249 protein-coding genes, 1 other RNA gene, 2 pseudogenes, 4 riboswitches and 2 other annotated features (2 of these 258 running past the window's edge) are annotated in these 230,686 nt (G+C 37.6%); of the genes and pseudogenes, 210 read left to right on the top strand and 42 right to left on the bottom strand.

Annotation, left to right across the window (positions count from 1 at the left end):
• Positions 1–312, top strand: partial view of a zinc metallopeptidase gene (locus RCJ93_RS05615; protein WP_084247006.1) — the 3' end only. The gene continues 372 nt to the left of window position 1, outside the view; 312 of the gene's 684 nt are visible here — the last part of the coding sequence; its start codon lies off the left edge, out of view; the stop codon is at positions 310–312.
• A 73-nt stretch (positions 313–385) separates the two neighbouring features.
• On the opposite strand, the gene RCJ93_RS05610 is transcribed toward RCJ93_RS05615, so the two are convergent.
• Positions 386–1,252, bottom strand: coding sequence for a YitT family protein (locus tag RCJ93_RS05610; protein ID WP_066786098.1), 867 nt, complete (start codon positions 1,250–1,252; stop codon positions 386–388).
• Between the two features lie 215 nt (positions 1,253–1,467).
• Here RCJ93_RS05610 and dapB point away from each other — a divergent pair, with 215 nt between their 5' ends.
• From dapB to panD, 8 genes are all read left to right on the top strand, one after another.
• A complete protein-coding gene (dapB, locus tag RCJ93_RS05605) occupies positions 1,468–2,265 on the top strand; it encodes a 4-hydroxy-tetrahydrodipicolinate reductase (RefSeq protein ID WP_249775980.1) in 798 nt (265 codons plus the stop codon).
• Positions 2,266–2,279: 14 nt separating this feature from the next.
• Positions 2,280–2,684 (top strand): methylglyoxal synthase, encoded by a 405-nt coding sequence (mgsA, locus tag RCJ93_RS05600; protein ID WP_147193936.1) that lies wholly within the window; start codon positions 2,280–2,282, stop codon positions 2,682–2,684.
• Between the two features lie 15 nt (positions 2,685–2,699).
• Positions 2,700–3,836 (top strand): N-acetyl-alpha-D-glucosaminyl L-malate synthase BshA, encoded by a 1,137-nt coding sequence (gene bshA, locus RCJ93_RS05595; protein ID WP_446738594.1) that lies wholly within the window; start codon positions 2,700–2,702, stop codon positions 3,834–3,836.
• Positions 3,829–5,016 carry a CCA tRNA nucleotidyltransferase gene (locus tag RCJ93_RS05590; protein ID WP_446738593.1) on the top strand — a complete coding sequence of 396 codons (1,188 nt, stop codon included), beginning with the start codon at positions 3,829–3,831 and terminating at the stop codon, positions 5,014–5,016. The genes bshA and RCJ93_RS05590 overlap by 8 nt, the downstream gene beginning before the upstream one ends.
• Entirely contained in the window at positions 5,000–5,983 is a 984-nt protein-coding gene (locus RCJ93_RS05585; protein WP_150283996.1) for a biotin--[acetyl-CoA-carboxylase] ligase, read from the top strand. The genes RCJ93_RS05590 and RCJ93_RS05585 overlap by 17 nt, the downstream gene beginning before the upstream one ends.
• Positions 5,984–6,196: 213 nt before the next feature.
• Complete coding sequence (gene panB / locus RCJ93_RS05580) at positions 6,197–7,036, top strand: 3-methyl-2-oxobutanoate hydroxymethyltransferase (RefSeq protein ID WP_150283997.1); 840 nt, start codon at positions 6,197–6,199, stop codon at positions 7,034–7,036.
• On the top strand, positions 7,033–7,884 hold the full coding sequence (panC, locus tag RCJ93_RS05575) for a pantoate--beta-alanine ligase (RefSeq protein WP_446738592.1): 852 nt from the start codon (positions 7,033–7,035) through the stop codon (positions 7,882–7,884). Before panB ends, panC begins: the two co-directional genes overlap by 4 nt.
• Positions 7,885–7,887: 3 nt before the next feature.
• Entirely contained in the window at positions 7,888–8,274 is a 387-nt protein-coding gene (gene panD, locus RCJ93_RS05570) for an aspartate 1-decarboxylase (RefSeq protein ID WP_066786117.1), read from the top strand.
• Positions 8,275–8,436: 162 nt separating this feature from the next.
• Here panD and RCJ93_RS05565 read toward each other — a convergent pair whose 3' ends face one another.
• The gene (locus RCJ93_RS05565; RefSeq protein ID WP_446738591.1) at positions 8,437–10,269 is read right to left on the bottom strand and encodes an SH3 domain-containing protein; all 1,833 of its coding nucleotides are present in this window, start codon (positions 10,267–10,269) and stop codon (positions 8,437–8,439) included.
• A 249-nt stretch (positions 10,270–10,518) separates the two neighbouring features.
• Positions 10,519–10,758, top strand: a binding site (T-box leader).
• A gap of 79 nt (positions 10,759–10,837) precedes the next feature.
• Here RCJ93_RS05565 and hisS point away from each other — a divergent pair.
• The 14 genes from hisS to RCJ93_RS05495 all read left to right on the top strand — a co-directional run bounded on the left by hisS (position 10,838) and on the right by RCJ93_RS05495 (position 26,406).
• Positions 10,838–12,127 (top strand): histidine--tRNA ligase, encoded by a 1,290-nt coding sequence (gene hisS, locus RCJ93_RS05560; protein WP_446738590.1) that lies wholly within the window; start codon positions 10,838–10,840, stop codon positions 12,125–12,127.
• A gap of 2 nt (positions 12,128–12,129) precedes the next feature.
• Positions 12,130–13,908, top strand: coding sequence for an aspartate--tRNA ligase (gene aspS / locus RCJ93_RS05555; protein ID WP_446738589.1), 1,779 nt, complete (start codon positions 12,130–12,132; stop codon positions 13,906–13,908).
• Between the two features lie 251 nt (positions 13,909–14,159).
• Positions 14,160–14,352, top strand: a non-coding RNA gene (ssrS, locus tag RCJ93_RS05550) — 6S RNA.
• Between the two features lie 230 nt (positions 14,353–14,582).
• Positions 14,583–15,119, top strand: coding sequence for a hypothetical protein (locus RCJ93_RS05545; RefSeq protein ID WP_446738588.1), 537 nt, complete (start codon positions 14,583–14,585; stop codon positions 15,117–15,119).
• 471 nt (positions 15,120–15,590) lie between these two features.
• The gene (gene nagE, locus RCJ93_RS05540) at positions 15,591–17,540 is read left to right on the top strand and encodes an N-acetylglucosamine-specific PTS transporter subunit IIBC (protein ID WP_446738587.1); all 1,950 of its coding nucleotides are present in this window, start codon (positions 15,591–15,593) and stop codon (positions 17,538–17,540) included.
• Positions 17,541–17,752: 212 nt separating this feature from the next.
• On the top strand, positions 17,753–18,904 hold the full coding sequence (nagA, locus tag RCJ93_RS05535) for an N-acetylglucosamine-6-phosphate deacetylase (protein ID WP_446738586.1): 1,152 nt from the start codon (positions 17,753–17,755) through the stop codon (positions 18,902–18,904).
• Positions 18,905–18,938: 34 nt separating this feature from the next.
• Entirely contained in the window at positions 18,939–19,661 is a 723-nt protein-coding gene (locus tag RCJ93_RS05530) for a GntR family transcriptional regulator (RefSeq protein WP_147193917.1), read from the top strand.
• Between the two features lie 3 nt (positions 19,662–19,664).
• Positions 19,665–20,384, top strand: coding sequence for a sugar isomerase domain-containing protein (locus RCJ93_RS05525; RefSeq protein ID WP_251645784.1), 720 nt, complete (start codon positions 19,665–19,667; stop codon positions 20,382–20,384).
• 18 nt (positions 20,385–20,402) lie between these two features.
• Entirely contained in the window at positions 20,403–20,672 is a 270-nt protein-coding gene (locus RCJ93_RS05520) for a phosphocarrier protein HPr (protein WP_066786144.1), read from the top strand.
• Positions 20,666–22,387: a phosphoenolpyruvate--protein phosphotransferase gene (gene ptsP, locus RCJ93_RS05515; RefSeq protein ID WP_251645787.1), complete on the top strand. Its 1,722-nt coding sequence runs from the start codon at positions 20,666–20,668 to the stop codon at positions 22,385–22,387. Before RCJ93_RS05520 ends, ptsP begins: the two co-directional genes overlap by 7 nt.
• Before the next feature lie 17 nt (positions 22,388–22,404).
• Positions 22,405–23,100, top strand: a complete 696-nt coding sequence (locus RCJ93_RS05510) for a glucosamine-6-phosphate deaminase (RefSeq protein ID WP_446738585.1) — start codon at positions 22,405–22,407, stop codon at positions 23,098–23,100.
• A 134-nt stretch (positions 23,101–23,234) separates the two neighbouring features.
• Positions 23,235–23,996, top strand: coding sequence for a tRNA threonylcarbamoyladenosine dehydratase (locus RCJ93_RS05505; protein ID WP_066786151.1), 762 nt, complete (start codon positions 23,235–23,237; stop codon positions 23,994–23,996).
• Between the two features lie 279 nt (positions 23,997–24,275).
• Complete coding sequence (locus RCJ93_RS05500) at positions 24,276–25,175, top strand: ABC transporter ATP-binding protein (protein WP_066786154.1); 900 nt, start codon at positions 24,276–24,278, stop codon at positions 25,173–25,175.
• A complete protein-coding gene (locus RCJ93_RS05495; RefSeq protein ID WP_066786157.1) occupies positions 25,168–26,406 on the top strand; it encodes an ABC transporter permease in 1,239 nt (412 codons plus the stop codon). Before RCJ93_RS05500 ends, RCJ93_RS05495 begins: the two co-directional genes overlap by 8 nt.
• Before the next feature lie 36 nt (positions 26,407–26,442).
• On the opposite strand, the gene RCJ93_RS05490 is transcribed toward RCJ93_RS05495, so the two are convergent.
• Positions 26,443–27,735, bottom strand: a complete 1,293-nt coding sequence (locus tag RCJ93_RS05490) for a replication-associated recombination protein A (RefSeq protein ID WP_446738584.1) — start codon at positions 27,733–27,735, stop codon at positions 26,443–26,445.
• A gap of 237 nt (positions 27,736–27,972) precedes the next feature.
• Between RCJ93_RS05490 and cymR the strand changes: the two genes are divergently transcribed.
• The 19 genes from cymR (at position 27,973) to mtnN (ending at position 46,085) form a co-directional block, all read left to right on the top strand.
• Complete coding sequence (gene cymR / locus RCJ93_RS05485) at positions 27,973–28,392, top strand: cysteine metabolism transcriptional regulator CymR (protein ID WP_066786159.1); 420 nt, start codon at positions 27,973–27,975, stop codon at positions 28,390–28,392.
• 150 nt (positions 28,393–28,542) lie between these two features.
• Positions 28,543–29,685 (top strand): cysteine desulfurase family protein, encoded by a 1,143-nt coding sequence (locus RCJ93_RS05480; RefSeq protein WP_446738583.1) that lies wholly within the window; start codon positions 28,543–28,545, stop codon positions 29,683–29,685.
• 19 nt (positions 29,686–29,704) lie between these two features.
• Positions 29,705–30,826: a tRNA 2-thiouridine(34) synthase MnmA gene (mnmA, locus tag RCJ93_RS05475; RefSeq protein WP_150284009.1), complete on the top strand. Its 1,122-nt coding sequence runs from the start codon at positions 29,705–29,707 to the stop codon at positions 30,824–30,826.
• A gap of 13 nt (positions 30,827–30,839) precedes the next feature.
• A complete protein-coding gene (locus RCJ93_RS05470) occupies positions 30,840–31,499 on the top strand; it encodes a tetratricopeptide repeat protein (protein ID WP_446738582.1) in 660 nt (219 codons plus the stop codon).
• Between the two features lie 20 nt (positions 31,500–31,519).
• Positions 31,520–33,976 carry an SF1B family DNA helicase RecD2 gene (gene recD2, locus RCJ93_RS05465; protein ID WP_446738581.1) on the top strand — a complete coding sequence of 819 codons (2,457 nt, stop codon included), beginning with the start codon at positions 31,520–31,522 and terminating at the stop codon, positions 33,974–33,976.
• Positions 33,977–34,043: 67 nt separating this feature from the next.
• Positions 34,044–34,249: a binding site (T-box leader), on the top strand.
• A 43-nt stretch (positions 34,250–34,292) separates the two neighbouring features.
• Positions 34,293–36,956, top strand: a complete 2,664-nt coding sequence (gene alaS, locus RCJ93_RS05460) for an alanine--tRNA ligase (RefSeq protein ID WP_446738580.1) — start codon at positions 34,293–34,295, stop codon at positions 36,954–36,956.
• Positions 36,957–37,029: 73 nt separating this feature from the next.
• Positions 37,030–37,296, top strand: a complete 267-nt coding sequence (locus RCJ93_RS05455) for an IreB family regulatory phosphoprotein (protein WP_147193895.1) — start codon at positions 37,030–37,032, stop codon at positions 37,294–37,296.
• A gap of 2 nt (positions 37,297–37,298) precedes the next feature.
• Complete coding sequence (ruvX, locus tag RCJ93_RS05450) at positions 37,299–37,718, top strand: Holliday junction resolvase RuvX (RefSeq protein ID WP_446738579.1); 420 nt, start codon at positions 37,299–37,301, stop codon at positions 37,716–37,718.
• Between the two features lie 9 nt (positions 37,719–37,727).
• A complete protein-coding gene (locus RCJ93_RS05445) occupies positions 37,728–38,015 on the top strand; it encodes a DUF1292 domain-containing protein (protein WP_066786183.1) in 288 nt (95 codons plus the stop codon).
• 124 nt (positions 38,016–38,139) lie between these two features.
• Positions 38,140–38,433: a DUF1292 domain-containing protein gene (locus RCJ93_RS05440; protein WP_066786187.1), complete on the top strand. Its 294-nt coding sequence runs from the start codon at positions 38,140–38,142 to the stop codon at positions 38,431–38,433.
• A 78-nt stretch (positions 38,434–38,511) separates the two neighbouring features.
• Positions 38,512–39,627: an endolytic transglycosylase MltG gene (gene mltG, locus RCJ93_RS05435; protein WP_066786192.1), complete on the top strand. Its 1,116-nt coding sequence runs from the start codon at positions 38,512–38,514 to the stop codon at positions 39,625–39,627.
• Between the two features lie 135 nt (positions 39,628–39,762).
• Positions 39,763–40,395, top strand: a complete 633-nt coding sequence (locus tag RCJ93_RS05430; protein ID WP_066786194.1) for an O-methyltransferase — start codon at positions 39,763–39,765, stop codon at positions 40,393–40,395.
• A gap of 5 nt (positions 40,396–40,400) precedes the next feature.
• Complete coding sequence (locus tag RCJ93_RS05425) at positions 40,401–41,330, top strand: peptidase U32 family protein (RefSeq protein ID WP_150284013.1); 930 nt, start codon at positions 40,401–40,403, stop codon at positions 41,328–41,330.
• 17 nt (positions 41,331–41,347) lie between these two features.
• The gene (locus RCJ93_RS05420) at positions 41,348–42,622 is read left to right on the top strand and encodes a peptidase U32 family protein (RefSeq protein ID WP_066786200.1); all 1,275 of its coding nucleotides are present in this window, start codon (positions 41,348–41,350) and stop codon (positions 42,620–42,622) included.
• Complete coding sequence (gene udk / locus RCJ93_RS05415) at positions 42,623–43,261, top strand: uridine kinase (protein WP_147193886.1); 639 nt, start codon at positions 42,623–42,625, stop codon at positions 43,259–43,261. It abuts the gene before it with no gap.
• Positions 43,262–43,376: 115 nt separating this feature from the next.
• Complete coding sequence (gene greA / locus RCJ93_RS05410; protein ID WP_066786206.1) at positions 43,377–43,853, top strand: transcription elongation factor GreA; 477 nt, start codon at positions 43,377–43,379, stop codon at positions 43,851–43,853.
• A gap of 206 nt (positions 43,854–44,059) precedes the next feature.
• Complete coding sequence (locus RCJ93_RS05405; protein ID WP_150284014.1) at positions 44,060–44,272, top strand: hypothetical protein; 213 nt, start codon at positions 44,060–44,062, stop codon at positions 44,270–44,272.
• A 164-nt stretch (positions 44,273–44,436) separates the two neighbouring features.
• Positions 44,437–45,243, top strand: a complete 807-nt coding sequence (locus RCJ93_RS05400) for a DUF1510 family protein (protein ID WP_446738578.1) — start codon at positions 44,437–44,439, stop codon at positions 45,241–45,243.
• A 146-nt stretch (positions 45,244–45,389) separates the two neighbouring features.
• Complete coding sequence (gene mtnN, locus RCJ93_RS05395) at positions 45,390–46,085, top strand: 5'-methylthioadenosine/S-adenosylhomocysteine nucleosidase (RefSeq protein ID WP_066786216.1); 696 nt, start codon at positions 45,390–45,392, stop codon at positions 46,083–46,085.
• 258 nt (positions 46,086–46,343) lie between these two features.
• Here mtnN and sigK read toward each other — a convergent pair whose 3' ends face one another.
• Both sigK and pssA read right to left on the bottom strand, forming a co-directional pair.
• Positions 46,344–47,057: an RNA polymerase sporulation sigma factor SigK gene (sigK, locus tag RCJ93_RS05390; protein ID WP_066791851.1), complete on the bottom strand. Its 714-nt coding sequence runs from the start codon at positions 47,055–47,057 to the stop codon at positions 46,344–46,346.
• Between the two features lie 104 nt (positions 47,058–47,161).
• Positions 47,162–47,701, bottom strand: a complete 540-nt coding sequence (gene pssA / locus RCJ93_RS05385; protein ID WP_066786218.1) for a CDP-diacylglycerol--serine O-phosphatidyltransferase — start codon at positions 47,699–47,701, stop codon at positions 47,162–47,164.
• 86 nt (positions 47,702–47,787) lie between these two features.
• On the opposite strand from pssA, the gene RCJ93_RS05380 reads away from it, so the two are divergent.
• The 12 genes from RCJ93_RS05380 (at position 47,788) to RCJ93_RS05325 (ending at position 57,562) form a co-directional block, all read left to right on the top strand.
• A complete protein-coding gene (locus RCJ93_RS05380) occupies positions 47,788–48,567 on the top strand; it encodes a phosphatidylserine decarboxylase (protein ID WP_446738577.1) in 780 nt (259 codons plus the stop codon).
• A gap of 125 nt (positions 48,568–48,692) precedes the next feature.
• Positions 48,693–49,214 (top strand): YqeG family HAD IIIA-type phosphatase, encoded by a 522-nt coding sequence (locus tag RCJ93_RS05375; protein WP_147193879.1) that lies wholly within the window; start codon positions 48,693–48,695, stop codon positions 49,212–49,214.
• On the top strand, positions 49,211–50,314 hold the full coding sequence (gene yqeH, locus RCJ93_RS05370) for a ribosome biogenesis GTPase YqeH (RefSeq protein WP_446738576.1): 1,104 nt from the start codon (positions 49,211–49,213) through the stop codon (positions 50,312–50,314). Before RCJ93_RS05375 ends, yqeH begins: the two co-directional genes overlap by 4 nt.
• A gap of 12 nt (positions 50,315–50,326) precedes the next feature.
• Complete coding sequence (aroE, locus tag RCJ93_RS05365) at positions 50,327–51,160, top strand: shikimate dehydrogenase (protein ID WP_446738575.1); 834 nt, start codon at positions 50,327–50,329, stop codon at positions 51,158–51,160.
• A 4-nt stretch (positions 51,161–51,164) separates the two neighbouring features.
• Positions 51,165–51,470, top strand: coding sequence for a ribosome assembly RNA-binding protein YhbY (yhbY, locus tag RCJ93_RS05360; protein ID WP_150284020.1), 306 nt, complete (start codon positions 51,165–51,167; stop codon positions 51,468–51,470).
• Positions 51,471–51,482: 12 nt separating this feature from the next.
• Positions 51,483–52,055: a nicotinate-nucleotide adenylyltransferase gene (locus RCJ93_RS05355; RefSeq protein ID WP_147193871.1), complete on the top strand. Its 573-nt coding sequence runs from the start codon at positions 51,483–51,485 to the stop codon at positions 52,053–52,055.
• Positions 52,042–52,617: a bis(5'-nucleosyl)-tetraphosphatase (symmetrical) YqeK gene (gene yqeK / locus RCJ93_RS05350; protein ID WP_066786235.1), complete on the top strand. Its 576-nt coding sequence runs from the start codon at positions 52,042–52,044 to the stop codon at positions 52,615–52,617. Before RCJ93_RS05355 ends, yqeK begins: the two co-directional genes overlap by 14 nt.
• 109 nt (positions 52,618–52,726) lie before the next feature.
• Positions 52,727–53,077 carry a ribosome silencing factor gene (rsfS, locus tag RCJ93_RS05345; RefSeq protein ID WP_066786237.1) on the top strand — a complete coding sequence of 117 codons (351 nt, stop codon included), beginning with the start codon at positions 52,727–52,729 and terminating at the stop codon, positions 53,075–53,077.
• On the top strand, positions 53,074–53,811 hold the full coding sequence (locus tag RCJ93_RS05340; protein WP_446738574.1) for a class I SAM-dependent DNA methyltransferase: 738 nt from the start codon (positions 53,074–53,076) through the stop codon (positions 53,809–53,811). Before rsfS ends, RCJ93_RS05340 begins: the two co-directional genes overlap by 4 nt.
• Positions 53,812–53,859: 48 nt before the next feature.
• Complete coding sequence (locus tag RCJ93_RS05335; RefSeq protein WP_446738573.1) at positions 53,860–54,603, top strand: helix-hairpin-helix domain-containing protein; 744 nt, start codon at positions 53,860–53,862, stop codon at positions 54,601–54,603.
• Positions 54,604–54,683: 80 nt separating this feature from the next.
• Positions 54,684–55,265, top strand: coding sequence for a ComE operon protein 2 (locus tag RCJ93_RS05330; protein ID WP_066786247.1), 582 nt, complete (start codon positions 54,684–54,686; stop codon positions 55,263–55,265).
• 20 nt (positions 55,266–55,285) lie between these two features.
• Positions 55,286–57,562, top strand: a complete 2,277-nt coding sequence (locus tag RCJ93_RS05325) for a DNA internalization-related competence protein ComEC/Rec2 (protein WP_446738572.1) — start codon at positions 55,286–55,288, stop codon at positions 57,560–57,562.
• Positions 57,563–57,586: 24 nt separating this feature from the next.
• On the opposite strand, the gene RCJ93_RS05320 is transcribed toward RCJ93_RS05325, so the two are convergent.
• Complete coding sequence (locus RCJ93_RS05320; RefSeq protein WP_084246865.1) at positions 57,587–57,721, bottom strand: YqzM family protein; 135 nt, start codon at positions 57,719–57,721, stop codon at positions 57,587–57,589.
• A 159-nt stretch (positions 57,722–57,880) separates the two neighbouring features.
• Between RCJ93_RS05320 and RCJ93_RS05315 the strand changes: the two genes are divergently transcribed.
• The 3 genes from RCJ93_RS05315 (at position 57,881) to RCJ93_RS05305 (ending at position 61,145) form a co-directional block, all read left to right on the top strand.
• Positions 57,881–58,420, top strand: coding sequence for a GrpB family protein (locus RCJ93_RS05315; protein WP_446738571.1), 540 nt, complete (start codon positions 57,881–57,883; stop codon positions 58,418–58,420).
• A gap of 92 nt (positions 58,421–58,512) precedes the next feature.
• The gene (holA, locus tag RCJ93_RS05310) at positions 58,513–59,523 is read left to right on the top strand and encodes a DNA polymerase III subunit delta (RefSeq protein WP_446738570.1); all 1,011 of its coding nucleotides are present in this window, start codon (positions 58,513–58,515) and stop codon (positions 59,521–59,523) included.
• Positions 59,524–59,636: 113 nt separating this feature from the next.
• Positions 59,637–61,145, top strand: coding sequence for an MDR family MFS transporter (locus tag RCJ93_RS05305; RefSeq protein ID WP_446738569.1), 1,509 nt, complete (start codon positions 59,637–59,639; stop codon positions 61,143–61,145).
• Between the two features lie 123 nt (positions 61,146–61,268).
• Here the strand turns inward: RCJ93_RS05305 and rpsT are convergent, their stop codons facing one another.
• Complete coding sequence (rpsT, locus tag RCJ93_RS05300; RefSeq protein WP_066786268.1) at positions 61,269–61,517, bottom strand: 30S ribosomal protein S20; 249 nt, start codon at positions 61,515–61,517, stop codon at positions 61,269–61,271.
• 161 nt (positions 61,518–61,678) lie between these two features.
• Here rpsT and gpr point away from each other — a divergent pair, with 161 nt between their 5' ends.
• From gpr to hpaB, 5 genes are all read left to right on the top strand, one after another.
• On the top strand, positions 61,679–62,686 hold the full coding sequence (gene gpr, locus RCJ93_RS05295) for a GPR endopeptidase (RefSeq protein ID WP_446738568.1): 1,008 nt from the start codon (positions 61,679–61,681) through the stop codon (positions 62,684–62,686).
• 52 nt (positions 62,687–62,738) lie between these two features.
• Positions 62,739–63,581: a stage II sporulation protein P gene (gene spoIIP / locus RCJ93_RS05290; RefSeq protein ID WP_446738567.1), complete on the top strand. Its 843-nt coding sequence runs from the start codon at positions 62,739–62,741 to the stop codon at positions 63,579–63,581.
• Positions 63,582–63,760: 179 nt separating this feature from the next.
• Complete coding sequence (gene lepA / locus RCJ93_RS05285; RefSeq protein WP_147193853.1) at positions 63,761–65,596, top strand: translation elongation factor 4; 1,836 nt, start codon at positions 63,761–63,763, stop codon at positions 65,594–65,596.
• 524 nt (positions 65,597–66,120) lie between these two features.
• Positions 66,121–66,666 carry a hypothetical protein gene (locus RCJ93_RS05280; RefSeq protein ID WP_446738566.1) on the top strand — a complete coding sequence of 182 codons (546 nt, stop codon included), beginning with the start codon at positions 66,121–66,123 and terminating at the stop codon, positions 66,664–66,666.
• Positions 66,667–67,027: 361 nt separating this feature from the next.
• Positions 67,028–68,461, top strand: coding sequence for a 4-hydroxyphenylacetate 3-monooxygenase, oxygenase component (gene hpaB, locus RCJ93_RS05275; protein WP_446738565.1), 1,434 nt, complete (start codon positions 67,028–67,030; stop codon positions 68,459–68,461).
• A gap of 307 nt (positions 68,462–68,768) precedes the next feature.
• Here the strand turns inward: hpaB and RCJ93_RS05270 are convergent, their stop codons facing one another.
• A complete protein-coding gene (locus RCJ93_RS05270) occupies positions 68,769–69,383 on the bottom strand; it encodes a phosphotransferase family protein (RefSeq protein ID WP_446738564.1) in 615 nt (204 codons plus the stop codon).
• 101 nt (positions 69,384–69,484) lie between these two features.
• Positions 69,485–69,883 (bottom strand): hypothetical protein, encoded by a 399-nt coding sequence (locus RCJ93_RS05265; RefSeq protein WP_150284031.1) that lies wholly within the window; start codon positions 69,881–69,883, stop codon positions 69,485–69,487.
• 199 nt (positions 69,884–70,082) lie between these two features.
• Here RCJ93_RS05265 and hemW point away from each other — a divergent pair, with 199 nt between their 5' ends.
• The 18 genes from hemW (at position 70,083) to RCJ93_RS05175 (ending at position 87,351) form a co-directional block, all read left to right on the top strand.
• Positions 70,083–71,216 carry a radical SAM family heme chaperone HemW gene (gene hemW / locus RCJ93_RS05260; RefSeq protein WP_446738563.1) on the top strand — a complete coding sequence of 378 codons (1,134 nt, stop codon included), beginning with the start codon at positions 70,083–70,085 and terminating at the stop codon, positions 71,214–71,216.
• 99 nt (positions 71,217–71,315) lie between these two features.
• On the top strand, positions 71,316–72,335 hold the full coding sequence (gene hrcA, locus RCJ93_RS05255; RefSeq protein ID WP_147193844.1) for a heat-inducible transcriptional repressor HrcA: 1,020 nt from the start codon (positions 71,316–71,318) through the stop codon (positions 72,333–72,335).
• Between the two features lie 28 nt (positions 72,336–72,363).
• The gene (gene grpE / locus RCJ93_RS05250; protein ID WP_446738562.1) at positions 72,364–72,972 is read left to right on the top strand and encodes a nucleotide exchange factor GrpE; all 609 of its coding nucleotides are present in this window, start codon (positions 72,364–72,366) and stop codon (positions 72,970–72,972) included.
• 36 nt (positions 72,973–73,008) lie between these two features.
• Positions 73,009–74,838 carry a molecular chaperone DnaK gene (gene dnaK / locus RCJ93_RS05245; protein WP_150284034.1) on the top strand — a complete coding sequence of 610 codons (1,830 nt, stop codon included), beginning with the start codon at positions 73,009–73,011 and terminating at the stop codon, positions 74,836–74,838.
• A 270-nt stretch (positions 74,839–75,108) separates the two neighbouring features.
• On the top strand, positions 75,109–76,242 hold the full coding sequence (dnaJ, locus tag RCJ93_RS05240) for a molecular chaperone DnaJ (RefSeq protein WP_066786293.1): 1,134 nt from the start codon (positions 75,109–75,111) through the stop codon (positions 76,240–76,242).
• 19 nt (positions 76,243–76,261) lie between these two features.
• Entirely contained in the window at positions 76,262–77,200 is a 939-nt protein-coding gene (gene prmA, locus RCJ93_RS05235; protein WP_147193838.1) for a 50S ribosomal protein L11 methyltransferase, read from the top strand.
• Positions 77,201–77,217: 17 nt separating this feature from the next.
• Positions 77,218–77,955: a 16S rRNA (uracil(1498)-N(3))-methyltransferase gene (locus tag RCJ93_RS05230; RefSeq protein ID WP_446738561.1), complete on the top strand. Its 738-nt coding sequence runs from the start codon at positions 77,218–77,220 to the stop codon at positions 77,953–77,955.
• Between the two features lie 15 nt (positions 77,956–77,970).
• The gene (gene mtaB / locus RCJ93_RS05225) at positions 77,971–79,305 is read left to right on the top strand and encodes a tRNA (N(6)-L-threonylcarbamoyladenosine(37)-C(2))-methylthiotransferase MtaB (protein ID WP_446738560.1); all 1,335 of its coding nucleotides are present in this window, start codon (positions 77,971–77,973) and stop codon (positions 79,303–79,305) included.
• 81 nt (positions 79,306–79,386) lie between these two features.
• A complete protein-coding gene (locus RCJ93_RS05220; protein WP_446738559.1) occupies positions 79,387–80,226 on the top strand; it encodes an N-acetylmuramoyl-L-alanine amidase family protein in 840 nt (279 codons plus the stop codon).
• A gap of 234 nt (positions 80,227–80,460) precedes the next feature.
• On the top strand, positions 80,461–81,264 hold the full coding sequence (locus tag RCJ93_RS05215) for an SDR family NAD(P)-dependent oxidoreductase (RefSeq protein ID WP_446738558.1): 804 nt from the start codon (positions 80,461–80,463) through the stop codon (positions 81,262–81,264).
• 148 nt (positions 81,265–81,412) lie between these two features.
• Positions 81,413–82,081, top strand: a complete 669-nt coding sequence (gene deoC / locus RCJ93_RS05210) for a deoxyribose-phosphate aldolase (RefSeq protein ID WP_147193830.1) — start codon at positions 81,413–81,415, stop codon at positions 82,079–82,081.
• Between the two features lie 118 nt (positions 82,082–82,199).
• Complete coding sequence (gene rpsU / locus RCJ93_RS05205; RefSeq protein WP_004227078.1) at positions 82,200–82,373, top strand: 30S ribosomal protein S21; 174 nt, start codon at positions 82,200–82,202, stop codon at positions 82,371–82,373.
• A 365-nt stretch (positions 82,374–82,738) separates the two neighbouring features.
• Positions 82,739–83,479 (top strand): NfeD family protein, encoded by a 741-nt coding sequence (locus RCJ93_RS05200; RefSeq protein ID WP_446738557.1) that lies wholly within the window; start codon positions 82,739–82,741, stop codon positions 83,477–83,479.
• Between the two features lie 10 nt (positions 83,480–83,489).
• Positions 83,490–84,494, top strand: coding sequence for a flotillin-like protein FloA (gene floA / locus RCJ93_RS05195; RefSeq protein ID WP_147193827.1), 1,005 nt, complete (start codon positions 83,490–83,492; stop codon positions 84,492–84,494).
• A gap of 23 nt (positions 84,495–84,517) precedes the next feature.
• Positions 84,518–84,979 carry a hypothetical protein gene (locus RCJ93_RS05190; RefSeq protein WP_446738556.1) on the top strand — a complete coding sequence of 154 codons (462 nt, stop codon included), beginning with the start codon at positions 84,518–84,520 and terminating at the stop codon, positions 84,977–84,979.
• 50 nt (positions 84,980–85,029) lie between these two features.
• Positions 85,030–85,269 (top strand): hypothetical protein, encoded by a 240-nt coding sequence (locus RCJ93_RS05185; RefSeq protein ID WP_066786320.1) that lies wholly within the window; start codon positions 85,030–85,032, stop codon positions 85,267–85,269.
• Between the two features lie 5 nt (positions 85,270–85,274).
• Positions 85,275–86,441 carry a sporulation protein YqfD gene (locus tag RCJ93_RS05180; protein WP_446738555.1) on the top strand — a complete coding sequence of 389 codons (1,167 nt, stop codon included), beginning with the start codon at positions 85,275–85,277 and terminating at the stop codon, positions 86,439–86,441.
• The gene (locus tag RCJ93_RS05175; RefSeq protein ID WP_066786326.1) at positions 86,395–87,351 is read left to right on the top strand and encodes a PhoH family protein; all 957 of its coding nucleotides are present in this window, start codon (positions 86,395–86,397) and stop codon (positions 87,349–87,351) included. The genes RCJ93_RS05180 and RCJ93_RS05175 overlap by 47 nt, the downstream gene beginning before the upstream one ends.
• A 41-nt stretch (positions 87,352–87,392) precedes the next feature.
• Here the strand turns inward: RCJ93_RS05175 and RCJ93_RS05170 are convergent, their stop codons facing one another.
• Positions 87,393–88,034, bottom strand: a complete 642-nt coding sequence (locus RCJ93_RS05170; protein WP_190323382.1) for a GDSL-type esterase/lipase family protein — start codon at positions 88,032–88,034, stop codon at positions 87,393–87,395.
• Positions 88,035–88,579: 545 nt separating this feature from the next.
• On the opposite strand from RCJ93_RS05170, the gene RCJ93_RS05165 reads away from it, so the two are divergent.
• Genes RCJ93_RS05165 through recO form a run of 6 tightly spaced genes read left to right on the top strand, consistent with a single transcriptional unit; the run spans position 88,580 to position 93,713 of the window.
• On the top strand, positions 88,580–90,694 hold the full coding sequence (locus RCJ93_RS05165; protein WP_446738554.1) for an HD family phosphohydrolase: 2,115 nt from the start codon (positions 88,580–88,582) through the stop codon (positions 90,692–90,694).
• A gap of 16 nt (positions 90,695–90,710) precedes the next feature.
• Positions 90,711–91,199, top strand: a complete 489-nt coding sequence (gene ybeY, locus RCJ93_RS05160) for an rRNA maturation RNase YbeY (RefSeq protein ID WP_446738553.1) — start codon at positions 90,711–90,713, stop codon at positions 91,197–91,199.
• The gene (locus RCJ93_RS05155) at positions 91,186–91,542 is read left to right on the top strand and encodes a diacylglycerol kinase family protein (RefSeq protein ID WP_150284046.1); all 357 of its coding nucleotides are present in this window, start codon (positions 91,186–91,188) and stop codon (positions 91,540–91,542) included. Before ybeY ends, RCJ93_RS05155 begins: the two co-directional genes overlap by 14 nt.
• Positions 91,543–91,558: 16 nt before the next feature.
• The gene (locus RCJ93_RS05150; RefSeq protein WP_150284047.1) at positions 91,559–91,966 is read left to right on the top strand and encodes a cytidine deaminase; all 408 of its coding nucleotides are present in this window, start codon (positions 91,559–91,561) and stop codon (positions 91,964–91,966) included.
• Positions 91,953–92,864, top strand: a complete 912-nt coding sequence (gene era / locus RCJ93_RS05145; RefSeq protein WP_066786343.1) for a GTPase Era — start codon at positions 91,953–91,955, stop codon at positions 92,862–92,864. The genes RCJ93_RS05150 and era overlap by 14 nt, the downstream gene beginning before the upstream one ends.
• Before the next feature lie 21 nt (positions 92,865–92,885).
• Positions 92,886–93,713: a DNA repair protein RecO gene (recO, locus tag RCJ93_RS05140; RefSeq protein WP_150284048.1), complete on the top strand. Its 828-nt coding sequence runs from the start codon at positions 92,886–92,888 to the stop codon at positions 93,711–93,713.
• Between the two features lie 81 nt (positions 93,714–93,794).
• Here the strand turns inward: recO and RCJ93_RS05135 are convergent, their stop codons facing one another.
• Positions 93,795–94,109 carry a hypothetical protein gene (locus RCJ93_RS05135; protein WP_150284049.1) on the bottom strand — a complete coding sequence of 105 codons (315 nt, stop codon included), beginning with the start codon at positions 94,107–94,109 and terminating at the stop codon, positions 93,795–93,797.
• Between the two features lie 286 nt (positions 94,110–94,395).
• On the opposite strand from RCJ93_RS05135, the gene RCJ93_RS05130 reads away from it, so the two are divergent.
• The 5 genes from RCJ93_RS05130 (at position 94,396) to RCJ93_RS05110 (ending at position 97,812) form a co-directional block, all read left to right on the top strand.
• Positions 94,396–94,851 carry a hypothetical protein gene (locus RCJ93_RS05130; protein ID WP_150284050.1) on the top strand — a complete coding sequence of 152 codons (456 nt, stop codon included), beginning with the start codon at positions 94,396–94,398 and terminating at the stop codon, positions 94,849–94,851.
• A gap of 30 nt (positions 94,852–94,881) precedes the next feature.
• Positions 94,882–95,490, top strand: a complete 609-nt coding sequence (locus RCJ93_RS05125; protein WP_150284051.1) for a hypothetical protein — start codon at positions 94,882–94,884, stop codon at positions 95,488–95,490.
• Positions 95,491–95,673: 183 nt separating this feature from the next.
• Positions 95,674–95,994: an ArsR/SmtB family transcription factor gene (locus RCJ93_RS05120; RefSeq protein ID WP_066786355.1), complete on the top strand. Its 321-nt coding sequence runs from the start codon at positions 95,674–95,676 to the stop codon at positions 95,992–95,994.
• A gap of 11 nt (positions 95,995–96,005) precedes the next feature.
• Positions 96,006–96,968 (top strand): cation diffusion facilitator family transporter, encoded by a 963-nt coding sequence (locus tag RCJ93_RS05115; RefSeq protein ID WP_446738552.1) that lies wholly within the window; start codon positions 96,006–96,008, stop codon positions 96,966–96,968.
• 142 nt (positions 96,969–97,110) lie between these two features.
• Complete coding sequence (locus tag RCJ93_RS05110; RefSeq protein WP_150284053.1) at positions 97,111–97,812, top strand: class I SAM-dependent methyltransferase; 702 nt, start codon at positions 97,111–97,113, stop codon at positions 97,810–97,812.
• A gap of 4 nt (positions 97,813–97,816) precedes the next feature.
• Here RCJ93_RS05110 and RCJ93_RS05105 read toward each other — a convergent pair whose 3' ends face one another.
• Positions 97,817–98,659, bottom strand: coding sequence for a DUF2268 domain-containing protein (locus tag RCJ93_RS05105; RefSeq protein WP_150284054.1), 843 nt, complete (start codon positions 98,657–98,659; stop codon positions 97,817–97,819).
• Positions 98,660–98,892: 233 nt separating this feature from the next.
• Between RCJ93_RS05105 and RCJ93_RS05100 the strand changes: the two genes are divergently transcribed.
• On the top strand, positions 98,893–99,144 hold the full coding sequence (locus RCJ93_RS05100; protein WP_066786367.1) for a hypothetical protein: 252 nt from the start codon (positions 98,893–98,895) through the stop codon (positions 99,142–99,144).
• Positions 99,145–99,326: 182 nt separating this feature from the next.
• On the top strand, positions 99,327–99,473 hold the full coding sequence (locus RCJ93_RS05095; RefSeq protein WP_147193796.1) for a lmo0937 family membrane protein: 147 nt from the start codon (positions 99,327–99,329) through the stop codon (positions 99,471–99,473).
• Between the two features lie 12 nt (positions 99,474–99,485).
• Here RCJ93_RS05095 and RCJ93_RS05090 read toward each other — a convergent pair whose 3' ends face one another.
• Positions 99,486–100,400 carry an NAD(P)/FAD-dependent oxidoreductase gene (locus tag RCJ93_RS05090; RefSeq protein WP_190323383.1) on the bottom strand — a complete coding sequence of 305 codons (915 nt, stop codon included), beginning with the start codon at positions 100,398–100,400 and terminating at the stop codon, positions 99,486–99,488.
• 208 nt (positions 100,401–100,608) lie between these two features.
• On the opposite strand from RCJ93_RS05090, the gene RCJ93_RS05085 reads away from it, so the two are divergent.
• A complete protein-coding gene (locus RCJ93_RS05085; protein WP_446738551.1) occupies positions 100,609–101,568 on the top strand; it encodes a D-2-hydroxyacid dehydrogenase family protein in 960 nt (319 codons plus the stop codon).
• Between the two features lie 236 nt (positions 101,569–101,804).
• On the opposite strand, the pseudogene RCJ93_RS05080 reads toward RCJ93_RS05085, so the two are convergent.
• A pseudogene (locus RCJ93_RS05080) lies at positions 101,805–102,263 on the bottom strand (GNAT family N-acetyltransferase).
• Positions 102,264–102,410: 147 nt separating this feature from the next.
• On the opposite strand from RCJ93_RS05080, the gene uvsE reads away from it, so the two are divergent.
• From uvsE to RCJ93_RS05050, 6 genes are all read left to right on the top strand, one after another.
• The gene (uvsE, locus tag RCJ93_RS05075; RefSeq protein WP_446738550.1) at positions 102,411–103,364 is read left to right on the top strand and encodes a UV DNA damage repair endonuclease UvsE; all 954 of its coding nucleotides are present in this window, start codon (positions 102,411–102,413) and stop codon (positions 103,362–103,364) included.
• 179 nt (positions 103,365–103,543) lie between these two features.
• Positions 103,544–103,807: a transcriptional regulator SplA domain-containing protein gene (locus RCJ93_RS05070; RefSeq protein ID WP_446738549.1), complete on the top strand. Its 264-nt coding sequence runs from the start codon at positions 103,544–103,546 to the stop codon at positions 103,805–103,807.
• Positions 103,804–104,832 carry a spore photoproduct lyase gene (gene splB / locus RCJ93_RS05065; protein ID WP_147193786.1) on the top strand — a complete coding sequence of 343 codons (1,029 nt, stop codon included), beginning with the start codon at positions 103,804–103,806 and terminating at the stop codon, positions 104,830–104,832. The genes RCJ93_RS05070 and splB overlap by 4 nt, the downstream gene beginning before the upstream one ends.
• A gap of 982 nt (positions 104,833–105,814) precedes the next feature.
• Complete coding sequence (locus tag RCJ93_RS05060) at positions 105,815–106,279, top strand: VOC family protein (protein ID WP_446738548.1); 465 nt, start codon at positions 105,815–105,817, stop codon at positions 106,277–106,279.
• Positions 106,280–106,336: 57 nt separating this feature from the next.
• The gene (locus RCJ93_RS05055; RefSeq protein ID WP_446738547.1) at positions 106,337–106,993 is read left to right on the top strand and encodes an HAD family hydrolase; all 657 of its coding nucleotides are present in this window, start codon (positions 106,337–106,339) and stop codon (positions 106,991–106,993) included.
• Positions 106,994–107,065: 72 nt separating this feature from the next.
• Positions 107,066–107,605: a helicase gene (locus tag RCJ93_RS05050; RefSeq protein WP_446738546.1), complete on the top strand. Its 540-nt coding sequence runs from the start codon at positions 107,066–107,068 to the stop codon at positions 107,603–107,605.
• Positions 107,606–107,695: 90 nt separating this feature from the next.
• Here the strand turns inward: RCJ93_RS05050 and RCJ93_RS05045 are convergent, their stop codons facing one another.
• Positions 107,696–108,250, bottom strand: a complete 555-nt coding sequence (locus tag RCJ93_RS05045; protein ID WP_446738545.1) for a histidine phosphatase family protein — start codon at positions 108,248–108,250, stop codon at positions 107,696–107,698.
• A gap of 14 nt (positions 108,251–108,264) precedes the next feature.
• Entirely contained in the window at positions 108,265–108,696 is a 432-nt protein-coding gene (locus tag RCJ93_RS05040; protein ID WP_251645871.1) for an NUDIX hydrolase, read from the bottom strand.
• Between the two features lie 169 nt (positions 108,697–108,865).
• On the opposite strand from RCJ93_RS05040, the gene RCJ93_RS05035 reads away from it, so the two are divergent.
• The 5 genes from RCJ93_RS05035 (at position 108,866) to RCJ93_RS05015 (ending at position 114,417) form a co-directional block, all read left to right on the top strand.
• The gene (locus RCJ93_RS05035; protein ID WP_446738544.1) at positions 108,866–109,285 is read left to right on the top strand and encodes a GNAT family N-acetyltransferase; all 420 of its coding nucleotides are present in this window, start codon (positions 108,866–108,868) and stop codon (positions 109,283–109,285) included.
• Between the two features lie 121 nt (positions 109,286–109,406).
• Positions 109,407–109,609: riboswitch (cobalamin riboswitch) on the top strand.
• Positions 109,610–109,838: 229 nt separating this feature from the next.
• Positions 109,839–110,013: riboswitch (cobalamin riboswitch) on the top strand.
• Between the two features lie 162 nt (positions 110,014–110,175).
• Positions 110,176–110,349, top strand: a complete 174-nt coding sequence (locus RCJ93_RS05030; RefSeq protein WP_184117502.1) for a hypothetical protein — start codon at positions 110,176–110,178, stop codon at positions 110,347–110,349.
• A 162-nt stretch (positions 110,350–110,511) separates the two neighbouring features.
• The gene (locus tag RCJ93_RS05025) at positions 110,512–111,258 is read left to right on the top strand and encodes an amidohydrolase family protein (protein ID WP_147193770.1); all 747 of its coding nucleotides are present in this window, start codon (positions 110,512–110,514) and stop codon (positions 111,256–111,258) included.
• A 343-nt stretch (positions 111,259–111,601) separates the two neighbouring features.
• Positions 111,602–112,621 (top strand): C45 family autoproteolytic acyltransferase/hydolase, encoded by a 1,020-nt coding sequence (locus tag RCJ93_RS05020; protein ID WP_446738543.1) that lies wholly within the window; start codon positions 111,602–111,604, stop codon positions 112,619–112,621.
• A gap of 179 nt (positions 112,622–112,800) precedes the next feature.
• Entirely contained in the window at positions 112,801–114,417 is a 1,617-nt protein-coding gene (locus RCJ93_RS05015) for a thiamine pyrophosphate-binding protein (protein WP_446738542.1), read from the top strand.
• A gap of 41 nt (positions 114,418–114,458) precedes the next feature.
• Here the strand turns inward: RCJ93_RS05015 and RCJ93_RS05010 are convergent, their stop codons facing one another.
• Positions 114,459–114,911 carry a hypothetical protein gene (locus RCJ93_RS05010; protein ID WP_446738541.1) on the bottom strand — a complete coding sequence of 151 codons (453 nt, stop codon included), beginning with the start codon at positions 114,909–114,911 and terminating at the stop codon, positions 114,459–114,461.
• Positions 114,912–114,944: 33 nt separating this feature from the next.
• Positions 114,945–115,484 (bottom strand): GNAT family N-acetyltransferase, encoded by a 540-nt coding sequence (locus RCJ93_RS05005; protein ID WP_446738540.1) that lies wholly within the window; start codon positions 115,482–115,484, stop codon positions 114,945–114,947.
• Positions 115,485–115,874: 390 nt separating this feature from the next.
• Here RCJ93_RS05005 and RCJ93_RS05000 point away from each other — a divergent pair, with 390 nt between their 5' ends.
• From RCJ93_RS05000 to RCJ93_RS04990, 3 genes are read left to right on the top strand one after another with little or no spacing between them, the layout of a single operon-like run.
• A complete protein-coding gene (locus tag RCJ93_RS05000; protein WP_446738539.1) occupies positions 115,875–117,020 on the top strand; it encodes an acyl-CoA dehydrogenase family protein in 1,146 nt (381 codons plus the stop codon).
• Positions 117,017–118,060 carry an acyl-CoA dehydrogenase gene (locus RCJ93_RS04995; protein ID WP_150284073.1) on the top strand — a complete coding sequence of 348 codons (1,044 nt, stop codon included), beginning with the start codon at positions 117,017–117,019 and terminating at the stop codon, positions 118,058–118,060. The genes RCJ93_RS05000 and RCJ93_RS04995 overlap by 4 nt, the downstream gene beginning before the upstream one ends.
• Positions 118,061–118,073: 13 nt before the next feature.
• On the top strand, positions 118,074–118,883 hold the full coding sequence (locus RCJ93_RS04990; RefSeq protein WP_446738538.1) for an enoyl-CoA hydratase/isomerase family protein: 810 nt from the start codon (positions 118,074–118,076) through the stop codon (positions 118,881–118,883).
• 35 nt (positions 118,884–118,918) lie between these two features.
• On the opposite strand, the gene RCJ93_RS04985 is transcribed toward RCJ93_RS04990, so the two are convergent.
• On the bottom strand, positions 118,919–120,301 hold the full coding sequence (locus RCJ93_RS04985) for a glycine--tRNA ligase (RefSeq protein ID WP_147193751.1): 1,383 nt from the start codon (positions 120,299–120,301) through the stop codon (positions 118,919–118,921).
• Between the two features lie 316 nt (positions 120,302–120,617).
• Between RCJ93_RS04985 and RCJ93_RS04980 the strand changes: the two genes are divergently transcribed.
• The 12 genes from RCJ93_RS04980 (at position 120,618) to RCJ93_RS04925 (ending at position 131,439) form a co-directional block, all read left to right on the top strand.
• On the top strand, positions 120,618–121,256 hold the full coding sequence (locus RCJ93_RS04980; RefSeq protein WP_446738537.1) for a helix-turn-helix transcriptional regulator: 639 nt from the start codon (positions 120,618–120,620) through the stop codon (positions 121,254–121,256).
• 11 nt (positions 121,257–121,267) lie between these two features.
• Positions 121,268–122,083, top strand: coding sequence for a pyruvate, water dikinase regulatory protein (locus RCJ93_RS04975; RefSeq protein ID WP_066786425.1), 816 nt, complete (start codon positions 121,268–121,270; stop codon positions 122,081–122,083).
• Between the two features lie 474 nt (positions 122,084–122,557).
• Entirely contained in the window at positions 122,558–124,378 is a 1,821-nt protein-coding gene (dnaG, locus tag RCJ93_RS04970; protein WP_446738536.1) for a DNA primase, read from the top strand.
• A 33-nt stretch (positions 124,379–124,411) separates the two neighbouring features.
• A complete protein-coding gene (gene rpoD / locus RCJ93_RS04965; protein WP_066786431.1) occupies positions 124,412–125,560 on the top strand; it encodes an RNA polymerase sigma factor RpoD in 1,149 nt (382 codons plus the stop codon).
• A gap of 258 nt (positions 125,561–125,818) precedes the next feature.
• Positions 125,819–126,382, top strand: coding sequence for a hypothetical protein (locus RCJ93_RS04960; RefSeq protein WP_251645885.1), 564 nt, complete (start codon positions 125,819–125,821; stop codon positions 126,380–126,382).
• Between the two features lie 324 nt (positions 126,383–126,706).
• On the top strand, positions 126,707–127,081 hold the full coding sequence (cccA, locus tag RCJ93_RS04955; RefSeq protein WP_066786436.1) for a cytochrome c550: 375 nt from the start codon (positions 126,707–126,709) through the stop codon (positions 127,079–127,081).
• A gap of 109 nt (positions 127,082–127,190) precedes the next feature.
• On the top strand, positions 127,191–127,889 hold the full coding sequence (locus tag RCJ93_RS04950; RefSeq protein WP_446738535.1) for a tRNA (adenine(22)-N(1))-methyltransferase: 699 nt from the start codon (positions 127,191–127,193) through the stop codon (positions 127,887–127,889).
• A complete protein-coding gene (locus RCJ93_RS04945; RefSeq protein ID WP_446738534.1) occupies positions 127,886–129,004 on the top strand; it encodes a Nif3-like dinuclear metal center hexameric protein in 1,119 nt (372 codons plus the stop codon). The genes RCJ93_RS04950 and RCJ93_RS04945 overlap by 4 nt, the downstream gene beginning before the upstream one ends.
• Before the next feature lie 101 nt (positions 129,005–129,105).
• On the top strand, positions 129,106–129,945 hold the full coding sequence (locus tag RCJ93_RS04940; protein WP_446738533.1) for a DUF2785 domain-containing protein: 840 nt from the start codon (positions 129,106–129,108) through the stop codon (positions 129,943–129,945).
• A 39-nt stretch (positions 129,946–129,984) separates the two neighbouring features.
• The gene (locus RCJ93_RS04935) at positions 129,985–130,401 is read left to right on the top strand and encodes a cytidine deaminase (RefSeq protein ID WP_446738532.1); all 417 of its coding nucleotides are present in this window, start codon (positions 129,985–129,987) and stop codon (positions 130,399–130,401) included.
• Between the two features lie 39 nt (positions 130,402–130,440).
• Positions 130,441–130,899 (top strand): N-acetyltransferase family protein, encoded by a 459-nt coding sequence (locus RCJ93_RS04930; RefSeq protein ID WP_446738531.1) that lies wholly within the window; start codon positions 130,441–130,443, stop codon positions 130,897–130,899.
• A gap of 12 nt (positions 130,900–130,911) precedes the next feature.
• Positions 130,912–131,439, top strand: coding sequence for a GNAT family N-acetyltransferase (locus tag RCJ93_RS04925; protein ID WP_446738530.1), 528 nt, complete (start codon positions 130,912–130,914; stop codon positions 131,437–131,439).
• A 149-nt stretch (positions 131,440–131,588) separates the two neighbouring features.
• On the opposite strand, the gene RCJ93_RS04920 is transcribed toward RCJ93_RS04925, so the two are convergent.
• Together RCJ93_RS04920 and vrrA are read right to left on the bottom strand one after the other, a co-directional pair.
• A complete protein-coding gene (locus RCJ93_RS04920) occupies positions 131,589–132,560 on the bottom strand; it encodes a 4-hydroxy-3-methylbut-2-enyl diphosphate reductase (protein WP_066786454.1) in 972 nt (323 codons plus the stop codon).
• Positions 132,561–132,629: 69 nt separating this feature from the next.
• Positions 132,630–133,457, bottom strand: a complete 828-nt coding sequence (gene vrrA / locus RCJ93_RS04915) for a VrrA/YqfQ family protein (RefSeq protein WP_446738529.1) — start codon at positions 133,455–133,457, stop codon at positions 132,630–132,632.
• Between the two features lie 207 nt (positions 133,458–133,664).
• Here vrrA and RCJ93_RS04910 point away from each other — a divergent pair, with 207 nt between their 5' ends.
• The 6 genes from RCJ93_RS04910 to RCJ93_RS04885 all read left to right on the top strand — a co-directional run bounded on the left by RCJ93_RS04910 (position 133,665) and on the right by RCJ93_RS04885 (position 138,126).
• On the top strand, positions 133,665–134,963 hold the full coding sequence (locus RCJ93_RS04910; protein ID WP_150284082.1) for a DEAD/DEAH box helicase: 1,299 nt from the start codon (positions 133,665–133,667) through the stop codon (positions 134,961–134,963).
• A gap of 17 nt (positions 134,964–134,980) precedes the next feature.
• Positions 134,981–135,877, top strand: a complete 897-nt coding sequence (locus tag RCJ93_RS04905) for a deoxyribonuclease IV (RefSeq protein WP_446738528.1) — start codon at positions 134,981–134,983, stop codon at positions 135,875–135,877.
• A gap of 80 nt (positions 135,878–135,957) precedes the next feature.
• Positions 135,958–136,512: a hypothetical protein gene (locus tag RCJ93_RS04900; protein ID WP_446738527.1), complete on the top strand. Its 555-nt coding sequence runs from the start codon at positions 135,958–135,960 to the stop codon at positions 136,510–136,512.
• A 232-nt stretch (positions 136,513–136,744) separates the two neighbouring features.
• Positions 136,745–137,221, top strand: a complete 477-nt coding sequence (locus RCJ93_RS04895; RefSeq protein WP_446738526.1) for a PaaI family thioesterase — start codon at positions 136,745–136,747, stop codon at positions 137,219–137,221.
• Positions 137,222–137,294: 73 nt separating this feature from the next.
• Positions 137,295–137,552, top strand: a complete 258-nt coding sequence (locus tag RCJ93_RS04890) for a hypothetical protein (protein ID WP_147193720.1) — start codon at positions 137,295–137,297, stop codon at positions 137,550–137,552.
• A gap of 70 nt (positions 137,553–137,622) precedes the next feature.
• Positions 137,623–138,126 (top strand): GNAT family N-acetyltransferase, encoded by a 504-nt coding sequence (locus tag RCJ93_RS04885; RefSeq protein ID WP_446738525.1) that lies wholly within the window; start codon positions 137,623–137,625, stop codon positions 138,124–138,126.
• A 43-nt stretch (positions 138,127–138,169) separates the two neighbouring features.
• Here RCJ93_RS04885 and RCJ93_RS04880 read toward each other — a convergent pair whose 3' ends face one another.
• The gene (locus RCJ93_RS04880) at positions 138,170–139,468 is read right to left on the bottom strand and encodes an MFS transporter (RefSeq protein ID WP_446738524.1); all 1,299 of its coding nucleotides are present in this window, start codon (positions 139,466–139,468) and stop codon (positions 138,170–138,172) included.
• A gap of 120 nt (positions 139,469–139,588) precedes the next feature.
• On the opposite strand from RCJ93_RS04880, the gene RCJ93_RS04875 reads away from it, so the two are divergent.
• From RCJ93_RS04875 to RCJ93_RS04835, 9 genes are all read left to right on the top strand, one after another.
• Positions 139,589–140,812, top strand: coding sequence for a helix-turn-helix domain-containing protein (locus RCJ93_RS04875; RefSeq protein ID WP_446738523.1), 1,224 nt, complete (start codon positions 139,589–139,591; stop codon positions 140,810–140,812).
• 256 nt (positions 140,813–141,068) lie between these two features.
• Entirely contained in the window at positions 141,069–141,692 is a 624-nt protein-coding gene (locus RCJ93_RS04870; protein ID WP_446738522.1) for a TetR/AcrR family transcriptional regulator, read from the top strand.
• Positions 141,693–141,755: 63 nt separating this feature from the next.
• A complete protein-coding gene (locus RCJ93_RS04865) occupies positions 141,756–142,898 on the top strand; it encodes an acyl-CoA dehydrogenase family protein (protein ID WP_446738521.1) in 1,143 nt (380 codons plus the stop codon).
• 32 nt (positions 142,899–142,930) lie between these two features.
• The gene (locus RCJ93_RS04860; protein ID WP_446738520.1) at positions 142,931–144,574 is read left to right on the top strand and encodes an AMP-binding protein; all 1,644 of its coding nucleotides are present in this window, start codon (positions 142,931–142,933) and stop codon (positions 144,572–144,574) included.
• An 11-nt stretch (positions 144,575–144,585) separates the two neighbouring features.
• Positions 144,586–145,947 carry an acetyl-CoA carboxylase biotin carboxylase subunit gene (locus RCJ93_RS04855; protein ID WP_446738519.1) on the top strand — a complete coding sequence of 454 codons (1,362 nt, stop codon included), beginning with the start codon at positions 144,586–144,588 and terminating at the stop codon, positions 145,945–145,947.
• 98 nt (positions 145,948–146,045) lie between these two features.
• Positions 146,046–146,264 (top strand): acetyl-CoA carboxylase biotin carboxyl carrier protein subunit, encoded by a 219-nt coding sequence (locus RCJ93_RS04850; RefSeq protein ID WP_446738518.1) that lies wholly within the window; start codon positions 146,046–146,048, stop codon positions 146,262–146,264.
• Positions 146,257–147,186, top strand: coding sequence for a hydroxymethylglutaryl-CoA lyase (locus RCJ93_RS04845; RefSeq protein ID WP_221297933.1), 930 nt, complete (start codon positions 146,257–146,259; stop codon positions 147,184–147,186). Before RCJ93_RS04850 ends, RCJ93_RS04845 begins: the two co-directional genes overlap by 8 nt.
• Complete coding sequence (locus RCJ93_RS04840) at positions 147,164–147,943, top strand: enoyl-CoA hydratase (protein WP_251645909.1); 780 nt, start codon at positions 147,164–147,166, stop codon at positions 147,941–147,943. Before RCJ93_RS04845 ends, RCJ93_RS04840 begins: the two co-directional genes overlap by 23 nt.
• Before the next feature lie 14 nt (positions 147,944–147,957).
• The gene (locus RCJ93_RS04835; protein ID WP_446738517.1) at positions 147,958–149,496 is read left to right on the top strand and encodes an acyl-CoA carboxylase subunit beta; all 1,539 of its coding nucleotides are present in this window, start codon (positions 147,958–147,960) and stop codon (positions 149,494–149,496) included.
• 84 nt (positions 149,497–149,580) lie between these two features.
• On the opposite strand, the gene RCJ93_RS04830 is transcribed toward RCJ93_RS04835, so the two are convergent.
• Positions 149,581–149,826 carry a DUF2624 family protein gene (locus tag RCJ93_RS04830; RefSeq protein WP_066786506.1) on the bottom strand — a complete coding sequence of 82 codons (246 nt, stop codon included), beginning with the start codon at positions 149,824–149,826 and terminating at the stop codon, positions 149,581–149,583.
• Between the two features lie 104 nt (positions 149,827–149,930).
• On the opposite strand from RCJ93_RS04830, the gene RCJ93_RS04825 reads away from it, so the two are divergent.
• The 3 genes from RCJ93_RS04825 to RCJ93_RS04815 are packed head-to-tail and all read left to right on the top strand — an operon-like array spanning position 149,931 to position 151,987.
• Positions 149,931–150,698, top strand: coding sequence for a metal ABC transporter ATP-binding protein (locus tag RCJ93_RS04825; protein WP_147193695.1), 768 nt, complete (start codon positions 149,931–149,933; stop codon positions 150,696–150,698).
• A complete protein-coding gene (locus RCJ93_RS04820; protein ID WP_150284095.1) occupies positions 150,698–151,549 on the top strand; it encodes a metal ABC transporter permease in 852 nt (283 codons plus the stop codon). The genes RCJ93_RS04825 and RCJ93_RS04820 overlap by 1 nt, the downstream gene beginning before the upstream one ends.
• 12 nt (positions 151,550–151,561) lie before the next feature.
• Complete coding sequence (locus RCJ93_RS04815) at positions 151,562–151,987, top strand: Fur family transcriptional regulator (protein ID WP_066786515.1); 426 nt, start codon at positions 151,562–151,564, stop codon at positions 151,985–151,987.
• Between the two features lie 79 nt (positions 151,988–152,066).
• On the opposite strand, the gene RCJ93_RS04810 is transcribed toward RCJ93_RS04815, so the two are convergent.
• From RCJ93_RS04810 to RCJ93_RS04790, 5 genes are all read right to left on the bottom strand, one after another.
• The gene (locus RCJ93_RS04810; protein ID WP_446738516.1) at positions 152,067–152,714 is read right to left on the bottom strand and encodes a DUF421 domain-containing protein; all 648 of its coding nucleotides are present in this window, start codon (positions 152,712–152,714) and stop codon (positions 152,067–152,069) included.
• A 111-nt stretch (positions 152,715–152,825) separates the two neighbouring features.
• On the bottom strand, positions 152,826–153,668 hold the full coding sequence (locus tag RCJ93_RS04805) for a zf-HC2 domain-containing protein (RefSeq protein WP_446738515.1): 843 nt from the start codon (positions 153,666–153,668) through the stop codon (positions 152,826–152,828).
• Positions 153,669–153,674: 6 nt separating this feature from the next.
• Complete coding sequence (locus RCJ93_RS04800; protein ID WP_150284098.1) at positions 153,675–154,142, bottom strand: RNA polymerase sigma factor; 468 nt, start codon at positions 154,140–154,142, stop codon at positions 153,675–153,677.
• A gap of 171 nt (positions 154,143–154,313) precedes the next feature.
• Positions 154,314–154,622, bottom strand: coding sequence for an excalibur calcium-binding domain-containing protein (locus RCJ93_RS04795; RefSeq protein WP_446738514.1), 309 nt, complete (start codon positions 154,620–154,622; stop codon positions 154,314–154,316).
• 241 nt (positions 154,623–154,863) lie between these two features.
• A complete protein-coding gene (locus tag RCJ93_RS04790; protein ID WP_066786525.1) occupies positions 154,864–155,592 on the bottom strand; it encodes a ZIP family metal transporter in 729 nt (242 codons plus the stop codon).
• A gap of 627 nt (positions 155,593–156,219) precedes the next feature.
• Between RCJ93_RS04790 and RCJ93_RS04785 the strand changes: the two genes are divergently transcribed.
• On the top strand, positions 156,220–156,702 hold the full coding sequence (locus RCJ93_RS04785) for a hypothetical protein (RefSeq protein WP_066786528.1): 483 nt from the start codon (positions 156,220–156,222) through the stop codon (positions 156,700–156,702).
• Positions 156,703–156,747: 45 nt separating this feature from the next.
• On the opposite strand, the gene RCJ93_RS04780 is transcribed toward RCJ93_RS04785, so the two are convergent.
• From RCJ93_RS04780 to RCJ93_RS04765, 4 genes are all read right to left on the bottom strand, one after another.
• Positions 156,748–157,320, bottom strand: coding sequence for a 5' nucleotidase, NT5C type (locus RCJ93_RS04780; protein ID WP_066786531.1), 573 nt, complete (start codon positions 157,318–157,320; stop codon positions 156,748–156,750).
• Between the two features lie 22 nt (positions 157,321–157,342).
• Complete coding sequence (gene ispG, locus RCJ93_RS04775) at positions 157,343–158,458, bottom strand: flavodoxin-dependent (E)-4-hydroxy-3-methylbut-2-enyl-diphosphate synthase (protein ID WP_147193676.1); 1,116 nt, start codon at positions 158,456–158,458, stop codon at positions 157,343–157,345.
• A 96-nt stretch (positions 158,459–158,554) separates the two neighbouring features.
• The gene (locus tag RCJ93_RS04770) at positions 158,555–158,893 is read right to left on the bottom strand and encodes a hypothetical protein (RefSeq protein WP_066786537.1); all 339 of its coding nucleotides are present in this window, start codon (positions 158,891–158,893) and stop codon (positions 158,555–158,557) included.
• Positions 158,894–158,944: 51 nt separating this feature from the next.
• Positions 158,945–159,457 (bottom strand): DUF1189 family protein, encoded by a 513-nt coding sequence (locus tag RCJ93_RS04765; RefSeq protein ID WP_221297932.1) that lies wholly within the window; start codon positions 159,455–159,457, stop codon positions 158,945–158,947.
• Positions 159,458–159,579: 122 nt separating this feature from the next.
• Between RCJ93_RS04765 and RCJ93_RS04760 the strand changes: the two genes are divergently transcribed.
• From RCJ93_RS04760 to pstB, 8 genes are all read left to right on the top strand, one after another.
• Complete coding sequence (locus RCJ93_RS04760; RefSeq protein ID WP_147193674.1) at positions 159,580–160,059, top strand: DUF456 domain-containing protein; 480 nt, start codon at positions 159,580–159,582, stop codon at positions 160,057–160,059.
• Between the two features lie 130 nt (positions 160,060–160,189).
• Positions 160,190–160,798 carry a superoxide dismutase gene (locus RCJ93_RS04755; RefSeq protein ID WP_446738513.1) on the top strand — a complete coding sequence of 203 codons (609 nt, stop codon included), beginning with the start codon at positions 160,190–160,192 and terminating at the stop codon, positions 160,796–160,798.
• Between the two features lie 186 nt (positions 160,799–160,984).
• Complete coding sequence (locus tag RCJ93_RS04750) at positions 160,985–163,162, top strand: peptidoglycan D,D-transpeptidase FtsI family protein (protein ID WP_446738512.1); 2,178 nt, start codon at positions 160,985–160,987, stop codon at positions 163,160–163,162.
• Between the two features lie 336 nt (positions 163,163–163,498).
• A complete protein-coding gene (locus RCJ93_RS04745) occupies positions 163,499–163,933 on the top strand; it encodes a hypothetical protein (RefSeq protein ID WP_446738511.1) in 435 nt (144 codons plus the stop codon).
• A gap of 246 nt (positions 163,934–164,179) precedes the next feature.
• Positions 164,180–165,136: a PstS family phosphate ABC transporter substrate-binding protein gene (locus RCJ93_RS04740; protein WP_446738510.1), complete on the top strand. Its 957-nt coding sequence runs from the start codon at positions 164,180–164,182 to the stop codon at positions 165,134–165,136.
• 23 nt (positions 165,137–165,159) lie between these two features.
• Positions 165,160–166,101 (top strand): phosphate ABC transporter permease subunit PstC, encoded by a 942-nt coding sequence (gene pstC, locus RCJ93_RS04735; protein ID WP_392994312.1) that lies wholly within the window; start codon positions 165,160–165,162, stop codon positions 166,099–166,101.
• Positions 166,101–166,979, top strand: a complete 879-nt coding sequence (pstA, locus tag RCJ93_RS04730) for a phosphate ABC transporter permease PstA (RefSeq protein ID WP_147193664.1) — start codon at positions 166,101–166,103, stop codon at positions 166,977–166,979. The genes pstC and pstA overlap by 1 nt, the downstream gene beginning before the upstream one ends.
• Positions 166,980–166,992: 13 nt before the next feature.
• Positions 166,993–167,820 (top strand): phosphate ABC transporter ATP-binding protein PstB, encoded by an 828-nt coding sequence (gene pstB / locus RCJ93_RS04725; protein ID WP_446738509.1) that lies wholly within the window; start codon positions 166,993–166,995, stop codon positions 167,818–167,820.
• 71 nt (positions 167,821–167,891) lie between these two features.
• Here pstB and RCJ93_RS04720 read toward each other — a convergent pair whose 3' ends face one another.
• Both RCJ93_RS04720 and RCJ93_RS04715 read right to left on the bottom strand, forming a co-directional pair.
• Positions 167,892–168,356 carry an endolytic transglycosylase MltG gene (locus RCJ93_RS04720; protein WP_446738508.1) on the bottom strand — a complete coding sequence of 155 codons (465 nt, stop codon included), beginning with the start codon at positions 168,354–168,356 and terminating at the stop codon, positions 167,892–167,894.
• Positions 168,353–168,739, bottom strand: a complete 387-nt coding sequence (locus tag RCJ93_RS04715) for a hypothetical protein (RefSeq protein ID WP_446738507.1) — start codon at positions 168,737–168,739, stop codon at positions 168,353–168,355. The genes RCJ93_RS04720 and RCJ93_RS04715 overlap by 4 nt, the downstream gene beginning before the upstream one ends.
• A 162-nt stretch (positions 168,740–168,901) precedes the next feature.
• Here RCJ93_RS04715 and rpmG point away from each other — a divergent pair, with 162 nt between their 5' ends.
• From rpmG to RCJ93_RS04695, 4 genes are all read left to right on the top strand, one after another.
• The gene (gene rpmG, locus RCJ93_RS04710; RefSeq protein WP_066786565.1) at positions 168,902–169,051 is read left to right on the top strand and encodes a 50S ribosomal protein L33; all 150 of its coding nucleotides are present in this window, start codon (positions 168,902–168,904) and stop codon (positions 169,049–169,051) included.
• 58 nt (positions 169,052–169,109) lie between these two features.
• The gene (locus RCJ93_RS04705; RefSeq protein ID WP_147193657.1) at positions 169,110–169,679 is read left to right on the top strand and encodes a 5-formyltetrahydrofolate cyclo-ligase; all 570 of its coding nucleotides are present in this window, start codon (positions 169,110–169,112) and stop codon (positions 169,677–169,679) included.
• 17 nt (positions 169,680–169,696) lie between these two features.
• Positions 169,697–169,903, top strand: a complete 207-nt coding sequence (locus RCJ93_RS04700) for a YqgQ family protein (protein ID WP_446738506.1) — start codon at positions 169,697–169,699, stop codon at positions 169,901–169,903.
• Between the two features lie 229 nt (positions 169,904–170,132).
• A complete protein-coding gene (locus RCJ93_RS04695) occupies positions 170,133–172,031 on the top strand; it encodes an LTA synthase family protein (protein WP_066786572.1) in 1,899 nt (632 codons plus the stop codon).
• A 110-nt stretch (positions 172,032–172,141) separates the two neighbouring features.
• Here RCJ93_RS04695 and RCJ93_RS04690 read toward each other — a convergent pair whose 3' ends face one another.
• Positions 172,142–172,321, bottom strand: coding sequence for a DUF2759 domain-containing protein (locus RCJ93_RS04690; protein WP_066786576.1), 180 nt, complete (start codon positions 172,319–172,321; stop codon positions 172,142–172,144).
• Positions 172,322–172,508: 187 nt separating this feature from the next.
• Between RCJ93_RS04690 and RCJ93_RS04685 the strand changes: the two genes are divergently transcribed.
• The 5 genes and pseudogenes from RCJ93_RS04685 (at position 172,509) to RCJ93_RS04665 (ending at position 175,237) form a co-directional block, all read left to right on the top strand.
• Positions 172,509–173,147 carry an MBL fold metallo-hydrolase gene (locus tag RCJ93_RS04685; protein ID WP_446738505.1) on the top strand — a complete coding sequence of 213 codons (639 nt, stop codon included), beginning with the start codon at positions 172,509–172,511 and terminating at the stop codon, positions 173,145–173,147.
• A gap of 376 nt (positions 173,148–173,523) precedes the next feature.
• Entirely contained in the window at positions 173,524–174,282 is a 759-nt protein-coding gene (locus RCJ93_RS04680) for a GNAT family N-acetyltransferase (protein ID WP_446738504.1), read from the top strand.
• A gap of 54 nt (positions 174,283–174,336) precedes the next feature.
• Complete coding sequence (locus RCJ93_RS04675) at positions 174,337–174,930, top strand: aminoglycoside phosphotransferase family protein (protein WP_446738503.1); 594 nt, start codon at positions 174,337–174,339, stop codon at positions 174,928–174,930.
• Positions 174,923–175,003, top strand: a pseudogene (locus RCJ93_RS04670) (hypothetical protein); the annotation flags it as partial. The gene RCJ93_RS04675 and the pseudogene RCJ93_RS04670, both read left to right, overlap by 8 nt.
• 90 nt (positions 175,004–175,093) lie before the next feature.
• Positions 175,094–175,237 carry a hypothetical protein gene (locus RCJ93_RS04665; protein WP_446738502.1) on the top strand — a complete coding sequence of 48 codons (144 nt, stop codon included), beginning with the start codon at positions 175,094–175,096 and terminating at the stop codon, positions 175,235–175,237.
• Between the two features lie 101 nt (positions 175,238–175,338).
• Here the strand turns inward: RCJ93_RS04665 and RCJ93_RS04660 are convergent, their stop codons facing one another.
• Complete coding sequence (locus RCJ93_RS04660) at positions 175,339–175,578, bottom strand: DUF2626 family protein (RefSeq protein WP_066786585.1); 240 nt, start codon at positions 175,576–175,578, stop codon at positions 175,339–175,341.
• A 130-nt stretch (positions 175,579–175,708) separates the two neighbouring features.
• Complete coding sequence (locus RCJ93_RS04655) at positions 175,709–176,410, bottom strand: helix-turn-helix transcriptional regulator (protein ID WP_446738501.1); 702 nt, start codon at positions 176,408–176,410, stop codon at positions 175,709–175,711.
• A gap of 254 nt (positions 176,411–176,664) precedes the next feature.
• On the opposite strand from RCJ93_RS04655, the gene comGA reads away from it, so the two are divergent.
• The 11 genes from comGA to gcvPB all read left to right on the top strand — a co-directional run bounded on the left by comGA (position 176,665) and on the right by gcvPB (position 185,471).
• Entirely contained in the window at positions 176,665–177,702 is a 1,038-nt protein-coding gene (gene comGA, locus RCJ93_RS04650) for a competence type IV pilus ATPase ComGA (protein ID WP_446738500.1), read from the top strand.
• Complete coding sequence (comGB, locus tag RCJ93_RS04645) at positions 177,662–178,738, top strand: competence type IV pilus assembly protein ComGB (RefSeq protein WP_446738957.1); 1,077 nt, start codon at positions 177,662–177,664, stop codon at positions 178,736–178,738. The genes comGA and comGB overlap by 41 nt, the downstream gene beginning before the upstream one ends.
• A 14-nt stretch (positions 178,739–178,752) precedes the next feature.
• The gene (comGC, locus tag RCJ93_RS04640) at positions 178,753–179,064 is read left to right on the top strand and encodes a competence type IV pilus major pilin ComGC (protein ID WP_066786595.1); all 312 of its coding nucleotides are present in this window, start codon (positions 178,753–178,755) and stop codon (positions 179,062–179,064) included.
• The gene (comGD, locus tag RCJ93_RS04635) at positions 179,048–179,506 is read left to right on the top strand and encodes a competence type IV pilus minor pilin ComGD (RefSeq protein WP_158512565.1); all 459 of its coding nucleotides are present in this window, start codon (positions 179,048–179,050) and stop codon (positions 179,504–179,506) included. The genes comGC and comGD overlap by 17 nt, the downstream gene beginning before the upstream one ends.
• Complete coding sequence (locus RCJ93_RS04630; protein ID WP_066786601.1) at positions 179,496–179,801, top strand: hypothetical protein; 306 nt, start codon at positions 179,496–179,498, stop codon at positions 179,799–179,801. Before comGD ends, RCJ93_RS04630 begins: the two co-directional genes overlap by 11 nt.
• 41 nt (positions 179,802–179,842) lie before the next feature.
• Complete coding sequence (locus RCJ93_RS04625) at positions 179,843–180,223, top strand: competence type IV pilus minor pilin ComGF (protein ID WP_446738956.1); 381 nt, start codon at positions 179,843–179,845, stop codon at positions 180,221–180,223.
• Positions 180,123–180,407, top strand: a complete 285-nt coding sequence (locus RCJ93_RS04620) for a hypothetical protein (RefSeq protein ID WP_446738977.1) — start codon at positions 180,123–180,125, stop codon at positions 180,405–180,407. The genes RCJ93_RS04625 and RCJ93_RS04620 overlap by 101 nt, the downstream gene beginning before the upstream one ends.
• 248 nt (positions 180,408–180,655) lie before the next feature.
• Positions 180,656–181,219: a shikimate kinase gene (locus tag RCJ93_RS04615; RefSeq protein WP_066786612.1), complete on the top strand. Its 564-nt coding sequence runs from the start codon at positions 180,656–180,658 to the stop codon at positions 181,217–181,219.
• An 84-nt stretch (positions 181,220–181,303) separates the two neighbouring features.
• A riboswitch (glycine riboswitch) is annotated at positions 181,304–181,396 on the top strand.
• A 3-nt stretch (positions 181,397–181,399) separates the two neighbouring features.
• Positions 181,400–181,473, top strand: a riboswitch (glycine riboswitch).
• 44 nt (positions 181,474–181,517) lie between these two features.
• Positions 181,518–182,630, top strand: a complete 1,113-nt coding sequence (gene gcvT, locus RCJ93_RS04610; RefSeq protein WP_446738499.1) for a glycine cleavage system aminomethyltransferase GcvT — start codon at positions 181,518–181,520, stop codon at positions 182,628–182,630.
• Between the two features lie 20 nt (positions 182,631–182,650).
• The gene (gene gcvPA / locus RCJ93_RS04605) at positions 182,651–184,000 is read left to right on the top strand and encodes an aminomethyl-transferring glycine dehydrogenase subunit GcvPA (RefSeq protein WP_066786615.1); all 1,350 of its coding nucleotides are present in this window, start codon (positions 182,651–182,653) and stop codon (positions 183,998–184,000) included.
• Positions 183,993–185,471 carry an aminomethyl-transferring glycine dehydrogenase subunit GcvPB gene (gene gcvPB, locus RCJ93_RS04600; protein WP_066786618.1) on the top strand — a complete coding sequence of 493 codons (1,479 nt, stop codon included), beginning with the start codon at positions 183,993–183,995 and terminating at the stop codon, positions 185,469–185,471. The genes gcvPA and gcvPB overlap by 8 nt, the downstream gene beginning before the upstream one ends.
• 372 nt (positions 185,472–185,843) lie before the next feature.
• Here the strand turns inward: gcvPB and RCJ93_RS04595 are convergent, their stop codons facing one another.
• A complete protein-coding gene (locus tag RCJ93_RS04595) occupies positions 185,844–186,224 on the bottom strand; it encodes a rhodanese-like domain-containing protein (RefSeq protein ID WP_066786621.1) in 381 nt (126 codons plus the stop codon).
• Between the two features lie 104 nt (positions 186,225–186,328).
• On the opposite strand from RCJ93_RS04595, the gene RCJ93_RS04590 reads away from it, so the two are divergent.
• Complete coding sequence (locus tag RCJ93_RS04590) at positions 186,329–187,162, top strand: lipoate--protein ligase family protein (protein ID WP_066786624.1); 834 nt, start codon at positions 186,329–186,331, stop codon at positions 187,160–187,162.
• 30 nt (positions 187,163–187,192) lie between these two features.
• A complete protein-coding gene (locus RCJ93_RS04585; protein WP_150284199.1) occupies positions 187,193–187,552 on the top strand; it encodes a hypothetical protein in 360 nt (119 codons plus the stop codon).
• A 19-nt stretch (positions 187,553–187,571) separates the two neighbouring features.
• Here the strand turns inward: RCJ93_RS04585 and RCJ93_RS04580 are convergent, their stop codons facing one another.
• Complete coding sequence (locus tag RCJ93_RS04580) at positions 187,572–188,462, bottom strand: DUF1385 domain-containing protein (RefSeq protein WP_446738955.1); 891 nt, start codon at positions 188,460–188,462, stop codon at positions 187,572–187,574.
• 183 nt (positions 188,463–188,645) lie between these two features.
• Here RCJ93_RS04580 and RCJ93_RS04575 point away from each other — a divergent pair, with 183 nt between their 5' ends.
• Genes RCJ93_RS04575 through efp form a run of 4 tightly spaced genes read left to right on the top strand, consistent with a single transcriptional unit; the run spans position 188,646 to position 191,214 of the window.
• The gene (locus RCJ93_RS04575) at positions 188,646–189,083 is read left to right on the top strand and encodes a hypothetical protein (protein WP_446738498.1); all 438 of its coding nucleotides are present in this window, start codon (positions 188,646–188,648) and stop codon (positions 189,081–189,083) included.
• A gap of 44 nt (positions 189,084–189,127) precedes the next feature.
• On the top strand, positions 189,128–189,556 hold the full coding sequence (gene aroQ, locus RCJ93_RS04570) for a type II 3-dehydroquinate dehydratase (RefSeq protein WP_066786631.1): 429 nt from the start codon (positions 189,128–189,130) through the stop codon (positions 189,554–189,556).
• Positions 189,557–189,570: 14 nt separating this feature from the next.
• Complete coding sequence (locus RCJ93_RS04565; protein ID WP_446738497.1) at positions 189,571–190,632, top strand: M24 family metallopeptidase; 1,062 nt, start codon at positions 189,571–189,573, stop codon at positions 190,630–190,632.
• 24 nt (positions 190,633–190,656) lie between these two features.
• Entirely contained in the window at positions 190,657–191,214 is a 558-nt protein-coding gene (efp, locus tag RCJ93_RS04560) for an elongation factor P (protein ID WP_066786635.1), read from the top strand.
• A gap of 369 nt (positions 191,215–191,583) precedes the next feature.
• Here efp and RCJ93_RS04555 read toward each other — a convergent pair whose 3' ends face one another.
• Entirely contained in the window at positions 191,584–191,793 is a 210-nt protein-coding gene (locus tag RCJ93_RS04555; protein WP_446738496.1) for a hypothetical protein, read from the bottom strand.
• Between the two features lie 533 nt (positions 191,794–192,326).
• On the opposite strand from RCJ93_RS04555, the gene RCJ93_RS04550 reads away from it, so the two are divergent.
• From RCJ93_RS04550 to RCJ93_RS04450, 21 genes are all read left to right on the top strand, one after another.
• Positions 192,327–192,557, top strand: coding sequence for a SpoIIIAC/SpoIIIAD family protein (locus RCJ93_RS04550; RefSeq protein ID WP_066786641.1), 231 nt, complete (start codon positions 192,327–192,329; stop codon positions 192,555–192,557).
• Positions 192,557–192,931 carry a hypothetical protein gene (locus RCJ93_RS04545; RefSeq protein WP_066786645.1) on the top strand — a complete coding sequence of 125 codons (375 nt, stop codon included), beginning with the start codon at positions 192,557–192,559 and terminating at the stop codon, positions 192,929–192,931. The genes RCJ93_RS04550 and RCJ93_RS04545 overlap by 1 nt, the downstream gene beginning before the upstream one ends.
• A 20-nt stretch (positions 192,932–192,951) precedes the next feature.
• Positions 192,952–193,857: a stage III sporulation protein AE gene (locus RCJ93_RS04540; protein ID WP_066786649.1), complete on the top strand. Its 906-nt coding sequence runs from the start codon at positions 192,952–192,954 to the stop codon at positions 193,855–193,857.
• Between the two features lie 400 nt (positions 193,858–194,257).
• Positions 194,258–194,512, top strand: coding sequence for a hypothetical protein (locus RCJ93_RS04535; RefSeq protein ID WP_147193618.1), 255 nt, complete (start codon positions 194,258–194,260; stop codon positions 194,510–194,512).
• Positions 194,509–195,054, top strand: coding sequence for a SpoIIIAH-like family protein (locus RCJ93_RS04530; RefSeq protein WP_066786653.1), 546 nt, complete (start codon positions 194,509–194,511; stop codon positions 195,052–195,054). The genes RCJ93_RS04535 and RCJ93_RS04530 overlap by 4 nt, the downstream gene beginning before the upstream one ends.
• Before the next feature lie 255 nt (positions 195,055–195,309).
• Positions 195,310–195,810, top strand: a complete 501-nt coding sequence (accB, locus tag RCJ93_RS04525; RefSeq protein ID WP_446738495.1) for an acetyl-CoA carboxylase biotin carboxyl carrier protein — start codon at positions 195,310–195,312, stop codon at positions 195,808–195,810.
• A gap of 15 nt (positions 195,811–195,825) precedes the next feature.
• On the top strand, positions 195,826–197,184 hold the full coding sequence (gene accC, locus RCJ93_RS04520) for an acetyl-CoA carboxylase biotin carboxylase subunit (protein WP_066786659.1): 1,359 nt from the start codon (positions 195,826–195,828) through the stop codon (positions 197,182–197,184).
• A 20-nt stretch (positions 197,185–197,204) separates the two neighbouring features.
• Positions 197,205–197,606, top strand: coding sequence for an Asp23/Gls24 family envelope stress response protein (locus RCJ93_RS04515; RefSeq protein WP_066786662.1), 402 nt, complete (start codon positions 197,205–197,207; stop codon positions 197,604–197,606).
• A gap of 260 nt (positions 197,607–197,866) precedes the next feature.
• On the top strand, positions 197,867–198,241 hold the full coding sequence (gene nusB / locus RCJ93_RS04510) for a transcription antitermination factor NusB (protein WP_150284202.1): 375 nt from the start codon (positions 197,867–197,869) through the stop codon (positions 198,239–198,241).
• A 24-nt stretch (positions 198,242–198,265) separates the two neighbouring features.
• Positions 198,266–199,135 carry a bifunctional methylenetetrahydrofolate dehydrogenase/methenyltetrahydrofolate cyclohydrolase FolD gene (gene folD / locus RCJ93_RS04505; protein ID WP_446738494.1) on the top strand — a complete coding sequence of 290 codons (870 nt, stop codon included), beginning with the start codon at positions 198,266–198,268 and terminating at the stop codon, positions 199,133–199,135.
• Positions 199,136–199,264: 129 nt separating this feature from the next.
• Complete coding sequence (gene xseA / locus RCJ93_RS04500) at positions 199,265–200,614, top strand: exodeoxyribonuclease VII large subunit (protein ID WP_446738954.1); 1,350 nt, start codon at positions 199,265–199,267, stop codon at positions 200,612–200,614.
• 2 nt (positions 200,615–200,616) lie between these two features.
• Positions 200,617–200,859 carry an exodeoxyribonuclease VII small subunit gene (locus RCJ93_RS04495; protein WP_066786674.1) on the top strand — a complete coding sequence of 81 codons (243 nt, stop codon included), beginning with the start codon at positions 200,617–200,619 and terminating at the stop codon, positions 200,857–200,859.
• Positions 200,856–201,740 carry a polyprenyl synthetase family protein gene (locus RCJ93_RS04490; RefSeq protein WP_147193611.1) on the top strand — a complete coding sequence of 295 codons (885 nt, stop codon included), beginning with the start codon at positions 200,856–200,858 and terminating at the stop codon, positions 201,738–201,740. Before RCJ93_RS04495 ends, RCJ93_RS04490 begins: the two co-directional genes overlap by 4 nt.
• Before the next feature lie 320 nt (positions 201,741–202,060).
• Entirely contained in the window at positions 202,061–203,971 is a 1,911-nt protein-coding gene (gene dxs / locus RCJ93_RS04485; RefSeq protein WP_446738493.1) for a 1-deoxy-D-xylulose-5-phosphate synthase, read from the top strand.
• Complete coding sequence (locus RCJ93_RS04480) at positions 203,968–204,789, top strand: TlyA family RNA methyltransferase (RefSeq protein WP_251646112.1); 822 nt, start codon at positions 203,968–203,970, stop codon at positions 204,787–204,789. The genes dxs and RCJ93_RS04480 overlap by 4 nt, the downstream gene beginning before the upstream one ends.
• Positions 204,790–204,886: 97 nt before the next feature.
• Positions 204,887–205,336, top strand: coding sequence for a transcriptional regulator AhrC/ArgR (gene ahrC / locus RCJ93_RS04475; RefSeq protein WP_066786684.1), 450 nt, complete (start codon positions 204,887–204,889; stop codon positions 205,334–205,336).
• Positions 205,337–205,356: 20 nt separating this feature from the next.
• Positions 205,357–207,057, top strand: a complete 1,701-nt coding sequence (recN, locus tag RCJ93_RS04470) for a DNA repair protein RecN (RefSeq protein ID WP_446738492.1) — start codon at positions 205,357–205,359, stop codon at positions 207,055–207,057.
• A gap of 120 nt (positions 207,058–207,177) precedes the next feature.
• A complete protein-coding gene (locus RCJ93_RS04465) occupies positions 207,178–208,137 on the top strand; it encodes a SpoIVB peptidase S55 domain-containing protein (RefSeq protein WP_150284208.1) in 960 nt (319 codons plus the stop codon).
• 288 nt (positions 208,138–208,425) lie between these two features.
• Complete coding sequence (gene spo0A, locus RCJ93_RS04460) at positions 208,426–209,217, top strand: sporulation transcription factor Spo0A (protein ID WP_446738491.1); 792 nt, start codon at positions 208,426–208,428, stop codon at positions 209,215–209,217.
• A gap of 219 nt (positions 209,218–209,436) precedes the next feature.
• A complete protein-coding gene (locus tag RCJ93_RS04455) occupies positions 209,437–211,008 on the top strand; it encodes a FapA family protein (protein WP_446738490.1) in 1,572 nt (523 codons plus the stop codon).
• Positions 211,001–211,732: a glycerophosphodiester phosphodiesterase gene (locus tag RCJ93_RS04450; protein ID WP_150284221.1), complete on the top strand. Its 732-nt coding sequence runs from the start codon at positions 211,001–211,003 to the stop codon at positions 211,730–211,732. Before RCJ93_RS04455 ends, RCJ93_RS04450 begins: the two co-directional genes overlap by 8 nt.
• 68 nt (positions 211,733–211,800) lie before the next feature.
• Here RCJ93_RS04450 and RCJ93_RS04445 read toward each other — a convergent pair whose 3' ends face one another.
• Positions 211,801–212,040: a DUF2627 domain-containing protein gene (locus RCJ93_RS04445; protein ID WP_066786703.1), complete on the bottom strand. Its 240-nt coding sequence runs from the start codon at positions 212,038–212,040 to the stop codon at positions 211,801–211,803.
• 133 nt (positions 212,041–212,173) lie between these two features.
• On the opposite strand from RCJ93_RS04445, the gene RCJ93_RS04440 reads away from it, so the two are divergent.
• The 14 genes from RCJ93_RS04440 (at position 212,174) to RCJ93_RS04375 (ending at position 229,509) form a co-directional block, all read left to right on the top strand.
• Positions 212,174–214,222: a sigma 54-interacting transcriptional regulator gene (locus RCJ93_RS04440; protein ID WP_446738489.1), complete on the top strand. Its 2,049-nt coding sequence runs from the start codon at positions 212,174–212,176 to the stop codon at positions 214,220–214,222.
• 171 nt (positions 214,223–214,393) lie between these two features.
• On the top strand, positions 214,394–215,491 hold the full coding sequence (locus RCJ93_RS04435; protein ID WP_147193602.1) for a Leu/Phe/Val dehydrogenase: 1,098 nt from the start codon (positions 214,394–214,396) through the stop codon (positions 215,489–215,491).
• A gap of 140 nt (positions 215,492–215,631) precedes the next feature.
• A complete protein-coding gene (gene lpdA / locus RCJ93_RS04430) occupies positions 215,632–217,059 on the top strand; it encodes a dihydrolipoyl dehydrogenase (protein WP_446738488.1) in 1,428 nt (475 codons plus the stop codon).
• Positions 217,060–217,071: 12 nt separating this feature from the next.
• A complete protein-coding gene (locus RCJ93_RS04425; RefSeq protein ID WP_150284225.1) occupies positions 217,072–218,076 on the top strand; it encodes a thiamine pyrophosphate-dependent dehydrogenase E1 component subunit alpha in 1,005 nt (334 codons plus the stop codon).
• 3 nt (positions 218,077–218,079) lie between these two features.
• Entirely contained in the window at positions 218,080–219,063 is a 984-nt protein-coding gene (locus RCJ93_RS04420) for an alpha-ketoacid dehydrogenase subunit beta (protein WP_446738487.1), read from the top strand.
• 17 nt (positions 219,064–219,080) lie between these two features.
• Entirely contained in the window at positions 219,081–220,358 is a 1,278-nt protein-coding gene (locus RCJ93_RS04415) for a dihydrolipoamide acetyltransferase family protein (protein WP_446738486.1), read from the top strand.
• 200 nt (positions 220,359–220,558) lie between these two features.
• Positions 220,559–222,223: a methylmalonyl-CoA mutase family protein gene (locus RCJ93_RS04410; protein ID WP_446738953.1), complete on the top strand. Its 1,665-nt coding sequence runs from the start codon at positions 220,559–220,561 to the stop codon at positions 222,221–222,223.
• Positions 222,220–224,370 (top strand): methylmalonyl-CoA mutase, encoded by a 2,151-nt coding sequence (gene scpA, locus RCJ93_RS04405; RefSeq protein WP_150284227.1) that lies wholly within the window; start codon positions 222,220–222,222, stop codon positions 224,368–224,370. Before RCJ93_RS04410 ends, scpA begins: the two co-directional genes overlap by 4 nt.
• Positions 224,363–225,445, top strand: coding sequence for a methylmalonyl Co-A mutase-associated GTPase MeaB (meaB, locus tag RCJ93_RS04400; protein WP_150284228.1), 1,083 nt, complete (start codon positions 224,363–224,365; stop codon positions 225,443–225,445). Before scpA ends, meaB begins: the two co-directional genes overlap by 8 nt.
• A gap of 189 nt (positions 225,446–225,634) precedes the next feature.
• Entirely contained in the window at positions 225,635–226,369 is a 735-nt protein-coding gene (locus tag RCJ93_RS04395; protein WP_150284229.1) for an SDR family NAD(P)-dependent oxidoreductase, read from the top strand.
• A 110-nt stretch (positions 226,370–226,479) separates the two neighbouring features.
• Positions 226,480–227,931 (top strand): D-alanyl-D-alanine carboxypeptidase/D-alanyl-D-alanine endopeptidase, encoded by a 1,452-nt coding sequence (gene dacB / locus RCJ93_RS04390; RefSeq protein WP_446738485.1) that lies wholly within the window; start codon positions 226,480–226,482, stop codon positions 227,929–227,931.
• A 76-nt stretch (positions 227,932–228,007) separates the two neighbouring features.
• Positions 228,008–228,448: a BrxA/BrxB family bacilliredoxin gene (locus RCJ93_RS04385; RefSeq protein WP_066786736.1), complete on the top strand. Its 441-nt coding sequence runs from the start codon at positions 228,008–228,010 to the stop codon at positions 228,446–228,448.
• 182 nt (positions 228,449–228,630) lie between these two features.
• On the top strand, positions 228,631–228,933 hold the full coding sequence (locus RCJ93_RS04380; protein ID WP_446738484.1) for a hypothetical protein: 303 nt from the start codon (positions 228,631–228,633) through the stop codon (positions 228,931–228,933).
• Positions 228,934–229,020: 87 nt separating this feature from the next.
• Complete coding sequence (locus RCJ93_RS04375; RefSeq protein ID WP_446738483.1) at positions 229,021–229,509, top strand: DinB family protein; 489 nt, start codon at positions 229,021–229,023, stop codon at positions 229,507–229,509.
• Between the two features lie 39 nt (positions 229,510–229,548).
• Here RCJ93_RS04375 and prli42 read toward each other — a convergent pair whose 3' ends face one another.
• On the bottom strand, positions 229,549–229,644 hold the full coding sequence (gene prli42 / locus RCJ93_RS04370) for a stressosome-associated protein Prli42 (RefSeq protein WP_150284233.1): 96 nt from the start codon (positions 229,642–229,644) through the stop codon (positions 229,549–229,551).
• A gap of 227 nt (positions 229,645–229,871) precedes the next feature.
• Between prli42 and mce the strand changes: the two genes are divergently transcribed.
• Complete coding sequence (gene mce / locus RCJ93_RS04365) at positions 229,872–230,285, top strand: methylmalonyl-CoA epimerase (protein WP_251646136.1); 414 nt, start codon at positions 229,872–229,874, stop codon at positions 230,283–230,285.
• Between the two features lie 3 nt (positions 230,286–230,288).
• A protein-coding gene (locus RCJ93_RS04360; protein WP_446738482.1) for an acyl-CoA carboxylase subunit beta crosses the window boundary here: on the top strand, positions 230,289–230,686 show its 5' portion. The gene runs 1,159 nt beyond the window's last position; only the first 398 of its 1,557 coding nucleotides appear in the window; it begins with the start codon at positions 230,289–230,291; its stop codon lies beyond the right edge, outside the window.

Genomic DNA, 230,686 nt, shown 5'->3' with positions numbered 1-230,686 from the left:
GTTTCATGGATTTTCATTATGATTGGTATGTTTAGTACCGCGATGCATCAATTAATGTTAGTTGGCATCGTATTATTAGCAGTTGGTGTGCTTTTCCAAATTGTAACGTTGCCAGTAGAATTTGATGCTTCAAGACGAGCAATGCATCAAGTAGTGGACTTAGGGATTATAAGAAATGAAGAAGAACCTCATGCGCGCAAGGTTTTAAGTGCTGCAGCATTGACATACGTAGCAGCAGCAGCTACAGCTGTTATGGAGTTATTACGTTTGTTGCTCATTTATACAGGCATGGGCAATAATAATGATGATTAATTCGAAGATCGAGTAAAAAGCGAAGGGCCATTTTAACGGCCCTTCGCTTTTATTAATATGCATGTAAGTTGTGTTATTCAAGCGGATTTTTTTGATTATCGAGCGTAAAACCTTCACCACTTACATCATGAACCTCAGAAACAGATACAAATGCATGCGGATCTACTGATAGCACAATACTTTTTAGCCTAAACATTTCATTTCTTGCCACTACACAATAGAGAACTTCTCGGTCTTCTTTTGTATAATAGCCATAACCTTTTAGGAAAGTAACACCACGATCCATTTGTTTAGTAATTTTTGCTGCAATTTCATCACTATTTTTAGAAATAATGAATGCACCTTTCGCAGCATATGCACCTTCTTGTACAAAATCGATTACTTGTGCGGTGATAAACACACAGACTAGCGTATACATAACGGACCGTGCATCCAGGTATGTTAACCAAGATAAAATAATGACGATAGCATCAAACATAAACATAGTTTTACCCATCGGCCATCCGAAAAACTTATTTGCAAGCCTTGCAATAATATCAACTCCACCAGTTGTACCCCCGACACGGAAAATGATGCCGAGACCAGCGCCTAGGAATACGCCAGCAAATAGCGCCACTAAAAACATATCATCGTGCAAGTCGATAGGGAATTGATAAATTTGGAAAACTTTTAAAAATACTGATACCGAAACAGTTCCGATAATTGTATAAACAAAAGTTTTTTTGCCTAGGATTCTCCATCCTATGACAAACATGGGGATATTTAAAACTAAATTGAGTATTGCTGGATCCCATCCTAATACATTATAAAGAATTAACGTTATACCATTAAAACCGCCCTCACCTAAATGGTTTTGTATATTAAAGTGGACAAAACCGAAACTGAATAATGCTGCGCCTAAAATAATAAATAATGTATTTTTAACTTTAATTTTTGGCATAAGCTTCACCTCATCTTTTTGTTATAGAATATAATAGCTTTAAATGTACAAAAATAATTGTCCTTTATCGTAATTAAGGCAAATAGATGTTACATTATTAGTAGAAATACCTAAAAATCAACACAAGAATATATTATCATGTATTTCCAAGGTTTTTTCAACTAGAAGCCTACAATAGATAAAATATATGGTAGAAATGAGAAAGGACGATGAAAATGGTAATCCGAGTTGCAATTGCAGGCCCCCGAGGCAAAATGGGTCAAAATGCAGTACATACTGTAATGAGAGATGATAAGATGGAATTAGTAGCTGTGTTTGATTATAAAAATATTGCTCCCAATTTAGCACAGTATCAGGAATTTGACGCCACTTATAGTGTTCCTGTCTTTTCATCAATACAAACATTATTTGAAACGGTACAAGCAGATGTTTTCGTTGATTTGACTGTACCAGAAGCAGGATTTATACATACCAAGGCAGCACTTTTTGCTGGTGTGCGGCCTGTTGTTGGCACAACTGGGTTTACGGAGAGCCAATTACAAGAATTAAGGTATTTATCAGAAAGTGCAGGCATTGGTTGCATTATTGCTCCAAACTTTTCTATTGGGGCAGTTTTAATGATGAAGTTTGCTCAGATGGCTGCGTCCTATTTTCCTGATACAGAAATTATTGAAATGCACCATGATGGTAAATTGGATGCGCCATCAGGGACAGCCCTAAAAACCGCGCAGATGATTAAAGAAAATCGTATGGCGCACCGTCAAGGAGCTGAGGCTGAGCGTGAAACATTAGAAGGAGCTCGCGGAGCCGATTTTGATGGCATGCGTATACATAGTGTGCGGCTGCCTGGATTAGTTGCCCATCAGCAAGTATTATTCGGTGGCACAGGGGAATTGTTAACCATAAGACATGATTCGTTTGACCGCAATTCCTTTATGACAGGCTTAACCTTATCAATTGAAAAAGTACTGGAATTGAACCAGTTTGTATATGGACTTGAAAATATTCTATAAAAGGGGTGTGGCAATTGAAAATAGCTTTAATTGCACATGATAAGAAAAAGGAAGATATCATACAATTTGCGACAGCTTATCGTCCTATATTGCAACAACATGAGTTGTTTGCAACAGGTACAACAGGTAAACGTATTATGGAAGCGACAGGGCTCAACATTACCCGATTTCGTTCAGGACCTTTAGGTGGAGATCAACAAATCGGAGCAATGGTCGCTAACAATGAAATGGATATGATAATATTCCTTCGCGATCCGCTAACTGCACAGCCGCATGAGCCTGATGTTTCTGCCTTAATGAGGTTAAGTGATGTGTATCAGGTCCCCTTAGCGACCAACATGGGGACAGCAGAAGTATTAATTAAAGGACTTCAAGAAGGATTTATGGATTGGCGTTTAATACAACATCAAGAAGATTAGAAAGGTTGTGGTCGGATGAAAAAATTAAAAATCGGAATCACATGTTATCCGACTGTTGGAGGTTCTGGTGTTATGGCAACAGAACTCGGAAAAATGCTAGCTGAAAGAGGCCATGAAATACATTTCATTACTTCAAGCATGCCATTTAGATTAAATAAAATGTATTCAAATATTTTTTACCATGAAGTACAAGTCAGCAATTATCCTGTATTTCAATATCCCCCATATGAAATTGCTTTAGCGAGCAAGATGGCAGATGTTATTCAAAGTGAGGGACTTGACTTGCTTCATGTTCACTATGCTATCCCACATGCAGTATGTGCGGCTTTAGCAAGGGATATGGCTGGAGAAAATGTAGGAATCGTCACAACTTTACATGGTACAGACGTTACCGTTTTGGGATATGACACAGCATTAACAAGTGCTATTAAATACGGCATAGAAAAATCGGATATTGTCACGGCTGTATCCAATTCTTTAAAGCAACAGACATATGAATTAATTGATACGACTAAACCGATTGAGACCATCTATAATTTTGTAGATGAACGAGAATATAAACCACAAGACTGCACTGTCCTCAAAAAAGAGTTTGGTATTCAGGAAGATGAGAAAGTGCTGATTCATGTTTCGAATTTCCGGAAAGTCAAACATGTGCCGGACGTTATTCAAACATTTTTAAAAGTAAGAGAAAAAATGCCCGCAAAATTGTTATTGGTAGGCGATGGACCAGAGAAGAGCAAGATTATGCATAATATCAAAAAAGGGCCATTTGCTGAAGATATCCTCTTTTTAGGAAAGCAAGAAAACCTATCAGAGCTTTATGCTATAAGTGATTTAAAATTACTTATGTCTGAGAAAGAAGCATTTGGGCTTGTTCTGTTGGAAGCGATGGCTTGTGGCGTGCCAGGCATAGGAACGAATATTGGTGGTATACCAGAAGTCATTTCACATGGCGAAAATGGATATATAGTTGATTTAGCAGATGTAGAAAAAGCTGCAGAATATGCAGTTCAATTGTTGCAAGATGAAGAAAAACACCGTCAATTCAAAGAAAACGCGATTGCAACGGCCCAGCAAAATTTCCATTCTACTCATATTGTGGAACAATATGAAGCGCTTTATGAAAAGGTGGCAAAGAAAAATGTATGAGCAGAAATCCTGGAAAGCAGCCTTTAATGTAATGGAAACATTAATTAACCATGGCTATGAAGCTGTCATTGTAGGTGGTGCTGTAAGGGATTTACTGCGAGGGCATTTGGTACATGATGTAGATGTTGCAACAAATGCACACCCTGAAGAAGTGAAGGCACTTTTTTCTAATACAGCAGATGTTGGGATTGCGCATGGTACCGTGCTGGTCATTCATAAGCTCAGCCCTATTGAAGTAACGACTTACCGTACTGAAGGGCAGTATCAGGATCACAGACGGCCAGATGAAGTGAAGTTTGTCTCATCCCTCTCTGAAGATTTGAAAAGACGCGATTTTACCATTAATGCGATGGCTTTAACCATCCATGAAGAAATCATTGATTTATATGGTGGGAAGGAAGATATGGAACGACATATCATCCGAGCAGTGGGCGAACCAACAAAGCGCTTTAAGGAAGATGCTTTAAGAATGCTCCGCGCCATAAGGTTTAGCGCACAATTAGGGTTCCAGATTGAAATCAATACGTTGGAGGCTATTAAAAAGCAGGCGGAAGACATCTGCTTTATTGCTAAGGAACGCATAAAACAAGAGTTCGATAAAATCTTTATAAGCCGCTATCCGAAAAATGCATTTCTTCATATTTCAAATAGCAGTCTGTCACAATTTCTGCCTGGGGATTATAGCCATTATGAGGCTTGGGAATGCTTTAAGCCTAACGGAAAATCTGTAAAAGGGTGGGCATTTTTAACTCTCTTACAACCTAATCACGATGCTTCAATATTGTCGCAATTAAAATGTTCGAATAGTGAAAAGAAATATGTTAAAGCAGTAGTTGAAGCATTTCAATTGCTAAATGATGGTGGATGGACTAAAAGGGATTACTTTGACTATGATGTAGATATTTTAGAAACGGCATATGAGTTTGCTTGCCAATTAAACAAGAATGTAAAGGCTCCTGCATCTCAGTATGACATAGTCCAGATCAAAAGTAGCTTAGCGATTCAGTCCCAACAAGAATTGGCAGTGAGTGGACAAGACCTAATAAAGTGGAGCGGTCAAAGAGGTGGGCCTTGGCTAAAAGAAATGCTGAATAGGATTTTAAATGAAATTCTTGAAAATCGGCTGTCTAACAGTACTGAACAGATAAAGGAATGGTTTTTGCGTGAACACACCCATTAAATATGAAATTGTAAAGCGTTTATTCGCTGCAAAAGATAAGCCCATTTCCGGCCAGCAATTGGCAGATGAGCTCCAAATTTCACGTACAGCGGTATGGAAGTATATGAAACAGTTAGAAGAAGAGGGCTATGAGTTTGAAGCAACACGTAAAAAAGGCTATCTATTGCAGAAAAGCCCGGATACCCTTGACCCATCAAAAATAAAAGCATTTTTGGAAACAGAGCGCTTTGGCAGAGAAATTATTTATGAAGAATCGCTAACATCTACGCAAACAATTGCTCATCAGTTAGCACAAGAGGGAGCCCTTGATGGGACATTAGTAATTTGTGAAGAACAGACTGAAGGTAGAGGCAGGCTCATGCGTGAGTGGAAGTCTCAAAAAGGGAAAGGAATCTGGATGAGCATTATTATGCGGCCAGATGTGGCACCTTATCAAGCACCACAATTTACATTGGTGGCTGCAGTCGCTCTTACATATGCTATTTTTGATGTAACAGGCGTTAGCCCTGCCATAAAATGGCCGAATGATTTGCTGATCAATGGCATGAAATGTACAGGGATATTGACTGAAATGCAAGCAGATCCCGATAGAGTTAATGCGATTATTATGGGAATCGGCATAAATGTTAATCACCAGCAAGAAGATTTTGGTGAAGAGATTGCGTCGATTGCTACGTCTTTACGTATATCACTTGGTAAAGAAATTGATCGGGCGGCGCTTGTAGCAAAAATTCTTTATTATATGGAAGCGTTCAGCAAGCAATATGTAGCTGAAGGTTTTGAGAAAATAAAAACATTGTGGGAAAAGAATTCTTGTACAATCGGCAACCGAATTAAAGCAACCACTCTCCGTGAAACATTTATAGGCAAGGCTGTCGGTATAACAAAAGATGGCGTCCTGCAATTGCTGTTAGATGATGGAACTATAAAAGAAATTATCTCAGCTGACATTGAATTAGAAAAATAAATATTGGCAATTGTTATAGAACTTGTTATAGTGAGTCTAGGACAGTATCCAACTCGGAACTGTACCTCCGAAACGACAGTATTACAATAATTGATCTGCCTTGATCGACTAGACAGGGACGGAAGAAAACGATTGCTTTACGAAAATTCTGCCCTTCTATCCTTTAAGATAGAAGGGTTTTGTTTTCTTCCTCTTCAAAAAGGAGGAAAAATAATGAAATCGACAACGGATTTTATCAAAATGAAAGAAATGAACGAGAAAATCACAATGATCACGGCCTATGATTATCCCTCAGCACAGCTTGTGGAAAGTAGCAGAGTCGATATGATTTTGGTTGGTGACTCGCTTGGGATGGTAGTCCTAGGCTACGATTCTACAGTCAATGTGACGATGGAAGATATGATCCATCATGGAAAAGCAACACGTAATGGAGCAAGAGATACATTTATCGTAGTTGATATGCCATTTGGCAGTTACCATGGCGATGAAACAGAAACCTTGAAAAATGCAGTACGCCTATTTCAGCAAACAGGTGCAAATGCCTTAAAGGTAGAAGGGGCAGGGATGTTACTCCCTTCTATAAAAAGAATGATTAATGCAGGTATACCAGTTGTGGGACACCTTGGATTGCAGCCGCAGTCTGCTGCTATTTTAGGTGGATTTAAAGTACAAGGAAAAAATGCTGAAGCAGCCAAAAAATTAATCCAAGATGCCAAAGCCTTAGAGGAGGCGGGAGCATTTGCTCTCGTTTTGGAATGTGTACCGCATCAATTAGCTGAAATTGTTACGCAAGAATTACGCATACCGACAATCGGAATTGGGGCTGGACGCGATGTCGATGGGCAAGTGCTTGTTTATCATGATGTATTAAGATATGGCAATCATCATTTGCCAAAGTTCGTAGAAACTTATGCAGATGTTGCTTTAGAAATAAGCAAGGGTATCACGTCATTTTGCAATGCTGTAAAAAACAATGAATTTCCGACTCCAAAACATCAATTTACTATGTCTGAAGAGACGATAGATGAATTGTATGGAGGCATAAAAAGATGAAAGTAATATCAACAGTTGCAGGATTGCAAGAAGAGCTAAAAGAGTTTCACTCTGCCCATAAAAGCGTCGCATTAGTTCCAACGATGGGGTATTTGCATGAGGGGCATATATCACTGATTGATGCAGCAAGAAGAGAGAATGAAATAGTGGTGTTGAGTGATTTTGTAAACCCTACTCAATTCGGTCCCAATGAAGATTACGAAAGCTATCCTAGGGATCTGGAAAGGGATCGAGAAATAGCAGAGAAGGCTGGAGTAGATTATTTATTTGCTCCTTCAGTGGAAGAGATGTATGGAACAGATGGCGGAATTCAATTTGCTGCAGGGCCTGCTACATCTATATTATGTGGAGCGAGCAGACCGGGCCATTTTAATGGAGTATTGCAAATTGTAACGAAGTTGTTCCATATTGTGCAACCAACAAATGCATATTTTGGTCAGAAGGATGCACAACAGTTAGCGCTGATTGAAATGCTGGCAAGGGATTACTTTTTCCCTGTTACAGTATGCAGTGTGCCGATTGTGCGAGAAGAAGACGGCCTAGCCAAAAGCTCTCGTAACGTTTTTTTAACAAGTGAGGAAAGAAAAGAAGCCCCTAACATTCAACAAGCGTTACTTTTGGCAAAGCAAGATTTCTTGCAACATCAAGATAAAAAACAAGCCATTGAAACAGCAAAAGAATACATCCATGCTAATACAAGCGGCCGGATTGATTATATAGAAGTCTGGAGCTATCCGGATTTGCAGGAAGTACAGGCGAATACGGAAAAATTAATCGTCGCTGCTGCTGTTTATTTTTCAGAAGTACGTTTAATTGATAATATTCTTTTTTCTACTGAGGAGATATAAAAAATGTTAAAAATGATGATGACATCTAAATTACACCGTGCAACAGTGACACAAGCTGATCTGAATTATGTCGGCAGCATCACAGTTGACGAAGATTTATTGGAAGCAGTCGGCATTTTGCCAAACGAAAAAGTACAAATTGTAAATAACAATAACGGGGCTCGTTTTGAAACGTATACTATTGCTGGAGAGCGTGGTTCAGGAGTTATATGCTTAAACGGTGCTGCTGCTAGGCTTGTGCAACCGGGAGATATAGTCATTATTATCGCTTATGGCTATATGACAGCAGAAGAAGCTTTGAATCATAAACCAGCAGTTGCCATTTTAAATGAGCACAATCAGATTAAACAAATGCTTCAGCATGAACCAGAAGCTACGGTTATCGTTTAATATATAAAGAGGATCGGATAAAACAAAATTCGTCCCTTTCAAAACAAAATAATCATAATTTATAGTATAAATTTGAATTCAAAGATAAATAAAAACCGAACAAGTGTGATAATAATCGCACTATAGTTCGGTTTTTTTATATGCTATTCCATTTTCGTTTTATCACTTGTTACGACCAAAGTAGATTAAAAGCCCATTTACAACACCTTCTGCAACGGTTTCACGGAAATCATCTGTGTTCACAAGCTTGACGTCATCCTTATTGGAAACAAAACCAAGCTCTAAGAGAATAGATACAACCGAGTTCACGCGTGTTACTTGAAGACTTTTATCTTTAAGCGCGCTATTGTTTGCTTTCCGAATATTATAATTCGGATATTCATCTTTTATGGCTTTCGTAATTTCATCGTTAATTATTTTTGCAAAGTTATAGCTAGAAACCTTAGCAGACGATGTATAGTAGCTTTCATAACCACTTGCTGCTGCAGGACCAGAATTATGATGAACACTGATAAAGGCATTGGCTCCAACCTTTGCAGCATAGAACGAACGTTGATCCAGTGTCAAAAATTCATTATCACTATTACGTGTCATAGAAACTGTACCACCGACTGATTGGATTGCGTCTCTGACAGCTTGTGCTGCATAAAGATTCAATGTTTTTTCATAGACTCCATTGCCGACAGCGCCGGAATCTTGTTTACCGTGGCCTGCATCTACTACAATTTTCAACCCTGTTAGCGAGCCTTTTAAAGGATTCGATACAGAAGTTGTTGGTTTTTTTGTTGTAATGGTACTAGAGCTAGTATTCGCTGAGATCCAGCCTTTTTGTTTTGAGTTATATTGAACCTGTACCCAATTGTTGCTTGAAATACGTAAGATTTTAAAGTAATTGCCTTTTGAAGCTTTTCCTAATGTAGGTGCTACTGTAGAAGGCAGTGAACGAATATTCAATGTATCAGCTTTCATTACGAAGTAAGAAGTCTTAGATGGTATGCTTGATGTATATGAAATATTTTCTATCGAAGCAAAGCCATAATATGTGCTCCCGTTAATCCATCCTTCTACATCGTTATATTTTACATAAATCCACCCGTTACTAGCTTGCTTTAAGATTTGTACCTTAGTTTCAAAGGGGATAGTTTGTCCAAGTGACTTTGCGTTCACACTATAACTGTTACGCATCGTGAGTCCTGTTGGCTCTGTAATATAGTAGTAGGTTGTTTGTTCAGGCACAACAATTGTAACAGAATTTGTAATTGGTTCTTTCTTTTGCTGTTTGCCGTATTTTGAAAGTACCCATCCTTTTTTTCCTGTTTTATAAGTAACCTCAATCCACCCATTGCTGGCAATTCGTGAAATTAAAAGAGATTCATTCTTTTTAACATATGTGAGCAGCTTGGAATCGGCATAAGGTTCAGCGCGTACAGATAAAGAATTTGCTGTCACCGCGAAATAATAATTGGCTGCAGCTGCTGTCATAGAAGGTTTAGTAGAAACAGTTACATAAGCAGCGTTTACCCACCCAGTAATAGATCCTTTACTAATTTGTACCCAATCGCCTTTTTTAGCCTTATAGGTTGCACTATCTCCCTTTTGCATTTTTCCAACTATTTTCGAAGAAGTAGTGTTACTCTTGCGAATGTTTAGGTCATTTGTTTTGGATAAAACTACTTTTGTTGTGTTGCTAAGAGGCTGTAGTTTCTGCTTGACCACTTTTAAATAAGTAGCTGAAGCCCAACCTGTTTGATTTTTGTACTTTACTTTATACCATGAACCCTTTTTTGCTAATTTGGTGACAACAGTATTTTTTTTGATGCTAAAAAGGACACGTGATTTAGACGTAGTTGGTGCATTTCGTACATTTAAAGCATTCGCTGTCACCTTCAATTTCACTGTAGCAGCTTCTGCTTTTGGTACGACTGCAAATAATGAAAACACTAGCAATAAGCAAAGTGTGACAATGGTCGCTTTCTTTCGATTATTAGTATCCATGTTTTTCCTCCTTTTCTACATTGTAAGATGAAAAGTCATAAAAAACTACAACTTTTTTGATAGTTTAATAAAAAATTTTTCCTTTATTCCACATCTTTCGGGAAAACTTCATAAATACTGCTTTTAAATTTTGTTAAAATTTTGATGATAAAAAAATATAAAATATACAAGAAAACCTAAATCAAACAAAGATAGAGCAATAGTTGACATATTCCTTAGAAATGATATTATAGGTATTATCTAAAAAATTGATCGCCAAAGACCAAGAAAGTAACAATCAGCAAGTACTTTTTAGAGAGGAAAAAGCCGTGGCTGCAAGCTTTTCCATTGTACTGATTTGTGAATAACACTTGAGAGGCTTTTCTTCGAACGGACATGGTTCTAGTAGGGGGAAACGGTATCGGCCGTTATCCGATTTGAGAGGATTTAGTCATTATACTAGATCAACTAGGGTGGAACCGCGGAAGCTATAGAGCTCTCGTCCCTTGCATTTATGCAGGGGGCGAGGGCCTTTTTTGTTAGGATTAAGCACTAGTTGATCTTTTTTAAAATAGAAAGGAGTTCTACTATGAATTTTAAAGTTCCTAGAGGTACGCAGGATTTATTGCCTGGTGTGACAGAAAAATGGCAAAAAGTTGAGGAGATTATCCGTGAGCTATGTCATCTTTACCGCTATCCAGAAATCCGCACACCAATTTTTGAAAGTACTGAATTGTATACGCGTAGCGTAGGTGACACCACCGATATCGTACAAAAGGAAATGTATACGTTTAAAGATAGAGGAGATCGTTCATTAACACTGCGCCCAGAAGGTACTGCAGGCGTTGTTAGATCATATGTAGAACATAAAATGTTTGGTCAGCCAGATCAGCCGATTAAGCTATCTTATTTAGGGCCAATGTTCCGTTATGAACGCCAACAAGCTGGCCGTTATCGTCAATTTGTTCAATTTGGTGTAGAAGCAATTGGAAGCAAAGACCCCGCTATTGATGCAGAAGTAATTTCCCTAGCTATGAATATTTATAGTGGTGTAGGCCTTCAAGATGTGAAGCTTGTCATCAATTCACTTGGGGATCAAGAGGTACGCGCAAATCACAGAGAAGCTTTAGTCAATCATTTTAAGCCACATATTGATGAATTCTGCCAAGATTGCCAATCGCGTTTAGAAAAAAATCCTCTACGCATTTTAGATTGTAAGGTGGATCACGGTCACCCATTAATGGCGACAGCTCCAGCATTGACAGATTATTTAAACGAAGAATCTGCGAATTACTTCAATAAAGTAAAACAGTATTTAGATGTCTTAGGCATCTCTTATGAAGTGGATCCTAACCTAGTACGTGGATTAGACTATTACAATCACACAGCATTTGAAATTATGAGTACGTCAAAAGGCTTTGGTTCCATCACAACATTATGCGGTGGCGGAAGATACAACGGTTTAGTAGAAGAAATTGGTGGACCTGAGTCACCAGGCATTGGTTTTGGTATGAGTATTGAACGCTTGCTACTAGCATTGGAAGCAGAAGGCAAAGAGCTGGATATTGAAGACCAGTTAGATATGTATATTGTTGCTATGGATGAAGATGCGAAGTTAAAAGCGGTTGAGCTAGCTAGCTCATTCCGAGCAAAAGGCATTTCAACAGAGCTTGATTACACGGACCGCAAAATGAAAGCCCAAATGAAGTCAGCCGACCGAAAACAGGCTACATGGGTTATCGTGCTAGGGGAAACAGAATTAGCAGAACAACAAGTGGCTGTAAAACATATGGCTACAGGCGATCAAGAGAAAGTGCCGTTCTTCGATTTAGTAGAATATTTAACAAAACAGAAGCAGAAGCAAATGGAGGAAAAGTAAAGATGGCTATAAGAACACATGAATGTGGTATTTTACGCGGCGAACATGCAGGTGAGCGCGTGGTTTTAAAAGGGTGGGTACAACGCCGAAGAGATTTTGGCGGTTTGATTTTTATTGACTTGCGCGACCGCTCAGGGATTGTACAAATCGTATTTACTCCAGAAAACTCACAAGAAGCGCTTGATTTAGCCGATAGCTTCCGTACAGAATATGTAATCGAAGTGGAAGGCGAGGTAAAACGCCGTGCAGATGATATGATTAATCCGAATATGGAAACAGGTATGGTTGAAGTTTATGTAGACAAAGTAGAATTAATTAATAAAGCCAAAACAACGCCATTCCAAATTGAGGACCGTATTGTAGTAAATGAGGATTTGCGTCTGAAATATCGTTATTTAGATTTGCGCCGTCCTGTAATGTATAACACATTTAAAATGCGTTCAGACGTAACAAAAGTCATCCGTAACTTCCTGCAAGATGAAGGTTTCTTAGAAGTGGAAACACCAATTCTGACAAAATCTACTCCAGAAGGCGCACGTGACTATCTTGTACCGTCTCGCGTTCATGAAGGTGAATTTTATGCATTGCCTCAATCACCTCAATTGTTCAAACAATTGTTGATGGTATCTGGCTTTGAAAAGTACTTCCAAATTGCTCGTTGCTTCCGTGATGAAGACTTGCGTGCTGACAGACAGCCTGAATTTACGCAAATAGACATGGAAATGAGTTTCATGACGCAAGAGGAAATTTTAGACTTAAATGAACGATTGATTCAAAAAGTAATGAAAGATATTAAGGATATTGAGATCCCACGTCCATTCCAACGTATGAAATATGACGAAGCAATGGCTCGCTATGGCTCTGATAAGCCGGATGTCCGTTTTGGTTTAGAGTTAATCCAACTTTCTGATGTGGTAGAAGGCTGTAACTTCAAAGTATTTGCTCAAACAGTTGAAGCCGGCAATGAAGTTAAAGGCTTGAACATTAAAGGTGCCAACGACAAATATTCTCGTAAAGACTTAGACGAATTGACAAAATACGTTGGCCGCTACGGAGCAAAAGGCTTAGCATGGATGAAAGTAACAGAAGAAGGGTTAACAGGCCCAATCGGCAAGTTCTTCCAAGATGAATTTGGCCAAAAACTAATGGAACGCATGGGTGCAGAGCCAGGTGATACGCTAGTATTTGTAGCAGATAAACGTTCAGTTGTTGCAGATTCACTTGGTGCACTTCGTAAGAAATTAGGAAAAGATTTAGGTCTAATTGATGAATCTCAATTTGCATTCCTTTGGATCACTGATTGGCCGCTGCTAGACTACTCAGAAGAAGAAGGACGCTATACAGCAGCACACCATCCATTCACACGCCCATTTGAAGAAGACCTTGAAAAAATGGAAACAGCTCCAGGTCAAGTACGTGCCCAAGCATATGATATCGTTCTTAATGGATACGAATTGGGTGGTGGTTCATTACGTATTTACGAAAAAGAATTACAAGAAAAAATGTTCGAAGTGCTTGGTTTTACAAAAGAACAAGCGAATGAACAGTTTGGTTTCCTAATGGATGCATTTGAATACGGCGTTCCTCCACATGGCGGGATTGCCTTCGGCTTAGACCGTTTGGTAATGTTGTTGGCTGGCCGCGATAATCTACGTGATACTATTGCGTTCCCTAAAACAGCATCTGCTAGCGATTTAATGACCGAAGCGCCAAGTGAAGTATCAGAGGCGCAACTGGATGAACTTCATATTAAAACAAAAACACTTGCTGACGAATTGTAATTAAAAGCTAATAGTGCTGAAAAAGAGATCGAGAAAAATTTCTCGATTCTCTTTTTTTTTATGTTTAACTCGTGTGTGACAGTGGTATATATTCTTATCTTACAAGATTTAATATTACTATCAGCCCGATTCAAGGCTGATGAGAATTAAGTCATAGAAATGTAAGAAGCACGAATGAAAGATTAATAATTAAAGAGTAAAAACTTTTATTTTGATTTTTCAAAACTTTCGTGTTAATATGTATTTAACAACAAATCCTGAGGTGTTCGTTGAAGCTCATATCGTCTTGACCGAACATATCGTCTTTGGGAGTTGCTCATTTTGGAATGGCAAACATGCCCTTTACTTTGTAGGGGGACTTTTAAAGTTTCGAATACGACACCCACCTGCTAGAGTGCGGGTTCAAGGCTATTTGCATTACTCGACGGCACAATCGGGATTTGTTCATATTGTAAGATTGGTAACCTGTGATTCTCTGAGAATCAGAGGATTTTTTTTTTTTTTTTTTTGGAGAAATGTCTAACAGATGTCGTTATCACGATTATATCTAATAATTTTCAACTTATTAAAAAGAGCTATTATAAAAGGTTTATATTTTAAAAAGCTGGGTAAATAAATTTTAATCCATATGTATTCATATGGAAATAATGTTAAATATCTTAGGGGGAAGAAATGTGGAAAAATTTAAGGGGTTTATTATTTTATTATTATCATTATCGTCATTCGCATTAGTGTACTCTACTTTAGAGAGTAAAAATCCTAGTGAAGCAAAGGCAACATGTTATCCAGCTAAGGATTGTAATGCGAAAAAGTATGAGTTAGGACATAAAGTCACTATTAAAAAAACTTATACGAAAAAAGAATTAAAAACCTATAAAGAATTTAATAAATTTTTAAAGGGGGTATCGAATGTGGCTTTAGGACCAGCCATATCGGGTGCTGCAGGTTTCGGTGCTTCAAGTAAAGTAAAAGCGGGTGCCCGAGCTGGTGGAGTTAGCGTATTTATATGGGGGATAGGAAAAATTTCATCATTACAGGAAAAAAAGTTTGGGAGTTATTTAAAAAAAATAAAGAATAAAAAACATAATAAATTAATAATTTCTAAGACTTATCAAATGCAAGAAGTTAAAACAGCCAGTTCTTATGGGAATTATGTAACGACTGAAAAGCGGCTTGTATTAATAAAAACAACCTATTCGACTAAAAAGTAATTTATATTCTTTTTTCTAAAAATTATGAAGAGAGGAATAAAAATTATGAATAGTAACCAAATAATTGGCGTTATTATAGGTTTAATAATTTTTAATGGTTTAAGTATACTATCAAAAATGTTTACATGGGAATCAATTGTACTACAAATAATCGGTATATTTGTAACATATATAATAATTACTTTAAAATATAATAAGAGGAAAAATATTTGTTGATTTTATTTTCCATATACCGCATTTGTATTAAAGAACTATATATTAACTTAATGTATCAGTTTTCTGTAAGATTTTTAAAACTAGTTACTTTGAATAGGTTGAATACTTTTTGGTTCAACCTATTTTTTATTTTAAGTTAATGAATAGTTTCATATTTATATTACATATAATGAATGGTACTTTTTTTTTCTGTGAAAACGCTTTATACTAATTGGTATAGACAACTATACCAAAAAACAAAGGAGTGTGATTGAAATGTTAGGTTTCTTGCAAAAGATTGGTAAATCGCTAATGTTCCCGATTGCAACCATGCCTGCAGCTGCATTGCTCGTCCGGCTTGGTTCACCTGATATGATTGGGAGGAGTCAAGTAGAGTTTATTCAAATTGTTGCAAAAATAATGGTAGCTTCAGGTGAGGCAATTTTAGATTCGGATAATTTAGCTTTAATTTTTGCAATTGGTATCGCAATGGGATTTGCTTTTGACAACAATGGGGGAGCCGCATTATCTGGTGCGATAGCCTATTTAGTTTTAACAGGGGTATTAGAAAAAATTAATGAACATTTGAATATGGGCGTATTCGGTGGGATAATTTCGGGTATTGTTGCAGGTCTTTTATATAATAAATTTTATAATGTAAAGTTCCCTGAATGGCTTTCTTTCTTTGGGGGGAAACGATTTGTCCCCATTATAACCTCTGTAACCATGGCAGTACTTGCGGGTTTGCTTGCTTATGTTTGGGGGCCAATCCAAAATGGTATTGATTCTACAGGTAACTGGATTATCGGAGCAGGCGCAATTGGATACGGGGTTTACGGTTTCTTAAACCGTTTGTTACTTCCGATTGGTTTGCATCATGTAATCAATACAATAGTATGGTTTGACTTTGGTAAATTTACGGATGCTGCGGGTAAAGTAGTAAAAGGAGATATTCCTCGTTTCTTAGCAGGAGATCCAGCAGCAGGACTCTTCCAAGCTGGTTTCTTCCCGATTATGATGTTTGGTTTGCCAGCAGCTTGTTTGGCTATGTACTTTGCAGCTAAAAAAGAGAAACGCGCTATTGTGGGCGGCATGTTCCTGTCAATCGCCTTAACAGCTTTTGTTACAGGGGTGACAGAACCAATCGAATTTACATTTATGTTCTTATCTCCAGTTTTATATGCAGTGCACGCTGTATTAACGGGTATCTCTTTAATGATAGCGGCTGCATTAAACATTCATGATGGTTTTGGTTTCTCAGCCGGTCTAATAGATTATTTATTGAATCTCGGTATTGCACAAAAACCTTTCTTGCTTATACCTCTTGGTTTAGCATTTGGCGCTATCTATTTTGTAATTTTCTATTTCTTAATAACAAAATTCAATTTAAAAACGCCAGGCCGTGAAGATGACGAGGATGAGGAAACAGAAACAATGCAAGGAACAGAAGATGAAGTACTTGACGCAAAAGCTTATCATACAATTGAAGCGCTAGGTGGCAAGGAAAACATCGTGCAAGTCGATCACTGTACGACACGCCTTCGTTTAACTGTAAAAGATGCGGGTTTGGCGAACGAAAAAGAATTGAAAAAATATGGTGCACGTGGTGTTATGCGCATCAGTAAAACAAACTTGCAAGTCATCATTGGTACGTCTGTAGAATTTTTGGCAGACGCAATGAAAAAACGCATCGCCAAAGGAAATCCAGCTCCCAAAAATGTAATAAGTGAAGCAGCATTGGAAGAGACAGATGTTAGTCATACGAACTTATTGCCGGAAGACTTTGTTATGCCGATAACAGGTGATGTAATTCCACTTTCAGAAGTACCTGACCAAGCATTTGCATCTGGCATGATGGGACCTGGTTTCGGTATTTTGCCAAAAGATGGTGTTATACAATCACCTGTTGACGGGAAAGTTATGATGATCTTCCCGACAAAACATGCAATCGGCCTTGTAACGGATACAGGAATTGAAATTTTAATCCATATCGGCCTTGATACGGTAAAATTAAATGGTAAAGGCTTTGAGGTGCTAGTAAAACAAGATCAGCTTATTCAACGCGGGGATGATTTAATCAAAGTTGACTGGGCATATGTTAAAGAAAATGCTCCATCCATTGCGACACCTATAATATTTACAAACTCACAAAATAAAAACGTGAAGCTTGAAAAAACAGGCTACCAACGTAGTGGAACATCAAATATCATCAGAATAGAAGAATAAAATTTAAGTCAGGTATAACAACAGATCAATAAATATTGCAGCTTTAATAAAAGTGAAATCAGCTAAAACTCTACAGTCCAGAAAGCTTGGGTCTAAATGTGGAATAGAAGCTGATTTCACTTCATTCCAATCAAAAAGTGTTTTAAAGCTATGTAACATTATATTTAAAGTTTTCTGTTAGACACCTGGATTTTCTTTAGGAGATGTTAAATTTGAAGCAAACATGCCTGATAAAAAATGTAACCATTGTAAATGCCGATGATCGTATGGACAATTATGACGTCTATATAAAAGATGGGGTTATTCAACACATCGGTCGTTTAATAGAGATAGAAGCAGATGAAGTGATAGATGGCGTTAACCAATATCTTCTTCCTGGATTTATAGATATGCATATACATGGATCAGCTGGTAGTGATGCAATGGATGCTACGCCAGAATCGCTTCATATAATGGCGAAATCCCTGCTGAAAGAGGGGACAACCAGTTTTCTTGCAACTACCATGACTCAATCGATTGACAAGATAGAAGAAGCACTAAAAAATTTAGCTGTTTTTCAAAGTGGGAAAGATGAAGCCGAAATGGTCGGCGTTCACCTGGAAGGTCCGTTTGTTTCGAAAAAACGCGCGGGTGCACAGCCGCTCGAGCATATTATTCCACCCCAATTATCATTATTCCAACGGTTTCAAGAACTTAGCGGATACCGGATTAAAGAAGTAACTGTAGCACCAGAAACAGATGGAGGATTTGAATTTGTAGAAAATGTCGCAAAGACAGGCGTTGTAGTTTCTATCGGTCATTCAGATGCAACATTTGAAGAAGTGCAAAAAGCAGTAGTTCTTGGCGTGAAACAAGGAACGCATCTTTATAATCAAATGCGGCCCTTCCATCATAGGGATCCAGGCGTGGTAGGAGGTACATTGCTTGTGCCTGAAATTCAAGCAGAGATCATTGTCGATTTCATTCACTCACATCAGGAATCAGTTAAGCTTGCTTATCAAATGAAAGGCGCAGATCATATTATTTTAATTACCGACGCAATGAGGGCGAAAGGCTTACCCTATGGTGACTACGATTTAGGTGGGCAGCTTGTTCATGTCACAGAGAGTGGCGCTCATTTAGAGAATGGCGCATTGGCTGGCAGCGTATTAAAAATGGATCAAGCTCTTCGAAATATGAAAGAAGCAACCAACTGTACACTTCAGGAACTTGTCGCTATGACTTCCTTCAATGCGGCAAAGCAATTAAATTTGACTAGCAAAGGAAAAATCAAAGAACATTATGACGCCGATCTCGTTTTATTGGATAAAGACTTAAAGATTCAAAAGACGATTAAAAAAGGCAACGTCATTGAAAATCTGTAGTGTAAGTTCATTAATTTAAAGGTGTTGAATAGATTTGGTTGATCGGAATTCGCATGTGCCTATATATATACAGATTGAAGATATCATCAAAGAAAAGATAGCGGTTGGCGAGTACATTAAAGGATCTTCTATACCTTCCGAAAGGGAGCTGTCTGAGACATACAACGTCAGCAGGATGACAGTGAGGCAAGCGATTACAGGATTAGTTAATAGTGGTTTGCTATATAGGGAAAAAGGGAGAGGCACTTTTGTGGCTGATCCTAAATTTGAACAGCCGCTCAATGGCTTGACCGGTTTTACGGAGGATATGATCGCAAGAGGTATGGAGCCGAGCAGTGATATTGTACTGTTTGAGAAACAATTACCTTCTTTTGAAATAAAGCAAGATTTAGGTTTAAACGATGAAGATGAGGTATACTTTATAGTGCGTATTCGAAATGCGGACCATCTTCCCATGGCTATTGAAAGGACGTATATACCTGTTAAACTTGTCCCAAACTTAAGCAAAGATCAGCTAAGTGGATCTCTCTATCAATTGATTGAGCAGGAATATGGACTAGACATTCACAATGCCACACAGCAGATGGAAGCCGCTATTGTTTCAAAAGAGGATGCAAAATATCTAAACGTTGGGCAAAAAGCAGTTGTCTTGATTATCAAAAGAACAAGTTATTTATCGAACGGAAGGCCGTTTGAACTTGTGCGCAGCGTGTATCGCGCAGACCGTTATAAGTTTATAAGCGAGATTACGAGGTGACACATGAACAATTATTTTGCTGAAGTCACGCATCTTTTAAAAGATGTATATGAAAAGGAAATGCCTGCCATAAAACAAGCAGCGATGCTAATTGCAGAGAGCGTGAACAAAGGGGGCATTTTACAGTTATTTGGCTGTGGACATTCTCACCTTCTGGCTCAAGAAGCATTTTATAGGGCAGGCGGATTGGTTCCTGCCAAACCAATTAGTATAGAACCCCTTATGCTTCACAGTGGTGCGCTCACTTCTTCTAAAAATGAAAAAGATCCAAATTTTGTTGAAAAGCATATAGAAAGTTTTGATTTTCACGATGGAGATGTCCTTCTTATTATTTCTACATCTGGGCGAAATGCTGTTCCAATTGACGTTGCACTTTTAGCAAAAAAGTTAAAAATCACCACCATTTCGCTTCAGTCTCTTAACTATTCAAGGGAATCTTCAAGGCACCTTTCACACAAGCGGCTTGAGGATGTAGTAGATGTGATAATAGATACACATGTGCCTGTTGGCGATGGCGTCCTTTATAGAGGCGATCTGCAATATGGTCCTGTCTCTACAACCATCGGTTCTTGCATGTTGAATGCTTTGATAAGTGAAGTGGTGGAGATTATTATGGAAAAGGAGGAGCGCGCTCCAGTATTTTCTAGTGCAAATGTAGATAAAGCAGGAAAGAATAATGAAGCTTTGATAGAACAATATCAAAAGCGGGTCAATTTTAATTAACTCTTGGAGGTATTTACAATGGAAAAGAAATTTAACATTACTGCATCAGAAGGTTTACATGCAAGACCATGTACAGTTTTAGTACAAGCTGTAACACCATTCTCATCAGAGGTTCAACTTACGTATAATGACAGAACGGTAAACCTTAAATCAATTATGGGTGTGATGTCACTGGGCATTCCTTCAGGAGCAGAGATTTTAGTATCTGCGGAAGGAAGCGATGCAGAAGAAGCTTTAAACAAAGTCAAAAATGTTCTTTCTACAGAAGGAATTGGTGAAGAATGCTAGAAATGAAGGGGATTGCCGTATCAAACGGTATTGCCATTGCTAAAGCGTATTGTTTAGTAGAACCAGACTTGTCATTTGAAAAAGTCACCGTCAGCGATTCAGAAGCAGAAAAAAAGCGTCTAAAAAATGCTGTAGCCGAAGCTAAAAAGGATTTAGAAGGAATCAAAGCAGAAGCTGAAAGGAAATTTGGACCTGATAAAGCAGCCATTTTCCAAGCACATTTGCTAGTATTAGAGGATCCTGAAATGCTCGGTATGATTGATGGGAAGATCGATGAAGGTACGAATGCCGAAGCTGCTCTCCATGAGGTATCAACTACATTTATCGAGATGTTTGAGGTAATGGAGAATGCTTACATGAAAGAAAGAGCGGCAGATATACGAGATGTGTCAAAGCGTTTATTGTCAAAATTATTGAATGTAGAGATACCAGATTACAGCCATTTAAATGAAGATGTAATCATAATTGCAAATGACCTTACACCATCTATGACGGCTCAACTCGATAAAACACATGTTAAAGGATTTGTGACAGATATTGGTGGTAGAACCTCCCATTCAGCAATTCTTGCTAGAACAATGGAAATCCCAGCGGTTGTTGGCGCCAAAACAGCGACAAAAGATATCCAACAAGGAGCATTAGTCATTGTAGATGGTTCAAAAGGCGATGTTATAGTAGATGCAGAGCCGGAGATAGTTGGTACATACCAAACGGCTCAAAAAGCTTATCTTGAAGAACGTGCATACTTTGAGCAGTTTAAGGGCGAGCCAAGCATAAGTAGAGACGGACACCATGTTGAAATCGCTGGGAATATCGGTAAGCCTGAAGATGCAGATATTGTGTTAGAAAATGGCGGAGACGGCGTAGGTTTATTCCGAACAGAATTTTTATATATGGACCGCACCGATTTGCCATCTGAAGAAGAACAATTTGTTTCTTATAAATCTGTTCTTGAAAAGATGAAAGGAAAGCCAACAGTAGTTCGGACATTAGATATTGGTGGCGACAAGAAGCTTCCATATTTGAAAATGGAAGAGGAAATGAATCCTTTCTTAGGCCACCGTGCCATTCGCCTTTGTTTAGATGATACAGCATTGTTCAGAACGCAGCTCCGTGCATTGCTTCGTGCAAGCATTTATGGCAATTTAAAAATCATGTTTCCTATGATCGCAACACTTGATGAATTTAGAGAAGCGAAAGCCATTCTAGAGGATGTGAAAAAGGAGCTTGTAACCGAAGGCAAAGAAGTAAGCGATACCATTGAAGTCGGTATGATGGTTGAAATACCTTCTACTGCTGTTATGGCCGATTTATTCGCAAAGGAAGCAGACTTTCTTTCTATCGGCACAAATGATTTAATTCAATACACACTTGCAGCAGATCGGATGAATGAAAAAGTTTCTTATTTGTATCAACCATATAATCCTGCTATTTTGCGTCTTGTGAAAAGTGTCATTGACGGCGCTCATAAAGAAGGCAAATGGGTAGGTATGTGTGGCGAAATGGCAGGCGATGAGATAGCAATTCCTATTTTGCTTGCAATGGGGCTAGATGAATTCTCGATGAGTGCATCTTCAATACTTAGGGCACGTGCACAAATCGCCAAATCTTCAAAAGAAGATTTAGAAAAGCATATAGAAAAAATTCTGCAACTTTCCTCCAATAAAGAAGTTTCAGGCTATGTAAAACAATATTTAATGAAGGAACCTAAATAGAAAAGGGAAGTGACCAGTTGGCTATTCAATTAGAAACCGTGAAGGACCTAGATCAATTATATACTCGAGCTTTTCAATTAATTGAGGAGCAGAAAGACAACGGAGCTAAAATTTTCGGACTTGCAACTGGAGGAACAATGCTTCCTTTATACGAACGTATCCGAAATAGCTCAATTGACTTCTCTAACTGTGAGAGTGTAAATTTGGATGAATACGTTGGATTACCAAAAGAACATCCTGAAAGCTACCTTTCTTTTATGACGCAACAATTGTTTAAAGAGAAGCCTTTCAAAAATTCACATTTACCGAATGGAGAAGCTACAAATCCAGAAAAAGAAGCTAAGCGATATGAGGAACTTTTACAAAACCTAACTCTTGATTTTCAATTATTAGGCGTAGGTGAAAATGGACATATCGGTTTCAATGAACCGGGTACTTCTTTTGATAGTGAAACCCATGTCGTAGATTTGACACCTTCTACAAGAACAGCTAATGCACGATTTTTTGAATCAATTGATGAAGTACCTGAAAAAGCGATTACAATGGGTATAAAATCCATTATGAGGGCGAAATACATCCTTTTAATCGCAGTGGGAGAGAAAAAAAGAGATGCGATCAAATCTTTAATCGATGGTAATGTGACTGAAGAGGTGCCAGTAACCGTCTTAAACAATCATTCAAACGTGATTGTTTTGACAGATTTGGATTTTTAGATAAAGAGAAGGCCTAGATTCTAAGGCCTTCTTTTTTATCAAGAGTCTATTTTCAATTACATTTTCATGCTATAATTTGTTTTGTTTATCTTAGTAAGTTACTTGGTTTACTTAAGTAGAAGGAGTGCGATATCATGTTGCATCAATTTTCAAGAAATGAATTAGCTATTGGCCAAGAAGGTTTGGACAAGCTTAAAAATACGACAGTTGCCATCTTAGGAGTCGGCGGTGTGGGATCTTTTGCTGCTGAAGCATGTGCAAGAAGCGGAGTAGGTCGTATTATTTTAGTGGACAAAGATGATGTAGATATTACCAATATTAATCGCCAATTAGTCGCATATCTATCGACAATCGGCAAATCCAAATCAGCAGTTATGAAAGAAAGAATAGCCGACATCAACCCTGAGTGTGAAGTAATTGACCTTCATATGTTTTATACTGAAGAAACATACGAAGAATTCTTTAGCTATCAGCCAGACTATGTCATAGATGCTTCAGATACGGTCAAATACAAAATCCATATGATTAAAGAATGTCTAAAACGCAAAATCAAAATCATTTCAAGTATGGGAGCAGCTAACAAAACTGATCCGACACGTTTCAAAATTGCAGATATTTCTAAGACGCATACTGATCCACTTGCAAAAGTGATTCGCTTAAAATTGCGAAAAGAAGGTATTAAAAAAGGCGTTCCGGTTATTTTCTCTGATGAGAGCCCAATTGTAATACGACAAGATGTAGCTCAAACAGTTGGTAATCCAGACGCAGAGATTCGGAAAGCTAAAATGCCGCCTTCATCCAATGCGTTTGCCCCATCTACAGCAGGACTCTTTGCAGCTAGCTGGGTCATTAATGATATTCTAAAAGATATTAAAATACAACGTGTTCGTGACTAATTGTAGCCGTATTCGCATGTACTGTGCGAATGCGGTTTTTTTAATATTTTAGGACGTAAGTTTTCTAAAAAAAGAAATATAAGGATGTTATAGGAAATTATATGATAGAATAGATGTGTATAGTGCTAGGAGCTAAAAAATCTCAATATTAATGAAGATAATTAGTTTTCAAAAATTTTTCAGTGGTACTGCACTTAAATAGTTAAATAAATGAATACTTTATGCTGTACTAAACGTATATGTAATATGTTCGGAAAATTTTTATAAAAGGAGACAGCTATGGCTTTAAAAATTGATCATGTCACGAAGAAGTATCAAAATTTCACTGCGGTTAACCAGCTTTCATTTACGATTGAAAAAGGAGAGATATTCGGTTTGATCGGGCAAAATGGAGCGGGTAAGACAACTACTTTTCGTATGATTCTTGATTTACAGGAAACGACGGAAGGGAACATCTCCTGGAATGATATACCTATCAATAAAGTAAACAGAGATGTCCTGGGCTATTTACCGGAAGAGCGAGGAATATTTCCATCAATGACCGTTGAAGACCAGCTTTATTTCTTTGGTGTTTTGCGTGGTAGGGGCAAAAAAGATTTAAAACAGGATGTAGATTATTGGATTGAACGTTTTGAACTAGTCGACAAAAGAAAGGCGAAAGCTGAGACCTTGTCAAAAGGGAATCAACAAAAAGTGCAGTTGATTGCAAGCTTTATCCACCAGCCTGAATTTTTAATCCTTGATGAACCTTTTAGTGGTCTGGATCCTGTAAACCGTGAGCTTTTGATGGATGCCATTCTCTATTTAAAAGAAAAAGGAACCACAATTTTATTTTCTAGCCACCAAATGGCTAATGTTGAAGAGCTCTGTGACCATTTGTGTATATTAAAAAGAGGCGTTTCGCTTTTCACTGGTAGTTTAAAAGACTTAAAAGAACAATATGGTAAAAAGAAATTAAGCATTCGAACAGATTTAACAGAAAAAGAGTTACATACATTAGAAGGCGTAACAAACGTTAAAAAAACAAGAGATGGATATACACTTACACTGGAAGACGAAACGTACGGGAAACAGCTATTTGAACAAATTAGTAGAGGACAATATATGGATAAATTTAGCATGGATTATTTAACTCTTGATGAAATTTTCAAAGATTTGGTAGGTGGTATAGTTGTCTAAGTTTTGGATTCTAGTTACACAGCTTTATAAACAAAAAATTAAAACGAAATCATTTATTCTATCTATTCTTTTGTATGTTGCCGTTATTAGTTGTGTAATGTTCTGGTCTGATATTAAGGCTGCATTATTTTCTGAAGAGCCTGTAAAAATTGCGATGGTCAATGAGACAGAACAGGATTTCAAGCCATTGTTTAAATCGGATAAAGACATGAAATTTAATTTTACAGATCAATCAAGGGCTGAGGTCGAAAAGAAAGTAAAGAATGGAAAGTACGACGCAGCTGTTTTTCTTACAAGCAAGAATAAACAAATGGAAGCAGAAATAGCGACATTCGAACCGCTTGAATATAACGATCAAACCGCTTTGTCAGGGATGATTCAATATGCTGGCAGAATTTATGCTGTACAACAGTTGAATCTGACAAGCGATCAGGCTGCACATATTCTTGATGCCAATACAACGATTGTCTCTAAAAACTTAGATAAACAAAAAGGCACAGGTAAAAGTGAAGATGAAAAATCTGCCGGTATCGGTGTTTCTATTTTAATCGGTTCCATTGTCTATTCTTTTGTTATTTCATTCTTATCGATGATAACCACCGATGTTGCATCTGAAAAAGGATCGCGTGTGCTTGAAGTAATGCTTGCAAGTATAAAGCCTTCCACGCACTTCTTAGCGAAAATTACCGGAACATATTTGCTGGCGCTAACTCAGCTCATTGTGTTAATCGTTGTTCAAGTAGCGCTGTTTTTAGTTGTGGATGGGGGTTCTAAATGGGATAAAGTAACGAATACGATTGACCATCTATCTTCAACCTATATTTTATACACTATTGCATACTTATTGTTGTCCATTTTCTTATTCTTAATTATGGGGGCTCTCTTTGGTTCGCTTGTATCAAAGGTAGAGGAAGCTAGCCAAGCCATGATGCCTGCAATGTTAATGGGTATGGCGGGTTTTTATATCTTGATGTCCGGCTTGTTTAGCCCAGATACGATGCTAGTAAAAGTGTCATCCTATATCCCGTTTATGACCGTAATGGTTATGCCGCTGCGCATAAGTGCGACAGATCTTTCACCAATGGAGCCGCTGATTGCGCTTATTATCCTGATCGTCACTGTTATCGTATTGTTCTACATCAGTTTTTCATTCTATAAACGAAGTGTATTGACTTACAGCTCAGGCGGCATGATGCAAAAAATCAAAACGGTTTTAAAAGTAACAACATAATGAAAAAAATGATTGAAGAGGCAATAGCCTTTTCAATCATTTTTTATTTTTCTTTTTTAATTGGTTTAAATGATCATAAATGCCTGCCATTCGCTTTTCTTGTCCGGCAATTACAGGTTTATAGAATTCTGAGCCGACTAGCTTGTCTGGCAAATATTCTTGGTCTACCCAACCGCCAAATGTGCCGACAGGTGTATTATGTGGATATTGATAACCTTCTACGCCAAGTGTTTTGGCTCCGCTATAATGAGCGTCTCGCAAATGGAGCGGGATGTCACCAGTTTTTCCTTGATGGATAGAAGAAATTGCTGCATCAATCGCTGTGATGGCAGAATTAGATTTCTCAGCCAAACACATCTCGATTACAGCAGATGCAAGCGGTATGCGAGCTTCCGGCATACCGAGTCGTTCGGCGGATTGGATAGCTGCAAGTACATGCGCGCCTACTTCAGGAGCGGCTAGACCGATGTCTTCGTAGCTCATGACAAGAAGCCGTCTTGAGACAGCAACTAAATCGCCATTTTCTAAGAGATTAGCTAGATAATATATGGCGGCATTAGGATCACTTCCGCGAACTGATTTTTGTAACGCAGATAATAAGTTATAAAAATGGCTACCCTTTTGGTCTCCGTAAACACCGATGCGCTCTGCTAAGCTTTGGATAGTCGTATCGTCTACAATTGTCTCGTCATTTTCTTCATCAGAGGCGTAATAAACAGATTCTAGCAGAGTAAGAGCTTTTCTTGCATCCCCGTTTGCTGCAAGAGCAATTTCCTGAATTTGCTTTTCAGTTATGCGGATTGAATATTGGCCAAGGCCACGCTCTTTATCTTCTAGAGCCCGTTGAATTAATGAAACTATATCACTTTCTTCGAGCTTTTTTAGCTGCTTAATCTCACCGCAGCGTGAACGAATGGCTGGATTCACATCATGAAATGGATTTTCTGTTGTGGCTCCGATGAGTACAATAGCACCATTTTCAACGTGCGGAAGTAATGTATCCTGTTGCAATTTATTGAAGCGGTGTATTTCATCAAGGAATAATATGACTTGTCCTACAATCTTCGCTTCATTTACTACATCCTCTACATCTTTTTTTCCAGCCCTTGTCGCATTCAATGCAAAGAACGGCAAGTTAGAAGAACCAGCAATAGCAAATGCAATGGATGTTTTACCTATACCAGGTTCTCCATATAGCAACATGGAGGGAACATGACCTTTTTGAATCATTTTATATAAATTAGTCTTTGGTCCAATGATGTCTTGATGACCGACAACTTCATCCAGATTGCGCGGACGCATGCGAAATGCAAGTGGTTGTTGCGGCAACGTGGTCACCTCTTTTCTAATATCTAAAACCTACTTTGTTATTTTCTCAAATATTCACTAGCTTTGCATTAAAATAGATTAGGCATTTTAAATCTTGTTGTCACTACTGATTAATTCCTCTTCAGTATTAACATATAAAAGCAAAATGTGCATGTTCATAAATCATACCCGAGTAGAATGAAGGGAAATATGCTATACTTGTGCATAGACAAATTCGCTAAATATAGAGGTGTATAAATGAAAATATCAACAAAAGGGCGATATGGGCTAACCATTATGATCGAACTTGCCAAACAATATGGACAAGGGCCCATTCCTCTTAGGCAAATCGCATCCCAGAATAATTTATCGGAAGCATACTTAGAACAACTAGTTTCACCACTAAGAAATTCGGGTCTCGTTAAGAGTGTTCGAGGTGCATATGGAGGATATATGCTTTCCAAGCCTCCTCATTTGATTTCTTCGGCAGATGTAATTAAAGTGTTAGAAGGCCCAATTCAACCTGTTGAAGGAATTGAGGAAGAAGCTCCCGCTCAAAGACAGTTATGGCTTCGTGTACGTGACGCTGTCAAAGAGGTTTTAGAGAAAACGAGCCTAGAAGATTTAGCTTCTTATACAGAAGAGCCAGATGATAAAGGATATATGTTTTATATATAAGCAGCATCTATTCAGGGAGTACCAATGGAATTAGGTTCTGCGATGGTATTGACGGCAGTTACCCCCTCTAACTGTTTGTTTTTTAGCTCAATTTTGTACGGGGAAATCTATCTTACTGCCCGTTAATCCGGTTTAGAAGGAGTTTTAAAGATGAAAGAAATTTACCTTGACCATGCGGCTACAACACCCATGCATCCACAAGTGATTTCCAAAATGGTAGAAAGTATGGAATCAGTTTACGGCAATCCATCTAGCATTCATAGAATTGGCCGCTTTGCTAGAAAGCACTTGGATGACGCTCGACATACTTTAGCTAAAAGCATTGGGGCGAAAGACCAGGAGGTTATAGTGACAGGCGGCGGCAGTGAAGCAGACAATTTGGCTATTACAGGAACAGCTTATGCGAAACAGAATAAAGGCCGCCATATTATCACAACTGTAGTAGAACATCATGCAGTTCTTCATACATGTCAACAACTGGAGAAAGAAGGATATGAGGTAACTTATTTGCCAGTTGATGAAACGGGTCGTGTTTCTCTTGAAGACGTCAAAAAGGCCTTACGCGATGATACTATCTTAGTAACGATTATGTTTGGGAATAATGAAGTCGGTACTATACAGCCTATTAAAGAAATCGGCGAGTTGTTGAAAGAGCATAGTGCAACATTCCATACTGATGCGGTACAGGCGTTTGGCATTCTACCGATTGATGTCAATGATTTGCACGTTGATTTGCTCTCAGTATCTTCCCACAAATTGAACGGTCCAAAAGGCATTGGATTCTTATATCAACGCGATCAAACAAAGCTAAAGCCACTAATCTATGGTGGAGAACAAGAGCGTAAGCGCAGAGCAGGAACGGAAAATGTTCCAGCGGTTGTTGGGTTTGCTGAAGCTGTAGCCATTGCGCAAAGCAATTTTGAAGAGAAACAACAAGCATACAAAGAATTCCACCAACACTTCTTAAAGAAATTAGATCAGGCGGAAATCGATTATCATATAAACGGAAATGAGCAATACTGCTTGCCACATGTTATGAATATTAGCTTTAAAAATATGGATGTCGAATCATTCTTAGTCAATTTGGATATGGCAGGTATTGCAGCATCTAGTGGCTCTGCTTGCACGGCCGGTTCCATAGATCCATCGCATGTACTTGTTGCAATGTATGGAAGCGAAGCAGATGAGCTTAGGAATTCGATTCGTTATAGCTTCGGCTATGGATTAGAGCTAGAAGATATTGACATAGCGGCAGAACGGACCATTGAGATCGTAAAACGATTAGCGAAATAATAGAAAAAAGGTGAACAATATGAATACAACGAAAGACCCCTCACAAACCCGAGTTGTGGTTGGTATGTCTGGAGGAGTCGATTCTTCCGTAGCAGCTTATCTACTGAAAAAACAAGGGTATGATGTTATCGGTATTTTCATGAAAAACTGGGATGATACCGATGATTCAGGCGTATGTACTGCGACTGAAGACTATGAAGATGTTATTAAAGTATGTAATCAAATCGGTATCCCATATTATGCAGTCAATTTTGAACAACAATATTGGGACAAAGTATTTACGTACTTTTTAGAAGAATACAAAGCAGGACGTACACCGAATCCTGATGTGATGTGCAATAAAGAAATTAAATTTAAAGCATTCTTAGAACACGCATTAAAGCTAGGTGCGGATTATTTAGCAACAGGCCATTATGCACGCGTTGAAGTACGCGATGACGAAACAAGAATGCTTCGTGGCATTGATCAAAATAAAGATCAAACTTACTTCTTAAACCAGCTTTCACAAGAACAACTTTCAAGAGTTATGTTCCCGATTGGTGAACTTGAAAAACCACGCGTTAGAGAAATCGCTGAAGAAGCAGGCCTTGCAACGGCTAAGAAAAAAGATTCAACTGGTATTTGCTTTATTGGAGAACGAAACTTTAAAGAATTCCTAGGTCAATATTTACCTGCACAACCTGGTAATATGGAAACATTCGATGGCACTGTAATAGGCAAGCATGACGGCCTTATGTATTATACAATCGGCCAACGTCACGGCCTTGGGATTGGTGGAGACGGCGATCCTTGGTTTGTTCTGGGGAAAGATTTAAAACGCAACGTATTATTAGTGGGACAAGGCTTCCACAATGATAAGCTTTATTCCACAAGCTTAAAAGCTGTAAAAACAGGCTTCACGACGCATCGTGATATGCCGAAAACATTCCAAGCGACCGCTAAATTCCGCTATCGCCAACAAGATGTGCCGGTGACAGTTGAAATCACTGGTGATGATGAATGGTACGTAACATTCAACGAACCAACACGTGCTATCACTCCTGGCCAATCTGTTGTACTTTATGATGGTGATGAATGTTTAGGTGGCGCTACAATAGACGAAGTATTTAAAGACAGTAAAAAACTAACGTATGTAGGGTAATAGAGGTGAAAAAATGGATTTAAATGAGATAGGTATTAAAGCCATCCAAGAAAAACGGTATGAAGATGCCGCAAAAGCCTTTACAGAAGCTATAGAAGAGAATCCAAATGAAACAATTGGCTATATTAACTTTGGGAATTTGCTCGCATCGCTTGATGATATCGAGCGAGCAGAGCGATTTTTCCAAAAAGCTATTTCATTGGATGAATCTGCGGCAACTGCTTATTATGGCCTTGCAAACCTTTACTATAATTCAGAACGTTATACAGAAGCAGCAAAACTTTATGAACGTTCTATCCGCCATGGTATTAAAGGAGCAGACGCTTATTTTATGCTTGGCAAAAGCTTTGAACATATCGACGAGCCGAAACTCGGATTGCCTTATATGCAAAGAGCTGCAGAACTAGCACCGGAAGATTTACAGATCAGGCTTTCTTATGGCATTATGTTAGCTACTTTGGAGCTTTTTAATGAGGCAGAAAAAGAACTGAAGTATGTAATCGATACAGATTGGAACAATGCCGATGCCCATTATAATCTGGGTGTCCTGTATGCTGTTTCTACCGATAAAATAGAAGATGCACAGTATCATTTAAAGCAAGCTTTTACTTTGCAGCCAGAGTTTGATCAAGCACGTTACATTCATGACATGCTTGCGATGAAAAAAGATTAAAAAGAAAGGTGGTGGCAGCGTTGGCTGAAAATCTATCTTTATTTTCCGATGAACCACTTTTTATTGTCGGCCGGCCTGTCGTCACAATATTTCATAATGCACAAAACTTATTCTCAATTATTAAATTGAAAATCCAAGAAACAAATACGGATTATAAAGAAAAAGAGATTATTGTCGCAGGCTATTTTCCTGCTGTCTCAGAAGAAGCGTTATACCGTTATACAGGGCAGCTGAAACAGCATCCTAAATATGGGCTGCAGTTTCAAGCTGCCACTTTTGAAAAAGAGATTCCAGCAACTGAAACAGGTGTCGTGCAATATTTATCTAGCGATTTATTTCCGGGGATAGGCCACCGTACAGCTGAAACGATTGTTCAACAGCTAGGTGCAGATGCTATTAAAACCATCATTGAAAATCCTGATGTGTTGGATGACGTTCCACGCTTAACAGAAGATAAAAAACAAACACTGCGCTCTGTACTTGAGCAAAATTTAGGGCTTGACCGCATTATGATTCAATTGAACGAATGGGGATTTGGTGCTCAAATTGCTGTGAAGATTTATCAAATGTATGAAGGTGAGACACTACAAGTACTACAAAAAAATCCGTACCGCCTCATTGAAGATATTGAGGGGATCGGTTTTCAGCGAGCGGATGAACTGGGCGCTAGGCTACAAATCACCGGCAACCATCCCGACCGCATCAAGGCCTCTATACTTCACTTGTTAAACACTGCCTCGTTATCAGAAGGGCATGTTTTTTTAGATGCAAGAGAAATTTTGCCTGCTTCCAAGGCGATGCTTGAATCGAGTCAGTCATGCACGATTGAATACGATGATATTTCCCAAGCAATAATTGAACTAGGCGAGAATGGTAAAGTATGCGGTGAAGAAACAAGAGTTTATTTGCCGTCTCTTTATTATTCTGAAATAGGAATTGCTTCGAAGATTACAGAGCTAGCTCAAAAAAATGAAGAGCAATCATCTTTTCCTTCTTCTGAGATAAGAAAAGTAATCGGTGAAGCAGAAGAGCGCTTTGGTGTTACATATGCTGATACACAAGTAAAGGCAATTGAAACGGCTATTAATTCAGCTGTAATGATTTTAACGGGGGGCCCCGGAACGGGGAAAACAACAGTTGTCAGGGGAATAGTGGATGTCTATGCAGAACTTCATGGGCTCTCGCTAAACCCTAAAGATTATGCAGAGAAAGAAGAGGCCTTTCCAATCGTTCTAGCGGCTCCTACAGGTAGAGCTGCCAAGCGCTTAAGCGAATCAACGGAACTGCCTGCAATGACTATTCATCGCTTGTTAGGTTTCACGGGTCAAGAAAAGGAAGAAGATGTGGAGCGAGAAGTAATGGGGCGGCTTATTATAGTCGATGAAATGTCAATGGTTGATACATGGCTCGCACATCAACTTTTGAGGGCATTGAATGATGACTGCCAAGTAATATTTGTAGGCGACCAAGACCAACTTCCGCCGGTAGGTCCAGGACAGGTTTTAAAGGATCTGCTTGCCTCAAAAGCCATTCCAACAGTGGAGTTAACAGATGTTTATAGGCAATCAGAAGGGTCATCAATAATTCAGTTGGCACATGAAATGAAACGTGGTACTGTCCCTCAAGACTTGATGGTGAAAACAAGTGACCGTTCATTTATACGTGCAACCCAAGATCAAATTGCAGACGTTGTAGGGCAAGTGGTCAAGAGTGCTATTAATAAAGGTTTTTCTATTCATGACGTCCAAGTGCTCGCACCAATGTATCGTGGCAATGCGGGCATTGATGCAATGAACAAAATGCTACAAGAATTACTAAACCCTAAAAAATCCCAAAAGACAAAAGAGATTGCTTTTGGTGATACGATTTACCGGATTGGCGATAAAGTGCTACAACTTGTTAATCAGCCAAATAACAATGTGTTTAATGGCGATATGGGTGAAGTCATTTCAATTGTGAAGGCAAAAGAAACGATTGAAAAAACGGATTTAATGGTTGTATCGTTTGATGGCATTGAAGTAACGTATCAAAAAAGTGATCTAAATCAGGTAACGCTTGCGTATTGCTGCTCCATTCACAAATCCCAAGGAAGCGAGTTTCCGATGGTTATAATGCCAATAGTCCGAGGTTATTCCAAAATGCTTCGGAAAAATTTGCTATATACAGGTATTACAAGGGCTAAAAATTTTCTTATTCTATGTGGCGAGCCAGACACATTTGTGTATGGTTTTCAAAAAACAGATGATATGAAACGCCATACCTCACTTGTAGAGCGTTTATCATTGGATGAGACAACTGAAATCAAATCGCTAGAAGAAAAGAATGATACCAAAACGGAATCAACTGAGAAAGAAGCAATACAATCAGTAGAGGACAAGATACCTGTTGCTTTAACGCTAGATAATTATTCAGGCATTCATCCAATGATTGGAATGGCGGGCATTAGCCCTTATGATTTTATGAATAATGAGAATTGACAGAAGTAAAAGCATTTCTTAAAATAAGTAAGAGTTATCCTATTTAAACAAGATTGATCTCTAATACTGCAATACGTTGAAGGAAAAAAGTACTTGTTGGTCCGTGTACAGAAAGAGGTTCCTAGGCTGTGAGAACCTTCACTACCCAATTTGGAAAAGCTATTCCTGAGTGTAGCCAAAAACTACCGTGTGCCGCGTTAAGGTAATTAAGTGATAATAGCAAAAGCTATTATAATTAGGGTGGTACCGCGAATAGAAACCTTCGTCCCTGTTACAGTGGATGGGGGTTTTTTTATATATAAAAGGAGGAAAATTAATGAAAACATCAGCAGAAATTCGTCGCAAGTTTATCGAATTCTTCGAAGAGAAAAAACACAAACAAGAACCTAGTATGCCGCTTGTGCCAATCAATGACGCGTCATTACTATGGATCAATTCCGGAGTAGCAACGTTGAAAAAATATTTTGATGGCTCAGTGATCCCCGAAAATCCATGTATTACAAATGCACAAAAAGCAATACGTACGAATGATATTGAGAATGTCGGCAAAACAGCTCGCCACCATACATTCTTTGAAATGCTTGGGAACTTCTCTATTGGTGATTACTTTAAAAAAGAAGCTATCCACTATGCGTGGGAGTTCTTAACAGATCCAAAATGGATGGGCTTTGAAGGTGAAAAATTGTCCATTACCATACATCCGGAAGATAATGAGGCCTATACGATTTGGAAAGACGAAGTTGGTATTCCAGAAGAACGCCTAATTCGTTTGGAAGGGAACTTCTGGGATATTGGAGAAGGTCCTAGTGGCCCTAACTCAGAAATTTTCTACGATCGCGGAGAGAAATACGGCAACGACCTAAAAGATCCAGAATTATATCCGGGCGGTGAAAATGAGCGCTATCTAGAAATATGGAATCTTGTTTTTTCTCAATTTAATCATAATCCAGATGGCACATATACACCTCTGCCAAAACAAAACATTGATACAGGTATGGGCCTAGAACGTATGGCTTCAGTTGTTCAAGATGTGCCAACTAACTTTGATACAGATTTGTTTATGCCAATTATCGAGAAAATTGAAGAATTTGCAAATCGTAAATACAAACGCCCAAATGAAATCGATTTAAATGAAATCTTTGGCAGCGAGGAAGATATAAACACGCCATTCAAGGTCATTGCAGACCACATCCGGACAGTGGCATTTGCAATTGGTGATGGAGCATTACCTTCAAATGAAGGTCGTGGTTATGTGCTTCGCCGTTTACTTCGCCGTGCCGTACGATATGCAAAACAAATAGGTATCGAAAAACCATTCATGTACCAACTTGTACCAACAGTTGGTGAGATCATGGCTGACTTCTATCCAGAAGTGAAAGAAAAAGCGGAATTTATCGCTCGCGTTATTAAGAACGAAGAAGAAAGATTCCATGAGACATTACATGACGGCCTTTCTATCTTCAATGAAGTGGTAGAAGCCCAAAAAGCGAACGGACAAACAAGCATTCCTGGAGTAGATGCATTCCGTTTATATGATACCTACGGCTTCCCAGTCGAATTGACAGAGGAATATGCAGAAGAAGTAGGCATGACAGTGGATGTTGAAGGTTTCGAAGCGGAAATGGAAGTTCAACGTGAACGTGCTCGTAATGCGCGTCAAGATGTCGATTCTATGCATGTTCAATCAGAAGTACTTGCAAACCTAACAGAGGCAAGCACATTTGTGGGTTATGAAACTCTTGAGACAAACACAACAATTGCGGCAATGGTAGTAAATGGACAAATCGAAAAAACAGCTTCAGAGGGTGATGAAGCACTAATTATTCTTGCTGAAACACCTTTCTATGCTGAAATGGGTGGGCAAATCGCTGACCATGGTTCAATTAGCAACGATTCATTCAAAGCATTTGTAAAAGATGTACAAAAAGCGCCAAATGGCCAAGCATTGCACACAGTTATTGTTGAATCTGGCGAAATGCATGTAGGTGAAGATGTATTTGCACAAGTTGATCGCACAGAACGTAACTTGACTGTGAAGAACCATACAGCAACACATCTATTGCAACGCGCACTAAAAGATGTGTTAGGCGATCATGTAAGCCAAGCTGGTTCATATGTAGGACCAGACCGCCTTCGTTTTGACTTCTCACACTTTGGTGCTGTTACTAAAGAAGAGTTAGAAAAAATAGAGCAGATCGTTAACGAAAAAATCTGGGATGACATCGCAGTAGTAATTGAGGAGATGCCAATTGCGGATGCAAAAGAAATTGGTGCAATGGCTTTATTTGGTGAAAAATACGGTGATGTGGTGCGTGTAGTACAAGTGTCCGATTATTCTATTGAACTATGCGGTGGTATCCATGTTAAACGTTCTTCAGAAATTGGATTCTTTAAAATCATGTCAGAAGGCGGTATTGGTGCAGGCACACGACGTATTGAAGCTGTAACAGGCAAAGCTGCGTATCAAGCAACGAAAGAAGAACAGCATGTTTTAGAACAAGCAGCTAGTTTGCTGAAAGCAAATCCGAAAGACTTAGTCGCACGTGTAGAAAGCCTTCAACAAGAGTTGAAAGAGCAACAACGCGAGAATGCATCATTATCTGCCAAAATAGCAGGTGCACAAGCTTCAACTATCTTATCATCAGCACAGAAAATCGGCGATGTAACGGTGCTGGCAACAAAAGTTGAAGCAAAAGACAACAATCAATTACGCCAACTAATGGATGATTTGAAAGCTAAAATGGACCAAAGTGTCATTGTTTTAGGCGCAGCATCTGAAGGCAAAGTTATGCTGATTGCCGGGGTAACAAAAGATCTAGCAAACGGAAACTATCACGCAGGCAAGATTGTGAAAGAAGTTGCAGAGATTTGCGGAGGCAAAGGCGGAGGCCGTCCTGATATGGCTATGGCGGGTGCAAAAGATGCTTCTAAATTGGAAGAAGCGTTGGATTCCGTGTATAATTATGTAAAATCTATTTAAAAGGTTTGTTGAATAGGGTATACTAACATAGATACAAGACGTTATTCTACTATTTTAAAGTGAGGTGCCCTGCATGAGTAAGTTTGATCAGACGATGAAATTTAATTTCCCTGAAGAATCGATGGAACAAGAAGTTAGAGAAACCATGCAACGAGTACATGCAGCACTAGAAGAAAAAGGATACAATCCTATCAATCAAATCGTTGGTTATCTATTATCAGGAGATCCTGCTTATATCCCTCGCCATCAGGATGCACGGAACAAAATTCGTAAACTTGAACGTGACGAAATTTTAGAAGAGTTGGTTAAGTTCTATATTAAAAAGAATAACGAGGCATAATGATGAGAATAATGGGTTTAGATGTTGGCTCCAAAACGATTGGCGTAGCAATTAGCGATGCGCTAGGTTGGACAGCCCAAGGTATCGAAACGGTAAGAATCGATGAGGAAAATAATGAATTCGGCATTGAAAGAATCCAAGAACTGGTGAATGAGTATGGCATTGCTGAATTCGTTGTAGGTTTCCCCAAAAATATGAACAATACCGTTGGACCAAGGGGCGAGGCATCACAGGCCTATGCAAAGCTTTTAGAAGATACATTTTCTAAGCCAGTAACGCTTTGGGACGAGAGATTGACAACAATGGCTGCGGAACGTTTGCTAATCGAAGCGGATGTACGTCGCAAAAATCGAAAAAAAGTCATTGATAAAATGGCGGCGGTTATGATTCTTCAAGGATACTTAGATCGAAAACAGTTATGAGGTGGAATTATGGAAGAATTTGAAGAAAGACATATTACAGTTGTAGATGATGAAGGCAATGAGCAACTTTGCGAAGTGCTTCATACATTTGATTCCGAACAATTCGGCAAATCATATGTACTTTACTCTATTATGGGTTCAGAAGACGAAGATGGCACAGTTGAGATCTTCGCTTCCTCTTATGAACCATCTGATAATGGAACAGATGGTGAACTTACTCCAATCGAAACAGATGAAGAGTGGGATTATATCGAATCTGTTATTGAAGAGTTGGATGAGGATATTGAACAAGGATAATTGCAGAGAGTTGGCAGTTTAGTTTAAAATAAATGTTCAGCAATATGTATTTATCCATTATAAAAGCAATACTTAAGATGCTGCTGTAGTAGACAGCACAAAATATATAGAAGAGGTGACCTAAATGGCACATGAACACGAACATGATCACGAGCACATCGTGGCAGTAGATGAATTCGGTAACGAACAAGTATACGCGGTACTTTATACATTCGACTCTGAGGATTTCGACCGCTCCTATGTACTTTATTATAAAGAAGGCGCTGCAGAAGGCGAAGAAGTTGAAATCTTTGCATCTGCTGTTGTCCCAGCTGAAGATGGTGAAGGCGGAGAACTTGTTCCTATTGAAACTGATGAAGAATGGGACATGGTGGAAGAAGTTTTAAACACTCTTGACGCTGAATTTGGCGAAGAGTAATTGTTTGCCTAAGCGGAATGAGCAACTAGCATTCCGCTTTTTTGTGCAGCAAACATCCGTTAAGGAGGAATTGCCTACGTGGAAAAGAAGAAAAACCAAGATCAGATCAATAAAATAAAAGAGCGTCAGTCTGAAAAAAGGGTTGTACGTAAAATTGTATTAGCTGCATCCGGAGTATTTATTGCACTTGCACTGGTTCTTGGGATAAGTATGTATTTTTATGTAAATAATGCGTTAAAGCCAGTAGATGAAAATGCAACTAAAACAGTCAAAGTTAATCTCCCGATCGGTTCATCGATTGATACTATTTCCGAAACCTTGGAGAATAAAAATATTATTAAAAATGCTAAAGTCTTCAAGTATTATACAAAGGTAAAAAATGAATCAGAATTTCAAGCAGGTACCTATAATCTGACGTCTTCTATGACGATCGATGAAATTATCAAAAGTCTGAAAACAGGGAAAGTGTACCGTACGCCAATCTTTACGATTACAATCCCAGAAGGATTAACTCTTGACCAAATTGCAGAAAAAGTTGAAAAAAGTACAAACTACTCGAAAAAAGAGTTTATGGATCTCGTGAATAGCAAGAAATTCATTAAACAAATGAAAAAAGCGTATCCACGCACCGTTACAAAAGCAATTGACCAAAAAGATATACGCTATCCGCTTGAAGGCTACCTTTACCCTTCGACATACCCGTATTTCGAAGAGAAGCCGACATTACAGGAAATCATAGAGCCAATGATTGCACAGACCAATGAGGTTATCACTAATTACTCTGGCCAATTGAAGCAAAAACATTTATCTGTTCATAAATTTTTGACATTTGCTTCCCTTTTGGAGAAAGAAGCAACAGCCAAAACAGACCGTGAAACGATTGCTAGTGTCTTTTATAATCGTTTAGAAAGCAAAATGCCACTTCAAACCGACCCTACTGTTCTTTATGCATTAGGAGAGCACAAATCCCGGGTCCTTTATAAAGATTTAGAAGTGAAAAATCCATACAATACGTATAAGATTAAGGGATTGCCACCAGGCCCTATTTCAAACGCAGGTAAGGAATCACTTGAAGCTGCAATAAATCCAGCAACGACAGAATACCTATACTTTGTGTCAGACAAAAACGGCAACAATCACTTCTCTAAAACGTATGATGAACATTTAGGTAAAGTTGAGAAATATATAAAGTAAACTAGGAAAAAGATGCTGAACCGATTTATTGAAATTAGGTTTGAATAACTAAGATAGGAGAAGAGCGGCTCTCGCTTTTCTTCTATTTTTGTGATAAGATAAAGTGTATTTTTGAAAAAATAAGGAGGGAATTGTATGGCTATTTCGGATGCATATACAATGTCCTTTATAAAACCACGAAATCCATTGCTTACTGAGATGGAACAATTCGCAAAAGAAAACTTTGTGCCTATTATGCAACTGCCAGCAATTGAACTATTGCTGCAAATGCTCCGAATCCAACAACCTAAAAGTATATTAGAAATTGGCACTGCAATTGGCTACTCTGCCATTCGTATGGCTGAGGCATTGCCCGAAACAAAAATAGTGTCAATTGAACGAGATGAAAATCGTGTACAGCAAGCTAAACATTTTCTTTCGAAATCTTCTGTTGCTGAGCAAGTGGAAATCATCACAGGCGATGCATTAGAAGTAGATATAGAAAATCATCACTCAGCATTTGATGCTATTTTTATCGATGCTGCAAAAGGACAATATCAAAAGTTCTTTGAAAAGTATAGTCCGCTTATAAAACAAGGCGGTATTATATATATCGATAATATGTATATGCACGGCCTTTCCGATCTAGAGCTTTCAGAGGTACCTAGGCGGAAAAGAACGATGATTCGTAATTTGCATCAATTTGCGGATTGGATGATAGAAAATGAAGATTACCAATCCACATTCTTCCCAGTTGGTGATGGATTATTGATTTGTATAAAGAGGTGACCATAATGACAAAACCTGAATTACTTGTAACTCCACAATCGCTTTCACATATTAAAGCGCTTATTGAAGCAGGTGCAGATGCCTTTTTAATAGGTGAACAGCAATTTGGTTTACGATTAGCAGGAGAATTTACTATTGAAGAAGTACGTGAAGCTACTGCAATCATTCACGATGCTGGAAAAAAAGTATACGTTGCGATGAATGCCATCTTCCATAATGATCGGGTGGATGCATTAGCACCTTATATGAAAGCATTAGCAGAAATAGGAGTGGATGGCATCGTCTTTGGCGATCCATCAGTTATCATTGCTAGACGCGAAGCAGACGTTAACATTCCATTACATTGGAACCCAGAAACAATTGCAACAAACTGGTTCCAAGCTAATTATTGGGGCAAACGCGGTGCAACAAGAGCTGTCCTTGCTCGTGAATTGAGCATGGATGAAATTGTTGAAATTAAAGAAAATGCCGAAATCGAAATCGAAGTCCAAGTGCACGGAATGACATGTATGTTCCAGTCGAAACGCCCACTGCTCGGCCATTACTTCATGTATGAAGGCAAAGCAATGGAAGTTGAAAAACGGAAAAACAATCGCAATATGTTCTTGCATGATCCAGAACGAAACAGCAAATATCCAATATACGAGGATTTAAACGGTACGCATATTTTCAGTCCGAATGATATGTGTATTATTGATGAATTAGACGAATTATTTGAAGCTGAAATCGACGTTTTCAAAATTGAGGGTGTTTTGCATACAGAAGAATATGTAGTCGCAGTAACAGAGTGTTACCGCAAAGCAATCGATGCATACACGGAATCTCCTGATGCATACTTCGATATAAAAGAAGAACTACTCGCAAAAATTGAAGAAATTCAACCAGAGTTGCGTCCATTGGATACAGGCTTCTTCTTCAAGGAAACTGTATACTAGGAAAGGAGATAAAGACCGTGACATTATTAAAAGACGATGCGATAAGCGAAATTCGTGATGGCAAAAGAGTCATCGTTAAAAAACCCGAATTGCTAGCACCTGCAGGCAACTTGGAAAAATTAAAAATTGCAGTCCACTATGGTGCAGACGCTGTATTTATCGGCGGCCAAGAATTTGGTCTTCGCTCAAACGCAGGAAATTTCTCAATTGATGAAATGCGCGAAGGCGTAGAGTTTGCTAATAAATATGGTGCCAGAATCTATGTGACAACGAATATTTTTGCTCACAATGATAATATGGATGGGCTTGATGAATATCTAAAAGCACTGGAAGGCGCAGGAGTAGCAGGTATTATTGTAGCGGATCCATTAATTATTGAAACATGTAAAATTGTTGCACCAAAATTAGAAATCCATTTAAGTACACAACAATCCCTTTCCAACTGGAAAGCTGTTCAGTATTGGAAAGAAGAAGGATTAGAGCGTGTCGTGTTAGCACGTGAAACAAGTGCGGAAGAGATCAAACTAATGAAAGAAAAAGTGGATATTGAAATTGAGTCATTTGTTCATGGCGCAATGTGTATTGCTTATTCTGGTCGTTGTGTTTTATCTAACCATATGACTGCGCGTGATTCTAATCGCGGGGGTTGTTGCCAATCATGTCGATGGGATTATGATTTATATGCAGTAGAAGATGGTGAAGAAAAGCCTTTATTTGAAGAAGGCAACGAAGCCTTTGCAATGAGCCCGAAAGATTTGAAGCTTATCGAATCTATTCCAAAGATTATTGACTTAGGCATCGATTCTTTAAAAGTGGAAGGCCGTATGAAATCAATTCACTATATAGCTACTGTAGTCAGTGTCTACCGTAAAGTAATCGACGCATATTGTGCAGATCCTGATAATTTCAAAATTAAACGTGAATGGCTTGAAGAGCTAGATAAATGTGCAAACCGTGAAACAGCTTCTTCTTTCTTTGAAGGACAACCTGGATATGAACAACAAATGTTCGGTGAACATGGCAAGCAAACGAAATTTGATTTTGTTGGCATGGTCTTAGATTACAATGAAGAAACACAAATGGTTACATTACAGCAACGCAATTACTTTAAACCTGGCGACGAAGTAGAGTTTTTCGGACCTGAAATTGAAAACTTTAAAGTTGTCATTGACGAAGTATGGGATGAAGATGGACAAGCACTTGATGCTGCTAGACATCCATTGCAAATCGTTCGTTTCAAATGTGCTGAGAAGCTGTATCCAATGAATATGATGCGCAAGGAGATGCGATAGATGGAAAAACAACGTCCAGTTGTGATTGGCATCGCTGGAGGTTCTGGGTCTGGCAAAACAAGTGTGACACATGCCATCCATGATGTATTTAAAGAACATTCAGTAGTAGTGATTGAGCAAGACTTTTATTATAAAGATCAAAGCCATTTGGAATTTGATCAACGACTAGAAACGAATTATGATCATCCGGATGCTTTTGATACGGATTTATTAATTAGTGATGTAAAGCGTTTATTAGAAAGAAAGTCCATTGAAAAACCAGTGTATGATTATGCACTACATACACGTTCAAAAGAAACCATTCATATTGATCCGCAAGATGTTATCATTCTTGAAGGAATTTTGGTACTTTTTGATCCGCGCTTGCGTGAATTGATGGACATTAAATTATTTGTGGATACGGATGCAGACTTGCGGATTATTCGCCGTATTTTACGCGATATCAATGAGCGTGGTCGTTCAATGGATTCTGTCATTGAGCAATATCTTTCTGTTGTTCGTCCGATGCATAATCAATTTATTGAGCCAACTAAGCGTTATGCAGATATTATTATTCCAGAAGGCGGCCAAAATGAAGTTGCAATTGATTTAATGGTTACAAAAATAAAAACAATTCTTGAAACAAATAGTATTGTGTAATATCATTGTAAATGATTAGTAAATATTCTTGTTAGAAACTATGTCGCATGCTTTAACGAGTAGCGACATAGTATTTTTATTAAGATGATGAAGAAGCAACCGAGGAGTGAATAAAATGGCAGCAGAAAAACAATACCCAATGACTGCAGCGGGTAAGCAAAAACTAGAAGAAGAATTAGAATTCTTAATTTCAACTAAACGTAAAGAAGTTGTTGAACGCATCAAAACAGCTCGTGGTTTTGGTGACTTATCGGAGAACTCCGAGTATGATGCTGCGAAGGACGAACAAGGCTTTGTAGAAGGCCGTATTTCGCTTTTGCAAACAATGATTCGTAATGCCATGATTATAGAAGAAGGCGCAAGTACATCTGATATCGTAACAATTGGCCGTACAGTAACATTCAAGGACCTAGAGGAAGACGACGAAGAAACTTACACAATCGTAGGTTCAGCAGAAGCAGATCCTTTCGAGGGTCGCATTTCAAATGATTCGCCAATCGCTAAAGCCCTACTTGGCAATAAAGTAGGAGACCGCGTAAAAGTCAATACACCTGGTGGAGACATGGATGTCGAGATTATTTCTATTAAATAAAAAGTAAATCCTTTTAAAGAAGACAATCGTTTGTATTGTCTTCTTTTTTTATTAAACGCAATTAAACGGAAATTATTGTATTCAACAAGTGAGGTTTTTGTTATAAATAGATTAAGTAAACGTATCGGTCATTATTAAATGGTTGAATGAGGAAAGAGTAAATAAATTATATTCTGAATTATTAAACGAAAGAAAGGGAGATTTAATTGAAAACATCTAAAAAGAAAAAGTTAATCGCGATTTTCGGTAGCGTTGGCATTTTAACTTTGGGTATATCACTCATGATCATCATTAAATATCAGTACCATACGAATCAATTAATTATAGCTGATTGTTTTGAAAACTACGGAAATGAAACGACAGTAACAATTAAAAAGCATGTTATTGGGTCTGCGGTTACTTGTAAAAGAAATGAATAAGACTTTAATCCTTATTTTATACGCTATAGGGCTACCTGGAATGCTTTTCATGTATACTCGCAAAGCTAGAAGCGTATTCTGTTTTTATGCTATGATAGACAAGAGTATTAAGAAACCAAACCAGATGATGCGCGTCATCATGTAAAGAAGTAAGGGGGAGACTTATGGCTGAAATTGGACGCCGATATAATCCGAATGGCAAAAAACCAAAAAACACAGATAAAAAGAAAATGGATAAAATATTGAATGTGTTAATTGGTGTTGTAGCTGCACTTATACTCGTTGTAGCTGGCTTCATTGTCATTGGCGGCTCGCATAACAAAGACACTAAAAGTGATAAAGTTGCCCAACAAACACCGCAAGAAAATGAATCCGAAAAAGATAATATAGTAGAAAAAGATTCAAAAGAGCTAGAAAAAGAGAAAGCAAAACAAGCGGAAGAGGCCAAGAAAGAAAAAGCAGACGCAGCTGAAGAAGAAAGTGATGCACAAGCGGAAGACGATAATTCGTCTAGTGAACAAGAAGAGACGGCTAGTGATGAAGATAATAATTCAGCATCAGATGAAACACAAGATAATGAAGAAAGTAAGAAAGACAGTGACCAATACAGTCATACGGCTAAAGTCGAAGAATCTAACGATCCAAACGTGAAAAAAGTTGTTACCGATTCAAAATGGAAGCCAACTAAAACAAAACAAAAAGAATCCAGCGATGTCCATAATTCAAGCTATACAAAAGGTTCACTTGATTGGAACGAAAAAATAAAAACGATTGCTCATACGACAGGCTTAGATGAAAATGATATGATTATATGGTATGTTAAGAACGGTGGTAGCCCGAATACGTCAATCGGGATTGTTTCTTCAAAAGACAAGACCAAGAACTATCGTGTTTCAATGGAGTGGATTTCTAATAAAGGTTGGAAACCAACTAAATTGGAAGTCTTAAAAACACATCAAGGCGCTTATTAAAATATGTGCGATGCCCCCAATAAGTGAGGCATCGCCATTCTTTATGTTGTAATATAATAAGCGTTATGTAGTATAAGTGACTATCTCCTAAGGGAAGATTACGGCCCAGTACGGAGTAGATTTATCTTAAGGAAGGAAGTATAAAAATGAGAATTGCTGTCATTGGCGCAATGGAAGAAGAAGTAGAATATTTAAGAAACACACTAGAAAATACGGAGAGCCGAACCATGGCGCATAGTGAATTTACGACAGGTACATACGCAGGCCATGATGTCATCCTTCTGAAGAGCGGGATTGGCAAGGTCAATGCAGCCATGACAACTACATTGCTACTGCATGAATACAAACCGGATATTGTCATTAATACAGGATCTGCAGGCGGCTATGATGAAAATCTTGATATCGGTGCAATAGTTATTTCAGACGAAGTAAGGCATCATGATGTGGATGCTACTATTTTCGGCTATGAAATCGGACAAGTTCCACAAATGCCAGCTATGTTCCAATCAGATCAAAAACTAATCGAAATCGCGAAAGAAGCTGTAACAGAAATAGGCGAGCACCAATTTGCAGTTGGTCTGATCACAACGGGCGACTCGTTTATGAACGATCCTGTTCGTGTGGAAAAAGTACGTGGGGATTTTAAATCAATGAAAGCTGTTGAGATGGAAGCAGCTGCTGTAGCGCAAGTTTGCTATCAATTTGATACTCCTTTTGTGGTCATTCGTGCTCTTTCTGATATTGCTGGCAAAGAATCTGCAATCAGCTTTGATGAATTTTTACAAGTAGCAGCAAAACATTCAACAGAGATTGTTTTGAAGGTTATTTCAAAGTTAGCGTAAGGCAGTGGCCTGACACAATTTATCCAAAATTTAGACAGCAGTTGTTCATAATGTTCCATTCAAAGCCTTCTTTTAAGTGGTAAGATAAAAGCAACAGATACTTACATACTTAGGATGCGGGAGGGATTCTCATGACTTTTATTATGGCGGCGGCTATGGCAATTACAGCAGTATTAAGCCTTATAATGGTATCAGAAGTTTCCGAATGAATGAATTTTAAAGATAGAAAAGAACTGCCATATATATGGCAGTTCTTTTTTATTGCTCGAAATTTCGATGATTTTTCTTTTTTAAATGCTGGTACAGTTTGACTAGTGCACGTTTTTCAATGCGGCTAACATAGCTTCTGGATATATTCATGTCTTTTGCAATTTCCTTCTGGGTTTTGGGTTCTTGCTGGCCGAGTCCATAGCGCTGTTGAATAATGCTTAATTCACGGTCATCTAATAAATCTAGATGCTCATATAAAAGCTGCTCTTCTTCACACCTTTCAATCTGTTGTTCGGTGGAAGGTTCATCGCTTTGCAAAAAATCTGCAATTTCTAGCGGGTTACCATCTTTGTCAGAGCCGATGGTTTCGTGTAAAGACACGTCTTTTTGAACTTTTTTCTGGCTTCTTAAATGCATTAGTATTTCATTTTCTATACAACGAGCTGCATATGTAGCAAGCCTCGTCTTTTTCTGCGGCGTAAAGCTTGCTACCGCTTTCATTAACCCAATCGTCCCAATGGAAATATAGTCATCAAGCTGTTCGTGTTTCGGATGGAATTTTTTGACGACATGCGCAACAAGCCTCATATTTCTTTCAATGAGTTCAAGTTTTGCAGATTCATCGCCATTCATATACCGTTCGAGACACTCGGCTTCTTCCTCTTTTGAAAAGGGTTGCGGAAACGATTGGCCTTTTAAATAGCCAAGTAAGACGGGGAGATCGACCCACAGTTGCATGATGGCTGTTAAAAGGGAGCTAATTGTCGTCATCCTTCCTTACATGTGAGTAACACATCATATGACAAGAGAAGTCATTTTACAACAAAAAAATGACCTGCAAATGCAGGTCATACTTATTCGCCAAATTAAACCTTCTTTAATGTAAACGTGCTAATCATAAGAACTGATAGAAGTGGGAATAAAAACATATAAAAAACTGGGGATAATACCGGTATGAAGAAAAATGTTAACGTTAAGATAGCACCAGATGCGGTAATTGGCAGACCGCTGAAATAGCCATTGGATTCTGTAATATTGAAACGAGCCAGCCTAAATGCACCGCATGCAATATATAATACAGCGACAATCATACCGATCGTGCCAAAATGGACAAGTGTCATTTCATACATTAATATCGCTGGAGCCACACCAAATGATATAATATCACTCATGGAGTCCAATTGTTTTCCTAGCTCTGATTCTTGATTGAATTTCCGTGCCACTTTGCCATCGTAACGATCCAAAAAGGCAGCTATGAAAATAAACAATACAGCATAATTAAAGGACTCATGGATGGTTGCCATAATAGAGGCGCCGCCGAATGAGATATTCCCTAGTGTGATAGTATTAGCTAAGTGTGCTTTCATTTTTTTAATTGTGGTATCCACTACTTCAATTAAAAACAATGGACATCATTCCTTTATGTTCAGTATTACAATATTATACTTCTTTTAATTGGGAGTGTAAAACTTTTTTAAAATGAGGGTTGTCAATGTTACGTGAAAAATATTACCGGTCACTTGTAGAATTAACAAACGGCAGGTGGTCGTCTACGATACTGCGAGGAGTAGCTGGTTCTCGCTTTAGCAAAAGAATAATTTCTTCCTATATACGATTATATGGAATTGATACGCAAGAAACAGAAAATAACACATACCACAATCTACATGACTTTTTCACTCGGAAATTAAAACAGGGTGCTCGGCCGATTGCAGAAGGAGCTGAATTGTATACAAGCCCAGTTGATGGAAAAATTGAATCCTGCGGCGATATTGTAGAAAACAGTATATTTTTGGTGAAGGAAAAAAAGTACAACCTTGTTGATCTACTAGGCAAAGAAGAAAATATTGTAAAGTATATCAATGGAAAATACATTGTGTTTTACCTTAGTCCGGCGGATTATCATAGGCTTCATAGTCCGATTGATGGTGAAGTGATAAAACAATTTACACTTGGAAGAAAATCTTATCCCGTTAATTCTTTAGGATTGACTTATGGGGATCAGCCGATTTCAAAAAACTACCGACAAATCACAGAGCTACAAACAGCAAACGGTGCCACTTGCGCGTTCATTAAAGTTGGTGCCATGTTCGTGAATTCCATTCATTTGACGAATACAACAACAGAGTGGAAAAAAGGAGAAGAAGTAGGATTCTTCAGTTTTGGGTCAACCGTTGTGATGCTTTTTGAACCCAATAGCGCAGAATTTTTAGAACAAACTGTTCCCGGACAAAAGATCCAAGTGGGTCAAGCATTTGCACATATGCTATAATTTGTAGAGCGTAGATAAACCATTGGGCTTTTACAGGAGTTCACCCCTTCTTAGCTTCTTGAGCATATATATTTGTTAGGGGAACAGCCTGTAAATGCAGGAGAATAGATTTATTGGAGGAAAAAATGTACAAATTGATTATGCCACACGAATTTGCACTTTCGGTGTTTGATATTACGCCGGAAAAGCTGAAAGAAAAAGGCATTCGAGGGATTATTACAGATCTAGACAACACATTAATCGAATGGGATCGTGCAGATGCTACAGAGGACTTAATTGCCTGGTTTCAGCAGATGAAGGATGCTGGAATACAGGTTGTCATTCTGTCGAATAATAAAGAGGCACGCGTCAAAAAATTTGCAGATCCGGTCGGGATTCCATATATTTTCCAAGCGCAAAAACCGCTTGGCAAGGGTTTTAAACGTGCTCTTGCATTACTTGATATGAGACCTGAAGAAGTGCTGATGCTGGGAGACCAAATGCTCACAGATATGATGGGAGCAAACCGTAGTAGGTTATATACGATTTTAGTAAAGCCTGTCGCACAATCGGACGGTTTTGTTACACGATTCAATCGTTTCATCGAACGCCGTGTTTTTAAATATTTAAGCAAAAAAGGAATTAAAACGTGGGAGGAAAAAGAATGAAAGACATGCCACAATGTATTGGCTGTGGTACTACCATCCAAACTGAAGATAAAAATGCACCAGGATATGCTCCTGCAGCAACGTTAGAGAAAGAAGAAATCATATGCCAGCGCTGTTTCCGTCTCAAGAATTACAATGAGCTTCAGCCTGTTTCTTTGACAGATGACGACTTTTTGCGCATCTTAAACGGCCTTGGTACTCAAAAAGGCTTAATCGTAAAAATTGTAGATATATTTGATTTTAATGGGAGCTGGTTACCTGGATTACATCGTTTTGTCGGCAATAATCCGGTACTCCTCATCGCAAATAAAGCGGACTTGTTACCAAAATCAGTGAAAAAACAAAAAGTGATTAATTGGCTGAAAAGAGAAGCAAAAGCGCTTGGGCTAAAACCAATCGATGTCTTGCTTGTCAGTGCGCACAAAGGCAGCGGTATGGATGAAGCGATAGAAGCAATAGAGAATTATCGTAATGGACAAGATGTTTTCGTTGTTGGGTGTACAAATGTAGGGAAATCTACATTCATTAACCGCATTATTAAAAGAGCAACAGGAGCAGGGGATATCATCACTACTTCTTATTTCCCTGGCACTACGCTAGACATGATTGAAATCCCATTAGAAGATGGACAAGCTATTTATGACACGCCGGGTATAATCAATCATCATCAAATGGCGCATTACTTAGATCCATCAGAGCTTAAATATATTATGCCCAAAAAAGAAATTAAACCAAAGGTATTTCAATTAAATCCGGCGCAAACTCTATTTATCGGCGCGCTTGCGCGATTTGATTTTATTAAAGGCGAGAGAGCAGCCTTTACAGTGCATATTGCTAATGAACTGATGATTCATCGTACTAAGCTCGAAAATGCAGATGAACTTTACGAAAACCATAAAGGCGAGCTGCTATCACCGCCTACAAAACAACATATGGATGCACTTCCGAAATTGGTACGCCATGAATTTTCAATTAAAGAAGCGAAAACTGATATTGTTTTTTCTGGGCTTGGCTGGATTACAATACAAGATCCAAATGTCGTAATTGCGGCATATGCACCAGAAGGAGTCGAAGTGCAAGTTCGCCCGTCATTGATATAGGGAGGAACTAAGATGAAGAAATGGTATGCCGTTATAGGAAATCCCATTGAGCATTCTATGTCACCTTTAATGCATAGTACGTGGATTGAAAAAGAGGGCAAAAATGCAAGCTATATCCCGGTTCATGTATTGCCAGAAAATTTAGAAGCAGCCGTGACTTCATTAAAACTACTTGGCTGCAGCGGCTGGAATGTGACCATACCATATAAAGAATCCATTCTTCCATTCCTTGATGAGATTGATGACACAGCTGCACAGATGGGTGCGGTTAATACAGTCGTAAGGATGCAGGATGGTCGGTATAAAGGTTATAATACGGACGGGCTTGGCTTTGTACGTTCTTTAGAAGAAGCAGTTGGCATAGACCATCGCCATAAGTCTGTCTTGCTAATTGGAGCGGGCGGGGCCGCTCGGGGCATTGCGTTTGCTTTAAAGCAAACTGGATATAGGCAAATTAATATTGCCAATCGTACAATCAGCAAGGCACAGGCTATTTGTGATGATTTGGATATAGAGGCTAAGGCGCTTACCTTAGAGAGAGCATCAGAGGATTTGGATCGATATGATATTATTATCCAAACGACGGCTGCAGGTTTAAATAAAAGTGAATTTTCAATGCCCATTGGGCTCAAACGCCTGTCTAAGACTGCAATTGTAGCAGATATTGTGTATAATCCAATGATGACGCCATTTTTAAAAGAAGCAAAGCGATCAGGAGCCACCATTGTGACAGGGCTAGGTATGTTTATCCATCAGGGTGCACTTAGTTACAGTTACTGGATGGGCTCGTACCCGAATGCGAAAGATGTAGAAGAACTTTTGCTTCGGCAAATAGGAGGAAATTGATTTTATGTTAACAGGTAAACAAAAAAGATTTTTACGTGCAGAAGCACATTCATTACAGCCGATTTTTCAAGTGGGCAAAGGCGGTGTTAATGAAGCAATGCTTGTACAAATTAAGCAAGCATTAGAAGTGCGTGAATTATTAAAAGTACGTATTTTAGACAACTGTGAAGAAGATAAGCATGATGTGGCAAAACAATTAGCTTCAGGCACAAATGCAGAACTTGTTCAATTGATTGGTCTTACAGTTGTTTTATATAAACAAGCATCAAAACGTGAACATCGCAAAATCGAATTGCCAAAAGCAAAATAAGGATTTGATTCCATGAAAAAAGTAGGGCTTCTCGGCGGCACTTTTAATCCGCCGCATATTGCGCATTTAATCATGGCTAATGAAGCGTATTATGCGCTTAATTTAGATGAAGTGCGCCTCATGCCAAATGCAATACCACCGCATAAAGTTAAACCAGAAGATGCAACAGCAGAACAGCGATTTCATATGACAGAACTCGCTGCAGAGATGGTTCCACATTTTACGGTAGAACCGTATGAAATCAAGCATGGCGGCGTATCTTACTCTTATGATACGTTAAGAGCCTTAACAGCATTAGAGCCAGAAGTAGAGTTTTATTTTATCATTGGCGGAGATATGATAGATATGTTGGATGAATGGTATCATATTGAGGAATTGACAAAGCTAGTCCATTTTGTTGGTGTACACCGCCCTGGTTCAGTTGGTAGCACGTCGTTGCCTGTGCAAAAGATTGAGGCGCCGATGGTCGATTTATCTTCAACAATGATTCGCGAGCGATTACATGCAGGGAAACCAGTTACATTTATAGTGCCGCCTGCGGTGGAGGAGTATATACGAAAGGAAGGTTTATATGGGACGAAATGAATTATTAGCTGCAATGAAAGACCGTATGCCTGAGCGTCGTTATATCCACACCATTGGCGTTGCAGACACAGCAATCGAATTAGCAACGCGCTTCAATTTAGATACAAAAAAAGCGGAAACAGCGGGAATTCTGCACGACTCATGCAAATATGCGGACCGTGTTTGGATGAAGGAAGTTATTAAAGGCGAGAACATGAATCCATTACTCCTTGAATACCACCATGAATTATGGCATGGTCCTGTAGGTGCTTATGTTGCACAAAGAGAATTCCATGTAGAAGATGAAGATTTGCTCAATGCGATTCGCTACCACACAACAGGGCGCGCTAACATGAGTGATTTAGAAAAAATCATTTATATCGCTGATATGATTGAACCGAACCGTCAATTTTCAGGGGTTGAAGAGTTGAGGAAAGCTGCACAAGAGCTACCTTTAGATGAACTAATGAGTAAATGTATTACGCACTCAATTGGGTTTCTTATCAGCAAGGGTCAACCTGTGTTCCCAGATTCTTTCCAGTGCTACAATGATATATTGCAAAAAAGAAGAAGTAATATATAAGAACTTTTCAGCAACCTCTTACTTAAATCAACGGTTAATATAGACTAAACTTGCGTAACATAAGTATATGTTTTGGCGTAAAGTCAAAGGAAAGAAGGAAAACAAATATATGGCAAATAATTTATTAGAAATTGCTTTTAAAGCTTGTGATGACAAAAGAGCAGAAGATATAGTTGCGTTAAATATGGAGGGGATTTCACTTTTGGCGGATTACTTCTTAATTTGCCATGGTAACTCCGATCGCCAAACTCAAGCAATTGCTCGTGAAATCGCAGATGTTGCTCATAAAGCAGGCTATGAAGTAAAAAGGCTTGAAGGTTTTGATTCGGCTCGATGGATTTTAGTAGATCTAGGTGAAGTAGTATGTCATGTTTTCCACAAGGACGAACGCGCTTACTATAACTTAGAACGTCTATGGGGAGACGCGCCTGAAAAATTTGTAGCAGTGGATCCAGAATGAGTAGCTACTCACGATTCGCACAAATATATGATGGCTTAATGACAGACGTTCCATATGATGAATATGTCAATTGGGTCACTTCACATGCATCGCCTGCCTCTTATCCCAATCTCTTGGATATTGGCTGCGGTACAGGGACAATGGCCGCAAAATTTGCGGCTCTTGGCTATAAAGTTAGCGGCATCGATCTTTCTGAAGATATGCTAATGGTAGCTTCTCAAAACTTTGCAGAAGCAGGCCTTGATATTCCTCTCTATTGCATGTCCATGGATGAGCTTGAGGGTTTCAATCATCTCGATGTCATTACGATTCCGATAGATTCTATCAACTATGTTCTAGAAGAAGATGCGGTAAGAGAAACACTTAAGCGTATATATGAATCATTGAAAAGCGGCGGACAGCTGTTTTTTGATGTGCATTCAATTTACAAAATGGATGAACTTTTTATGGACTCTCCTTTCACTTATGATGACGGAGAAGTCAGCTATTTGTGGATGACTGAAAAAGGTGAAGAAACTCATTCTGTCCATCATGATATTGTTTTCTATTCCCAACTAGAAAATGGGTATTATGAAAGATTTGAAGAATTTCATACACAGCGTACATTTGATGTTGAAATGTATAAAAATATGCTCAAAGAAGCCGGCTTTCAGGATATCTTTATCACAGCTGATTTTGCTGAAAAAGAGCCTGTAGAATTTTCTGAAAGAATTTTCTTCCGGGCTGTAAAATAGTCTTTTCAAAAAAATGAATATCCTATATACTGGAATTAGCTTCGTATATTGCCTTCTGAAAAAGAAAGGATGTGCGGACTAATTCCTTCTTTTTTGAAGAAAAATGGCAAAAAATTTGGCATCCCCATAGCCATCGTTATTTTTTTCTTTACTTTTATATACTTTTCCAAACAATCGTCCACACCCCCACAGGACGACTTATTTTCCCGTGCTGAAAAAACAAACGAATTAAACGAACCAAATACTGCTGATCATGCAAATGGCAAATCAAATAGCACATCGATTGAAAAACCTGAAATCGTAGCATCTACATCCATAATGGTAGATGTCAAAGGAGCGGTCAAAAATCCAGGGGTCTACAAGCTGGATGGTGATAGTCGCGTTATAGATGCTATTCAGCTGGCTGGAGGATATGCTAAGAATGCACAATCTAAGCAAATCAATCATGCACAAAAGTTGCAGGATGAGATGGTTATTTACGTGCCCCAAACAGGCGAAGAGGTAGAAGAAGTGCTGGCCATTGCATCAAACGACAAAACCGCAGTCCAGCCGTCTATCAATACTAGCAGTCCAAGCGGTGGTAGCCAAAGTACTTCAAATTTAGTAAATCTCAATACTGCAGATGAATCAGTTTTGCAAACCTTAAATGGTATTGGTCCTGCAAAAGCCCAAGCTATCCTTGCCTATCGGACAGAAAATGGATCTTTTCAAACAATTGAAGATTTAAAAAATGTAACGGGAATTGGTGACAAAACATTTGAATCGCTACAAGATCAAATAACAGTCAATTAAATAGCCCGTTTGCCTGTTGAAAAAGATGTCTCTTAAAATTACACTGAATATAATAAGTAATAATTACAGGAGGCAATAATATGGAGCGAATCACGTGGAACCAATTTTTCATGGCGCAAAGCCATTTGCTTGCACTTAGAAGTACATGCACAAGATTATCAGTAGGGGCTACAATAGTCCGTGAGAAACGAATTATTGCTGGAGGTTATAATGGTTCGATTTCCGGAGATGACCATTGCATCGATAATGGGTGCTATGTAGTGGACAATCATTGCGTTAGAACAGTGCATGCTGAGGTTAATGCTTTGTTGCAATGTGCGAAATATGGAACGCCGACAAAAGGAGCAGATCTCTATGTGACGCATTTTCCTTGTTTGCCATGTACCAAATCTATCATACAAGCAGGCATCCAAAACTTATACTATGCAACAGACTACAAGAATAACCCGTACGCCATCGAATTGTTGGCGCAAGCGAAAGTGAATGTCGTACATGTACCTTTTGATGAGAGAAAAATAGACTTTTTAAGTGATGAAAAAATGATGCTCTATATGGACATGCTTACTAAATTGCGTGAACATGGTGCAACGCCTGAAGAATTGGCCCCTTATGAACAGAAGGTGGAAGAATTATTTGGCCATTCTCTTTTAGACATAAATTAATATATATAGCTCTAGCTATTATGCTTGCTGTTCTCGCAGCATTTAAAGATAGCTTTCTTCTTTGGCTATTCGTTCCGTATAGCTGTTTTCTATGGTGGAAAAAAGAAAAAACATGGCTTCTTGCCATTATCGCCGTTTTTTCTTTTTCTGCCTTTTTTTATACAAAGAATCGAAATGAAGATTTAAAAGAACATATTCCAGAGCATGCGGTGATTACATGGACTGGTTCCTATACAATCAGTGGCGCTAAATTGCGTGGTTTTTCTATAACGGACAGTGGTGCCAAAATTTATACGGTCATGACGTTTTCAAACAAAGAAGAGAAAGAAGAATACGAAAATATTTCTTTAAGTGGTGCTATGTTCCGTGTTAAAGGAAAACTTACGCCAGCTAATATGCCTGCGCATCAATATGCTTTTTCAATGGATGAGTACCTGAAGAGTCAAGGTGCTATAGGCATTTATGAAATTGAACAAGCTGAATATATCGGAAAAAAGAAAAGTATTTCTTCCGTTTTGGCACAGCAACGATTAAAAGTTAAAAAGCATATAGAAAGGACATTCCCTAAACGTTTAGCAGCTGAAGCAGAGGCACTCATTATTGGTGACCAAGGGAATGTGGATGAAGATCTCAGTCGTGCTTATCAAAAACTGGGCATCACACACTTATTCGCTATTTCTGGGTTGCATGTTGCCCTTATCACGCTATTGCTTTTTGAGATAATGCTGAGGTGCCATGTCCGCAAAGAACATGCAACACTGGCTATCATGATTGTTCTTCCGATGTATGCTTGTCTAGCTGGTGGGGCCCCTTCGGTATGGCGATCTGTGACTGTGGTAGAAATAATGATGATTAGTCGAGCAAGCAAATCATTATTAACGGTAGATGATGCACTTTCTATAAGTTTCATTTTGCTTCTTACCTATCAGCCAGCTATGATATTTCAAGTGGGGTTTCAATTGTCATATTTGGCGACAGCTGCGCTAATTTATTCAAGTAGGATTTTACAATCTTCAAATCATGTATTGCTCCAATCATTTTATATGACATTTGTCTGTCAGCTATTAGTCTACCCTTTATTGATTTACCACTTTTTCGAGCTGAGCCTTTCTTCATTCGTGGCTAATCTTGTGTTCGTGCCCCTATTTTCGTTTGTGATTTTGCCAATTAATCTCATTATGCTTGTATTAACAGGTATATCTTTACCGCTTTCTAATCTAATTTTTGCAGTATATGAACCACTGAGAACATGGTTAACCTCAGGGATTTTGTTTTGCAAGGAAATACCCTATCAAATGTGGGTGTCGGGCAGGCCGGACATTCTTCTTTGTGCCTTAGCAATGATAGGTGTATTAACTGCATTTGTTTATATAGAGAAAAAATATTTTGTCCGAGCAGTTGCATGTATTTTATTCCCGATTTTGGTCATTCATTTTGCATCAAGCTTGCACCGAGATTTACGCATTACTTATCTAAACGTTGGCCAAGGGGATAGCGCAGTGATTGAACTACCATATCGCAAAAAAGTATATGTAATTGATACAGGCGGTTTACTTCGTTTTGGCCAGGAAAAATGGAAGGAACCTAAGAATAAGTATGAAGTAGGTAGGAGGGTGGTGGTCCCATATTTAAAAGGTCGAGGGATACGCTCAGTGGATGCAATGATTTTAACGCACGCAGATGCAGACCATGTTGAAAGTGCGGAAGAAGTAATTGAGGAATTGCGTGTGAAAGAAATACACATAAGTCCAAACTCTTGGGAGAAGGCAGTGATGGGAGAGGTACTTAAGCTCGTCAAGGAAAAAAGAATTCCTCTAAAAGAAAGAATGGCAGGTTATAGCTGGGCAGAACACCGTACTGAATTCAAATATATTTCACCTACGGATACTAATTATGAGGGTAATAATGATTCTCTTGTCCTGCTGCTAAAGTTTGGCAAATTTAAAAGCGTTTTTACCGGTGATTTAGAAGAGTTGGGGGAGAGGCAGCTCATCGGAAATAGCGTAGCGGATATAGCGGGACTAACGATATTAAAAGCTGGCCATCATGGAAGTAAAACGTCAAGCTCGGAGCCTTTTTTGAATATAACAAAGCCTTTGCTTACCATATTCTCTACAGGCTTAAATAATCGGTATCGTCATCCGAGCCAGGAAGTGGTCGATCGTTATCAAAGATTAGGTTATACTACTTTAAACACAGCGGAATCAGGATCAATCGAGTTGTCAGTGAAAGAAGACTCATGGCAAATCCATACAACGGCAGAGTTTCTTGAAAAGAAAAAAGCTTTGTCCAAATGACAAAGCTTTTTTCGGAATAAAGACTTATAAATTCACATACTCAATAACTGTTGCGATGATGAACATGATTGCGAAGAATGCGAATGATACGCCGAATCCAACGCCTGAATCGATCGCGTCATTTCTTTTGCTTTGTACCTCTTGTTCAAATGGATTCATTACTATCCCTCCTAGTTCGATTTAATTATACGGTAACGGCTGTGAAAAATCTAGATTGAATGCGGAAAATGGCATTCTCTGCAATAGATTTAAAATAGGGCTTAAATTAGTAATATATCAACTAAATTTAAACTTAAACAAATTATTAGGAGGCATTTCATGAAGTTAGGATTGAAGCGGGATGAAGTAAAGTTGGTAGATTATTCGCTTGAATGGAATGAAGAGTTCCAGCAAACACGGAAAGCTATAGAAGAACATACAGGTCTAGCTGCAGAGCGTATCGAGCATATCGGCAGTACTGCAATTAAAGATATGCCTGCCAAGCCGATCATTGATATTTTAGTAGGAGTAGACAATCTAAAAAAAGTAGATGAATCATTGCTGAGAGACTTTTTAAAAGTTGGTTTTTTAAGGTTGAAAGTAGAACGGCCTGAAGAAAAGGTGTTGGCTAAGTTTACGGATGATACTTATCAAGAAAAAACCCACTTTGTACATTTGGTTGATTATCAAAAAGATCTTTGGCATAATCTCCTTTTCTTTAGGGATTATTTAAATGCGAATGAAGCAGTTAAACATCGCTATATGAAGCTGAAACAAGAATATATTAATAATACAGCTACAGGGTTAAATATCAATGATTATACTAAGTATAAAGAAGACTTTGTAAAGAATATTTTTAGTATAAGAAATAACAATTAGCGAAATCCACTATCCATATCCTTAGCGAAGACAGTGCATATCCACCAAAACCCATGTATACTTAAAGGAGCAGTAGTAGGGGGAGTATCATTATGTTTTCAAAATTATGGGCTGATATTCAAAAAGGTAAATTGGCGTCTGTTTATCTTTTAGCGGGCCTCGAATCTTATTATATAGACGAAACGATACGCAGAATCAAAGATAAGTTAGAAGAAGAAGGAGAGGTTGAATCAGTTACAATAGATTTGGATGAGAAGCCAGTAGATCTAGTAATTGATGAATCAGATACGATTCCTTTTTTCTCTAGCAAGAAGTTGATTATTGCAAAGAATGCTTCGTTTTTAAAGACAACGGATAAAACAAAAGAAAAAATCCAACATGATTTGACACGGCTTGCTAGGTGGTTAGAATTTCCATCGGACACATCTGTGACAATTTTTATTGCACCGTATGAAAAGTTAGATGAACGAAAAAAGGTAACAAAGCAAATGAAAGAGCATGCGGTATATTTGTTAGCTGAAACCCCGAAAGAGCAAGATTTGGCTGTTTGGGTGCAACATGAGGTAGCCGGGTTTGGCAAGTTAATTGAAGATGAAGCAACAGCTAAACTAATTGAACTCGTTGGCTTGGATATGCTTCATCTGAAATCAGAAGTTGATAAAATTTGCTTATATCTTGGTGAAGAAACAACTATCACAGCTTCTTTAGTGGAGGAACTCGTTTCAAAGACATTGGAACAGGATGCATTTAAAATGTTGAATGCTTATATCCGCCATGATGTTTCTGAAGCGCTCTCTATTTATCACGATTTAATACGGCAAAAGCAAGAACCCATTATGCTTGTCGCGCTTTTAGCTTCACAAATTAGGTTGATGTCTAATGTCTATTATTTATTGAAGAAAGGTTATCATTCAGGACAAATCGCCAAGCAGTTAAAGGTCAATCCTTATCGGATCAAACGTATAGTAGAAGACAGACGCAATATATCGGAAGAAGCTTTATTGAAAGCATTGTATGGACTGAGTGAAGTCGACCTCAAGTTAAAGTCGGTCAGCGGTAGACGAGAGAGATTCCTAGAACTCTTTTTAATGAAACCATTATAGAAGGAAAGCTAGCTTACTTGAGCTAGCTTTTTTCTATTATAAAAACGAATATTATAGCGATACCACAATCCTTTTTACTATATACTGTGAATTAGAGAAGGGGGAGTGAATACATGATTACAAAAGAGAGTAATATCCGGTTTGTTGTTGCGGGATTGTTGCTAGGGATTTTGATGTCCGCCATGGACAATACTATCGTGGCAACTGCAATGGGAACGATTGTGTCTGATTTAGGGGACTTTGACATGTTTATCTGGGTAACATCCGCTTATATGGTGGCTGTTATGGCCGGGATGCCGATTTTCGGAAAATTATCGGATATGTTTGGACGTAAGCGATTTTTTATATTTGGATTAGTCGTTTTTTTAATTGGGTCAGCACTCTGTGGAATTGCACAGTCAATGACACAACTAAGCATTTACCGCGCGATCCAAGGTATAGGCGGTGGCGCTTTAATGCCAATTGCCTTTACGATCGTGTTTGATATATATCCACCTGAGAAGCGAGGGAAAATAACAGGATTGTTGGGTGCAGTATTTGGTGCATCTAGTGTGCTCGGTCCGTTATTAGGCGCATACATCACAGAGTATATCAGCTGGCATTGGGTGTTTTATGTGAATGTGCCCATCGGCATTATTTCATTATTTATCATCCTTCGCTACTATAAAGAATCCTCAGCACTCGAAAATCAAAAAATTGATTGGGGTGGGGCAATTACTCTCGTAGCAGCAATCATCTGTTTAATGTTTGGATTAGAGCTAGGCGGCAAGAAGTTTGATTGGTTATCCATTGAAATTGTCAGTTTGTTTAGTGGATTTATAATTTTTTTTATAGCATTTATTATATTCGAGATAAAAGCAAAAGAGCCAATATTACCATTTTGGCTTTTCCGAAGACGTCTATTTGCTGCTTCACAAATATTAGCTTTTTTTTATGGCGGTACGTTTATTATTTTGACGATTTTTATTCCGATTTTTGTTCAAGCTGTTTATGGCGGGTCGGCAACAAATGCAGGGTTAATATTAATGCCCATGATGCTTGGGTCAGTATTAGGCAGTGCGATGGGTGGTATTTTCCTTACTAAAACAAGCTTCCAAAGATTAATGATAATTTCTGTTATATCCTATTTTGCAGGTATGTATCTTCTTAGTACATTGACGCCTGATACAGCAAGGCTACTTTTGACCGTTTATATGATTTTAGTGGGATTTGGCGTTGGCTTTTCGTTCTCTCTTCTGCCGACAGCTTCTATCCATAACCTTGAACCGAATTTTAGAGGGACAGCTAACTCAACTAACTCTTTCTTGCGTTCGTTTGGCATGACACTTGGTATTACCATTTTTGGTGCTATACAAAGTAGTGGGTTTTCACAAAAATTGACTGATGCCTTTAAGGGAATGGGGAATGGCAACTATATACCGGATACAGATAATTCGAGGCAACTTTTTGAAGCCAGTGAACGCGCAAAGATTCCTAGTTTTATACTTGATAAAATAGTCCATGCTTTGTCGGACTCTGTTACTTTCACATTTTCTATGGCTTTAATTCCTATTGCCATTTCTGTCATTGTTGTACTATTGATGGGGAAAGATAGAGTTGAAGTTGTAAAAAAGGAAAGTTAAGTTAATTCTAGCATTAAATAAAGGAACCGTTCGTAGTCGAACGGTTCTTTTTACATGTTCAAAAGTTATGCAATAAAAAAAGGCTAGAGATTTCTCTCTAGCCTTTTTGAATCCCATCAAGGATTAAGCTTTTTTCATTAAACGAGCTTTTTGACGAGAAGCTGCATTTTTGTGGATCAAGCCTTTTGAAGCTGCTTTGTCTAAAGATTTAACAGCAAGAGTTAATAGTTCGTTTGCGTTTTCTTCTTTAGCAGTTAGTGCAGCGTCAGCTTTTTTCACAGCAGTACGCATTGCTGATTTAGCTTGTGCGTTTTGTGCGTTAGCTTTAGTGTTAACTTTTACGCGTTTGATTGCAGATTTAATATTTGGCATTTCAAATTCACCTCCTAAAAAGGATCGAGATGAGTAAATTCTCAACTGTATGTGTCTATACAACAAGCATCATTATAGCAAATGCCTACTATAAAAATCAAGAGACAATCGCAAAGAATATTTACTTGACACAATGGTCAAACTAACGAAGAGGTGATAGAATGGAAAATTTTAAATGGTCAACTGTTGATTTAGTCGATGAAACAACAGCCTTTATCAATCATAAGACAGAGGAAGAGCGAGAGACACTAAGGGAATCTAATGGAATTGATATAAAAGAAACTTGGGAAAATATTGTAAAGGTCACAGAAGTTATTGTGTCCCAAAAAGGAGAAGAACATATCGGTAAAAAAGAGGGCACGTATGTTACTTTATCTGTACCTACGCTAGACCCTTATGACCAAGAAGGTCTTGAGATGTTCGAAGAGTCAATCATTAGAACACTGCAAAAACTTCATAAAAAAGAGTCGCTTGAAAAAGTATTGATAATAGGGTTAGGCAATCGCACGATTACACCAGATGCCGTGGGTCCAATGACGATTGAACAGCTCCAAAACCAGGATGAACTAATTCAAGATAGATGTATGATTTATGCGCCAGGCGTAACAGCGCAAACAGGATATGAAACGAGTGAGTTTGTCAAAGCGTTGGCGGATCGAATTAAGCCATCCTTAATCATTGCAATTGATGCTCTCGCGACTAATTCGAGCGAACGACTCTGTAAAACAGTTCAAATTACAAACACAGGCATTCAGCCTGGGGCGGGAGTAGGGAATGCCCGTAAAGAGATTTCGCTCGAAACAATGGGATGTCCTGTCACAGCAATTGGATTACCAACGGTGGTGGATGGTCCTGTATTGATAACAGATGCAATTGAAACCATGTTCAAATATATCTCCGCACAGATATCAGAAGGGAAGTCGCCGTCCAAAGCTTTATCTGTTTCTGCCTATACGCCAAACGAAGATACGAAGATACAAACAGAGGCACTGATGCCTATCTTTGGTGATTGGGTGAAGTGGGACAAAGAAGAGCGACTTCAGCTATTCCAAGAGGTTCTAACAGGCCAGCAACGGCTTTTTGTGACGCCAAAAAATATTGATGATTGGCTCTCTGCTTATATCAACATGCTATCGAGTGTTTGTACGCGATGGATTAGTAATGCATAACGGTTCTATCTCTCTCTCCTCCTTCATAAGCTGACAGGAGGAGGGATATAGAATGCGAAGACGCAAACAACGATGGAAATTTAGTTTATTATTCTTAGCAATCTTCTTTTCACTACCTATTATTGCAGCTAAGATCCCGGTGTTGGCTGAACAAAAGCCAAATGGAAAGCCAGTCATTGAGTCCCCTGTACAAGAAACAAAAGTTGCTTATGCTGCTAAAAAGGGGTTAGCTACAAAAGTATCGGACAAAAAATCAAAAGCTTCTTTTGATGCATTGGTATATTTTACACATTCCCATGAAGCTTATGCGCCTATACTTCGAAAACATCAACAGGCAGTAACTGCGTATCATAATACCGAGAATATCCAATCCCTAGGAAAATTGTTCACCAATCATTTTAAACAAAATAATATTCAATTGGACCTTTTGGATGTTGATACTCAGAAAGTGATGAGTCAAAAACAAATGAAATTTTACCAGGCGTATGATGCAGTACGTCCGTATGTTAAAAAGCAAATTGAAAAAAAAGATTATGATTTAATCTTGGATATTCATAGAGATTCTGCAAAAAGAAATTTATCGACTATCACATATAATGGCACTTCTTATGCACGCATGGCCATTGTCATTGGAACAAAAAATCCAAGTTACCAGGCAAATGAAGCGTACGCTGAGAAGTTGTCTAAAAAAATGGCAGACCTTGTACCTGGTATCTCGCGTGGTGTCATTGCTAAAAAGGGTGCAGGTGTAAATGGAATTTATAATCAAGATTTGTCGAAGCAATCCATCTTAGTTGAAATAGGTGGTGTGGATAATACAGAAGAAGAGTTAAATCGATCAGTCGCGATTTTGGCACGTGCAATCGAAGAAGCGTTTGCTAATACTAATTCCTAACATTGCAATATATGGCGTTTCACTGCTATAATTCTTAATAACAACATTTCAGTAGATCACCGCTTCTATAGTGGTGTGATAGAAAGAGAAATGAAGCTGAAAAAAATGAATTAGTCTAAGGCAACGCATGCAAATAGACGATTCAAAAATGAGGCGCATAGATTATAGGAGCGGAACGAATGAATCGAGAAGAATTAATTAACAGACAAGAACATATACGAAATTTCTCTATTATCGCACATATTGATCACGGCAAATCAACATTAGCAGACCGGATACTAGAGAAAACCCAAGCGCTAACAGCAAGGGAAATGAAAGAACAGCTGCTAGATTCCATGGATTTGGAAAGAGAACGAGGCATTACAATTAAACTAAATGCCGTACAGTTGAACTACACAGCGAAAGATGGAGAAACATATATTTTACATTTAATCGATACACCGGGGCATGTCGATTTTACTTATGAAGTTTCACGAAGCTTGGCTGCATGTGAAGGTGCGATTTTAGTTGTCGATGCAGCACAAGGTATTGAAGCCCAAACGCTTGCAAATGTATATCTTGCGCTAGACAATGACTTGGAAATCTTACCAGTCATTAACAAAATCGACCTTCCATCAGCTGATCCAGAGCGTGTACGAGGAGAAATAGAGGATGTCATTGGCCTCGATGCATCTGAAGCTGTGCTTGCATCAGCCAAAGCGGGCATTGGAATAGAAGATATTCTGGAGCAAATTGTTGAAAAAGTGCCGGCACCAATAGGGGATCCGGAAGGGCCATTACAAGCACTGATATTTGACTCTGTATATGATGCATATCGTGGCGTAATTACCTCTATTCGGGTTGTTGAAGGCACTGTGAAACCAGGAGATAAAATTCGCATGATGGCAACAGGTGCAGAATTTGAAGTCATCGAAGTAGGCGTGCATACTCCAAAAATGACGCCAGCGAAGTTTTTAACTGTTGGGGATGTTGGCTATCTCACAGCTTCTATTAAGAATGTAGGAGATACGCGTGTAGGGGATACGATTACTTTTGCAAATCGTCCAGCCACAGAAGCATTACCTGGCTATCGTAAGTTGAACCCAATGGTGTATTGCGGTCTTTATCCAATTGATACATCAAAATACAATGATTTACGGGAAGCATTAGAAAAATTAGAGTTGAATGACTCTGCTCTCCAATATGAGCCTGAAACATCACAAGCTCTAGGATTTGGTTTCCGTTGCGGATTTTTAGGTCTCTTGCATATGGAGATCATTCAAGAACGTATTGAGCGTGAATTTAATATTGATCTAATCACAACAGCACCATCAGTTATTTACCATGTGCATATGACCGATGGTGAGGAAGTTAAAGTGGACAATCCTTCAATGATGCCGGATCCACAAAAGATTGATCGTATTGAAGAACCTTATGTTAAAGCAAGTATAATGGTGCCAAATGATTATGTGGGTGCTGTAATGGAGATCTGCCAACGAAAACGCGGGAATTTCCTGACGATGGATTATATGGATTCTATACGCGTAAATATCCTGTATGAAATTCCTTTATCCGAAATTGTTTATGATTTCTTTGATCAATTAAAATCCAGCACAAAAGGATATGCATCTTTTGACTACGAATTGATTGGCTATAAACCATCAAAACTAGTGAAGATGGACATTCTCTTGAATGCAGAACAGGTCGATGCTTTAAGTTTCATCGTTCACAAGGATTTTGCTTATGAACGAGGCAAGGTTATTGTTGAAAAATTAAAAGAGTTAATTCCACGTCAACAATTTGAAGTACCAGTGCAAGCTGCAATTGGTCAAAAAGTTGTTGCACGCTCAACTATTAAAGCGATGCGTAAAAACGTTTTGGCTAAATGTTATGGCGGCGATATCTCGCGTAAACGTAAACTTCTTGAGAAACAAAAAGAAGGTAAAAAACGTATGAAGCAAGTCGGCTCCGTTGAAGTCCCGCAAGAAGCGTTTATGGCTGTACTTAAAATGGATGATGATCAACCGAAAAAGTAACGTTGATACAATAAAGCTTTTGAGAAATTTAATAAAGCGGTTAGGTGATACTTGGTGGATTTTGACACCGTATTCCCACCGCTTTTTTATATGCCAGCAAATTTTAATTCATTTGCAAATGAGTCAAAAATGTCGTCTGTAGCATATCATGCAATCTTTTTAGTTAGATGAATGTTTCTGTCTTTAGTAATAGAAGAACGGAATTGCGGATTTAAAGAATGTAGCAGTAATAAATTTATATCTCTGACGAAAAAAAGAATAATATGCTTCATGATTCTTCCTTTGGGTATGGGCCACTCGAAAAGAGTGGTCTTTTATTATAAATATTAAATATGGATATGTAATATACTTCCTTCTATGTCTCGACTGAAAGTATTACGTAAACAAAATATGCTGCTGGATAAGATAACTAAGGCTATTGGAAGGGTTTAGTATTCATCCGAAAAGATGTTCTTTTTAGTACAAACATTTAAATTTTTCAAGCATAAAATAATCTAATCGAAACAATAGAAGGGAGGATGCATTTGTCTAACAATAATGAATTTAATAAGATTTGCAATGATTGCGAGAGGTTTGAAGAATGTAAAAGTTTATCCAAATTTAAGGTTTCTAGTTGTCCCAATGTACCAACTCAAGAAGAGCCAGTACTATTTACCCCAGCTTTTGGTTCAATATATAACGTAGCTGGAGGAAATCCTACAACTAATCCAAATGTTGATTTCGACACTGTCGGACCTTCCAGTGGAACAACACCAAGTACAGTTGATGATTCTATTACTGTTAATAGTCAAGGGGTATATACTGTTACGTTCACAATTCAATTAAGAGCAAGCTCAGCAGGAACATCTAGCAATATTATTTTTCAGCTCACTATAAATGGAACTCCTCTTCCAACAAAACAGATTGAATTTCAAACCTTTGTAGCTGGTGCTAGCAATGAAGTAGATGTAATATCAAGAACAGACCAAATCGCCTTAAACCAAGGTGATGTTATACGAGTTGCCATAGTAAGTTCAACTGGAGCCATAACTTATGATAATGCTGAATTGGTAGTAACAAAAGTTGCATAGGGCGTAATTGTGCCATATAGCAAAATTACGTCAAAATCTTAGTAAAGTGATAGCATAAAGTTTTTGGTAAGATGCTTCATGATTCTTCCTTTGAATATGGGCCACTCGAATTAAGATTGATCTTTTTAAAATAATAATTGTGCAACCGTTTTTCTATGATAGTAAACTTTAATTCTTTCCCTCACCCTTACCCTCACCATTAGGTGGAGGGTTTTATCTTCCGCAGTTAGAGAAATAGTAGAAGCTTCCCCTTTACTTTTTACTCCATCAAATTACAATGTCACCGCCTGTAAAGAATTGTCATATGATACTTTTAGACGAATAACTAAAAGTTGATGATTAAATAGGTAGGAGGAGAGTTATGCCCGTAAGAACTGGATCCCAATATATTGAACAGATTGATCAATTGAAGGCTAATATTTGGGTTGATGGAGAACAGGTGACAGGCAATATTTCTGAACATCCTGCATTTAAAGGTGTAATGAAGAGTCAGGCTAGGTTATATGATTTACAACAGGATGAGAAACTAAAAGATAAATTAACCTATCCTTCTGAGGAAACGGGTAATCCTATAGGACTTTCCTTTCTCATGCCAAGGTCTAAAGAAGATTTAGCCAAGAGAAGAGAGGCTATCCAGCTCTTAGCAAGAGAAAGCAATGGCATGATGGGAAGAAGTCCAGACTATATGAATACAGCTCTCATGGCCTTGGCTTCTTCGGTCCATTTATTGGAGGGTGAGGAAAATTGTTTTCCTGAAAATATTAAAAACTTTTATGAATACGTACGTGAAAATGATTTATCGATGACACATACGTTTATTGAACCTCAAGTCGATCGTGGTAGCGTTTTAGATAAACCGACGAGTGAACCAATTTCTGCTGAGGTTGTAGAAAGAACGAGTGAGGGTCTTATTGTCAAAGGCGCGCGATTACTCGCAACACAGGGTGGCATCACCGATGAAATGTTATTCATTAAAGCGGGGAAGCCATTTGATGAAGAGAGTGGGTTTGCCTTTTCCATTCCAAGTAACACAAAGGGACTCAAATTTATTTGTAGAGAATCATTTATAGAAGGGGAGTCTGTCTTTAATTATCCTTTAAGTTCTCGCTATGAAGAAATGGATTCAATCGTAGTCTTTGATAATGTTTTAGTACCGTGGGATCGTGTATTTTATTATGATAATATTGATGTCGCACAGTCCTATTTAGGTAGGAGTTCTTTTCAACCTTTTGGACTACATCAGGTTTTATCCAGACAAATTGTGAAAACAGAATTTATGCTGGGAATCGTTCAATCAATTATAGAATCTATCAATATTTCAGGCTTTCAACACGTACAAGAAAAGGCTACCGAAATTATTGTGGCACTTGAAACTTTAAAAGCCTTGTTGATCAAATCCGAAGTTGAAGCAAAGATGAACGAAGCAGGTTTGATGCAGCCAGATTATACGACTCTTAGAGTTGCCATCAGTATTTTTCCTAAGGTATATCCACGTTTTACTGAGATAGTTCAATTGTTAGGTGCGAGCGGCTTAATGTCTATTCCAACCGAAAAAGCATTTCACTCATCAATTCGAAAAGACATAGACCTATATCTACAATCTGCTACAAATAATGCAGAAGACCGTGTAAAACTTTTCCGGCTCGCTTGGGATGCGACAATGAGCTCATTTGGTACCCGTCAGACCTTATATGAACGGTTCTTCTTTGGAGATCCAGTGAGATTGTCAATGAGCCTCTATCAAGAATATGACAAGAAACCTTATGTAGAATTGGTGAAAAAGAAACTTAAATAGAATCTTAGCTTTATTTCTAATCAACTTGAGAGAAAGTACTTAGAAACGAGAAATCGGATAGCCATGGGCTATCCGATTTTAATGATTGATAGGTTACCTAATGTGTTGGAGATGCCTTGTCTTGGACAGGATATGATTAAAAGAATTCATATAATCCGTCCGCAAAGTATTTATATTCCTCTTGATTTATAATTCTTTTGCCGTATCCTTCAAAGAAAATCTCTCTATCGCTATTTTCAAAAACATTGGGTTTAGGACGAATGGCAAGAGCTACATCATATCTTGGATCACCCTAAGCGCCTCCGGATCAATCAATCACCCCAGACAATGTACCGTTATGGACCAATACATTATCTATTGTAAAATCACCATGTATTAATGTTTGTTTAATACCCTTAGGCTTTTGTGATTGGATTTTTTTTAATATTGCTTCTGATCCATCTACTTCATAGTGTGTGAAGTTATATGCGGCTTTTAGTAGCATTTCATCAATCCAAGGCGTTTTATATTTCAATTCAGCGGGACATGAAGTTGAATGTATACGTGATAATGTCTTGCCGAAGACAAATATTATTTCCTCTCTAGTTTCCTTATTCTTCTCTTTAGATAGAGCTTCTCTAACAGTTAGTCCTTCAAGATATTCAATTAGAGCCCAAGATTGATCTTTGTCACATTTAAATGCTTTTATTTGTGGAATCGGTAAATCTGTTTTACCAGATAAACAATGTAATACAGAAATTTCTTTGTTCAACCAAGTATTATATAAAGGATCTTTTGTTCTTTTAAGCGCGAAAATAGACTTTTCACCCTTAATAATGGCAACATCTGATGTACAACCCTGCTTTGGGAAACGAATTGAATGGATGGTACCCATGTACTTTTTTATCTCATTAGGAATTTCACTTATATCAATTGGCTGCAAAACAATACACCTTCTTTACAAAGTATTCTAGTTTTCTATTAAATTATAGTATTACTGTGTACTAAAAAGAACGGACAGCTAGATTCCATCCGCCTTTTATATTAATCTAAATCACGTTCTGTCGAATACTCGTTGCCATCCAAATCACTAATGACACGTTTGCCGACTTTCTTTAATTTTAATTCTAATCCATTAGATCCGGTAATCGTATACGTGTTGCCAGCTGTTTTAATTTTTATATTGTTGTAATGATTTTCGCTACTTTTTTCATTAGTATTTTTTTGAGGATTAGTAGAGGGTTTAATATTGTTCAAAGTGGGATTTGTAATAATCGTTAAGTTATCCTTATTAAAAATAAGTTGGTTGGCTTCTTCGGTTTGTCCACTAAATACGGTGTTTTCCAAATCACTTTTCTTTGCAATATATTCTCCCGTATCTGTGTTGCTTGCACAACCAGCTAAAACGGAAATTGACAATAAAGCAATCAAAAATCTTTTCATTATACACTCATCCCCTTTATTGTTTATACAAATTATAGGAAAATTAAAATAATTTTACAAGTTATAATCTAAATAAAACTTTTTATATCAACGCGTCTGATTTTCATTAACAGTAAAAATAAACTAAACTATATGACAGGATTAAAAGATGTTAGTTAAGAAGCAGTTTAGAATTTTCAAAAGGAAGAAGGTTTTCAGATTGGCTAGAGGTATTTATATTCATATTCCGTTTTGCCATCAGATCTGCAACTATTGTGATTTCAACAAGGTATTTTTTAAAAACCAGCCAGTCGATGAATATATAGAAGCATTGGGTGAAGAAATGCGCATGTGGGCAAGCGACTATAAGGATCACAAAATTGAAACAGTTTTCTTAGGGGGAGGCACACCAACCGCACTTTCATCTGAGCAACTTCAACGTTTATTGTCATTAATTCGCATGTATATACCAATGGAACATGTCACAGAATTTACTTCAGAGGCTAACCCGGATGAATTGACGGAAGAAAAACTGCGTGTTTTATACAATGGGGGCGTTAATCGGCTTAGCATGGGTGTTCAAGCATTCCAAGAGGAGCTTTTGAGAAACTTAGGGCGTACTCATTCCAATGAACATGTATTTGAAACGATCAAGAATGCCAGAAAGATTGGTTTTGAAAATATCAGCATTGATTTAATGTATGGTTTGCCTGGACAAACGATGGAACAATGGAAAGAAACATTAGCATATGCTTTCTCTTTAAACCTCACTCATTTTTCAGCATATTCATTAATCGTAGAACCAAAAACAATATTTTATAATTTGATGGTCAAAAGAAAGCTTAGTCTTCCAGGTGAAGATTTAGAAGCAGAAATGTATGATGTGTTGATGGAGGAGATGAAAAAACACGGATACCATCAATATGAAATTAGTAATTTTAGCAAACCTGGCTACCCTTCTATCCATAATCAAATATACTGGGACAACGATGAGTATGCTGGATTTGGGGCAGGAGCTCATGGGTATATGAATGGTGTACGTTATTCTAATATTGGTCCGTTAAAGAAATATATGGAAGCTATTTCTCGAGGCGAAAAGCCTATTCAACAGACACATGTTGAAACAAAGCAAGAGAAAATAGAAGAAGAACTCTTTCTTGGTCTTCGCAAAACAGCCGGTGTCAGCAAAAAGCATTTCTACGAAAAATATCAATGTACTATTGAAAATGTTTATGAAGAACAACTGAAAGATTTGCTTGAAAAAGGGCTTATTGAAGATGATGGCGACTTTGTCAAACTCACTCGAAAAGGGCGTTTTGTAGGTAATGAAGTATTTCAGCAATTTTTATTGTAGGGTTAGGCATTTCCGTTGACATCATTCTTGAGAGGTGTTAAATTAATAATTGTATTAGCACTCCTCCTTATTGAGTGCTAACAATGTGAGGTGATGATCATGCTAACGAATCGACAGCTGCAAATTCTGCAAGTAATCATAGATGATTTCATTGCGACCGCACAGCCTGTAGGATCTCGCCAAATTGCGAAAAAAGAAGGTATAGGTTTTAGCGCCGCTACCATACGGAATGAAATGGCTGATTTAGAAGAGCTTGGTTACTTAGAGAAAACCCATACTTCTTCTGGTCGGGTTCCTTCCGAAAAGGGTTACAGGTTTTATGTGGATCATATGTTAAAACCTCAAATTATTACAAATCAAGATATCATAACTATTCAATCCTTATTTCAAGATCGGATGATGGAAACCGAGCAAGTAATTCGCAAATCCGCTGATATTTTATCAGAATTGACCACCTACACGTCGATTATTTTGGGACCGGATGTTCAGCTTCATAAAGTAAGGCGATTTTCAATCGTACCGATTTCAGTGGGATCTGCCGTAGCCATTATCGTAACAGATCATGGTCATGTAGAAAATCGATTAATATCCATACCGGAAAACTATTCGCTATCGGATATTGAAAAAGTCGTTAATATATTAAATGAACGGCTTGTTGGAGTTCCACTGGAGCAGATTCACAAAAAGCTGGAAGAAGAGGCAACGGCTGTTATTGCGCAGCATATTGGCTCATATGATGGATTGCTTACGTCAATTTTCGACCTCAATAAGTACCACGGTGAAGGTAAAATATACTACGGTGGCAAAACGAATATGCTGAAGCAACCTGAATTCCATGACTTAAATAAAGTTCGAATGCTGATGGAGCTAATGGAAAAAACAAGTCAAATACAGACTATTTTCCCTCATCATCAATCAGGCATTCAAATCCGAATAGGCTCTGAAAACCATCATATAGCAATGGAGGATTGCAGCGTCATCACAGCAACCTACACTATAGGTGAAGAGCAAAAAGGATCAATCGCGATCATCGGTCCTACTCGCATGGATTATAGGCGAGTAGTTTCTATATTAGATTTAATGAGCAGTGGTCTTAGTCGATTTATCGAACGCCACTAGCATGGCCGGTAGAAGAGGAGGATATTAATTGTCTAAATCAGAAGAAGAAAAAGAACAGTTCGCTGCAAATGAAGAGACAGCTAAAGAAAATGCAGCACCAAAAACTGATGAAAACGTAGAAGCTGTACCGGAAGAAAAAACGGAAGCAGCTAGAAACGATGAAACTGATGAAAAGGTAGAAGAACAAGTAGACGAGCTAGCGCTACTAGAAGAAAAGCTGGCTAAAGAAGAAGAGCGTTACCTTCGTTTGCGTGCAGACTTTGATAACCTAAAACGCCGCACGCAACTTGAACGCGTGGCACAAGAGAAGTATCGTGCTCAAAGTCTGCTGACAGACTTATTGCCAGCACTAGATAACTTCGAGCGCGCTATGCAAGCTGAAGCGACAACGGAAGAGGCAGTATCGATGAAACAAGGAATTGAAATGATTTATCGTTCTCTTGTTGAAGCGACTAAGAAAGAAGGTCTTGAGCCGATTGAATCGCTTGGCGCTGAATTTGATCCCAACATACACCATGCAGTGATGCAAGAACATGACGAGTCAAAAGACCCGGGTATTGTTTTGCAAGAGCTGCAAAAAGGGTATATGCTGAAAGACAGAGTGCTTCGACCAGCAATGGTAAAAGTAAACGAGTAGTCGGATTAAGTAATGAATCACTAGGAGGAATTTTTAATGAGCAAAATTATCGGTATTGACTTAGGAACAACAAACTCATGCGTCGCTGTACTTGAAGGCGGCGAACCAGTTGTAATCGCTAATAAAGAAGGAGCGCGCACAACTCCATCTGTTGTGGCATTCAAAAACGGTGAACGCCAAGTAGGTGAAGTAGCAAAACGCCAATCTATTACTAACCCAAACACAATTAGTTCAATTAAACGCCATATGGGTACAGACTACAAAGTAACAATTGAAGATAAACAATATACACCGCAAGAAGTATCTGCCATGATTCTTACACACTTAAAAGAGTATGCAGAAGACTATCTAGGTGAAAAAGTATCAAAAGCGGTAATTACAGTACCTGCTTACTTCAACGATGCAGAACGCCAAGCTACTAAAGATGCTGGTAAGATTGCTGGTTTAGAAGTAGAACGTATTATCAATGAACCTACAGCAGCTGCACTTGCATATGGTTTAGAAAAAATGGACCAAGACCAAAAAGTTTTAGTATTTGACCTTGGTGGCGGTACGTTTGATGTTTCTATTCTTGAATTAGGCGATGGTGTTTTTGAAGTACTAGCAACAGCTGGGGACAACCGTCTTGGTGGCGATGATTTTGACCAAAAAATTATTGATTATTTAGTAGCGGAATTCAAAAAAGAAAACGGCGTAGATCTATCTCAAGATAAAATGGCTATGCAACGCTTAAAAGATGCTGCAGAAAAAGCGAAAAAAGAACTTTCTGGTGTGACTTCAGCACAAATTTCATTACCTTTCATCACTGCAGGCGAAGCTGGCCCATTACACTTAGAAGTAACTCTTTCTCGTGCTAAATTCAATGAATTAACAGCTGATTTAGTTGAACGTACAATGGTACCAACACGCCAAGCATTGAAAGATGCTGGATTATCTGCTTCAGAAATCGATCAAGTAATTCTTGTGGGTGGTTCTACTCGTATTCCTGCTGTACAAGAAGCAGTAAAAAATGCAACAGGTAAAGAACCTCATAAAGGCGTTAACCCTGATGAAGTTGTAGCTATGGGTGCAGCTGTACAAGGCGGCGTATTAACTGGTGATGTGAAAGATGTTGTTCTTCTTGATGTTACTCCTTTATCACTAGGTATTGAAACAATGGGTGGCGTATTCACTAAATTAATCGACCGTAATACAACAATTCCAACATCTAAATCTCAAGTTTTCTCAACAGCTGCAGACAATCAACCAGCTGTAGATATTCATGTGCTTCAAGGTGAACGCTCAATGGCAGCAGACAACAAAACACTTGGCCGCTTCCAATTGACTGATATTCCGCCAGCACCACGTGGTATCCCTCAAATCGAAGTAACTTTCGATATTGATAAAAACGGTATCGTGAATGTTAAAGCGAAAGATCTAGGCACACAAAAAGAACAAAAAATCACAATTCAATCAGATTCTGGTCTATCAGAAGAAGATATCGAGCGCATGGTTAAAGAAGCTGAAGCAAATTCAGAAGCTGACAAAAAGCGCAAAGAAGAAGCAGATCTTAAAAATGAAGCAGATCAACTAGTATTCCAAGTTGATAAAACAATTACTGACTTAGGCGATCAAATTACAGATGAAGAAAAAACTTCTGTAACAGAAGCAAAACAAGAATTGCAAAATGCGCTTGAAGCTGGTGAAACAGAAAACATCAAAAAAGCGAAAGAAAAACTTGAAGGCGTTCTACAACCTCTTGTAATGAAAGTTTATCAACAAGCAGCTGAAGCGCAACAAGCACAAGCTGGCGCTGAAGGAGAAGGCAAAAAAGACGATGGTGTCGTTGATGCTGACTTCACTGAAGTAGAAGACGATAAAAAATAATTGTGCAAAATCTATATAAAATCAGAACTTACGCAATGTACCTTTTATCAGAGTATTAAAAAGGAAGACAATGCTCTTGGTTGTAATCCGGTACTATAGTAATAGTTCGTTTATGTAGAATAAAAAGATAATCAAAAGCCAAAGACCGCTCTCGGGCTTTGGCTTTTTTAAATGAGAGCTGAAATACACCTTTTCAATAAAAGTGTGTTTTTGCCATTTTATAAATACATGATACAATAATATTTATGTTAAAAGAGCGGAGTGTGAAAGATGGAAAAACGCGATTATTATGACGTCTTAGGAATTAGCAAAACGGCTTCTCAAGACGAAATAAAAAAAGCATACCGTAAGTTATCAAAACAATATCATCCTGACATCAACAAAGAGGAAGGCGCAGATGAAAAGTTCAAAGAAATCGCTGAAGCATATGAAGTATTAAGCGATGAACAAAAAAGAGCGCGTTATGACCAATTTGGCCATCAAGATCCTAACCAAGGCTTTGGCGGATTTGGCGGCGGATTTTCAGGTGCTGAAGGTTTCGGTGGCTTTGAAGATATTTTCAGTACCTTCTTTGGTGGTGGCGGCCGTAGCAGAAGAGATCCGAATGCACCGCAAAAAGGCGATGATTTGCAATATCGCATGACTATTAGCTTTGAGGAAGCAGTATTCGGGAAAGAAAAAGAAATTGAAATTCCTCGTGAGGAAACATGTGAAACATGCCATGGTAACGGTGCAAAACCGGGCACATCCAAAGAAACATGCTCACACTGTAATGGTTCTGGGCAAATTTCAGAAACAGTCAATACACCGTTCGGTCAAATGACAAATCGCCGTACCTGTGGCTATTGCGAAGGAACTGGCCAAATCATTAAAGAAAAATGTCCAACATGCCATGGTGCAGGAACAGTTAAAAAACGTAGAAAAATCAAAGTCAATATACCAGCAGGTGTAGACGATGGTCAACAATTACGCATAAGCGGCCAAGGAGAGGCTGGAAAAAATGGTGGCCCTTCAGGTGACTTATATATTGTTTTCCATGTACGTGCACACGAAAAATTTGAGCGTGATGGCGACGATATTTATTTGAAATTGCCAATCACCTTCCCTCAAGCAGCACTTGGCGACGAAATTGAAGTGCCAACAATCAATGGCAAAGTAAAAATGAAAATCCCTGCAGGCACTCAATCAGGCGACCACTTCCGCTTAAAAGGAAAAGGTGTTAAAAACGTGCATGGCTATGGCAATGGTGATCAACACGTCATCGTTCAAATCAAAACACCAAGTAAACTAACTGAGAAGCAAAAGGAACTACTTCGAGAGTTCGCAAATATTTCTGGAGATATCCCAGAAGAACAAAGCAGTTCATTAATTGATAAATTGAAGAAAAAATTTAAAGGCGAATAATTAGAGGAGTGATTTGCAAGTGAAATGGTCGGAAATTTCGATTCATACTGCCAATGAAGCAGTAGAACCTATTTCAAATATATTATATGAAGCTGGGGCAAGCGGTATAGTTATTGAAGATTCTCAAGAGCTAGCAAAAACAAGAGAAAATGTATACGGAGAAATTTACGATTTAGACCCGTCAGACTTTCCGGTAGATGGAGTTGTCGTGAAAGCATATTTGCCTGTTACCAGTTTTTTAGCAGAAACAGTAGAAGAGATCAAGCTTGCAATCACAAATCTCCATCAATTTGATATAAATATTGGAGCTAATGAAGTTACCACGAGTGAAGTACAAGAAGAAGATTGGGCAACTGCATGGAAGCAATACTATCATCCTGTTAAAATATCAAATCGCTTCACCATCGTTCCATCATGGGAAGAATATAAGCCAGTTGAGAGTGATGAATTAATCATCGAGTTAGACCCTGGCATGGCATTTGGTACAGGAACACATCCGACAACCGTTCTTAGTTTGCAGGCGTTAGAAAAGTATATTAAGCCAAGTTCTACAGTCATTGATGTCGGCACAGGCTCAGGCGTCTTGGCAATTGGCGCGGCGCTATTAGGAGTGAAAAGCGTTCATGCCTTAGACTTGGATGAAGTAGCAGTTCGCTCTGCGAAAGAAAATGTTGTTTTGAACAAAGTTGAAAATAGTATTAATGTGGTACAAGGAAATCTTCTAGACACAGTAAAAGAACCAGCAGACTTAGTTGTTGCAAATATTTTGGCAGAAATCATCATGACATTTACGAATGACGCTTATTCTATTGTGAAACCAGGTGGATACTTTATCACTTCTGGGATCATTGAAGGGAAAAAAGAAGACGTAAAAAAATCACTGCTTGATGCTGGCTTTGACATCGAAGAAGTGATGATGATGGAAGACTGGGTTACAATTATTTGTCGTAAATCCTAATAGGTTGGAGTGGTATAATGCAAAGGTATTTTATAGAGCAACCCTTTAATGATGAAATAGCCACGATTCGAGAGGACGATGCGCATCACATTATCAATGTGATGCGCATGCGTGTTGCTGATGAGCTAATCGCTGTACATAATGGAGAAGCATTCGTCTGCAAGATAACAAAGATAGATAATGGTTCGGTCGAAGTGCAAAAAACAGGCGAAGTGCGTCCGAACACAGAGTTACCAATCCATGTAACGATTGCATGTGGATTGCCTAAGGGAGATAAGCTTGAACTTATCGTACAAAAATCAACAGAACTTGGTATGTACGATTTTATCCCATTTGAAGCAGAACGTTCCATTGTAAAATGGGATGCGAAAAAAGGGAAAAAGAAACAAGAACGACTTCAAAAAATCGCAAAAGAAGCAGCAGAGCAATCACATCGAACGCATATTCCAACAATTCATGAACAGTATAGCTTTAAACAGCTATTGCAAGTTGTAGGAGATTATGATGTTGTATTTCTTGCAGATGAAGAAGATGCTAAAGAAACTTCGCGAACGCGATTTGCCGAAAGATTAAAAAAGGTGTATGATTATGAATCAATGCTTGTGATTTTCGGTCCTGAAGGTGGGATTGATAGATCTGAAGCCCAAGCACTACAACAATTAGGATGTCAGAGTATCTCGCTCGGACCTAGAATATTAAGAGCAGAGACAGCGCCACTATACGTTTTATCTGCTATATCATATGAATTTGAATGAAAGAGGTGAGCAGCCTTGTCATCAGTGGCTTTTCACACACTTGGTTGTAAAGTGAATCACTATGAAACAGAAGCTATTTGGCAACTGTTTAAAGATGAAGGCTATGAACGAAAAGATTTTGATCATCAATCGGACGTATATGTAATCAATACATGTACTGTAACGAATACAGGCGATAAAAAAAGTCGCCAAGTGATTCGCCGGGCGATTCGTCAAAACCCAGACGCAGTCATCTGTGTAACTGGTTGTTATGCTCAAACATCTCCTGCTGAAATTATGGCTATTCCAGGAGTAGATATTGTCGTAGGTACACAGGATCGTATGAATTTGCTTGCTTATATCGAACAATACAAAAAAGAGCGTCAACCTATCAATGCTGTAAAAAACATTATGAAAAACCGTGTTTATGAAGAGTTGGACGTGCCTTACTTTACAGATCGTACGCGAGCATCTTTAAAAATTCAAGAAGGATGTAACAACTTCTGTACATTTTGTATTATACCTTGGGCACGTGGGCTGATGCGTTCTCGTGATCCGCAAGAAGTTGTTCGTCAAGCGCAACAATTAGTGGATGCAGGCTATTTAGAAATTGTCTTAACAGGAATTCATACAGGCGGTTATGGTCAGGACCTTAAAGATTACAATTTAGCGCAGTTGCTTCGTGATCTTGAAGCAAATGTGAAAGGGTTAAAACGTTTGCGAATTAGCTCAATTGAAGCTAGCCAGTTGACTGACGAAGTAATCGAAGTGTTAAGAGATTCTAAAATTGTCGTCAACCATCTTCACATCCCAATCCAATCAGGATCAGATACTGTATTAAAACGCATGCGCCGCAAATATACAATGGAATTCTTCGGTGAGCGCCTTGATCGCTTGCGTGAAGTTTTACCTGACTTAGCTATTACATCAGATGTTATTGTTGGATTCCCAGGCGAGACAGAAGAGGAATTTATGGAAACATACAATTTCATTGCTAAACATAAATTTGCAGAATTGCATATCTTCCCTTACTCAAAACGGACAGGAACACCTGCTGCACGTATGGAAGATCAGATTGATGAAGAAATCAAAAATGAACGTGTTCACCGCTTACTGACATTAAATGATCAGTTGGCAAAAGAATACGCCTCTAGATTTGAAGACCAAGTCCTTGAAGTCATCCCGGAAGAAGTGGTTCAAGAAGGCGAAGATACTGGGCTTCTTACGGGCTATACAGCAAACTACATGAAAGTAGTTTTCGAAGGTAGTGAGGACATGATTGGTAAGTTAGTGAAAGTTAAAATTGAAAAAGCCTACTACCCGCATTCTTATGCACAATTTGTGCGTGTAATGGATACGGTAGAAGTATAAAGAAAATAACAGAAAGCCTAGCGAGACGAATGCTAGGCTTTTTGTTATAGTTAGGAGTAACACAAGAATTGAGGCGATTGAATGAAAAAATTAGCACTATCCTTAATCATCTTGGCATTTATTATTTCTGGCATTACATTACTTGTAAATTATAAAACCAACGAAGGTTTAGTAAACACCCAACAAACTCACCAAAAAAACCAAAAAAATGTGGCTGAAGAAAACCCCCAAAATCACATGAAATCACAGGAAAAGAAAAAGACAAAAGCTCCACACAAGAGAAAGAAAAAACAATTGGTCATTACGATTGACCCCGGACATCAATTGAAAGCGAATGTTGGACAAGAGCCAGATGCTCCACATTCTTTACAAACCAAATATAAAGCAACAGTAGGATCTATTGGTATTACAACAAAAAGACCAGAGTATGCTGTTACATTAGAGGCTGCAAAAAAACTATCTGTACAACTAAAGAAAAAGGGATTTAAAACGATTTTGACAAGGCATACGAATGATGTGGATTTATCCAATGTAGAACGAACCAAACAAGCGAACAAGAATAAATCATTTTTGTATATTAGAATTCATGCTGATGGAGCTGAAAATCCAAATGCTTCTGGCTTTTCTGTGATTGCGCCGGCAAAGAATGAACATACAGCTTCTTTCTATAAAGATAGCAAGAGGGCAGCAGAGGATATTTTAAAACAAGTCTCTCACAGGACGGATATTTACCAAAATGGCATAAGCTACCGTGGTGATCAAGCCGGTTTTAATTGGTCAAAAGTACCAGTGGTGTTAGTTGAATTAGGTTTTTTAACTAACCCTAATGACGAAAAAAGACTGTTAGACAGCGATAAACTTGATAAGTTAACAGTCGATATTGCTAAAGGTGTTGAAGTTTACTCAAAACGAAAAAAATAATTATCTATTACCGAACAAATTAATTTGAAATCTAATATTTAAGTGTTAAAATATATTAGTAGAAATAATTAAGTCTATATCACATTACCAACCCTATAATGGCACACACTACCTTTCATAAAGAGTAGTTAACTATGGATTATTAGCTTTGGAATGTCGATTGAAACTACTGATCAGCGAGGATAAAGGTCCCACTGATGAATAGGTTTCATTTTAATTTGGGAGGTTTTTTAAATGGGACGTGTAGAAGGTAAAGTAGCATTAGTGACAGGCGGTGCATCAGGTATTGGTTTATCATCAGCTCAATTGCTTGCAAAAGAAGGAGCAAAAGTAGTTATTGGTGATTTTAATATAGAAGGTGCCAAAAAAGAAGCTGAAGCATTGCAACAACAAGGTTTTGAAGCAACAGCAATCTTTTTAGATGCTGGAAACGCAGATTCTATTAAAGAAGCAGTAGAATTCACAGTCAACACTTATGGTACCATCAATACTTTATTTAACAACGTAGGCCTAACTAATCTACGTAAAGATTTAGATGTTGTGAATATGGATTTAGATGAATGGGATCGTTTGATGAACGTTAACTTAAAATCTGTATTGCTTGGTTCTCGATTTGCTATTCCGTATATGCAAAAAGCGGGCGGCGGTTCAATTATCAATACAACATCTATGGCTGCCTTTGCATCTGATGCGGTACGTTCAGCATATGGTGCATCAAAAGCAGCTGTAGCTCAATTAACAAAATATATTGCTACTCAATACGGCAAAGATAAAATCCGTTGTAATGCAGTGGCACCGGGATTAATTTTAACTCCTGCTGCTAAGAACAATATGCCACAAGGTATGTTAGATATTTTCTCTAAATATAATGCTTTACCTTATCATGGTGAACCAAATGATATTGGCTATACTGTCGTATTCCTTGCATCAGATGAGTCAAAATTCATGACAGGACAAGTATTGCAAGTTGAAGGCGGTCACTATATCGCAAACCCATCTATTGCAGATGTTCAAGCTTGGACAGAACAACAAAAATAAGAATAAAAAAATCCATATGCCGAGCATATGGATTTTTTTATTCTACTTTGGGTAAGTGGTTTTAGTTCTTCTTTTTTATGGATAAACTATATTAAGTCATGGTAGACTTTAGAGGTACGTACAACTTTATTTAAAGGAGAATTTCCAAATGGCTAAAAATTATGCATCATATATCGACCACACATTATTAAAACCCGAAGCAACAGAGGAACAAATCAAAAAGATCTGTGCAGAAGCAAGAGAATATAACTTTGCATCTGTTTGCATCAATCCTTCTTGGGTTAGTCTAGCAGCCGAAGAATTAAAGGGTGCTGACTCTAAGGTGTGTACAGTAATTGGATTTCCTCTAGGGGCTTCAACATCAGCAACGAAAGCATTTGAAACAAAAGATGCCATCGCTAATGGTGCTGACGAAATTGATATGGTCATTAATATAGGTGCTTTAAAGAGCGAACAATATGATGTAGTAGAAAAAGATATAAAAGCTGTTGTTGATGCAGCAGACGGTGTGTTAGTGAAAGTTATTATTGAAACTTGCCTACTATCTACAGAAGAAAAAATCAAAGCATGTGAACTTTCAATCGCAGCTGGTGCTGACTTCGTAAAAACTTCTACTGGTTTTTCAACAGGAGGTGCGACGGTTGAGGATGTTGCATTAATGCGTAAAACAGTTGGAGAACATACAGGTGTAAAAGCATCTGGCGGCGTGCGAAGCCTAGAAGATTTAGAAGCAATGATAGAAGCAGGAGCTACAAGAATCGGTGCAAGCTCTGGCGTCCAAATCATGAAGGGCAACCGTGCAAAAACTGACTATTAATTGAAGCAATAGTATTGACCAAAACCTATTAATAAGTTATACTTTTTTAGTACACAATGATATGACGTATGATTTTATTATTGTGTTTTGACGTGTGTTCGGAGGGAGGGAAAGAGAGATGTCAAAAACTGTCGTTAGAAAAAACGAATCGCTTGAAGATGCTCTTCGCCGCTTCAAACGTACTGTTTCTAAAAGTGGTACAATTCAAGAGGTAAGAAAACGCGAATTCTATGAAAAACCTAGCGTAAAACGCAAAAAGAAATCAGAAGCTGCACGTAAACGTAAGTGGTAATTTAAATTCCTAGACAATCCCTACGTTCTAAACACGCACTATCATGATTTATAAACTCGCAAATGAACTAAGCTGAGAAGTCTTACTAGATTTCTCAGCTTATTTTTTTGAAAGGAAGCAATAAAATTACTCAAAGGAACTAGATATTACTTTGGCCAGATGTGAGATTTTCAGTTTTTAATCTACAAACTCTTAAAATATTAGACAAATAAGACATGTTTAATAACTGCGTAATATAATACACAAGCTTAAATTATGCTACATATCGACCAATTTTAAATGAAAATAAAATGAAACTTCTAGCACTTTCAAACGTAAGTTAGAGTATAAGCTTGTGCGAATAGGAGGGATCACATACATAACTAATGAAAAAGATCATCATTATATTTATTTGTACGCTATCTGCCGCATTTATTGCGGAAACTAGCTTTGCAGCCCAAGTCTCTGCTGCTTCTTTACCAGGCTGGCAACTTTTTATGACCCATCCCATAACGGTAACAGTATTGCTGTCGCTCGCCAGTTTCGGCCTTGTATTGCAGCTGTTTTCACCGCATTTTGGTTTTGGAGGAATACTCAGCATCCTTGCATTGTTGATATTCTATGTCGTTCATTTTATTGCAGGCTTTGCATCTTGGCTTGGTATTATAATGCTTCTAATTGGTGTTGGGCTTGTTTTATTGGAATTTTTACTGCCAGGCGGCATAGTCGGCATTATTGGTTTTGCGGCAATCATTGTCAGCTTGATAAGTTCAGGCGCAAATACAACGCATATGGCTTATGCAGTCTTGATTGCTCTTATTATAGCAGTCGTAGGAATGGTGATTATGATGAAATTTTTCGGCAAAAAACTAAATTTGTTGAACAAAATGGTGTTAAAAGATTCAACTGATACAGAACATGGTTATGTATCTAATCTGAATCGCACTGATTTACTTGGAAAAGTGGCCGTTACCGCTACGCCACTCCGTCCCTCTGGCACTGCCATGTTGGGGGATGAAAGAATCGACGTGGTAACGGAAGGCGGCTACATTGAAGCGCATAGAAATGTAATCATTATTAAAGTAGAAGGCGTCCGTATTGTTGTACGGGAGTCTGAAAACGTATAGGAGGATTAGAATGGCCATTACAGGTAGTTTTATCTTTACAATTATCGGCATTGTTGTTGTCTTTTTGGCTTTAATTATTTTATTTACTTTTGTACCAGTGGCTCTATGGATTTCAGCCCTTGCAGCTGGTGTTAAGGTAAGCATTTTCACATTAATTGGTATGAGGCTACGCCGGGTTATTCCTTCTCGTATTGTCAACCCGCTCATTAAAGCCCACAAAGCAGGACTTCCTGTTACCATCAATCAATTGGAAAGCCACTATTTAGCAGGTGGTAATGTAGATCGTGTTGTAAATGCATTAATCGCAGCGCATCGAGCGAATATCTCACTTACCTTTGAGCGTTGTGCAGCTATTGATCTAGCGGGCCGTGATGTTTTAGAAGCTGTTCAAATGTCTGTAAATCCAAAAGTTATTGAAACGCCATTTATTGCAGGGGTTGCAATGAATGGGATTGAAGTAAAGGCAAAAGCTCGTATTACAGTACGAGCAAATATTGAACGTCTAGTCGGTGGTGCGGGTGAAGAAACAATTGTAGCTCGTGTTGGCGAAGGGATTGTTAGTACTATCGGTAGTTCAACAAGTCATACAGAAGTTTTAGAAAACCCTGACTCCATTTCTCAAACGGTATTATCAAAAGGCTTAGATTCAGGTACTGCGTTTGAAATCTTATCTATTGATATCGCGGATGTAGATGTAGGCAAAAATATTGGGGCAGAACTTCAAATCGAGCAAGCCCAAGCGGATAAGAATATTGCACAAGCGAAAGCGGAAGAACGTCGTGCTATGGCTGTTGCATCCGAACAAGAAATGATTGCGAAAGTACAAGAAATGAAAGCAAAAGTAGTAGAAGCAGAAGCGGAAGTGCCGATGGCAATGGCAGAGGCGCTTAGAACTGGTAACATCGGTATTATGGATTACATGAATTATAAAAACATCCAAGCTGATACAGGGATGCGTGATTCAATTGGCAAAATGAATCAACAACATGACGGTGGTTCATCTACTGAAAGCTAAGCCTTTGAAAGGAAGCGTTTTGAATGGAAGCACTAATATTCTTGATTATTACATCACTGGTGGGTTACCTTTTCAAAAATAAAGATGATGAAGCTTCAAAAACAACGCCTCCAATCAATCGAAAAATAAAGCGTGTTGATCAGTCTACACCGAATCGGACGCTTCAAAAAGCAGAAGAATATACACGTAGAGCGATTGGCGAGCTTGAAGGCAAGATGCCTAGGACTATGCAAAAGCGTGGGGCAGAGACGGTTGAAAAGGCATTGCCAAAAGCTCAGGAATGGATTGAAAGGCAATCGGTAGGAAGAACGCAAAATCCTATTTTTGAAAAGTACAAACAAACCTCAACTGTACCTGTTGAAATGAAGAAAACAGTGGACAAGAAAAGCGAATCAACTGGTTTTAAATTTCCTCAAAGTACAAATGAAATGGCAAATGCCATCATCATGGCTGAAATTTTAGGCCCACCAAAATCTAAAAGATAACACATGACCTCCTCTCTTCTAGCATATGCTAAAAAGAGAGGAGGTTTTTTATGTCGAAAAGGCTATTGCAAATAGTGCCGCTGATCGAAATCGAAAACTTCCAGGGAATTCGAATCAGAGGGGATATATTGCTAGAAGCTATTCATGATCATCAAATGGTATTCATTCATGAAAATTTTAAGATAAAGATAGAAGCTGATTCATTTCATGTCAATCTTCTCCGAGATGAATTATTGGCGCTTGATATGAGCAATGTAAAAAAAATTGAGCTTACCAGAATTGAGGATTAGGGATAATGAAAAAAAGCAGAGATTATCGTATGATAGAAATTTGCATAAAACGCACAAAGAAAGTAGAAGCTTTCTTAAATGCTCTAACTAAAAATAATATTATACTTAGAAATTTACGTCTTTCTGAAGAAGAAGTCCGATTTGAAACCATTCGGAAGCATCTAAAAACGATTCGAAGATTGCGTTACCAATACGGTGTTACTTTTCACATTGAGTCTTTAGATGATAATCAAATTTTAAGGAAAGAATGGACTGTATTTGCAGGCATTTTGATTTTGCTCTTCATACCATTTTTCTTTTCACAATGGATTTGGCAGGTGTCCATCGACAATGCGACACCTGAGCAAGAAGATGAGTTAACTGAAACATTGCATGATTTAAACTTAGACGGCCCCATTATGAAAAAAGACAAACCAGACGATTCAGTGATTCGGCAATATATTCTATCAAAACATCGCGACCTTTCATGGGTTCATATCCATCGGAAAGGCAGCAAAATGAGTTTTGAGCCATTAAATGCTCCAGCTGTAGATCAAGAAGAAGAAAAGAATTCAATGAAAGGTGAATTATATGCTAATAAAAGTGGCGTAATTACACACTTTAATCTACAAAGGGGAGAGCGTGTAGTCGATGAAAATGATGCAGTAAAAAAAGGAGACCTTTTAGTAACTGGTATTTTAAAACAAGGTGAAAAAGCAATTTATTATGGTGCAGATGGAGAAGTGTATGCGGATTATTGGATTGAGTCAACATTTACTATGCCCAAGAAAATCACATATGGAACAATGGGTGAAAAAACGTATCATTTTAGATGGGCAAATGAAAAGAAGAGCCCAAATGAATGGAAGGTCGTAAAATTACCAAAATGGCTATCTTCAATAGGTGAAGTGTCTATTGAGCAAGAACAGATTGACAAAAAAGTAACACTTGATAAGAATGCGGTAGAAGATATGATTGTTCCCTTGCTACATCAAAAATATCTACGGGACTTGCCGCCGAAAACAGTCATCAAAAAAGAAAAACTTTTGAATGTTACCATTGATAATGATACAGTAAAAGGGAAAGTTTTATTTTTAATAAATGAGAATATTGCGGTAAAAAGTGCGATAACCAAGGAGATTGAGAATGACAGAACAACAACCGATCCAACTCAAAATGCAAGATCCGAATGAGGCAGTCATGCTACTTGGCATATCGGATGCCAATTTGAAATTAATCGAAGAAGCTTTCCAAATCCAAATGATCACCCGTGGTGACAGTATTGTCATTGTCGGTGATGAAGAAAATAAACAACAAGCAAGCGAGTTAGTTGAACAATTGCTGAAAGTGATCCGTAAAGGTATAAATATCAATCAACGTGATGTAGTCTCAGCTCTTGAAATGTCCAAAAGTGGTACAATGGAGTACTTTTCTGAGCTATATGATGAGGCGATTGGCCGCAATACAAAAGGAAAGATTATCCGTGCTAAAACCATCGGCCAGCGAGAATATATCCAAGCGATTCGCCATAAGGATTTAGTTTTTTGTATAGGGCCTGCTGGTACAGGTAAAACATATTTAGCTGTCGTTATGGCAACACAAGCTTTAAAAAATGGGCATGTAAAACGTATTATCCTAACAAGACCAGCAGTTGAGGCCGGTGAAAGTTTAGGCTTCTTGCCAGGTGATTTGAAAGAAAAAGTAGATCCTTATTTAAGACCGCTCTATGATGCATTGCATGATGTTCTAGGAGCTGAGCAAACTGCTCGTATGATTGAACGTGGCACAATTGAAATTGCTCCACTTGCCTATATGCGAGGAAGAACGCTGGATGATGCGTTTGTTATCTTAGACGAAGCACAAAATACAACAGAAGCACAGATGAAGATGTTTCTTACCCGTCTGGGTTTTGGTTCCAAAATGGTTATTACAGGAGACGAGACACAAATTGATTTACCTAAAGGGGCAAAATCCGGTCTCATCAGCGCTGAAAAAACATTGCGCTATGTAAAAGATCTTGAAATTAAGTTTCTAGAGCAAGCTGATGTAGTGAGACATCCACTCGTTGCAAAGATTATCCAAGCATATGAACAACAAAAATAAGAAAGAGTAGCGAATCTCTCGCTACTCTTTTTTTCTGGAATTCAATACTCTAAAGGTGCATAGCCAAGCTTAGAAAAAGTTAAAGCCATTTGATGATAGCCCTCTTGGTTAGGATGAACTCCATCTTTTGATAAGAGCGCCTTTTCCTTACCGCTAAAGACATGATAGACATCTGCGACTTTGATATTCTTTTGTTTTGCGAATCTTGAAATGGCGATGTTAAATGTTTTAATTGCTTCATCCGCCACTGGTATATGAGGAAACGGGTTATATAAGTTCATTAATCTCAGGATAGATGGATTTTCTTTATCTATTATCTGAATCTTTTTAATGATTTTAGAGTAGTTCTCTTGAGATTGTTGCATCGCATGAATCACACTTTTTTTGTCATTATGCCGTAGAAGATTTTTAGCTGCATTAATTAAATCATTTCCACCTGCTGTGATCGTGATTATGTTAGCGCACTTAATAGCTCTTCTAACAGTTGGGGAATCCAGCATATTTAATATATCTCCTGTTGTTGCGCCAGACTTTCCGAATTTGTGAAGATAAATACGCTTTTCCAATGTATGCTCACTCAGTTTTCTATAAAACTCTGGGAATCCTGAATTGAGGAAAGGGATGCCGATTCCAGCAGTAAGGGAATCACCTATTGCAATATATTGTAAAGAGTTGTAACTCATCATACACCTCGATGCTTTTCTTATTTTTATATCTTATGACTTTTTTGACACAAATGTGCCTAAAGGGTAATTAGTCAATTTAAAGAGCGCTGAAATTCTATCTGAAGGCAAATAGGAGAGTGTTTATATGTAATTATCATTGTCATGTATTTCAATTGATATAAAAAAGCAAGAATCATAAAAATGTCCACCAGGAAAAGATAATGTGATTAAAAATTAAAAATAGGGATTTTTGAATTTCAGTAACTGGTTTAGCATAATGTAAGCACTAATGTTAGTGATATGAAAACGGGAATTGAAAGAGCATAAAACAAGAAATATCAAGAATGGTGAATCCATCATTCTTTTTTATTTTATAATGAATATTGGAGTGATTATAAAAAGCAACGCACAACCAATAAGAGAGCTCATTAAGATGGAAGAAACTCTATTTAATTTAAATGGAAATTTATTTAATTTTTTTAATATATTATCCTTTATCTCCAAAATAAAGCTGGAAAATATTTGCCTAATTGGTATAGTAATATTAGATGGGAGGCGCTTTAATGAGTAATTTTATTCGGACATTAAACAGATATATACGTTTTCCTATACTTTTAGCGATTCTGTTAATAGTAGCTGGCATTCTTCAATTTGCTTTGACAGTTAATGATATAAAGGGAGAGCATTATGATCTAAAGTTATTTCAGCTATCACCTGAAACAATACGATCTGCCAAAACGGTAGAGGATACCGAAAAGACAGAAGCAGATCGAGAAAGAATTGCAGCTGAAGTAAACCCTGTCTATACCTTTTCAACAGAAATAGGGAAGAATCAAGTAACACTGTTGAAAACTACCTTTGATTACATAATAGAAGCAAAGCAAAAGGTTGAAAAAGTAACAAAAAAATCTAAAAAAGAGGATCAAATTAATAAATTAAGAGCAAAACTAGATAAAATTGATCAAAGTGGGCCAAGTGTAAGGTTGACTGAACAAGAAATTGTCACATTGCTTGCACAGGATGAAGATGGTTTAAAGAATACGCAAGATGCCTTAGTTTCAATTGTTAGCAAGCAAATGGCAGAACCGATTAGGGAAGAACAACTGACTGATGCGAAGGCAAGTGTGGAGCGATCTGTTAGAGGAAGCTTTTCAATACCTGATGCTGTTCGTACGATCGCCATTACACTCGCAAGGTCGTCGATAGTTGCGAATGATAAAAGAGATGGAAGGTTGACCAAAGAACGTATTGAGCAAGCGAAGGCAAATGTAGATCCAACGCGCATACTACAAGGGCAGATTATTGTACAGGAAGGCCAATTAATTGACCGTGAAGTCTATCATCAATTAGAAATTACAGGCATGCTGATTAATCAAAAATCTCCAAAACCAATTCTAGGATTAGCATTATTCGTTCTATTGCAAATGGCTTTCTTTTATATTGCTTTATATCATGAGAGAGATGATAAGGAAACTAAAACGCGCCATGCTATGATTACAATGATTATTTATTTGGCGTCTATCATCGTAATGAAACTGTTAAACCTAATTTCTAGCGAGTTTGATGTAATCGTAGGCTTTTTATTCCCGGCTACTATTTTGCCTATGATGTTCCGTATCCTAATTAATGAGCGTATTGCTATATTAGCAACAATTATGTCGGCAGCTGTGGCAGGAATTATATTTCAAAAAGGCTATTCTTCTGTACTGCAAATGGAAGTTTCGCTTTACATTATTTTTAGCGGTTTGGCGAGTATTTACTTTATGCGTAATGTAAGAAAAAGGTCAAGCGTAATGACAACAAGCTTGGGAGTCGCATGTGTGAATATTGCATTTATCGCATTTTATCTGCTTTTATCGCAGTCGAATTATGGACCGAAAGAACTGTTGTTTTATCTAAGTGCCGCCATTGTTTCAGCAATCGTATCTGGCGCTTTAATGCTTGGTTTATTGCCATTCGTCGAATCAGCTTTTGGTATGCTGTCAACTTATAGGCTAGTGGAGCTTTCCAATCCAAACCATCCATTGCTCAAGAAAATTTTAGTAGAAACACCAGGCACATATCATCACAGTGTAATGGTTGCAAATTTAGCTGATGCTGCCTGTGAAGAAGTGGGGGCGAATGGCCTTTTAGCACGTGTCGGATGCTATTATCATGACATTGGTAAAACAAGAAGGCCAGGCTTTTTTGTTGAAAACCAGATGGGCAGTAATCCGCATGATAACTTGCCTGCAGTAACAAGTAAAGATATTATTATCGCCCATGTAGAAGATGGTGTTAAAATATTAGAAAAGCATAAAATGCCAAAAGAAATTGTCGACATTGCAAGACAACATCATGGGACAAGCTTAGTGAAGTTCTTCTATTATAAGGAGAAGAAAGAAAACCCTGATGTGAATGAAGCGGACTATCGTTATGCAGGACCGAAGCCACAAACGAAAGAAATTGCTATAATAAGCGTAGCAGATAGTGTAGAGGCAGCAGTACGTTCGATGAAAAATCCAACTGCTGATGCTATTCAACAGCTGATCCACAGCATTATCCAAGACAAATTACAAGACGGCCAGTTTGATGAATGTGATATTTCCCTTCGTGAGTTGCAACGAATTGAACATGTATTTTGTGAAACATTAAAGGGGATCTTCCACTCGAGAATTGAATACCCGAAGCCAGAATAAGATGAGGAGATAACATATGAGCTTGAACATCGACTTTTTAGATGAAACAGAAAACGTGAAAGAAAAAGATATTGAATTGGTTGAAAAACTATTGCAGCACGCTGCAAAGATTTTAAAGATTGAGGATGAGGCTGAATTATCAGTAACATTTGTTACTAATGAAGCGATCCATGAAATTAATCGCACCTATCGTCAAAAGGATGCACCGACAGATGTTATTTCATTTGCATTAGAAGAAATAGGCGAGGGCGAAACACCAATTATTGCGGAAGGCATGCCTCGCGTGTTAGGAGATATCATTATTTCAACCGACCGGACAATTGAACAAGCAGAGGAGTATGGACATTCTTTTGAACGTGAACTAGGCTTCCTTGCTGTTCATGGTTTCTTGCACTTGCTTGGTTATGATCATATGGATCCTGAAGATGAGCGCGTAATGTTCGGTAAACAAGATGAGATTTTAAATTCATTCGGTTTGACTCGCGACGAGAATGGACATTCGTAAATTTTTCCGTTCGTTTACATTTGCAGCAGCGGGGGTTAAGCAAGCATGGCGCGAACAGAATTTTCGTTTTGATATATTTGCAGCATTGCTTGCCATTTTTTTAAGTATTGTTACTGGCTTATCTCAGATGGAATGGATTGTCGTTATCCTGTTGATTGCCTTGATGCTTAGCTTAGAAATGATTAATACGGCGATTGAGAATATAGTAGATCTTGCTTCGCCTGATATTCACCCGCTAGCTCGCGCTGCAAAAGATATTGCGGCGGGTGCTGTATTTGTTTTTGCCTGTGCGAGTGTTATAATCGGAATACTCATCTTTTTGCCAAAGTGGATGAATCTATGAATTTGAGGTGTATAAAATGGAGAAACAACAATTAATGGACCTTGCGAAAGAAGGAAGAGAAAAGGCTTACGTTCCCTATTCAAAATTTAAAGTGGGAGCAGCCCTATTAACAGAAGATGGCAAAGTCTATCAAGGCTGTAATATTGAAAATTCTGGGTACTCTATGGCGAATTGTGCTGAACGTACTGCTATTTTCAAAGCAGTTTCAGAGGGAGAAAGAAACTTCAAGGCAATTGCAGTGGTTGCAGATACAGAAGGACCTTGTGCACCATGCGGAGCATGCAGACAAGTAATGTCTGAATTCTTTCCAAAAGATATGCCAGTATACTTAACTAATATGAAAGGCGATGTACTAGAAACAACTGTTGCTGAGTTGTTACCAGGCGCCTTTTCACCGGAGGATTTAGTGAATGCAGGAAAATAAAGAATTTAAATCAGGGTTTGTTACTATAGTAGGGAGACCCAATGTAGGGAAATCAACATTTTTGAATCGAGTTATCGGGCAAAAGATTGCAATCATGAGCGATAAGCCTCAAACAACACGTAATAAAGTGCAAGGTGTCTATACAACTGAAGATACCCAAATGATTTTCATCGATACACCTGGAATCCATAAGCCAAAGCATAAGCTAGGCGAATTTATGTTAAAGGTTTCAAAAAACGCATTACGTGAAGTAGAGGCCATTATGTTTATGGTCAATGCAACACAAAAGATGGGTGCGGGTGACCGTTTTGTCATGGAAATGTTAAAAGGGACAAAAACACCTGTTTTTTTAATCGTTAATAAAATTGATGCCGTACATCCTGATGAATTGTTATCAATAATTGACGCATACAAAGCTGAGTTTGATTTTGCTGAAATTATACCTATTTCTGCACTGCAAGGCAATAATGTGGATAAATTATTAGAAACATTGAAGAAATACTTGCCTGCTGGGCCGCAATATTATCCAGCAGATCAAGTGACTGATCACCCTGAACGTTTTATCATTGCTGAGTTAATTCGAGAAAAAGTATTACATCTTACTCGTGATGAAATACCGCACTCAGTGGCTGTTGAAATCGAAAAGATTGCAAAAGATGAAAATAAAGACCTAGTGCGTATTAACGCATCTATCATTATTGAACGCGATTCGCAAAAGGGAATTATCATTGGTAAGCGCGGAGCTCTATTAAAAGAAATCGGTACACGTGCAAGGCATGATATCGAAACATTGCTTGGCAGTAAAGTATATTTAGAACTATGGGTCAAAGTTCAAAAAGATTGGCGAGATCGTGCATCGCAATTGCGAGATTATGGTTATCGCGATGATGAATACTAAACGACTAGGAAGTGAGGACAATTGCTGAACAAATGGGAAGGGATTGTCTTAAAAACCAAAGCATACGGAGAAACAAATAAAGTAGTAACTATTATGACAAGGGAAGTTGGCAAAACAGCAGCTATGGCAAGGGGAGCAAAAAAGCCGCAAAGCCGTTTAGCTGCCATTAGCCAACCATTTGTTCATGGTATTTTCATGATTCAACAAGGTCGGGGTATGGGGACTTTGCAGCAAGGAGAACCCCTTGAGAGCATGCGTCATATACAAGAAGATATCACGGCTACAGCTTATGCAAGCTATGTAGTTGAAATCATCGACCGATTGATTGAATCAGACCGTCCAGAGCCTTATGCATTCGATATAATGGTGCAAGCTCTCCATGCGATTGAGGAAGGTTACGATCCTGAATCGATTGCCATGTTTGTGGAGTGGAAAATGCTTCCCTATACAGGCGTACAGCCAGTATTACATGCTTGTGCTAGCTGTGGAGCAGTGGAAGGGGAATTTGCTTTTTCCTTTTCTCAAGGTGGATTTCTATGCCATCGCTGTTTTCATCTAGATCCGTATCTCATTCGACTAACGCCAACACAGGTTAAACTCATACGCATGTTCTATACAGTACCGATCGACCAAATTGGTAAACTGACATTAAAAAAAGAGACAAAGCAATTTATCCGTAAAATTGTGACGACCATTTATGAAGAACAAACAGGTATGCGTTTTAAGAGCCGCTCTTTTATTGAACAATTAGAACGAACGCCATTGTTATTTAATAAGCATATGGACAGTGAAAAACCGGATGAGGGCCAGCCTGATACAGCATTACAAACTGATGAGGATAATGAATAAATGCTTAGAGATTATTGAGTTTATAGATTAAATAAAAAATAAGAGTCACTCTTTGTAAGAGTGACTCTTATTTTTCCATAATCACCTTTTGCCTGTATTTATATTCTTTAAAATAAATAACGATACAGCATGAACAACAAACGTGCCAGTTACCAATAACCATATAGCTGTTTTATAGCTTTCTAAAGAAAAAGGTAAAACATAGCTATCGATTAAATCTATAACAAACCAGCCCAATAAAACTAATGGAAATGCAATTCTGTAAGATATGTTCAATATTTTTTCGCCTTGCTCGTTATGATTTTCTCGACTGAATTGGAATTTTAGACTGTAAATTACACTTATAAAAAACAATAGTATATATCCGAAAATTGCTATCTTTATCATACTCCCCATTATGTTCTCTCCTTTAATCCCTCACCATATACTTTATATTTAAAAGATTAAAATAAACCATGCCTACATTAATTGCTTCATTTAGTCTAACAAGTCTTAAAGTATTTATATACTATAATTTGGAATTTATAAAATTATATATAGATATAGGAGTAATTTATTGTATTATTAAGGGAGAGCTAAATAGTTATAAATAGGTGATTTTTCAATAGCAAAAACGAGGAATATACATTTAAAAATGGATGGCAAAAGTTTCATATACCTAATAAGAAAAAGGAGCAATGGATTGAAAAAGAAAATAATTTATCGCATTGTTGCTTTTTTTTTAGTGATAGGCGGATGTATCTATTTTTATAATGAATACAAAACAAAAAATCTACTGCAAGATCTATTACATATTGAACAGTATAAAAATAAAGATCGAATAACGATAATGGATGATACAAAATATGAAAAGATAAAAACTGAAGATCTTATAGTGAGTATTGATGAAAACAACACAAATTTCAAAAGCCTCTTAAATGTATTAGAAGGTTTGAATATTAAAAGAAATGTTAAAGCTGAACCCTCAGGTACGGAATACATGTTTATCATCCGCCATAATCATCTACCGAATTACGTCTCTATTTATGAGAATGGTGTATTACTATATGAAGACAAAGTTTATAGAATACAAGGCCAGGATTCATTGGAAAGATTGCTGAAGATCATAAAAGAGTGCTTTACCGATGTAGACAATTAAAAGACGAAAATAACTCCGAGGAGAGAAAATATGAAGAAATGGTTTTTCTTATTCATTTGTTGTTTCTTATTATTAATCGGATGTTCAAATGAAAAAAAAGTAAGCACGAATGGACATACAAAAATCTCAATAGAGCCCTACTCATTAAGTGATAAAGAAGAATCACTAATGATGTATGCTGGAGTAAGCCAAATAGAATTCTTTCAGTTTGATGGTGAATTGGGGCAGAAGGATGATTTAGAATTCAAAATTGAGCATTATAAAAAAGGGAAATTTAAAGGGGAATTAACTTCCCTGTCAAACATGGTAGAAAGTAAATACAAAAATACTCTTTTCTCCTTTGCCATTGATAATAATATAGATTATAAAAGAACATCTTTAAAGTTGATTATGGGTACGCCATCTGGAGTTGCCACTACGAATTTCTCTAATAATATGAAAGGGTATTCTTTTGAATCACTAGTAAACGAGCGTATTACGTTAAAGAAGAACAAACCCATTTATTTAGCTGCTTGGTACGGGACTTCTGAAAATCATTTAAGTTCGCCCAGCAGTAAAAATGGGGAGCTGCCACAAGGTATTCAGGATGTAGAAGAAACTATTTTATACAGTGTTGTTTGGAAGGCGAAAGATAAATAAAGAATGAAAGAGAGCTTTTGTTAAAGGTTCTCTTTTGTTATAGTTATTCTGAACTACTATTCGGAAAAGAAAATTTTGTTGATTTTCCGTACATATCTTTGACTTGCATGTTTAACAACAATATAATATGTGTATATATGAGTATATGCACATATTATATATAACAAGAGGGGGGCTTTTCCATTGAAAGAGGAACCGCTATCAAAAGAACCAGAAGATTTGGATGAAGAAAGTCTATTCCTTGTAGCGCAAACTTTTAAAGCTATAAGTGATCCAACAAGGATACGAATCTTAAATTTACTTTGCCAAAAAGAATTCTCGGTCAATGAATTGAGCGAAAAGCTGCACCTAAAACAATCTACTGTATCCCATCAGTTACGTTTTTTAAAAAATCTACGTTTAGTGAAATTTCGCCGTGAAGGGACGACCATCATTTATTCACAGGATGATGATCATGTGATGCAGATACTGCAGCAGACGATTGACCATGCGACGCACAATTAGGAGGGAGTATTATGGCTCATTCACATGATGGACATCAGCATAACCATACCCATGGTGCGAATAAGAAAACTTTACTGATAGCCTTTTTCATTATTACAGTTTATATGATTGTAGAAGTTATTGGCGGTTATTTGACCAATAGTTTGGCTTTACTTTCTGATGCCGGCCATATGCTAAGTGATGCAATATCGCTCGGAGTTGGCGTAGTTGCCTTTAGCTTTAGTGAAAGAGTAGCCAATTATCGTAATACATTTGGATACAAACGCTTTGAAATCTTGGCAGCTGTATTTAATGGTGTAGCATTAATTGTTATATCCATCTTTATCTGTATAGAAGCAGTCAAACGTTTCGCCTATCCACCGGAAGTTGCTTCAAATGGCATGCTACTGATAGCTATTATTGGTCTGCTTGTCAATATTCTTGTGGCTTGGATCCTAATGCGTGGCGGTGATACGCACGGTAACCTTAATATGCGAGCTGCCTTCTTGCATGTTATTGGTGATATGCTTGGTTCAGTCGGCGCAGTGTTGGCAGCAATTCTTATCATGCTATTTGGCTGGGATTGGGCAGATCCATTAGCAAGTATTATTGTAGCAATATTGATTTTAGTCAGTGGTTGGCGTGTAACTAAAGATTCTATTCATGTCTTGATGGAAGGAACGCCAAGCAATGTGGAAATTGAAAAGATTATTCAAGTTATAGAAGGAACCGATGGGATTCTAGCCATTCATGATTTGCATATATGGAGCATCACGAGTGGTGAAAATGCGCTTTCATGCCATGCAGTTGTGAATGGTTCACTAACAGTGCAAGAAAGCCAAGGAATCCTACAACACTTAGAGCACGAATTGCTACATATGGGCATTGGCCATATGACAATTCAACTTGAAAATGATGGACATCAACACGGTGACGACATCCTGTGTAACTTAAATGTGAATCCAGAAAAACCACATGACCATAAATTAAGTTAACTCAACGCTAAAAAGCTCTTCCCTACATATATGAGGGAAGAGCTTTTTAAATACGGGTACTTATTCTAGGTTAATGTATGGCTTCTACCTCTTCATTCCTGCATACGATAATTTATATGACTAAAATGGGGGAGAACTAACTATGAATGAGTATATTGATTTGCTTGCATACTTTGGTATCGGGAGTGCACATCCTGGAGGGGCGAGTTTGACGAGGTCTATTTTTGAAAAGGTATCAATTAATCAGGACGACCTGATTTTAGATATTGGTTGTGGTACTGGCCAAACAGCTCAATATTTAGCCAAACAATTTAAATGTAGTGTAACAGCTATTGACCATCACCCTCTCATGGTAGAAAAAGCGAAAAGAAGATTTGCTAAAGAAGATCTACCTGTTCAAGTGATTATTGGTAACGCAGAAAAGTTAGATATCGAAAGCCAAACGTTTAACTTTATTCTTTCAGAGTCTGTTATTAGCTTTACTCATGCAAAAGAGACGATAAAGGAGCTCGCACGCGTGCTCAAAGAAAAGGGTCAATTGCTTTTAATTGAAATGGCGGCAGAAGCTTCTATTCCTAAATCAATGAAAGAAGAAGTTCAAAGGCTCTATGGAATTCATGATATTTATACAGGAGAAGAATGGCGTTCCATTCTAGAAGAAGCGGGATTTGCTACTATTGAGGAAATCCAAACACATTCCTCTCTTATTTCAAGTGAACTTAATGAAATGGATCTATCTGAATCTATTCCAATGTCGCTCTATGATGTATGGGATGAACATAATGAAATGACAGAAAAAGTGCATGGGCATATAGGGTATATAGTTTATCTTGCTTCTAAATAATAGGCTACTCCAATATAAAAGCAGAACCTTTGATAAGCGTATCCGCTGATTTTTGATAGAGTTCATTAGAAGTAAAAGGGCCATTTTTTTCAACATAAGAATGAACAATATGATAACCGATTGCATAACCGATCCATTTAGTGAATGGGCTTCTTTTTTGACCATATAAGAATTTTTGATGGGCATCAATACCTGTCAGATTAAGAGAATTGATGAAATGCTCCTTCCATATTTTTTGCAAAGAATCTAGCGAATACAGATTAACCCAGGGGGCAAGCCACTTCTCGCCATATAACTCATTCACCGCATATTCACCAAGCCCTTCCACGACAAGCGATTCTTTTAATGGTGTTATTTTAGGTGGAATATCTATTAGATTAATTCTACACACATGGTTGTATTCATGGGCAAGCATTGCTTTTAATTCTTCTTTATGCAATTCTGTCGATACAAATAAAAACAATGCATTTTTATAAGCCACTCCGTTTTTTCGAAATTGTTCTTTTTCTGAACGCCGCTTTCCTTTTTTAATAGGAAAAATATATATAGGTATATCGGGGCCTTTCCATCTTTTTTTCAATTTCAAAAATTCGTGTTCAATCCTTTTCCATACTTTTTGTTTTTCTAATTCTTCCATCACATATTCTATTCTGTACCAATCTTTCGGGTCAAATAACCCATACTGAAGCAGTTCATACTGAATCGCTTGAGGGGGCAATTTTTCAAATACATTCTCCAATGGTTTGCAAAGTAAATCAATATGGTTATTATTTATTTCTTTTATAGAGGTTTCCTTACATCTTTCATTAAAAGTATGAAGCCATTTTTGTGTTTCGATTACTGCCAATCAAATCATTCCTTTACATGTTTTCTATCATCCTAGCCAAAATCATAAAATCTAAAGGAATTAACCAAATGCCATTCCTTTAGATGGCGTTACGCTTTATAACTATCATATGTTGACTCCTAAGGTATGCTGAATATTTTTTGAAATTAGACCTTTGTCCAAAGGGAGAAAAGGGCGAGACATATAATATGGAGGCATACACGTATGTAGAAATGAATGGGAGGAGGCATAGGATGAACGCATCAGAAGCTTATAATATGTGTCGTCGTTACCATGGAAGACATGTGCGGATTACAGATCGTGATGGCAGAGTGCATGAAGGTCATATTACTCGAGTAGACCGCAATATGGTATGGATTCGCCCTCAGGGCGGCGGTGGTTATGGACTTGGTTGGGGCTGGGGCTGGGGCGGAGGCGGCTTTGGCTATGGCATTGCATTAGGTGCTATTACAGGGATCGCTCTTTCAGCTGCATTTTTCTGGTAAAATAATAACTCAAACAAACGTGGAAGAAAATTTCACGTTTGTTTTTTGTTCTTTTATTAATACATAAGATCAGGGCATAAGAATTCATTCATTTTCTTGGTTTACGTGCCAAAACACAACCGTATTCAATTTTATTTAATGGGTATATTAGTAAATAAGTATGTAGGAAGGAGGGAATGAAGTTGCTTTGGACCATTATAGGAATACTGATTGTACTTTGGGTGCTAGGTCTTATATTTAAAATTGGCGCAGGCTTGATTCATATTCTTTTAATTATTGCAGTCATCTTGATTATAGTAAAGTTGATTAAAGGCATGGCAAATCGATAAAAGGGGAGCCGTTTAGGCTTCCCTTTTTTGTTTCAATAATCGTTTGTGAATCCAAATAGCGGCTTGGGAACCATCTCCCATAGAAATAGTGACTTGTTCAGAATGGGCGGTAAGATCTCCTCCTGCCCAAATGCCATCAACCGAGGTTTCTTTTGTTCGAGGATTGACTATTATATGGCTGCTGTCATTAAGATTTACACCCACTTGTTCAGCCAACTCTGCATTTATTTTATTGCCGCTAAAACCTGTAAAGCCTTTCTCGCCAGAAATAGTTTTACCATTCTCAAGCTCTACACCAGCAAAATTGCCTTTATCATCTAAAAGAATGCGCGTTAATGTTTCATTGATTATTTCGATATTTAAACTTTCTAGCTCTTTGACTTTTTCTGAGTCAGGTTGCTCTTTGGTATGATTAATAAATGTTACATCATTAGTCCAATAAGTGAGGGTTGCGGCCATAGAAGCGCCTGTATTCCCGCTGCCTAAAACGATCGTTTTTTTGTCAGATACTTCATAGCCATCACAGTCAGGACATACATAAATAGACTTTCCTAGGCAAGGAAGCAAGTTTTCAAGCTTAGGAAGATGATCAACTAATCCTGTTGCAAGAAAAACGGTGCGCGCTTGAAAAGTTTGATTTGACGATGTTTGTATAAGAAAGTGGTCCTTTTCTTTTCGAAGAGATATTACAACACCATTCAAGAATTCGACACCATACTTCTCTGCATGGATTTTACCTAGCTTACGCAATTCCTCTCCGCTAACACCATCCGGCCAACCCAAAATATTTTGATAGCCTTTACATATAGTGGACCGTCCTTGATTAGAGTCAATGACCATAATTGAGTGTTTATATCTTCCCAATTGGATGGCAGCTTGCAAGCCTGCAATCCCTCCGCCAATAATAATACAATCCATTGTCTTCATTTATCTAACCGCCTGTTCTTTAAAGATATTTTAGTATTAGAGGTTCATTTGAAAAATATACCACTGACTTGTTAGTTTTAAACTAGTGAGCGCTTTCTAAGACTTAAAATATGAAAATCAAATTAATTGCCTTTTATACACCAAATTGGTGTTCAATATCTTATAATATGAGTAATAAAGGAAATAGTTCAAACTACTGGAGGTACATATGAAATTAAAATGCGCTATCCTTGATGATTATCAAAAAACGGCACTTGATTTTGCAAATTGGAGTTCCATAGAGGATCAGGTTGAAGTAACTGCATTTCACCAACATTTTCATACTGAGAATCAAATTGTTGATAAAATTAAAGACTTTGATATTGTCATTATTATGCGGGAGAGAACGCCATTTAATGCAGCCATGTTCGGAAGACTGCCAAAGCTAAAATTGTTAGTAACGACAGGTATGCGGAATGCATCTATCGATCTAACAGCAGCTAAGAAATGCGGAGTAACAGTGTGCGGCACATCAAGCGGATCAGAACCGCCGACTGAACTTGCTTGGGGGCTCATACTGAACTTAGCACGCCACATAACAGAAGAACATAATAACTTTAGACAGAAAGGATCTTGGCAATTGTCGGTTGGAGAAGATCTTTATGGTAAGTGCTTTGGGATAATTGGACTTGGAAAAATCGGTACAAAGATGGCAACGATAGCCCAAGCCTTTGGAATGGATGTAGTCGCATGGAGTGAAAACTTAACAAAGGAAAAGACAGATTCGCTGGGAGTAAGAAAAGCGGCTTCATTGGCGGAACTTTTGCGGCAAAGCGACTATGTATCGATTCATCTGGTTTTAAGTGACCGGACAAGAAACTTAATCACCTCAAATGAATTGAAGGAAATGAAACCCTCAGCCTTTCTAATCAATACATCAAGAGCACCCATTATAAATCAACGTGATTTAATAGAAGCGCTTGAAAACGAAGTGTTAGCTGGAGCGGGATTAGACGTCTATGAAGAAGAACCGTTAAGTGAAAATCATCCTTTTAGAACTTTACCCAATGTACTTGCTACACCGCATCTTGGATATGTGACACGATCAAACTATGAAAAATATTATGGAGAAGCTTTGGAGGATATCCGGGCATATTTGTTAGGTTCACCGATTAGAACTTTAATTTAATGATTTTAGAAGTATTCTCAGAAACAAAATTTGTAGCAAAGTTCATAAATACGAAAGTGAAAGGGAGATTTTTTGAAAAAGGATCTAATTAAAGTCATATCTGTGACGACTTTGGGTGCAATTGCTGTATTAATGATTCCTTTCTTGTTTTAAATATAATTGAATATGTATTAGGGAATTAAGGTGTGAGAAATGTTCACACCTTTTTTTAACCCTTGAATAGTACCTCAAGCTTCTTAAAAACTATTATTTTGAATCCATTTATATTGAATGTCAGGCAAATTTTCCTCATTTTCGTGGCCTCTTGCTACTATTTTAAATCCATTCTTGTCATAAAACCGTTATGCGTTTTTATTAATATCAAAGGTAAATAAAGTTAAACTACCGCTTGATTGTTCTTTAGCCCTATCAAGTAACGTTCTGCCTATCCCTAACCCTTGATAATCGTTATGAATATAAAGCTGGCTTACCTCCTTGTCATTATAGGCAATCATTCCGACTACTTTGTCATCAATTAAAGCTAATTCTATTTGGTGCTGTTCAGGTAAAATATGATTTAAAAAGTAAATGTGATTTTCAAAGCTATGAATTTCTTTTTGACCTATAGCTCGTTCCTTGCTATTTCGCCACATGTCAACAGTCTGTTCAGCATACTCAGGTTTATACTGAGTGATCACGAGTTGATGTTGGTTCAACTTAATCTCTCCTTAAAAACTATTTTCTGAATTATAACAATGTTTAAGCGAAAACAAAAGAAGTCAAAAATGTTAAAGAGGTAGGTAAAAGATAGGGGAATTAGGGAATTACTCATTATGTAGTGACATGTAATGGAGGATAACGACATGAAAATTAATTTTGGGTTTGTAGCAAATGCATTAGGTTTATGGGATGCGAGTCCTTCAAAGACAATGACCTTTGCTCGCTATTCAGCTCTTTCAGAGTATGAGCGAATGGACAAATTAAGAGCTATAACTGCTTTAAACTTACACCACACTAAAAGAATTCTTCACTATAATATTGCAAACGAAATTGGTTTATATCGTCTTTCAAGCTCACTTGTTCCTTTGGCTACACATCCAGAAGTGATGTGGGATTATGTAACACCCTTCAAAGATGAATGGCAAGAGCTGGGGGAACTCATCAGGCAATACAACATGCGGCCAAGCTTTCATCCGAACCAATTCACCCTTTTTACAAGTCCACGTGAAGAAGTAACGCAAAATGCTGTAAAGGACATGGAATTCCATTTCAACATGCTTGAAGCGATGGATGTATTGGAAAAAGGGTTGATCAACATTCATATCGGTGGAGCATATGGGGATAAGACTGCTACGTTAAAACGTTTCCATGAAAATTTAAAAATGTTGCCGAGTAAGGTTAAAAAACATATGACGCTTGAGAATGATGATAAAACCTATAATGTTGAAGAAACACTGATAGCCTGTGAAAAAGAAAACGTTCCAATGATCCTTGATTATCATCATTATATGGCGAATCAAGGGGATATCGAACTCGAGGCATATTTACCGCGCATTTTTGATACATGGAATCACACAAACGTAGTGCCGAAAGTTCATTTATCATCTCCCAAATCAGAAGGTGCTTTTCGTTCACATGCAGACTTTGTCTCGTTGGATTTTGTGTTGCCCTTTTTAAAAATGGCAAAAGAGCTTAACCGTGACTTTGATGTAATGATTGAAGCCAAGCAAAAGAATCTCGCTATGCTGCAATTGGTTGAAAATATTTCAAACATTCGAGGTGTCAAACGTGTTGCAGGAGGAAAGGTTGAATGGTAATAATACTGGAATAGACGGCAGCTAGCATCTTTTAGCGCCGTTTTTTTGTATATATAATTATTTATTCGCATCTTGAACAAACTTTTGCTATTTCATCTAAATAAGTAACATAATTTTTATTATGTAAAGCAAAATAGGAATAGGATCACTAAGTAATAGTAAAAAGGAGACGTACGAAAATGAACGAGATGAATAGCAGTGAGTCTTATAATCCAGGTGATATCGTCTATGTATTTTATAGAAATCCTCACACGCAAGATGTTGCCAATTTACAAAGTGCAGCAGTTGTAAACCATCCTGAAAATCCAAATGAGCTCGCACTCTTTTTATATGAAAATTATTATCCACTATCAAATGAAATGGCAGTCTATACAACAGAAGAAGAAGCAAAGAGGGCTTTTAATTATTATTATGGAACATCTTCAGAAGGACCATTACAATGAATAAACCATTCTCACCAAGGCTAGTCTATTTTGAACCAAAAGCCCTTGACTATCCGCTCGGCCAACAGTTGCTGAAGAAATTCGAAAACAGTGGTGTGGAAATTCGATACACCACATCTCATAACCAAATTAGGAATCTTCCAGGTGAAAATGATTTCCAAAAGTATCGGGTTGCAAAATCTACGCTTGTCGTAGGTATTAGAAAAACGCTAAAATTTGATACATCTAAACCCTCAGCTGAATATGCGATCCCTTTCGCGACAGGCTGTATGGGTCATTGCCACTATTGTTATTTGCAGACGACAATGGGAAGCAAGCCGTACATTCGAACGTATGTCAATGTAGAAGAAATTTTAGAAGCAGCAGATCAATATATGGCAGAGCGGGCACCTGAAATCACGCGTTTTGAAGCTTCGTGTACATCAGATATTGTTGGGATTGACCATCTGACGCATACCTTAAAACATGCAATTGAACATTTTGGAGAATCTGAATATGGTAAATTGCGCTTTGTGACAAAGTTCCATCATGTCGATCATTTGCTAGATGCCAAACATAACGGAAAAACAAGATTCCGGTTTAGCGTTAATGCTGATTATGTAATAAAGAACTTTGAGCCTGGCACCTCACCCTTAGCCAAAAGAATTGAAGCGGCGGGCAAAGTCGCAAGAGCAGGATATCCACTTGGATTTATTGTGGCTCCTATTTATCTACATGAAGGATGGGAAGAAGGTTATTACCATATGTTCGAACGCCTAGATGCAGAGCTTCCTGATGAAGCGAAGAAAGATTTAACCTTTGAATTCATCCAGCATCGTTTTACGAAACCAGCCAAACGGGTTATTGAAAAAAATTATCCTATGACAAAGCTGGAGTTAGATGAAGAAAGACGAAGATATAAGTGGGGAAAATATGGTATAGGGAAATATATTTATCAAAAAGACGAAGAGGAAGATATAAAAAACCACCTCTATAGTTATATGGAAAAATTCTTTCCCCACGCTAAGTTGGAGTATTTTACGTAATTAAAAAAGAATAAAAGCTTCTACTAGTTGGATCGACAATTTATCTTAAGTTTTTTACTGATTATTTCCCAAACAAATCTAAGTAAATCGCCTTTTAATCATTAAGTCTTTGATCTCTTTTGAGATGAAGGGCTTTTTTATTGAAAGTTAACGATAGATGAAAAATAGCGAAAAATAGGGGAAATAGAGAGTTTATTTATGTTAATTCTTATATTTCGTCATTTCCCGCTAAATTTTGCTTAGCTGTATTAAAGGGGGAAGTGGCATTTTTTTCTTCTTTCTATAAAAAGAAAGTGATTTTAAGAGATTGAAATGAATGTATAATTATACTTCTTTTATGCAAGCGCCAGAATATGAAGTAGAGCGAAGTAGTTATTGATGAGAGAATTCAGAAATAAACTAAGGCTTGTTTTAAGAAAGAAGAGCACTGATTATAAGATATAAACCATTGAAACGAAAATAAAAAAGCCCCTGCCATAAGCGAGGGCACATAAAATATTAAGGTTCATTGAATCCATAAATTCCCAATATATAAATACTAGTAAATACAATTAGAATAAATAGATGTAAGACAACGACCACCATTCGAATTTCACCTTTACTCCCGAATAAAGCACTTATTAGGCCTATTAAGACTAATGATAATGGTATAATAAAATGGAAAAGTAAAATAAATTCTGGGGCAAATACGAAAAGAAGAATAGTTAAAAATAAAATAAGTAAGGAAAAATATGTGTAATAGATTTTTTTCATAACACTTCATCCTTTTATATGTTTTATTTTAATTTCTTTATGATGAAGACGTGTATACAATTTATATTTTTAATAACCAATAAATTATTTGAATAGACTACTAGTATAACATGAAAAATTTTACCAGTCAGAGGGCTTTTATTTACATTAAGAGAATTTCTAAAATTTTGATTATTAGTTTCTATGCGATGCTATAATGAATGTATTATTTTGTAAGAAGGAGATCGAAATGATAAAAGGATTATATGAAGCACATTTACCAGTTAGCGATCTAAAACAATCTGTACTTTTTTACAAAGAGCTCGGTTTAGAACTAGATCATATTGTTGACGATAAAATTGCTTTTTTGTGGATAGAAAAAGATAAAAGTTGGTTAGGTTTATGGGAAACTGACAATGTAAAACTGGAATACCATCCTTCCATCAGGCATGTGGCTTTTCAAGTAACTCTAGATGATTTGAAGAATTCAGTGGCTTGGCTTAGTGATAGAGGTGTTAAACCAAGAGAAGCATTTGGTTTTGAACCGATTGAACCTTTTGTGATGCCCCACCAACAATATGCTCATGCTAAAATCCATTTTAATGATCCGGATGGTAATAGTTTAGAGTTTATTTGCAAACTTAAGAATCCTAAAGAAATTGCTACACGTATGTATTTAAGTGAATGGGAACAAATAAATAAAGATGATTTTTAAAAGGAATAAAGTAGAAGTTAATAAACCCTAGAAATTTGATAGAAAAGGAGAAAGGTAATGTTGCGCTCAATCATTTTTGATATGGATGGTACTCTTTTTCAAACAGACACAATATTAGAGCTAGCGCTTGATGAAACTTTTGAACATCTTTGTTCAATGAATAAATGGGAGGGAGCAACACCTATCGATAAATATCGTGAAATAATGGGGGTTCCTTTGCCTAAGGTATGGGAAACGCTATTGCCCAATCATTCTAGCGAAGAAAGAAGATACACAGATCAATATTTCTTGAAGGTATTAATAAACAATATAGAACGAGGAAATGGTTCTTTATATCCCAAGGTAAAGGAAGTCTTCGATTTTTTAAAGGAGCAAGGACTTTCAATCTACATAGCTAGTAATGGATTGCAGGAGTATTTAAACGCCATCATCCGTTATTATGATTTAGATAAATGGGTAACCGAAACGTTCAGTATTCAACAAATCGATTCACTGAACAAATCAGACTTAGTGAAATGTATTGTAGAGAAATACAATATTAAAGATGCAGCAGTAGTAGGTGATCGCTTATCTGATATCAATGCCGCAAAAGATAATGATCTGCATTCTATTGGATGTAATTTTGATTTTGCTAATGAAAATGAACTTTCCCATGCCGATTTTGTTATAAATGATTTAATTGAACTAAAGACATTAATTTCAAGGTTAAACTAGTCATACTCTCTTCGTGGTTAGTAACCAAACTTTTATTTACTATTATTTTCATTAAGTATGGAGTGATATCAAATGGAAATAGAAATAGATAAAATATATCCTGAGTGCCCAACTATTAGTAGGATGATCAAAATTGGCGGCTTTACGAAAACGCAGCTACTTCAGAAGTTACAACAACATTCTATTTTGCTGAATAAATATGGAGAAAAACTTTTTGATAATGATAAATTTACTGTTTCAGAGAAGGCATACAAGGTGAAAACAGTTGAGCTCAAAGTACGCAATCTTGGCTTCCCTGAAGGAGCAACAATACCTCAGCTTTTTAATAAAGCAAAAAAAGTTGGTTTAGACTTATGTCCTGTAGAGCTTGGACCATATTTAAGGTTGGCATATCTTGATCAGCCTGAAGGGAATTTGGGGAAGTCTTCTTTGCAACATCAGGCACCATATGGCTCCGTTACAATAGCATCAGAGATATTATCTGAAGACATAAATTTTCCGAAGGGGTTTTATCTGAGAAGAATTGATGGGGAACTGTGGTTACGAGGGTACATCGCTGACTACCTGCACGTATTGGATCCCGATGATCACTTTGTTTTTTGTCAAAATTAAGCATTGTCGATTCATTAAACGGCATGAAAATAATAAAATGCTGGCCTTTCTGGGGCAAGATACACTGAAAAGCCAGCAAGCGTTACATCTCTATAAGCAAGAAGGCTCTCTCCATAGCCGTTCAAAAGTTACTTTATTATCCCTGTTTTCTAAAAGGTACACATCAGGGTTACTGAGACTTCTCCATTCTTTAAAACCAAAGCTTTTATTAAAATGTCTAAGCAGCAGGGACATTAAATTACCATGTGTAACAATTACAGTATTTTGATGATTGCTGTTAAAAATCCCTTCGACAACAGTGATTATACGATTTCCAGCTTCAGCGCTCGATTCGCCACCTTCAAATTTTAATTCATGATTGTTGAATGTTGCTTCAAGTTTTTCTAGCCAATCATTAAAATTGTCTGAACTCAATACACGTTCCTTTAAATTGTTATCAGTAACTATCTGTAAATACAAATGATTTGCTAGTGGTTGAACGGATTCAATTGCACGGACGAACGGACTGGTAATAATATGATCTATTTCAATATCACAAAAAAACTCGCATAAATCTGTGGCTTGTTTATAACCTTTATCTGTAAGAGTTGCATCTGCCGACTGACCCTTAGCCTCACAGTGCCTTACAATATAAATTTTTTTCAATCAAATCACTCCTTTCAATAACCGTTAGGAATTACTTTCTCAGCAAGATTAATACTTTCCTTTAAATAAATAGGTGCCATTGGATGGTTTAAAATCTCCGCAGTAGTCAACCAAAAAACTTCTTCTACTTCGTCTTGACTAAGAGGTGAGGCACTACCAGAATCATACTCGCATAGAAATACGATATTTAATACGCTATCACCTACATCAGAAACAAATATACTGCTATGTACATAATGAAGCCTATCCTTTATTTTTACACCGATTTCCTCAAGGATTTCTCGTTTTATAGTTCTTTCTAATATATCTGCTGACTGACCATCAGATTCTACCTTGCCGCCTACAAGGGATAGCAATCCAGCAGCATGCTCTTCTTTTTTACTTCTCTCTATGATTAGCCATTTATTTTCCTTTCTTATAGCACCCTCGACATTTACGATAAACATGATTATACCTCCACTCAATTGTTTACTTATTCTATAGAGGTACCTCGTTTTCCTTCTTGTAAAGTGATGTAATAAAGGTGAACATTAGATAAAATATAGGTAAAAATAAATAATAAAAGGCGGCGATAATTAAAGCAATTTCTAGAAAACAAGGAGAGGAGTATATTAATTGAATATATTGATTTGTAATGATTTCACCCATGCAAATCTTGACGAGATGAGAGAAGTTTATGCCTCTGTTGGATGGAAAAAGCATAACCCTGAAGTCATTCAACAAGTCTTCGGAGCAAGTAACGTAATTGCTTTAGTGTATGTGAATGGTCGAATTATCGGATTTGGCAGAGCGATGTCAGATGGCATTTTTAATGCTGCAATTTATGATATTGTTGTTCACAAAGATTATCAAGGACATGGCATAGCGAAAAAGGTCATGGAGTATATATTAAATCAACTGAGAGATGTATCATGTGTGCACTTAATCTCTACGACGGGGAATGAAGAGTTTTATGATAAATCTGGTTTTAAAAGGTTAAAAACAGGTATGGCTAGGTATTTGAATTCTGACCTTAGGGATGAATATTTAGAGTAGCTAATAATTAATAAAATAAAAATTAGTTAAAATAATATAGTTGAGTAAAAGACAATAAATTTTAAAATATACTTATTTATTGTAAAATAAAAAGTAGTTTGATAATGTTAAGTATGAAAATTGAATAGCAAACATTTATTGGTACGATGAAGACGAGTTATATTTTCATTGTTTAAAAGGGAAGCCTGTGTAATTCAGGCGCTGTCCCGCAACTGTATTTGGGAGTTTATAAGCGGTACCACTGTTTTCATAAATTAGAAAATGGGAAGGGGCTTATAAATGAAGATCATAAGTCAGGAGACCTGCCATAGATGAGCATCAATTTACCTACGAGGATAGGGAGGTGTTAGTGAGAGGCAGTATACATACCTCTGCAGTATGTTTATTTGTTTTGTCTATTATTAACAACTTCACCATAAATTGGATGAGAGTTGTTTTTTTTGTTTTTAAATATTGTGTAATCAAGTAATGTGATAGCATAGTAGTTACCTTATAAATAAGAGTGTTGAACCCTTATTAAAAGGAAATCTACCAGCTTAATCTTGACAATAACATACGTGTCATGAACTGGTGCATACGAAGGTATACTTAAAAGGGAAGCTGGTGAGAACCCGGCACTGTCCCGCAACTGTAATTTGGAGCCTATATTTAAAGCCACTGTGAACAACGGGAAGGCATAGAGGGCGTTGAAGATAAGTCAGGAGACCTGCCAAGATTCAAGTACACACCAAATACCTACGTGGAGATAGGTGGTGTTTTTGTGCGACTAGAAGCGAAAAAAGAGTTCTTTTTACGCTTATTTAAACTTGCAAAAATGTCCACGCTATTTCTGAAAAGGAATAGCGTTTTTTATTTGGAGTATGTTACTTCTATTTCAAGGAGGAACAATAATGGAGAAAGATATGTTTATTGAAGAATTTCGGTCATTAGTAATGAATAATCAAATCGTACATCAGTATGAGAACTTGTATGATATGAAAAAGGAATTAAATCGTAAGTTTCCAAATCAGCATCAGCAAATTTCTCAAGCTTTTGAAATTGTTCGTAAAGAATTGCTTGGATAGTTGACTTAATATTAAATAAAGTTTTTAGCGTCTTAATTTCAGTAACCTTTATAATGTGAAGTATTTCATATACGTATTTGTTTGAATATGCTTCCCTTATTATTATTTATATAGCATTAAAAGATTTTTTCTTTCTAAATTCTTTTAAAAAGGAGAGTTTAAATGAAACTATTCGACGCGCATTTTCATATAATTGATTACGAGTTTCCGGTTTTTGAAAATCAGGGATATCTTCCGCCTTCTTACAATGTAGTAGATTATCAAAGAGATACCGCCTCTTTTGAGATAGCAGGGGGTGCAATTGTATCTGGTTCATTTCAAGGATTTGACCAAGACTATTTAGTCAAATCTTTAAAATTATTAGGGCCAACCTTTTGTGGTGTGACCCAATTGCCTTTTACGGTGTCGGATGAGGAAATAGAAAAATTACATATGGATGGTGTTAGAGCATTGCGCTTTAATGTGAAGCGCGGTGGTTCAGAAGATCTTTCAAAGCTCGATTATCTAGCTAGAAGGGTATATGATTTGGCAGGCTGGCACAGTGAGCTTTATATAGATGCCAAAGAATTGCCAAGCATTGCATCTACGATAGAAACCTTGCCGGCTATTTCTATTGACCATTTGGGTTTATCTGCGGAAGGATTGCCACATTTATTAAGACTTGTGGATCGAGGAGTACGTGTTAAAGCCACGGGATTTGGTCGCGTCGAATTAAATGTAGAAAAAGCATTAAAAGAGATTTACCAGGCTAACCCCGAAGCCTTAATGTTTGGTACAGATTTACCCTCAACGAGAGCAACAAGACCGTTTGAAACAGCAGACATTGAATTAATTCAAGGGCTATTTAATGAAAAAGAAGCGGAGGAAATTCTATATAAGAATGCTTATAATTGGTATTTTATGAGATGAGGTTCAGCTCTTTCAAAGTATGGATGCAACACCAACTGTACCATTCGTTAAAGTCTTGAAAGTTTGTTAGAAATGTACAACCTGTGCTCGCCTTTGGAAACTTGGAAAAAGAAAAAATGAGTAGATAATGCCCCAGTCTTTTATAAGGCTGGGTTTTTTGTGAGGTAAATTATTTTAATTGATCTTTATTTACAATAGATACAAATAAAAAATGTCTAATAAAAGCAACTAATGGCAGGATTTATGGATATGGAAATAGTATCTTTCAATTAAGGAGTTGCACTCTAAGAGAGGATTAATTCTTTAATTATGCTCATAAAAAAATAATAGAGGTGTATAAGTAATGACAAATTTTGCTTTAGATATTCTTCAAGCAAGAGATAATTCGTTTAATATAGGAATTCAATTGGCGGATTTCTTTAAAAATAAGCCATCGATATTGAAGACCTTTGAAGTTATAACAAAGCCAGAGATTGATATTCCCAATATGAAATCGATCTATACCACTTTTGCGCCGCAGCTGCTTGAAGAATTAGAAGGGATGGCTCAAGGTTTGAATCTCTCCTTCCCAAAAGCAGCATCCTTATTTTCAGGTTATGATGTACCTAAAACAGAAGCAATGGGGTGTTCTGCCATCATAACAAAAGATTATTATGTTAGAAATTATGATTTTACGCCTGATTTATATGATGGCATTTTTAGTTTGGTTCAACCTGAAGGAACCTTTGCTTCTGCAGGATACAACCTTCAGGGACTGGGAAGACATGATGGTGTAAATCAGAAAGGGCTAGTTATAGGATTACATTTTGTGAGTAATAATGATTATACGGTAGGCATATCTCCATGGATTTCAATTCGAATGGTTTTGGATAGCTGTTCTACTACTGAAGAGGCAATTGAAATGCTAAAAGAGATACCACACTCAGCATGCTACAACTTTTCAATAGGAGATAAGAATGGAAGCTTAGCAGTAGTCGAAGCGAGTCCTTTGAATGTAAATATAAGACGAGAAGAATCTTTAATGTCATGTGAAAATCACTTTCGAACAATTGAAATGAAAAACCAAAACAGAGTTTCAATAGATGGTTCAATGAAACGGGAACAATACCTGAAGGGCTTTAAAGAAAAAGCTATTACACATGAAGAAATGTTTGAACAGTTTAAAGAAACTACATCACCATTGTTTTTCAGTGACTATGACAACTTATTTGGCACCCTTCATACTTTTTCGTATTCTTATGCCAATGCAAGGATCTTAACAACCATTGCCCAAAGCTCAGAGGTGTTGGATATTGACTTAAATGAATGGGTGAATGGAAAGAATATAGATCAGCATTTTCTAAAAGGAATAATCAAAGGATGATATACATCTGTATTACTAAAATGGTGTTTATCCTAAGCAAAGATTATCCGTTTAACAGCAACATCCTCAAATAGATAAATGAGGGTTAACCAACGCTTTTTAGGGGAAGAAATAATATGAACAATAAGGGATAGCTACTTCAAGGCAAGTTAAAAAGATTTATCAAGGAGGTTCATGTTATGGGAGAAACTAAGCGTACAGTTGCTGAATTAATGCTTGATCAACTGTCTTTATTTGGCGTGAAACGAATTTATGGAGTTGTTGGAGATGCTAGTTTTGGTCTCATCGATGCACTGGCTAAGCAAGATAAAATAAAATTCATCGCGGTCAAACATGAGTCGACTGCTGCATTTATGGCTTCAGCCGAGGCGAAACTAACAGGGAAGCTTGGAGTTTGTACGGCAACAATGGGGCCAGGAGCTACTAATCTGATGAATGGGCTAGGTGATGCTCATGCAGACAAAGCGTCTGTCCTGGCTATTACAGGTCAAGCACCTAGTAATAAAATAGGTACTGAGTTTCCACAATATATAGATCAGCAGGAGTTAATGAAGCCTTTCGCTTCTTATTCTGCTAATCTAACGAGTCCAGATGCCACGATAGAACTTCTACACAAAGCAGTACAAACATCACTCGGACAGCGGGTTGTAACCCATTTGTCTATACCGAAAGACATTTTCATGATGGCGGCCAAAGGTAAACCGCGTTCGTTGCCAAACGTTATAGAGGGCTCAGCCCACTTTACGGAAGAAAGCTTAGAACAGGCAACGACCATCATGAAAACAGCTAAGCGTCCCATGATACTTGCAGGTGCTGGAGCTGCAAGTGCTTCAGAGGAGTTGGAGAAACTAGCAGATTTATGGGGAGCAGGTATCTTAGCAAGCCTAGGTGGTAAAGGAGTTTTTGATGAATCTTCCCCGCATGTATTGCAAGGGATTGGTGAAGGCGGAAACCCTTATGCCTCTGATTTGTTTAAACAGGCAGACGTTGTGCTTTTAGCTGGAACGACGTGGTGGCCGGAAGGATATGTGCCAACTGATGCACGGATAATTCATATTGATTGCCAATTCGATAAGTTTGTAAAAAGCATTCCTGTAGAGCTTGGTATAATTGGTAAAACGGAAGAAGTTATTCCTCTTCTAACAGATAGCCTTCAAGGATTTTCCCGTTCTGAAGACTGGATAGCAAGCTGTCAGGAGATTAAAGAAAAATGGGCACAGCAAAATGAGCAGGAAGGCAACACTGAGGGGTACCCCTACCATCCATCTCGCATTATCCGTGCTCTTGACCGAACAGTAGCTGCGGATGCTGTCCTTGCACTTGATACGGGAGACAATACAGTATGGACTAACCGTAATTTTAAACAGAAGAATCAAACTGTTTTAGTTTCAGGTTACTGGCGCACGATGGGCTTTGGTCTTCCCGCAGCGATGGCCGCTAAGCTTATTAATCCAGAAAAACAAGTAGTAGCGATAGTAGGGGACGGCGGACTCCAAATGGTTCTAGCAGATTTACTAACAGTTACCCGCTACAACTTAAATATTACAGTCGTTGTCTTAAATAACGAGGCTCTGCAAATGGAGAGAGACAAACTTAAAGTTGCTGATAAGAAGGAAGTAGGGGTAGATTTAACAAATCCGGATTTTGTGAAAGTAGCTGAAGCGTGCGGTTGGAAGGGACTTCGTGCTGAATCAGAAACCGAATTAGAAGCGCTGTTGGAAGAAGCGCTGAATACTAATGCTCCGACACTCGTAGATATCAAAACAGCCCAAGTCTTCTTCCCAGAAACAAATTAAAATAGATGTGGTGATTGTATAGGCAGTCACCACATCTTTTATTATTTTGTAATCATAAGATTTCCAACGTACTGAGCCATTCCTTTAGATGTATCAAGTTCAACTACTATCATATATTCGCCCTCTACTTTGGGTAAATAGAAGGTTTTATCTTCTTCAATTCCTAAAATAGTTTCTTGTTGGCCTTTCCAGATGGAAACTTCTATATTTTCAAGATCATCATACCCATTCTCTATATTAAGTTCAAGTTGACTTCCTTTTTTTACTAATATGGGCTCTTGCTTTCTTGCTAAAGCGAAAAGATTGTCTATTTTTTTGTTAAAAACATTGTCTTGGTACCATTTAATATTCGCCTCTGCTAATTTTTCTTTTGAAATAATAGCATTAGATGTTGAAAGTGAGACAGTGGGTGGAGAAAAGTCATAGCTTTCACCAAAACAACCTGTTAATAGAAAAATAGATAGCATCCCTATCATTATTTTGACCAAACGCATGCCTTATTTTCACTCCAATATTATGTTGGCTCACTATTTCCAGTCTGATTTAAGCAGACCGAAAACATAAAAATCCACAAAACCGCTTTTTAAAAATTCTGCTTCCCTAATACATCCTTCCTTTGTAAAATCGAGTCGTTCGGGAATGGCAATACTCTTGTGATTTCCAGTGGCAGCCCGTATTTCAATTCGATGTAAACCGTACTCTTCGAAACAGTATTGAATGACCGCCTGACATGCCTTGGTCATTAATCCCTTACCTTCAAAATTGTTTCCAAGCCAATAACCAATTGATGTAGATTTATTCGTCCAGTTGATTCCATGTAGACCAATTACGCCAGCAAGCTCATCTTTATACCAAATGCCTACCTGAAATCCATTGTTTTCGCTAAATTGTTTTAGTGTACCCTCAATAAAGTTTTTTGAGTCTTGTACTGTACGCGTAAACGCTACCCACGGTAACCACTTCTCTAAGCTTTCTCTTGATTGATCAGTAAGAGCAAAAAGTTCTTCTGCATGTCGAACCTCAAGTAAGCCTAATCTAATATCATTATTAACTATATATGTAAACATAGTATTCCTCCATTCATTAATTTTCTTATGATTTTAACAGAAGTGTTCCTATTTTATCCATACTTTTCAATAAGAAGAACATTTATAAAAAATAATTATCATAGAAAGAATTAATCTATAATGAGAGATTCTATTTTAAGGGTTAATCGATTCCTTAAGTTCTAAATTAGAAGAAGATCATATTACAACGATTTAAAATAATGATTTAATACATTTTATCAACATCATCATTCCTGAATAAACATAAGATGAATAGTTAGAAACTATCTTTAGACCTACCGTTTAGACAAAATATTCAGAAAAAACTTCTTGTGTTAATAGGTGTTCCATTGTTACGATACGCATATAGATGTAAGGTGGCGTGAAAATCGGCAAAGGAGCATGATCAAGATGAAATTACCATCTTCACAATTTACGAAGGATCAAGAGAAGTTCCGATTAGAAGTGCGTTCATTTTTACAAAAGGAATTGGCGAATAGAACATTCGAGACCGCGTGTGATTCGTGGCTAAGCGGCTGTAATCCACAATTCTCTAAAAAAATTGCTGAACAGGGATGGATCGGGCTGACCTGGCCACAAAAATACGGTGGGCAAGAAAGAAGTGCAATTGACCGCTATATTTTAACGGAAGAGTTTTTAGCGATTGGCGCTCCAGTTGCAGCTCATTGGATTGCGGATCGGCAAACAGGTCCTCTTTTATTGCGATATGGAACAGAGGAGCAGCGAAGCTATTTCTTGCCTAGAATAACAAAAGCAGAATGTTTTTTTGCGATAGGTTTAAGTGAGCCGAACAGTGGCTCTGATCTAGCATCTGTTAGCACAAATGCAAAAAGAGTTGAAGGCGGATGGCTGGTGAACGGCGCTAAGACATGGACGAGCAACGCGCATGACGCTCATTTTATGATTACTTTAGTGAGAACCGCCCCTTACGACAAGGATTCTAAACATAGTGGACTCAGCCAAATGATTATAGATTTACATGATAAAGGTGTTAGCGTCAAACCTATTAAATTCTTGACAGGGGAACGTCACTTCAATGAAGTTTTTTTTGAGGACGTATTTGTCCCAGATAACCGTATAGTCGGGACAATCGGAGAAGGGTGGAAACAAGGACTTGCTGAACTAGCCTTTGAAAGAAGTGGGCCTGAGCGTATTCTCAGCACATTCCCACTCCTTGAAGAAATATATTCGATTCTTAAGCAACAGCAAAATAAAGAAGCAATGAACAAGCTAACTGAGCTTGTCGCGAAGCTTTGGAGTCTACGAAATTTATCCCTCGGTGTTGCGAAAATGTTGGAACAAGGCGGTGAGGTGGCTGTACCTGCGGCTTTGGTGAAAGCAATGGGTACACAATTCGAGCAAAGCATTCCTGAAATGGTACGTCTTTTAACAGAGACATATCCAACAATGGATGCTCAAAAAATGTTAGATCGGTATATGGCTCAGTCTATTCTACATTCGCCAGGCTTCACTATTCGGGGAGGGACGACAGAAATACTATACGGCATCATTGCAAAGGATGTGATTAATGGATGAGCGAGATTAAAGAGCTGTTAGTAAATACGATGGAAAAAATATTTAAAAAGCATATTACAAAAGAAACCGTAGATTTGGTTGATGAAGGCCAATGGGCAGATGATGTGTGGAGAATATTGAAAGAGAATGGATTACTAGCTGCATGTATTTCTGAAAAAGCAGGCGGTGCAGGTGGTGATTTAGAGGATTTATTTTCACTTCTTAAGATGGGTGGCAAATATGCTGTGCCCATTCCCCTGATGGAGTATATTTTTTCGAATTATATACTGGAAAAGTTCCATCTTGCGCCAACCGATGAAATGATTACTTATAATTTATCCGATAAGCCAGATTGTACCTTATCCGAAAATGGGGAAGTTAGTGGGGCGTTTCCTCGTGTAGCATGGGGCAGGTATGCTAGTAACCTTGTTACTATCGCTAAGGGGAGTGGAGGAAATTACCTAGTAAAATTACCGTTAAAGGATGCTCTAGTTAAAGAGGGCGCCAATTTAGCTGGGGAGCCGCGCGACTATATTAAGTTAACGGCTATCCCTGTCCTGGAAAAAAGCAGAATAATAGATAATGAACAGTTAGAAGAAATGATTTTACTAGAAACAGCAGCAAAATGTGCTGTCATTGCAGGTACACTAGAAAAAATCTACGAATCAACCATTGAATATACAAAACAGCGGCAGCAATTTGGACGTTACATCCACCGCTTTCAACTTATCCAGCGTCATATAGCTCAGTTAGCCGGAGAAACAGTTATAGTTGATTCAGCTGTAGATAATATGATGGAGGCTTTAGTGGAAAAACGACATCGCCATGAAATTCCTCTTACAAGAATACGTATAGAAGAAGCTATTCGGACAGTATCCGCATCCGCTCATCAAGTGCACGGGGCAATCGGCGTCACGTATGAACACCACCTGCATCATTATACCCGCCGACTATGGTCTTACCGTGATGAAGGAAGAGGGCATCTTAAATGGAGCCAAAAACTATCAAGAGATTTATTACAATCAAATAATTCAATGTGGGAATTCTTAACGACATATTAGGGAGAGGTGTGGGATGGCAGATTTATTGTTTGAACAAAACGGCAACATTGCAACAATTACCTTAAATAGACCTGAAAGTATGAATGCATTTAGTGAAGAAATGATTCTGAAATGGATTGAAGCTCTTGAAATAGTGAGAGATTCTGAGGATATTCATGTGCTAGTAGTTAAAGGCAATGGGCGGTGTTTTTGTGCAGGGGGTGATATTCAAGCGATGAAGGCGGGAGAAGGCTTCTTTGAGAGCAAGGAGGATATTACCTCTACGGCACTAGCACGGAAAAATTCACTTTGGAAAAAAATCCAACGCATACCTCTTTTGTTGGAAGAGATTGATAAACCAGTGATAGCGCAAATACATGGCTTTGCAATGGGCGCAGGGCTTGATATGGCATTAATGTGTGATATTCGTATTGTAGCAGAATCCACTAAGCTTTCAGAAAGCTATATCAACGTTGGTATAGTACCAGGAGATGGAGGAGCTTACTATTTACCTAGAATCGTTGGGGTTGATCAAGCGTTGGATTTATTATGGACGGGTCGCATACTTTCAGCACAAGATGCAAAGGAAAAAGGGCTTGTCACATATGTTGTAAAGGATAATGACTTAGAAGAATTTACGAACGACTATGCAATGAAATTGGCAGGTAAATCTAAGGTAGTCGTTCAAATGATCAAAAGAGCTGTCTATCAAAGTCAAACAATGAGTTTGCGCTCTTCACTAGACTATATATCATCGCAAATGGGTATTGTAACTGAACTTCCAGATTTTAAAGAAGGTGTAAGGGCAGTTGCGGAAAAAAGAAATCCACAATTTAATAAATAAAAAAAGAGATGTGCGATAAGCACATCTCTTTTTTATTAGAATACAAGGTGTTTTTCGATATAAGCTTGAACATCGGCGATTGGCATACGAACTTGTTCCATTGAATCACGATGGCGGACTGTAACTTGACCATCTTCCACTGAATCAAAGTCATACGTGATACAGAATGGAGTACCGATTTCATCTTGACGACGGTATCGTTTACCAATTGATTGAGATTCATCATAATCAACAGGGAATGCCTTGCGTAATTCTGCCCATACATCTGAAGCTTTGTCACCCAATTTTTTAGAAAGCGGCAATACGGCTGCTTTAAAAGGTGCTAGAGCAGGGTGGAAGCGAAGAACAGTACGTGAATCGCCACCTTCTAACTCTTCTTCCTCGTAAGCGTCACATAAAAATGCAAGTGTCACACGGTCAGCACCTAGTGATGGCTCGATGCAATAAGGTACAAAGCGTTCATTTGTAGCAGGATCTATATAAGTGAAATCTTCACTTGAATGTTCTGCATGGCGTTTTAAGTCGAAGTCAGTACGAGATGCTACACCCCATAGTTCGCCCCAGCCAAATGGGAATTTAAACTCAATATCAGTTGTTGCATTAGAGTAGTGTGAAAGTTCTTCTTCATCGTGGTCACGAAGACGCATAGATTCTTCATGCATAGCCAAATTTAATAGGAAGTTTTTGCAGAACTCTTTCCAATAAGCATGCCACTCTAACTCTGTGCCAGGCTTACAGAAAAACTCAAGTTCCATTTGTTCAAACTCGCGTGTTCTGAATGTAAAGTTACCTGGTGTAATTTCATTACGGAATGATTTACCGACTTGCGCAATACCGAATGGTACACGTTTTCTCATAGAACGTTGAACGTTTTTAAAGTTAACGAAAATACCTTGCGCAGTTTCTGGACGAAGGAAGATTTCATTAGTAGAGTCCTCAGTTACACCTTGGAATGTTTTAAACATAAGGTTAAATTGGCGAATCTCAGTGAAATCTTGTGCGCCGCAATCTGGACAATGCACATCATATTTTTTCATGACTTCCGCCATTTTGTCGAACGGCATACCATCTACAACAATTTCTTCACCTTGTGCTAATGCTGCATCTTCAATCAATTTATCTGCGCGGTGGCGAGATTTACACTTTTTGCAATCGACCATTGGATCGTTGAAGTTGCCGACATGGCCTGAAGCAACCCAAGTTTTTGGATTCATTAAGATTGCTGCGTCTAATCCTACGTTATACTCAGATTCTTGTACAAATTTTAGCCACCAAGCTTTTTTTACGTTGTTTTTTAGCTCAACGCCTAGTGGACCGTAATCCCATGTGTTCGCTAAACCACCGTAAATTTCTGATCCTGGGAAGACAAAGCCGCGATGTTTCGCTAAAGATACGATACTTTCCATTGTTTTTGCCATTCTAAACCCTCCAATAAAATAATAAAAAGCACCCGTCTCCGGGCACATATTTGTACCCGGGGACGAGTGCTATACCCGCGGTTCCACCCCGATTGATTACCTGAGTAATCCACTTTAAAAAGTTAGCTCCCGGCTGCCTTTTTCTGATTTCGTGTAGACTTTCACCATCTCTACTCGCTTGTCAAGATGAAATCATACTTATTGACCGTTCATCGCTTTATTATGAAGACAATTGTACCACGTGATTCTTTTCTTAGCAATAAGAATGAAAGTAGTATATAATTATTAGGTATTGAGTATAACACTTTTTGAGGCGGTGAGTCCAATAGAGCTCAACAAACGTCAGGAAGAAATCTTAGAAATTGTCAAAGAAAATGGCCCGATTACAGGGGAGCATATCGCTGAGCGTCTATCATTGACACGCGCTACTTTAAGGCCTGATTTAGCGATTTTGACAATGGCTGGTTTCTTAGATGCAAGACCCCGAGTAGGGTATTTTTATTCTGGCAAAAAATCCAATCAAGCTGTAGTTGACAGTATGACTAATATGAAGGTGAAAGATTTCCAGTCTATACCGGTAGTGATTTCAGAAAATGTTTCTGTTTATGATGCTATTTGTCAGATGTTTTTAGAAGATGTGGGCACTTTATTTGTCGTGGATCCAAATTCTTATTTGACAGGTGTACTTTCTAGAAAAGATTTGCTTCGTACAAGTATAGGCAGCCAAGATTTAAACCATATTCCAGTACATATTATTATGACAAGGATGCCGAATATAGCCTATTGTTTTAAATCAGATAGTTTAATACAGGCGGCCCACAAGCTAATTGAAAGACAAATAGACGCATTACCCGTTGTGGTGCAACACCCAGATGGCCTGGAAGTTGTTGGTCGTTTAACAAAAACAAATATAACGCGTGCATTTTTATCGCTCGCAGAAAATCATGATTTGTGAGGTGATAAACCATGAATAATATATCTGTTTTTATTATATCGGATTCTATAGGAGAGACGGGCGATTTAGTTACGAAAGCGGCTATCAGCCAATTTAGACCAGGCATGCAAGATACTAAAATCCAACGCTTTCCACACGTAGAGAGTATTGAACAGTTAAAGGAAATTGTGCTTCTGGCAGATCAACAGGGAGCTATGATAGTTTATACATTGGTGAAAGAAGTAATGCGCGATTATTTGCATAAGAGCTGCAGTGCAAATGGGATTCCTGCGGTAGACTTAATGGGTCCCATGATGGAAATGCTTCAAAATACGTTGCAAATTGAACCAATTGAAGAACCGGGTTTAGTTCGAAAACTGGATGACGATTACTTTAAAAAAATTGAAGCGATTGAATTTGCTGTTAAGTATGATGATGGTCGAGATCCTAGAGGTTTACTAAAGGCTGATATTGTTTTAGTCGGCGTCTCGCGCACGTCTAAGACACCACTTTCGCAATTTTTGGCACATAAGCGTTTTAAAGTGGCAAATGTCCCGCTTGTTCCGGAAGTAGAACCACCAGAAGAACTCTTTTCGGTCGATCCAAAAAAATGTTTTGGACTCGTTATCTCTCCGGATAAGTTAAATAATATTCGAAAAGAACGTTTAATTGCTTTAGGGCTAAATGATGATGCCAATTATGCTCGTCTCGAACGTATTAATGAAGAAATTGTCCATTTCAAAAAAGTAGTTGGCAGAATTGGTTGCCAAGTAATAGATGTAACCAATAAAGCTGTCGAAGAAACAGCAAATGATATATTGCACCGTATCCAAATCTCTAATCAATAATGATTGGAGATTCTTCATTCTACTCAAAAGGTAAATGAAAAGGATAAAAGCAATAGGCTAAGTTGTCTTGCTTTAAAATCCACAAACATACTCAATCTCCATATTTGAGGTATAAAGCCTTCATATTCCAGAAGGTTTTTTTGTTTGCTTAATAAAAATATCAAAATTGTGGTAGAATTTCCGAAACAAATGTTTTATAATAAAAAATTGTGGTAAAAATAATTAATGAGATTTTGTCAATACTAAAGTAAATAAAATAATACCTCAATCGGTGGGTAGAAATTATCTGCTGCTTGTTGAATGAACAATTTAACTTTTACGAGCACTTATTCCACACCTAAATTCCTAATCTTTTCCTTTTAAAGACTATTACCTTGAATAAAGGTTAAAAATTTTATTTTTTTGTCGAAAAATGAAGGAATTTATAATGATAATCTCGAATTGGTTATTTGAACAAAAAAAGATGGTGATGGAATGGCACAAAAAATACCAGAAGAGATTATTGAAGAGATCCGTACAAAGGTAGATATCGTCGATGTTGTATCAGACTATGTCCAGTTGACCAAACGGGGACGAAACTATTTTGGTTTATGTCCGTTCCATGGAGAACAGACACCTTCTTTTTCCGTATCAACAGATAAGCAAATATTCCATTGCTTCGGCTGTGGAGCTGGCGGCAGTGCCATAACATTTTTAATGGATATTGAAAATCTTACCTTTCAAGAAGCTACAGCTAAGCTTGGTGAGCAAGTAGGTATCCATGTTGATGTATCTTCCTCACATGATCATCATCACGTTTCTTCTGCAACACCGGAAGAGGAAAGAATGAAAGAGGCTCATGCCTTTGCAGCAGAATATTATCAACATTTGCTTATTCATACAGAAGAAGGTGAAGAAGGGCTTTCCTATTTACAGCAACGAGGATTTTCAAAAGAGGAGATAGAATCTAATGGCATTGGTTTCTCTTTGCCACATTGGGATTCATTGACTCAACTTTTAGCGAGAAAAGGCTTTAGCTTAGATGAAATGGAACAAAGCGGATTAATTATCAAACGTGAGGACGGATCAGGTTACTTTGACCGTTTCAGAGGCCGTGTGATGTTCCCAATTCGTGATGAGCAAGGAAAAATTATCGCATTCTCTGGCCGAATTTTAGATAGCGGTGGTGAGGATGCAAAGTACTTAAATAGCCCTGAATCGCCTATTTTTCATAAAGGACAAGTGCTCTATAACTTAGATCAGGCTAGACCTATTATAAGGAAAGAACGCAAAGTTGTCCTGTTTGAAGGTTTTATGGACGTACTATCAGCCAAAAGAGCGGAAGTGTTTAATGGAGTGGCCTCTATGGGTACAGCTCTAACAACGCAACATTTGGCAAAGATTAAACGTCTAACTGATCACATAATTGTTTGCTATGACGGTGATAAAGCCGGCTGGGAAGCGGCGAAGAAAGCAGCGGAAATGCTCCATGCTGAAAAACTCAATGTTGAAGTCGCCCTTTTGCCTACAGGTTTAGATCCGGATGAATATATACAGCAATTTGGTCCAGAAGCTTTTAAGGAAAAGGTAATAAGCGAGCCGCAAAGCTATGTTGCCTTCATGTTAATGCATGCAAGACGCAATAAGAATTTTCAATACCAAAACGACATATTGCAATATGTCGATGAGGCACTGAACTTTTTAATAGAAGGAATATCGCCCATTGAAAAAGAATTATATATTAAACAGATTTCGATGGATACGAATATATCCTCTGAGACTTTAGAAATGCAATTGCGGCAAAAAGAAGCTCAGGTAGTTAAAAGTTCACAGCATCAAAAGCAAAAAATACAGCCTTTAATGCAGCCAACTCTTCAAAAACCCATTACAGCAACAGATAGAGCAGAGCGTTTATTGCTTTCGCATATGCTCCATAACATTGATATAGTGGATCGAATTCGCCAAGAGGAGGATGAGAATCCTTTTGTACGGGAAGATTATATGGCGATATATATACACTTAATAGGGTTTTATGAAGAATATGAACAAGCGGATTATAAGCGTTTCGCTGAAGTTATCAGTGACAGAGAGCTTAGAAAGATTATAATGGAAGCTGCTCTTGTCGAGCGTGATCCGAATCATGCGGATGAAGAAATTGCAGATTGCCGGGCGCATTTAAAGAAATTTAGAATTAAACAACAAATTCATGATAAAACTTCGGCAATTAAAGAAGCTGAAAAAATGCACGATATCAAAGGTGCTATGGAGCTTTCAAAAGAAGTTTTTGATTTAATGAAATCACTTTCTCGTATGTAAGTTGATTGTGATTGGCAGAAGGAGGAAACACCTATGGCGGACAAGTCTAAACGTTCAAATGACGAAAAAGAAGTAAAAGAATTGGATTTAGAACATACATTAGAAGAAACCAAAAAAATCTTGCTTGAAACAGGTAAAAAAAATGGTGAATTAACTTATGCAGAAATTGCTGATAAGCTGCAAACATATGAAATGGAAGCAGACCAGGTAGAAGAATTCATCGACAAGCTCGAATCGAATGGCATCGAACTAGGCGGAAAAGACGGAGACGAAGAGAATCTTGATCGCTTGCTAAAAGGAAATGCCGAAGAAGAAACGTTTGACTTGAATGATTTAAGTGTTCCTCCAGGCGTAAAAATAAATGACCCTGTTCGAATGTATTTAAAAGAAATTGGACGAGTTGACTTATTAAGCGCGAAAGAGGAAATTGCTTTAGCTGAACGTATTGAACAAGGCGATGATGAAGCGCGCAAACGGTTGGCAGAAGCTAACTTAAGGTTAGTAGTAAGTATTGCCAAAAGATATGTTGGTCGTGGAATGCTTTTCTTGGATCTAATCCAAGAAGGAAATATGGGCTTAATCAAAGCAGTAGAAAAATTCGACTACCGTAAAGGATTCAAATTCTCTACGTACGCTACATGGTGGATTCGCCAAGCGATTACACGTGCGATAGCCGACCAAGCTCGTACTATTCGTATTCCAGTACACATGGTAGAGACTATCAATAAATTGATTCGTGTGCAACGCCAGCTACTTCAAGATTTAGGGCGCGAACCAACTCCTGAAGAAATTGGTGAAGAGATGGATTTAACACCAGAAAAAGTGCGTGAAATCTTGAAAATCGCCCAAGAGCCTGTTTCACTTGAAACACCAATCGGCGAAGAAGATGATTCCCATTTAGGCGATTTCATCGAAGACTCAGAAGCACAATCGCCATCTGATCATGCGGCATATGAGCTTTTAAAAGAACAATTAGAAGATGTATTAGACACATTGACAGACCGAGAAGAGAATGTCCTTCGCCTTCGATTCGGTTTAGATGACGGCCGTACTCGTACACTAGAAGAAGTAGGTAAAGTCTTCGGTGTAACAAGAGAACGTATCAGACAAATTGAAGCGAAAGCGCTAAGAAAATTGCGTCATCCTTCTCGCAGTAAGCGATTAAAAGATTTCTTAGAATAACAGTGGGCACCTGATTGTTGATCAATCAGACGTTTACAGGAGAAATTCTCTAAATCATCTTTCTTATACAGTGATTTAAATCATATCATAAAATTAGACCCTGATTATCAAAGCTATACAGGCAGCTTTGCTCAACTATTTCTTCAAGGGAGAGCATGAGAAGTTGCCCGTGAGTGCAATAATTAAAAGGCACCTATTTAATTAGGTGCCTTTTTTAAAGGTGAAAATCAAAGAGCTTAACAAGTTCGAGGTGAATGGATGAATAGTCAAAAAAAAGAAGTCATATTGAGCGAAATTGCGTTTTGGAAAGAAAATAAGCTGTTGCCGGAGCAATACTGTGATTTTCTCACAACTCTCTACACAGCTGGAGAAGATAGCAAGGATACCTCTATGGATGAAGTAAGCGCATCCACGTCCATATTAGCCAAAGGCTCAGGAAAAACGATTTGGAAAAAAAGCCTAACAATTGCAGGTACTCTTTTGTTATTGATTGCACTTTTTTATTTACAAGCGCCTCTCGTTTTTATTCCGCTTGCCATTAGTATTGCAGCTATCATTGGGATCATTATATTGATTTTTCGGTTGTCTCCTAATAGAGCTATTAGTACAACATTTGCATACGCAACAATCGCTCTTCTGCTTTTTGGGATATCGATAAAAGGAGCAAATATTTTCTTTGAAGGCCAATCAATGGTGTTATATGGTGTTTTGATAGGGAATTGTGTTCTATGGATTATCTCCGGTATATGGTTACGCTTAGTTTATTTCCTTATTTCAGGTGGGTTAGGCTTTCTAGTTTTAATTATTTATTATTTCATATAGTAATAGAAACTAGAAAATTTATATCCGACTTTAAAATTGGATTAGGAAGCATAACGATGAATAAAGTGTAGAAAATAAGGATGTAGGAGTATGACCATTGAAATGGCTTTCCTACAAAATAGGACAGGGAAATGGATGAAGGTGATACTAATAAGAGAAAATGCAAGAAAAATTTATTTTTTTTGTGTCAAATATGGCAATTTTGTCACAAACGATTGAAAACTTCTTCAGAAGGTCTTTCCGTTTCTTGCGGAATGAAGTACAATATTAAGTGTTGACTGATTCTATTTATAGAAATAGATTGAACTTATGAGGGAGGGTAAATTGATGAAAAATCCTATTATTCCGTATATCTTAATCATGGCTTTTGGCTTAGGTTTAATCTTCTTCATGTCTATTGACGGAGCAGATAAAAAAGCTGAAATCGCTAAAGGCGGAGACAAAGAAAAAACTGAACAAACAGAAGGCAAATCAGCTTCAGGCGAAGCTGATCCTGAAGCAATTGCTCAACAAAAATGTATCTCTTGCCACGGGGACAACCTTAAAGGTAATGTAGGTCCTAACTTACATGGCACAGGTTTATCTGAAGCAGAAGTTAAAGACATCTTAACTAAAGGTAAAGGCGGCGGCATGCCAGCTGGTTTAGTTCAAGGCGCTGAACTTGATGCAATGGCAAAATATATCTCTGGATTAAAATAATTAATTCTCGACTATTTTGCAAACCCTTATCCAACGTGGATAAGGGTTTTTTGCATACAAATACTATCTATTATCAGTTACAATATAAGATGAAAGGACGGGACTTTATATGAATGCTCAAAAATTATCCAAACGGCTTCAAACAGTAGCCTCTTTTGTACCAGAGAAAGCCGTTGTGGCTGATATAGGCAGTGACCATGCTTATTTGCCGTGTTACTTAGTGTTGCAGGGGGTTATACATAGAGCCATTGCTGGTGAAGTGGTGAAAGGCCCTTATGAATCCGCATGCAACGAAGTAAGAAAAGAACAATTGCAAGGAAGTATTGCTGTTCGATTTGCTGATGGCCTACAAGCTATAGAAAAAGAGGATGGCGTCACAGCTATTACAATTGCAGGTATGGGAGGTCCGCTAATTGCTTCCATATTAGAAAAAGACGCTGAACGTTTGCAGGGAGTAGAGCGCCTGATCCTCCAGCCGAATATTCATGCGATAGCTATTCGTGAATGGGCAATGGCAAATGGCTGGAAGATTATAAATGAGGAAATACTGAAGGAAGACGAAAAAATCTATGAAGTGCTTGTTCTAGAACGAGGAGAAGAATCGTTAAACACAGTACAATTACTATTAGGCCCCGTACTCTATAAAGAGAAAAATGCTGTCTTTAAAGAGAAGTGGCAACATGAAATAAATCAATGGCTATTAGTACTAGAAGCATTAAAACAAGCAGAACCAACTACAGCTATTGCAGAGAAAGAAAGAGAGCTTCAACAAAAAATAGAACTGGTCAAGGAGGTTTTGAAAGATTGAAAGTAGCGAATGGGCAACAAATCATTGGTATTTTTGAAACATGGTCTCCTAAAAAGTTAGCGGCAATGGAAGGTGATCCCATCGGCTTAGCTATTGGCACCTTAAATAAGCCAATAAAAAGAGTATTGGTCACTTTGGATGTGAATACACAAGTGGTTGATGAGGCAATTGAAAATCAATGTGAATTAATTATTGCACACCATCCGCCTATCTTCCGAAAATTAGCGAATATGCGCACTGATTCCCCACAAGGCCAACTGATAGAAAAATGCATCAAGCATGATATTGCAGTCTATGCAGCGCATACGAATCTTGATGTAGCAGAAGGCGGAGTAAACGATTTATTAGCAGAAGCCTTACAATTAGAAAACTGTGAAACCCTTGTACCAACATTTACGGAAAGATTGTATAAGCTAGCAGTCTATATACCAACTGATTATGCTGAAGCATTAAGACAAGCGCTAGCAGGAGCTGGGGCTGGTCAAATTGGCGACTATGACTCCTGTAGTTATACCCTTGAAGGTGAAGGCAGATATAGAGCACAAGAAGGTGCTAATCCATTTGCAGGAAAAGTCGGTATGCTTCATACAGAGGAAGAAGTGAAGATTGAAGTTGTGGTCCCAGAAGGTAAGAAAAATAAAGTCCTACGTGCGATGCTGAATGCTCATCCATATGAAGAGCCAGCGTATGATTTGTTTGTTCTTGATACACCTGCTAAAGAAATGGGGCTTGGTCGGATTGGTACGATTCATCCAATGACCTTGAAAGACTTTGCAGAACATGTAAAAGCAAAACTGAATGTAAAAGCTGTACGTGTAGTGGGTGATTTATCTTCAAATATTTCAAAAGTAGCAGTGCTGGGTGGCGATGGCAACAAATATATTTATGATGCGAAACGAGCAGGAGCGGATGTCTTTGTAACAGGTGACTTGTATTTCCATGTTGCACAAGATGCAGAAAACTTAGGCCTCCACGTGGTTGACCCTGGGCATCATGTAGAATCAATCATGAAAATAGGCGTTTCAAAAAAGATGGACGAATTATGCAAAGAGCAAAAAATTGATTGCACATTTATCCCTTCAAAACTATCTACTGAGCCATTTCAATTTATTTAAACCAGTTAAGACTCAAATGAACATGGAAATACATCAGCCATGTTTATTTGAGTTATATAATGGAGTCTTTTAAAAAAATGGTGACTCGAAAGGTATCTAACATGAATTTAAAATTACAACTTAATCAATTAAAGAGTCGGAATATTGGAACTTTGGTTGGAGCAGACTTAAAATATTTAATTCAAAATATGTTGGATAATATAGGATCAGTTGACCCGGTACTAAGAGATAATCTAATATATCCTACATTTATAAGAATATTTAATGAAAATTTATTAACCTTTGAGCAATATTGGTCTATTTTGGAAATCTGTTTAGATGAGAACCATCTGTTCTATAAGATTGGCGAATTAAATACAGATTCAGTTTTCACTCGCTCATTTTCTTCTTTAGTCATTACCGGGATATTAATAAAAGATAGTGAATTGAACTTTTTAACGCTGCAAAATTTAGAATGTGTAATGAACAGAGCCATTATTTATATGAATGTCGAGTTGGATACAAGAGGATATGTAGAAAAAAAAGGTTGGGCTCACAGTATTGCACATGGAGCGGACTTATTAGCATCTCTTGCAAGTCATCCTAAGATAAAAGAGGGACTACAATTTTCAAAAATCCTTCATACAGTCCAACAGTGTTTGTTTAAAGATGCAACCTATACTGACGATGAAGATGAGCGGTTAATCTTTGTGATAGAAGCATTATTGGAAAAAGGACAAAGCGAAAAGGAATTAGAACAATGGGTGTTGCAAATTTTTAATAGCTTAGATTTGATATTTGAGAAAGAAGGATTCTCAAATAAATTTTTCCAGACCAAGTTCAATGTCGCAAACTTCATTAAAACCTTCTATTTTAGGATTGGATTTAAATATGGAGATTGTCGCATAAGAGAATTGATGGCAGAGAAATTAAAGGACCTACATCATAGGGTGTATGCTTAGTCATCGAAGATTCGTAGATTGTTAATAGGAGAGGTAATGATGGAGTTAAAAGAAAAATTATATCTTTTTGCAGAGCAATTAATCAAGGATAGATACCCAACAGGTTGGGGGGGTGCCGCAGCGATGGCATTAGACGATGGTACAATCTTGACGAGTATAGCGCCTGAAGTGATTAACGCATCTACTGAACTTTGTATAGAAACAGGTGCAATACTAGAAGCTCATAAGCTGAACAAAAGGGTAACACATTCCATCTGTTTAGTTCGAGATGATACAGCTGCAGACATCAAAGTCTTATCACCTTGTGGAGTGTGCCAAGAAAGACTATTCTACTGGGGGCCGTCTGTTATGGTTGCAGTTAGTGTGGCAGGGAAAGATATTGTCTATAAACCGTTATCAGAAATGCAACCCTATCACTGGACTGCCGCGTATCCAGAGGAAGAGTTTTTCAACTAAATGGTGTGAGATTTGTTCGTGAAGGAGAATGTTAAATTAATGGAAATCAGAAGACCAAATGATTCAGAATACCAAAAGATTTTATTATTAACACCACAAGCTATACACGATGGTACTATGGGTGGGAGCGTACCGACAGATGTAAAAGTCAAACAACTTGTTGAGCCTTTATTGGAAAAGGGAAGTTACTATTTAATAGCAACGGAAGACGGTACCTTAATGGGTTGGATTCTTATAGGTAGTAGTAAAGATCAATTTACTGAAAAAGCATATGGATTTATTTATGAATTGTTTGTAATGGAAGAATTTAGAGGTAAAGGAATATCAAAAAAATTGATGGCAACTGCGACCGAAGATTTTGAAAGAGACGGATATTTAGAAGCACGTTTAAGCGTATACGCAGGAAATCAAGCTATTAAACTGTATGAAAAAATGGGATATAAAAATAGAACTATTACAATGAGTATGCCAATTAAGTCAAAATCAAAACTAAAATAAAGGAGAGAATAAATGTTTCCTATATTAGAGACAGATAGATTAACTCTGCGAGAATTAACGGATACAGATGTATATGATATTTTTGCTTGCCTTTCCAATAAAGAAGTCACATGTTTTTATGGGTCAGAACCATTAAATAGCATAAAAGAAGCAGAAGAATTAGTAGAGTTTTTTAAGAAAAATTATAATGAAGAAAGAGGCATAAGGTGGGGGATTGAGCGAAAAGGAACAAAAGGTATAATTGGTACAATTGGATATCACGCTTGGTCTCAAAAACATAAAAGAGCTGAAATTGGATATGAGATTCATCCGGAGTACTGGAGGAAAGGTTACACTTCAGAGGCAATATCAAAAGTAATTTCATTTGGTTTTGATACGATGGGCTTAACACGTATAGGAGCAATTGTTTTCCTAGAAAATGAAGCATCTAATAAATTATTAGAAAAAGTCGGTTTTCAAAAAGAGGGAATTTTAAGAGGCTATATATATCAACAAGGAAAAGCATACGATACGAATGTTTATTCTCTTCTTAAGAGATAATTGATTCCTCTGTAGAGTACAGTTATGGTAGATAGCTTACCTCGCTAGCTGTATAAGCTGTGCCTCACGTATCTAACCAAAAAAGCCTTCTGTTAGAAAAACAGAAGGCTTATTTATGGATCACTCATGAAATCTGAGATTGCCCGTAATTATCCTTTTGGTAAGATCTTTGTCACAGGTGAAGGTTGTTTGATTTTCGGTAGAATTTTGTCTAGTGTGACAGAACGGCTTAAGTCATGTGTAGCAGGATTCTCAGGATCGTATTGGTCTAAGAATTTAATAACCTCTTTAACTATTGGCGTTGGCGTAGAAGCGCCTGCTGTCACGCCGACTTTTTCAACTCCATCCAACCATTCTAGTTTTAATTCTGAAAGATCGGCGATACGGTAAGATTTCGTTTGGGCTATTTCTTCAGAAACCTGTGTCAGGCGGTTAGAGTTATTACTTTTCGGGTCTCCGACTACGATGAGCAAATCTGCTTCACCAGCTTGTGTTGCCACAGCTTCTTGGCGGACTTGTGTCGCTAAGCAAATTTCCTTATGAACTTCTATGTTAGGATATTTTTCCTTTAAACGTTCCATTAAATGTGATACATCCCATTGACTCATCGTCGTTTGGTTTGTAACCAGTATTTTATCGTTCGTTAGTTGGAGCGCCTCGATATCCTCAATGTTTTGTACAAGATGGACATGATCAGGAGCTACCCCAATTGCACCTTCAGGCTCAGGATGACCTTTCTTCCCAATATAGATAATATCATAGCCTTCAGCTGACTTTTCTTTGATTAAATCGTGCGTTACAGTTACGTCGGGACAAGTTGCATCAATAGCAATTAGCCCTTTTTCGGAGGCTAATTTTCGCACTTCTGGCGATACACCGTGTGCAGTAAAAATAACTGTGCCTCCATCGACTTTTTCCAAAATTTCCAAACGATCTTTTCCATCTAATGTAATGATCCCGTCATTCTCAAATGCATCAGTTACATGCTTGTTATGAACGATCATTCCAAGTATATATATAGGCCTTGGCAATGTTTTATCCATTGCAGCATTGCGAGCGATAACCATCGCATCTACAACACCGTAACAATAGCCTCTAGGTGTAATTTTAATGACTTGCATAATTGGACCCCTTTCAATGCTCAGTACTACCATTATAACGGAGTCCTTAATCTAATACAAAATTATCGACTAGAAAGGAGGCTGAAAGATGCGTGGTCTTGAAGCTCTTGGCGTTTGGATAAAATTCTGGCCACCTGTTGAGGAGGCACTCGTATTACCTGTATTCAAGTTAGATGCGCCACCTGAAGTACCTCCACTTGCTGCCCTGGCTGTTGCTCCACCTCCAGGGTTAGCGTCGGGCATTGATTGGAATCCTTTATAAAGCTTATACATAGCCGGTATATTTTGGAACATAGGCGAGATTTGTTTTACCATTGGTGAATATTTTTGATAGGTATTATAAAGCTGATCGGCTGTATTCATATATTGTTCAAGTTTCGCAAAACCTCCGCCAAACAATCCAGCTGCACCTGTTGCTGCTGCTGCCTCAGTTGCTGCGACACCAGCTACTTCAGGTCCAGCGCCTATACCATCTCCAGCTTCTACACCACCCAAGTTTTCAGCAACTACTGATTCTTCTGCTACGTTCACCGGTCCCCGTGATGCAGTAGCTACTCTTGGGCCACGAGGTACAGGAGCCATCCGTTGAGGACCTCCAGCCATCATTCCAGGTCCACGCATACCATAAGGTGGCATACCTGGCGCAGGGTAGTAAGTTTCATTATTATTTTGTTTGTTACCTCCTGTTAATGTGTTTTTTAAATTTTGTAAAAGGCCCCCGCCTTTCTTTCTAGGTTTTTGTCCTGGTGCTTGCGGAAATCCTGTATTTGCAATCGGGTATGGCCTATACATATTCGGTTGGTAAGGTGAAGGCGGTCTCAACGTCTGATTGGTTGTATACATCGGATAACTACGTTGAGCTGGATTGCCGTATGGAAAAAAGGATGGGTGAACCATATGATTACTCCTTTCATATTCTTAAATAAAGTAAACCTTTAATCGAACGAAAATTTACTCCTCCTTTAAGCGGGGTAAACAAAAAACCATAGGAAAAATCGCCAACAGAATTGACGAAAGTGCTATTAATAGATATCATATGCAAATGGCTACTTTAATGTACGAATCATGTTACAATGAGTGAAGGAAGTTAGGAGGGACAAATGAATGTCCAAGTATAGTGATTACAATTTTCAACCATTTTTGCGAGAGGCTATCAAAGAACTCGGTTTTACTGAGCCAACGCCAATCCAAAAAGAAATGATTCCGCTGATTTTAAAAGGAAAAAGCGCAATCGGACAAGCTCACACAGGAACTGGCAAAACGCATAGTTTTTTAATTCCTATTGTAGAGCGTATTAAGCAAGACGAGCAAAAGGTACAAGCAGTTATTACTGCACCAACTAGAGAGCTTGCTACTCAAATACATGCAGAGTTAATGAAGATAATCGAAAAAACTGATATCCACGCTAAATTATTTATAGGTGGTACGGATAAACAGCGTTCAATCGATAAATTAAAATCTCAGCCTCAAATTGTAGTAGGGACACCTGGGCGTATACGCGACCTCGTGAAAGAACAAGCGTTGCTTGTGCATACTGCATCTATTTTAGTTGTAGATGAAGCAGACCTAGCATTTGATATGGGCTTTATTGAGGATATTGACCAGTTTGCGACCCAAATGCCTGAAAACCTTGAAATGTATGTTTTCTCCGCAACAGTGCCAGAGAGCTTACAGCCTTTCTTAAGAAAATATATGGAAGCACCTGTTCATATTCACATGAACGACAAAAAACCAGTAGCAGAAAATATTGATTTTTACTTAATTCCAACAAGAAGCAAATCACGCAATACAAAACTCTTAGAGGTTATGGATGCTATTAATCCGTATTTAGCGATTATTTTTACCAATACTCGTAAACAAGCTGAAGCAGTAGCGAATTTCCTTTCGAGCAATGGGAAACGTGTTGGACGGATTCACGGTGATTTGACGCCGCGCGATCGTAAAAAAATGATGAAGCAAATTCGGGATTTAGAATTCCAATATATCGTTGCTACTGACTTAGCTGCTCGTGGTATTGATATCCCAGGTGTTAGCCATGTAATAAACTACGAATTACCGCAGGATTTAGAATTCTTTATACACCGTGTTGGCCGTACTGCACGTGCAGGCAACAAAGGACTTGCCATTACATTATTTGAGCCATCAGATGAAGATGCGATTGTACGAGTAGAAAAAATGGGGATTCCTTTTGTACCTAAAGATATTAAAAATGGCGAAATTATTGAAATGAAAGAGCGTCATGCGCGTCAAAATCGTGAAAAGAAAGTGGATGAGATCGACCAAATTGCAAAATCTCGTGTCCGCAAGCCTAAAAAGGTCAAACCAGGATATAAACGTAATATGCGTTGGGAAATGGATAAAATCAAGAAAAAAGAACGACGTAAACGTAACCGCAATCGTTAGAAAGGGGACTTTTCATTATGTTAATTGGTTCTCACGTCTCCATGAGCGGCAAAAAAATGTTGCTGGGATCAAGTGAAGAGGCGGCTTCATACGGGGCTACTACTTTTATGATTTATACAGGTGCCCCCCAAAATACGCGCAGAAAAGCAATTGAAGATTTAAATATTGAAGCAGGCCTTGCGCATATGAAAGAAAATGGTTTATCTAATATTGTAGTGCATGCACCGTATATAATTAATATAGCGAATACGACCAAGCCTGAAGTTTTTGCGCTAGGTGTCGATTTTCTACAAAAAGAAATCGAGCGGACCGCAGCTATTGGTGCGAATCAAATTGTATTGCATCCTGGAGCCCATGTTGGAGCAGGGGCAGATGTCGGCATTGCTAAGATTATTGAAGGCCTGAATGAAGTCTTATCACAAGACTATCCGGTACAAATTGCATTAGAAACTATGGCTGGCAAAGGTTCTGAATGTGGTCGCACTTTTGAAGAGCTAGCTAAAATTATTGATGGCGTTACAAATAATGAACGACTATCTATATGTTATGACACATGCCATACACATGATGCGGGTTATGATATTATTAATGACTTTGATGGTGTATTAACGAATTTTGACAAGGTTATAGGTCTTGATCGTATTAAAGTGTTGCATGTTAATGATAGCAAAAATGTTAGTGGTGCTGCAAAAGACCGCCATGAAAATATAGGCTTTGGTCATATTGGGTTTGATGCTTTAAGCCGTATTGTTCATCATGAAGCATTCGAGCAAATTCCTAAAATCCTAGAAACACCATGGGTAGGGAAAGATGCTAAAACCAAAAAAGCGCCATATGCATACGAAATTGAAATGCTGCGTACAGGGCAGTTTATGCCAGAAAAAATCGATGCATTACGTGGTGAGCAAGATTAGTTACTAGAAAAATAAAGCCTTTACCTTTAGTTTAGGGTAAGGGCTTTTTTTATCCTAATAATGAGGAGGAGCCATGATTAATGCGAAACATTCTAAACAAAGCTTTTCCAATTTCTTTAAAGCAAGAAGTAAAATACATACAAAAAAAATTACCTTTAAAGCTATTTAATCATAATTTTTCACATCCATTTCAGATATTTGTAGATCAGGAAAATTTATTTATTCCGGAACGTATTTATTTTAATGAGATCTCTAAAGATGTATATGAAAGCTTAAGCATTACCCAAAAAACAATAGTCGACTGTATATATACTAGACATTGTGATGGATTTGTACGAGAAAAATATCTTACTAACCTTTTGGAGAGGGGGCACTACGACTACTGGGTGACACCTTTCATTATAAAACTAACAGGAGAGTATGTAATAGAGATTTTAAGCAGAATTCAAAAACAGGTAGACCAATTAAACGATGCTTTTATAAAGGATTTTTTGCTGGAAAACCCACCATTTCATTATCTTATTACACAAAGAATCATAAGCTACTGGAATTATTATTACCGATGGGACTATTCGAAAGAAATATATGTTGGGTTTGGTTTAATTAAGTATTACACAGATTGTATAGAATCATAGAGAGGCCAAAGTAACTGGATTATTAGATTTCTGTAAAGAAATGGCTAATCCAAATTCACTGCTTTTTTAAAAAATGAATATAATGTATTAATGTATTGCGAAGAAGATAACTAGGTTACTCTTACATTAATGAAATGCATCACTTGCTAAAACTCAATGATTTTTTGTAAAGTAGTTCCAAAACAGGTAGCTAGATGACTGTTCTAATAGTAAAAGGGGTTGGGTTAAAACTATGAACAATTCAAGTAATCAATTGATTGATAATGCGGAAGTAAAAGGTAGGAACGCAACTGGGGGAAAGTATAGTATTGAAAATTTTAAAGATGTAGTTTTGAAAAAAATTCCCTCACCTAACTGTGACCAAACTCTTCAAATCGAGCCTGTACTGTCAGAAGATGGATGGGCGAAAGCAATATGGACAATAGATGAAAAATTCGTCAATGGTATTGGTGTCACAATGGGTGGATTTGTTGCTGCAGCTACAGATACAATGATGGCTTATGCAATAGCAACTGAACTAAAGCCAGGCCAATCGTTTACTACAATCGATTTACATACCACATTTTTCCGACCAGTAGTTCCTGGTATAGCTGAGGTTGTCGCTAAAATAGAAAGAAAAGGAAATAGAACAGCATATCTTACAGCAGAGGTAGTCCAAAATGATAAAAAATGTTGTAACAGTACCTCTTCTATAATGATTTTAGATTAAAAAAGAGTAAAAGAGGAAATTAATATAGTAATCACCGTACTTAAAAAAGACTTTTAAAAGGGGGAGTGCTATCTTGTACAAGAAAGCTATTTTAGGAGTTTTATCAATATTAACGGTTATATTAAATATTATTTTTTTCTTTAGTATAAGAGGTCCAAATGCAAATCTAACTTTAGGTGTCTGCGTGTTTACTGTACTATCAGTGCTTGGGATAATTTTTGCTATAGCATCAAAAAAACTTTGGTTCATAGTATCAGGAGTGTTATTAAATAGCGCTGTTTTGGTTTTGTCATATTTCCTTTTAATCGCGATAGGCATTAGTGAATCATAAATTATGAAAAAAATGTTTATAATGTTACGGTTAAATATATCTGAATAAATAAAATTATCAGGAGACTTTTATGAGGCTATTAGCATTATGTGATATATCGGAAGAAAAAGTTAAAGATTTTTTAAAGAAACAGTGGGGCAGCACAGAAATGGTTATTTCTTCTGGCGTTTTTGATTGTAGTAAGCTTGATGGTTTTGCTGTTTTAAATGATAACGCTCAAATCACTGGTTTGATTACCTATTATATGACTGAGAAAGAATGCGAAATAATTTCATTAAATAGTTTGGAAGAAAAGAAGGGGATAGGCACTTTATTGGTGGCTAGAGTGGAAGAAGAAGCTTTAGAAAATAAATGTACCCACGTAAAACTCATAACTACAAATGATAATTTATTAGCCATGAAATTTTATCAAAAAAGAGGATACTATCTAGCTGAATTATTAAAGAATGCTGTCGAAACTGCGAGAAAGATTAAACCTCAGATTCCTTTTACAGGATACGATGATATACCAATCAGAGATGAAATCGTTTTAGAAAAGTTATTAAATAATGTGAGGCACAATTCAACTATATGAATTGTGCCATATTTTTTGTTAAGTAAAAAGAGTGAAAAATTATTCAGCTTATTGCCCTGTTTGTTTGCTCGTTCACGGGCTTCCGATCAAAGGTTGTAGCATTTCGAATGACAGAAGGTCTCATAAGAATAGAAACAGTTAGTATAAGTAGAAAGCTTGATCCAAATAAGATCCAAGGAGCAGGGAGAACATCATAAAGAAATCCAAATAGAATCATGGCGGCTGGCATTAATGCCATAGCCATTGTTTCTAAAATAGAAAACACACGCCCTTTATAATCATCATCGATTAGCTTCATCATAAGAACTTGCAGCGGCGTATTTATTAATGGTAATAAAGCACCGTTTAGTAAAGATAGGGATGCATAAAACGCAAACATTCCGCGATAGGGGAGAGGAACAAGCAATGGTAGGGTTACCAATGACATTAAAATGCCTAATCCAGCAATGCCCCTTTTTGAAATGATAAGCGGTGATTGAAATTCCTTCCTTGTAGCTAAATATCCAGAGATGAAAAGCATCCCGGCTGCCATAGCACCTTCAATGAAACCAAAGTGAGAAGAAATGATTTTTAATTTCTCTATAAGTAAGAATGAATAACCTACTTGAAGCGATCCCATGAAAAAGTTTATAAGAAGAGCAGTCCATATGATGGCCATTAAAATAGGCTGAAGCCGTATATAAGAAATTCCATCTTTAATGCTGGCAAACATGGATTCTTTAGCAACTGTAGATTTTTCTACATTTCGATTTGCGAAAAGTGAAAAATTCATCGTTGATTCAATGATCGCGCCAAGTAATGAAGAAACCCCATAGATTGCAAGAAAAAAAGGTATAGAAACAGCTCCGTATAATACTCCACCAATCGCAGGACTCGCAACAGCGGCCATAGAAGAAGCCATTTGGTTTAAAGACATCGCCTTTTGAATTCGCTTTTCATCGACCAACCCAGTAATTGATGAAGTAAAACCAACGCTGGAAAAAGTAGATGCAAGGGAGAGAATAACAGTCGTAATATAAATTGCCGGTAAAGATAAAGTATAAAAAAGGCTATAGAGCAGCAATCCAAAAATAGCTACTGTGGAAACAAGCTGGGCTGCTATAACAATTACTTTGCGAGAATAGGTGTCTGCAATATAACCTGCAAAAGGTCCGATTAATGTTCGCGGTAGGATATTACAAATTAGATTAGTCGCAAAACTGGAAGCAGAGCCTGTCATTTTCAAAATATAAAAACTGATTGCAAATGCGTAGACTTGAGCTCCAAAAGTGCTGATCATCTTGCTCGCAGTAAATGTCCACAAATGGTAGGTAGCTTTTTTTAATTTCAAACCATCGTTCAAATTATTCATTCCTTTCTGAAAGTTTAATTTAATTAAACAAAGGATATCACAAATGACCTTTCATTTAAAGTAAAAGTTTAATATAATTAAACTAGTTAAATATAATAGGAGCTGAATTGCATGAATACTCTTGGCGAACGTATCCGCAATCTTCGTAAAAAACATCGATTAACATTAGAAGCATGTGCTGGAGACCAAATGACTAAGGGAATGCTTAGCTTAATCGAAAATAATAAGGCAAATCCATCTATCGAAAACTTACAATATCTAGCGCGACGATTGGAAGTTGAAATATCGGAATTATGGGGAGAAATAAGCATTCAGGAATTTCAGGAGTTATTGCATGAAGGAGAGCAACTCTTAAAAGAACAAGTTGATCCAGATTATAATGCTTGGATTGAGAAGATCAAGCCATTCTTACCAAAGCTTACACAAGGGTATGAGGCAGCAAGGCTGCTTGAGATTTACAGTCGAATCCTTCATTATCTGCAATTAGAGGGATGGCAGGATACAGCAGATCGAGCATCAGCTATTTATGATGATCTAAATATTACTGCTAGACAAGCAGGCATGGTGTTGTTTCGTGTGAATGTATTGTTTGCCCAACATCAGTATCAGGAAGCATTACAAAAACTATTGAATGAGCGCATGTTGATAGAGCGGCAAGGTGATTATATCGATGCACTTACAAAACTGGATTTAGATTATTATGAAGCTATTATGAGATTTGCAGTTGGGGATTCAAAAGAAGCTATCCGTGTCATGAACAAAGCAATTCATTATTCAAAAAAAGAGCGTATTTTTTATCGAATTGACCATTTATACAGATTAGCTGCATTTCAGGCAATGAATGATAAAGATCAAGAGGATTTTTATTATTATGAGAAGAAGCTACAGCAATACAGCGATTTTGCGGAAGATAACATTACGAAGTGGATTTTATGTTTTATTCAGATTCATTATGTAATAGACAATGATAAGGATTATACAAAAGCGTTAGAACTTATTAACAATGCGCTAGTTGAGCATGTTATGGATGAAGTATCGTTAGACTTCTTACGTATTGAAAAAGGAAAAGCATTATATGGTTTAAAGCGCTATGAAGAAGCAATTGAAGTATTTAAAGGAGTTTGCATTCATCATTCCATTCACCATCCGTTTGATCTCTCAATACTGTATGTTAAAGATGCCTATAGGGCCTTATGTGAGCAGGTAATTGGAAACGAAAAAATAGCAAAGCAACTGGTAAAAATAGCGAAACAAAATATGCAACTAATGCCTGGTTCACCATATAAAGAATTTGTTGAAACCGTTTATTATCAAATCAATAAAGAGAATATATAAGAACAGAGAAGTGCACACTCTAACTATTTTCACAAGAATGGTTAGGGTGTGCTTTTTAAATGGAAGTGGGGCAAAGTAAAATACGATAAATAGTCTTTTACTTTAAGATTATCAACTAAACGAGAGAATTTACGAATAAGGTAGAAATTACTAACTGTTTACTAGACTTGAATTATCTGTTATGTTATATTGAAAATACAGTAAATAGTAAATTTTCTGAATTAAATTTAGTTAGCTAGTTGTAGGTGAAGGTTAAATGACAAAGCAATCGGTGAAAGAAAGAATTCTTGAAACAGCGTTAGATTTGTTTCATGAGAAAGGTTACCACGGCGTCACAATTGACGAAATAGTCGAAGCAGCACAGACATCAAAAGGCGGCTTTTATCATAATTATAAATCGAAAGACGCTCTTCTCTACGAGATACACGATGTTTTTATTTCCGTTGTCTTAAAAAAAACAAAGGAAGCTTATGATACGCATGAAACGCCGATTGAAAAAGTGGTAGCAATGTTGTATGCGTTTACATATGTTTTTGATTACTATCAACGGCATATTACTGTCTTCTATAACGAAGGAACGTATTTGCCAGATGAATACAAGGAGGTTATCAACGAAAAACGAGCTGAATATCAGAAGCTAATTGAGCAAGTCATTAGTGATGGGGTGAAATTTGGTTCATTTCGAAAAGAAATTTCAACAAGTATGACCACAATGGCAATCATCGGTCTCGTCAACTGGACATATAAATGGTACAGGCAGAACGGACCAATGACAATGCAGCAAATCACGTCTTATTTTAACGATATAATACTACGGGGAATTGTAACAAAGGAAGGCTACGAGGAAGCATTAAAACAACAACTTTTGATTATTGAATAAGGGGATTTTCATTTTCTGTTTTACAAACCGACTAGTCGGTCTATACACAAGGGGGAAATAAAGATGAACTTTGAATTAACAAAAGAACAACGTATGATCCGTGATATGGTACGCGATTTCGCAAAGGCTGAAATTGAGCCATATGCTCGTGAACTAGATGAATCACATTCATTTAGAAAAGAGAGCTTTGACAAAATGGGCGAATTAGGATTGCTCGGTATTCCATTCCCAGAAGAATATGGTGGGGCAGGCGGAGATATTGTTTCATATGCATTAGCGGTTGAAGAAATCGGACGTGCTTGCGGCGGTACTGGTTTAAGCTATGCAGCTGCTGTTAGCCTTGGCGCTACACCTTTTTATAATTTTGGAACAGAAGAACAAAAACAAGAATTTTTAGTTCCGATGGCACAAGGTAAAACGCTGGGTGCATTTGGATTAACGGAGCCGAATGCTGGATCAGATGCTGGGGGAACACGTACACGTGCCTATATAGATGGGGAAGAATGGGTAATCAACGGTGAGAAATGCTGGATTACTAATGCGGAGTATTCCCGACAAGTAGTTGTTACAGCTGTTACAGGCCAAAATGAGAAAGGCAGAAATATTATTACTGCTATCATTGTGCCAACAAACACACCGGGTGTTACGATTCGTTCTAACTATCAAAAGATGGGTGTACGTGCATCTAATACATGCGAAATTATTTTAGAAAATGTGCGTGTACCAAGAGAGAACGTTTTAGGCGATGAGAAAAAAGGATTTGGCCAATTTTTAAATACATTAGACGGCGGCCGCATTTCTATTGCTGCATTATCAGTCGGCATTGCGCAGGCTGCATTTGAAAAAGCGCTAGCTTATTCTAAAGAACGTACACAATTCGGTCAATCCATTTCCAAATTCCAAGGCATCAGCTTCAAATTGTCTGATATGGCTATGGAAATAGAACTTGCACGGAACATGGTTCTAAAAGCTGCTTGGTTAAAAGACAATGGTAAACCATTTAAAAAAGAGGCGGCATTTGCAAAACTCTTTGCTTCAGAGATGGGCTTTAGGACGTGTAACAAAGCCATCCAAATTCACGGCGGTTATGGTTACATGGCAGAATATGATGTTGAAAGACATCTGCGTGATATTAAGCTGATGGAGATTGGGGAAGGTACTTCTGAAATCCAACGAGTAGTCATATCTCGCTTGTTAGGCTGCTAAATTATCATAAAAGAGAATAAAGGGGGATTATGATGGCAGAACTTGTTTACCAAACGATAGGCGAATTATTGGATGAAAAAACTGCACTACTTCCACAAAATGAAGCGCTCGTATATGCCGATAGAGATATCCGCATGACTTACGCTGAATTTAATGACCATGCGAATGGCGTCGCAAAAGCATTAATGGCGATTGGGTTAGAAAAGGGAGATCATTTTGCCGTCTGGACAACAAATGTGCCAGAGTGGCCAGGTTTGCAGTTTGGCTCTGGAAAGATGGGTGCACCACTTGTAACTGTGAACACAAATTACCGTTCACAGGAGCTTGAGTACCTTCTGAAACAGTCTGATTCACGCGCGATTATTTTAATTGATCAGTATCGCGACTATTCCTTTATTGAAACTATTTATGATATTTGCCCAGAACTCAAAACAAGTGAACCTGGAAAACTCCAAAGTGAAAGTTTGCCGTATTTAAAAACTGTTGTTGTCATTAGTGATCAAAGCTATCCTGGCACATATTCATATGATGAATTTTTGGCCAAAGGCAATGAAATAACAGATGAACAACTGTTAGAGCGAAAGAATTCTCTCTCTTATGAAGATGTCATTAATATTCAATATACATCTGGCACAACTGGTTTTCCAAAGGGTGTTATGCTAACGCATTCTAATTTGATTAACAACGGGATTAACATTGCAGAATGTATGAAGTTAACGCATGAAGACAGACTCTGTATTCCTGTACCATTTTTCCACTGTTTCGGTTGCGTAATCGGTACGCTCGCCATTACATCTGTCGGCGGTACAATGGTTCCTGTACAGGAATTCCATCCTGAAATAGTTCTCCGAACGGTTGAGAAAGAAAAGTGCACGGCTCTTCATGGCGTACCGACAATGTTTATTAGTGAACTCAATTTGCCGAATATTCATGAATTTGACCTTTCTTCTCTCCGTACAGGTGTTATGGCAGGGTCTAACTGTCCAATTGAAGTTATGAAAGGTGTCATAAATGTGATGGGCATGGAGGATGTAACAATTTGTTACGGACAGACAGAATCATCTCCTGTTGTTACACAGACAAGGATTGAGGATCCTATTCAATTAAAAGTAGAGACAGTCGGCCGTGCATTGCCTAATGTGGAAGTAATTATCGCTAGACCAGGCACCAATGAAGAATTGCCACATGGAGAACAAGGAGAAATTTGTGCCCGTGGTTATGTTGTTATGAAAGGGTATTACCAAAATCCAGATGCTACACATGAAGCAATCGATGAAGATAACTGGCTTCATACAGGTGACTTAGGCACAATGGATGAAAATGGCTACCTACGTGTAACCGGCAGATTGAAAGATATGTTTATCCGTGGTGGGGAAAATGTTTACCCACGCGAGATAGAAGAATTTTTATATCAGCATCCAAAAGTACTTGACGTACAAGTTGCGGGTGTACCGGACGAAAAATACGGTGAAGAAGCAGCAGCTTGGATTATTTTGAAGGATGGTCAAATAGCAACAGAAGAGGAGATTCGCACATTTTGTGATGGCAAGATCTCCAGACATAAAATACCGCGGTATATTTTCTTTATCGACGAGTATCCGATGACAGCGTCCGGAAAAATTCAAAAGTATAAACTAAGAGAACAATTCAACGCACTCTCTCAATCAATTAACTAGGGGGGCTTCAAATGTTTAAAAAAGTACTAATTGCCAATCGTGGAGAAATCGCAAGGCGAATTATTAGAACATGCCAAAAACTTGGAATTGAAACTATTGCTGTTTATTCAGAAGCAGATGCGAATAGTTTATATGTTTCTGATGCAACTGAGAGCTATTGCATAGGCAAGCCGCCGGTAGCCCAGAGTTACCTAAATATCGATGTAATCGTTAAAGTAGCAAAGGAAGCAGGTGCAGAAGCAATTCATCCAGGATATGGGTTACTTTCTGAAAATGCTGCGTTTGCTAAGCGTGTGGAAGAAGAGGGATTGGTATTTATCGGACCATCCTCAGATGTCATTGCTGCAATGGGCAGTAAATTGGAAGCGCGTAGAACAATGGAAAAAGCGGGTGTACCGATTGTAGATGGTGTGAACGATCCAATAAAAGATACTGATGAAGCTGTCGAAATTGCCAATAGAATGGGCTACCCAGTGATGTTAAAAGCATCAGCTGGGGGAGGCGGAATAGGAATGCAGCTTGTTCATAGCGAAGTAGAGCTCCGCCAAGCTTTTGAAGGAAATCAAAAGAGAGCGCAAAGTTTCTTTGGAAATGGGCAAATGTTTATCGAAAAATTCATCGCTGATCCACATCATGTAGAGGTGCAAATTTTGGCAGACCGGCATGGACATATTATTCCGATATTCGAACGGGAATGTTCTATTCAAAGACGTCACCAAAAAGTACTGGAGGAAGCTCCTTCTCCGTTTATCTCAGAAGAGACAAGAGAAAAAATGCTTGAGGCTGCAGTAAATGCAGCGAAGACCATCCAATATACTAATGCTGGTACGATTGAATTTTTAGTAGATAAGGATCAAAACTTCTACTTTTTAGAAATGAATACACGGTTGCAGGTTGAACATCCAGTCACAGAAGAAATTACAGGGTTAGACTTAGTTGAGGAGCAACTGAAAATTGCCTATGGTGATGTATTAAACATTTCAAAAGACGATATTGTAGCCAAGGGTCATGCAATTGAAGTCCGCATTTATGCGGAAAATCCCGTCACTTTCTTCCCTTCTCCAGGTACAATTACCAAGCTTTTGTTACCAGAGGGTGAAGGGATTAGACACGAGATTTCGATCCAAGAGGGAAGTGAAGTTACACCATTCTACGACCCTATGATCGCAAAATTGGTTGTGTTTGCAGGTAATCGTTTGGAAGCTTGCGAAAAGCTAGAGGAAGCGCTTGGACAATATGTAATTGAAGGAATTCAAACAAATATTCCAATGCTTTTAGATATAGTGAAAAATGAACAGTTTAGAAATGGAATAACGACTACTAAATTTGTAGAAGAACATTACTTAAAAGAAACAGTTGGAAAGTCTAAATAAAAAAATAGAGAGGGGGCACATAGAAATCCAGAACTTTGCCTTCGTTCACTAGGAGTGTACCACCTCTCTATCTACTATTTTAATCGGAGGGATTTATGATGACAACAGTAAAAGCAAGTATGGCAGGAACAGTGTGGAAAATTTTAGTTTCAGAAGGAGAGCGCGTAGAAGCAGGACAGGATGTCGTCATCCTGGAATCAATGAAAATGGAAATTCCCATAGCAGCAGAAGAAGCTGGAACAGTGAAAAATGTAATCGCTGCGGAAGGTAATTTTATTAACGTAGAAGACGACTTATTGGAGATTGAGAATGATTAAACTTCCATCAAGCGTCCAAGTGAAAGAAGTTGGTCCACGCGATGGTTTACAGAATGAAAAAACACTTATTAATACAAATGACAAGATTGAACTGATAGATCGCTTAAGCGAAACAGGACTTAATTACATTGAAGTTACAAGCTTTGTCCATCCAAAATGGATTCCGCAGCTAGCTGATGCAGTAGAAGTTTTAAAAGGAATTAAACGTAAAAAAGGAATTACATATGGTGCTCTCGTGCCGAATAGCAAAGGATTAGAACGTGCAATAGAAGCTGACATTGATGAAGTAAGTATCTTTATGTCTGCTAGCGAAGGGCACAATAAAGCAAACATTAACAAGTCGATTGTTGAGACTTACCCAGTGTTAAAGGAAGTAGCAGAAGGCGCCCTTGCTGCAGGGAAAACAGTTCGAGGCTATATCTCAACTGTTATTGCTTGCCCATATGATGGATTGGTTTCACCAGTCCAGGTTGCAAGGGTAGCGGAGAAGCTATTTGAAATGGGGGTCTCAGAAATTTCACTGGGTGATACGATTGGAGTAGGTGTTCCTACTCAAGTTGATGCTCTCTTAGAAGAAATGACACGCCATTTTAGTACAGATCAATTAGCGATGCACTTCCATGATACTCGAGGGATGGCCTTAGCTAATGTAATGGCAAGCCTTGCACATGGCATTCAAAAGTTTGACAGCTCTATCGGGGGGCTTGGTGGATGCCCATATGCACATGGTGCATCGGGAAATGTTGCCACTGAGGATTTACTATATTTGCTCGAAGGCATGGGTATTCAAACGGGGATTCAGCGAGAAAAAATTGTGCAAACTGCATTGTATGTGGAAGAAAAACTGGGGAAACCATTACATTCTAAATTAGTAGCAGTAGCGAGAGGAGAGGAGAATCATGGCGGAGTATGTAAAGCTTGAGGTTGAAGCAGGCATCGCCACTATTCTGTTCAATAGAGCTGAGGCAGCGAATGCCTTATCTCGAAAGATGCTACAAGAAATCAACGATGTATTGGATGAAGTTCAATACAATCCGTCTGTTCGTGTAGTGATTGTTTCAGGAAAAGGTCAGAAAGCATTTTGTGCAGGGGCAGATTTGAAAGAGCGGCATGGTATGACGGAGATGGAAACAAAACAAACAGTGGCTCTTATTGGCCAAACCGTCTCTCATTTCGAGTCCATTTCTAAACCTGTTATTGCAGCTATCAATGGGGTAGCGTTTGGTGGTGGGCTTGAATTAGCCCTTGCCTGTGATTTGCGTATTGCTAGTAGTGCGGCAAAGCTAGGCTTAACTGAAACTTCATTAGGTATTATTCCAGGAGCTGGCGGTACACAGCGTTTACCTCGATTGATTGGTGTTGGGAAAGCAAAAGAATTAATATACACAGCTCGCCGTCTAACTGCAGAGGAAGCAAAGGACTATGGAATAGTGGAATATGTAGAAGAACCGGACAATGTATGGGATAAAGCTGTAGCACTTGCGAAAGAAATAGCCAAAAATGCGCCACTTTCTTTGGAACAAGCCAAAACAGCGATAAATCATGGGATGCAAACAGATATTGCTACAGCTTTGCAAATTGAATCACTTGCCTATAGCAGATTGCTACCCACTGAAGACCGTTTAGAAGGGTTAAAGGCTTTCCAAGAAAAACGAACACCTGTTTATCAAGGAAAATAAGGGGGATGACAGAAATGGCAGAACTAACAACACGCTCTAAACATGATGAGATGAAAGAGACGATTCAAAAAGGTGGAAACGAAAAGTATCATGCGAAAAATAGTGAACAAGGGAAACTCTTTGTTCGTGAACGTCTTGAATTACTTTTTGATGATGGTATATTAGCTGAAGATGGAACGTTTGCCAATGTTTTAGCGAAAGATTTGCCGGCAGACGGTGTGGTTACAGGCATAGGAAAAATCCATGGACGTACGGTTTGTGTTATGGCTAATGATTCAACAGTCAAAGCTGGCTCATGGGGGGCCCGCACTGTTGAAAAAATCATTCGAATTCAAGAGACTGCCGAAAAACTAGGCGTACCGCTATTTTATTTAGTCGATTCAGCAGGCGCGAGAATTACAGATCAGCTTGAAATGTTCCCTGGAAGAAGGGGAGCAGGACGTATTTTTTATAACCAAGTCAAACTATCCGGACGCATACCGCAAATCTGCTTGTTATTTGGTCCGTCAGCAGCTGGCGGCGCTTATATTCCTGCGTTTTGTGATATCGTGGTCATGGTTGAAAAGAATGCTTCCATGTATTTAGGATCGCCTCGGATGGCTGAGATGGTTATTGGGGAAAAAGTAGACTTAGAAACAATGGGCGGAGCAAAAATGCATTGCACTACATCTGGATGTGGCGATGTTTTAGCAAAAACAGAACAAGAAGCAATTGCCTACGCACGCCAATATATTTCTTATTTTCCTGATAACTTTAAAAGTAAACCGGTAGTAGAAGAGCCTAAACTGCCAGCGAACTTTGAAAAAACGATTGAAGAGATTATTCCTGCCAATCAGAATGTACCATTTAATATGTATGACCTGATTGACCGAATTGTTGATGAGGGATCTTTCTGTGAAGTGAAAAAGCTTTTTGCTGCTGAGCTTATTACAGGTCTTGCGCGAATTAACGGCCAATCAGTCGGTATTATCGCTAACCAACCGAGAGTTAAGGGTGGTGTCTTATTCCATGATTCAGCGGATAAAGCGGCAAAATTCATCCAACTTTGCGATGCTTTCCATATACCGCTTTTATTCTTAGCCGACGTACCAGGGTTCATGATTGGTACTCAAGTAGAGAAGCTGGGCATTATTCGCCATGGCGCAAAGATGATTTTTGCAATGAGTGAAGCAACAGTTCCAAAAGTAACTGTCATCGTTCGAAAAGCATATGGTGCTGGTTTGTATGCAATGGCTGGTCCGGCATTTGAGCCAGATGCGTGCATCGCCTTATCTACTGCCCAAATTGCTGTAATGGGTCCTGAAGCAGCCGTAAATGCAGTCTATGCGAATAAAATCGCACAGTTACCTAAAGAAGAGCAAGCTGCATTTATTGAAGAAAAGCGAAATGAATATCGCGCTGAAATTGATGTTTATCGTTTAGCATCTGAGCTCATAATTGATGATGTTATACAACCAAATGAGTTGCGGACAACATTAGAAGCGAGATTCGAAGCCTATAAAACGAAAGATATATCATTTACAGAACGTAAACATGGGGTTAGACCAGTATAATGAAACTAACAAAGCAACAGAACAAAATTAAGGCGAAATGCATTTTTCATGCATTTCGCCTTTTGCTTTGCCTTCTATTAATGATTAAAGATATTTTGCATATTTGCCTAATAATTCTTTTGTTTTCTTCTTGCCTAGAATTTCTTCCACTTCTCTCAGGACTTTATCCGGAATCCCTGTCAGGACCCATTGAAACGAAAATTTTGAAAGAAGTGGGCGCAGTTTTTGTATTTCTTTTTTCGAAAGTGGAATCTGATGAACTTTGGCATATTCAGCAAGCTCCTTATCCGTTTTTCGATTCATTTCACTAATTAATGCTAAATAATCCATTCGCTTATCCCCTTTAATGTAATTGTCTTTACAAAGCACCTTCAATTCGCTATACTATTTGACATAAATCGTAATGATTATGAATTAGAAAGAAGTGAGGCTAATTGAAACAGCCATTAATAGAACTAGAAGATGTTTCGTTTCAGTATGAATATCAGGAAGTGTTACATAATATATCGCTTGTTGTGCGAGAAGGCGACTTTCTTGCGTTGCTTGGTCCAAATGGCTCTGGCAAATCTACACTGCTTAAAATTATCTTGGGTCTATTAAAGCCTACAAAGGGCTCTGTAAAACTGTTCGGGGAAAAGAGTACATCATTTAAACATCGAGAGTGGATCGGTTATGTGTCGCAAAAATCGAATTCATTTAATGCGGGTTTCCCAGCAACAGTAAAAGAAGTAGTAGCAAGCGGCCTAACTAAAAAAATAGGATTGTTCAAAAGACATCTTCCCAATAAGGAAGAGCGAGTGTTCGAAGCATTGCATGCTGTAGGCATGGAACAATTTGCAAATCGCAATATAGGCGAGCTTTCAGGAGGCCAGCAACAACGTGTATTTATAGCACGGGCGCTGATTGCAGAACCAAAACTGCTTATTCTAGATGAGCCAACTGTCGGAATAGACTACGAAAATGTACAGTCATTCTATGATATGCTCTATCATTTAAATGAGGAACTGCGAATTACAATGATTTTGGTAACACATGATGTGGACACACTGACGGATACGATCAGCCATGTTGCTTGTTTAAACAAAACGATTCATTTTCATGGCTATAAAGATAACTATGATTCGATATCAGCAGATCAGCGTAATGAATGGTATGGTCATTCGGTACGCCAACTTCCTCATATGAAGAAGGAGAATAAATAATGATTTCATCTATATTGCATTATGATTTTTTACAAAATGCATTTCTGTCAGGCATGATTATTGGCGTCATCGCTCCGTTATTAGGAGTTTTCATTGTAGTACGTCGTTTATCTGTAATTGCAGATGCGTTAAGCCATGTAACTTTAGCCGGAATAGCTGGAAGCTTATATCTCAGCCAAACATTCTCAGCATTGGCTTTATTAAATCCGATTTATTTAGGAATTCTGTCTGCTGTCGGCGGTTCAATGGTAATTGAACGTTTACGTCGTTTATATAAGCATTTTGAAGAATTGGCTATTCCTATTATTATGTCGGCTGGCCTTGGTGTTAGTGCAATTTTTATTTCTCTTGCACAAGGTTTTAGTACTGATTTATTCAGTTATTTATTTGGATCTGTATCAGCTGTAAGTAGACAGGATCTTTGGGTAGTCCTATCGATCGCTATATTAGTAGTTGTTTTTGTTTATTTCTTTTATAAAGAGCTATTTGTTTTATCATTTGATGAGGAATATGCGAAAGCAAGCGGACTTCCTGCAAAATGGATTCATTTTCTTTTTATGATTGTGACGGCATTAGTCATTGCAGCAAGTATGCGGATTGTCGGAATTTTACTGGTGTCATCACTTATTACATTGCCAGTAGCTGCAAGTCTCCGCATTGCCAAAGGATTTAAACAAACGATTTTCTTTGCAATTTTGTTTGGGGAGCTGGCTGTTATGATTGGTTTGATTTCAGCCTTCTATTTAAACTTGGCACCAGGCGGAACAATCGTAGTGACATCTATTATCATTTTACTATTCGTTATTGTCGGAAAGAAAGCTGCTATAGCTATTCGTGCGAAAAAGAGTTAAGGAGGCATTCTCATGAATATATCGAAAGCATGGGATATACTGAAGGAAAGTGGCTACAAAAAAACGGATAAACGTGAACAGATTTTAGACATGTTCACGAAAACGGGTAAATATTTAACTGCAAGAGATTTGTTGGATGTGATGAAGAAGGATTATCCTGGCATGAGCTTTGATACTATTTATCGCAATCTAGCAACATTTGTGGATTTAGGTATACTGGAAGAAACCGAGCTTAATAGTGAACGCCACTTCCGTATGCAATGTGAAACCGAACACCATCATCACCATTTCATTTGTATGGTATGCGGCAATATTAAAGAAATTCACCTTTGCCCAATGGATATGTTACAAGAACAGTTGCCTGGTTATGAAATTGATAGTCATAAATTTGAAATTTACGGAAAATGTCCGGAATGTGTAGCGAAAAGCCTGTCATAGCAAGATATGACAGGCTTTTGTTATTTGATATTTATTAATTTCCCTAATTTCCTAATCTATTATCCTCTTTCAGCACTAACTATTCGTTGCATTGAACATAAAGGCCTTTACCCTCAGACCATTCTGCATAGTAAACTTTTTTAATATCCTCGTAGCCTTCTTTTTTTAATAAATTAATGACCCATTGTTCATTCTTTCTAATTTGATTTAATGTTCTATTTACGATTTGTCCCTCGTCTATAAGCAGGCGAGGCAATGTATCAGTCGATATTTGATCGGATGAATCCTTCTTCATTACACTAATTTGACCTCCGGGTTCCAAAATCACATATTTTACTTCTCTAATAGAAAAAATCCCTTGCTGACGAAGCAAGGAAAGCAATTGTTCAGTTTCCATTTTATTTATCTTTAATTCTTTTATATCTAAGACACCTTTATTTATAAGAATTGATGGTTCTCCTTTAATAAACGGACGTAATTTATCATATTTCCTAACGACAAGATTTGTAATAAAGCTCAGTACAGTCCATAAAATAATTGCATAGAGAAAATGCCATACCTGTACCTTGTTATCATAAAGAGTTTCTTCAAGGATACCTCCCAGCATCAATAAAAAGACTATATCGAAAGGAGTAACTTCAGAGAGTTCCTTTTTTCCCATTAAGCGAATTACTAGCATAAGTGCTATAAAGCCTAGAATAACTTTAAGTGTAATAGTTAACACCATCTTTTCCTCACACTCCTAACTTAATCTTTAAATACCCTAAGATTATTAGTTTAATCTAAGACTTTACCTTCAATTTAATATTTTAGAAATGGAAGTGAATATTTAGTTAGTTTAATTATTCTTCATTTGTTTTATAATTCGTTTTTGAATAAACCAGTACGTTGCAAGAATTATAGGTATAAACATTAACGTTATTGGTATCTGAAAGACTGTCCAGGTAGAAGGGGCATAGTGTTTAAGTTGAAATGCATTTTCAACTGTTTTGAGATAGGATTCCTTGTATTCATATTGCACTATCCATTGATCATCTGCCATAGCTACTGTTCCAATATCATAATTATGTGGATTGATTGGTTGTGTAATCTTTCCTTTTTCTCCGATAATAAGTTTTGCTTGTGAATAGTCAATAGGGTAAGTATACGTCGGACCTTCTTTCAATACTGTACTATCCTCTATATTCTGCTCTGAAAATACAGCTAGAAATTTTAATTTTCCTTTATATTCTTGGAAAACATCTTGAAGTGATTTAGTATCTATGTGTGAACTATCTGTTAATATCGAGAAGGACTTTTCCATGATCTCATGTTGTTCTTGGTCTATTAGTTTTACTTTTTCTTTCTCACGATTAATTTGTGTAAATACACCTACAGAGTTTATAAAAAAACCCAAAGTAATAATAAGTGTAATCCAAAACGAATAACCTGAAAATTTCATGAATCTGTTCTGTGCATTAAAATAGCACGCTAATTTTTGAAATGGTTTCTTTTGTTCTAAACGACTCGAGAATTCTTGTTGTTTATGAATATTGATTTCATTATGCATTTCTTTTAAAAGTTCTGCACAGGATTTACAAGTGCTTATATGCTGTTCTATAAATCTTGAACTTTCCTCACTACATACTTTGTCAATATAGGATGAAGATAAATCATGCACTATAGGACATTCATTATTCATGTACACTCACTCACTCTCTTTTAATTTTACTTTGGCTCGATAAAAAGTAACTCTTGCCCAATTCTCATTTTTTAGATAAATATCACCGATTTCTTTAAACGACAATGCACCTAGTATTCGAAGTAACACAATTTCTTTAAATGGCTCTTCTAACAAATGAATTTTCCGGTAAAGTGTAATTTTATTTTCACTTTCAATAATTTGACTTTCTGCAGAGGGTATTTGATTCGTTAGGTGAGATGATTGCGGTTGTTTAACCTGCTTATCCACGTACTTATAGTATGTATACTTTGCAATTTGACAAAGCCAAACTGACATTTTGCATTTTCCATTATAACTATCTATTGAACGAACAGCCTGATAAAAAGTCTCTTGTGTCAGTTCCTCTGCAATGTCTGTATTACGGCATAAGACATATAAATATTTAAAAACTTGTTCGCCGTATTTTTCATAAATTTCCGTTAACTCGTTCATGTTTTACCTCCTTTCAACTCATATATCTAAAAAATCACCTTTTCGTTACAAAGATTTCGTAAAAATTTTTATTTCTACAAAGAGACGTTTTCTAAATTAGATATACAATGAAAGCCTGTCTCGTATACACGGAGACAGGCTTTTAAATTAAATAGAAGTTATATGATATTTTTAGCGTTCACAAGCTATTCCATCTTTATCTCTATCTAAATCACGGTTTTGTTTCATGGCTTTTTTGTAAATACTTGCGGAAACATATGCGCGTGAGTATTCATAAACTACGCTGCCATTGCGCTTGTGTACTGTATTTTTCGTTTTAGCCGAAACTTTCACTCCGTGAGCGTATTTTCCGTTAAAAGCAGTGCAATTTGAATAGATACTACGAGCTTGAACATTTTCATCATTTTTAGAGATTGTAGCACCAAAAAACGTAGTTGTAGCTAAAGCTGCAGCTATACCAATTTGTAGGGTCTTTTTCATTCATTTTACTCCTTCGAAATTATTCCTATTTATAATAAGTTATTTTTATGAATAAATCAAACTAAAATTTATAAATAATTTGAAGGTTTATATGTAAAAAGTATTATTTAAGAGTATTTCTACTAGGTAAATTTCTATTATAGTAGTGAATTAGAATAAAGTTAAATGAAAGGGAAATGGAAAGGGCAATATAAAACATAAAATGAAGCCGCACACATCCGAAGAGTGAGCGGCAATTAAATTAAGAGAATTGATCAAGCAAGAAAGCAATGAATAAACCACAGGCTGCAACCAATCCAGTAATTGGTCCGCTTTCTTCATAGGCTTCCGGCATCATTGTTGAAGCAATCATGGCTACTATACCGCCACCTGCAAATGCAGCAATTGCTGATTGGGTAGCAGCAGACACATCATCTAAGAAGAAAAATCCTGCCCATGACGCAAATGTCGATATAGCTAAAACTGCAATCCATAACCAAATTATTTTCGCAGTTGAATAGTTACTTTTTTTCATACCTGTAGTGCTTGAAAGACCTTCTGGGATATTACTGATAAAAATAGAAACAACTAGTAGGAAACTGACACTTTGCTGTCCGATGAGACTAGCGCCAATCATGATAGATTCAGGTATTGCATCCATAATAGTACCTGCAAAAATAGCTAATCCGCTTGATGCTGCTAGATCACCTTGCGATCGTTTACGCTGAATCTTTCCTTTATTAGAAACCAAATAATCAAAAATAGTAAATACTATAGCACCTATTAAGAAACCGATTCCTGTTGCTTTTACACCACCATCATGAGCCGAATCCTCAAGCAATTCGAAAGTTGCGGCACCCATTAATACACCGGTCCCAAATGCCATAATAAAACCGATCCATCTATTTTTAATTGGTAGGAATAATGCGCCTAAAGCGCCTAGCAGGACAGCTGAACCTGACACTGCCCCCCAAAATGCGGCATGCCACATATTAACCACTCCTTTACTTGAGGATCAATACCCTGAACAAACAGGAATTGAAACAATCAAGACATAAAAAGAGCAACCATCTGCTGTTAAGCAGAAGATTGCTTTTGTAATTTTAAAATTATGGACCACTTATGTGTTAGCATCTTAAAATAGCTGTTTCTCCAATTGAAAAAAACATATCAATTTACTTAATCATCAAAAGGGAATTCAATAACATAACCTAAATTGATATCGCACTCTTCCAGTATAGGGAGGGACAAAAGGACAAGGGCAGATATGACAAGACAATTTATTAATATTTTGGAAAGGCCGCTTTTACGAGAAGCTTTAAATATTGAGCAAATATATTGGATGAAGAAGAGGAATATAAAGCAATTCATAAATAAATTGAACAAATACTGCCAACTCATCATTACTTCCCACCACTTCCTTTTTGTTTTCTATATATAGTATTATAGTGCAGTCTATCAAAACAATAAAGTTTGAAACCTGCAAAATAAAAATTCTGTAAGCGCTTTTTCAATAGGTTTGCCAATCTTGTTACAACTTTAATCATAACCATCTTTTCTTTGGAATCTCTTGTATAATTAGGTACGAAAAGTGGCAAAGGAAAGAGAGGGAGCTAATATGAGAATAGTGAAAGTTGTAGTATGTATGCTAGCTATTATAATGGTGCTTACTGGTTGTGGCGGAGATGGAAAGTCTAAAGTAAATACTCGTGAGATCATTATCCCAAAAACCGAATTTTATAAATATCTTTATATTCAAGGTGTAAATGATCAAGGGGTATCTACTGAAAAGACAGGCAAATTGATTAAAGAACCTGCAAAAGTACAAGACTTCATTCGAATGGTGAATCGGAGTGTTGTAATGGTACCCAAAACAGAAAAACAAGCTTCTATAGTAAAACAACTGGACAAGCATGGAAGCTATATTGTGGCACTTGGTGATACGGAAAAAATGGATAAATTAACTTATAAAATATATATGCTAAAAGATGGAACACTTTTTTTCCAGGACACCATGAAAAAAGAAATGACATATATGACTGTGAAAAAAGAACCTAAGAAGTTAGAGGAAATGAAAAAACTGCTAGGTGTTAAATTTTAAAAAGAGCGAAAGAACAATTGGTTTGTTCTTTCGCTCTTGTTTTGTTTAGATGCCGAACTCTTTTTTGACCCAGTTTTCTGCTTCAGTCCAATTTTGGACACGGATTACACCATCAGGGATCGCATCACGATTATATGGAGCATCAAAAAGTAAGACAGGTATCTTTAATTCCTCATGTATACGTACTGCATTATCATGCTTATCTTCCATGAAAAGATGGACGCCATGTTTCTTAGCTGCGATTACTTTATCTGTATTTCCAACTATTTCTAGCAAATCATAAGGAAGTAAGTTGGTTTTGAACCAAAGATCTGTAACCTCGCGAGAATTTTCCTCTCGTGCAGTAATAAAGTTTAGCATCACATCATTATGCCATTTTGAAAGAATTCGCTGAGCTTCGAGCTGGACTGGAGGATTGCTGTACATATTAAGTTCCTCTTTACGATACCAGTCATAGAAAGTTTGAGCATCTATATTCAATACTTTTGTTAAATCATATTGAGTGACATCATCTAATAATAAATTTCTGTTAAATGCTTTATTAATATGGGGCAATAGAAACTCTGGAGTTGTTACGGTACCATCTATATCTATGCCAAAACTATATTTCTTCTCCATAGTCAGTTCGCCCTCCAAACGGTTAAAGTTGCACATTTGCAGCTTTTTCTGCTGCTTGTTTTTGGTAATATTCTTCGGCTAAAATATCAATTTCTTTTTTCAATTCTTCTACCATTGTTTCTTCAGGTACTTTGCGGACTGTCTTCCCGTGACGGAATAATAAGCCCTCTCCACGCGCACCAGCAATACCAATATCAGCTTCACGTGCTTCGCCAGGTCCGTTTACTGCACAACCAAGCACAGATACTTTAATAGGAGCTTTAATTGTTTGCAAATATTCTTCTACCTCATTTGCGATGGAAATTAAGTCAATTTCAATACGGCCGCAAGTAGGGCATGAAATCAAAGTCGGGATATTTGAAGCAAGCCCGAATGATTTTAACAATTCTCTTGCAACTTTAATTTCTTCTACAGGGTCAGCGCTCAAAGAAATACGGAGTGTATTCCCGATTCCTTTTGAAAGGATAGCGCCTAAGCCAGCAGCTGACTTGATAGTTCCTGAGAATAAAGTACCTGACTCAGTAATGCCTAAATGAAGCGGATAATCGAAAGCACGAGAGGCTTTTTCATATGCTTCTATCGCTAAATTAACATCAGAAGCTTTCATGGAAACGATAATATCATGGAAATCAAGGTCTTCTAAAATTTTTATATGGTGAAGAGCACTTTCTACCATACCGTCAGCAGTAGGGTAGCCATATTTATCAATGATTTTACGTTCCAAGGATCCAGCATTTACACCTATACGGATAGGAATACCTTTTGCTTTCGCTGCATTTACAACAGCTTCAACTTTTTCTTTACGGCCAATATTGCCGGGGTTAATACGAATTTTATCAACGCCAGCTTCAATTGCTTTTAATGCTAGTTTATAGTCAAAATGTATATCCGCTACAAGCGGTATATGAATTCGTTTTTTAATATCAGCTAATGCATTCGCTGCTCGTTCATCAGGACATGCAACACGGACAATCTGGCAGCCTGCTTCTTCCAAACGCAGTATTTCTGCGACAGTCGCTTCCACATCATGCGTTTTTGTCGTTGTCATACTTTGGATGATTACTTCATTGCTTCCGCCAATTGTTAAATCACCAACACGAACTTTCCGTGTATTCGAACGGTGCGTGATTTCATTCATGAATTACTCTCTCCTTCATAGGCTATTTAAAAAGCCTTACTGTACACTATTTTAGCAGTGTTCAAAAGGAAATGACAAGAGAGAAACATTGTTTACCTAGTTTGTGCAGTTGTTGTTGGCTTTTATACGATAAGGTAAAACCACTTGTTCGTTCTCTTTGAAGCTTTGCTTTAATAGATGGGGATTGAATTTATAGACCAATTCTAGACGATCCGCAAAATTCATATCCTCTGCAGGGTACAAGGCAAATAAAGATTCCCATGTATCGCCTAACGCTACGGTAACTTTAATAGTTTGGATTTCATCGGTTTTCGTACAAACTGGCTCTGGTTGGTTTTTATAAAAATCTGCTTTAGAAACAGTACCTTCAATTAAATCTACTTTTATAAAATAAGCACAAATAATAATAATCAGTGCGGAAACTAGTATTCTCATAAAAAAATCCCTCCTTATCATCTACTATATGAATAAGAGAGAGATTCAGAACTATTTTTGTGGTTGATTTGGATATTTTGAAGAAGCGATAAAGACGTATAGGAGTGTCAAAAGCGCTGTAAAGATGGTCATAATATAAGTATGTATCGGCAAGAATACAGATAAAGTCGCAATAATTGTTGGTAATGTGACAGCTAGGGCGGCTGTACGCCAAATATGCCGATATTCGCCGCGTTTTTTACGGATAATTAATATTACCATTCCAGCTAAAGCGTAAATACTAATCTGAAGAAAGAGCGAGAATGAATTAATAAGAAATAACAGAATAAAGCTAGCGGGGTAGATGAGCCATTTCACTTCATTAAAGAATTCCTTCAATCCATTTATTTGACTGGTTTCTATACTGCTACCTGTTACAAATTGAATAAGTGAAACAATCGTAACAAATAGGACCAGCATTAATACATACTGTATAACTTTACCAATGGGCAACAATCTATATGCCGCTAGCTTTTTAGGGTGGAATAGACTATCTTTGAATAACTGCCAGTGTTTAATCTTCATATTCACTACCTCCAAAATTATAGTACCATGGAAGCGATTTAGATTCGACAATGCTTGGGGAAAATGCATGGATTTTTGGACAAAGGGTATAGGTGATTGTTTCTAAGAAGGGAGTTAATTAAATGGAATTTATATCATGGACATTAGTTATTGCGAGTTTTATTGTCGCCATGGTTGGTTTGGTATACCCAATCATACCATCGGTGTTATTTATATTTTTAGGATTCATCATTCATGGCTTGTTCCATTCATTTAGTGAATTACCATGGTGGTTCTGGGTGATTGAGGTTTTGTTTACTCTTTTATTATTTGGAGCAGATACATTAGCAAATGCATTTGGTGTGAAACGATTTGGCGGAAGTGAAGCAGGAATTTGGGGGAGTACCATTGGATTGCTTGTAGGCCCATTTGTTATCCCATTTGCAGGTATATTAATCGGTCCATTTATTGGTGCTGTGTTAGCAGAGCTGATTTTTAAGAGGACTTCTTTAAAAACTGCTTTTAAAGCAGGTATCGGATCACTTGTTGGTTTTCTTACTTCCGTTTTTACAAAAGGGGTTATTCAAATCATTATGATTATCATCTTTGTGATGGTTGTATAAGTATTGAGTGAAGGCTCAGTCAAAAGGCTGAATTCTATAAAAACAAGTGTCTAATGTTTGAACAACACTCTAATTTTTGATAATCTAGATTTGTAGTAATTATTACTTAATTTCAGGGAGGACTTTTATTATGGCATTCGAATTACCAAATTTACCTTATGCATTTGATGCATTAGAACCTCATATTGACGCAAAAACAATGGAAATTCACCATGACAAGCACCACAATACTTATGTTACAGGATTAAACGATGCTTTATCCGGTAAATCTGAATTCGAAGGTAAGTCTGTAGAAGAAATCATTGCTAACCTTGATGCAGTTCCAGAAGACGTACGTACAGCAGTACGCAATAACGGTGGCGGCCATGCTAACCACTCATTATTCTGGCAATTATTATCAGCTAACGGTGGCGGCGAACCAACTGGCGAATTAAAAGAAGCAATCGACGCTAAATTCGGCAGCCTTGATGCGTTCAAAGAAAAATTCGCAGCAGCAGCTAAAACTCGTTTTGGTTCTGGCTGGGCATGGCTTGTATTATCTAACGGAGAATTAGAAATCATGTCTACTCCTAACCAAGACTCTCCAATCATGGAAGGTAAAACACCATTATTAGGCTTGGACGTTTGGGAACATGCATACTACTTAAATTATCAAAACCGTCGTCCTGATTACATTTCAGCATTCTGGAATGTTGTAAACTGGAATAAAGTTGCTGAATTATACAAAGCAGCAAAATAATTCTGTTCTAATTGGAACAAAAAACACACCTACTACGTTTATGTAGGTGTGTTTTTTTATTACATAAGCATGACAAAAACACATATCAAATGGGCTAGCAATCAATTAATAGTTTTATGTTTTTTCAAAGGAAAAATGATATACTACTAGTTGTGAATGAAACCGGAAAGGAGGATCCCGTATTCGATGCGCCAAAAAAATAAAAATCCCAAAAAGCGTTCTACTAATGTCAAGGCAAAGCAACGAGCTAGCCTTTCTTTTCGAATGAACGTACTCTTTTTCTCTATTTTTATTTTGTTCTCCATCCTTATTTTACGTTTAGGCTATATGCAAATTGTAAAAGGGGAGGATTATGTAAGAACACTAGAAAAAACAGAAGAAGTTACAGTCAATACTAGTGTGCCTCGCGGCAGGATTTATGACAGAGAAGGGCGCGTACTGGTTGATAATAAACCGAAAAATGCGATTACATATACAAAGCTTCAAACCACTACAAGTGACGAAATGCTAAAAACAGCTAAAAAACTCGCAACACTAATTAAGATGGATACAAGCAAAATCGCACTACGGGATAAACAAGATTTTTGGATTAAACTCCATAAAGAAGAAGCTTATGAAAAAGTTTCGAAACAAGAGCAAAAAGCGATCAATAAAGATGAAAAGCTAACAGGCTCTCAAAAACAAGCAAAAATTGATGATTTAGTGCGGGATCGTATTACAAATGCAGAGCTAAAAAGCTTTTCAAAAAGTGACCTACAGGTTCTAGCAATTTATAGCAAAATGGTGGCGGGGTATAATCTTTCACCTCAAATTATCAAAAGCGATGACGTAACAGACAAGGAGTTTGCGATTGTCTCTGAGCATTTGAATGAACTGCCAAACGTAAACACCGCTACAGACTGGAAGCGTATTAAAAATTCTGATTTAAGTATTCTAGGATCGACAACCTCACCTTCTGAAGGGATTCCTAAAGACAAGTTAGAGTATTATCTAGCGCGTGATTACTCCCGGAATGACCGAGTAGGTAAAAGTTATATCGAGGGGGAATACGAAGAGTTGTTACAGGGGCAAAAAGCCGTTGTAAAGAACGAAACGAATGGAAAAGGCCAAGTGGTCGATACCAAAACGACTTTCCCTGGATCCCCTGGTAAAGACTTGGTACTTACTGTGGATAGCCAGCTACAAGAAAAACTCGAAAAATTAGTTGAAGAACAGTTGCTGAGTGCTAAAGCACAAGGAGCATCCAGTTTATTGGATAGAGCATTTCTAGTAATGATGAACCCGAATACCGGAGAAGTTCTGTCGATGGTCGGTAAAAAGATTGATACTGATGAAAATGGCAAAACAAAAGTGAACGATTATGCGATAGGTACTTTCACATCTGCTTATGAGGTAGGATCAGTAGTAAAACCTGCTACATTATTAACTGGTTATTCTTTGAATGCAATTACTCCTGGAGAAACATTGCTAGACCAACCAATTAAGATTGGACAAACGACTAAATCTTCTATTTTTAACCGTAATGGAGCGATTTGGTTGAATGACCTGCAAGCTCTTGAGCGTTCATCAAACGTTTATATGTTTAAAACAGCCATGAAGATTGCGGGGGTAAATTATGTGCCAGGTGCAGGAATGTCTGTAAAGGGTAGTGACTTCAGTAAAATACGTAAGTCCTTTGCTCAGTTTGGTCTTGGGGTAGAGACGGGTATTGATTTACCTGGAGAGTTTACGGGATTTAAAGGTCAAGAAACAATTCCAGGGAAATTGTTGGACTTAGTTATTGGCCAATACGATACATTTACACCTCTACAACTGGCACAATATGTTTCTACGATTGCTAATGGCGGTAAAAGAATACAACCGCGTCTTGCTAAAGAAATTCGCGAGCCTTCGGTTGACGGCAAAAAGTTAGGGCCTTTAGTTGAAGAATTCCAACCAAAAGTTCTGAATGTTATTCAAAATTCGCCATATGAAATTAATCATGTCAAAGAAGGGATGCACCGAGTGTATTTTGGCAGTCAAGGCTCTGCTAAATCCTATTTCGGTGATGCGAAATTTGATGCAGCTGGTAAAACTGGTACAGCCCAAGTTGTTTATTATGGACCAAAAAGGGCGGCTTATGGAGCACAGACACTTAGTGTCACTCATATTGGATTTGCTCCATATAATAATCCTGAAATTGCCTATGCGGTTGTAGTACCGTGGATTACAACCAATGAAACATATACAGCTATAAACAACATTATTGCACGTAAAGCTGTTGAAACGTATTTCTCTTTGCAAAAAGACCATATGCAAAAACAAAAACAGTCGACCAAAGAAAAAATTACAAAACCGAAAAATACTGAGTCAAAAAATGATTAAAATTAGACAAACTTGAACAAGAAAGAAAGGTGAATTTGAATTTCAAATTCACCTTTCTTTTAATTTATGTTATTAAATTGTAAAACTCATTAAAAGTTGTTATTAATATATTTCTTTAATTCTATATTTATAAATCTAACAATACAATAGGATACGCTCATTTAATTGTTAAAATATAGCAAAATCTTAATATAAAATTAAAGTTTTATACTCATTGAGTTTTAATGAATTGGTTTTAAGGTAGTATTAAAATACTCTATATAAGTGGAAATGTATACTTGCTATGAAAATGATGTTAAAGTAAAAAAGTAATTAATTATAAAAGGAGTTAAATTTATGAAAATTATTAAATTATTCTTTTTAGTTACTGTAGTCTTTGCAACTCTGATGATGTCGGTAGGTGAAACGGCAAGCGCAGCAAAAACTTCAACTACCATTAAAATGAATTCAAAGTTTGCTTATGGGGGTAAAGCCTATCTAACTACCTCAGAAAACCATTCAAAAGTGAATGCTACATATGAGGCTGCTTATGATTCTTATGTTTATGTAAAACTCTCTTTACAAAGATATTCAAAAGGTAAATGGAAAAACCTAGGTACCAAATCAGGTTATACTACTAATGGTTTTGAAAACAAAAAAAATTTAAATGTTACTTTCAATAATATATCTAACGTCACTAAAAAATCTACTCGAATAAAAGTGAAAATTTATAATGGATATAATAAAACTCAGTTGATGCAAACTGCCTATTCAAAAAAATGGATTAGATAAATACTTTAAATGGATGAAAAGTGCTTTCACATTTATAAAACCTAAAAAAATAATCACAAACAGTAAAATTTTACCTTAGGTAAAATTTTACTGTTTTTTGTTTCAGAAAAAAATTTGTCTTGTCCTCTTTTACATGCCATTTACATTATCTAAATATTCTATTACATTCCCTTTATACTAGCTTAACAATCTATCGATATAGTAGATAGTGTAAGTAATAACTATTTTCTACGGGAGGCAATACGGATGAAAAAAGCAAAAAACTTAGTGGCAGCAACTATGATTGGATCAGCTCTATTACTGGGAGCCTGCGGTCAAGGAGACGGAAAATCAAAGTCCTCAGAAGCCGAGCAAACAGCCAAAGCCGATGAAGTAGCAGAAAGCAATATTTCGGGTGATGGTTCTTCTACTGTAGCGCCTATTTTAGAAGGAATCGTAGAAGAATATTCAGCATCGCATCCGAAGACTCAAGTATCAGTCGGTGTGTCTGGAACAGGTGGAGGGTTTGAAAAGTTCATAAATGGAGAAACAGATTTTTCAAATGCTTCTCGACCAGTAAAAGATGAGGAAGCAGCTAAGTTAAAAGAAGCAGGAATCGACTATACAGAAATGAAGATTGCATATGATGGCATTTCGATAGTTGTGAATAAAGATAATGATTGGGTTGAAGATCTTACTGTAGATCAGTTAAAAGAAATCTGGACAGAAAACGGTAAAAATAAAAAATGGTCAGATATCAATCCAAAATGGCCAAAAGAAAAAATTTCATTCTACTCTCCTGGTACAGATTCTGGAACATATGACTACTTTGTAAATGATATTTTAGAAGGAAAAGACCTCGTTAAAAATGCAACATTATCAGAAGATGATAATGTTTTAGTCAAGGGTGTAGAATCCGATAAAAATGGAATTGGCTATTTTGGATTTGCCTATTATCTTGCGAATAAAGACCAATTGAAAGTGGTGAAAATCGATGGTATTGAACCTACACACGAAACTATCAAATCCGGTACCTATACGCCACTATCCCGCCCATTGTTCGTGTATGTGAAAAATAAATCAGTTAAAGAAAATGCATCTATGTACAATTTTATGAAATACACAATAGAAAATGCAGGCGAAATGGCTGAGGCAGTAGGCTATGTAAAAACGCCAGATGAAGACTATAAAAAAGATTTAGAATCACTGGAAGGTCTAAAATAAGAGTTTAAAAAGGAGCGCTTGAATTGGCTACCAAAAAGCTAGAAGAGAAAACAGTACAGGAGTTGATTGAGCAGTCTCAGAATCAAAGCTCACATTTGACTGAAAAATTAATGCCTAAGCTTTTATTTATAGCAGCATTGGTATCTGTACTGACCACAATAGGCATCATATTGACGTTGGTAGTAGAAACAGGTGAATTTTTCACGAGGGTAAGTGTCTGGGAATATCTTTTTGGAAAGGAATGGTTTCCTTTCTCCAGCACTGACCCTACATATGGCATTTGGCCATTATTAATGGGCACTTTAAAGGTCACGGGAATCGCTATAATCGTAGCGGCCCCTCTGGGCCTTGCGATTGCCATCTATTTAAGCGAATATGCTAGCGACAAAATTCGACAGGTGATTAAACCGATATTAGAAATTTTAGCGGGTATTCCGACGATTGTTTATGGATTCTTTGCACTTACATTCGTCACTCCATTACTCCAACATATCGTACCATCGCTTAAAATATTTAATGCACTTAGTCCGGGAATTGTGATTGGCATAATGATTTTACCTATGATTGCATCTCTTTCAGAAGATGCCATGTCTCAAGTTCCCAATTCACTAAGGGAAGGCGCCTTGGCATTAGGGTCTACAAGACTTGAAGTTGCTTTAAAAGTTGTATTACCTGCAGCATTATCTGGTATACTTTCGTCAGTTGTACTTGCAGTATCTAGAGCCATTGGTGAAACGATGATCGTCTCGCTCGCTGGGGGATCAACACCAAAGTTCGATATGCAAGTTACAGATTCTATTCAAACGATGACGGCCTATATCGTGCAGGTAGCAAGTGGCGATGCGGGTTACGGTACGACCATTTATTATTCAATCTATGCGATTGGATTTACGCTATTCTTCTTTACTTTCCTAATGAATATAGCGGCACAGTTTTTATCTAAGCGATTTAGGGAGGGATATTGATGAACCTCATCAACCAGAAAGAAATATTGCATAGAATCCAAAGTAGGGTAAACCTAAATCGATTTGTAAAAGGTATTTTTCTAGTAGCGACATTACTTGTTTTAGCTGTTCTCGCGTTATTATTATTTCGTCTGATTAGCCAAGGAGCGGGACATTTATCACTTGATTTCCTGGGGAATTATTCCTCACGTTTTGCTGCCAAAGCTGGTATCAAAGCTGCTTTGGTTGGTTCCATATTGTTAATGTTAGTGGTTGCTCCAGTGACTCTTATTATAGGCGTAGCTACTGCCATCTACTTAGAAGAATATGCGCCAAAGACTAAACTGACAAATCTTATTGTAATTAATATTTCAAATTTAGCAGGAGTTCCTTCTATTATATTTGGACTTCTTGGCTTAACGGTTTTTGTACGGGGACTAATGCTAGGGAAAAGTGTCTTAGCAGCAGGATTAACGATGAGTTTACTGGTACTACCTGTTATTATCGTCTCTTCACAAGAAGCAATCAGAGGTGTACCAAGTGATCTAAGGGAAGCTTCCTATGGAATGGGAGCTGCCAAATGGAAAACAATTTTACATGTTGTGTTACCAGCAGCCATCCCTGGCATTGCCACAGGATGCATCCTGGCTCTTTCAAGAGCAGTTGGTGAGACCGCACCACTTGTTATTTTAGGTATTCCTGTAATTGTGTATTTTTTGCCAACTGGTTTATTGAGTGAATTTACCGCGCTGCCTATGCAGATATTCGATTGGGCAAAAAGGCCTCAACCTGAATTTCAAACGGTCGCAGCAGCAGGGATTGTTGTACTAATGGTATTTTTACTTCTATTGAATTCACTAGCTGTCTATATCCGTTATAAATATCAAAAACGCTATTAAGGGTGGTAAGCAAATGTTACATGTCCAAGTTAGAGAACCAGAGAAGAGAAAAGTAGAAGGTTCCAAGATTATACAAATAGAAAAGCCGAGAGAAATCTTTCAAACCAACCATTTGAATGTTTGGTACGGAGAACAGCATGCTCTGAAAGACATTAATCTTTCAATTAAAGAAAAAGAAGTGACAGCTATCATCGGACCCTCAGGTTGCGGAAAATCAAGTTATCTTAAAACATTGAATCGAATGGTTGAATTAGCTTCAAATGTTCGTATAACAGGTGACATTCTTTACAAAGAAGAAAATATCTTACACAAAAAATATACGGTAGAACGCTTGAGAACGAAAGTAGGAATGGTATTTCAAAAACCAAATCCATTTCCTAAAACAATTTATGATAATGTAGCGTACGGACCTAGAATTCATGGGATAAAAAATAAAAAAATGCTAGACGAAATCGTTGAAAACAGTCTAAGAAAAGCTGCACTTTGGGATGATGTGAAAGACCGCTTGCAGCATCATGCATATGGTTTGTCAGGAGGACAGCAGCAAAGACTTTGCATTGCAAGATGTCTCGCGATAGAACCTGATGTGATTCTGATGGATGAACCGACTTCTGCGCTTGATCCGATTTCTACTTTAAAAGTAGAAGAATTAATTCAGACATTAAAACAGAACTATTCTATTATTATTGTGACACACAATATGCAGCAAGCAGCACGTATTTCAGATCAGACTGCTTTCTTCTTGCACGGTGAGATGATAGAATGCAGCCAAACCAATAAGTTATTTTCATCTCCTGCTGATAGAAGAACCGGCGACTATATTTCTGGGAGATTCGGATAATGGCTTGCCTACAAAAGAATCGAAAACAAAAAGATGCGGAAGAAGGACTGTGCTCTTATCCGCATCTTTTATTATTTTTTTCGAGTTATGATATTTAATATTTCTTGATTGGACATATCAGAAGTTAGCTTATAGTCACCGATTTGAATATTTTTAGATGCATCTTTATCAGCCATGAACCGTTCAAATGCACGTTCATCTTTAATTATGCCGCCTTTTTTTATAGCTTGGCTAACGTCCTCGCTGTCCATCCCTCGATTGATAACTAATGTATAGGAATGAATTTTTTTTGCAGCAGAATCATTTTTCAGCTGATTGTAATCAGTTTGAATTTTTGCCAGTTGTTCTTTGGCTTCAGCAGCTTCTTTTTGTAGTGAGACAAGCTTATCTTTTTGTATTTTCACTATATTTCCTTTAGATGAGCTCGCTGCAATCCGGTCATTGCTGGGCTTTTCTGTGAATTCATTGTATAAAAACATGGCACTGCCAGCGATGAATAGTCCAAGGGCAAATGAACGAAGAGTTGATTTTCTCATAAACGTCCACCTCGAGAAGTGATCACTGCATGGACTTGTTCCTGTGTAAGAGAAGAACGTTGGCTAATTTCGGGCACTGTATAGCCTTGTTGATGTAATGCGAGTACCTGGCTAATGAGAATTTGATGGATATTATTTATGTTCGTTTTCTCACGACGTTGGTAAGTATCCTGTTTTATAGTTTTAGTTTTTAGCAGAGGGGAATCCATCATTAACTCCTCTTCTACTGCTTTTATACGATGCTTTAATTGGTTAGTTTCTTGATAAAACTGAAGAGAAAGCTCTTCCACTTCATTTTCTAATTTTTTGGGTTGGTTGCCGATAAAAAAAGATGCAATAAAAACAACTGTTCCTACAATTATGAAGAGTACAGGTAGATTCATTCGTTCACCTTCGACCTTTTTAAATTTGCTCAATTTATTGTAACATATGGACAAGTATTTAGAAATGACAGTAGATTTTTTTGCAATCTGTGATATAATAAGTTAGTCGTATAAATCATGCTCACAAAGTTTTATTCTTTATATAGAGTGGGAGGGATAACAATGCGCGTTAATATTACATTAGCTTGCACTGAATGTGGTGAACGTAACTACATCTCAAAGAAAAACAAACGTAACAATCCAGAACGTCTTGAATTAAAAAAATATTGTTCTCGTGATCACAAAATGACACTTCACCGTGAAACAAAATAATGCTCATTGCCAAAACCTCCAGTGGTTTTGGCATTTTCAATTTTAAAGGGGTGGCGAAATGGATAAAAAAGATCTTCGAAATGCAATGCAACTGCAATTGAAACAACTTGCTGCTGATACATATAAAGAAAAATCCGCCATTATACATAGCAAACTTTTGGATGAATCTGCAATTAAAGATGCGTCTGTTATCGGGATTACTTTATCTAATTTTCCCGAAGTTGATACTTGGCCACTTATTGAGGAGCTATGGGCTAGAGGAAGGTCAGTTGCAGTACCTAAATGTCATCCCAAGACAAGAGAGATGACATTTTATGAAATTACATCATTTGATCAAGTTGAAATAGGTTACAGCAGAATTTCAGAACCCATACCAAATCGCACAAAAGTAGTAAAAAAAGAAGAAATTCAATGCTTAATTGTGCCGGGGCTTGCATATGATAAAGATGGTTTTAGACTTGGCTTTGGCGGTGGTTATTATGACCGATACTTGTCGAATTATAGAGGTTCAACAATTTCTTTAGCATTTCAATTGCAGGTGGTTGAAAAAATCCCGCGAGATGATTATGATTTATCTATTGGAAAAATTATTACAGAACGTGAAATAATTCTCGTGGAGCAGAAATGAAAGGGGGCAATTAACCCTTGGAGACAGTATACGATGTTATGCAGCTTTTAAAACATTTTGGAACTTTTGTTTATACAAAAAACCGTGTTGGCGATTTGCAGCTGATGGAAATAGATTTAGTAGAGCTCTATAAAGGTGGTTTAATCGAAGCGCAAGATTTTCAATCTGCACGCCATATTTTAAGGACTGAAACGAAAAAACTGGAAAGTAGAAGGTACAGTTAATTTTCGTTTGTAATAAAAGTCCTTTTACAGTTGGGTATTAAATCCAATTTTTGTGAATAAAATTGAAACCTTTTCAGGGTTTAAATCGTTAATTAATGGGTAGTACACAGTATGGGAAATTATTCTGTAACAAAAATGTTGCGTTCCTGTAAAAAAAGGATTAGTATATATTTTGTTTCTTTCAGACTGTGAACAAAAGAATAAGAAAGAAAGTAGGAGGATAATAAGCATGAAACTCAAAAAGCTTCCTAAACATACGATATTAGTGATAGCCATTGTCACTACTTGGATCAAGACTTATATCACATATAAAACGAGCTTTGATATGAAGATTGAAAATGCTATGCAAGAATTAATATTGTTGATTAACCCGCTTGCATTTTTATTATTTATATATGGTATTTCATTGTTCTTCAAGACGGCAAAGGTACGGAATCGATATTTAATTACAATTAGCGCTATTTTATCCATTGTAGTATATGGTAATGTAGCATTCTATCGCTTCTTTAACGACTTTATTACATTGCCGGTTCTATTCCAAACAAATAACTTCGGAGATTTAGGCAATTCAGCAGCTTCTTCAATCTACTGGTATGATATTTTCTTCTTTACAGATGTTATTTTATTAATACTAGCAGTTAAATTGTTGCCAATTGCAAAAGAAGCAACAGTTGTAAGACCAAACTTGCGCAGAACTTACTTTGTTTTGTCTTTTGCGATGCTTTTCTTAAATTTAGGATTAGCAGAAACAGAAAGACCTCAACTATTAACACGTAGTTTTGACCGTGAACTATTAGTTAAAAACATGGGAACATACAACTATCACTTATATGATATTTTTGTGCAATCAAAATCACATGCTCAACGAGCTCTTGCAGACGGCAGTGAGTTGACAGAAGTAACAAATTATGTGAAATCAAATCAAGCTGATAATAATAAGAAAACATTTGGCGTAGCTAAAAAACGTAATGTGATTATTATTTCTCTTGAATCAACTCAAAACTTTGTTATCAATAAGAAAGTGAATGGCCAAGTCATTACACCTTTCCTTAACAAATTATCTAAAGACAAGGATACATTCTACTTCGATAACTTCTATCATCAAACTGGGCTTGGTAAAACATCTGATGCAGAATTTATTGTTGAAAACTCCTTATACGGTACTGGACGTGGCGCAGTCTTCTTTACAAATAGCGGCAATACGTTCAATTCAATGGCAGAACGATTAAATGGGAACGGTTATTATACATCTGTTCTGCATGCTAACAATAAAAGTTTCTGGAACCGTGATATGATGTATCAAGCTTTAAATATTAAACATTTTTATGATGTAGATTCATACAATGTTACAGATGACAATTCAGCTAACTGGGGCTTAAAAGATATTCCATTCATGGATCAATCAGTTAAGATTATGAAAACAATGCCACAACCGTTCTATACACGGATGCTTACATTGTCTAATCACTATCCATTCACTTCAGATGAAGAAGATCAAATGATTGAACCGTATACATCTAGTGACAATACAGTAAACCGTTATTTCCAAACTGTCCGCTATACGGATGAATCTATTAAAGAATTGTTTAAGCAATTGAAAGCATCAGGCCTATATGATAACTCAGTTATTGTTATGTATGGTGACCACTATGGTATTTCTGAAAACCATAATAAAGCGATGGCTCAGTATTTAGGAAAAGATTCAATTACACCGTTTGATTCTGCTCAGCTTCAAAAAGTGCCTTTCTTTATCCATATTCCTCATTCAGGAATTGGTAAACCAATGCACGAGGTAGCTGGTCAATTAGATATTCGTCCAACTGTTTTACACTTACTAGGTGTTGATACATCTAACGATTTACAATTGGGTGCAGATTTATTCTCTAAAGATCACAAAGACTTTGTGACATTCAGAGATGGCCGATTTGTAACAGACAAATTGTTATATGCAGGTGAAGTATGCTATGACAAGAAAACTGGAGAAAAAACAGATGCAGAGAAATGTGATCCTTATATCGAGCAAGCAAACAAAAAACTAGAGTACTCTGATCAGATTATTAATGGAGATTTACTTCGTTTCTATGATTCAAAAACAGGCAAAGCTACTGTTAAGAAAGAAAAAGAATAGAGTGAAAAGCCGTACTGTCTAATGATGACAGTACGGCTTTTAAAATGTTTTTGTCAGCAGATGCAAAAAAAGGCTGTCCTTTAATAGGACAACCATTTTTTGTTTGTTGATTAATGTAGGCTTGGCGGGAAACCTTGATGTAGGATCGTCATGAAAACGAACCAACCAAAAACAGCAAATGCTGCAAAGTTAAAGATGATGCCAAGAATAGCTTTTTCTTTAATGCTTTGGATTGTGCCAATAAGCCCAAAAATTGCTACTAGGCCAAAAATAACCATTAATAAGTTCAAGTTAGACACTCCTTTCGACATCAGAAAATGAATGTCGCAAACAATATTCCTTCTCTATTGTAAAGCTATTTTTAGTTTTTGTCGAGAACAAAAAGTGACGGATATATGAACAAGCTTAAAAATTTCTAAAGATTAAGGCTTTGGTTCTCGCAAGAAATGATTTATCATGGATATAGAGGTGATTGAAATGTTAAATATACGAACTTTTCCGCTTGGCCCCATTCAGGCCAATTGCTATGTTGTAAGCAACAATAATAAAGAATGTTTGGTGATTGATCCAGGAGGAGACGGAGAAGCATTTGTTAGAAAGTTACGATCGTTAGGTCTTAAGCCTAAAGCCATACTCTTAACACATGCCCATTTTGACCATATTGGGGGTGTAGAGGATGTGAGACAAGCTTTCGAAATACCAGTATATTTGCATAAAGCAGAGGCTCATTGGTTACAGGACCCAGCATACAACGGTTCTGGTAGATATGCTGAAATTCCAGATGTGACGGTGAATGCTGCGGACCATTTGATTGATAAGGAGCAAACCTTAGAGCTTTTTGACTTTAAGATGGATATTTTCCATACGCCCGGACATTCGCCTGGCAGTATTTCTTTTTACTTCCCAGAAGATCGGTTTGCGATTGTAGGAGATACTCTATTTGAAGGTAGTATTGGTCGTACAGATTTAGAGGGAGGAAATCAAGAACTATTGCTTAAATCTATCCATGATCATTTATTAAATTTGGATGAGGATACTATTATTTATCCTGGTCATGGTGAACCCACTCGAGTGGATATTGAAACAGAACAGAATCCTTTTTTAAATGGTTTTTAAGTTCTAATGAATTGTATGAATGTTAAAGCTTACTGAGCACCATTCACCATATCTACAGTTTTGTTAAAAAGAAAAGAAGCAATATTTGGCTGAACAAAAGCTAAATATTGTTTCTTTTTTTATATTTTAAAGGATAATCTGTAACCCTTAAATGAAAGATACTTCTTATAATCGTGATTAAAAGGAAAAGACTAGTAGATTATAGAATTAATACTAATAGAAATATTAATAATTCATACGGAGGAGGTAAGCTTATGACATTGACGTTAAGCCAATCATCTATTGAAGAATTAAATAGGATTGCGAATTCATTGCGAGAATGAATTGTATTCCTGAAAACCACATTGGATATTGCGGAAAAAATGCAGAGGAAATTATGAGTACATGGAAGAAAGATTTTACAGATGTGCCTGCAGAGAATACATTTATATCAGCTTTAGATGAAAACAATATAATAGGAGTTTGCGGTTTTGATGCAGATTATGAAAGAAAAACTGTGTATATATGGGGACCTTTTATAAAGAATAATGATGCATTAGAGACTTCAAGTATATTACTAGAAGCGCTACTGAAAAAAATTCCTGATCAAATAGATTCTGTTACACTTTTTCCTGACATTCGCAATAGACTAGTAATAGATACAGGGAAGTATTTGGGTTTTAAACCAGTTAGTAAACAAACAATCTTAACTTGTACAAACCAAACTTTAAAGGCAAAAAAGACTCAGTCTGTTAGTAAGTTGCCAGCATCTCACAATGAAGCATTCATTAATCTGCATAATTCAACTTTTCCAAGTTCATATTTATCCGGTGAGGAGATATTGCAAGGATTAAATGATGAAGCGGCAGTTTTCGGAGTAATTGAGGAAGACAATTTGATAGGTTATCTATATGCAGAAGCTAATCCTACATATTGTGAAGGTAGTATTGAATTTTTTGGTGTAGATGCCAATGCCCGCGGTAAGGGAATAGGTACAACTCTTTTAACAGGAGGGTTGCAATGGCTGTTTTCGTTTCCCTCTATCAAAGAAATCTCTCTTTGTGTTCGATCAGATAATGAACATGCGATCCACATGTATAAGAAAATCGGATTTCAAGAAGAACATAATCTTATCTTGTTACAAAAAAATAAATAATTTTAGAAAAACAAAAATTCCTAGTTCAAGAAAAGAGCTAATTGAGGTGAAACTATGCATATTTTAAAAGAGAGGGAGAAGTTTAAGCTAATCAAGCCAATAATGAAAGGATGGTCTACCGACAAAAAATACTTTGTTGAAAACGAGCTGAATCAAAACATGTTACTTCGGATTGCAGAAATTTCTCTATATGATGAGAAGGTTAAGGAATTTGAAGCAATGAAACACCTCGCAGAATGTAAAGTTCCCGTGTCAAATCCAATTAAAATAGGAATATGCGACGATGGAAAAAGCGTATATTCCCTTTTTAAATGGTGCGAGGGAGAGGATGCCGAAATCGCATTAAAAAGTATGACGGAAATAGAGCAATACAGACTTGGTAAGGATGCGGGGCGAATATTGAAGGAGATTCATCGAATACCAGCGCCAGAAAGCCAAGAGGAGTGGAAAGCTCGATTTTCACGTAAAGCTGATAGCAAGATAAAAATGTACCAAGACTGTGGGCTGAAAATAGAAGGCGGGGAAAAGATAATTTCCTATATCCAAAATAACAAACATCTGTTAGAAGGAAGGGCTCAATGTTTTCAACACGGTGATTACCATGTAGGAAATATGATAATTTCATCTAAAGGAGAGAAGTATTATTGATTTTAATCGCTATGATTATGGTGATCCTTGGGAAGAGTTTAACCGGATTGTATGGAGTGCTACGATTAGTCCTCACTTTGCAACAGGACAGCTTAATGGCTATTTCAACGGAAGGCCGCCAATAGACTTTTTCAAACTCTTGGTTTTTTATATTTGTAGTAACATGCTTTCATCCATTCCATGGTCTATCCCATTTGGAGAAGACCAAGTAACAATTATGAAAAACCAAGCAAAAGATGTGCTTACTTGGTTCAACGGAATGGATGACCCTATTCCAACCTGGTATTTAGAAGATTATTATATATAAATAACTGAATAGCCAAAAAGTATGTCTTATAAAAAGCAAAAGAGCTATCAATATTAGTAAGATCTAATATCAATAGCTCTTTATTACATATTGTCTGTTTCTTATTCCATGCCAGGAACGTGAATGAATGTAGTCCAATAAGTAAATCCAGCAAAGAATACAGTTAAATATGCTCCGAAAATGTACATATACATGCGTTCTGTAAGGTTTAAGAAGCCTAATAGAAGGAAAAACCCTGTGTTAGCTACGAATAATAGCGAAACCTCTTTCATACCACCTAAATAAAACATAACTGCGAAAATACCTGTCCAGAAGCCAAGCACCTTATACATATTATCCATGTACGATTCCCTCCTTTTCGACGACACAATAATCTCATACTCATTATAAATGATTGAATTTTGCCTGTAAACTGCAAGATGTAAAGACTTTGTGACAATGAAGTGTAAATTCCATTAACATTACGAAAAATTATATATTTATTTGATAAGTACAGTATTCACAGTTTTGCATCATACTTTCTACTTGCACAAAATCGCTTACATTAAACAATGCATCAAATTGGCCTTTCAAATAAGATTCATGTAATGCACAAACAAGTCTTGCATTATGCTTGATTTCAGTATGGAAAGGGCAGTTATAAATAGCAAAAGACAGGGTTTTCCCAGCAGGGGTTTCTTTGATCATTGGGATATATCCAATTAATGCAGCTGTATCAGTTAAAATTTCCAGCTTGTCTTCAAAAGTTAAGTGAGTTATTTCTTTTCCCTGTTTTTGAATGGTTGCTTCAATCTCATTTCGTCCTTTTTTATAACAAATCTTTTGGCCAACTATATAAGCTTCCTCGCCGAATTCTCCTAAAATGTCGATCGCCCAATCTAGTAGCTCTTCATTATTTCGCTTTGGGAAAGATAACGAAATACCTTCTTCTAAAGCTTTATAACGCCGTCCTGGACGTCCGCCCTTTCCTGTTTTTTCATACTCTGCGCTAATAACATCTATCTCTGTTAGTTTCGTTAAATGGAGTCGCGCAACATTTGGATGAATATGAAAATGGTCGGCAATCTCTTGCACGGAGAAAGGCTTCTTCTCTTGCAACATATACTGATAAATTGAAAAACGAGTTTCATCTGATAAAGTGCTAGTCACTTTCAGTGGATTATGATTAATCAAAAACAGCCACCTCCTATAAGAATACTACCATTATAAAGCAATTATGGAATAGTGACAGTAGATTTCGCGAGATTTATTGAAACACTTATGGAGATACTTGTTCTATACAGCGAGTTAAATATTTCATGCTGATAGAAAGAGAGAATTATATCGAAAAATTCAGAAATATAGCATTTCAAATCTGATAGATTACTTGTATAATAGTGTTAACAGGTAAAGAGCGGTCCTTGCTTGTTGGTTGAAGAGGAGGTAAAATGCTTTTTTCTGATACAGAAACTGTTGTTGAACAGAAGACAATGCAATTATTAAAAAAGGCGTTGGAATTTAATGCTACAGATTTACATCTATTGCCTACAACTGATCGTTATGAAATTTATTTTCGCAAATATGGAAAACTTGTCCCTATAAGTGGGCTCCCCCTAGATATAGGAGATCGTTTGATCTCTTACTTAAAATTTTTATCCTCATTAGATATTAGTGAAAAACGCAAACCCCAAAGCGGCTCATTCGAGCATATTTTCAACGACCAAAATGTTTCTTTTCGTGTATCGACGCTTCCTTCCGTATTTATGAGAGAAAGCCTCGTTATACGTTTAATGCTTCAAAATCGAACAGTACCAATTACTGAATTAAGCATGTTCTGTGAATCGGCCAAAGACTTAATACAACTGGTAGAACAGCCACAAGGTATCTTGCTGATGACTGGACCAACTGGAAGCGGAAAATCGACAACACTCTATTCTTTAATCAATCATCTTTCTACTATGCATCAAAAACATATTATTTCACTTGAAGATCCCGTTGAAAACAACCAGTCTCATCTTTTGCAGATACAGGTGAATGAACGAGCAGGAGTCACATATTCTGTTGGCTTAAAAGCTATTTTGCGCCATTCTCCAGATGTCATTATGATTGGCGAAATCCGGGATCGTGAAACAGCACACATAGCCATTGAAGCTGTTTTGACAGGACATTTAGTCGTGTCGACCATTCATAGTAAGGATACCATTGGCTGTTTATACCGTTTATTGGATTTAGGGATTTCATTGGAAGAGTTAAAGCAGACAGTCATCGGTATTGTAGCTCAGCGTCTTGTCCCCTTGCAGGAGACCAAAAAGTTAACAGCTATTTTTGAGATTTTATCTGAACAATACCTAGACCAATCTTTTGAAGCGATTGAAAGTAAAATTAGTTACGAGCTTCCTTTTGAAAAAACGCTAGAAGGACAGATTGAAAAGGGGGTTCAATTTGGTGCAATCGCCTCCCAACATTCTTCAAAGAAAATGGATTGACTTTTTGTTGCTAAAGCGAAAAATCCATTTAAAGGATTCAGCGCAATTACTAAAAAAGATGAGCGTTTTGTTAGAAGAGGGTTTTACATTTTCTGATTCCCTTTTTATGCTGCTACCTCACCATCTTAAAAAGGATACAGACGGTGAGGTTAAGATAAGAGCACAGCTACGAAATGGCTCATCTATGACTGAAGTACTACGTCTTTTGGGCTATTCTAAAATTTATTTAATGACCATTCTAGTTTCAGAAGAACACGGTAAAACTATCCAAGCTTTAAAAACAGTGGCAAATCAGCTAGAGAAAAAGGAACAAAATAGAGAACGGCTACAGAAATTGCTTGTCTATCCTGCTGTGCTGTTTGTTTTTTTAATCCTGCTCTTTTTCGCATTTCGGACTTATTTTCTGCCTAACATGTCTTTTATGATGGCAAACCAATCTTCCGAAACAAGTTTCGATTTAACATTATCCAAGCTGTTTTTACACTTGCCAGATTTCTTTATAGTATTAGGCATTTCATTTATATCAATGCTGATCCTTTTCCTCATTTGGTTGAAAAAGAAAAGGGTAACAAGTCAAATTCTTTTTTTATTAAAAATCCCTTATATTAACAAACACTTTAAATTACAGATTACGCGGCAGATCTCTTATGAATTAGGCGGTCTCATTCAAAGTGGAATGTCAATGCAAGAAGCCTTAGAGTTATTGAAAACCCAAACATTACAACCTTATTTAGCCAAAGTAGCGGAGATTCTTCAAAAAAGGATCGTTTATGGTGAGTCATTGTCAACTGCGATTCAACAAGAACCGTACTTTTATAAAGGTTTTTATGCGCATGTGCTTCATGGTGAGCAAGGTGGCAACTTAGGGAGAGAGCTGCAAATCTATAGTGAGTTTTTAATTGAACGGACAGAAAATACTATTCAGCGAAGCTTAGCATTCGTCCAACCACTTTTGTTTGTTGTAATTGCACTTTGCATTTTAGGCGCGTATCTTGCGATTTTATTGCCGATGTATAAAATGATGGATTTAGTCTAGAAAGGAAGAAAGGTATGCAGAAAGAGCATTTTCAGAAAGGTTTTACGCTTATAGAAATGTTAATTGTGCTGTTTATCATCTCGATACTCATATTGATTGCTATTCCTAATGTAACAAAACATTTCGCAACAGTTGATAAAAAAGGCTGCGATGCATATGTCAAAATGGTGCAAGGCCAAGTAGAAGCCTATCGAATCGATCATGGCAATTATCCAAGTTCCACAACTGAATTAGAAACAAATGAATATTTAAAACAAACGGATTCTAAAGCTTGTGAAAGCAAGAAGTTAACGATCACGGATGGTAAAGTTGAAATTTCTAAATAGATCTGTAAATAGTCAAGGGGGCTTTACTTTCATCGAAATGTTGTTGGTCTTGACCATTACGATGCTCATTTCATTGATTGGTATTACTTTGGGCAAAAGTCACATGGATCGACAATTAGAGGACCGTTTCATTAAGCAATTGAAAGCAGATATTGAGCTAACTCAAGCATTGTCTTTCCGTTATCAAGATTATGCTACTCTCACTATTGTGCAAGGGCTCAATGAAGTAAGAATCAAGGTGCCAGCGCATGGCAATAAGGATTATCTAGTAAGGAAATATCCAACGAACATTCAATTACTTCCATACAGTACTATTCAATCAGTTACTTATACAAAAGAATTAACAGTACAAAAATCCGGCACTATGTACTTTTCTATTAATAATAGGATCGTCAAATTAACTGTTTATTTAGGTGAAGGAAGGGTGCAAATTGAACAATGAAAACGGTCATTCATTGCCGGAATCATTATTAACTCTTGTAATAGTCTTTATAATTTTTGGTACATTATTGCCTTTTTACTATCAATTAGAGACATCGCTTTATAAAAAGAAATTGAGCCTGCATGCGGCAGAAGCAGCATTGTATGCAGCTGGAAATATTGTTCGATTTCAAAAGTACCAAGGAAATGTAGAAATTGATGATGTCATCTACCATTGGAAAGGGGATGAAACCTCCATTTGTATTCGTTATTCGGGCATAGAAGAAGAACAGCTCTGTGTAGAGACAAATACTTAAAGAAGAATAATAATCAAAGGGGCTTTACCATTCTGGATTCTATGCTGCAGCTTATGATATTAATGATGTTTGCTCAATTTTTCCTACTCTTTTATGTATGGTATGGGCATAAAAAGAGTGGCATATTAAGTGAAAGTGAATTGCAATATGAAATGTTCGTGTATCAACTTTCAAAGGAACTTATACATGCTAGAGAGTTCTCTTTAAGCGAAAAATATACAGCTCTTTATTCATCGAATCGAGGAATTATTGGCATAAAGTCTGTTGGTTCGGATATTCGAAGAGTGGGAGGATATCAACCTTTGTTATTTGGACTTCAATATGCGGAATTTGAATATGCTGATTCTATCTTTGAAACGACTATTACGTTTAAAAGCGGAAGTGAAAGGAGAAGAAAATTTATTGTCCCGACTCAGGAATGAACAAGGTTTTTTGCTGCTAACAGCTATGATTTTTTTATTCTTCATCACTAACATGATGCTAGCTGTAGCGGCATCATATGAATCGCATTATCGCTCGTATGATGAATTAAAAATTGCCTATTTAAATCAAACAAAGTCTATCCTGCTCTCGTTGAAAGAAAATAAGAATCATGACATAAAATAATTGACTTCTATACAATTCTTTTTAGCAATTTCCTTTTAAGTTTAAAAATCACCATTTCTCTTTCATAACTATTTTTTTAGCATTCATTGGGACCGAAGATATGCTTCTGCGCCTATCATCACCCATTCTGTTCTTTTGTGTAATGCTGTCAAAAAATAAAGGTGATTGGAATCGACAAGTGTTCATGCTACTATAATTAAAAGTGAACTTTTGGTATAGGGCATTCGCTAGTCGAAGAAGGTGAAAAAATGAAAAAAGTATATCTTGTCGGATTTATGGGTAGCGGGAAAAGTGCGATTGGCAGAAGACTTAGTTATTTTCTACGAATGCCTTACTATGATATGGACAAGGAGATTATTAGGCGAGAAGGGTTAACTATTCCGGAAATATTTGAACAAAAGGGTGAAGCCTATTTTCGCCAAAAAGAAACGCAATTCCTGAAAGAATTTCGTGATGAATTTTGTATAATTGCAACAGGTGGCGGAGTTTCTATCAGTGAGGAAAATCGAAAAATCATGCGGCAAACAGGATTGGTTTTATTTTTGGACGCAGCTTTTTCTGATATCTGGAAAAGGGTACATCGAGATAAAAATAGGCCCATCGTTCAAAAGTCGACAAAAGAAGAGTTAGAAGAGCTTTATTTAAAAAGGCGAAAATATTACCTAAATGCTGCACATATAACGGTACGAACTGAAGGCAGGTCTTTAAGACAAATTGTGGACTATGCCGCGTTCCAAATTAACCGATTAAAAGGCGATCACATTGGTGTGGAGAAAGCGTGGAGTTCTCCTCAAACAATCTTTAGAAAATGATTGCCAGAATTGATTATTCAATGGTAGGATATATTCAAGCAATTGTGTTATACAACATTGGAAGAGTACCAATATAAAAAGCGGATGATTGTGCGGGGAGAGAACATGTTTTTAGTGTCGCCGAAGGAGCAAGTAGGTATCTATGAATCTCTCAGGCAAAAAGACTCGTACGGGACGCAACTCTGGAGAGAGCTAATTTTAGCCACCAAAGAGGCCAGCCTTTATGGTTAAACTTTCAGGTGAACAGGACAGAGAAACCTTTATAGGGGTTTCTCTGTCTTTTTTATGGATAAGGGGGATGACATTGGAAACGACTTTAAAACACACGCCATTATTTGAATCTTATGCAAAGTATGGTGGTAAAACAATTGATTTTGGTGGATGGAACTTGCCGGTGCAGTTTTCTTCTATAAAGGAAGAACATGAAGCAGTTCGAACAAGAGCAGGGCTGTTTGATGTGTCGCATATGGGCGAAATTTTCGTTGAAGGTTCAGAAAGTTTAGCGTATTTACAAAAGCTTATGACAAACGATGTTTCAAAAATTGCAATAGACGGTACGCAATATACGACGATGTGCTATGAAAATGGTGGAGTAGTAGATGATTTATTGATTTATAGATTGGCAGAAAACAATTATTTACTTGTTGTTAACGCAGCAAATATCGAAAAAGACTACGAATGGCTTTTGAAGCATGAGTCTGGAGATGTAAAAATTACTAATCAATCAGACGAAATTGGCCAACTGGCACTTCAAGGACCACTTGCAGAAGAAGTATTGCAACAATTAACAGATGTTGATTTGTCGACTATCAAACCATTCCACCTCAAACAACATGTTGAAGTAGCTGGATTTGATACATTAGTCTCTCGCACAGGTTACACAGGGGAAGATGGATTTGAGATTTATGGAGCAAATGATGCCATTGTAGCATTATGGGATAAGATTTTAGAAGCAGGGAAAGAAAAAGGCGTTTTGCCATGTGGATTAGGTTCACGTGACACATTGCGTTTTGAAGCTTGCCTGCCGTTATATGGTCAAGAGTTATCCAATACGATTTCTCCGCTTGAAACAGGTATTAACTTCGTTGTGAAAATCAATAAAGAAAGCGATTTTATAGGGAAATCTGTTTTAGCTGATCAAAAAGCTAATGGTGTTCCTAGAAAATTAGTTGGCATTGAAATGATCGACAAAGGCATTCCGCGTCACGGATATAAAGTGTTTGTCGGGGATTTAGAAGTTGGCGAAGTTACTACTGGTACACAGCAGCCTTTGACGAAAAGAAATATTGGGCTAGCGCTTATTAAAAGTGAATACGCTGAATTGGACCAAGAAGTGGAAGTTGAAATTCGCAATAAACGCGTAAAAGCAAAGACAGTTGCAACTCCATTCTATAAAAGATTAAAAAAATAACGAAAAGAGGCTTATGAGATATGTTACATCGGTATCTACCTATGACAGAGCAAGATCAACGAGAAATGCTTGATACGATTGGTGTTTCAACAGTTGACGAGCTGTTTGCAGACATTCCAGAAAAAGTCCGTTTTAAAGGTGAATACAATATTAAACCTGCTAAAGCTGAAACGGCACTATTGAAAGAATTAGCTGGCCTTGCAAGACAAAATGCCAATCATGATGAATATGCAACCTTCCTAGGTGCAGGCGTCTATGACCATTATAAGCCAGTTATTGTTGACCATGTTATTTCCCGTTCAGAGTTTTATACAGCCTATACACCATACCAACCTGAAATTTCACAAGGGGAATTGCAAGCTATCTTCGAGTTCCAAACAATGATAGCAGAATTAACAGGTATGGATTTGGCTAACTCGTCTATGTATGATGGTGGAACAGCAATGGCAGAAGCAGGTATGCTTGCATGTGCGCATACACGCCGTAAAAAACTATTAATCTCTGAAGCCGTTCACCCTATTACAATAGATGTAGTAAAAACATATGCATACGGTCAGTCTATTGAAGTGGTGACTGTACCGCTTAAAGACGGTAAAACAGATATGGATGCATTGAACAACTTAGTAGATGGAGATACAGCAGCCATCATGGTGCAATATCCAAACTTCTTTGGCCAAATCGAGGATCTAGCGACGATGTCAGAGGCAATCCATGCGGTTAAAGGACTTTCTGTTGTAAGTAGTAATCCATTAGCGCTAGGCATATTGACGCCTCCAGGAAAACTGGGTGCAGACGTTGTGGTTGGTGATGCACAACCGTTTGGTATACCGGAAAGTTTTGGCGGACCACACTGTGGCTACTTTGCAACAACAACAAAGCTGATGCGTAAAGTACCGGGAAGACTAGTAGGAGAAACGATCGATGAAGATGGTATCCGTGGTTACGTTCTAACTCTACAAGCGCGTGAACAACATATTCGTCGCGAAAAGGCAACTTCAAATATCTGTTCTAACCAAGCGTTGAATGCGTTAGCGGCTTCTGTTGCCATGACTGCTCTAGGAAAAAAAGGTGTTCAAGAAATGGCGAAGCACAATATCTTGAAGACACATTATGCTAAAGAAGCATTTGAAAAAGCAGGTTTTGAATTACCTTTCAAAGGGCCGCATTTCAATGAAATCGTTGTTAAAGTGGAAGGTTCTGTTGATGAATTAAACGATCACCTGTTTGCAAAGGGAATGATCGGTGGCTTTGACCTTGGCAAGGTTTCAGAAGCACTTGCTAACCATGTATTAATCGCAGTCACTGAACAACGGACAAAAGAAGAAATAGATACACTTGTCCAAGAAATGGGGGCATTACAACATGCATAAGGAAAACCAACCGCTTGTATTTGAATTGTCGAAAGAGGGTCGTGTAGGTTACAGCCTGCCTGAGTTGGATGTACCTGATATGGATCTTTCAAGTTTATTGCCAGAAAACTTGATTAGGAAAGAAGAAGCTGAGCTCCCTGAGCTATCGGAATTAGATATTATGCGACATTATACGGCACTTTCACGCAGAAACCATGGTGTTGATTCTGGATTCTATCCACTTGGTTCATGTACGATGAAATATAATCCAAAAATCAATGAAACTGTTGCACGTTTCCCAGGCTTTGCACATATTCACCCACTGCAAGCCGAAAAAACAGTGCAGGGTGCACTTGAACTTATGTATGATCTACAACAACATTTAGTTGAAATCACAGGCATGGATGAAGTGACATTACAGCCTGCAGCTGGTGCACACGGAGAATGGACAGCGCTTATGATGATTCGCGCATTCCATGAAGCGAACGGGGAACATGAACGTACAAAAGTAATCGTTCCTGACTCAGCGCACGGTACGAATCCTGCTTCTGTATCTGTAGCTGGTTTCGATACAGTGACTGTTCGTTCTGACGAAAATGGTTTAGTTGATTTAGAACATTTACGCGAAGTAGTAGGGAAAGATACGGCTGCTTTAATGTTGACTAATCCAAATACACTTGGTTTGTTTGAAGAAGATATTCTAGAGATTGCTGAGATTATCCATGGTGTTGGCGGCAAGCTTTACTATGATGGTGCGAATTTGAACGCCATTATGTCAAAAGTTCGCCCAGGAGATATGGGATTTGACTGTGTTCACTTGAACCTGCATAAAACATTTACAGGACCTCATGGTGGCGGCGGACCTGGCTCTGGCCCGGTTGGCGTTAAGAAAGAATTAATGCCTTACTTGCCAAAACCTGTATTAATCAAAACAGAGGAAGGCTATACATTTGATTATAACCGTCCAAAATCAATCGGTCGTGTAAAGCCATATTACGGTAACTTCGGTATCAACGTACGAGCTTATACCTATATTCGTACTATGGGCCCTGATGGCTTGAAAGCGGTGACTGAAAATGCGGTAATCAATGCCAATTACATGATGCGCAGATTAGAATCTTATTATGAATTGCCGTTCAATCGCCACTGCAAGCATGAATTTGTTCTAAGTGGCAGCCGTCAGAAAAAATTGGGTGTCCGTACGTTGGATATTGCCAAAAGGCTGTTAGACTTTGGCTACCATCCACCAACAACATACTTCCCATTAAATGTGGAAGAAGCGTTAATGATTGAACCAACTGAAACAGAATCAAAAGAAACGTTAGATGCATTCTGTGATGCCATGATTCAAATAGCGAAAGAAGCGGAAGAAACACCTGAAGTCGTTCAAGAAGCTCCGCATACAACTGTTATTAGCCGTCTAGACGAAACACGTGCGGCTCGTCACCCAGTATTGAAATATGTGAAAAAGACAGATTTAGTAGAAGTATAATAAGAAAGTGCATTGGGATATTTTTAGCAAGGCCTAATCTTATATAGATAGACTAATTAAAGGGTTCTACATATTAGACATGACTAATATGTAGAACCCTTTCTACTTTTAACTTCGTAAGCTGAATTAGATTAATGCAATTATTTTTTAGGGGTATCAGGGACTTTGTTCTCAATGCTTATCTTGCTGCATTAAAAGAGCGTATAAAGAAGATTCTCTTCTTTATACGCTCTTATCAGTATCAATGTGAGCAATATCCAAATTCGTTACCAAAGAATGAGTCAGATGCAACCCCTTCTTGCTAGCATAATAGCTAGTAGATCAGACTCTCACACTAGAATAAAATACCATATGCAACTTGTATAATTGTTGTTATTTAACTTTAATTTTGCCGTTCCACTTTTTATAACCGCCTTCTAATTGATAGAGTTGGTCATAGCCCTTTTTCTTTAAAAATAATGCGGCTCTTGAACTGCGAGTACCACTTTGACAATAAAGATAAACAGGCTGGTCGGTTCTTAATTCGCGATAACGATTGCGTAGTTGAGTAGATGGCAGGTTACGTGCGCCTAAAATATGACCGCCCTCGAACTCTTTCAATTCGCGCACATCAATTAATTGCGCTTTGCGATAACCTTTTTTGAATTCTTCTTCATTTAAAGAAGTGACTGCTTTTTTTAAGCGAAGTGCATTGATTAGTGTATAAATAACAATTACACCTACAATAATTAGTATAGTATATAACCAGCTCACAAAATCTTACCCCTTTCTATCTATCATACATATTATAAAAGAAGAACTAGCGATAGTCCAATGGGTTTGTTAAAATAAATAGTTGTGAAGAAGGGATGGTATACATGAAAACGAAGTGGTATTTTATTAATTCGGGACCTTGCAGTCCTGCTTATAACATGGCGATGGATGAAGCGCTTCTGCATTGGCATAGTGAAGGGTTGATTCCTCCGGTCATCCGTTTTTATGAGTGGAACCCTGCGACACTTTCCATTGGGTATTTTCAACGTGCAAAGCAGGATATCGATTTTGAGCAAATACATAAACTAGATTTAGGCTTTGTCAGACGCCCCACCGGGGGACGAGCTGTCTTGCATGAACATGAGCTCACTTATAGTGTAATCGTGACAGAGGATTACCCAGAGATGCCAAAGACTGTAACCGAAGCCTATCGAGTTATTAGTGAAGGGTTATTGAAAGGATTCCAAAACCTTGGGTTGGAAGCTTATTTTTCAATTCCTGATACAGAAGAGAAGCGAGACTTGCTGAAAAAGCCAAAAAGTGCAGTTTGTTTTGATGCACCGAGCTGGTATGAGCTTGTAGTAGAAGGCAAAAAAGTTGCTGGCAGTGCTCAAACAAGACAAGAAGGTGTAATATTGCAGCATGGCGCCATCTTAATTGATTTGGATGAAGAGAAATTAATTTCACTCTTCAACTTTTCTTCAGACAGAGACAGAGAACGCATGCAAAAGCATTTGCCTCAAAAAGCAGTGGCAATCAATCAATTGGCAAACCGTACAGTTGATGTAGAAGATTGCATCGAAGCTTTCTATAAAGGGTTTCAAGAGGCGCTTGATATTGAGTTGGTCCCTTATGAATTGACAGAAGAACAGCAATCCTTTGTCGAAAATCTGGCGAAAACACGTTATGAATCGGATGAATGGAATTTTAGAAAATAATAAAAAGAAAGCAATGCTAGAGGTGAAAAGATGAATAACAAACTCGCCGGCTTGATGTTCCCGGCCTTTACAATCCTTACGTTATCAGTATTGTCGTTTTTAGGATTGTTCGGTGAAGGGGATGTCAATAAATCGTTCTTTATCTTTGGACTATATTTAATCTTCCCATTTGCTTTCCTAGTTCAAGGAATAGCGTGTGCAATCAACCACATCAATCCTTTTATAGCATTGCTTATTTCGTACATTTCTTTTGGGGTTATCATGCTATCTTTTTTTCATTATTTCGCATGGGGCCTTTCAATGTACTATTTGATAGCATGGTTAATCGGTTACTTCGGTATTTGGATGGTTCGAAAAAGAAAAGAAACAAAAAATGCAAAGGCTCAATAGCCTTTGCATTTTTTATTTATTAGACAGCTTTATCAGCTGCTGGTATATTTGCAGGATCTTTCTCAATGTCTAACAGTTTGTTAAAAGAAGCAATCGCTACTTCTACTTGATCATCATGCGGTTCTTTTGTTGTCAACAATTGCAGCCAAAGGCCAGGATAGCCTAGGAAGCGTAAGATAGGAATGTCCCTACAGGCATTGGTTGCTTGCAGTACCTCAAAAGCAACACCTAGAACAACTGGGATTAATAGGATGCGGTCTAGGATACGCAGCCAAAATGGATCTGTTGGCACTAAAAAATAGATTAACATTCCAACAAGTACGGTAAACAACATAAAGCTACTGCCACATCGATAATGAAGCCGAGACTGTGCTTGCACATTTTCTACAGTTAGCGGCTGGCCGTTTTCAAAACAATTGATTACCTTGTGCTCAGAGCCATGATATTGAAACACACGCTTAACCATAGGTGTCAGTGAGACTAGGTAGATATAGCTGACTAATAGTACTAATTTAAATCCACTTTCCAATAAAATTTGAGCTGTTTTTCCTGGCAGCCAAGAATGGAATAATTGGGCTAAAAAGACAGGGATCAGCGTAAAAATAAATTTGCCAAAAATAAATGATAGGATACCGATTGCAGCTACACCCAGCCACATCTCGAGTTTTGATTTTGATTCTTTCTCTTCTTTTATTTCTTCACCTGGATTGACATTAAAGCGTTCACTGGCGAACTGTAAATGCTCTGATCCATTCGCGGCCGACTCAATTAAGGCGATAATACCTCTTAATAAGGGAATTTTTTTAAGTTTTTGAAGTGTAGGATTGTATTTTCGCTCGATATAATAATAGTCGATAGACCCATCATTGCGGCGAATAGCTGATACGGTATGCTTTTTGCTGCCCATCATGACACCTTCCACTAAAGCTTGTCCACCGTATACAGGGAGATTTTGTTGACCTTTCACATACGACACCGCGCTTTCTCACAGGATAAAAACTGTTTTTATTGTACTAAAAAAATCAACATTGCACTAGAGAAAGCATATTATATTTATTTTTTGTCTATCCTCAGGGGGAAGGAGGGTTTTTAGATGAGAATTAACGTTTACCTGTGGACTGTTTTATTCAGTTCGCTTACATTTATATTTAGTTTAAAGATATTAGATTGGTTTTCCTTTATGAAACTTTCGCCGATAGGTTGGGCAAAAAAATGGCATATTTTTAGTGATTCCCATGGTCTTGTCAAATGGTTTATTCTCTGGGTATTTGTTGTAATTATTACGGCTGTCTTATTTGCGATCGCTGAATTATTGAAAAAAGTACGCATGGATATTGTAGCTATTTTCCTTGCGATTGTGATTGTATGGCTCATTGAATGGTCTGTTCAACATACCTTCTACATTCGTCACTTTTCAATCCCGCTTGCTGTTGTTATTGGTCTTCATTTGCTTTGGATATTTGAAACAGCCACATATCATGCGAAAATGAGAAATTTAGAATCTCGAAATAAACTGCCCCAATCTGTCTAGGATTATGCTAAAATAAGGCTATCAGTGCAGGAGGAGGGCTAACGATGAATTATTTATGCTTGAATGGTCCTAATCTTAATCGACTCGGCAAGAGAGAGCCAGCTGTTTATGGGCATACAACATTAAGAGACCTTGAGTCCCAATTAAAAGTCCTAGCAGCTGAGTTCAATGCTTCAATTGATTGCAAGCAATCAAACGTTGAGGGCCAGTTGATTGATTGGATTTATGAAGCTGAAGATACAGGTGTAGATGGCATTATCTTCAATCCCGGCGCTTACACCCACACGAGCATCGCACTAAGAGATGCAATTGCTGGTGTTTCGGTGCCTGTTATTGAGGTTCATATTTCAAATGTACATAAAAGAGAAGAATTCAGGCATCATTCTTACTTAGCGCCTGTATGTGTAGGGCAAATTACAGGGCTTGGCACATTTGGATATAGCGCAGCTCTTCGAATGTTTTTAGAGGGATAAAAAGGGGGATTATAATGGAAAGAGTAGAGAGATTAGTGAAAGCGTTAAATTCGCAAAATTTAGATGGTTTGCTTATTACCAATAATTATAATTTACGTTATATGACAGGTTTTACAGGGACTTCAGGTGTAGCGGTAGTATCACAAAAAGAGGCAGTGTTTATCACTGACTTCCGTTACACAGAACAAGCATCTAAACAAATTACAGGCTACCGCATTGTTGAACACAAGGGGACAATCATTGAAGAAATTGCTGCAGTCGTGAAAGAACTAGGCATTAAATCGCTTGGTTTTGAGAAAGATGTAGTTAGCTATAGCATGTACGAAACGTATTCTAAGGTTATTCCAGCTGACTTAGTCGGCGTTACAGATTTGATCGAAAAAATTCGTCTCGTTAAGACAGAAGATGAATTAAAGACAATCAAAGCAGCTTGCCAAATTGCAGATGAAACGTTTGAACATATCATTCAATTTATCAAACCAGGCAAAACAGAGCTTGAAGTTTCAAATGAGCTTGAATTCTATATGCGTAAACTTGGTGCAACTTCTTCTTCATTTGATACGATTGTCGCTTCAGGAGTACGTTCTGCATTGCCACATGGCGTTGCAACTGATAAAATAATTGAAAAAGGTGATTTCGTCACTTTAGACTATGGCGCTTTATATAATGGTTATATTTCTGACATGACACGCACAGTCGCTGTGGGCGAACCTTCTGAACAGTTAAAGGAAATCTACCAAATTGTTTTGGAAGCAGAGCTTCTCGGACTTGAAAAATTCAAACCAGGTATGACAGGTAAGGAAGCGGATGCAATATGCCGCGATTATATTAAGGAACATGGCTATGGTGATGCTTTTGGCCATTCTACAGGTCATGGAATTGGTTTAGAGGTACATGAGGGTCCTGGATTATCGTTTAGATCCAATGTCACATTAGAGCCTGGCATGGTTGTCACATGTGAACCGGGTATCTATTTGCCGGGAGTTGGTGGCGTGCGTATAGAAGATGATACGCTAATTACTGAAACTGGCAATGAAAAATTGACACATGCACCAAAAGAATTAATCATCTTATAATTTATTATTGGAGGATATACAGAAATGATTTCAGTAAATGATTTTAAAACAGGGTTAACGATCTTAGTAGACGGGAACCTATTCCGTGTTATCGAATTCCAACACGTAAAACCAGGTAAGGGTGCAGCTTTTGTACGTTCTAAATTACGTAACTTACGTAATGGCAACGTGGCAGAAAAAACATTCCGTGCAGGCGAAAAAGTGGAAAAAGCACAAATCGATACACGCAAAATGCAATATCTATACGCATCAGGCGACGCTTATGCATTCATGGATATGGAATCATATGAGCAAATCGAATTGACCGCAAGCCAATTAGAAGAAGAATTAAAATACCTTCTAGAAAACATGGAAGTTCATATCATGATGTATGAAGGAGAAGTGCTAGGCGTTGAACTACCTAACACAGTTGAACTAGAAGTATCTGCAACGGATCCTGGAATTAAAGGTGATACTGCAACAGGCGGATCAAAACCAGCAACAATGGAAACAGGCCTAGTTGTAAACGTACCATTCTTTGTAAACGAAGGTGACAAACTAATCATCAATACATCTGATGGTTCTTATGTTTCTCGTGCTTAATCTATAAATTAAAGCTATGCATAACTGCATGGCTTTTTTTTTATGAGAATTTTACTATTCCTTATCAACTTATTCAACTTGTTGAGCAAGTTACACCAGGAGATGTTCGTGTTGCTTCAGCTAAATTAAATGGTACTTTTAAATTTTGTAATTTCTTCCCATGATGCTACGCTACCTATTTAAAAAGGAGATGAGGAAAAGTTGAGTTTGAAAAGAACCACTCAAATGGTTAGCGATAGGAACTGAACCAAACGAGGAAAAAAGCAATGATATGAGGTATTTTGTGCAATAGAAGTTATAAATGACTTTCTTGATTTCGAAAAAGAATAATAAAAAGACCACATAAGTGGTCATTAAATATTCAAAACTTTAAAGATTCACTTCATAGAAAAAAATAGAGACGATTAAAACGATAGCTACTAATACTACAATTTTCGTACGATCATTCCAAATTGGTAGACCATTTCTTTTGTTTTCAATCATCTCTTTAATAAACGATACCAAGAAAATTATCGAGAAAATTAAACCGATTAACATTAAAGATAAAAAGAATAGAAGAAAAAGTGTAAAAACAAGCAAAGTCAACCCTCATTTTTAGATGTAATTATACACTGTGTTCTTATTAAATATTATTAATTCCGTATCAATATAACATACTACCTAGCATATTGCTGGGATTTTTTGATGATTATAAAGTCTTTATGTACTAGAAGAAGTAAGCCCCCTATTTTGACCGCTATTCTAATTCAAGGCATGCGAAGTTGTTCAGCTGCTAATTGCCTAAGCTGCTAAAACTTTCAAAAGTAATTGCTAGAACACAAACTGCCAATAAGAATGGAATTTGAAAGAACGGTTACGAGTTTCGGAGAAGGAAGTTCTTATTTTTACTCGAATAATGTCAATTAACATATTAACAATTTACTTACTAAAAGAAAGTCTACTGTTATCATAAATTTATTTAATTTAAAAGTTCTCGACTGTCAGGAAATTCAAACATATATAATGAAAATTTAAATACAAATCCTTCGTGCACTTATCTTAAGTGCTTTTTTTGTGCGATCTATCAAGATTTCTTCATAATTTCCCTGCATAAATTCTTTTCCCTCTCATAAATTGTAAAGAGAGGAGGGGCGACTTCGGAACTTCAAGATTTGCTTAGAATAGCTGGTATTGGACTGGTCCTGGGACTTTTACACATCTTTTTTGAACAAACAGGTAAAAAAGAATTCTCTTTCTTTCTTAATTTTATTGCCTATTTATATATCACAATCGAGTTGCTTCGATTTTTGCGTCTCTTTTTTGATGAGATTATTACCTTCTTCCAATGGCTGATGACGTCATAATGGAATTCTTATTCTATGTTTTAATGACGTTCCTCTTCCTTATTGGTATACGAATAGTAATACCGACAATGCATCAATTCTTTGCAGTTGTCTTATTTTTTATTCTATTAAGTTTTTTGATGATGCGAGTTGTATTACCTTTTTGGCAGAAATTAAAGACCTTTTTTTTATTTGATTTGCCATATATGCCGCTTATATTAGGTAGTTCCTTGCTTTACCTATGTTCACTTATTGTATCGCACATATTAGATGAAAACGATTATGAAAGCATTGCCTTTATAAGTCATCTTGCTATAAAAATCTGGATTGTCACGCTTTGGCTCGATGAATTAGCATCATTTTTAAAACAATGGGAAAAGTTAGTAGCACCGTAGGGGGTGTAATAATCGAACAAGTGGCTGCGTTTTTAATCGAACCATTTAAAGAACAATTCTTCGCACTACGTTCATTTTTTCTTTACGCTATCCTGTTTTTATGTATTAATTGGCTGCTTCCAACAATGAAAGAGTGGACAAGGTTTTTTTTCTTAATAGTTGTGATAATGGTAACAATTCGACCTGTTTTTAAGGCTTTTACACAAATGCAACATATAACAGAACAGCTAATGGATGTTTATCTTGTTCTGTCGCCACTTTTAACATCCTCTTTGCTTCTTGGCTCAGGAATATTTTCAGTGCTTTCCATTAGTCCTGTTTTCCTTATTTTCTTACAGACTATTTTAGTGGTCGTTACAAAATATTTAATCCCTATGTTAATCGCCACATTTGTTTTCGATTTTATTACGCGAATGCTTCCTGAGCTCTCGTTTGCCAAAATGTCAGATTTTTTGCGAATGTCCGTTTTGAGCGTAGTATCCGTATCTGTCCTAATTTATACCATGTTACTTGCTACAAATGGAGTTTTGGTTGGTACATTTTCAGGAGAAATAGCTGAGCCGGTTAAAAGGCTCTTGCAACAAAATATCCCTATCATCGGTTCCCTTGTCACAGAATCTCTCAATACCTTTAAAAAATATTCGTCGACAGCTTTAATTACTACGAGTACTGGTTTACTTGTAAGCGTTTGGAGTGTAACGATTCTTCCGACACTCAATATTTTAATACTCGGTTTTTGTTATCGTTTTTTAGCTGCTGTTCTAGAACCGTTCACAGACAGTAAGGTGAATGGATTAATTGAAGATGTCAGCAAAACACTTTTCATTCTATGTGCTGTGTCATTCCTTATTGCATTTGCCTATTTCTTCACGATTATGATGGTCGTGCTTATGGTTCAGATGCAGATGGGGAAAGGGGGGGCATAGTGGCGAGTTTTTTATTTAATTTGCTAGTGTATTGCCTCATCGGAAAAATCCTGCTTCTTATTCTTCCTAAAGATGTGGAAGAGGAGGCCACGCTATTATTAAAAATGGTGCTTGCTTTATATAGTATTCAATACTTTTTGTAACACTTTTGCATATTGCTGAAACAAGATTCATAGATTGTGTTAGTCGTTAATGTTTTGAAGGAGGAGATGTCCTTGGAAAAGCAGCAAATTTTAAAAAACCGTTTCTTGCCGCAGGAATTTTAGTCGCAATACTTCTGGTAAGCGGAATATTCTCGCTTACGAATCAGACCAACAAAGATCCATCGAATGCTGGCAGCGAACAAACAGGGACCCAGGATCTCACTTCTATTCTTAGTTCCATTGAAGGTGTTGGTAAGGTGATGATTTATTTTTACTATGGCCAGACAAACGACCAGCCTAAAAAGGAAGAGTCATCCCTTGGACAATATTTTAACTGGCAGCAAACAAATGGAGAGAGTAAACAGAAAGTAACCGGCGTGTTAGTCGTAGCTGAAGGAGCTGATTCTTTAACAGTAAAAAATGATCTTGTAGCAGTCTTATCAAGTGTACTTGAAATACCAACTCATCGTATTGTCGTACGTTCAATGGAAAAAAAGGAGGATACCCCATGAGAGTAAAAAAGAAAGCAGTATGGTTTTTAACATTATTAAGTTTGGCAGCAGTCATTTCGGTCTATTATTTATCTAATCCAGTAACGCCATTTAACGGACTTGCTATTTTCAGTGATAATTCATTGAAAGATACAAAGATTAGCGAACTTGCAAGTAAGACAAGCAAAACAACTCCTGTTACTACAGAAAGCCACTTATTTGAAGAGATGCGAATGGAGCTGCAAAACGAGCGCAGTCAATTGAAAGAAACACTAACTCAAAAAGTTGCATCTTCTCAATACAGTGCAGATGAAAAGAACAAATATTTCGATGAGATTGATGCGATTACAAAAAATGAATCAAATGAAGCGATGCTTGAAATGTTGATTCGGACATTGGGATACTCAGATGCATTTGTTCGGGCTGAAGACGATCAAATCCGTGTAACAGTACAGGCAAATGAATTATCAAAAGAAAAAGCGAATGAGATTGTGTATATGGTGAAAAAAGAGTTTAATGAAGGAAAAGTAGTAGTAGATTTCCAATCCGAAACAATTAACTAAATAAAACGTCTTCTAAAGATGGAGAAACAACCTGGTTGTTTTTCCGTCTTTTTTTGTGTGTGATATATCCTTAAAGATGGATGAATGCAGATTGTAAATACAGCTCTAATAAGTGTTTAGAATTATCTTCAAGGAAAAGGAGGAATTATGCCCAAAATGTTGAAGATATCTATATTCCCAAATAACTGTTTAAAAATATTACCAAACACGATAAAATAAAACTTGTACTATATCACAATATAAGGGGAGTAACATATGTTGAAAATTCAAGAAATACGCGAGATTATTAAATTAGTAGATGCTTCTTCAATTGAAGAATTCGTGTATGAGGCTGACGAAGTAAAAGTCAAACTCAAAAAAAATAGCGGGATTGTTATCTCAAATCATACTCCCGAAGCACTAAAACCAATTGAAACAGTGCAAGCTGCACCAGCTGTTGAAGCGCCTGTAGCTAAAGCAGCTCCAGCTGTAGAAAAACAAGAAGCGAAAACAGTTGAAACAGCTTCAACTGAATCATTGCATAAAATAGTTTCACCTATGGTCGGAACATTCTATCAAGCGCCAAGCCCAGATGCAAAACCTTTTGTCCAAGTAGGAGACAAAATTGGAGAAGAATCCATTGTTTGTATCGTAGAAGCGATGAAGTTATTCAATGAAATTGAAGCAGAAGTTAAAGGTGAAATCGTCGAAATCCTAGTGACTGACGGTGAATTAGTGGAATATGGCCAGCCTTTATTCCTAGTAAAAGAAAACTAAGGGAGGCTATGCTCTATGTTGAAAAAAGTATTAATTGCAAATCGCGGAGAAATCGCAGTTCGCATTATCCGTGCATGCAAAGAATTAGGTATTGCCTCTGTAGCAGTATACTCAGAAGCAGATAGTGAAGCGCTGCATGTACAGTTGGCGGATGAAGCTTATTGCATCGGCTCTAAGTTTTCAAGCGATAGTTATTTAAAGATTGACCGTATCTTAACAGTAGCAGAGAAATCAGGCTGCGATGGTATCCACCCGGGCTACGGTTTTCTTGCTGAAAATGCGAGTTTTGCCGAAGCATGTGAAGATGCAGGTATTACGTTTATCGGCCCAACATCACAGGCTATAAATATTATGGGAATTAAAGATATTGCTAAAGATACTATGATTGCTGCAGGCGTGCCGACAGTACCAGGTTCTAAAGGACTTGTTGCTGATGAACATGAAGCAGTAGCTGTAGCACAAGAAATTGGCTATCCTGTCATTATTAAAGCAACTGCCGGCGGTGGAGGTAAAGGTATCCGTGTGGCACGCGATGAAGAATCTTTGATTAAAGGCGTTCAAATCACTCAAAAAGAAGCACAAGCTGCTTTCGGTAATCCAGGCGTCTATTTAGAAAAGTTCATTGAAGATTTCCGCCACTGTGAAATCCAAGTGCTTGCAGATGAATATGGTCATACGATTCATCTAGGTGAGCGTGATTGCACGGTGCAACGTCGAATGCAAAAGCTTGTTGAAGAAGCGCCTTCACCTGCATTATCTGAAGAAAGACGCACTGAAATGGGTGAAGCAGCTGTAAAAGCAGCGAAGGCTTGTGGTTATCGCGGTGCAGGTACAGTTGAATTTATCTATGACTATAAGGCAGATCGATTCTACTTTATGGAGATGAATACGCGCATCCAGGTTGAACATCCTGTTACTGAGGAAATTACTGGAGTTGACCTTGTACGTGAGCAATTAAAAATTGCCTCTGGCGAAAAACTAACATACCAACAAGAAGATATTGTGGTAAACGGTTGGTCAATTGAGTGCCGTATTAATGCAGAAAACCCATCTAAAAACTTCATGCCTTCTCCAGGCAGAGTGGAAAATTACCTAGCGCCAGGTGGTATTGGCGTACGTATTGATTCTGCTATGTATCCAGGCTATGCGATCCCACCATACTATGATTCAATGGTAGCAAAATTGATTGTTCATGCCGATACTCGTGAAGAAGCGATCGAAAAGATGAAGCGTGCACTTGGGGAGTTCATTGTGGAGGGTCCTGGAATTCATACAACTATTCCTTTCCACGAAAAATTAATGGATCATGAAGTATTCAAATCAGGTAAATTCAATACGAAATTCCTTGAAGAAAATGATGTCATGAATTCATAAGAAAGAAAGGGGCAAGCTAAATGGCTGACGAAATTGTACATTCAGTACCGCAAGAAACACCCGCTGACAAGACGTCTCTTGGCCGTATTGAGGTAGCACCTGAAGTCATTGAAGTGATTGCGGGTATTGCGACTACTGAAGTGGATGGTATTTCAAAAACAAGAGGCAACTTTGCGACAGGTGTTGTAGAGAAGTTCGGCAAAAAAGTGCATGGCAAAGGCATTAAGACTGAATGGACAGAAGAAGGCTTAGTCGTCGATGTTTATTGCTTTGTCCAATATGGTGTATCAGTAGCTAAAGTTGCAAAACAAGTGCAAACACATATTCGCGAAGCCATCGTAAATATGACCTCTCACCAAACAAAAGAAGTGAATGTACATATTACAGGGATCCTATTTGATCAAAGTGATATGAAAAACTAAATAAAAGTCAAAATAGAAGCTTCTGGTGGAGGAGAACTCACACCATTCTTGGAAGGGTTCTTAAAGGTATCTTTATGCTTTTAAGAGCCCTTTTTTTTACAGTATTTTAGCCCTATTGTCGAATTTTTCAAAACATGCAAGAATCCATGCTTCTATAGGTGTTTTGTGATAAAATAAATCTATTGTAAATAAATGAAACACTTCACATAATGACAATTATTAAAATGGTCAGATGTAGTAGTAAAAGGAGCACATTTTAGATGAAGCGACGAGAAGCGCGGGAAAAAGCATTACAAACCCTTTTCCAATTAGAAAATACAGAGCTGACAGTACAAGAAGCAATGGAGCATATCATGGGTGAAGAGACAGATACGTTCTATGAAAAGATAGTGATTGGTACAACTGAGCATTTGCAGGAGATTGATGCAGCACTTGCTGAAAAACTTGAAAATTGGACTTTTGATCGTGTAGCAAAAATTGAACGCACTATCTTGCGTTTAGCAGCATATGAGCTGTTATTTACACCTGAAACACCAAAAAGTGTTGTTTTAAATGAAGCAATTGAATTAAGTAAGACATTTGGCGATGAACAATCCAGCAAATTTGTGAATGGAGTTCTTTCTAAATTTGCTTAAAATCCTTAAATAGAGGTGGAAAGAATGTCAGGCAAATTGATCAATGGTAAAGAAATTGGTGGAAAGATTCGAGAAACGATTCAACAGGAAGTGAACGACTTAAAGAGTGAAGGCATTATCCCTGGCTTAGCAGTGATTTTGGTCGGCGATGACTCTGCATCGCATACATATGTGGCTAATAAGCAAAAAGCTTGTTCAGAGCTAGGAATTTATTCGCGTTTAATCCAATTTGAAGCCGAAATATCAGAAGATACTCTGTTATCTCAAATCGAACAATTGAATACTGATTCGGCGATTGATGGCATCTTAGTGCAATTGCCGTTGCCTAAACATATCAATGAACAAAAAATCATCGATGCTATATCTCCATATAAAGATGTTGACGGTTTCCATCCAATTAATGTAGGTAAAATGCTGATTGGCGAACCTTCATTCCAACCATGCACCCCTTCTGGAATTATGAAACTGCTGGAATACTCAAATGTTGATGTAGCAGGCAAGCATGCTGTCGTTGTGGGCCGAAGCAATATTGTTGGCATACCGATGGGGCAGCTTCTACTAAAAAAAGATGCAACAGTTACGTATTGCCACTCTAAAACACAGGATTTAAGTGCTATTACAAAGCAAGCTGATATATTGGTTGTAGCGACTGGCCGTGCCAAGTTAATCGGCAAAGAAGGTGTTAAAGATGGGGCAGTCGTGATTGATGTAGGTATGAATAGAGATATTCATGGCAAACTTTGTGGGGATGTTGACTTCGATGCAGTTTTTGAGAAAGTTTCAGCTATTACCCCTGTACCTGGTGGAGTCGGACCTATGACGATTACAATGCTTCTTTACAATACATTGCAATCTGCCAAAAAGAAGTCAATTAGACAACCTTTAGTCAAATAATATGAAGACATGGGCTGTTTTTCTAGCGAAAGACAGCCCATTTTACTGATAAGTACAACTATCTTTGTAAAATGGGAAATAGGAATAAACGCTGGTATCTTTACCAGTGTATAGATAAGGAGTTTTCGTATTTTGGCAATGCCTTATTTATCAGTGCAAGCACTTACAAAATATATCAAGAAAAAGTTTGATGCAGATCCCCATTTGCGCAATGTTTACGTTAAAGGTGAACTCTCCAATGTTAAGCATCATATTGGGTCTGGCCATATTTACTTCACCTTAAAAGATGAAAAGTCGCAAGTGAAAGCGGTTATGTTTGCTATGCGCGCTAAAAAATTGAAGTTCAAGCCGGAAAATGGCATGAAAGTTTTAATTAAAGGGGATGTAACGGTTTACGAAGGTGGCGGGCAATATCAATTATATGCTGAAGAAATGGAACCGGATGGTATAGGTAGTCTTTACTTAGCATTTGAGCAATTAAAAGAGAAGTTGCAACAAGAGGGGCTATTTTCTGATAGCCATAAAAAACAAATTCCAGCCTTTCCACAAAGAATAGCAGTTGTGACAGCTCCGACTGGTGCTGCTATCCGTGATATTTGCACGACGATTAAACAACACTATAAGTTAGTGGATATTGTTATTTTTCCTGCACTTGTTCAGGGGGAAAATGCTGCTAAAAGCATTGCAAAAGCAATTGAACAGGCAAATAATACACCGAATATCGATACATTAATTGTTGGTCGTGGCGGAGGTTCCATAGAGGATTTATGGGCTTTCAATGAAGAGATTGTTGCAAGAGCTATCTTTAATAGTAAGTTGCCAATCATTAGTGGTGTAGGTCATGAGACAGATACGACCATTGCTGATTTTGTAGCAGATGCGAGAGCTGCAACACCGACGGCAGCCGCAAAACTTGCTGTCCCAAGCAGCCAAGAACTTTTGAAATATCTGCTCACCAAAAAAGCTCAACTAATTCAATTGACTCAATCTAAAATTAGAAGCGAACGGAGCCGGTTAGACCGTTTACAAAAATCCTATCCACTCAGCCTGCCTGACAGGCTCTATCGACCGTTTACCGAACAGCTCATGCGCTTAGATGAAAGGCTTCAACAGGGGACAGTACGTTATGTGAAAGACCAAAAACAGCTTATTCAGCGATTGGATCAAGCCTTGGCAATGCGCACGCCGGTAACACAAATCAAGCAAGAAAAGAAAAATATAATCAATTTAGAAAGTGCTTTGCAAAAAGCAATTGTAGGGCAAATCAATCAAAAAAAAGAAGAGTTTCGTTCTGCAATCAGAACATTGGAAGCGTTAAATCCACTTTCTATCATGACAAGAGGATACAGTATTGCATACCAGAATGGTACTGTTGTTAAATCAGTTGATGACCTTCAAACACAAGATCAAATTGAAGTACACTTGCATGATGGCAAAGCTTTAGCATCCATTGTATCTGTTACGAAGAAAGGAGACTAAAAATGGCTAATGAAAAACAAACCTTCCAAACTTCAATCAATGAATTAGAAGAGATTGTACAAGTATTAGAAACAGGTGAAGTACCGTTGGAAGATGCAATTGAAATGTATAAAAAAGGAATGAAACTATCAAAGTTTTGTCATGATCAATTGACAAAGGCAGAAGAACAGCTTGTCTCTATTATGGATGACAGCGGCAAAGAAAAGCCGTTCGAGCCTACAGGAGAAGAGGGAAATAAACAATGACGCTACAACTCCAATCATTCATGAAAAGTAATATTCCACTCGTCGAAAAACATATGGACGATCTTGTGAAAATTATTACAGCACCGGAAATACTGAAGGAATCAATGCTTTATTCGCTGAACGCAGGGGGTAAAAGAGTCCGTCCTTTATTTGTGCTAGCTGTTATGGATCATTTCAATGTAAAAGATGATGCAGCTTACACTGTCGGTGCTGTCATTGAAATGATTCATACCTACTCTTTAATCCATGATGATTTGCCAAGTATGGATAATGATGATTATCGACGCGGCAAATTAACAAATCATAAAGTTTTCGGTGAAGCCTTTGCCACACTTGCTGGTGATGCGTTAAATACACTAGCTTTTGGCATACTAGCTAGAATGCAACATGTGGATGCTGAGAAACGTTTAGAACTCATCAACCTATTAAGTATTGCAGCTGGCGCAGAAGGTATGGTCGGCGGTCAAATTCTAGATATTCAGGGTGAAGAAAAGCAGCTGACATTAGAAGAACTAGAAAAAGTCCATATTAATAAAACAGGTGCTATCCTTCGCTTTAGCATTGAAGCTGGTGCTATACTTGCTAATGCAACAGCAGATGAAAGAAGCATATTGGCGGAATATGCCCATCACATTGGATTATGCTTCCAAATACAAGATGATATTTTAGACGTAGTAGGTACCACAGAGCAGCTTGGTAAGACAGCAGGCAAAGATGTAGCAAGCGACAAAAGCACATACCCTGCATTATTAACACTTGATGGGGCAAACAAGAAATTGCAACAACATTTCCGTCTAGCAATCGAAGCGTTAGATAAATTGCCTTCTGATAGTATTTTACTCAAAGAATTTGCTGAATATATTGTTCATCGTAACAAGTAACAGCTCAAAATATTTTGTGCAATTGTTTACTATGGTTTTATTGAGCAATTTTCCATGTATGTTTGGGGGGAATTCTCTTAAAGCTGTTTATAACAGTGAAGATAGGCAGAACGAAGCTGTCTCAAATGATGAGACTAAGTTGAACCAATCGAGTTCTTACTCTATACTGGGTTAGGTCTATTAATGATCATATAGAATGATCCTTAAATTCATGTGGAAGAAAAAAGACACCCAATATGTGAAGTTTTACTTTATCACTGTTATAATGGTGTAAAACAACAATGTGCGATGAATCTATAATGAAAAGGTGTGTGATGGCGATGGATTTAACACAGATATCTAGTCCATCCTTTCTAAAAGAATGTACAACAAAACAACTACAGGACCTTAGTGAAGATATACGTAAGTTTCTAATTGAAAAGTGCGCTCATACGGGAGGCCATATTGGCCCAAATCTTGGGGTTGTTGAATTAACGATAGCTTTGCATCGTGCTTTTAATAGCCCAGAAGATAAATTACTTTTCGATGTCGGCCATCAAGCGTATATCCACAAAATTTTGACTGGACGTGCTTGTGAATTTGATTCACTTAGACAATATAAGGGATTGTGTGGTTTCCCAAAACGCAGTGAAAGCGAACATGATGTGTGGGAAACAGGGCACAGTTCTACATCCCTTTCAGCAGCAATGGGAATGGCAGCAGCCCGCGATGTCAAAGGTGAACATAACTATATTGTTCCAATTATTGGTGACGGTGCTTTAACAGGCGGTATGGCGTTAGAAGCTTTGAACCATATCGGACATGAACAAAAAAATATGATTGTGATTCTAAATGATAATGAGATGTCTATTGCGCCTAACGTAGGTGCACTGCATAATGTTTTAGGCCGCCTTCGCACGGCGAGTCAATATAATAAAGCAAAAGATGAATTAGAGGGACTTTTAAAGAAAATCCCTGCTGTTGGCGGTAAGTTAGCTTCAACAGCTGAGCGTGTGAAAGATAGTTTGAAATACTTGCTTGTGTCGGGCATTTTCTTTGAAGAATTAGGCTTTACCTATCTTGGACCAATTGATGGTCATAGCTTTGAAAGTCTTGAAGACACATTACAAAATGCTAAAAAAACGCAAGGGCCTGTCCTTATTCACGTTGTAACAAAAAAAGGGAAAGGCTATACGCCTGCTGAAAACGATACTGTTGGTACTTGGCATGGCACTGGACCATATAAAATTGAAACAGGAGATTTTATTAAATCTTCAACAACAGCTCCTGCATGGTCAAAATTGGTTGCTGATACAGTCACACGCATTGCACGTAAGGATCCTCGTGTTGTAACCATCACTCCTGCAATGCCAGTGGGTTCCAAATTAGAGGGATTTGCAAAAGAGTTCCCAAATAGGTTCTTTGATGTTGGGATTGCAGAACAACATGCTACTACGATGGCAGCTGGGATGGCAGCGGAAGGTACGAAACCATTTCTTGCGATTTACTCTACATTCTTACAACGTGCATACGACCAAGTTTTACATGATATTTGCAGACAAAAGTTAAATGTATTTATTGGTATCGACCGCGCAGGCTTGGTGGGAGCAGATGGCGAAACACACCAAGGTGTATTTGATATCGCCTTTTTACGTCACATGCCGAACATGGTGATTATGATGCCTAAAGATGAAAATGAAGGGCAGCATATGGTAAAAACGGCACTTGATTACGATGCAGGTCCAATTGCACTCCGTTATCCAAGAGGTAATGGCTTAGGAGTACCGTTGGATGAAGAATTGCAACCGATTGACATTGGTACTTGGGAAGTATTACAGGATGGTGCTGATGCAGCAATTCTTACATTCGGAACCACTATTCCAATGGCAAAAGCTGCAGCTGATCTCTTAGCTACTAAAGGTATTAAAACGGAAATTATTAATGCTCGTTTCATTAAGCCTATGGATGAAGATATGCTTCATCGTTTATTTGAAAGCAAAAAGCCTATTCTTACGATAGAAGAAGCTATGCTTGAAGGTGGTTTTGGGAGCGCTGTGTTAGAGTTTGCAAACGACCATGGTTATGATACGGATTTAGTTGACCGCATTGGCATTCCTGATGTATTTGTTGAACACGGGAATGTGGACTTATTGCTACGTGATTTGCATATGACGGAAGAAGACGCTGTAGAAAGCGTGCTTCATCTTATCAATAAAAAATCTAAGAAGCAAGCGGGTTTAGAAACACAATGACAACGAAAATACCGAAAGAACGAGTAGATGTATTGCTTGTACAACGGGGCCTCTGCGAAACACGTGAAAAAGCCAAACGCTTGATCATGGCAGGCCAAGTTTTTTCTAAAGAAGTGCGTGTAGACAAAGCTGGCGAAAAAATTCCAGTTGATGCTGATCTTCAAATTAAAGGCCAACAATTGCCGTATGTGAGTCGCGGTGGTCTCAAATTAGAAAAGGCTTTAAAAATATTTGATGTAGATGTTTCAGGAAAGCTTATGTTGGACATCGGATCTTCTACAGGCGGCTTTACTGATTGTGCGCTGCAAAATGGTGCAAAACACTGTTATGCACTAGATGTAGGCTCAAACCAGCTCGCTTGGAAAATACGATCAGATGAACGTGTAACGGTAATGGAAAAAACCAATTTCCGTTATGTCACACCAGTTAACTTCGATTCTGGTTTACCAGACTTTGCAACAATCGACGTTTCATTTATCTCTCTTGAATTAATTTTACCTGTTTTGAAAACATTGTTATTACCAAAGGGCGATGTAATTGCGCTAGTAAAACCGCAATTTGAAGCAGGGAAAGATAAAGTTGGGAAAAAAGGAATTGTACGAGAGGCTAAGACACATCTTGAAGTATTAGAAAAAGTGGCTAACTTTGCTGAAAATACTGGCTTCGTAGTTAAAGATGCATCCTACTCACCAATTACAGGTGGAGAGGGAAATATTGAATTTTTATTCCATCTATACAATCCTCAGAATGGTGAGGAAGTCCATTCATTTACTGATTTCAACAAGTTAGTAAATGAAGCACATCAACAATTGAAATAACACGGCCACGACTCACGGCCGTGTTTTTTCTTGTATAACAATAGGAAAAATGTTACCTTATTTAAGATAAGCATAATTATGCACGAGGTGATCACAGTTGAATAAAAGCCAAAGACATATTCGCATACGCGATATGATCGCAAATAATGAGATAGAAACACAAGATGAATTAGTGGATATGCTGAAAGAAGCAGGCTACCATGTGACACAAGCAACCATTTCAAGAGATATCAAAGAACTTCATTTAATAAAAGTGCCATTGCATGATGGGCGTTATAAATATAGTTTACCGGCAGACCAACGCTTTAATCCGATCCAAAAACTGCATAGAGCTTTAGCGGATGCCTTTGTGTCTATAGATGGTACAAGCAATATGCTTGTGATGAAAACATTGCCAGGAAACGCACATGCAATCGGTTCTTTATTGGATCGATTAGATTGGGAAGGGATTCTTGGAACTATTTGCGGCGATGATACAATTCTTATTATTTGCAGAGCAGATGAAGAAAGAAACCTTATTAAAGATCGCTTGTTGGAAATGTTATAGCTGTAAACGGGGTGTGAAACTTGTTAAAAGAACTGTCAATTAAAAATTTCGCTATTATTGAAGATCTGACGGTCGACTTTCAAGAAGGATTAACGGTCTTGACTGGAGAAACTGGGGCAGGGAAGTCTATTATTATCGATGCTGTGCAACTTCTTGCAGGAGGGCGAGGATCTCAGGAATTTATTCGCCATGGGGCGAAAAAAGCCGAATTAGAAGGACTTTTTACCCTATCTTCATCGATGCATACAGCATATTCTAAATGTGCGGAAGCTGGCATTGATATAGAAGAAGGCTCGGTCATCCTTAGACGAGACTTAAATGATAACGGTAAAAGTGTTTGCCGAGTCAACGGAAAACTTGTCCCACTATCATTACTTAGGGAAATAGGTGCAACATTAATCGACATTCACGGCCAGCATGAAAGCCAAGAATTAATGGATGATAAGCATCACCTTTCGTTGCTTGATCAATTCGCAGGAGATCAAATTACAGATCAAAAAACGCTGTATATTTCGCAATACGAAGAATATCGCCTGTTGAAAAAGGAGCTTGCTGCGATTTCAGTTAATGAGCAACAAGTAGCACAAAAAATTGATCTCTTTCAGTTTCAAATCAAAGAAATTGATGCATGCAAATTTGTGCCTAATGAAGAAGATGAATTAATGGAAGAACGCAGAAGACTGCTAAACTTCAACAAAATATTTGAAGGCGCAAGTACAGCGCACGAAACCATTTTAGGTGAATCAAAAGGGCTTGATTGGATCGGCCAAGCTATGTCCGCATTAGAGGATGTCGCTACTGTTGACGAAAGCTTTAATGAGTATTCAGAAGCTGTATCGAACGCATTTTACAATTTGCAAGAAGCTGCATTTGGAGTGAAAAATATTCTTGATGAGCTTGAATTTGATCCAGAGAGGCTGAATGAAGTAGAGCAACGTTTAGCGCTTATTGGATCAATGAAGCGTAAATATGGGCATACTTTAGAAGAAATTCTGGCGTATCGTGAAAAAATAGGCGAGGAATTGGCATCTCTCTTAAACAGAGATGAAAATATCCAAAAAAAAGAACAGCAATTAATGACATTGCAAAAAACATTGCAAAAAACCGCCGAAAAACTAACAAGTATTCGCAAAAATGTAGGGGAACAGTTGTCTTTTTCCGTTATGCAGCAGTTACGTGAATTGTATATGGAAAAAGCTGAATTTAGTGTTCATTTTGAAACATTGGCCCCTGGTCAGTTTGATCAATATGGAATTGACCGTGTTGTCTTTTATATTGCGACAAATATAGGAGAACCGCCTAAACCATTGACGAAAATTGCGTCTGGCGGGGAACTTTCACGTGTCATGCTAGCGCTTAAAACGATTTTTTCTTCATCTAATGGTATTACTTCCATTATATTTGATGAAGTCGATACTGGCGTTAGCGGTCGAGTTGCTCAAGCAATTGCTGAAAAAATTGCAGCGGTTTCAATACATTCACAGGTTTTATGTATTTCTCATTTGCCTCAAGTTGCCGCAATGGCTGATCATCATTATTATATCCAAAAGCAAGAAGATGCACACAGAACATTTACATCTTTGACTGAGATTTTTGATGATGATCGGATTGGCGAAATTAGCAGAATTATGTCTGGCACAGAAGTAACAGATCTGACTTTCCAACATGCTAAAGAATTGATCGACATTGCAAATGAAAGAAAGAAAATAATGCATGCATAAAATAACAAAACATCTTACATAAATGTGAGGTGTTTTTTTATACGCCAAATAGGTGCACAAATATTTACCTTTCATAACTATCTCAATTATAGCCATGATAATTAAAAAAGGAGGTGGCATATGAGAAATGCAAAGCGCTCTTTCTTGAGCTTGATCATTTTGCTGGGAATGCTGGTATCCATGTCCACATTGGCAAGCGCCGCTAAGAAGGTGATACCAATGGGTGATTCAATCGGTGTGGAATTGCAGTTGGCAAATGTGACGGTTTCAAATGATGTCTTGTTGCAAGAAGGAAGCTGGCTAAAAAGAGGAGATATCGTCAAGAAAGTGAATAAGACTAAAATCAAGAAGCTTGAGAACATCCATCAAATCTTGAAAAGCTCATCTAAAGATGCCATTAAGATGACAGTTGGACGAGATGGGGAAGATCAAACCGTCAAAGTGCGGAAAGAAGAAATGGCTTCTGTCATGAATTTTTTGCGCGACGAGACAGATGGGATTGGAACACTCACTTTTTTAGATCCAGAAACAAAACAATATGGAGCGCTTGGCCATCAGATTATTGACCAGATTTTGCAGGAACCGCCGAATTTTAATGATGGGTCCATTTTTTATGCGCGAATCGAACATATTAAGAAAAGTATTCCAGGAGAACCGGGTTACAAAATTTCTTCAGTAGAGAATGGAAATGGCGAAATTGGAGATATTGAGCTAAATAGTTCATATGGCATTTTTGGAAAATGGCAAAACACTTTACAACCATCATTGCCAAAAGCAATTGAAATTATGCAGCCATCTCAAATTAAAAAAGGACCAGCCAAAATTTTAACGACTATTCAAGGGAAAAAGGTAGAAACCTTCGATATCACGATTACAAAAGTGAACAACAAAAGCTTTCAAATAGAAGTAACAGATCCTGTGTTAAAAGAAAAAACAGGTGGAATTTTGCAAGGGATGAGCGGAAGCCCAATTATTCAAAATGGTCATTTTGCCGGGGCAGTTACTCACATGTATATTGAAAGCCCTGAAAAAGGCGCTGCGTTGCCAATTACTGAAATGCTTAAAAATCAACCTGCATAAAATTTATTTTTAGCTGTCTCTAAGAAAGAGGCAGCTTTTTCTTCTTTTTATTTGGTATTCTTTTTACAAAAAATCTGTTACAATAATAGTCAATAAACACCACGAATTAATTTACATAATATTGTCGAAATTGAAATTATTCATATTCCTTCATACTCATTTTTCAAAAAATTGAAGGGCTATCCGTAAAGATGTCGAATTTACCATTTTGTATCAAACGTATGTCTAGATTTATGCAAGAAACAAAAATCAGATTGAATCTTGGGAAAAATGAAGGAGGAGTCCTGTATGAACAAAGTAAAAGTTGCAATTGTGGATGATAATAGTGAGTTGGTGAAAGCTCTGGAGGAGTATCTTTCACAGCAACCAGAAATTGATGTAATCAGTACAGCGACAAATGGCAAACAATGTTTGAAAATGCTGGAAAGCCAAGTGCCGGATGTGCTATTATTAGATATAATTATGCCGCACCTTGACGGGTTGGCTGTATTGGAAACAATCCATGAAAACCCACAGCTTAATAGTATGCAAGTAATTATGTTGACTGCATTTGGACAAGAAGATGTAATGAAACAAGCGGCAGAGCTTGGTGCATCTTACTTTATGCTAAAGCCTTTTGAATATGAACGTTTAGCGTCTAAAATACTGCAAGTAGGCGGTAAAAAAGTGGAAAAACAAAAAAGGGTTAGTGTCCTGCAAAGCTCCACTCCACAAAAGATGGATCAGCGCCAATTAGATGCAACCATAACGGCAATAATCAAAGAAATAGGCGTTCCAGCACATATCAAAGGCTATGCATATTTACGAGAAGCCATCCAAATGGTCTATCTCGATGTAGATTTACTTGGTTCCATTACCAAAATTCTTTATCCAGATATTGCAAAGAAATTTGATACGACGCCATCACGTGTAGAGCGTGCAATTCGCCATGCCATCGAAGTTGCATGGAACCGCGGAAATTATGAATCGATTTCGAAGATGTTTGGTTATACAGTCCATCACCTTAAATCTAAGCCAACAAATTCAGAATTCATTGCTATGATTGCTGATAAGATTCGTATTGAAATGGTGGCAGTTTAGAGAGGTTTAAAAGCCTTGATATATAGAATAATAGTAAATTGCCATTGTAATAAATTTATAAAGCAATAAACTACTATTAAATATAATTGTATTATATAGCACATTTCCATTTATTGAGTTTACGTAAAATTCAACAACTGGAGGTGTGCTTTTTGTATTCTATTGAAATAATATTAGGAAATAAATGCTATAATTATAGGATGATGGGAGGTTTTTAAGTTGGTTCTTTTTGAAAATGATTGGATTATGCTTGTGGAAAAAGAAGCGATTGTCTATGTTATAGTTAAAAAAGAAGGGTATTCTTTAAAAGAGTTTGAACCTGTATTAAAAAAATTCAAAAGAATTAAATTAAATGGTTTTCAAGCATTGCGAAGTGTCTTTTTAAATTGTTCAAAAGAAGAACAAGAGATTGGCTATTGGCTGCCACCAATTGAAATCGTTATAGCACGGGACGGTATGGCAGCTACTATGTATATTAATGATCATCCTGCAACTTTATTTCAAGATGAGTTAATTATGAATAAACAAATTAAAGAAGCAGCAGAGAATGCGGGTGTCCAATATGGTTATTTAACCCTTTCGCTTGAAACTGTTCTATTAGGCAAACCAACAGTCATAGCAAAAGGCCAGCCTCCCCAAACGGGTGAAGATGCGAAGATTACATATAAAAGCTTTCCAAAAAAGAAACCACAAATCCTTGATAATGGCCGTGCAAACCATTATGATATCAACTTTATTCAGGAAGTAAAAAAAGATGAATGGTTAGGAGAAAAAATTCCTGCGAAGAAAGGAATTCCGGGGAAAAATGTTTTAGGCCAACGAATAGAGGCAATGGATGGTAAAGATTTTATGTTGGTTTATGATGAAAAATCTATTTATGAAAAAGAGTCGAGTGGTATAGTGACCATCCATGCACTTTTCGATGGTGTCATCGAGCAACCTTATCCTCCTTTATCAGTTCAGAAACACCTTCAAATACCAAGTGATGTGGGAGTCGAAACAGGCAATCTGGAGTTCACAGGCTCGATTACGATTCGAGGAACTATTCTACCTGGATTTACAGTCAAGGCGACAGGTGACATATTGATTGAGAGCAAAGAAGGTGTAACTGGAGCTGAACTTATACAATCTACTCACGGAGATGTCTATGTTTGTGGAGGTATATATGGCAACAAAATAACGAAGGTGATGGCAGGTCAAAATATTTATGTACAATATACCAATGACTGCTATTTAGCTGCGAAAGAAACCATTTTTATAAGTACGTATGCCATCAGTACAGATATGAAGGCTCAAAATATCAGAGTCGATGAGAATAAGGGTAAACTTATAGGTGGGAGAATTTGCGCAAAAAATTCGATTCATGCAGCATGGGTTGGCAATCAGCTTGGTCGTAAAACAGACCTGATTATTTCACTCCCGGATCGCAAAGACAGCTTAAAAAAGATTAAAGAAAAAAGTGATGAAATAGAGAATCTGGAGCATGACCTGAAAGATTTAAGAGGAAAGCTAGCTCAATTGCAGAAGTTCTTGCATAAAATGATGCCAGCTCAGCGCCAAACATACGATAAGATTGCTAGTAATATAAAAGAAAAGGAATCTCAAATTGAGATACTAGAATATGAAATGGATGAGATTTTGCATCTACTGAAGAGGAGTGGTAATGAGAAAATTTCCATTACCAAAGCTGCATATCCAGAGACAACTCTCCAAATAGGTTCTGAAAGATCAACTATTCAACAAATGACGAAAGGAGAATTTAAATTGGAAAGTGGTGTTTTAAATGTCTAGACCGCTCGTTTTTGCGCATAGAGGCGCTTCTGCTCGAGGTATTGAAAATACGCTAGATGCTTTTGAATTAGCGTTAGAATCAGGGGCAGATGGTATAGAATTAGATATTCAAGCGACAAAAGATCATATTCCGGTTGTTATTCATGATCATAATTTAAGGCGTCTTACAGGGAAAAATGAGCTGATTTCGAATTTGTACTATCATCAGGTTAAACTATTACATGTTGGGAAATTTTTCTTTAGAAGGTTTAACGGAGCTAAAATTAGCACGTTTGATGAGTTTTTAGGTTGGCACAAAGTCCATTCTGTCCCCCTTAATGTGGAATTAAAAGAGTCACTGCTTCAAGATGAAAGCGCTCTAAGAGAGACTGTGGAGAAATGTAGTGAAATACCAAATTTACATATTTCATCGTTTCATCCTGAATTGCTAGAAAAAGCAAAAGAAATAGCGCCAAGAATAGAAACCGCCTTAATTGCAACAAAGAAATTGAACTGGGCAGAGTTAGACAAATTGCCATACGTAGATGTAATCCATGCGAATAAATCCCGTTATTATAAAAAAAGGTATCTTGATGCACTTACTGCTCAAGGAAGAAAGTGCCGCTTTTATAACATTACAGGTGATGAACAATTTTTGGAGGAACCGCATGATGCGGTTATCGGATGGATTACTGACTATCCAGAGAAAGTGCGGAAGATGCAGAAACTAAGTAAATCAATATAAAGCTCAGATAATTATACAAAAAGCACCGAAGAGAACACTACATTCTTGTCGGTGCTTTTTGCACATTTTTATTTTTTTTTAGTATATTTTGGCGCAACTCGTCCATTTCTACGATCACGGTTTAATAAAAAGCCGGCAAAAAATCCAAAGCCGATTAAAAACAATACGATCCCTATTACAAATTGTAGCCAAAGATATGGAATCGGATCGAATAACTTGGCGAAAAATGTATCTCGCATTAATTTTATGCCCGCTGCTGCCATAATAGCGGGTATGGCTAGAATGACAAAAGCAATAAAACGCCCCATTTTTGGTTCAACTCCTCTAATATAATCCATTTTTACTTGTATCCTGCACATTGTCAAGATAGGAAACTTCCGATAAGATGATAGCTAACCATATGAAAGAATTTTCATACATATTTGGAAGGAGTGAAGTAGAATGCATAGGATTATGATTGTAGGTGCAGGAAAAGGAGGTACAGCAATTCTACAATTACTCGCACATTCGTCAGACTGGCAAACAGTGGCTGTTATCGATAAGAATGATAATGCTAAAGGCATAAAAGAAGCTAAAAAGTCAGGAATTGCTACAGCAAATGACTGGCGTGATTTTAAGAATGCTTCTATCGATATGGCGATTGATGTGACTGGTAATCCGAAGGTCTATGACGAATTGATCGAGGAGTTACCACATAATACGACTGTGATACCGGGTAGCGTGATTGAGATTATTATCAAACTTTTGCAGGAGAAAGATTATTATATTCAAAAAATCCAAGCATTTTCTAGAAGACAGCAAATTATCTTTAACTCCATAGATGAAGGCATGATGAGCGTTAATCAAAAAGGAGAAATTATTTTTTATAATCACAGTGCTATGCGACTTACTAATACACCAATAGAAAAAGCAGTTGGCAAGCATTATAAAGACGTTATGAATGCTCTTGAACTCGAGCAGGTGATTGAAACAGGTCAAGCAGAGACAAATCAAGAATTAATTCTTCCATCTGGAAAAAAGGTCGTGCTTTCCAAAATTCCCATGGTAGATGAAAAGTCAGAACAAATTGGTGTACTTGCAATTTTTAAAGATATTTCTGAAGTTGTTGCCTTAGCGGAAGAGATTACTGATCTGAAAGAAGTAAAAAAGATGTTAGAAGCTATTATACAATCGAGCGACGACGCGATCTCTGTAGTAGATGAGAAGGGAAGGGGTATTGTAGTTAATCCAGCTTATACAAGGATTACAGGCCTGTCACCGGAAGAGATTATCGGTAAACCTGCAACTACTGATATTTCAGAAGGTGAGAGTATGCATTTAAAAGTGCTTGAAACCAAAAAACCGATACGCGGAGTTAATTTGCGCCTGGGCCCTTCCAAAAGAGAAGTTATCGTCAATGTGGCGCCAATTCTAGTTGAAGATGAGCTTAAAGGCAGCGTAGGGGTCATCCATGATGTAACAGAGATGCGCAACTTATCTAAAGAATTGAGCCAAGCGAAAACAATTATACGAACACTAGAATCAAAGTATGTTTTCGATGATATAATCGGTGATTCAGAAGAAATGAAGCTTGCGATAGAACAAGCTAAGCTCGCTGCAAAAACGCCGGTGACGGTCTTTCTAAGGGGCGAATCAGGTACAGGTAAAGAATTATTTGCCCATGCAATACATAGTGAAAGTAATCGACACTATGAGAAGTTTATAAGAGTCAATTGTGCGGCAATTGCTGAAAATTTATTGGAAAGCGAATTGTTTGGTTATGAAGAAGGTGCCTTTACTGGAGCTAAAAAAGGCGGCAAGCGTGGCCTTTTTGAAGAGGCGAACGGAGGTAGTATCTTTTTAGATGAAATTGGCGAGCTGTCGCTTAGCACCCAGGCCAAACTTTTACGTGTTTTACAAGAACATGAGATTGTTAGAGTGGGCGCTACAAAACCCATTCCTATAGATGTCCGTATTATTGCAGCCACAAATGTCAATATGGAAAAAGCGCTTCATGACCATACGTTTCGAGAGGATCTCTACTACAGGCTTAATCGCATGCCAATTTATATACCACCACTTCGAAACAGACTTGAAGATATCCCGCAGCTTGTAGATCGCCTGCTTCAAAAACTCAACCGTGAGTATGGTCGAAATGTAACAAAGGTGACTAGAGGAGTAATCCAAAAGTTAAGAAACTATCAATGGCCTGGTAATGTAAGAGAATTAGAGAATGTGATTGGGCGGGCGATGATCTTTATGCCAGCTGCTGAAACAGAATTACAGGAAAATTATGTGCAAATTTCGGCGCAAAAAACTTCAACATTAGAGGGCAAAGTAGAAGAAGAAATATATAACGGAACATTGGATGAAGCAATGGCCCAATATGAAAAAAGAATTATTGAAACCGCTCTCAAGGACAATAGATATAATAAAACTCAGACTGCTAAAGCGTTGCAAATTTCGATTAGAAGCTTGTATTATAAATTAGAAAAATATGAACTTGCATAAAATGGCGTGCAAATAACTGCACACATCTGCATGGCTATGCATTGAAAAAAACGTCGAAATTGTTTAAACTTTTATTTTATAAGGCAAAAAGTTTTGGCACGCTTCTTGCATTATATATTATTGACTGGATACAACCAGATTTTTTATAACTTCGAAGGAGGAATTATTAAGATGGAAATTTTCAAATATATGGGAAAATATGATTATGAACAAGTGGTTATTTGCCAAGATAAAACTTCAGGATTGAAAGCGATTATCGCTATTCACGATACTACACTAGGACCTGCGCTTGGTGGTACTCGCATGTGGACATATGAATCAGAAGAAGCAGCTATTGAAGATGCACTTCGTTTAGCGCGCGGCATGACATATAAAAATGCAGCAGCTGGGCTTAACCTTGGTGGTGGTAAAACTGTAATCATGGGAGATCCATTTAAAGACAAAAATGAAGAAATGTTCCGCGCATTAGGCCGTTTCATCCAAGGCTTAAACGGACGCTACATCACAGCAGAAGATGTGGGTACTACAGTTGCTGATATGGACTTAATCCATGAAGAAACAAATTATGTGACAGGAATTTCACCTGCATTCGGTTCATCAGGCAACCCTTCTCCTGTAACAGCATACGGTGTTTATGTAGGTATGAAAGCAGCAGCTAAAGCGGCATTTGGAACAGATAGCTTAGAAGGAAAACGTATTTCTGTTCAAGGTCTTGGAAATGTTGCTTATTCACTATGCAAGCATCTTCACGAAGAAGGCGCAAAACTTATCGTAACCGATATTAATGAAAACGCTGTCAAACGTGTAGTTGATGAATTTGGTGCAGTTGCTGTTAGCCCTGAAGAAATTTATGCACAAGACGTGGATATCTTTGCTCCATGTGCATTAGGCGCAATCATCAATGATGAAACAATCCCACAATTAAAAGCAAAAGTAATTGCAGGATCTGCAAACAACCAATTGAAAGACTCAAAACATGGTGAGATCATTCACGAAAAAGGCATTATCTATGCTCCAGACTACGTAATCAACTCTGGTGGTGTTATCAATGTAGCTGATGAATTATACGGTTACAACTATGATCGCGCTATGAAAAAAGTTGAAGGTATTTATGATAGCATTACAAAAATTGTTGAAATATCAGAACGTGATAATATTCCAACATACTTAGCTGCAAATCGTATGGCAGAGGATAGAATTGAAAGAATGGCTAAATCAAGAGGCACATTCTTGAAAAACGAAAAAAATATCTTATCACAACGCGGATAAGAATCAAGAGATGACAATCTAGCATTTTATGATATAATTTAGGACCAGGTAATAAAATTGAATAGCTGCCGTGAAAAACGGTAGCTATTCAATTCTTTTAATATTAAAAGATATTAGTATAAAATAGGGAGTGTGTTCTTATGGCTAAGAATTATGACCTTGTCATAGTAGGTGGAGGCACTGGAGGTTATGTTGCCGCGATTCGCGCCGCGCAATTGGGTCTATCGACTGCCATTGTGGAACAAGGGAAACTAGGGGGAACTTGTTTACATAAAGGTTGTATACCAAGTAAAGCTTTGCTACGAAGCGCAGAAGTATACCGGACAACAAAAGAGCATGCAGAGAATTTTGGTGTAGATGTAAAAGAAGTCACATTCAATTTTGAGCAGGCTCAAAAAAGAAAAAATAGTATCATAGATAAACTTCATGCAGGTATCCAAGCATTGATGAAAAAAGGAAAAATTGATGTATACGAAGGCTATGGCAGAATATTAGGACCTTCGATTTTTTCGCCAATGCCTGGCACAATCTCTGTCGAATTTAAAGATGGTCGGGAAAATGAAATGTTAATCCCGCAAAATGTAATTATTGCCACAGGCTCTAGACCACGGACGCTTCCGGGATTAACGCCTGATGGTAAAAAAATTGTGACATCAGATGATTTAATGTCGCTCGAAACCTTACCTAAATCAATTGTTATCGTTGGTGGCGGAGTTATAGGGATTGAATGGGCATCTATGTTACATGACTTTGGAGTGGAAGTTACGGTTGTTGAATATTCGGATTCGATATTGCCAACAGAAGATCATGACATCCAAAAAGCAATGGCAACATCATTGAAAAAACGTGGCATTCAGATAGTAACAAATGCGAAAACGTTACCTGAAACGTATAAAGAAACAGGCGATGAATTTGAGATTTCTGCTGAAGTAGATGGCAAAACGCAAATTTTTACAGCTGAAAAGCTTCTGTTATCTGTCGGAAGACAGGCAAACATAGAAAACATTGGCCTTGAAAATACAGATATCCAAGTAGAGCGCGGATTCATCCAAGTCAATGATCATTACCAAACGAAGGAATCTCATATATATGCTATTGGTGATGTTATTGGCGGCTTACAATTAGCTCATGTGGCTTCACACGAAGGCATTCATGCTGTAGACCATATTGCTCGCAAAGACACATTGCCGATGGAAGCCCATAAAATTGCACGCTGTATATATGGAAGTCCGGAAATTTCAAGTATAGGCTATACAGAGAAACAAGCGAAGGAACAGGGGATTGATGTGGTAGTGGGTAAATTCCCATTCGCGGCAATTGGTAAAGCGCTCGTTTTTGGTGAGACTGAAGGCTTCGTCAAAATGATTGTAGACAAAAAGACGAACGATCTAGTCGGTGTTCATATTATGGGCGCACATGCAACGGAATTGATTGCAGAAGCAAGCCTTGCAATGTTAGTTGATGCAACACCTTTTGAAATTTCTGCGCATATTCATCCGCATCCATCCTTATCTGAGGCAATTGGTGAAGCGGCCCTTGCTGTTGATGGAATGGCAATTCATTTCTAAGGAGAGATCATAATGATAGAAAATAAACATACTGCTTTAGGTTTATCTGATGAAGTAGTACTTGATATGTATAGAACAATGCTGCTTGCCCGACGTATTGATGAAAGAATGTGGCTATTAAACCGTGCAGGTAAAATCCCATTCGTTATATCTTGCCAAGGACAAGAGGCAGCTCAAATCGGCGCAGCATTTGCTTTAAATAATAAAAAAGATTATATTGCACCGTATTACCGAGATATGGGCGTTGTGCTACATTTCGGCATGACAGCAAAAGAGTTGATGCTTTCTGCATTTGCGAAAGCGGAAGATCCTAACTCTGGCGGCCGCCAAATGCCAGGTCATTTTGGTCAAAAGAAAAACCGCATTATTACAGGTTCTTCACCTGTAACGACACAAGTTCCACATGCGGTAGGTGTGGCACTTGCGGGGAAAATGCAAAAAGAAGATTTTGTCACATTTGTTAGTCTTGGAGAAGGATCTTCAAACCAAGGTGATTTCCATGAAGGGGCTAACTTTGCTGGTGTTCATAAGCTTCCTGTTATTATTATGGTGGAAAATAATCGCTATGCTATTTCAGTGCCGCTTAGCAAGCAAGTTGCGTGTGAAAATGTCTCAGACCGTGCGATTGGCTACGGTATGCCTGGCGTAACAGTAGATGGCAACGATCCACTTGAAGTGTATAAAGTGATGAAAGAAGCAGCAGATCGTGCAAGAAACGGTGAGGGACCAAGCTTAATTGAGACGATCTGCTATCGTTTAACTGCACACTCATCTGATGATGACCATCGTCAATACAGAACAGAAGAAGATTTGGCAGAAGGCCGTGCGAATGATCCGATTGTTCGCTTTGCAGCATATTTAAAAGATTTAGGCGTTCTAACTTCAGAAATAGAAGAAAAGATGCAAGAAGAAATCATGGCTGAGGTTGACGAAGCGACTGATTATGCGGAAAACGCTCCATATGCGGAGCCGGAACATGCATTGCAATACGTCTACGGAAACCATGAGGAGGTGTAGCAGATGGCGAATTTATCATATATTGATGCCATTACATTAGCGATGAAAGAAGAAATGGAAAGAAACGATCGTGTCTTTATTCTTGGAGAAGATGTCGGTTTAAAGGGCGGCGTGTTTAAAGCAACGCAAGGCCTTTACGATGAGTTCGGTGAAGAACGTGTGATTGACGCACCTCTTGCCGAATCAGCAATTGTCGGAGTTGGTATTGGTGCAGCGATGTATGGTTTAAGACCTATTGCTGAAATGCAATTTGCGGATTTTATCATGCCTGCTGTCAATCAAATTATTTCGGAAGCGTCTAGAATCCGCTACCGCTCAAATAATGACTGGAATTGTCCAATGGTTATTCGTGCTCCATTTGGTGGAGGAGTCCATGGCGCGCTTTACCATTCTCAATCAGTAGAAGCAGTATTTGCTAATCAACCCGGTTTAAAAATCGTCATTCCATCAACTCCATATGATGCGAAAGGATTGTTAAAAGCAGCGATTCGCGATGACGATCCTGTCCTTTTCTTTGAACACAAAAGAGCGTACCGCCTGATTAAAGGCGAAGTGCCAGAAGAGGACTATACAATTGAAATCGGCAAAGCTGATGTGAAACGAGAAGGCGAAGATTTGACTGTCATTACGTATGGCCTTGGCGTGCATTTTGCATTGCAAGCAGCTGAACGTTTGGAAAAAGACGGCATCTCTGTCCATGTATTGGACTTACGTACGATCTACCCATTAGACAAAGAGGCTATTATTGAAGCTGCAAAGAAAACGGGTAAAGTATTGCTTGTAACAGAAGATAATAAAGAAGGTAGCGTCATGAGCGAAGTCTCTGCGATTATTGCGGAACATGCGCTATTCGATTTGGATGCGCCAATCAAACGCTTAGCAGGTCCTGATGTACCGGCTATGCCTTACGCGCCAACAATGGAAAAATTCTTTATGATTAATCCAGATAAAGTAGAAGTAGCAATGCGTGAATTAGCTGCATTTTAAGCAAAGGGGGTTTTAAAATGGCAATTGAACAAATTACAATGCCACAACTAGGAGAAAGTGTAACGGAAGGCACAATCGAAAAATGGTTAGTTAAACCGGGCGACGAAGTGAAAAAGTACGATACATTAGCGGAAGTGCAGACAGATAAAGTAACAGCTGAACTCCCATCATCCTTTGCGGGCAAAATCATTGAATTAATCGCAAACGAAGGTGACACCATTGCGGTGGGCGAAGTTGTTTGTAAGGTTGAAATTGAGGGAAGAGCTGCAGAAGGAAAAACAGAGGCTTCTTCTCCTGCAGAAACAAAGAATGAAGAATCAGCAAGCGATCAAAGTATGAAAAAAAGGTATTCTCCTGCAGTCGTTCGTATGGCATCAGAGCATGGCATCGACTTGAATATGGTTGAAGGCAGTGGAACTTCTGGTCGGATTACAAGAAAAGATATTCAAAAGATCATTGATTCTGGAGAAATGCCAGCTACTAAACCAAATCCAGAAGTAGAAGCAAAACCAGTTGCTACTCCAGAGCAACCTAAAGTTCAGGCTGAACCAGTACCTGTTAAAGAAGAAAAAACGTATGAGCCAACTGCTACGGGCGATATTGAAATTCCTGTTTCAGGCGTCCGTCGTGCCATCGCTAAAAATATGGTGAATAGCACACAAGAAATTCCGCATGCGTGGCTAATGATGGAAGCTGATGTCACTAATTTGGTGAATTACCGTGATTCAATTAAAGGTGACTTTAAAAAACGCGAAGGCTATAACATCACATACTTTGCTTTCTTTGTAAAAGCAGTTTCACAAGCTTTAAAAGAATTCCCTATGATGAATTCACAGTGGCAAGGCGATAAAATTATCCAGAAGAAGGATATCAACCTTTCCATTGCTGTTGCAACGGAGGATGCCCTATTTGTTCCTGTTATCAAAAATGCAGATGACAAATCAGTTAAAGGCATTGCCAAGGAAATTCATGAGTTAGCTTCGAAAGTGCGTGCTGGCAAGCTGAAATCAGATGATATGAAGGGCGGCACATTCACCGTTAATAATACCGGTGCATTTGGCTCCGTCCAATCAATGGGCATCATCAATCATCCACAAGCAGCGATTCTACAAATTGAATCCATTGTGAAACGCCCGGTGATTATGGAAGGCGGCATGTTTGCAGCACGAGATATGGTTAATTTATGCCTATCGATTGACCATCGTATTCTAGATGGTTTAGTGAGTGGCAAATTCCTTTCTCGTGTTAAAGAATTGCTTGAGGGCTATTCAAAAGATACAATGTCAATTTATTAATGATTAATACTTTTGAATTGGTTGAGAATCTCATTTCTCCTTCCATCAAAATCTTTTCATATGACAAAAAGAAATAAACTAAAATGAAGTCTGGTAACCTAGTTGAAATGGTTTTCAGACTTCTTTTACTTTTAAGCTATGTACATATTGTGTAAAATAGTAGTAAGAATGACAAAGGGGGGAAGCATCTACGCGTGCGTATGACAAATATGAAAGAAGTAAATTTCCCAAAACCATCTTATGAGGAATGGAAAGAAGCCTCGATTAAAGCATTAAAAGGGAAGCCTTTTGAGTCTCTTTTCACAAAAACTATTGAAGGTATTACAATTGAACCACTTTATACTATGGAAGACTTATTAAATACACTAGATGGAAAATTAGATGCACAAGCTAACACAGTCCGAGAGATGAGGAGTGAAGGTGCTTTTGCGATCGCCCAAGCCGCCTACGCTGATTGTATTGATGAATACATCTCTGAATTAAAGAATTCTGTATCATTCGGTAATCAATATTTAATGATTGACCAAGCGGGCTTTGAGTGGAGTGAAGAGGCTCTGAAAAAACTCGCAGGATTACTTAATGACCATCCATTTTTTATACGGACTGCAGATCCAGAAATCCTAAATGTTTTTGACTTTATAGAAAATAAAGAAGCCAAAGGTTTTGTATTATCTAATGAGCACTGTCAAATCAACGGTTTTCAGAATGTTCGAAAGGTAAGCGCTAACATAATTGATGCTCATTACAAAGGGGCAAACGCTGTACAAGAATTAGCGATAGCTCTTGCTATAGCGAGTGAACGAATGGAAAAAGCAGCAGATTTCAATCAGCTTGAAAATCAATTTTTCGCTGCCTTTTCTGTTGATACACAATTTTTCATGGAAATAGCAAAACTACGAGCTTTTCGAATACTTTGGAAAGCGTTTACGAAAGCTTATGGTATCGAAAATCCAAAACCTGTGAAAATTTATGCAGAAACATCACTTAGAAGATTCTCAAAATTAGATCCTTACGTAAACTTGCTACGGGCAGGGAATGAAGCATTTACTGCGGCTATAGGTGGAGCTGATCTTTTAACAGTACACCCTCATAATATTATAACAAAGCCAACAAGCCAATCAGTTCGGATTGCACGAAATGTGGGCTTGGTAATACGCGAAGAATCGCATGTTACCAAGATAGAGGACCCTTCTGGCGGTGCTTATTATATCGAATCATTAACGCACGATTTAGCTAAAGAAGCCTGGGAAAAGTTTGTTGAAATTGAAGCAATGGGTGGCTATACACAATATGTAGAAAGTGGCCGATTAGAAAAAGAGCTTGAAGAAACAATGACTAAACGTCTTCTTGAAGTGGAAACAAGGAAAACTATACTTGTTGGCACAAACGATTTTGCTGATGCTAATGAAGAGGCTTCAGTTGAAACATTTTATAAGGTTCAACGTCTTGCAGAACCATTCGAAGGTTTAAGACGAACAATGAAAGATGCAAAAATCAAAGCAGCAATTTTGCCATTTGGCGATTTGAAAAAGATTAAGCCGCGTATAGATTTTGCTACAGGAGTCTTAGCTACTGCCGGTATGATTTCTAACGTAATAGAGCCTACATCAGATATAGAAAAAGCTAAGGAGTGGTTAAAAAATAGCAAAGAGGATTATGTCATTTTCTGTGCAACAGATGAGGATACTCTGAATGCAATCCCTGTTTTATTGGAAGAAAAACCAGCCTCAATTATATTGGATGTGGCGGGAAAATTTGATACGGATTGGCACACAAAAGGTTTAAACGGATATTTATACAAAGGCCAAAATATGATCCGAAAGTTGAAGAATATTGCTGAAACATTGAAGGAGGTTCAACGATGAAACCTAATTTTTCAACTATTCACATAGAAGAAGTTTTGCGTGAAGAACTTCCATCAAAAAATCAATCTACATTTATGACAAATGAAAATATAGAAGTTAAAACCAGCTACTCGTTCAATGATATTAAAACCGCAGCTCATCTTCATGATGTAGCAGGAATAGCGCCTAATACAAGAGGGCCTTATCCAACTATGTATATTGGCCGTCCATGGACGATTCGGCAATATGCTGGTTTTTCAACAGCAGAGGAATCGAATGCTTTCTATCGCCGAAACTTAGCAATGGGCCAAAAAGGCCTTTCCGTTGCATTTGACCTTGCAACACACCGAGGCTATGACTCTGACCACCCTCGTGTGACGGGGGATGTAGGTAAAGCAGGAGTTGCCATTGATTCTGTTGAAGATATGAAAATACTATTTGATGGAATCCCGCTTGATCAAATGTCTGTATCCATGACAATGAATGGTGCAGTGCTACCGGTGCTTGCTTTTTATATAGTAGCTGCTGAAGAACAGGGCATCACTCCAGATAAGCTTGCAGGCACAATCCAAAATGATATTTTAAAAGAGTATATGGTGCGTAATACATATATTTATCCGCCTGAAATGTCGATGAAAATCATCGCTGATATTTTTGAATATACATCAAAATTTATGCCGAAATTCAATTCTATTTCTATTTCCGGCTATCATATTCAAGAAGCGGGAGCTACAAACGATATCGAGCTAGCTTATACTTTAGCGGATGGGCTAGAATATGTCCGTACAGGACTGAAGGCAGGCATCGACATTGACAACTTTGCACCTAGATTGTCTTTCTTCTGGGCGATTGGCATGAATTATTATATGGAAATAGCCAAAATGCGTGCAGCTCGTCGCATTTGGGCTCAAATGATGTCTTCATTCAACCCTAAAAATCCTAAGACCCTTGCTCTTCGCACACATTCACAAACATCTGGCTGGTCTTTAACAGAACAAGATCCGTTTAATAATGTGACACGGACATTGATTGAAGCCAATGCTGCAACCATGGGGCATACACAGTCACTTCATACAAATGCTTTAGATGAAGCCATCGCACTTCCGACAGATTTTTCTGCTCGGATTGCACGAAATACACAGCTTTTTCTGCAAAATGAAACGCAAATGACCAAAACAATTGATCCATGGGGCGGTTCTTATTATGTTGAGAAGTTGACTGACGAATTAACAAAGTCTGCATGGACGTTGATTGAGGAAATTGAAGAGCTAGGTGGTATGGCAAAAGCAATTGAAACTGGGCTACCTAAAATGAGAGTTGAGGAAGCATCCGCAAAGCGGCAAGCTAAAATTGATTCTAAAACAGAAACAATCATAGGCGTCAATAAATATCGTTTAGATAAAGAGGATCCTATAGAAATATTAGATATCGATAATACGATGGTACGTCAATCTCAAATTGATCGAATTCAATTAATGAAAGAAAAACGAGATGAAAAGAAAGTACGCTATGAATTAGATCGCTTAACTCAAGCTGCAGAAACAGGGGAGGAAAACTTACTTACAGTAGCTGTAGATGCAGCAAGGGAAAGAGCCACGCTTGGAGAAATTTCGAATGCCATTGAGTCAGTTGCAGGACGACATAAAGCAGTCATCCGCTCTATTAGCGGTGTCTATGCTTCCAACTATTCTGATAAGGAAGCTATAGAAGAGATCAAACAAATGACTGAGGAATTCTTAGAAAATGAGGGAAGACGCCCAAGGATTTTAGTCGCTAAAATGGGCCAAGACGGCCATGATCGCGGAGCTAAAGTTGTTGCTACTGGATATGCAGACTTTGGTTTTGATGTGGATATATCACCGTTATTTATGACACCAGAAGAAACCGCACAAATGGCGGCAGAAAATGACGTTCATGTTGTTGGCGTTTCGTCTCTAGCAGCTGGTCATAAAACATTAGTGCCCGCTCTCATCGATGAATTAAAAAAACTAGGCAGAGAGGACATTATCGTGATTGTCGGTGGTGTTATTCCTGCTCAAGATTACGAATTTTTATATCAGAGCGGTGCCCAAGCAATCTTTGGACCTGGTACAGTATTGCCTATTGCATCTCAAAAAATGATTGAACTTATCTATAAGAATTTAGGGTACGAGGAAGTAAATGACTGATAAAAAATCAGCATTATTTGTCCAGCCAGGGGTTCAATCGATACATGACGGGATGCAGGAAACCAAACGAAAGAAGTTTGTTAAAAAGACGAAAGTCAAACAGAATCTAGACGAACTAGCTGAAAATATAAAGGAAGGCTCGCGTCTGCATTTGGCAAAAGCCATTACCCTTCTTGAAAGTGCTCATCCAGAAGATCAATCGGATGCGCAGGACTTACTTAAAAAGATGCTTCCCTATACAGGTGCTTCCATTAGAATTGGCATAACTGGTGTTCCAGGAGCGGGGAAAAGCACCTTCATTGAAGCTTTCGGCAAAATGCTCTGTGAAAGAGGACATAGAGTTGCTGTACTCGCTATTGACCCAAGCTCCACCGTCAATGGAGGTAGCATTCTTGGAGATAAGACAAGGATGGAGCAACTCTCACGCGAGCCCAATGCATTTATTCGTCCGTCTCCTTCAGCGGGGACCTTAGGCGGTGTGCATAAAAAAACACGAGAAACCATGCTATTATGCGAAGCAGCAGGCTACGATATCGTACTAATCGAAACGATGGGAGTCGGCCAGAGCGAGACAATTGTAAGAGGTATGGTAGATTTCTTTTTACTTCTTGTCCTGACAGGAGCAGGAGATGAACTACAGGGAATGAAAAAAGGCATCATGGAATTAGCAGATACAATTATTGTGCATAAAGCTGATGGGGATAATCTTCGTCCAGCGCAAAGAACCATGTCAGAGTACAAACGAATACAGCATTTTTTACAGCCTGCCACACCTGGGTGGGATACGAGGACACACCTTGTATCCTCTCTTGAAAACAAAGGGTTATCAAGAATACAAGAAACGATTGAAGAATTTCGGGAAACCTGTATGAAAACGGGTTTTTGGTCAAGCCGTCGCACCAAACAGACAACTGAATGGTTCCAGGCTATGATTCGAGATCGTTTAATCGACACTTTTTATGCAAATGATGATACAAAACAACGAGTTTCTCAATTTGAAAAACAAATAACTGAAGGACAGATGACTGTATCTCAGGCAGTTGATTTACTATTTTCTGACGAAAAGACTGAGTGAATTTAGCTCGGTTTTTTCGTACTTCTCGGATGAAATAAGCTGATAACGCTTAATCGTAGTTTTCATTCTAAAAATTGAATTTAATAATCCAATAAAATCTTCATTATAGTAGGAAACATTTAAAAGAGACATCTACTAAATAAAATATTTTAAATATTAAAAAAATAGTAATAACTGGGGGAAATAAATATGTTCGCAGGGAAAACAGTAGTCATTACAGGAGCCGCAAAAGGAATAGGTCGATCTATCGCATTAATGTATGCAAGACAACATGCAAATTTAGTGTTGGCTGATATCAATCCTACAGGAGAAGAATTTGCTAAGGAATTGGGTAGCCGTGCCATATTTGTGCAAACGGATGTGCGAAAACTAGATGATATCATCCATTTAATGAGCGAAACTGTAAACCATTGGGGTAAGATTGATGTTCTAGTCAATAACGCAGGGAAATTCGTGCCTGTATCACCATATGAATCTACTATTGATGAATGGGATGACATAATGAATACCAACCTGAGAAGTGTATTCTTATGTTCGAGAGAAGCAGCAAAATATATGCGAAAACAAGAAAATGGCGGATCCATTGTGTCGATTGCATCAACACGCGCATTTATGTCTGAACCGAATACAGAAGCATATGCTGCTACAAAAGGAGGCATTGTGGCTTTGACGCATGCATTAGCACGATCATTTGGCCCAGACGGCATTAAGGTCAACTGTATATCTCCAGGCTGGATTGAAACAGAGGATTATGAGGCACTAACCGAAACTGACCATGCAATGCATTTGAGCGGCAGAGTTGGGAAACCAGACGACATTGCCAATGCATGTATGTTTCTTACTCATCCTAAAAACGATTTTATTACAGCTCAGAATGTTACCATCGATGGTGGGATGACGAAGAAAATGATGTACGAGGATTAATAAGCTGAAAGGGTAAATGAGAATTTAAAACTCAGTTACTCTTTTTTTTCGACATATTTCGCGCGACTTATTCATATACTTGCCCTAAAGCTCTATTGGGGGAGGGAAATATGTACAAAAAGTATATATTCTTCTTAATTATTCTATGTCTTAGTGCAATGCCGTTCACAAATATAGCCAGTGCTAATTTTGAAAATGATGGAGAAATAGATGGGAATCTAAGAAGTACCATAGTACAAGAATTGCCCGCTGCAAATGTCAGTATGGTCATTCGTAATTTAGAAGGTCAAATTATATTTAATTATAATGGGGATAGGTCACAAAAACCTGCTTCGAATTTGAAACTTTTCACAGTGGCGGCTGCTTTAAGTGAGCTAGGGGAAAATTATCGTTTCAAAACGAATGTTTTTATGGATGGAATAGTGAAAAAAGGTGTTTTGCAAGGCGATTTGTATCTTCAAGGGAAAGGTGATCCTACTCTTTCTATGAACGACTTGAAAGAACTGGCTGCATTTCTTCATAGTCAAGGATTAAAGAAAATTAATGGACGTATTGTAGCTGATGATTTCTATTTTGATCAAAAATTGCTTACTCCGCACATTGAAAAAGAAGACCAATCTTATTATTATGCTGCCCCTGTCACAGCATTAATGATTTCACCTAACAAAGATTACGATGCAGCCTCCGTCCTAATAGAGGCAAAGGGTAACAAAGAGGGGAAAAAGCCTACATTGCACATAGAACCTGCTAAAGGAGAACTAATTATTCGTAATGAGGCAAAAATAGTTGCATACGGACAGCCGAATACGCTCAAAATCGAAAGGGCATTTGGCACACGTAAAGTGTATATTACAGGTAATTTGCCAAGGGAACAGACAGTAAGAGAATGGATAGCTGTTCCACAGCCAACAAAACAGACGATGACATTATTTAAAGAGGCATTAAAAAGTCAGCAAGTAGACTATACAGATACCACATTTTACAGAGCCGTACCTCCGAAAAACGCACACCTTATTGCACAGAAGCAGTCGGTGCCTTTAAAAGAAATAATGATTCCATATATGAAGTTAAGTAATAATAGTATCTCCAATGTTTTAGTAAAGACCCTCGGAAAAGAGGTGAAAAAAAGGGGTAGTACTCCTGCAGGACTGAAAACTATAAAGAAATATGCAGCATCTGCTCACATCCCTATAAAAAATGCTGTGTTGGACGATGGGTCGGGTTTATCGCAAGAAAATCGTTTGACGGCAAAGGATTTAACTGAATTATTGTATAAGATTTATAAAGACGAAAAGTGGTTTAATACGTATTTTAATAGTTTGCCAATCGCGGGGAAGAATGATCGCTTAACAGGTGGATCCCTTCAAAATCGACTGACCTCTCCTCTGACAAATGGGCGTGTATTTGCAAAAACAGGTTCTATTGAAAGGGTAAATACTTTAAGCGGTTATTTCATTGGACAAAGTGGCAAAATGTATATCTTTAGCTTGCTTGTCGAAAATCAAGAAGATACTGTAGAGGAAATTGATCATATTATAACGGAAGCTGCGCGTGTTCTATAATCCTGAAACGATCATTTTGAAAAGTGGACGAACACCTGTTATAGTAATAGTGATGTAAAAAAAGGAGCGAATACACATGAATATGGATTACGATTTATTTATGCAAGATATGCTGCGCCAAGCTCGCAGTGAATTGTCTGGAAACGGTTATGAAGAATTAAAAACAGCCGAACAAGTAGAGGATGCTTTCAACCGTCCTGGAACTACTTTTGTTATGGTCAATTCTGTTTGCGGCTGTGCAGGGGGTATTGCCCGCCCAGCAGCAGTACACGCGATTAATTATGATAAACGTCCTGACCATCTAGTAACCGTATTTGCAGGCCAAGACCAAGAAGCTACTGCTCAAGCACGTATGCACTTTGGTGAAGACCATATCCCTTCATCTCCATCATTTGTTATGCTGAAAGACGGGCAGCCAGTGGCTGAAATTGGCCGTCATGAAATCGAAGGACATGATCCTATGTCTGTAATCACTTCAATCCAAGCGTATTTTGAAGAATTTTGTGATGAAGTATAATTGAAAAGTAATAAGAGCTTCCTCTATTGGAAGCTTTTTTTGTTTTGATAAACTGGTAGGTGGTATGCTTCTTTCTCATTCAGATCTATCATTTCTTCAAGAAAGAATATATTAAAAGATGAATAATTTTATGAATCTCTCCATACTCTATGAATAACGGAAAATCGTAGAGGAGGGAAAGAATGATAGATATAAAAGAATATACAGATGATGTGGCTACTCTATTGATAAAGGATATACAGCAAGAGATTCAACGATTAACGGAAGAAGCAGTGAAATCTATTCAACAACAAAGAGTTCTATCTCAAAAAAGACGGTTATTAATTGAAAGCTTTGATAGCATTAGCAGTGCCATGACACAATTATTTATTAAAGATTTGATAATGGGGATGGATCAGGAAATTGCCATACTAGACGAAAAGATTCATAAATGTGAAGCTCATAAAGAATACTATAACGACATCTTAGAAGTAGTAAGAAATTAACGGAGCCCTGTCATTTCAGTATAGAGGTACTAGTATAGTAAACTATGAGTGCAAAGAAGTGAATCTAAACTTAAAGGAGCTTTCAGAATGAAAATCAATGACCAAGCAAGAGAAGAACTATTAACAGAAATAAGTGGCATATCTGATGAAAACTTAAATAAAAAACCTTCATCAGAACAATGGTCTATCAAGGAAATTGTAGAGCATTTATATTTGTTGGAATCTAATGTAGCGATGATGATAAAGCAAAATGCTGAAAAAGGGGAGAATGCTACAGTAAGTCATAAACCTATTGAAGCAACTGTTAATCGCGATGTTAAAGTCAACGCTCCTGCCACTGCATTACCATCTGATAAATTTGCTAGCATAAATGAGCTGGAAGAGAAATTATCAACCTCACATCAGCAGTTAGAAGAGTTAGAAAAAGCAGTAGACGTACAATTACTTAAACAAAAAGCATTTCCTCATCCTGCTTTTGGACTGATGAGTCTCGACCAATGGATTCCTTTTGTTGGCTACCATGAAAAAAGGCATATACTACAAATACAAGAAGTTAAGCAGCAGCTAGGACTATAAAAAAAGAGCAGACTGCTATTTACAGAGTCTGCTCTTTTATTATCGAATCATTGCTAAACCGAATGTTAGAATTGACATGACCATAATAAGAGCCATTAATATAACGACTACTTTTTGAATAGTTTTATTGCTCATTGTTCTCTCTCCTTTTTACCGATACATAAATTCTTTAATCCATAACCTCAAGAGGGACAAAGACAGCCTACCCTCGACATATGGAAAACGGAACCTAAGTTGAAGTTTCACTTGTTTCGCTAATCTCTTAAAAATATTTTACCAAATCTCATTCAATAAACAAGTATTAGTAGAGTTTTCTGAATAATTCAGCTACAATAGACTAGAATACAAAAGGGGTGTCAGCATTGAAAAACATAGATCATATAGGCATTGCCGTTAAGAATTTAGATGAACGTATTACATATTATACAAATGTATTAGGAATGAAATTATTAAATATTGAAGAAGTAGAGTCAGAGGGAGTGCGAGTTGCATTTATAGATGCAAACAATACGCATATAGAATTGCTTGAGCCGCTTACAAATGAAAGCGCTATATATAAATATTTAGAAAAGAGAGGAGAAGGTATACATCATATCGCTCTTTTAGTAGAAAACATTGAGGATGAAATGGAAAGAATGCGAAAAGAAGGAGCAACCCTTTTATCAGAGAAGCCAAAGAACGGCGCGGGCGGGGCTAAAGTTGCTTTTATTCATCCTAAATCATCGAATGGCGTTCTTTATGAATTAGTCGAACGTAACGAAAAGAAGGAGAGTTAACACATGGATATGTATGACAAAATCAATGAACTATATGATAGAAAAAGAGAAATTGAGCTTGGGGGCGGCGAATCTCGCATTGATAAACAGCATGAAAAAGGTAAATTAACAGCACGTGAACGCATTGATTTGCTACTAGATGAAGGTACATTTGTAGAAATCAATCCTTTTGTTCATCACAGGACAGTTGATTTTGACATGGCAGAGAAAAAGGGACCAGGAGATGGCGTAGTTACAGGCTACGGCAAGGTTAACGGACGCCCGGTATATGTATTTTCTCAAGATTTCACCGTATTTGGCGGTGCGCTTGGCGAGATGCATGCAAAAAAGATTGCTAATGTAATGGATTTAGCTGCAAAAAATGGTGCTCCATTTATTGGTATCAATGATTCCGGAGGTGC

Source organism: Rummeliibacillus sp. BSL5 (genome assembly GCF_052928305.1).
The sequence above is the reverse complement of the archived record's forward strand: the minus strand, read 5'-3'. Positions and strand labels throughout refer to the sequence as shown.

Coding starts and splice junctions, on each gene's coding strand:
- RCJ93_RS05610 (WP_066786098.1), bottom strand. CDS start 1,252: ATGCCAAAAATTAAAGTTAAAAATACATTATTTATTATTTTAGGCGCA.
- dapB (WP_249775980.1), top strand. CDS start 1,468: ATGGTAATCCGAGTTGCAATTGCAGGCCCCCGAGGCAAAATGGGTCAA.
- bshA (WP_446738594.1), top strand. CDS start 2,700: ATGAAAAAATTAAAAATCGGAATCACATGTTATCCGACTGTTGGAGGT.
- RCJ93_RS05590 (WP_446738593.1), top strand. CDS start 3,829: ATGTATGAGCAGAAATCCTGGAAAGCAGCCTTTAATGTAATGGAAACA.
- panB (WP_150283997.1), top strand. CDS start 6,197: ATGAAATCGACAACGGATTTTATCAAAATGAAAGAAATGAACGAGAAA.
- panC (WP_446738592.1), top strand. CDS start 7,033: ATGAAAGTAATATCAACAGTTGCAGGATTGCAAGAAGAGCTAAAAGAG.
- panD (WP_066786117.1), top strand. CDS start 7,888: ATGTTAAAAATGATGATGACATCTAAATTACACCGTGCAACAGTGACA.
- RCJ93_RS05565 (WP_446738591.1), bottom strand. CDS start 10,269: ATGGATACTAATAATCGAAAGAAAGCGACCATTGTCACACTTTGCTTA.
- hisS (WP_446738590.1), top strand. CDS start 10,838: ATGAATTTTAAAGTTCCTAGAGGTACGCAGGATTTATTGCCTGGTGTG.
- aspS (WP_446738589.1), top strand. CDS start 12,130: ATGGCTATAAGAACACATGAATGTGGTATTTTACGCGGCGAACATGCA.
- nagE (WP_446738587.1), top strand. CDS start 15,591: ATGTTAGGTTTCTTGCAAAAGATTGGTAAATCGCTAATGTTCCCGATT.
- RCJ93_RS05525 (WP_251645784.1), top strand. CDS start 19,665: ATGAACAATTATTTTGCTGAAGTCACGCATCTTTTAAAAGATGTATAT.
- RCJ93_RS05520 (WP_066786144.1), top strand. CDS start 20,403: ATGGAAAAGAAATTTAACATTACTGCATCAGAAGGTTTACATGCAAGA.
- ptsP (WP_251645787.1), top strand. CDS start 20,666: ATGCTAGAAATGAAGGGGATTGCCGTATCAAACGGTATTGCCATTGCT.
- RCJ93_RS05505 (WP_066786151.1), top strand. CDS start 23,235: ATGTTGCATCAATTTTCAAGAAATGAATTAGCTATTGGCCAAGAAGGT.
- RCJ93_RS05500 (WP_066786154.1), top strand. CDS start 24,276: ATGGCTTTAAAAATTGATCATGTCACGAAGAAGTATCAAAATTTCACT.
- cymR (WP_066786159.1), top strand. CDS start 27,973: ATGAAAATATCAACAAAAGGGCGATATGGGCTAACCATTATGATCGAA.
- RCJ93_RS05480 (WP_446738583.1), top strand. CDS start 28,543: ATGAAAGAAATTTACCTTGACCATGCGGCTACAACACCCATGCATCCA.
- mnmA (WP_150284009.1), top strand. CDS start 29,705: ATGAATACAACGAAAGACCCCTCACAAACCCGAGTTGTGGTTGGTATG.
- RCJ93_RS05470 (WP_446738582.1), top strand. CDS start 30,840: ATGGATTTAAATGAGATAGGTATTAAAGCCATCCAAGAAAAACGGTAT.
- alaS (WP_446738580.1), top strand. CDS start 34,293: ATGAAAACATCAGCAGAAATTCGTCGCAAGTTTATCGAATTCTTCGAA.
- RCJ93_RS05455 (WP_147193895.1), top strand. CDS start 37,030: ATGAGTAAGTTTGATCAGACGATGAAATTTAATTTCCCTGAAGAATCG.
- ruvX (WP_446738579.1), top strand. CDS start 37,299: ATGAGAATAATGGGTTTAGATGTTGGCTCCAAAACGATTGGCGTAGCA.
- RCJ93_RS05445 (WP_066786183.1), top strand. CDS start 37,728: ATGGAAGAATTTGAAGAAAGACATATTACAGTTGTAGATGATGAAGGC.
- RCJ93_RS05440 (WP_066786187.1), top strand. CDS start 38,140: ATGGCACATGAACACGAACATGATCACGAGCACATCGTGGCAGTAGAT.
- RCJ93_RS05430 (WP_066786194.1), top strand. CDS start 39,763: ATGGCTATTTCGGATGCATATACAATGTCCTTTATAAAACCACGAAAT.
- RCJ93_RS05425 (WP_150284013.1), top strand. CDS start 40,401: ATGACAAAACCTGAATTACTTGTAACTCCACAATCGCTTTCACATATT.
- udk (WP_147193886.1), top strand. CDS start 42,623: ATGGAAAAACAACGTCCAGTTGTGATTGGCATCGCTGGAGGTTCTGGG.
- greA (WP_066786206.1), top strand. CDS start 43,377: ATGGCAGCAGAAAAACAATACCCAATGACTGCAGCGGGTAAGCAAAAA.
- RCJ93_RS05400 (WP_446738578.1), top strand. CDS start 44,437: ATGGCTGAAATTGGACGCCGATATAATCCGAATGGCAAAAAACCAAAA.
- mtnN (WP_066786216.1), top strand. CDS start 45,390: ATGAGAATTGCTGTCATTGGCGCAATGGAAGAAGAAGTAGAATATTTA.
- RCJ93_RS05380 (WP_446738577.1), top strand. CDS start 47,788: ATGTTACGTGAAAAATATTACCGGTCACTTGTAGAATTAACAAACGGC.
- RCJ93_RS05375 (WP_147193879.1), top strand. CDS start 48,693: ATGTACAAATTGATTATGCCACACGAATTTGCACTTTCGGTGTTTGAT.
- yqeH (WP_446738576.1), top strand. CDS start 49,211: ATGAAAGACATGCCACAATGTATTGGCTGTGGTACTACCATCCAAACT.
- aroE (WP_446738575.1), top strand. CDS start 50,327: ATGAAGAAATGGTATGCCGTTATAGGAAATCCCATTGAGCATTCTATG.
- yhbY (WP_150284020.1), top strand. CDS start 51,165: ATGTTAACAGGTAAACAAAAAAGATTTTTACGTGCAGAAGCACATTCA.
- RCJ93_RS05355 (WP_147193871.1), top strand. CDS start 51,483: ATGAAAAAAGTAGGGCTTCTCGGCGGCACTTTTAATCCGCCGCATATT.
- yqeK (WP_066786235.1), top strand. CDS start 52,042: ATGGGACGAAATGAATTATTAGCTGCAATGAAAGACCGTATGCCTGAG.
- rsfS (WP_066786237.1), top strand. CDS start 52,727: ATGGCAAATAATTTATTAGAAATTGCTTTTAAAGCTTGTGATGACAAA.
- RCJ93_RS05340 (WP_446738574.1), top strand. CDS start 53,074: ATGAGTAGCTACTCACGATTCGCACAAATATATGATGGCTTAATGACA.
- RCJ93_RS05330 (WP_066786247.1), top strand. CDS start 54,684: ATGGAGCGAATCACGTGGAACCAATTTTTCATGGCGCAAAGCCATTTG.
- RCJ93_RS05325 (WP_446738572.1), top strand. CDS start 55,286: ATGCTTGCTGTTCTCGCAGCATTTAAAGATAGCTTTCTTCTTTGGCTA.
- RCJ93_RS05320 (WP_084246865.1), bottom strand. CDS start 57,721: ATGAATCCATTTGAACAAGAGGTACAAAGCAAAAGAAATGACGCGATC.
- RCJ93_RS05315 (WP_446738571.1), top strand. CDS start 57,881: ATGAAGTTAGGATTGAAGCGGGATGAAGTAAAGTTGGTAGATTATTCG.
- holA (WP_446738570.1), top strand. CDS start 58,513: ATGTTTTCAAAATTATGGGCTGATATTCAAAAAGGTAAATTGGCGTCT.
- RCJ93_RS05305 (WP_446738569.1), top strand. CDS start 59,637: ATGATTACAAAAGAGAGTAATATCCGGTTTGTTGTTGCGGGATTGTTG.
- rpsT (WP_066786268.1), bottom strand. CDS start 61,517: ATGCCAAATATTAAATCTGCAATCAAACGCGTAAAAGTTAACACTAAA.
- gpr (WP_446738568.1), top strand. CDS start 61,679: ATGGAAAATTTTAAATGGTCAACTGTTGATTTAGTCGATGAAACAACA.
- spoIIP (WP_446738567.1), top strand. CDS start 62,739: ATGCGAAGACGCAAACAACGATGGAAATTTAGTTTATTATTCTTAGCA.
- lepA (WP_147193853.1), top strand. CDS start 63,761: ATGAATCGAGAAGAATTAATTAACAGACAAGAACATATACGAAATTTC.
- hpaB (WP_446738565.1), top strand. CDS start 67,028: ATGCCCGTAAGAACTGGATCCCAATATATTGAACAGATTGATCAATTG.
- RCJ93_RS05265 (WP_150284031.1), bottom strand. CDS start 69,883: ATGAAAAGATTTTTGATTGCTTTATTGTCAATTTCCGTTTTAGCTGGT.
- hrcA (WP_147193844.1), top strand. CDS start 71,316: ATGCTAACGAATCGACAGCTGCAAATTCTGCAAGTAATCATAGATGAT.
- dnaK (WP_150284034.1), top strand. CDS start 73,009: ATGAGCAAAATTATCGGTATTGACTTAGGAACAACAAACTCATGCGTC.
- dnaJ (WP_066786293.1), top strand. CDS start 75,109: ATGGAAAAACGCGATTATTATGACGTCTTAGGAATTAGCAAAACGGCT.
- RCJ93_RS05230 (WP_446738561.1), top strand. CDS start 77,218: ATGCAAAGGTATTTTATAGAGCAACCCTTTAATGATGAAATAGCCACG.
- RCJ93_RS05220 (WP_446738559.1), top strand. CDS start 79,387: ATGAAAAAATTAGCACTATCCTTAATCATCTTGGCATTTATTATTTCT.
- RCJ93_RS05215 (WP_446738558.1), top strand. CDS start 80,461: ATGGGACGTGTAGAAGGTAAAGTAGCATTAGTGACAGGCGGTGCATCA.
- deoC (WP_147193830.1), top strand. CDS start 81,413: ATGGCTAAAAATTATGCATCATATATCGACCACACATTATTAAAACCC.
- rpsU (WP_004227078.1), top strand. CDS start 82,200: ATGTCAAAAACTGTCGTTAGAAAAAACGAATCGCTTGAAGATGCTCTT.
- RCJ93_RS05200 (WP_446738557.1), top strand. CDS start 82,739: ATGAAAAAGATCATCATTATATTTATTTGTACGCTATCTGCCGCATTT.
- floA (WP_147193827.1), top strand. CDS start 83,490: ATGGCCATTACAGGTAGTTTTATCTTTACAATTATCGGCATTGTTGTT.
- RCJ93_RS05190 (WP_446738556.1), top strand. CDS start 84,518: ATGGAAGCACTAATATTCTTGATTATTACATCACTGGTGGGTTACCTT.
- RCJ93_RS05185 (WP_066786320.1), top strand. CDS start 85,030: ATGTCGAAAAGGCTATTGCAAATAGTGCCGCTGATCGAAATCGAAAAC.
- RCJ93_RS05180 (WP_446738555.1), top strand. CDS start 85,275: ATGAAAAAAAGCAGAGATTATCGTATGATAGAAATTTGCATAAAACGC.
- RCJ93_RS05175 (WP_066786326.1), top strand. CDS start 86,395: ATGACAGAACAACAACCGATCCAACTCAAAATGCAAGATCCGAATGAG.
- RCJ93_RS05170 (WP_190323382.1), bottom strand. CDS start 88,034: ATGAGTTACAACTCTTTACAATATATTGCAATAGGTGATTCCCTTACT.
- RCJ93_RS05165 (WP_446738554.1), top strand. CDS start 88,580: ATGAGTAATTTTATTCGGACATTAAACAGATATATACGTTTTCCTATA.
- ybeY (WP_446738553.1), top strand. CDS start 90,711: ATGAGCTTGAACATCGACTTTTTAGATGAAACAGAAAACGTGAAAGAA.
- RCJ93_RS05155 (WP_150284046.1), top strand. CDS start 91,186: ATGGACATTCGTAAATTTTTCCGTTCGTTTACATTTGCAGCAGCGGGG.
- RCJ93_RS05150 (WP_150284047.1), top strand. CDS start 91,559: ATGGAGAAACAACAATTAATGGACCTTGCGAAAGAAGGAAGAGAAAAG.
- era (WP_066786343.1), top strand. CDS start 91,953: ATGCAGGAAAATAAAGAATTTAAATCAGGGTTTGTTACTATAGTAGGG.
- RCJ93_RS05135 (WP_150284049.1), bottom strand. CDS start 94,109: ATGGGGAGTATGATAAAGATAGCAATTTTCGGATATATACTATTGTTT.
- RCJ93_RS05125 (WP_150284051.1), top strand. CDS start 94,882: ATGAAGAAATGGTTTTTCTTATTCATTTGTTGTTTCTTATTATTAATC.
- RCJ93_RS05115 (WP_446738552.1), top strand. CDS start 96,006: ATGGCTCATTCACATGATGGACATCAGCATAACCATACCCATGGTGCG.
- RCJ93_RS05110 (WP_150284053.1), top strand. CDS start 97,111: ATGAATGAGTATATTGATTTGCTTGCATACTTTGGTATCGGGAGTGCA.
- RCJ93_RS05100 (WP_066786367.1), top strand. CDS start 98,893: ATGAACGCATCAGAAGCTTATAATATGTGTCGTCGTTACCATGGAAGA.
- RCJ93_RS05090 (WP_190323383.1), bottom strand. CDS start 100,400: ATGAAGACAATGGATTGTATTATTATTGGCGGAGGGATTGCAGGCTTG.
- RCJ93_RS05085 (WP_446738551.1), top strand. CDS start 100,609: ATGAAATTAAAATGCGCTATCCTTGATGATTATCAAAAAACGGCACTT.
- uvsE (WP_446738550.1), top strand. CDS start 102,411: ATGAAAATTAATTTTGGGTTTGTAGCAAATGCATTAGGTTTATGGGAT.
- RCJ93_RS05070 (WP_446738549.1), top strand. CDS start 103,544: ATGAACGAGATGAATAGCAGTGAGTCTTATAATCCAGGTGATATCGTC.
- splB (WP_147193786.1), top strand. CDS start 103,804: ATGAATAAACCATTCTCACCAAGGCTAGTCTATTTTGAACCAAAAGCC.
- RCJ93_RS05060 (WP_446738548.1), top strand. CDS start 105,815: ATGATAAAAGGATTATATGAAGCACATTTACCAGTTAGCGATCTAAAA.
- RCJ93_RS05055 (WP_446738547.1), top strand. CDS start 106,337: ATGTTGCGCTCAATCATTTTTGATATGGATGGTACTCTTTTTCAAACA.
- RCJ93_RS05050 (WP_446738546.1), top strand. CDS start 107,066: ATGGAAATAGAAATAGATAAAATATATCCTGAGTGCCCAACTATTAGT.
- RCJ93_RS05040 (WP_251645871.1), bottom strand. CDS start 108,696: ATGTTTATCGTAAATGTCGAGGGTGCTATAAGAAAGGAAAATAAATGG.
- RCJ93_RS05030 (WP_184117502.1), top strand. CDS start 110,176: ATGGAGAAAGATATGTTTATTGAAGAATTTCGGTCATTAGTAATGAAT.
- RCJ93_RS05025 (WP_147193770.1), top strand. CDS start 110,512: ATGAAACTATTCGACGCGCATTTTCATATAATTGATTACGAGTTTCCG.
- RCJ93_RS05020 (WP_446738543.1), top strand. CDS start 111,602: ATGACAAATTTTGCTTTAGATATTCTTCAAGCAAGAGATAATTCGTTT.
- RCJ93_RS05015 (WP_446738542.1), top strand. CDS start 112,801: ATGGGAGAAACTAAGCGTACAGTTGCTGAATTAATGCTTGATCAACTG.
- RCJ93_RS05010 (WP_446738541.1), bottom strand. CDS start 114,911: ATGCGTTTGGTCAAAATAATGATAGGGATGCTATCTATTTTTCTATTA.
- RCJ93_RS05005 (WP_446738540.1), bottom strand. CDS start 115,484: ATGTTTACATATATAGTTAATAATGATATTAGATTAGGCTTACTTGAG.
- RCJ93_RS05000 (WP_446738539.1), top strand. CDS start 115,875: ATGAAATTACCATCTTCACAATTTACGAAGGATCAAGAGAAGTTCCGA.
- RCJ93_RS04995 (WP_150284073.1), top strand. CDS start 117,017: ATGAGCGAGATTAAAGAGCTGTTAGTAAATACGATGGAAAAAATATTT.
- RCJ93_RS04990 (WP_446738538.1), top strand. CDS start 118,074: ATGGCAGATTTATTGTTTGAACAAAACGGCAACATTGCAACAATTACC.
- RCJ93_RS04985 (WP_147193751.1), bottom strand. CDS start 120,301: ATGGCAAAAACAATGGAAAGTATCGTATCTTTAGCGAAACATCGCGGC.
- RCJ93_RS04975 (WP_066786425.1), top strand. CDS start 121,268: ATGAATAATATATCTGTTTTTATTATATCGGATTCTATAGGAGAGACG.
- dnaG (WP_446738536.1), top strand. CDS start 122,558: ATGGCACAAAAAATACCAGAAGAGATTATTGAAGAGATCCGTACAAAG.
- rpoD (WP_066786431.1), top strand. CDS start 124,412: ATGGCGGACAAGTCTAAACGTTCAAATGACGAAAAAGAAGTAAAAGAA.
- RCJ93_RS04960 (WP_251645885.1), top strand. CDS start 125,819: ATGAATAGTCAAAAAAAAGAAGTCATATTGAGCGAAATTGCGTTTTGG.
- RCJ93_RS04950 (WP_446738535.1), top strand. CDS start 127,191: ATGAATGCTCAAAAATTATCCAAACGGCTTCAAACAGTAGCCTCTTTT.
- RCJ93_RS04940 (WP_446738533.1), top strand. CDS start 129,106: ATGAATTTAAAATTACAACTTAATCAATTAAAGAGTCGGAATATTGGA.
- RCJ93_RS04935 (WP_446738532.1), top strand. CDS start 129,985: ATGGAGTTAAAAGAAAAATTATATCTTTTTGCAGAGCAATTAATCAAG.
- RCJ93_RS04930 (WP_446738531.1), top strand. CDS start 130,441: ATGGAAATCAGAAGACCAAATGATTCAGAATACCAAAAGATTTTATTA.
- RCJ93_RS04925 (WP_446738530.1), top strand. CDS start 130,912: ATGTTTCCTATATTAGAGACAGATAGATTAACTCTGCGAGAATTAACG.
- RCJ93_RS04920 (WP_066786454.1), bottom strand. CDS start 132,560: ATGCAAGTCATTAAAATTACACCTAGAGGCTATTGTTACGGTGTTGTA.
- vrrA (WP_446738529.1), bottom strand. CDS start 133,457: ATGGTTCACCCATCCTTTTTTCCATACGGCAATCCAGCTCAACGTAGT.
- RCJ93_RS04910 (WP_150284082.1), top strand. CDS start 133,665: ATGTCCAAGTATAGTGATTACAATTTTCAACCATTTTTGCGAGAGGCT.
- RCJ93_RS04905 (WP_446738528.1), top strand. CDS start 134,981: ATGTTAATTGGTTCTCACGTCTCCATGAGCGGCAAAAAAATGTTGCTG.
- RCJ93_RS04900 (WP_446738527.1), top strand. CDS start 135,958: ATGCGAAACATTCTAAACAAAGCTTTTCCAATTTCTTTAAAGCAAGAA.
- RCJ93_RS04895 (WP_446738526.1), top strand. CDS start 136,745: ATGAACAATTCAAGTAATCAATTGATTGATAATGCGGAAGTAAAAGGT.
- RCJ93_RS04885 (WP_446738525.1), top strand. CDS start 137,623: ATGAGGCTATTAGCATTATGTGATATATCGGAAGAAAAAGTTAAAGAT.
- RCJ93_RS04875 (WP_446738523.1), top strand. CDS start 139,589: ATGAATACTCTTGGCGAACGTATCCGCAATCTTCGTAAAAAACATCGA.
- RCJ93_RS04870 (WP_446738522.1), top strand. CDS start 141,069: ATGACAAAGCAATCGGTGAAAGAAAGAATTCTTGAAACAGCGTTAGAT.
- RCJ93_RS04865 (WP_446738521.1), top strand. CDS start 141,756: ATGAACTTTGAATTAACAAAAGAACAACGTATGATCCGTGATATGGTA.
- RCJ93_RS04860 (WP_446738520.1), top strand. CDS start 142,931: ATGGCAGAACTTGTTTACCAAACGATAGGCGAATTATTGGATGAAAAA.
- RCJ93_RS04855 (WP_446738519.1), top strand. CDS start 144,586: ATGTTTAAAAAAGTACTAATTGCCAATCGTGGAGAAATCGCAAGGCGA.
- RCJ93_RS04850 (WP_446738518.1), top strand. CDS start 146,046: ATGACAACAGTAAAAGCAAGTATGGCAGGAACAGTGTGGAAAATTTTA.
- RCJ93_RS04845 (WP_221297933.1), top strand. CDS start 146,257: ATGATTAAACTTCCATCAAGCGTCCAAGTGAAAGAAGTTGGTCCACGC.
- RCJ93_RS04840 (WP_251645909.1), top strand. CDS start 147,164: ATGGCGGAGTATGTAAAGCTTGAGGTTGAAGCAGGCATCGCCACTATT.
- RCJ93_RS04835 (WP_446738517.1), top strand. CDS start 147,958: ATGGCAGAACTAACAACACGCTCTAAACATGATGAGATGAAAGAGACG.
- RCJ93_RS04830 (WP_066786506.1), bottom strand. CDS start 149,826: ATGGATTATTTAGCATTAATTAGTGAAATGAATCGAAAAACGGATAAG.
- RCJ93_RS04820 (WP_150284095.1), top strand. CDS start 150,698: ATGATTTCATCTATATTGCATTATGATTTTTTACAAAATGCATTTCTG.
- RCJ93_RS04815 (WP_066786515.1), top strand. CDS start 151,562: ATGAATATATCGAAAGCATGGGATATACTGAAGGAAAGTGGCTACAAA.
- RCJ93_RS04810 (WP_446738516.1), bottom strand. CDS start 152,714: ATGGTGTTAACTATTACACTTAAAGTTATTCTAGGCTTTATAGCACTT.
- RCJ93_RS04805 (WP_446738515.1), bottom strand. CDS start 153,668: ATGAATAATGAATGTCCTATAGTGCATGATTTATCTTCATCCTATATT.
- RCJ93_RS04800 (WP_150284098.1), bottom strand. CDS start 154,142: ATGAACGAGTTAACGGAAATTTATGAAAAATACGGCGAACAAGTTTTT.
- RCJ93_RS04795 (WP_446738514.1), bottom strand. CDS start 154,622: ATGAAAAAGACCCTACAAATTGGTATAGCTGCAGCTTTAGCTACAACT.
- RCJ93_RS04790 (WP_066786525.1), bottom strand. CDS start 155,592: ATGTGGCATGCCGCATTTTGGGGGGCAGTGTCAGGTTCAGCTGTCCTG.
- RCJ93_RS04785 (WP_066786528.1), top strand. CDS start 156,220: ATGAGAATAGTGAAAGTTGTAGTATGTATGCTAGCTATTATAATGGTG.
- RCJ93_RS04780 (WP_066786531.1), bottom strand. CDS start 157,320: ATGGAGAAGAAATATAGTTTTGGCATAGATATAGATGGTACCGTAACA.
- ispG (WP_147193676.1), bottom strand. CDS start 158,458: ATGAATGAAATCACGCACCGTTCGAATACACGGAAAGTTCGTGTTGGT.
- RCJ93_RS04770 (WP_066786537.1), bottom strand. CDS start 158,893: ATGAGAATACTAGTTTCCGCACTGATTATTATTATTTGTGCTTATTTT.
- RCJ93_RS04765 (WP_221297932.1), bottom strand. CDS start 159,457: ATGAAGATTAAACACTGGCAGTTATTCAAAGATAGTCTATTCCACCCT.
- RCJ93_RS04760 (WP_147193674.1), top strand. CDS start 159,580: ATGGAATTTATATCATGGACATTAGTTATTGCGAGTTTTATTGTCGCC.
- RCJ93_RS04755 (WP_446738513.1), top strand. CDS start 160,190: ATGGCATTCGAATTACCAAATTTACCTTATGCATTTGATGCATTAGAA.
- RCJ93_RS04750 (WP_446738512.1), top strand. CDS start 160,985: ATGCGCCAAAAAAATAAAAATCCCAAAAAGCGTTCTACTAATGTCAAG.
- RCJ93_RS04745 (WP_446738511.1), top strand. CDS start 163,499: ATGAAAATTATTAAATTATTCTTTTTAGTTACTGTAGTCTTTGCAACT.
- RCJ93_RS04740 (WP_446738510.1), top strand. CDS start 164,180: ATGAAAAAAGCAAAAAACTTAGTGGCAGCAACTATGATTGGATCAGCT.
- pstA (WP_147193664.1), top strand. CDS start 166,101: ATGAACCTCATCAACCAGAAAGAAATATTGCATAGAATCCAAAGTAGG.
- pstB (WP_446738509.1), top strand. CDS start 166,993: ATGTTACATGTCCAAGTTAGAGAACCAGAGAAGAGAAAAGTAGAAGGT.
- RCJ93_RS04720 (WP_446738508.1), bottom strand. CDS start 168,356: ATGAGAAAATCAACTCTTCGTTCATTTGCCCTTGGACTATTCATCGCT.
- RCJ93_RS04715 (WP_446738507.1), bottom strand. CDS start 168,739: ATGAATCTACCTGTACTCTTCATAATTGTAGGAACAGTTGTTTTTATT.
- rpmG (WP_066786565.1), top strand. CDS start 168,902: ATGCGCGTTAATATTACATTAGCTTGCACTGAATGTGGTGAACGTAAC.
- RCJ93_RS04705 (WP_147193657.1), top strand. CDS start 169,110: ATGGATAAAAAAGATCTTCGAAATGCAATGCAACTGCAATTGAAACAA.
- RCJ93_RS04695 (WP_066786572.1), top strand. CDS start 170,133: ATGAAACTCAAAAAGCTTCCTAAACATACGATATTAGTGATAGCCATT.
- RCJ93_RS04685 (WP_446738505.1), top strand. CDS start 172,509: ATGTTAAATATACGAACTTTTCCGCTTGGCCCCATTCAGGCCAATTGC.
- RCJ93_RS04680 (WP_446738504.1), top strand. CDS start 173,524: ATGAGTACATGGAAGAAAGATTTTACAGATGTGCCTGCAGAGAATACA.
- RCJ93_RS04675 (WP_446738503.1), top strand. CDS start 174,337: ATGCATATTTTAAAAGAGAGGGAGAAGTTTAAGCTAATCAAGCCAATA.
- RCJ93_RS04665 (WP_446738502.1), top strand. CDS start 175,094: ATGCTTTCATCCATTCCATGGTCTATCCCATTTGGAGAAGACCAAGTA.
- RCJ93_RS04660 (WP_066786585.1), bottom strand. CDS start 175,578: ATGGATAATATGTATAAGGTGCTTGGCTTCTGGACAGGTATTTTCGCA.
- comGA (WP_446738500.1), top strand. CDS start 176,665: ATGCTTTTTTCTGATACAGAAACTGTTGTTGAACAGAAGACAATGCAA.
- comGC (WP_066786595.1), top strand. CDS start 178,753: ATGCAGAAAGAGCATTTTCAGAAAGGTTTTACGCTTATAGAAATGTTA.
- RCJ93_RS04625 (WP_446738956.1), top strand. CDS start 179,843: ATGCTGCAGCTTATGATATTAATGATGTTTGCTCAATTTTTCCTACTC.
- RCJ93_RS04620 (WP_446738977.1), top strand. CDS start 180,123: ATGCGGAATTTGAATATGCTGATTCTATCTTTGAAACGACTATTACGT.
- RCJ93_RS04615 (WP_066786612.1), top strand. CDS start 180,656: ATGAAAAAAGTATATCTTGTCGGATTTATGGGTAGCGGGAAAAGTGCG.
- gcvT (WP_446738499.1), top strand. CDS start 181,518: ATGACATTGGAAACGACTTTAAAACACACGCCATTATTTGAATCTTAT.
- gcvPA (WP_066786615.1), top strand. CDS start 182,651: ATGTTACATCGGTATCTACCTATGACAGAGCAAGATCAACGAGAAATG.
- gcvPB (WP_066786618.1), top strand. CDS start 183,993: ATGCATAAGGAAAACCAACCGCTTGTATTTGAATTGTCGAAAGAGGGT.
- RCJ93_RS04590 (WP_066786624.1), top strand. CDS start 186,329: ATGAAAACGAAGTGGTATTTTATTAATTCGGGACCTTGCAGTCCTGCT.
- RCJ93_RS04585 (WP_150284199.1), top strand. CDS start 187,193: ATGAATAACAAACTCGCCGGCTTGATGTTCCCGGCCTTTACAATCCTT.
- RCJ93_RS04580 (WP_446738955.1), bottom strand. CDS start 188,462: ATGATGGGCAGCAAAAAGCATACCGTATCAGCTATTCGCCGCAATGAT.
- RCJ93_RS04575 (WP_446738498.1), top strand. CDS start 188,646: ATGAGAATTAACGTTTACCTGTGGACTGTTTTATTCAGTTCGCTTACA.
- aroQ (WP_066786631.1), top strand. CDS start 189,128: ATGAATTATTTATGCTTGAATGGTCCTAATCTTAATCGACTCGGCAAG.
- RCJ93_RS04565 (WP_446738497.1), top strand. CDS start 189,571: ATGGAAAGAGTAGAGAGATTAGTGAAAGCGTTAAATTCGCAAAATTTA.
- efp (WP_066786635.1), top strand. CDS start 190,657: ATGATTTCAGTAAATGATTTTAAAACAGGGTTAACGATCTTAGTAGAC.
- RCJ93_RS04545 (WP_066786645.1), top strand. CDS start 192,557: ATGGAATTCTTATTCTATGTTTTAATGACGTTCCTCTTCCTTATTGGT.
- RCJ93_RS04530 (WP_066786653.1), top strand. CDS start 194,509: ATGAGAGTAAAAAAGAAAGCAGTATGGTTTTTAACATTATTAAGTTTG.
- accB (WP_446738495.1), top strand. CDS start 195,310: ATGTTGAAAATTCAAGAAATACGCGAGATTATTAAATTAGTAGATGCT.
- accC (WP_066786659.1), top strand. CDS start 195,826: ATGTTGAAAAAAGTATTAATTGCAAATCGCGGAGAAATCGCAGTTCGC.
- RCJ93_RS04515 (WP_066786662.1), top strand. CDS start 197,205: ATGGCTGACGAAATTGTACATTCAGTACCGCAAGAAACACCCGCTGAC.
- nusB (WP_150284202.1), top strand. CDS start 197,867: ATGAAGCGACGAGAAGCGCGGGAAAAAGCATTACAAACCCTTTTCCAA.
- folD (WP_446738494.1), top strand. CDS start 198,266: ATGTCAGGCAAATTGATCAATGGTAAAGAAATTGGTGGAAAGATTCGA.
- RCJ93_RS04495 (WP_066786674.1), top strand. CDS start 200,617: ATGGCTAATGAAAAACAAACCTTCCAAACTTCAATCAATGAATTAGAA.
- RCJ93_RS04490 (WP_147193611.1), top strand. CDS start 200,856: ATGACGCTACAACTCCAATCATTCATGAAAAGTAATATTCCACTCGTC.
- dxs (WP_446738493.1), top strand. CDS start 202,061: ATGGATTTAACACAGATATCTAGTCCATCCTTTCTAAAAGAATGTACA.
- RCJ93_RS04480 (WP_251646112.1), top strand. CDS start 203,968: ATGACAACGAAAATACCGAAAGAACGAGTAGATGTATTGCTTGTACAA.
- RCJ93_RS04465 (WP_150284208.1), top strand. CDS start 207,178: ATGAGAAATGCAAAGCGCTCTTTCTTGAGCTTGATCATTTTGCTGGGA.
- spo0A (WP_446738491.1), top strand. CDS start 208,426: ATGAACAAAGTAAAAGTTGCAATTGTGGATGATAATAGTGAGTTGGTG.
- RCJ93_RS04450 (WP_150284221.1), top strand. CDS start 211,001: ATGTCTAGACCGCTCGTTTTTGCGCATAGAGGCGCTTCTGCTCGAGGT.
- RCJ93_RS04445 (WP_066786703.1), bottom strand. CDS start 212,040: ATGGGGCGTTTTATTGCTTTTGTCATTCTAGCCATACCCGCTATTATG.
- RCJ93_RS04440 (WP_446738489.1), top strand. CDS start 212,174: ATGCATAGGATTATGATTGTAGGTGCAGGAAAAGGAGGTACAGCAATT.
- RCJ93_RS04435 (WP_147193602.1), top strand. CDS start 214,394: ATGGAAATTTTCAAATATATGGGAAAATATGATTATGAACAAGTGGTT.
- lpdA (WP_446738488.1), top strand. CDS start 215,632: ATGGCTAAGAATTATGACCTTGTCATAGTAGGTGGAGGCACTGGAGGT.
- RCJ93_RS04425 (WP_150284225.1), top strand. CDS start 217,072: ATGATAGAAAATAAACATACTGCTTTAGGTTTATCTGATGAAGTAGTA.
- RCJ93_RS04420 (WP_446738487.1), top strand. CDS start 218,080: ATGGCGAATTTATCATATATTGATGCCATTACATTAGCGATGAAAGAA.
- RCJ93_RS04415 (WP_446738486.1), top strand. CDS start 219,081: ATGGCAATTGAACAAATTACAATGCCACAACTAGGAGAAAGTGTAACG.
- RCJ93_RS04410 (WP_446738953.1), top strand. CDS start 220,559: ATGACAAATATGAAAGAAGTAAATTTCCCAAAACCATCTTATGAGGAA.
- scpA (WP_150284227.1), top strand. CDS start 222,220: ATGAAACCTAATTTTTCAACTATTCACATAGAAGAAGTTTTGCGTGAA.
- meaB (WP_150284228.1), top strand. CDS start 224,363: ATGACTGATAAAAAATCAGCATTATTTGTCCAGCCAGGGGTTCAATCG.
- RCJ93_RS04395 (WP_150284229.1), top strand. CDS start 225,635: ATGTTCGCAGGGAAAACAGTAGTCATTACAGGAGCCGCAAAAGGAATA.
- dacB (WP_446738485.1), top strand. CDS start 226,480: ATGTACAAAAAGTATATATTCTTCTTAATTATTCTATGTCTTAGTGCA.
- RCJ93_RS04385 (WP_066786736.1), top strand. CDS start 228,008: ATGAATATGGATTACGATTTATTTATGCAAGATATGCTGCGCCAAGCT.
- RCJ93_RS04380 (WP_446738484.1), top strand. CDS start 228,631: ATGATAGATATAAAAGAATATACAGATGATGTGGCTACTCTATTGATA.
- RCJ93_RS04375 (WP_446738483.1), top strand. CDS start 229,021: ATGAAAATCAATGACCAAGCAAGAGAAGAACTATTAACAGAAATAAGT.
- prli42 (WP_150284233.1), bottom strand. CDS start 229,644: ATGAGCAATAAAACTATTCAAAAAGTAGTCGTTATATTAATGGCTCTT.